Here is a 228338-nt window from a genome sequence, read left to right as displayed (position 1 = left end):
CACCGGCCAGCGCCAGTTCGCACGCGAGCATCAGCCCGGTCGGGCCCGCACCCACGACGACTACATCGACGTTCATCGGAGTTGTCCTCCCATATTTAGTGAACAGCGTTCACTATAGTGAGGCCCATGAGCTCCCCGTCAAGCCCCGCCCGAGGCCGACCGGTGCTTACGTACGGGCCCATGGCGGCACCGTCGGTCGCGAAGGAGCGGGCGGCGACCGACCGGTCGGCCCGTCACACGACCCCTCGGACAGGCCCTGGCACCGCAACCCGCGCCAGGCCCGCACATGGGGCCGACAGCGAGCTCCCTGCCATGCCCCGTGGTAGACCGGGCTCATGAAGCGCGACGAGCTGCTGTGGTTCCTTCGCCGGTACAAGCTCGCCGTCCAGGCGACCGTCGCCCCGGACGGCACCCCCCAGGCCGCCGTCGTCGGATTCGCCGTCAGTGACGAGTTCGAGATCGTCTTCGACACCGTCGAGACGACCCGCAAGTGCCTCAACCTCCGGGCCGACCCCCGTATCGCGCTCGTCGTCGGCTGGGACGACGCGATCACCGCGCAGATCGAGGGCGTCGCCGACTTCCCCACCGGCCCCGATCGCGAACGCCTGCTCGCGTCCTACTTCGCCGTGTATCCCGACGGCCGGGACCGGCTCGCGTGGCCCGGGATCACGCACGTCCGGGTGCGGCCGACCTGGGTGCGGTACAGCGACTTCACCCAGGACCCGCCGCTGGTCGAGGAGCTCACATTCGGGTGAGTCACAGGCCTTCCGCCAGCACCTCCGCCAGATGCCGCGCCCGCCGTCCCCCCAGCTGCTCCAGCTGCTGAAGTTGCGTACGGCACGAGAAGCCGTCCGCCAGGATCTCCGTGTCCTGACCCGCCGCGCGGACCGACGGCAGCAGTTGGTCCTCCGCGCACGCCACCGACACCCCGTAGTGGCCCTTCTCGAAGCCGAAGTTCCCCGCAAGTCCGCAGCAGCCGCCGCTCAGTTCGCCTTCCAGGCCTGCCCGTTCACGCAGCCGGCGGTCCGCCTCGTCGCCCAGGACCGCGTGCTGGTGGCAGTGGGTCTGGCCCGCGACCGGGCGGCCGATCAGCGGCGGCTCCCAGTCGGGAGCGCACTCCTGAAGAGCCTGGGCGAAGGTGCGGACGGATGCCGCCAGGAGGGCCGCCCGGGGGTCGTCGCCGAGCAGCTCCGGGAGGTCCGTCTTCAGCGCCGCCGCGCAGCTCGGTTCGAGGACGACCACGGGGACGGCCAGATCCAGCAGTGGCTCCACCGTGTCCAGCGTGTGCCGCATCACCGCCCGCGCGCGGTCGAGCTGGCCCGTCGAGACGTACGTCAGGCCGCAGCAGACCCGGCCCGGCGGGAGTGCGATGTCCATGCCCGCCGCCTCCATGACCCGTACCGCCGCACGGCCCACGGACGGTGCGAGGTGGTCGGTGAAGGTGTCCGGCCACAGCACCGCCGTACGGCTCTTCGCGAAGACCTCGGTCCGCTCCCCCATGTGGTCCCGCAGCCAGCGCCGCAGGGTTACGGGGGCGAGCCGGGGGAGTTCGCGTTCCGGGGCGATCCCGGCCACGCGCTTCGCGAGCGCCGCCAGCGGGCGCACCCGCGACACCGCGTTGACCGTACGCGCGAAGGGTGCGGCCGCCCGCAGCCACACCGGCAGGCGACCCATCGCGTAGTGCGACGCTGGACGCAGCCGGCCCGCGTAGTGGTGGTGCAGGAATTCCGCCTTGTACGTGGCCATGTCGACGCCCACCGGACAGTCACTGCGGCACCCCTTGCAGGACAGGCACAGATCGAGCGCGTCCCGCACCTCCGTCGAGCGCCAGCCGTCGCGTACGACCTCGCCCGCCAGCATCTCGTGCAGCAGACGGGCCCGCCCACGCGTCGAGTGCTGCTCCTCGCCCGTCGCCCGGAACGACGGGCACATCACGTCCGGTCCCGAACTCGGTCCTGCCACACGGCACTTGGCGACGCCCACACAGCGGCGCACCGCCCCCGCGAAGTTCCCGTCGTCGTGCGGATAGCCGAACTGCACCGCCACCGGCTTGCTCGGCAGGACGGCGAAGCGGAGGTTCTCGTCCAGTCGCGCGGGCCGGGCCAGCATGCCGGGATTCATCCCGCCCGCCGGGTCCCACAGGTCCTTGAACCGGCCGAAGAGGGCGACCAGTTCGTCTCCGTACATCTTCGGCAGCAGCTCCGCGCGGGCCTGCCCGTCGCCGTGTTCGCCCGACAGCGAGCCGCCGTGCGCGACGACGAGCTGTGCCACCTCCTCCGAGAAGCGGCGGAAGGCCCGCACGCCCTCGGCGCTCATCAGGTCGAAGTCGATGCGGACATGGATACAGCCGTCGCCGAAGTGTCCGTACGGTGTGCCGCGCAGGCCGTGCTCGGCGAGCAGGGCCCGGAAGTCGCGCAGATACGCCCCGAGCCGGGCGGGTGGCACCGCGCAGTCCTCCCAGCCCGGCCAGGCCTCGCTCCCGTCGGCCGTACGGGTCGCCGTGCCCGCCGCGTCCTCCCGTACCCGCCACAGCGCCCGCATGCCGGCCGGATCGTCCACCACCGTGCCGTCCAGCGCATCCGCCGCGCGCACGACGGCGGATGCGTGGGCGTGCGCCTCGGCCGCCGTGTCGCCGCCCGTCTCCACGAACAGCCAGGCGCCGCCGCGCGGCAGTCCCCGCACGTCCGGCACCAGGTCCTCGGCCATGCCCTCGACGGTGAGCGGCCCAAAGCCGAGCAGTCCGGGGGCCGCCTCGGCGGCCGCGCTCTCGTCCGGATATCCGAGCACTGCGAGCGCACGGGCGCGCGGCGCCTCGACCAGGCGTACTGCCGCCTCCGTCACCACCCCCAGCGTGCCCTCACTGCCGCAGAAGGCCCGCGCCAGATCGGCGCCCTTCTCGGGCAGCAGTGCGTCCAGCGCATAGCCGGAGATACGGCGGGGCAGCCCGTCCGGATAGCCGGTCCGCAGCAGCGCCAGATTCCGGTCGACCAGCTCGCGCAGGCCGGTGGGCGCGCCGGCCCAGCCCTGGCCCAGCCGGAGCTCGGCGCCGCCGTACGTCACGACCGAGAGTCCGCGGACGTTGTCGGCGGTCGTGCCCCATGCCACCGAGTGCGAGCCGCAGGAGTTGTTGCCGATCATCCCGCCGAGCGTGCAGCGGTTGTGCGTGGACGGATCGGGCCCGAAGGTCAGCCCGTCGGGCAGTACGGCGTGACGCAGCGTGTCCAGTACGACGCCGGGCTGCACCACCGCGGTACGCGCCTCGGCGTCCACATCCACGATGGCGTTCATGTGGCGGGTGAAGTCCAGCACCACGCCGATGCCGGTGGCCTGCCCGGCGATCGACGTGCCCGCGCCGCGGGGCACCACCGGGACTCCCCGGGTCCGGCACACCTCGAGCGCGGCGGCCACGTCGTCCGCGTCGCGCGGCGCGACGACGCCGACCGGGACGCGCCGGTAGTTGGAGGCGTCCATGGTCATCAGGGCGCGGGCGGCCGCGGAGAAGTCCACCTCGCCGCGCACGGCCTGCGCGAGGTCGCGCGCCAGCTCGCCCGCCTCGGGCGAACCCGCGTCCCGCGAACCCGGTCCGCCCGAGCCCGCCGCACGCGAACCCGCCGCACGCGGGTCCGGCCCGCCGGATTCCGGCCCGCGTGAGCCCTCTCCGTCCCGCCCCACCTGTCGCTGTTCAGCCATGTGTCTCAGAATGCCCCTGTCGCGCTTCTCACACCGCTCGTCACACCGGCAGCAAACCGGCCGGTTGCGCCCGGTGCGTCGCCCCAGCCCTTGGCAAAGCCCGCCGCGAACCCCCCAATGTGATCGCCAACTCTCCTATAGTGACGACCACTTGATCAGGAACTAGCGGCTCCAGTTACGCCCTCGCCACCCCGGAAGGCAACACTCGATGACCGGCACCGCCCAGAACCGATGACCCGCGTCTCGCGGGCGGTCCCCCAGGCGCAGCCCCACCCCGCGCTCGCCGGGACGACTGCCGACGCCCTGAAGATCATCGTCGTGGGCGGTTTCGGAGTCGGCAAGACCACGATGGTCCGCTCCGTCAGCGAGATCCGCCCGCTGCACACGGAGGAGGTCATGAGCCGCGCCGGCCGCAGCCTCGACGACACCGGCCGCGCCCGCACCAAGGGCTCCACCACCGTCGCGTTCGACTTCGGCCGGATCACGATCGACGAGCACAGCCTGTATCTCTTCGGCGCACCCGGCCAGGAACGCTTCGGATTCCTCTGGGACCGCCTCTTCGAGGGCACGCTCGGCGCGGTCGTCCTCGTGGACACCCGCTCCCTGCCCGACGCCTGGTACGCGCTGGACCGCCTGGAGCACCACGGCACTCCCTTCATCGTCGCCGTCAACGACTTCGGCGGGCCGCTGCACAGCGACGAGCAGATCCGCGAGGCGCTGGCGCTGGGGCCGGAGGTACCGCTCGTGGAGTTCGACGCCCGGGACCACTCCTCCAGCAAGTTCGTGCTGATCGCGCTGGTCGAGCATCTGCACGCGCTCGCGCTACGCACGAAGGACGGTTGACGCGCGAAACGGCCGAGGCGCAGGTCAGGACCCTGCGGCTCGTCTCAGCCGCCGGACCGCGTACACACCACGCCGCCGGACCGGATACGCTCCGAGACGTGGCTGAGATCCAGATTCCCGCTGACATCAAGCCCGCCGACGGCCGTTTCGGCGCGGGCCCCTCCAAGGTGCGTACGGAGGCGCTGGACGCCCTGGCCGCCACCGGCACCTCACTCCTCGGCACGTCCCACCGCCAGGCCCCGGTCAAGAACCTGGTCGGCTCGGTGCGTGACGGCGTACGCGACCTCTTCCAGCTCCCCGAGGGCTACGAGGTCATCCTGGGCAACGGCGGCTCGACCGCCTTCTGGGACATCGCGACGCACGGCTTGATCGAGAACAAGTCCCAGCACCTGTCCTTCGGTGAGTTCTCCTCGAAGTTCGCGAAGGCCTCGAAGCTCGCTCCGTGGCTGGCCGAGCCCACCGTGATCGCCTCCGACCCGGGCACGCACCCGGACCCGGAGGCGGAGGCGGGCATCGATGTGTACGCCTTCACCCACAACGAGACCTCGACCGGCGTCGCGGCCCCGATCAAGCGGGTCGCGGGCGCGGACGAGGGCGCCCTGGTGCTGGTCGACGCGACCTCGGGCGCGGGCGGCCTGCCGGTCGACATCGCCGAGACGGACGTCTACTACTTCGCACCGCAGAAGTCCTTCGCCTCCGACGGCGGCCTGTGGATCGGCGTGTTCTCCCCGGCCGCCCTGGAGCGCGCGGCGCGCATCCACGGCTCGGGCCGGCACGTCCCGGAGTTCTTCAGCCTGCCGACGGCGATCGACAACTCGCTGAAGAACCAGACGTACAACACCCCGGCGCTGGCCACGCTCTTCCTGCTGAACGAGCAGCTGACCTGGCTGAACAGCCAGGGCGGCCTGGACTGGTCGGTCGGCCGCACGGCGACGAGTTCGCAGAACCTGTACGGCTGGGCCGAGGCGTCCAAGTACGCGACCCCGTTCGTGGTCGACCCGGCGAAGCGCTCGCAGGTCATCGGCACGATCGACTTCGCGGACGAGATCGACGCGGCGGCGGTCGCGAAGGCGCTGCGCGCGAACGGCATCGTCGACACCGAGCCGTACCGCAAGCTGGGCCGCAACCAGCTGCGTGTCGCGATGTTCCCGGCCATCGACCCGGCGGACGTCGAGGCGCTGACGGCCTGCATCGACTACGTGATCGAGAAGCTGTAGCACCCAGGTGCACGAGGGCCCCGGAGACACCGGGCGGTTTCTAGGGGTCGTTGCAACACGTGGTCGGTTGTTCAGGCCGCGAGGAGTTTATGCAGGCGCTCGGCTGGGGTTTCCCAGCCGAGCGTTTTGCGTGGCCGGCCGTTGAGCTGGGCGGCGACGACGTCGAGGTGGTCGCGGGTGTGGACGGACAGGTCGGTGCCCTTGGGGAAGTACTGCCGCAGCAGGCCGTTGGTGTTCTCGTTCGATCCGCGCTGCCAGGGACTGGCCGGGTCGCAGAAGTAGACGGGGACGTCGGTAGCGAGCGTGAAGCTCTTGTGGGCGGCCATCTCGCTGCCCTGGTCCCAGGTCAGGGACCGCTTCAGGTGGGCAGGCAGCCGCTGCACGGTCTCTTGGAGGGCGTCGCGGACCTGCTCGGCGCCGCGCCCGTCGGGCAGGTGCAGCAGCATCACGTAGCGGGTGGCTCGCTCGACGAGGGTGCCGATCGCTGAGGCGCTGTCCTTGCCGATGATCAGGTCGCCCTCCCAGTGGCCGGGCACCGCCCGGTCTTCCGCCTCGGCCGGGCGGTCGCTGATCATGACCATCGGGTCGGTGAAGCGGGGCTGGCGGCAGTTGGCCTGCCGGTGGGGCTTGCGGCGGGCGCGGCCACTGCGCAGGGCGCCGGCGAGCTGTCTGCGTAGTTCTCCGCGTCCTTGGACGTAGAGGGCCTGGTAGACGGTTTCGTGGACCACGTGCATCTCCGGCCGGTCGGGGAAGTACCTGCGCAGAGCGTGGCAGATCTGCTCCGGGCTCCACCGTTCGTCCAGGCCGGCCTGGATCGCGGCCCGCAGTTCGGGGTTCTGGCCGATCTTGCCCGGCTTGGGGCGGGGCCGGCGGCCATCGGCGCGGGCCTGGGCGGCGAAGGGCCGGTACTGCCCGTTTCCCGGGTGCCGGTTGCGGCGGATCTCCCGGCTGATGGTTGAGGGGCTGCGTCCCAGTTCGACGGCGATCGCGCGGATCGTGGCCTTCTCCCGCAGCCGGTCGGCGATGTGGATCCGCTCGGCCTCGCGCAGGTACCGCGAGGGTACGGAAGGCGGCACCACCGAACGGATCGGTGGTGCCGCCTTGTTCCCGCCGGACGGGTTGCGTCCGTATCGCCAGCGCTTCCCGGTCCGCCGGTTGATCCCGACGATCCGGCACGCTTCCGTATTGCTTACGCCCTGCTGCACGAGCCGGAAGTATGCCGCCCGCTCACGAGTGAGCTTCTTGCGTCCCTGCGGCTGCCGGTCCTCGCGGATCTCGAAGTCCATCGCACCCCTTGAACTGGGGTGTTGCAACGACTCCTAGAACCCAAGCCGTCTCCGGGGCCCTTCCTCGTTTGGGCCGGATGGACCACCGCGCGGGCAGGTCGCCCGCCGCCACCTGATGCTGAGTCACGTGCAACCGGCCAGGGCGCCGAACCCGTGGCCCACGTCATCAGGAGGTCCGCACCGTGCCGCTGCCCCGCCGCTTCCTCGCCCTGCTCGCCGTCGCCCTGCTCACCGGTCCGGTGGCCACCCCCGCCCAGGCCGCGGAGCCCGCGGAGCCCGCCGGGTCGACACGGTCGACCGGCCACGACCGTGCGCTGCAGGAGCGCCTGCAAGCACTGGTCCGCTTGCCGGACGGTCCGCCCGGAGCCATTGCCGTGCTCCGCCGCGGACACCGCACCGAGGTCTACCGGGCCGGGGTCTCTGAAGTCGGCACCGACCGCCGGCCTCAGCCGACCGACCATATGCGGATCGCCAGCATTGCCAAGGCGTTCAGCGGCGCCGTCGCCCTGCAACTGGTCGACCGCACCAGGCTCCGTCTCGACGACACGATCGGGCAGTGGCTGCCCGGCCTCCCCGCCGACTGGCACCCGGTGACCCTCCGGCAGCTCCTGAACCACACCAGCGGTCTACCGGACTTCACCACGGATCCGGAGTTCCAGGCGCTGCTGATGGAAGACCCGCGCCGCCACTTCGACTCCCGTCGGCTCCTAGACTTCGTCGCCGACGAGCCGCTGCTCTTCCCGCCGGGCTCGCAGTACCTCTACTCGAACTCCGACAACATCGCCGTGGCCCTGATCGCCGAGGCGGTGACGGGCAGGCCCTACGAGGAGTTGCTGAGAAGAACCGTCTACCGCCCGCTGGGACTGCGGAACACCAGCCTGCCGCAGGGCTTCCTCCTCCCTGAGCCCTATCTGCACGGCTATGACGTCGACCCGCCGAACCCCCCGGAGGACGTCAGCACGGCCCTCAGCGCCTCGGGCGTCTGGGCCTCCGGGGGCATCGTGTCGACGCCGAAGGACCTGACCTCGTTCATCCGCGCCTACGCGGGCGGCCGTCTGATCTCGCCGCCGACCCGCCGTCAGCAGCTGGCATGGATCGACGGCGCGTCCGAACCGGCGGGCCCCGGGACCAACGCCGCCGGTCTCGCGATCTTCCGCTACACGACCCGGTGCGGCGTGGTGTACGGCCACACGGGCAACTTCCCCGGCTATACCCAACTGGCGGCGGCGACCCCGGACGGCAAACGCTCCCTGACGTTCTCCCTCACCACCCACGTGAACAAGGACAACAAGCCGGCGCTGCTGGCGGAGGTCCGCAGCGTGGAGGAGGACTTCGTCTGCGCGCTGCTGGGCTCACGATGAGGTGACGCGCGGCGCGGATCGTGCATTGATGGAGGCATGAGTACGAGTCCGGGGCTCACCCCCTTCGGCAAACAGTGGGCCGTCCTTCTCACCAGCTACAAGAAGGACGGCACGGGCGTCGGCACCCCCGTCAGCATCGCTGTCGAGGGTGATCACGCCTACGTACGCACCTACGCCAAGGCCGGCAAGGCCAAGCGGATGCGGAACAACCCGGAGATCGAGATCGCGCCCTGCACGGCGCGCGGCAAACCGACCGGGCCCCCGATCAAGGCGCGGGTGCGGCTGCTCGACCGGAGCAGTGAGGAGTACCGGCACGCGGCGAAGCTGCTGGCGCACAAGCATCCGTTCATGCACGGGGCGCTGGTGCCGTTCGCGCACAAGGTGAAGCGGGACACGACGCTGCAGTACGAGGTGCGCCCCCTCTAGGCCTGTCGGCGACTCGTCAGCCGCGGCGCAGCAGGCGCTTCACCCCGAGGACGAGAGCCGTCGCTCCGGCGAGCACGATGATCCCGTACGTGAAGGTGCTCTTCTGCCCGCCCTGCCCGCTCCCCGCCGAACTCCCCCTGTCGGAGGGCGACTTGCTGCCCGCGCCCGACGTCGAGTCATTGCCGAGCGCGACCCGCTGCACATCACTCTGCTCCCCCTCCGTGCCGAACATCAGCGCCTTGCCGTCGGCGGTGTACGTCACGGACTCGGCCTGCCCCTGAATCGGCGCCCGCACCCGGTGATCGGCCCCGAGGCGCCCCTTCTTCCACTCGTACCCCCGCGCGCTGAAGTACGAGCGCAGTACGAGCTCCTTGCCGTCCGGCGAGAACGCGCCGTCGGTCACCCACGGCACATCCCCGATGCGCCGGAAGACATTGGTCCCGGAGGAGGTGAGCGTGGCGGGCCCTTCGTACAGGCCGCCGCCGTCCTCGTTCTTCGAGGCGATGTAGACCCGCCCGGTCTTGGGATGCACCATCAGCGCCTCGGCGTTCCGTGCCCCGTCCGCGTACTTGACCGTGTACTGCGTCGCTTCGACGGTCATGTCCTTGAGAGCCTTCGGCTCGGGGAACTTGTAGATCCAGACGTGGTCCCAGCTGCCGTTGAGGTTGTCGCCGATGTCCCCGACGTAGACGTTCCCGTCCGGGCCGACCGAGATCGCCTCCATGTCACGCGGTTTGCCGACCCCGCGCAGCGTGATCGTCGCGACGGTCTCGCCGGTCCTGGAGTCGACGGCGAAGACGCGCGGCTCGTCCTGGTCGTTGTGCGTCCAGTACACGCCGGGGTGCGCCCGGCTGGCGGCGAGGCCGCTGGACTCCGTGATCCTCGGGTCCTTGATCGTGAACCCGGAGTCGTCGTCGGCCGATGCGGGGACAGCGGCGAGCACAACGGCGGCGGCAGCAGCGGCAGCGGCGACGTACGGAAGCGAACGCATTCCCCCAGCCTGCCACCTCGCGCCCGTGGACCCCGGGCACTGTCCCCGTGGTCAGCCTCACATCGCAGGTGCGTGGCTTGATCGGCCATGATGACCCCCATGCGTTTCATGTTCGTCGGCGACTCCATGACCATCGGACGCGCCGGCGACTACACCTGGCGCTACCGGATGTGGCAGCACCTCGCCGCCTCTTTGGACGGCCAGTACGAGATCGTCGGCCCGCGCACCGAGCTGTACGACGCCGACGCGGCCGCGCCCGTGTCCTGTGCGTACAAGGACCCCGCTTTCCCCGCCGACGCCCGCAGGCACCTCGCGGGCTGGGGCGAGGGCTGGCTGCACATGGCCCCGCTGATACGGGCGGCGGTCAGCGCCGACCAGGTGGACATCCTGCTGGTCTCGCTCGGCCTGATAGACCTCGGCTTCTACACAAGCAGCGTCCAAACCGCCCTGAACGCACGCCGGTTCATCGCCGAGGCCCGCGCGGCCAACCCGCGGATACGGATGGTCCTGCTGCCCGTCATCCCGAACATACGGGCCCGCTCCGACGCCCCCTTCGCCGCGGAGTGCGACCACTTCAACGAACTCCTGGCAAAGGCGGTCGCCGACCTGGACACGGCGTCCTCGCCGGTTCTGCTGGCGTCGCGCCCGGAGTCGTACGCCATCGACACGGACACGTACGACGGCACGCACCCGGGCCCGAGCGGTGAGGACAAGCTGGCGGCGGCCTTCGCCGGAGCGATGCATCAGGCGTGGGACATGGGCGGCCCGTACCGGCCGGCGTACTAGTCGTCCCGCGGTCTTCGCGCCCCTCGCGGCCTCTCGTGCGGATGCGAACCGCGCGCCGGGAGGTGACCCTGGAGGGGGGCGACCAGGACAGGCCACTCCGGCGTGCCCGAGGCCCGCTCCCAGGAGGCGGGAGAAAACCATGGCTACGAAGAAGCAGCTCACGGCCCGAGACATCATGACCGCCGGCGTGCAGTGCATCGGTGCACACCAGTCACTGCACGAAGCGTCGATCATGATGCGCGACATGAATGTCGGGGCTCTGCCCATATGCGGCGACAACAACCGGCTCACCGGCCTGATCACCGACCGCGACATCGTCGTCCAGTGCTGCGCCGAAGGCATCGACCCGGCGACCGTCCAGGCCGGCTCCCTCAGCGGGGAACTGCACTGGATCGACGCGAACGTGGGCGCGGACGACGCTCTGGCGATGATGGAGCAGCACCAGGTCAAGCGGCTGCCGGTGATCGACATAAAGCAGGGCCATCAACTGGTCGGCATGATCACGGAGGCCAATCTCGCGAAGAACCTCACGGACGCGCAGATCGCGGAGTTCGCGACCAAGGTGTACGCGAACGCCTGACCGTTGGTGGTGAAGGTCCTCGGTTGGTGTTGGCACACCCCGGGGACCACTCCACGCATGCACGCAGAGCGTGATGACGCGATCACCGTACGGCACACATCACCGTCTTGTGCAACAACTTCGGCTCTACGAACGGAACTTCGATTGACGGCCGGGACCGCCAGTCCAGCGGCCACGTCAGCCCCTCCAGCGCGGGTACTCCCACGAACGCCGAGCCTCGCCCGCTCCGACTGAGCGCCCGCGCCCCCGCGGGCCAGGCGTACGCCCCGGCCGATTGCGGCGGCAACAGGAAGTACATGTACCGCGCGCCCGTCGCCTCGCGCACGATCGGACCGGCGTGGAAGTCCGTGAACTGCATGAGTTCGTAGGCCACTTCCTCGGCCAGGATGCCCGCGATGCGGACGGCGTCGAAGTGGATGCCCGCGTGACGCAGGGCATGCCCGGATGCAGGCACCCAGGTGGGGGCACTTTCTCGGTTCATGAACGAGACGATTCCGCGCCGGGGTTCAATGTGACCAGCACCACACGAGGGTCGTGCAGGTCTGTGCACTCGGGGAGGACGTTGTGCACTCCAGTGAACGGGGTTCGAGGTCGTTCGGCGCGTTATTGCGCTTCCACCGCGAACGGGCCGACATGTCGCAGGAGGCGCTGGCCGGGCGCATCGGGTTCTCCAAGTCCCAGGTAGCCATGGTGGAGCGCGGAGAGCGGCGGCCGAGGGGGACGTTCGTCCCGAACGCGGACGAGGTACTGGGAGCACAAGGTGCACTGATCGTGGTGGCGGAGAAGGAGTTCAAGGACAACGGACTCCGGCCGTGGACCGAGAACTACTTGGACGAAGAGAGGAACGCGGTCGCCCTTCACTCGTACCAGAACCATGTGATCCCCGGTGCGCTCCAGACCGAGGCGTACGCCCGAGCCGTCTACAACTGCAACTACTGCCCGCCGCTGGACGACGAGGAGATCGAGAAGCGCGTTGCGGCCCGGCTGGAGCGACAGAAGCTCTTCCACCGCAAGCCCACGCCCATCATTAGTTATGTGTTGGAGCAGAGCGCGCTCACTCGTCCCCTCGGGGGCCCTCTGGTCCTCCAGGATCAGCTTCACCACGTCCTCGACGTTGGTCGCCTTCGCCATGTCGAGGTCCAGGTCATGCCGCATGACCGGCAGACCCACGCCGGACTCGCAGGGCCCATGATCCTTCTGGAGACAGCGGAGCGTCGGCAGCTCGCTTATGTAGAAGGACAGAACGGCGGCTACTTCGTGAGCGAACAGCCGGACCTAGGTGACATGTTCGGTCGGTATGGCATTCTGCGGGCTCAGGCACTCACCCCCGAAGAGTCCGCGAAACTGATCAAGCAGGTGGCAGAGGGACTATGAGCACGGACCTGAAGTGGTTCAAGAGCAGCTACAGCAGCGAGCAGGGCGAGTGCGTCGAAGTCGCCGTCGACTGGTTCAAGAGCAGCTACAGCGGCGAAGAGGGCGAGTGCGTCGAGGTAGCCACCTGCCCCGCCGCCATCCACGTGCGTGACTCCAAGGACACGACCCGCCCCTCCCTCACCCTCGCCCCCACCGCCTGGTCCGACTTCATCGCGTCAGTCCGGTAAGCCAGTTGGCCCGCAACGAGATCTCCGGCGGCAACCAGGGCGGCCCCGTCGTCCAGGCCAAGACCATCGGCAGCCTGACGATCGCGGCCGCCCCCGGGCAGATACCCCGCTACCTCCGCTCCCCCTCCCACTGGCCGCTCGCCGGTGAGTGGGAAGCCCTGAAGGCGGGCGCACACAAGGCCCGGCCGGGCGAGGACGGCAGCAAAGTGCCGCCGTACGTCGCGCGTGACGTGGACGGCGTACTGCGCGAGCGCATCGCGGAGGGCGGCCTGGTCCTCGTCGTGGGCGACTCCACCGCGGGCAAGACCCGGGCCGCCTTCGAGGCGGTGCGCGCGGTGCTGCCGGGCCATCGTGTGCTCGCCCCGCCGGTGGGCGGCAGCCTGGGCCCCGCCCCCGACGCGGTGGAGCGCGCCGGGGCGCCGTGCGTCGTCTGGCTCGACGACCTGGAGCGATACCTGGGCCCGGACGGCCTGGAGCCCGACGTGCTCGACGACTTCGTCCGGCTCGACGTGCCGGTGGTGGCAACGATGCGCGTGAAGCCGTACGAGACCTTCAGCGCCGAACGCGACGGCGGAGTCGCGTCGCAGGTGCTGCCGCTGGCGGAGGTGATCGACCTCAACCGGCTGTGGAGCGCGGACGAACTGGCTCGCGCGGCGGACTGCGAGGACTCACGCATCGTCGATGCCTTTGCCCACCACGGCCCTTACGGCATTGCCGAATACGTTGCCGCCGGGCCCGCGCTCCTTCAGGAGTGGCGGCGCGCCTGGTCGGCGAACGGGCATCCGCGCGGGGCCGCGCTGGTGGCCGCGGCCGTCGACCTCGCCCGAGCCGGGTTGCGCGGCCCGTATGGCAACGACCTTCTTGCGGAGCTGCACGAGCACCATCTGGCCGCGGGTGGTGGACCCGTACTGCGGCCCGAGCCGCTGGACGACGCGTTCGCCTGGGCCGCCCGGGTACGTCACGGAGTGACGAGTCTGCTGCTGCCCGCGGACGACGATCGGTGGGCGCCCTTCGACTATCTGGTCGACCACACGGAGTCGGAGATTCCTGCCTGGGTTTGGGAGGCGGCGATCGGTCACGCCGACGAGGACGCGGACCGCTTCGCCGTCGGTGTCAACGCCGCTCAGCACAACGCATGGGCGACGGCCGAGAGGGCGTGGCTGCCCTTGGCCGACGCCGGGTCCCCGACAGCCACGCACAACCTCGGCGTCCTGCTGAGCAGGGCAGGCCGGATCGACGAGGCGGAAATCCGCTACCGCCAGGCCATGGAGACCGGCTTGCCGGAGGCGATGCACTCGCTGGCCGACCTGATGGCGGACACGGATCGGACCGACGAGGCCGAGGCTCTCTACCGACGGGCCATCGAAGCCGGCCACGCCCCCGCCGCGTACAACCTGGCCATCATGCTCGACGACAGCCTCACCGACGAGGTGGAGGTCCTGTACCGCCGCGCCATGGAGGCCGGCATCACGGAGGCCGCGTACAACCTCGCGCGCCTACTCACTCACGAAGGCCGCATAGGCGAGGCCGAAACCCTCTACCGCCAGGCCATCGAGGCCGGCGACTCCGAGGCCGCGTACAACCTCGCGGGCCTGCTCACTCACGAGGGCCGCACAGGCGAAGCCGAGATCCTCTACCGCCAGGCGATCGAGGCCGACGTTCCCTTCGCTGTTCAGAACCTCGGCCTCTTGCTCGTTGGCGCCGGTCGGGCCGACGAAGCCGAAGCGCTCTACCGCCAGGCCATCGCCAACGGCAATGACAGCGCGTCGTTCAACCTCGCGGTTCTGCTCGCCCAGGACGGCCGTACCGAAGAGGCCGAGACAATCTTCCGCCGACATCTGGAGGACGGCGACCCCGCCGCCGCGAACAACCTCGGCAACCTGTTCGCCGACACAGGACGCCATGCGGAGGCCGAGTCCTTCTACCGCGAGGCCCTGGAGATGGGCTACTCGGGCGCGGCGGGCAATCTCGCCCTCCTGTTGGACGAGATGGGCCGCCATGAGGAGGCGGAGGAGTTCCGAAACCAGGCGATCACGAATACGCCGCCCGCCGAGTGATCGGCGCACGCAGGCGGGCGGCGCCACTCGAGAGCCGCGTGACGCCGCCTTGGTGATTGGCCGTCAGAACACGAACGGTCCGGGAGCCTGCGCCGACGTGGCATTGCACGTCACGGTGATGCCGAAGACCACAACGGTCAGCGACTTCCCCTCAAGGCTGTCGCCCGCGGCGACCGTGCCCGTGAGCGGCCCGGTGGACACATCGCCCCCGGCGGGGATCGCCGGGTTGGAATTACCGGTGAACGTCGATGTTCCGGAGCCGTTCTTGGTCAGCGTGAGGGTCGACTTGACCGAGTTCGCTCCGATGTTGATGGGGGATTTGATGGCCGACGTGGACACGCTGATGGTCGCGGCCGTGCCGTCCTGGGTGGCCGTGAGCGTCGCCGTGCCCGAACCGAAGGAACCGCAGTCGAACGAGAGGGTCGCGGTCTGAGGAGTCACCGCACTAGCGACGGGCGCCACCACGAGCACACCCGCGGCCGCCAGGCCGGTGCTCACTAATACGCCGATTCCGAATCTGCCGTGCTTCATGGGGTCCCGCTTTCGTGTGGGGGTGTACGGGAGGCCATCGCCGACTGCCACGACGCACTGCGCGGTGTCCGGGGGTGGGGGTGGGGATCCCGGGCCTGATGGGCAGTCAGTGACAATTGCATTGGGGCACGCGCTCCTTGAGAAAGCAAGGCCGCTCCCCATGATTTTTGGCATGCACTGGACAAATCGCGTCGCGTGACAGACCCATGCGAGTGGCGGTCGTCAACCTTCCCGGCGAAACCACCCGTTTGCCTCCCAGGAAGCGCTACTACCGGGTGATCTCATGGTGAGTGCTGAGCCGGAGCGGGTCGCGAGCCCGGTCCACGTCCTTGCACCAGGGACGGCCGCACTCCTCACCTGCCTTCGTGGATTTCCGCGGCCGTTCGTCCCCCCATGTCGCCCTCGAACCGTTCGGCGGACGCCCCGCGAAGCACAACGCTGCGTTCGTACGCCCGGCTTCGCGACGACAGCGAGCAAGCGGAAGGCGATGTGCATGGCAATCAATGACGCCCGTACCACCGATTCCCGAAGACCGTGGCTCTATCAACGACTGATGGCGACGACCGCGTTCGTTCTCGGGCTGGCCCTGGTCTGTTCGGCCGCACTCCTGGCCTTGGCGACCAGCGCACGCGCGGCTACCGCAGTGGACCTGGGAACCGCCGACAGCTACGCGGTGCTGGCCGGCTCGGAAGTCACCAACTCCGGATCCACTGTCATCTACGGGGATGTGGGCGTCAGCCCGGGAACCTCGATCTCGGGCTTCCCGCCCGGAACCATCAACGGCGCGACCCACTCGAACGACGCGGCCGCAATCCAGGCGCAGTCCGACCTGACCACCGCGTACAACGCCGCCGCGGCGCAAGCCCCGACCGGCAGCGTGGCGGGAGACATCGGGGGCACGACCAAGACCGCGGGCGTCTACAAGTCCACGAGCACGCTCGCCGTCACCGGGACACTCACGCTCGACGCCGAAGGTGATCCCAACGCAGTCTTCATCTTCCAGGTCGCGTCATCGCTGACCATCAGTAACTCCGCCACCATCGCGCTCATCAACGGCGCTCAGCCGTGCAACGTCTTCTGGCAGATCGGCATCACGGCGACCCTGGGGACAAATGCGTCCTTCGAGGGCACGATCATGGCGCTGACCTCGATCACGGTGGAAGCCAACACCAGGATCAGGGGCCGGGCACTCGCACGGAACGCCGAAGTGACGCTCATTTCCGACGTCATCGTCCGACCGAGCTGCATCATCGGGCCGTCGGGGCCGCCCGGACCCAGTGGACCCTCCGGTCCCACGGGTGCCTCCGGTCCCACCGGACCGAGCGGCCCGCCGGGAGAACCCGGTCCCTCCGGACCCAGCGGACCCAGCGGCCCGGCTGGAGGTCCGCCTGGCCCCACAGGTCCCACCGGGCCTACGGGCCCGCCCGGCCCGAGCGGCCCGAGCGGCCCGCCCGGAACGGGCCGTCCGCACGACGGGCCTACCCAAACGGGCGGACCGCACGACGGTCCCACCAAAACGGGCGGACCGCACGAACCCAAACCGCATGAGACCGGACCGCACGGAGACGAACCGCACAAGCCGGGAGGTCCCCACGGCCCGAAGGGTCCCCATCATCTGGCGGACACCGGCTCGAACGACCTCTTCGCTCCCATGGCGGGCATCGGGACAGCGCTGCTCATCGCGGGCGGCGTGGCCATGGTCGTCATCAGGAAGCGCGCGGCCGCCGGGCCATCAGACAGGTACGACGGGTAGCAAGGCAGTTCAGGCAACCGATCGGTAGTGCACATCGCTACTGGCCGCCCCCGTCCACGGGCATTTGCCCATGGACGGGGGCGCTGTCGTGAAGGGGTGGGGCAGGTCGTATGCCTAAGACGCCTCGGCATTGATCATCCGGGAGAGATCGGTGTCCAACGGCGCCCGGGTCAGACGGTTGGCGAGCGTCGACATCGTGTACGTCCCGATGCCCATGACCACCTCCAGGGCGTTCTGCTCCGTGTAGCCATGGGACAGGAACGCACGCAGCTCCTCGTCGCCCACACCCCCGGCCGTACGGAGCACCTCCAGCGTGAACTGCCGCACCGCTTCGAGGCGTTCGTCATCCAGGGGCCGCTGTTCCCGCAGCGCCGAGACGATGTCGTCGCCCGCCCCCAGCCCCGTCAGCTTGGTGGTGTGGATCGCCACGCACACATGGCACTCATTGCGCGCCGCGACGGTCATCACGACCACCTCACGCGCGATCGGATCCAGCGTCGTCTGCTCGAACATCGCGCTGAGCTTCAGAAAGCCGTCGAGCAGATGCGGCGAGGTGGCCAGCCGGGCCGCGGCCGACGGCAAGTGCCCCATGCTCCGGGTCACCGCCTCCAACGAGCGGCGCGACGCGGCCGGAGCGGACTCCAAGGTGTGATCGACGAACACGACTTCCCCCTACGATGGACAATGTGGTTGACGAAAAAAAGGTAAACCAGGTTGTCGATATCCGCAACAGCCATGCCGGCACGCCCGGTTACGAGCTGCCCCTGCTCCTCTTCGCGGGGTTCCGCTCCCTCATCGACCGGCTGCACGCCGAACTGGCCGAGCAGGGACACCCGGACGTCCGGCCCGCGCACGGCTTCGCGATGCAGGCGATCGGCGCGGGCGGCGCGACCGCGAGCGAGATCGGCCGACGGCTCGGCGTCTCCAAACAGGCGGCCGGCAAGACGGTCGACCGGCTCGTGGCCCTGGGCTACGCCGTACGGGCCGACGACCCGGCCGACGCCCGCCGCAAGCTCGTCCGCCTCACCGCGCACGGCCTGGACGCCCTCGCCCGCTCGGCGGCGATCTTCGACGAACTGCGGGCGGAGTGGGCCGGCGCTCTGGGCGCGCGGCGCGTGGCCGACATCGAGGAGGCGCTGCGTACGGTCGTCCCGGCCGATGCCTTCCGGCTGGACGCGGCGGGCTGGTTCGGCGGCGCGTGACGAGTTCTCGTCACGGCGTGACCCGGTCACCGTGCGTATCGTTGTACGAGGTGACTGCATGCAACCACGCGGCAGTGGGGAGGAGTGCCACAGTGAGCGTTCTTGACGACAGGATCACGATGGCCGACAACATCAACGAGCAGATCTTGGACGAGATGTTCGAGCAGATGTCAGTCCCCGAGGGCTACAAGGCCGAGATCGTCGAGGGGGCCATCTACATGTCGCCGCAACGGGAGACTCACTGGGAGATCATCCTGGACATCATCGAGCAGCTGCGGTCCAAGTACCCGAGGAAGCGCCTGATGTCCGACGTCCGCATCGACTACCCCGGCCACCTCAACGGGTTCGCGACGGACGTGACGTTGTTGGCCGAGGGTGCCGTCAAGACCAAGTCGGGCAACTGGCGGTACGAGGATGTCCAGTTCGTGGCGGAGGTCGTCTCCAAGAGCACCGGTGCCAACGACTACGGGCCGAAGCTGGCCGCGTACGCCACCGCCGAGGTCCCTGTCTATCTGATCGCCGACCCGTACCAAGCCAGGTGCCACGTCTACACCCAGCCCAAGGAGGGGGACTACATGACCGAGACGAAGGTCGCCTTCGGGCAGCCGGTCGACCTCGCCAACACCCCCGTCGGCCTCACGCTCACCACCGACGAGTTTCCGCGCGACTGACCGCCGCGTCCCTTGCCTGGAGCGCGCTCCAAGGCGTTGGCTTGATACTCATGAAGTACACGCAGCTCGGACGCACCGGACTCAAGGTCAGCCGACTCGTCCTCGGGACGATGAACTTCGGGCCTCAGACCGACGAGGCCGACAGCCACACCATCATGGACGCCGCGCTCGGCGCGGGGATCAACTTCTTCGACACCGCCAATGTCTACGGCTGGGGCGAGAACAAGGGCCGTACCGAAGAGATCATCGGCAGCTGGTTCGCCGGGGACGGCGAGCGCCGTGACAAGGTCGTCCTCGCCACCAAGGTCTACGCGAACATGGCCGGCGACGGCGAGCCCTGGCCCAATCACGACCGGCTCTCCGCACTCAACATCCGCCGCGCCGTCGAAGCCAGCCTCAAGCGGCTGCGGACGGACTACATCGACCTCTACCAGTTCCATCACGTCGACCGGCGCACGCCCGTCGAGGAGATCTGGCAGGCGATCGATGTCCTCATCCACCAGGGCAAGATCCTCTACGCGGGCTCTTCCAACTTCCCCGGCTGGAAGATCGCCCAGACCAATGAGACGGCCCGCCGCCTCGGTTCGTACGGCCTCGTCAGCGAGCAGTGCCTGTACAACCTCGCCGAGCGCCGCGCCGAGATGGAGGTCATCCCCGCCGCGCAGGAGTACGGCCTCGGGGTCATCCCGTGGTCGCCGCTGCACGGCGGGCTGCTCGGCGGTGTGCTCAAGAAGGAGAGCGAGGGGGCGCGGCGGGCGAGTGGCCGCAGCGCCGACGCGCTCGCCAGCACCGCCGTTCGGGCACAGGTCCAGGCGTACGAGGATCTCCTCGACAAGCACGGCCTCAAGCCGGGCGAGACCGCGCTGGCCTGGCTGCTCACCCGGCCGGGAGTCACCGGGCCGATCGTCGGGCCGCGTACGGCGGACCAGCTGGCGTCCGCGCTGCGCGCCGTCGAGCTCGAGCTGAGCGACGACGTGCTGTCGGGCCTCGACGAGATCTTCCCCGGTCCTGGACCGGCCCCCGAGGCCTTCGCCTGGTAGCGGGCGGCACAGCGGGCGTGGTGGTCGCGGTCAGGCCTCCTGACCGGCCGGGGCCCTACTGTCCGACCAGGGCCTTACTGTCCGACCAGGGCCGTGACGGCGATGATCGCGAACATCAGCACAAGTACGGCGGCCATGATCTGGTTTCTGGTCTTGGGATTCACACTTCGAGACTAACCGGACCGCCCGAGCGGCCAGGCACCGACCGTCTCGTAGCGCGGCTCCTCGCCCTTCACCCCGCTCACCGGCAGGTTGCTGCGTACGAGCGCGAGCTCGGCCACCTCCCAGGGCGTGCCCTCGAAGCCGCTGAGCTTCTCGACGTACGGGCGCAGATCGGCGTCGTGGCGGCTGCGGGCGATCGTGAGATGCGCCTGGAAGCGGCGGTGCTCCTCCATGCTGACCCCGGCCCGACGGGCGGCCGCGTCCGCGCGTTCCGCGAGCAGGCGCATCTCCTCCAGGCCGCCCGCGGCGCCGGTCCACAGCGCCCGGTGCGCGAACCGCCCGCCCTGGTGGAGACGGAGCGGGAAGGCGGAGGACCTGCGGGCGGCCCGCCCGAGCCGCTCGTGCAGCTCGGGCAGCAGGCCGTCGTCGACCTCGCCCATGAAGGCGAGCGTGAAGTGCCAGCCGGCCCGGCCGGTCCAGCGCAGGTCGTCCGCGCCGGGCAGGGTTCTCAACCGGTCGACGGCACGGACGAGTTCGTCGACTGCCGGGGCGGGCGGCAGTACGGCGGCGAAGAGTCTCATGATCCGAGTCTGGCCCAAACCGGGGCCGTACGGGACCGATGGAACTGGCCGAGGCCGTCCCGGCCAGGCAGAGACCGGCCGGACCGGACCGGGCTACGTGACCGACCGGACGGCCGTACGAGACCGACCGGACGGCCGTACGAAACCGACCGGGGCCGACCCGGACTGCCCGGGACGGCTGTACGGGACCGGCCGGACCCCGGGACCGGCTCACGCGGCTGTCGCCAGCTGCTCCCTCGGTACGAATTCCACATGCCGACGTCCCCGCCGCAGATCTATTTTCAGGCGCAGCCCGCCCACCCGGGCGAGCATCACGCCGACTCCGATCGCCGCGATCAGCGCCACCGTGCCGCCCGCCGCGAAGCCGATCCGCGGTCCGTAGGTGTCGGTGATCCAGCCGACGAGGGGCGCGCCCAGCGGCGTACCGCCCACGAAGACCATCATGAACAGGCTCATCACGCGGCCTCGCATAGCCGGTTCCGTCGCCATCTGAATGCTGGAGTTGGCCGTGACGTTGACCGTCAGGCCGAACATCCCGATCGGCACCAACAGCACCGCGAAGATCCAGAACTGCGGCGCGAACGCGGTCACGATCTCCAGTACGCCGAAGAGCACCGCCGCGCCCACGAGCACCCGCAGCCGCGAGGTGCCGCGCCGGGCCGCGAGCAGGGCGCCGGCCAGGGAGCCGCCGGCCATGAGCGTGTTGAGCAGGCCGTATGTGCTCGCGCCCGAGTGGTAGACGTCGTCCACGAAGGCCGACAGCCAGATCGGGAAGTTGAAGCCGAAGGTGCCGATGAAGCCGACGAGGACGATCGGCCAGATCAGCTCGGGCCGGCCCGCGACATACTTCAGCCCCTCCCGCAGCTGACCCTTTCCGCGTGGCGCGCGCTCGACCTTGTGCAGTTCGCCGGGGCGCATCAACAGCAGGCCGACGATGGGGGCGAGAAACGACAGGCCGTTGAAGAGAAAGGCGTAGCCGCTGCCGACGGCCGTGATCAGCACACCGGCGACGGCGGGGCCGACGAGGCGCGCGGACTGGAAGTTGGCGGAGTTGAGGCTGACCGCGTTGGCGAGCTGGTCGGGGCCGACCATCTCGGCGACGAAGGACTGCCGGGCCGGGTTGTCGACCACGGTGACGAGGCCGAGCAGGAAGGCCGTGAGATAGACGTGCCAGACCTGGACGTGCCCGCTGAGGGTGAGGACGGCCAGCGCGAGACCGGTGAGGCCCATCGCGCACTGGGTGGCCAGCAGCAGCGGCCGCTTCGGCAGCCGGTCGGCGAGCACTCCGCCGTACAGACCGAAGAGCAGCATCGGCAGGAACTGCAGCGCGATGGTGATGCCGACGGCGGACGCGGATCCCGTCAGGGTCAGCACCAGCCAGTCCTGGGCGATGCGCTGCATCCAGGTGCCGGTGTTGGAAACGACTTGCCCGGTGGCGAAGAGCCGGTAGTTACGGATCTTCAGCGAGCTGAACATGGTTGTAGGAGAGGGTGCGGGTGCGGAGTCTGCTCCGGGTCCCGAACTCAAAACGGTTCGCCTCCTCAGTTTGGTCTTTACAGGTGCGCGAGCTTCTCCAGTACGGGGGCGGCTGCGCGCAGCTTCGCCCACTCGTCCTCGTCCAGGCCCTCGGCGAGCGAGGCCAGCCAGACGTTCCGCTTGCGGCGGCTCTCTTCGAGCATGGCTTCGGCCTGCTCGGTCTGGCTGACCACCTTCTGCCGGCGGTCATCGGGGTGCGGCTCCAGCCGGACCAGTCCCTTGGCTTCGAGCAGTGCCACGATCCGGGTCATGGACGGCGGCTGGACGTGCTCCTTGCGGGCCAGCTCACCGGGGGTGGCCGAGCCGCAGCGGGCGAGGGTGCCGAGCACCGACATCTCGGTGGGGCTCAGCGATTCGTCGACGCGCTGATGCTTCAGGCGTCGGCCCAGCCGCATCACGGCCGAGCGCAGAGAGTTCACGGCGGCGACGTCGGCGTCGTTGCCGTGGGACAGATCAGGCATGTTCGTTAGCGTAACTCATTACCCAGCCTAAAGACCAGTCGAGATTTCGCGCATGGGCCGCGGGCGCGGATACGAGATCAGTTCATCACTCATATGAGTGAGACATATCCGGAAAGTGATGCACTGGCCGTGGCCGTCCGGCAACGCTGGCCGACATGGGATCGACAGTCCTCAGCCTGCGGATAGACGGTGAGCTCCTCGACCGGCTCAGGCACCATGCCGCCAGACGCGGAATGAGCGTCCAGGACTATGTGGTCCAGACGCTCATCCGCGATGACTTCGACGAACGCTTCAAGGCGGCCGTCGACGAGACAGAGAAGTTCTACGGCCGGACGTGAACGGCCGCGCGTGAAGGCCGGACGTGAACCGCCGCGCGTGAGACGGCGTACGCGCCTTACGTGAGGCCCAGCGCGGGCATCGCGTAGTAGAAGACGAACACGGCGGAGACGACGTACATCGCGACGGGCACCTCGCGGCCCCGCCCGGTCACCAGCCGCAGCAGGCTGAAGGTGATGAAGCCGATGCCGATGCCGTTGGTGATGGAGTACGTGAACGGCATCATCACCATCGCCAGGAAGGCCGGCACGGCGACGGTGAAGTCGTCCCAGTCGATGTCCCGGATCGAACCGGCCAGGATCAGGAAGCCGACCGCCAGCAGCGCGGGCGTCGCCGCCTGGGACGGGACCATCGTGGCGAGCGGCGTGAGGAACAGCGCCACCGAGAACAGCGCACCCGTGACGACGGACGCGAGGCCGGTACGGGCACCCTCACCGACGCCCGCCGTGGACTCCACGAAGCAGGTGGAGGCCGAGGACGAGGTCGCGCCGCCCGCGGCGACGGCGATGCCGTCGACGAAGAGCACCTTGTTGATGCCGGGCAGCTTGCCGTCCTTGTCCATCAGCCTGGCCTCGTCGCCGACACCGAGGATCGTGCCCATCGCGTCGAAGAAGCAGGACAGCAGCACCGTGAAGACGAACAGCACGCCCGTCAGATAGCCGACCTTCCCGAAGCCGCCGAACAGACTGACCTGGCCGACCAGGCCGAAGTCGGGGGACGCGACCGGATTACCGGGCCACGTGGGCGTGGTCAGACCCCAGCTCGGTACCGTCGCCACGGCGTTGATGACCATCGCGACGATCGTCATCGTGACGATGGAGATCAGGATCGCGCCCGGCACCTTGCGGATGATCAGCGCGAGCGTGAGCAGCGCACCGAGAGCGAAGACGAGGACCGGCCAGCCGTCCAGATGGCCGCCGACGCCCAGCTGGAGCGGGACGGTCGTCTTGGCGACGTCGGGGATACGGGAGACGAAGCCCGAGTCGACCAGGCCGATCAGCATGATGAAGAGGCCGATGCCGATCGCGATGCCCTTGCGCAGGCTGCGCGGCACGGCGTTCATCACGCGCTCGCGCAGACCGGTGGCGACCAGCAGCATCACGACGAAACCGGCGAGCACGACCATGCCCATCGCATCCGGCCAGGACATCCGGGGCGCGAGCTGCAGAGCCACGACGGTGTTCACGCCGAGCCCGGCCGCGAGCGCGATCGGGACATTGCCGATGACGCCCATGAGGAGCGTGGAGAAGGCAGCAGTGAGCACGGTGGCGGTGACGAGCTGGCCGCCGTCGAGCTGGTGCCCGTACATGTCCTTCGCGCTGCCGAGGATGATCGGGTTCAGCACGATGATGTACGCCATCGCGAAGAAGGTGGCGAATCCGCCCCGGATCTCGCGGGAGACCGTGGAGCCGCGCTCCGAGATCCTGAAGAAACGGTCCAGGCTGCCGAGTGCACCCTTCGGCTGATGCTCGGGGGCCGGCGGCTGGGAGGCGGGGGCCGCGGCAGGGGCCGAGGGGGTCATGCGGGTCCTCATCAGATGCGGTCTTGGTGGTTCGTACGAAGATTCCGGTCACACGTGCAAACCGTTTCAGTATGAACACATCAGGGGGAGATCGCTATCTCCGCGCGTAGACGGCTGTGCCCACTGGGCGCAAACGGCCGCCGCCTACACTGTGCGCATGGCGAAGTGGACCCCCAAGCACGAGGCACCCGAGCCCCTGGAGGGGCCGGTCGTCGCCACCATCACCGGCGGCACGATCCTCTGGTTCGTCCTCTTCCTGGTCCAGATCCCGTTCTACAACTGGTTCGCCGAGCGCGACCTGATGTGGTGGGTGTGGACCTGCCTGGCCGGTGGCGGTCTTGGCCTGATCGGCATCTGGTACGTACGGGGGCGGGACGCGGCGCTCAAGCGCGCGCAGGTCGCGGAGACGGCCGGGGCCGCGGAGCCGTCGCGGGCCGCGGGATCGTCCGCGTCGAGCGACGAAGGCGAGCGGGACGAGGGCAAGTAGCCCGTACCGCGCCGCCCGTAGTGCCGGGCGTTGTAGGGCAGGGGACGACTCGTAGTGCCACGGGACGATTCGCCTCCTCCCGAGGTCTGATCCCGGGAGCACTCGGCGGGTGAACCGGCCATTCCGGCCGTACCGTCGAAACCATGACTCAGCGGTCGAGGATCGACGCGGACGGCCCCGAGCCGGGCGGACCCTCCATCGACGCGGGTGCCGAACTGGATCCCGTACACCCCAGAAAGCTGCCCAAGTCCGCGCTCGCGCCACGGGCGAGTGGACTGACGACGGCGGAGGTCGCCGAGCGGGTCGCCCGGGGCGAGGTCAACGACGTACCCGTCCGCTCCTCGCGCTCCCTCACCGAGATCGTCCGCGCGAACGTCTTCACCCGCTTCAACGCCATCATCGGCGTGCTGTGGCTGATCATGCTCTTCGTCGCGCCGTTCCAGGACAGCCTCTTCGGGTACGTGATCATCGCCAACACCGGTATCGGCATCATCCAGGAGCTGCGCGCCAAGAAGACGCTGGACGCGCTCGCGCTCATCGGCGAGGCCAAGCCGACGGTACGGCGGGACGGCACGGCCGCGGCGGTCTCCACCACCGAGATCGTCCTCGGGGACCTCGTCGAACTCGGGCCCGGCGACGAGGTCGTCGTGGACGGCGAGGTGGCGGAGGCGGACAGCCTGGAGATCGACGAGTCGCTGCTGACGGGCGAGGCCGACCCGGTGCCCAAGCAACCCGGCGACCCGGTGATGTCGGGCAGCTTCGTGGTCGCGGGCGGCGGCGCGTTCACGGCGACGAAGGTGGGGCGCGAGGCATATGCGGCGCAGCTCGCGGAGGAGGCGTCGCGCTTCACGCTCGTCAACTCCGAGCTGCGCAACGGCATCAGCACGATCCTCAAGTACGTGACCTGGATGATGATCCCGACCGCGATCGGGCTCGTCATCAGCCAGCTGGTGGTCAAGGACAACGACTTCAAGGACTCGGTGGCCAGGACCGTCGGCGGCATCGTGCCGATGATCCCCGAGGGGCTGGTGCTGCTGACGTCGGTCGCCTTCGCGATCGGCGTCATCCGGCTCGGCCGCAAGCAGTGCCTCGTACAGGAGCTGCCCGCGATCGAGGGCCTGGCGCGGGTCGATGTCGTCTGCCTCGACAAGACGGGCACGCTGACGGAGGGCGGCATGGACGTCGCCGAGCTGCGCCCGCTGGGCGGCTCGGACGAGAGCTATGTACAGAAGGTCCTCGGCGCACTCGGTGAGTCCGACCCACGGCCGAACCCGTCGTTGCAGGCGATCATCGACGCTTATCCGGACAACGAGGACTGGCGGTGCACTGAGTCACTGCCGTTCTCCTCGGCACGCAAGTACAGCGGCGCGAGCTTCAGCGAGGGCGACGGCGAGAGTTCCACCTGGCTCCTCGGCGCGCCCGATGTGCTCCTGCCGACGGGCGACGCCACCCTGGCCGAGATCGATCAGCTCAACGACCAGGGCCTGCGGGTGCTGCTGCTCGCCCGGGCGGCGGGCGACCTCGACGCGCCCTTGGCCGGCGCGGGGGCGCAGCCGGCCGCGCTGGTCGTCCTGGAGCAGCGGCTGCGGCCGGATGCGGCCGACACCCTCCGCTACTTCGACGAGCAGAACGTCCACGCCAAGGTCATCTCCGGCGACAACGCGGTGTCGGTGAGCGCGGTGGCCGGAAAGCTCGGCCTGCCGGGCGCGCAGAACACGGTGGACGCGCGGCGGCTCCCCACCGAGCAGGCCGCGATGGCCGTGTCGCTGGACGCGAACTCGGTCTTCGGCCGGGTCACTCCGCGGCAGAAGCGCGACATGGTCGGCGCGTTGCAGTCGCGTGGCCATGCGGTCGCCATGACCGGCGACGGCGTCAACGACGTGCTCGCGCTGAAGGACGCGGACATCGGCGTCAGCATGGGCTCGGGCTCGGAGGCGACGCGGGCGGTGGCCCAGATCGTGCTCCTCAACAACAGCTTCGCGACGCTGCCTTCGGTGGTGGCGGAGGGGCGCCGGGTGATCGGCAACATCACGCGCGTCGCCACGCTCTTCCTGACGAAGACGGTCTACTCGGTGCTGCTGGCGATCCTGGTGGTGTGCAGTCAGGTCGAATACCCCTTCCTGCCACGGCACTTGACGCTGCTGTCGACGCTGACGATCGGAGTCCCGGCGTTCTTCCTGGCGCTGGCGCCGAACAAGGAGCGTGCGAAGCCGAACTTCGTGCGCAGGGTGATGCGGTACGCGATCCCGGCGGGCACGATCGCGGCGGCGGCCACGTTCTGTACGTATCTGCTGGCCAGGTCCCACTACAGCGGCCCGGGATCACTGGACGCGGAGACAAGCGCGGCGACTCTGACGCTGTTCCTGGTCTCGATGTGGGTCCTGGTGATCATCGCCCGCCCGTACACATGGTGGCGGGTCTGCCTGGTGGCGGCGATGGTGGCGTGCTTCCTGCTGGTCCTGGTGGTCCCGTGGCTGCAGCACTTCTTCGCGCTGAAGCTGGTGGGGACGACGATGCCGTGGGGGGCGGTGGGGATCGCGACGGCGGGGGCGGCGCTGCTGGAGGTGGCGTGGCGGGTGGTGGACCGGCGGTTCGCCGCGTAGCCGGCCGCCTCAGCGGGCGGGGGCTGGCGGACCGCATTCTCCCCGCCGAGGGCCGTACGTTTGTGGGATCTCATGCCCTTTGACATCTCGCCGGGTTTTGACGCGGCTCCGCGTAGAAGCCGGTCATTGGGGAGCGCCAGTCATCCGCTTCAGTCACCGGGTGATGTGGCGGTAGCCGACAACGCTGGACGGAGCGGCAAGCGATGCCACGGTGACCGTGCGACCAGGGCGCGGGGCGTGGCTGACCTTGCCGTCGCCGATGTAGAGGGCGACGTGGCCGCCGCCGTAGGAGATGACCAGATCGCCGGGGACCAGGCGGGCGCGGGTGGTGACCTCGCCCGCCCTCCGGATCCGCGGCTCGCGGTGCGACACCGGGGCCTGTGACGGCCTGGACGCCCGCCCCCGCGCCTGCTCGACGTCTTCCCGGCAGACGCCCAGGACATCCCACCGCAACGCGATGTACCGGACCATCGAGAGGGTCGATCGTCGGCGGGGCAAACACCCGCTACGAATTCGCGTCGAACCAGCGCGCCGTTTCCAGTTCGGACGTGCGCGACGGGTCCTCCAGCAGTGCCGCCACCTCGAAACGGCGTGGCCACTGGCCCGTTGCCCACGCCAGCGCCGCCGCCACGCCCTCCAGCGTCGCCGCGTGGATCACGCCGTCCGGGGTGCGGCGCCACTCCAGTTCCGTGCCGCCGGCGATCAGTTCCTCGTGTTCCACGTACGTCGCCGGCGTGGCCGGGCCGAGGAGGACGTGCACCGATTCGGGGACCTCGTGTTCCTCGCCCCGAGTCGTCACCTCCGCCGGGACCGTCTCGCTCAGACGGCGGACCTGGAAGAGCTCCGCCAGGTCCGCGGCCCGTGAAGGGGCCACCGGAAGCAGCGGCATGCCGCCCGTCAGCGGGAGCAGATCGGGCGCGTCCGCGATCACCGCGTCGGATGCGTCGACCACGCGGACCTCGCCGTCCACGACCGCGCGGAGTTCGTCCGGGAGCGTGACCTGCTCCGGGTCGAGGTCTGCCAGCGCCGTGTACAGGGCGTGCAACTGGGCCGCCCGCACCGGGCGGTCCGGGTCGGCAAGGCGGCCGAGGAGTTCCGCCGCGCCGCCCGGCTCGTCGAGCAGTGCGGCGACCGACGTGCGCACCCCCAGCGCCCGCAGCACCTCGGTGTCCTCGAAGCCCGTCGTGTCGGCGGACTCGTACAGGCCCGCCAGCAGCGGGTCCCCGCCCGAGGCCCGCAGGCCCGCCGGGCGGCGACCGTCCAGTACCGGATGGTCCCGCAGCCACCATGCCGTGTACGGACCCACCGTCTGCGTCGTGCCGTCCGGCAGCAGGATCCGTACGGACTGGGTCAGCGCGTCCCGCAGCGGCGGCTGCGCCAGCAGCGCCAGCGCCTGGGGCCAGCAGTCGTCGTCCACCAGGTCCAGGTCGCGCACCGCGACCAGCTCGGTTGCGACGGGCGGCACCGGCGTGTCCGGCAGCCGGTCGAGAACGTCCTCGCACCACACGTCGACCGCGTCCAGCAGACCCGGGTCGTCGGGCTCGGCGAAGTCCCCGTCGCGGGGCTCCAGTTCATCGGGGTCGAGGACGACATCCGTGGCCCGTACGAGCGCGAAGTTCGCCAGCACACCGCACGCGGCAAGCGGCTGTTCACCCCACCGTTCGGCCAGCTCGGCGTCGCACAGTGCCAGTTCGTCCTCGCGCATCACGGAGGCGAACGGGCTGTCCGGGAGGACCAGTTCACCCGCAGGAGCGAGTTCTCCGTCCTCGTCCGGCAGCGCCAGCGCGCCCAGCCACGGCTCGTCTCCGGGCTCGATGCCCGCGTCCCGTACGAGTGCCAGCACCGTTTCCGCGAGCTCGTCCGCGTCCAGCGCGTCTTCGTCCCAGACCTCGCCCGCGTCCAGCGAGCCCGCCACCGCCGTCCGCACCTGCGGAGTCGTCAGTACGGCGCGCGGCGTCGCCGGCAGCGCGCCCAGCTTCTCGAGCAGGGGGTGGGCGGCCTCGGGATGGACGACCTTCAGGCCGAGCCGGGCCAGCTGCGGCGGAGTCTCGGCCAGCGGCAGCAGCGTCTGCCGGGGCCCGATCGTCGTACGGCCGTCGGCCAGCGGCACGGGCAGCCCGGACAGCCGGTCCGGGTCGACGCCCGCAAGGCTGTCGTACAACCGCTGCCACCAGCCCGGCTCGCGCTCAAGACCCGCGAGCCGGTCGATCGCCTCGGTCAGCGGCACCCGCGCGACGCCGAGCGTACGCAGCTCGACCCGGCGCTCAAGACCCGCGGGCAGCAGGCTCGGCATCACCTCGGCCAGCACCTGTACGGTCTCCGCGCCCGCGCCCTCCAGGACTTCCGCCTCGATGGGCCGCAGCCCGGCGGAGATCTCGCGGTCCGGCAGACCGGTGTCCTCGCCGGACACGTCGCGCGGGGCGGCCGCCTCCAGGAACGCGGTACGCGGCAGCCGCTGCAAAATCTCCGCCCGCAGCGCGCCGTCCAACTCGCCCTTGCCGAGCAGGCCGGGCACCAGGTCGATGGTGCCGACGCTCACCGGCTGCCAGTGGCCCAGCAGTTCGGCGTACGCGTCCGCCGCCTTGCGCACCAGGAAGTCGGTGAGCGGCCCGGGCGCCGGGTGGCGGCGGGTGGTGTCCAGCGGGAGTGAGGCGATCAACAGCGCGGGCACGCCGAGGGGTTCGTCGGTGGGTGTCGGCGCGTGCACCACGGGGGCGGTGCGCGGGCGGGCGGGCGCGCCCTCGTCGTCCACGGGCACGGCCCAGGTGACGGTCCAGTGCGGCCGCAGCCGCTCCTCGACGGGCCGGTCCGCAAGCAGCGCGGGCTCGATGCCGCCACTGTGGCTGACCACCCGCCAGCGCCGGTCGCCGCCGGCGCTGTCCTCGATGTGTACATACGCCCCGTGCACGGAGCGCCTCAACTCCCGTACGCCGTCGGGGGTCTCGATGATGATCTCGGCGAGACCGGGCAGCGTGAGCAGCAGCGCGTCGTCGACCCCGGCGAGCAGCCGATCGACCAGGTCGACCGCGGCGCCGTCGCGCAGAGGCAGGACGACCACGGTGTCGTACCCCTCGGGCGCCGTGCCCTCGGCGGGCAGCGGCAGCCGCAGCAGCGGGACATGACCGTCACGGCGGCGCAGCTCGTCGCCGAGGCCGGGGCTCGCCTGGGCCGCCTGCTGGGCGAGTCCCCTGGCCTCCGCGAGGGACCAGCGCACGCCGCCGTGGCGGCCCACGACCGCGGGCTCGTCGCTCACCGCGAGGACGGCCGCGAAGCCGACGCCGAAGCGGCCGACGGCTGCCTCATGGCCCTCGCGCTTGGCAGAGGCGCGCAGGGTGCTCAGGGACTCGACGCCGGTCGCGTCCAGCGGCGCGCCGGTGTTCGCGGCGGCGAGTACGGCAGGCTGGTCGCCGGAGGCCGGCCGCAGCGTCAGCCGGAGCCGGCCCGGCACACCTGCTCGCGCCGCGGCGTCCGCGGCGTTCTGGGCGAGCTCTACGACGAGGCGGTCCCGGTAGCCGCCGAGTACGAGGTCCTCCTCGGCGTTGGCGTCCTCCCGGAAGCGGGCGGGACTGGCCCCCCACGCGTCGAGCACCCCGCGCCGCAGCCGCGCCGTCCCGAAGGGGTCGGCCCACTCGGTCGTCCTGACGCTCACGCTGTGACTCCGCTCTCTCCGGTTAACGCCGATGCCTGTGCGGCCGAAGGTACCCCCGTACGGGCATCCGTGGTGACCGTGGGCCGCAGGCGTTGGCCGTTACTGCCCGGTGAGTGGGCTCAAGGCCCTTGTCGGGCGGACGCCGACCGGCCCGCCCCGGCGGGCGGGCCTCGGAGGACCGATGGAGGACAGCGAAAACCTACGAGTGGCCGAGATCCTCGGACTCGCCGTCCGGTTCCGGCGAGACCGAGCCGCTGTCGCGGACCGGTCGCAGCGGGAACTCGTCCGCGCCCATCGAGTCGAGCACCGGCGGCGGAGGCTTCGGCGTCTTCGGCATCACTGCCGCCTCGGAGTGCCCTCCGCAGCCGTACGCCAGGGACACCACCCGGCCGTCCGCCGGTGAGAACTCATTCGCGCACACTCCGAACGCCTGGCGCAGCGAACCCGCCAACGGAACCAGGAAGCCGCAGCTCACGCACGCCGCGGGGGCCGCCTGCGCCATCGGGGTGCTGGGTCCGAAGGCGTCCTCCCAGCGCTCCGCAGCGAGCCGCAGCCCGTACCGGGAGAGCACCCTGGCCCGGCGCATGCCGAGTTCTTCGGCGAGCGACGCGATCGAACCGCGGCCGTTGTCGACGGAGGCATCCGCGGGCCTGCGGTCGGTCAGCTCCGCGTCCTCCGCCTCGACGCGCTCGGCCAGGTCGTGCGACGGCTGGTCCGCGAGCACCGAGTTCGGCGGAGGCTCGTCCTCGCCGGTGTAGCCGGGCTCCAGGCGCGGATCGTCCGCCTCCGTGGGCAGCAGATCGCCCGGGCCCATGTCGCCGGGCCGCAGCCGCTCGCTCCACGGCACCCACTCGGGCGCGAGGAGAGCGTCGGGGCCGGGGAGCAGGACGGTTTCGTCGAGGGTGACGATCTTGGCGCGGGAGGCCCGGGCGACGGTGACGGCCCAGCGCCAGCCGCGGTAGCCCATCTCCTTGCACTCGAAGAAGTGCGTGACGACCCGGTCACCCTCCGATACGAGGGACACATGCTCGCCCACCACTCCCGGGGCCGCGGCCTCCTCGGCAGCCGCCCGGGCTAGATCTACCGCCTCGGCGCACAGACGGTCGGGGGTACGGCTTCGCGTCGCAGCACTCACAGGTCTCGCTTCTCTCCTACGCCGTCTCACGGGTGCGCCGGCCGAGACATGAGGTACGGGCCGCAGGCGGAGCGGACCGGAGGGCCGCATCGACGTCCGCGCCCAGACCAAGCTGTCTCGGGCACACCTACCGTCATCCATTCTGCGGGATGCCGAAGAGGCGCGCGGCCAAGAACAACCGCCGGTGGCGCGCTACGCACGCTACCCCCTCTGCCGCTCCCCGCCCACCTGCCTGCCCCAACAAGGGGCTAACAACACCGCATCACGGTTCGCCCGAGCAGGGCTTGGGGCACTATGACGGGGTGACAGCCGCGAGGTCGTCCGACGGAGCCGGGCAGCTCAGACGAGCCGGCCGGTCGGTCGGCCGCGCCCTGCATCTGCCGTTCACCGGGACGGCGCGCGGCATCCGCAAGGCGACCCATGCCCATGGCGCGGGCGAGTCGGGCCTGGGCAAGCTGATCGAGCTGCACGCGGTCAATGGCGCGGGCGATGTCATGATCACCGTCGCGCTCGCGTCGACGGTTTTCTTCTCCGTACCGACGGACGAGGCGCGCGGCCGCGTCGCGCTCTACCTCGCGGTCACGATGTTGCCCTTCACCCTGCTGGCACCCGTCATCGGACCACTTCTGGACCGCATCCCGCACGGCCGCCGGGCGGCGATGGCGGGCTCGATGCTCACCCGCGCGGTGCTGGCGCTGACGATGTCGGGGGCGGTGGCGACGGGCAGACTCGAGCTGTATCCGGCGGCGCTCGGGGTGCTGGTCGCGTCGAAGGCGTACGGAGTGGTGCGCAGCGCGGTCGTGCCGCGGCTGCTGCCGCCGGGGTTCTCCCTGGTGAAGGCGAACTCCCGGGTGACGCTGGCGGGGCTGGTGGCGACGGGCATCGCCGCGCCGATCGGGATCGGGCTGCAGAAGGTGGGGCCCGAGTGGCCGCTGTACGGGGCGTGCGCGCTGTTCCTGCTGGGCGCGTACTGGGCGTTCACGATGCCGCACAAGGTCGACTCGGCGAAGGGCGAGCGCAAGGCGCACATGCTGACGCACGGGGAGACGAAGCCCAGCCTGCGGACGGTAGGGCCGTCCGTACTGCACGGACTGCAGGCGAACGCCGCCTTTCGCTGCCTCTCCGGCTTTCTGATCTTCTTCCTCGCGTTTCTGCTGCGGGACCATCCGCTGGGCGGGCAGAGCGCGGCGGTCTCGCTGGGGATAGTGGGCGTGGCGGCGGGCGTGGGCAATGCGCTCGGCACGACGGTCGGGGCGTGGCTGAAGGCGCGCGGCCCAGAGGTGATCATCGCGACGGTGCAGGCGGTGGTGCTGGCGGCGGCGATCACCGCGGCGGTGTTCTTCGGTGCGGGCATGGTGGCGGTCCTGGCCGCGACGGCGGGCCTGTGCCAGGCCCTGGCGAAGCTGTCCCTGGACGCGCTGATCCAGCGCGACGTGCCGGAACAGGTCCGCACCTCGGCGTTCGCCCGCTCCGAGACGCTGCTGCAGATGGCCTGGGTGGTGGGGGGCGCGATCGGCATCGCGCTCCCGCTGAACGGGGTACTGGGGATGTCGGTGGCGGCGGGGATCGTGGGCGTGGGGGCGGGTGTGTCGATCCGGGGCCTTCTGGTGGCGGCGCGACACGGCAGCCACCCGCGCCCGCGGGTCGCGTAGGCACCGGGGCTCCGCCCCGGACCCTCCCCCTACGCCCTGCGGGTGTGGGGGGACCTCCACCCCTCAATCGCCGGCGGGGCTTGATGTGCCCGGGCACTCCAAACCCGTCCGGCGATTGACGACGAACCCGCCGCCGGGCCGGGCCGCCCGGCGTGACGCGCGGCACGGTGACCCCCGCGTGGCGGGAGACGGTGCGACCGATAGCCTTCGAGCCATGACCGTTGCGTTCTTCTCGGGCAAGCGCCGCCGGGCCGCTGCCGCTCTCGGTGCCGTCTCCGCCGGGCTCCTCGTACTCTCCGCCTGCGACAAGCCGACCCCGCTCGCGACCGTGACCGTCGGCACGGACTCGGTCCACACCGAGGCGGCCTGCTACAACGACGGCAAGCCGATCAAGGAATCCCTGCTGCAGGGCTGCCTGACCGAGAAGCCCGCCAAGACCATCAAGGTCGCCCTGGACGACAAGGTCCGCATGGGCGTCGACCCGGAGATCGCGGACCACGGCTGGACGCTGCTGTTCAGCGGTCAGCCCGTCGAGCAGGAGCCGTACAAGAAGTCGTACCGGACCATCCCCGGCAACGCCTTCTTCTCCTCGCAGACCGGCGAGACCACCAGCAAGACCCCGGTCAGCATCATGGAGACCAGCGGCAAGAAGGTCATCGGCATCTGGCATTTCCAGTTCGAGAAGGAATGATCCGGAGGCTCGTGCGGTGCGCGTACTGGTGGTGACCGCGGTGGCGGCGGAGGCCGGATCCGTCGCCGCGGGGCTCACCGCTCCCGTACCGCAGTCACGGCAGCTGCCCGGCTCGTACGCCCTCACCCGCCACGGTGACGTGGACGTACTCGCGGCCGGTGTCGGCCCCGCGGCCGCCGCCGCGGGCACCGCAACCGCGCTCGCCACCGGCGCGTACGACCTCGTCGTCTCCGCCGGGATCGGCGGCGGGTTCCAGCCACTCGCGCCCCTCGGCGCGATCGTCGTCGCGGACGCGATCGTCGCCGCGGATCTCGGCGCCGACACCCCCGACGGCTATCTCCCCGTCGACGAACTCGGCTTCGGACGCTGTGTCCACCTCCCGCCCCCCGAGCTCGCCGCCCGCGTCGCCAAGATCCTCGACGCCGTGCACGCGCCCGTCCTCACCGTCTCCACCGTGACGGGCACCGCCGCCCGCGCCGCCGAGCTGACCGCGCGTCATCCCCGCGCCGCCGCCGAGGCGATGGAGGGCTTCGGAGTGGCCGAGGCCGCCGCTGCCCACTCCGTACCCGTCCTCGAAATCCGCGCCGTCTCGAACCCCGTCGGGCCGCGCGACCGCGCCGCCTGGCGCATCGGCCAGGCCCTGGACTCGCTGCGGCACGCCTTCCAGCAGCTCACCCCCGTCCTCGAGGAAAAGCCGTGACCTTGCAGATCGCGTACTCGCCGTGCCCGAACGACACCTTCGTCTTCGACGCGTGGGCACACGGCCGCGTCCCCGGCGCGCCCGCCATCGATGTGACCTTCGCGGACATCGACATCACCAACGGCATGGCGGAGCGCGGGGAATCGGACGTGCTCAAGGTGTCGTATGCCGTGCTGCCGTGGGTTCTCGGCGAGTACGCCCTGCTGCCCTGCGGCGGCGCACTCGGCCGCGGTTGCGGGCCGCTGGTGCTGACGCGCGAGGCGGGGGTGGATCTGCAGGGGAAGACCGTCGCCGTGCCCAGCGAGCGCTCCACCGCGCATCTGCTGTTCCGGCTCTGGGCCGCCGCCGCCGTCCCCGGCGCCGTCGGCGACATCGTCGTGATGCCCTTCCACGAGATCATGCCGGCGGTACGCGACGGCAAGGTGGACGCCGGACTCGTCATCCACGAGGCCCGGTTCACCTATCAGCAGTACGGACTGCGCTGCCTCGCCGACATGGGCGAGCACTGGGAGTCCACGACCGGGCTCCCCATCCCGCTCGGCGCGATCATCGCCAAGCGCTCGCTGGGCGCCGAGACGCTGCGGCTGCTGGCCGAATCCATCCGTACGTCGGTGCGCATGGCGTGGGACGACCCGCAGGCCTCCCGGCCGTACGTCCTGGAGCACGCCCAGGAGATGGACCCGAAGGTGGCCGACCAGCACATCGGCCTCTACGTCAATGAGTTCACCGCGGACCTCGGGGACGACGGCTATGCGGCGGTACGTGGACTGCTGACGCGCGCCGCGGCCGAGGGGCTCGTTCCGCCCCTCGGCCGCGATGCGCTCAGTTTCGTGTAGGCGCTATACGTCCAGCTGGTCCGCCACCGCCCGCAGCAGGCCCGCGATCTTCGCGCCGTGCACCTTGTCGGGGTAGCGGCCCCGCTCCAGCATCGGCGTGATGTTCTCCAGCAGCGTCGTCAGGTCCTGCACGATGGACGCCAGCTCGTCCGGCTTGCGCCGCTGGGCCGCCGCCACCGAGGGGGTCGGGTCAAGAATCGTCACCGAAAGCGCCTGGTCACCGCGCTGGCCGGCCACCACGCCGAACTCGACGCGCTGGCCCGGCTTGAGCGAGTCCACCCCCTCGGGGAGCACCGAGGAGTGAACGAAGACGTCGCCGCCGTCGTCGCGGGAGAGAAAGCCGAAGCCCTTCTCGCTGTTGAACCACTTGACCTTGCCGGTAGGCACGTCTGTCCTCGTCCTCGTACTCGTTGGGGCGCTGGGGCACCGGAACTGGGGTACCGAAAAAACGGCTCTGGATAGCACTACAGCGGGTCGCCTGACCCGCCACCCCCAAGGCTAATGGTCCAGGGGCTGGTGACAAGACGTCGCCGAGCGGTTCCTATGCGCAGGGAACTACCCTGGCCGGATGACTGCTACTCCTCCCGCCCCGGGTGACGGGCTGGTGCGCGTCGGCGTGATCGTCTTCATCGTCGGTGCCGTGGCCACACTGGTCACCGTGGCCCCACTGTTTCTGGGGACCGAACCGTTTCCGTCGATCGCGTACGCGGTGTGCATGCTGATGGGCGTCGGGTTCCTGATCGCCGCGGCGGGTGTGCTGCGCTCGATCGCGGCGCAGCGCCGAGGGGCCAAATCCGCTCTCTAGTTCTGGTTGTCGCTCTCGCGGTATGCGCTCAGCCAGGCCGGGAACGCGGTCAGATCGTCGATGATCACGTCCGCTCCGGCCTCCCGCAGTTCCGCCGCGTCGCACGGTCCAGTCGGCACGGCGAGCGAGAGCGCCCCGGCGGTGTGCGCGCCCCGTACGTCTCCGATGTGGTCGCCGACGTACACGCTCGCGCCGTGCTCGCGCAGCGCCTCCGCCTTGGCCTCCGCCCACAGCCAGCCGATGACCTCGTCCGGCGCCATCCCCAGGTGCGCAAGGTGCAGTTTGGCGTTCGGCTCGTGCTTGGCGGTGACGACGATCGCGCGGCCGCCGAGGTCCTGGACGGCCGCGACGGCCTCGCGGGCGCCCGGCAGGGCGAGCGTCGGCTCGATCGCGTAGGTGGGGTAGATCTCGCGGTAGCGGTCGGCCATCTCCTGGATCCGATCCGCGGGGAACCAGAGCGCCAGCTCCTGCTCCAGGGGCGGACCGAGCCTCGTGACGGCCTGGTCGGCGTCGATCCACACGCCGGTCTCGGCACAGAGTGCGCGGTAGGCGGCGTGGATGCCGGGGCGCGAGTCGATGAGGGTCATGTCGAGGTCGAAGCCGACGGTCAGGGGATGCGATGCCATAGGGGCCATTGTGCCCATCCGGCCGCGTGGACCCGCCCGTGGGTGAGCGCGGTCAGCGTCGCCGGGCCCGCCACACCAGATAGAGCGCGGAGGCGACGGCCGCCCCCTTCACCACCCACGGCCAGGTGCCGGCGAGTGCGTCGCGCATCCCGTCCTGCCCGATCGGCTCGCCCCAGCGGCCGTTGACCCGGCCCCACAGCCAGACCAGGCCGCCCGTCACGACCGCGCCGGGCAGACCGAAGACCGCCCATTTCGCCTCCGTGCGGGAGAGTCGGCGCGAGGCGTACGCGAGGAGCCAGCCGACGCCCAGGGCGAGCCAGGAGCCGAGCACGGCGCCGGCGACCAGCAGAGCGGCGGCGAGCAGCAGGAACGGGTTGGCGAAGGCGGGAAGTGGCTCGGCCGTTGCGGTACGACGGGTGAGCCGCGGACGCAGGCCACGCGGCGGACCGCCGTCCGCCTCGCCCGGATCGTCGTCGTCCTCGTACTCGTACTCCTCGCCCGCCTCCTCTTCCACGTACCCGCGCTCCACCGCCGCCGCTGCCTCCGCGGCCGCCAAGTCCTCCTTGGTCGGCGGGGGTTTGAGTATTTCGGGGATCTCGACGCCGCCGACGAAACCGGCCACGCTCTCGCCCGGCCCGAACGGCCCCGCCTCGACCCGCCACCAGTCGGGCTCGCTGCCCGAGGGGCCGAGTTCGTCCATCCCCGCGAGGTGCGGCGGGGAGGCGCCGAGGGAGGGCCGCGGGGGCTCGGGCTGATCGACGGCCGCGGTCTTGCGCGGCCGCGGGATCCGACGGCGTACGCGCTGCTGCGGCACGGCAACCCGGGATGCGGGTGGCGACACGGCCTGGCCGCCGTCGGCCGACGCGGCCGCCACCACCTCGTCCGGCGTACCGAGCCGCCCGAGAATGCGGCGTACGGACGCGGGGGTGTCGGAACCCGACTTCGCCCGCTGCTGGTCGATCTCGTTCCGCAGACCCGACACCAGCCGCATCCGGTCGCCGGACGGCAACTGGCACTGCTGGGCCAGGTCACCGACCCGGCTCAGATAGTCGTAGACGAGCTGGTCGCTCTCGATCCCCACCGGCGTTCCCCTGACGTTCCCTGCCCGGCCGCTCTGTCTTCCCGGGCCCGCCCTGTCCCCGACCGTAGCGCTCCAGGGACTACCGTGGGGCGGATGGGGACCATGCCCGAAGGAAGCAGTACGGCCGGCCCGAGCAGTCCGGCCGGCCCAAGCGGCGCGGCCGGCCCGAGCAGCCCGCGCACCCTCGCCGAAGCCCTGCGTACCCGCGCCGACGACGAGCTGGCCGCGCTGCTGCGCGCCCGCCCCGATCTGCTGACCCCCGTGCCCAACGATCTGACGCAGCTGGCGACTCGGGCGGGCACGCGTGCCTCCGTCGTACGCGCACTCGAACGGCTCGACCGGTTCACGCTGCAGACCGCCGAGGCACTGGCCGTGGCCCCGGACCCCGCCCCGTACGAAACGCTGCTCGCTCTGCTGACCGGCGACGAGGGCGACCCCACCATCGAGGCGGCGCTGCCGCACGCGGTGGACGTGCTGCGCGGGCAGGCGCTGGTCTGGGGCGGCGACGACCGGCTGCGGCTGGTGCGCACGGCGCGCGAACTGCTCGCCCCGTCCCCGACCCGTCCGTCCCCGACCGGTCTCGGGCCGACCGTCGCCGAGGCCACCGCGGGGATGTCACCGACCCGGCTGCAGGAGATCCTGGCGGCGGCCGGGCTGCCGACGACGCACGACCCGGTCTCCGCCGTCGCCTCGCTGACTTCACTGTTCACCGACCGGGAGCGGATGGCGGCGCTCCTCGACACCGCACCGCCGGAGGCGCTGACGGTGCTTGACCGGCTGGTCTGGGGTCCGCCGTACGGAGAGGTGACGGCGACCCCCGCCCCGCCCGTGCGGTGGCTGCGCGACCGCGGGCTGCTGCTGCCCGCGTCACCGCGGACGGTTGTGCTGCCGCGCGAGGCCGCACTGTATCTGCGGGCGGGCCGCGCGCACCGGGCACCGGAGCCGGTGCCGCCGGCGGTCGCGCCCGCCGCGACGGCGTCGATGACCGCGGGCCGTCCACAGGTTGTGGACAGTGCGGCGGCGGCCCAGGCGTACACCGCACTCACCACGGTCGAGGACCTGCTGAAGGACTGGCACGAGGGCGGGCCCGCGGTGATGCGGTCGGGCGGCCTTTCGGTACGCGACCTCAAGCGCACCGCGGCCGCGCTGGACACGAACGAGCAGATGGCCGGGTTCTGGCTCGAACTCGCTTATACGGCGGGCCTGTTGGCGTCGGACGGCGAGGCGGACGAACGATACGCACCGACGCCCGCGTACGACGACTGGCTCACCCTCCCGGCGGCCGAGCGGTGGGCGCATCTCGCCACGGCGTGGCTCGGCGCAACCCGTACGCCCGGCCTGATCGGCAGCCAGGACGCCAAGGGCCGTACGCTCTCCGCACTCGGCCCGGAGCTGGACCGCTCGTCGGCTGCCGAGGTCCGCCGCCGGGTCCTGGTACTGCTGGCCGCGCTCCCGCCGGCCACGGCCCCCGCCCCGGAGACCGTGCTGGCCCGGCTGCGCTGGGAGCGCCCGCTCCGCGGCGGCGCGGCGTCCCCGGACACGAACGCGGCCCGCAGTGCGGCGGGCACCCCGACAGACCTGCGCTCGCGGATCGCGGCGTGGACGCTGACGGAGGCGGAGGTGCTGGGCATCACGGGCCGGGGCGCGCTGTCGACGCACGCGCGCGCGCTGCTGGGCACCCACGCCCCCGTTCCGACGGCCGGGGGCTCGCCGGCCTCGCGGCCCCTCAGCGACGAGCTCGTCCCGCCCGACTCCGCGGAGCTCACCGCCCGAGCCGCCACAGCACTCGCGCCGCTGCTGCCCGAGCCCCTCGACCATGTCCTCCTCCAGGCCGACCTCACGGCCGTCGCCCCCGGGCCGCTGGAGCGGCCGCTCGCCGAGACCCTCGCCGTGCTCGCCGACGTCGAGTCCAAGGGCGGTGCGACCGTCTACCGCTTCACGCCCGGCTCCGTACGCCGCGCACTCGACGCCGGGCGGTCCGCCTCCGAACTGCACACCTTCCTGGCCACGCACTCCCGCACCCCCGTGCCGCAGCCGCTCAGCTATCTGATCGACGACGTGGCCCGCCGCCACGGCCATCTGCGGATCGGCGCCGCATCCGCGTACGTACGCTGCGACGACGACGCGCTGCTCGGCGAAATCCTCGCGGACAAGCGGTCCCAGGGCCTGCGCCTGCGCCGACTCGCGCCCACCGTCCTGGCCGCCCATGCCGATCCGGCGACGCTGCTCGAGGGCCTGCGCGCCATGGGGTACGCGCCCGCCGCCGAATCCGCGGAGGGCGATGTCCTGATCACCCGCGCCCACGCCCGCCGGACCCCGCCACGCACCCCGCCCGCCCCGGTGCCGGACGGCCCGCCGGTGCCCGACGGCATGCTGCTCGGCGCGGCGGTGAAGGCCATCCGCGCGGGCGACCTCGCGTCCACGGTGGTGCGCAAGCCCGTCCCGGAACCGGCACGCAACGGCGAGCTCCCGCGTACGACCTCCGCCGAGACCCTGGCCACGGTCCAGGCCGCGGCGATGACCGGCTCCGCGCTCTGGATCGGCTACGTCAACGCGGACGGCGCGGCAAGCCAGCGCGTCATCGCGCCCGTGCGCGTGGAGGGCGGCTTCGTCACGGCGTACGACCACACGGCGGACGAGGTGCGCACATATCCGCTGCACCGCATCACCGGCGTCGCCGAACTCGCGGACGACCCCGCCTGACCGGCTTCACGCGCCTGACGGGCTTTACGGGCTTTACGGGCCGGGCAGGCCTCGCCGCTGTCGCATGCGCGAACCTGCGCCCCAGCAGCAGATAGCCGAGCAGCGCACCCGTCGTGTTGAGGATGACGTCGTCCACGTCGAAGGCCCGCCCCTCCACCACCGCGCCCTGCGCCAGCTCGACCAGCGCCATCACCACCACGGTGAGCGCGATCACCCGCACCATGCGCATCGAGCGCGGTACGAGGACGGGCAGCAGCACGCCGAACGGCACACCCAGCAGCAGGTTGCCGCCGATCTGCTTGCACGCGGCGAGGAAGGTGTAGTCCTCGGCGTACTGCCGCAGCGACGAGCCGGGCCGGAGGTTGGCCGTGGCGATGTCCGCGGAGGCGTGCGAAGGGGCGAGGGTCAGTCTGGCCAGTACGGCCGAGAAGGCCACCAGCGCCAGAAAAGCCACCACCATCGCACCCACGTGCAATGCTGTTCTGCCCCTCGGTGTACGGGGCTGTGCTCCCGTAGTCATGGGGGTCCGGGTACCCCCGCCGCCCCCGGTCAGCCCTGAACGTTGCCGGTGGCTGCCGCCACGACGAAGAGGCAGGCCGGCGGGGTGCGGCCGCTCAGCCACTCCACCCCCGGGGCTCAGTACGGCACACTGGAGGTTTGGCCTTACCGAAAGGGCGCAGGTGTGAACGGACCCCTCATCGTCCAGAGTGACAAGACGCTTCTCCTCGAAGTCGACCACGAGCTGGCGGGCGAGTGCCGTCGCGCCATCGCGCCCTTCGCGGAGCTGGAGCGCGCGCCCGAGCACATCCACACCTACCGGGTCACCCCGCTCGGCCTGTGGAACGCGCGGGCCGCCGGGCACGATGCCGAGCAGGTCGTCGATGCTCTCGTGGCGTACTCCCGCTACCCCGTGCCGCACGCACTCCTCGTCGATGTCGCCGAGACGATGGCCCGCTACGGCCGGCTCACCCTCTCCAAGCACCCCGTCCACGGGCTCGTACTCACCACCACCGACCGGCCCGTGCTCGAGGAGATCCTGCGGTCCAGGAAGGTGCAGCCGCTGGTCGGGGCCCGGATCGACCCGGACACGGTCGCCGTGCATCCCTCCGAGCGCGGACAGATCAAGCAGACGCTGCTGAGGCTGGGCTGGCCCGCCGAGGACCTCGCCGGGTACGTCGACGGCGAGGCGCACCGTATCGACCTCGACGAGAGCGGATGGGCCCTGCGCCCGTACCAGAAGCAGGCCGTGGAGGGCTTCTGGCACGGCGGCTCCGGCGTAGTCGTACTCCCCTGCGGCGCCGGAAAGACGCTGGTGGGAGCCGGTGCGATGGCCCAGGCCAAGGCGACCACCCTCATCCTCGTCACCAACACGGTCTCGGCGCGGCAGTGGAAGCACGAGCTGGTCCGGCGCACCTCGCTGACCGAGGACGAGGTCGGCGAGTACAGCGGTACGAGGAAGGAGATCCGCCCCGTCACGATCGCCACCTACCAGGTGCTGACGACGAAGCGGAAGGGGATCTATCCCCACCTGGAGCTCTTCGACTCCCGCGACTGGGGCCTGATCGTCTACGACGAGGTGCATCTGCTGCCCGCGCCGGTCTTCAAGTTCACCGCGGACCTGCAGGCGCGGCGGCGGCTCGGTCTGACCGCGACGCTCGTGCGGGAGGACGGCCGCGAGTCGGACGTCTTCTCGCTCATCGGGCCGAAGCGTTTCGACGCGCCGTGGAAGGAGATCGAGGCGCAGGGCTACATCGCGCCCGCGGACTGTGTGGAGGTGCGGGTCAATCTCACCGACTCCGAGCGGCTGGCGTACGCGACCGCCGAGACGGAGGAGAAGTATCGCTACTGCGCCACGACCGCGACCAAGCGGAAGGTGACGGAGGCGCTGGTACAGAGGTTCGCGGGCCAGCAGATCCTCGTCATCGGCCAGTACATCGACCAGCTCGACGAGCTGGGCGAGCATCTGAACGCGCCGGTCATCAAGGGCGAGACGTCGAACGCGCAGCGCGAGAAGCTCTTCGAGGCGTTCCGGCAGGGCGAGATCTCGGTGCTGGTCGTGTCGAAGGTCGCGAACTTCTCGATCGACCTGCCGGAGGCCACGGTCGCGATTCAGGTGTCGGGCACCTTCGGCTCCCGCCAGGAGGAGGCGCAGCGGCTGGGACGTGTGCTGCGGCCGAAGGCGGACGGCCACCAGGCCCACTTCTACTCAGTGGTCGCGCGGGACACGATCGACCAGGACTTCGCGGCACACCGCCAGCGGTTCCTGGCGGAGCAGGGGTACGCGTACCGGATCGTCGACGCGGACGAGCTGCTGGCCTAGAGGTGTTTCAGGGGGTGTTGGGGTCGGGCTCCGGGTGCGGTGCCCGGCCCCGGGCCCGCCCCGCGGCAGGCGCCAGTACCGGCATCGCCAGCGCCAACGTCAGCGCCAGCAGCGGATACGGAGACGCCGGCACCTGCTGCCACCACGGCAGGCGCAGATCCAGGTCGCCCTCGTGCGGGACCAGCCACAGCGTGCGGGCCAGGAAGACCACGGCCACCGTCGCCGCCGTACGCATCCGGCCCTCCGCGAGCAGCACCGCCAGCAGCGGTACGCACCACACCCAGTGGTGCGACCAGCTGATCGGCGAGACGAGCAGCCCGGTGAACGCCACGACCAGGACACCTCGGGCCGCGCTCGCCGCCCGGCGCGCGATCCACAGGCCGGCGACGGCGGTGACCACGGCGGCGAACATCCAGACCGGCCCCGGGTCGGGTGTGTGCAGCGCCCTGGCCAACAGGCCCTGCAGGGACTGGTTGTCGATGACCCACACCTTGCCGACCCGGTCCGTCTCGAAGATCCGCCGGGTGAAGAAGTCGAGGCTGGCCCCCGGCAGTACGAGCGCGCCCAGCAGCACGGTCCCGGCGAAGGAGGCGAGCGCGGTGAGCCCGGCCCGTACCCGGCCGGTGATCAGCAGATGGAGGATGAACACGGCGGGCGTCAGCTTGACGCCCGCGGCGACGCCGAGCGCGAAGCCCTTGCCGATGGCCTCCTCGTCCCGGGACAGATCCCACAGGACGAGGCAGACGAGGGCAAGGTTGATCTGGCCGAAGAGGAGCGTCTGGAAGACCGGTTCGAGCCAGAGGCCCACGGCGACGGCGGCGAGCACCAGCGGCTGCCGCTCGGGAAGCCCGGCGAACCGGCAGGAGAGCCGCACCAGCAGCGCGAGCAGCAGCGCGTTCCCGACGACAAAGACCACCTTGAGCGCCGGGACGGGCAGCCAGGTGGTCGGTACGAAGAGGATCGCGGCGAAGGGGGGATATGTGGCGGGCAGTCGCCACTGGGTGACGGTGAAACCGTAGAGATCGGTGCCGTTCGCGACGGCTGCTCCCTCGGCCCGGTACACGAGGGTGTCGACCATGGGGATGCGCTGCGCGATGCAGAGGGCGACGAGCGCGGTGAGCGAGAAGGCGAGAGCGAGGACGCTTACTGCGGTGAGTAAACGAGGGGTCACGTTCCGGTACGTCACGGCCGCGACCCTACTAGTGGATCAGCGGGTCTCTGCGCCGGTCAGCGGCGGTGGATGCCCGCTTCCTCGCCGTACTCCCCGAGCACGGCGACGCTGAACGCTGCGCCGGCGAAGACCTTGACCGCGCGCAGGGCGTTGCCGAGGCGGTGGGGGGAGTGCGGGGTGGAGCCGGTGGCGGTCGCACCGCGGCGTGGGTGGGGGACATGGGGCGTGGGGGTGAAGGTTGCTGTGCTCATATCTCCATGATGGATCTCCGCGGTGGGTAGCACATCGACCTGCGGACTGAGCTGCGCGGATGCGCGCGTACGACTCCAGGCATAGGTCGTCCCCTACGGGGAGGATGTCCGGGCGTACGACGCCCCGGGCAAGTCCCCGCGCACGACCCTGGCAAATCCGGGCGTACGGCCCGGAAATCCCCCCGCACACCGCCCTCAGAAATTCGGTCGCCCGCGTCCCCGCCCCTGACTACAATCGCCCGTCTTGCCCGCCTCCCTCTGCGGAGCGCCGCCGGCCGGACGGAAACCGGCCGGTTCGTCATGCCGCCCCGATCCCTGCCGTAGCCGACGGAGGCAACCCCGTGCCCGCGCACGCCCCTGAACCCGTGCAACCCCTGCGATCCGTGCAATCCGTGCAATCCCTGCAACCCGACCCCGACCCCGATCCGCTGTCGCGTGAACGGGCCCACCTCACCGCCTCGCGTGACGCCCTCCGCGCGATGCGCGAGGACGTCCAGGCACTCGACATCCGCGATGTCACCGCGAACTGGGTCAACGCCGCCGTCCTGGAGGCGCAGATCGAGGAGCGCATCAAGGCGCTCGCCGATCTCTCGCACACCCCGCTGTTCTTCGGCCGCCTCGACTATCTGCACACCGGGCTGGAAGGCCGGCGTTTCTACATCGGCCGCCGGCACGTCCACGACGGGGACGGCGACCCGATGGTCGTCGACTGGCGCGCGCCCGTGTCGCAGCCCTTCTACCGGGCCTCCCGGAAGGATCCGCTGGACGTCGGCCTGCGCAGACGCTTCGGCTACACGGGCGGGGACCTCACGGCGTACGAGGACGAGCATCTCACCGACCCCGCCGAGCAAGAGCGGACCAGCAGGCTGCTCCAGGCGGAGATCGAACGGCCGCGCGTGGGCCCGATGCGGGACATCGTCGCCACGATCCAGCCGGAGCAGGACGAGATCGTACGGTCCGGGCTCGGCGGCACGGTGTGCGTGCAGGGCGGTCCCGGCACCGGAAAGACGGCGGTGGGCCTGCACCGGGTCGCGTATCTGCTGTACGCGCACCGCGAGCGGCTGGCCAAGACGGGCACGCTGGTCATCGGGCCGAACCGTTCCTTCCTGCACTACATCGAGCAAGTCCTGCCCGCGCTCGGCGAGTTGGAGGTCAAGCAGGCGACGGTCGACGACCTGGTGGCCCATGTGGAGGTGCAGGGCGCGGACCCGGCGGACGCCGCGGTGGTCAAGGGTGACGCGAGGATGGCTCAGGTGCTGCGGCGGGCCGTTCGCTCCCATGTCACGATCCCCACGGAGCCGCTGATGGTGGTGCGCGGCTCGCGGCGGTGGCGCGTCCCGGCGTACGAACTCGAGGAGATCGTGCGCGAGTTGCTCGACCGGGACATCCGCTACGGCGCGGCACGCGACGCCCTTCCGCAGCGCATCGCGCACACGGTGCTGGTCCGCATGGAGCAGGCGGGCGAGGCGCCCGACGACCGGGTGCAGGACGCGGTGGCGCGCAATCCCGCGGTGAAGGCGGTCGTGAAGGCGGCATGGCCACCGGTGGATCCGGCGAAGCTGGTGCTGCGGCTGCTGTCCGACCCGGACTTCCTCGCGTCGCACGCGCAGGGCGTGCTGAGCGAGGAGGAGCAGCGGACGATCCTGTGGGAGAAGCCGCCGCGCGGCGTGCGGTCCGCGAAGTGGTCCCTGGCGGACGCGGTGCTGATCGACGAGGCGAACGATCTGGTGCAGCGTACGCACTCGCTGGGCCATGTCGTACTGGACGAGGCACAGGACCTGTCCCCCATGCAGTACCGCGCGGTGGGCCGGCGCTGCACCACGGGGTCGGCGACGGTCCTCGGCGACCTGGCACAGGGCACAACGCCGTGGGCGACGGGGAGTTGGGCCGAAGCGCTGAGGCATCTGGGCAAGCCGGACGCGGCGGTCGAGGAACTGACGGCGGGCTTCCGCGTCCCACGGGAGGTCATCGCGTACGCGTCCCGGCTGCTGCCGCACATGTCACCGGGCCTGACGGAGGTGACGTCGGTCCGCGAGACGCCGGGCTCGCTGTCGGTCCGTGAGGTGCGGGACCTGGACGCGGCGGTGGTGTCGGCGTGCGAGGAGTCCCTGCGGCGGGAGGGCTCGATCGGCCTGATCGCGGCGGACGCGCGGGTCCCGGCGCTGGCCTCGGCGTTGACGGCCGCTGGCCATGCGTATCTCTCGCCGGGCGAGGAGACGACGGCCGCCTCCCGCCTCACGCTGGTCCCGGCGTCGCTCGCGAAGGGCCTGGAGTACGACTACGTCGTACTCGACGAGCCGGCCGCGGTGGTGGCGGCGGAACCGGACGAAAGAACGGGCCTGCGCCGCCTGTACGTGTCCCTGACCCGAGCGGTCTCGGGCCTGACGGTCGTCCACGAGTCGCCACTGCCGGCGCAACTGGCCTGACCGTCGGGGGAGGCGGCGCGTTTCGCCCACGCGGTCACCGCGCGGGTAGCCCGAGCAGGGCATGGCGCCACCCACTTGGGCCAAGCAAGGGCGCCCCTGGTGGCGGACCGGCGGGTGTGGCGGTGGGCTGGGCCGCGGACCACTCGGTCCGACCATTCGACTCATCGCACTCGCCTGGCCGGATGGCCACGCGGGAAGGAAGACATGAACGGGAACAACCAGCCCCCACGCCCCGCTCGCCGCCGGATACTGCTCGCTGCCGCAATGGCGGCGGCGGCGCTGACCGGTCAGCTGCTGATCGCAGCGCCCGCGGCTCAGGCGGACGGCGAAGACACCGAGACGGGAAGTTCGGGCAAGAAGGCCCAGCACGGAGTGCAGGAGTTCACCGAGGACGGGACGTTCAGGATCCCCAGGGACGTCAAGACGATCTACGTCCAGGCATGGGGCGCCGGTGGCGGCGGCGGTGGCGGCGGTGGCGGCGGCCTCCCGCTGAGCAACGGCCGCAGCGCTCAGGGCGCCGAGGGTGGTGACGGTGGTGGCGGCGGCGCCGGCGGCTTCGTCTACTGCGTGATGAATGTGGCCTCGCAGATCCAAGGGGAAGAAATCGCGGTGGACCTCGGCACCGGCGGCAACGGCGGCGACGGCGGCGAGGCGGGCGAGCACGGTGACGACGGTGACGACGGTGGCGCGACGACGTTGGCCCACGACGGGGACGAGGTGCTCCACGCCGGTGGTGGCGGCGGCGGTGGCGGCGGCGAGGGCGGCACCGGCGTCGCGGGCGCCCCGGGCACCGGCGGCACGCCCGGCACCTGCTCCGACTTTCCCCATGTGAGCCGGCCCGGCGCACCCGGCAACGGCACCGGCGGCCACCCCGCCGACGGCATCGTCGGCCTGCCCGACGACGCCGCCCAGGGCGGGGACGGTGGGAACGGCGGCGGCGTCCAACTCCACGGCGAGGACGGTGCGCCCGGTGGCGACGGGTACGTCGTCATCTCGTATTAACACCGGACGACCCGGCTGAATCCGACCGGCCCCCACGGCCGAGGCCGTGGGGGCCGGTTTCGCTGCGCGGGTGAGCCCTGGCCAGGCCCTGACCAGGGGCCTACGCGTCCAGCGCCCTCCGCCACTCCCGTACCGCCGACGCCTCGACCGGCGCCCCCCACCCCCGCGGCCGCGCCGCGCCCCCGATGTGGAAGCCGTCGATTCCCGCCGCCCGCAGCACCGCCACGTGCTCCAGCCGCAGCCCGCCGCCGACCAGGATCCGCGGCTCGTACGCCGGTTCGCCCCGGCGCGCCGCCTCCGCCAGCAGGGTCGGCAGGCCGTCATCGACACCGGCCGCCGAGCCTGCGGTGAGGTAGGTGTCCAGACCGGGCAGGTCCGCGAGCTGCTTGCGCAGGGCGTCCCGGTCCGCCGCCCGGTCGATCGCCCGGTGGAACGTCCACCGGCAGCCGTCCAGTTCGGCGACGAGCCGCTCGATCGTGACGAGGTCGGGCGAGCCGCCCTCGTCCAGGAAACCGAGTACGAATTCGTCGGCACCCTCGGCGCGCAGCTCCCGTGCCGCACGTACCAGCGCATCGACGTCACCCGCCGCGAAGCCGTCGGCGAGTCGCAGCATCGCGCGCAGCGGGATGTCGACGGCCGCGCGGATCCGGGCGAAGGTCTCCCGGGACGGCGTCAGCCCGTCCGCCGCCATGTCGGTGACCAGCTCCAGTCGGTCCGCCCCTCCGGACCGGGCCGCGACCGCGTCCTCCGCGTCGAGAGCGATCACCTCCAGGACTGCACGGTTGCTCATGTGACCCCATTCCTCCAGGGAGACTGCTACGGCTCAAACAGGTCTAGTCCAATCCCAGCGTAATGCGGATGTACTGCGAACACAGCCACCCGGAGCTGCCCCGTCCGGATCACATCGCATATTGCATACGGACGGGGGGTATACAGACCACCTGGGAGGAACCAAGCCCCCTCACCGAGGTCGAGCTCGCCTCGGCTGCATGACCTGCGCCGACTGCGCGGCGCGCAGGGAGAAGAAGCTCCACCGCATGACGAAAAGGCCGCGGGGAGGACTCCTCCGCACACGACCTGATCGCGCCGCTCGAGCGCCCGCTCTGAAGGCGCACAAACCCGCGGCCGCAGTCACCGACCCGATGTGCGGGCGATCGCGGGCGCGGGTTCTCTCAGCCGCCCAGCGCGCCGCTCCCGAACGACCCGCCGCCACGCTCCCCGTGCTGGGGCCGCGCCTCGCGCCCCTTGCCCGTGCTGTGCGTGGTGTGCGTCTTCATGTTGTAGGGCAGGAGGCGCCCCCCGTCCTGCGGGAAGAGATCCTCGTCCGACTCACGGACCTCTTCTATGTGCTCGTGGGGGTGCTCGGGCAGCTTCGGCTGCTCATCGGGGCGCGGTGGCACCTCTCGCTCCCGTCGCACTCCGTCCCACCACATGGCTCCCGCCAGGAGAGCCACGATGATGAATCCAAGGATGAAGGCCAATGCGATCATGGTTTCTGCCTCCGCACACGGGGATGACGCAGATGCCTTACAGCCATTATCGCCCGGTTGAGCCGTTTTAGTCGAAGAAGACCAGCTCCTTCTCGTTCGCCCCGCCTAGCTCATCGCGCGTGCCGGTCGGCGGGCGGCCCGCCAGCAGCCGGATCAGGGTCGCAGCCGATCCCGTGACGGCCCCGCTCTAGAGTCGGCCCATGACCGACGACTTCGGGGACCTGCGCGCACGCTGGACCCAGACCCTCCTCGCCGCCCGCCACGGCGCGGGCGCACCGGACCCGCTGCCGTACGCCGACAACCTGCTCGCCCGCTGGTCGGAGCCGCAGCGCCACTACCACACGGTCGATCACCTGACGGCGGTGCTGAACCACATCGACGTACTGGAGGAGCACGCCGCGGATCCGGACCTGGTCCGCCTCGCGGCCTGGTTCCACGACGCGGTCTACCTCCCGGACCGCTCCGAAAACGAGGAACGCTCCGCCCACCTGGCCGAACGCGCCCTCGCCGAGGCCGGGCTGACACCCGCCGCCACCGCCGAGGTCGCCCGACTGGTCCGCCTCACCGTCACCCATGCGCCCGAGGCCGATGATCTGAACGGGCAGGTCCTGTGCGACGCGGACCTGGCCATCCTGGCGGCGCCCCCGGAGCCGTACGCCGCGTACACCGCAGCCGTACGCGAGGAGTACGCCTTCGTCCCGGACGACGCCTTCCGCGCGGGCCGTGCGGCGGTGCTGCGCCAGCTGCTCGGTCTGCCGCGACTGTTCCGTACGCCGCACGGGGAGCGGGAGTGGGAGTCGCGTGCGCGGCACAACCTGGCGACGGAGCTGAAGCTGCTGGTCTGACGGCCCGCTAAACAGGGCGTCCCTTGCGCCTCCGCAGGCCCGCCTTCGTCAGCAGCACGACCACCTCACGGCTCGACACCTCCACCGCGCCCGCCGCCACCGCGTCCCTGTACCGGTGCGACGGCACGTCGTAGTGGTCCCGCTCGAACGCCTTCGGCGGGCAGCCGATCGACGCCGCGAAGGCGTGCAGTTCCTCGTACGAGACGTCGCTGACCATGTGCGACCACATCCGGCCGTGTCCCGGCCAGGTCGGCGGATCGATGTACACGCTCATTCAAGACCGCCGACCCGTGCCACCACCACGCCCGCCTTCGCACAGACCCAGTGCGGATCCGGGCCGAGCTCCGGTTCAACGTCCAGTGCGTGCGGGTCGCCCGCGTCGCAGACCGGGCAGAGCGGCCAGCGGCCGTACCGTTCGAGCAGTGCGTCCTGGACGTCCTGGGCGACCAGGCCCGCGACGTACTCCATGCCCTCCGGCCACTGCTCCACCCACCAGCGGCGGTGCGCCACCGCCTCCTCGACCAGCGACACCACCCCGGCGTCCGCCACATCGCGTGCGGCCAGGTCCGCGAGAACCAGAGCGCGCGCCGCGTGCAGTGCCTGCTCCAAGGGGTTCGGGTCGTCCATGGAGCCATTGTCGCCCAAGCAGCCCCGGCGATCTCCAGGACCTGAGGAGCCCACTCTCCAGGACCTGGAGGGGTTGACGATGACGGAATGCCGAAAATATCTTTCAGGTGTGACCAATCCAGTGAAGGAAATTTTCAGCGGGGAGGCCCCACCCGCCCCCGCCGCCCTCGCGGCCAAGGTAAGGACCCTCGCGCCGTCCATGACCCGCTCCATGCAGCGGGTCGCCGAAGCCGTCGCCGACGACCCCGCCGGCTGCGCGGCCCTCACGGTCACCGGTCTCGCCGAGCTCACCGGCACCAGCGAGGCGACCGTGGTCCGCACCGCCCGCCTCCTCGGCTACCCCGGCTACCGCGATCTGCGCCTCGCGCTCGCCGGTCTTGCCGCCCACCAGCAGTCCGGCCGCGCCCCCGCCGTCACCGCCGACATCGCCGTCGACGACCCCATCGCGGACGTGGTCGCCAAGCTCGCGTACGACGAGCAGCAGACGCTCGCCGACACGGCATCCGGCCTCGACACCGTCCAGCTCGGCGCGGCCGTCGCCGCCGCCGCGACCGCCCGCCGCATCGACATCTACGGCGTCGGCGCATCGTCCCTCGTCGGTATGGACCTCGCGCAGAAGCTGGCGCGCATCGGACTCATCGCGCACGCCCACGCCGATCCGCACCTCGCCGTCACCAACGCCGTGCAGCTGCGCTCCGGCGACGTGGCCATCGCCATCACCCACTCGGGGTCGACCGGCGATGTCATCGAGCCGCTGCGCGTCGCCTTCGACCGCGGTGCAACGACCGTCGCGATCACCGGCCGCCCGGACGGTCCCGTTTCGCAGTACGCCGACCATGTGCTGACCACGTCCACCGCCCGCGAGAGCGAGCTGCGCCCGGCCGCGATGTCGTCCCGCACGAGCCAACTCCTCGTCGTCGACTGCCTGTTCATAGGCATCGCGCAGCGTACGTACGAGACGGCGGCCCCTGCCCTCGCCGCCTCGTACGAGGCCCTGGCGCACCGGCACAGCCCCCGAACCCGCTGAGCCCCGAGCTCCCAGCCCCCCACACATGAGAAAGCGGAGCCGCTCTTCATGACCTCCATGCCGTCCGCGTCGTCTGCATCGGCCGCGTCGTCCACGCCGTCCGTGCCCGCCACGCCGTCCGTGCCCGCCACGCCGTCCGCGTCGTCCACGCCGTCCGCGTCGTCCACGCCGTCCGCGCACGGTGAACTACGCGCTCAGCTGGCCACCCTCACCACGGAGGCGTTCCGGCCAGAACTCGCCGAGATCGACCGGCTGCCCACCCTTGAGATCGCCCGGATCATGAACGACGAGGACCAGACCGTCCCCGCCGCCGTCGCCGCGCAACTGCCGCGGATCGCCGCCGCGATCGACGCCACCGCCGAGCGGATGGCCCACGGCGGCCGGCTGATATACGCGGGCGCGGGCACGGCGGGACGCCTCGGCGTACTCGACGCAAGCGAGTGCCCGCCCACCTTCAACACCGACCCGGCCGAGGTCGTCGGCCTGATCGCGGGCGGCCCCACCGCGATGGTCACGGCTGTCGAGGGCGCCGAGGACAGCAAGGAACTGGCCGCCGCCGACCTGGACGCGCTGAAGCTGACCGCGGACGACACGGTGGTCGGGATATCCGCATCGGGCCGTACTCCGTACGCCATCGGCGCGGTGGAGCACGCCCGCTCCCTCGGCGCGCTCACCATCGGCCTGTCCAACAACGCCGACAGCGTGCTCGGCGCGGCCGCCGAGCACGGCATCGAGGTCGTCGTCGGCCCCGAACTGCTCACCGGCTCGACGCGGTTGAAGGCCGGTACGGCGCAGAAGCTCGTCCTCAACATGATCTCGACGATCACGATGATCCGGCTCGGCAAGACGTACGGAAACCTGATGGTGGACGTCCGCGCCTCCAACGAGAAACTGCGCGCCCGTTCGCACCGGATCGTCGCGCTTGCGACGGGAGCGTCGGACATTGTCATCGAGGCCGCCCTCACCGCGGCCGAAGGAGAGGTCAAGACAGCGATCCTCATCGTGCTGGCCGAGGTCGACGCCCCCACCGCGAACCGGCTCCTCACCGAGGCGAACGGCCACTTGCGCGCCGCACTCGCCGACACGCACCCCTGACACGCAGCGACCGCGCGCCCGGCAGCAGTCCGGCCCGGCCGCACCCCCACCCCCCACAGCAAGGCACCGCACACCATGGCACCAGAGAAGAACCACGCCGCCACCGCCGCCGAGATCCTCCCCCTCGTCGGCGGCGCCGCGAACATTTCGTCCGTCGCCCACTGCATGACCCGCCTCCGCCTGGGCCTGCACGACCGCTCCCTCGTACAGCACGAGGCACTGAAGGCGCTCCCCGCGGTCATGGGCGTGGTCGAGGACGACACGTACCAGATCGTGCTGGGGCCGGGCACGGTCGCCCGGGTCGCGCCGGAGTTCGAGGCGCTGCTGACGGCGGCTCCCCGGACGGCCGAGGACCTGACCGCGCAGGGCGCCGCCATCAGGGCCGCCCAGAAGGCCAGGAACGCAACGCCGTTCAAGCTCTTCCTGCGCCGCATCGCGAACATCTTCGTACCGCTGATCCCTGCCCTCATCGGCTGCGGCATCATCGCCGGACTGAACGGCCTGCTCACCAACCTCGGCTGGCTGCCTTCCGTCGTCCCCGCGCTCGCCGCGATCGCGTCCGGCTTCATGTCGCTGATCGCCGTCTTCGTCGGCTACAACACCGCGAAGGAGTTCGGGGGTACGCCGATTCTGGGCGGCGCGGTCGCCGCGATCATCGTGTACGCGGGGGTCGCGAAGGTGACGGCCTTCGGCGTGACGCTCTCCCCCGGCCAGGGCGGCGTACTGGGCGCGCTGGGCGCCGCGGCCCTCGCCGTGCACGTCGAGAAGTGGTGCCGCCGCTGGGTCCCGGAGTCCCTGGACGTGCTGGTGACCCCCGCTCTCACCGTGCTGGTCTCCGGCCTGGTCACCATCTTCGGCCTGATGGTCGTGGCCGGTGAGGTCTCCACCGCGATCGGCGACTTCGCCAACTGGCTGCTGTCCTACGGTGGCGCGGGCGCGGGCTTCGTACTCGGTGGCCTCTTCCTCCCGCTGGTGATGCTCGGCCTGCACCAGGCACTGATCCCCATCCACACCACATTGATCGAGCAGCAGGGCTATACGGTCCTGCTCCCGATCCTCGCGATGGCGGGCGCGGGCCAGGTCGGGGCGGCGACCGCGGTCTACTTCCGCCTTCCCCGCAACACCGCGATCCGCGCCACCATCAAGTCCGCTCTCCCGACAGGCCTCTTGGGCGTCGGCGAACCCCTCATCTACGGCGTCTCGCTCCCCCTGGGCCGCCCCTTCGTCACCGCCTGCGTCGGCGGCGCATTCGGCGGCGGCTTCGTCGGCCTGTTCAACATGCTGGGCGACACGGTGGGTTCAACGGCGATCGGCCCGTCGGGCTGGGCGCTGTTCCCGCTGCTCGACGGCAACAGGGGCCTGGGCGGGACGGTCGCGATCTACGCGGGCGGCCTGCTGACGGGCTATCTGGTGGGCTTCTTCGCCACGTACTTCTTCGGCTTCAGCAGGCAGCTGCTGGCGGACTTCAACGTGGCCCCGGAGCCCGGAGCGACGGCTTCCGCCGACCCCGCGAAGGCGCCGGCCACAACCCGCGTGTGACTAGGCCTCGTCCGAGAAAATTCCCCACCTACCTCACGGCAGCCGCCCCTCCGCGTTGACATCCCGCACCCGTGCGCGCAGCACCTCGCCCGGCGCGGCGGGAGCGAGTGCTTCCGGTGGGCAGTCCCACTCCCGCCCGCCACCCGGCGGGCGCAGCTGTACGTATCCGCCCACGCGCCCCATGACCCGTCCGAGCCGTCCGGTACGGGAGTCGATCGCGTACTCCCCGACGGTCACCGGCGCACCTCGTGCAGTACGGCCCGCAGTTGGGCCACCACCTCTTCCACGGCCCGCCGCCGCTCCGCCGATCGCACCGCCACGGCCATGCACCTCCACACTCAGTGTTCGCATTCCTCACCCAGCGTGTCCGTCCCCCGCTAGCCTGAACAGAGACGGCGGCCCAACAACCCGACGTGTGCGACAGGGAGTTGCCATGCCTGGACCGAAGGATCTCGACCCGTCCTCTTCGCCGCGGGCGCTGCTGGGCGCGGAGCTGCGCCACGCCCGCGAGAAGGTGGGCCTCACCCAGGAGGAGCTGGGCGCACCGCTGTTCGTGAGCGGCTCGTTCATCGGCCAGTTGGAGGCCGGTACGCGGCGGATGCAGCCGGAGTACGCACTCCAGATAGACGACATCCTCGGTACGAACGGCTTCTTCTCGCGCAACTGCAAGGCGTCGACGAAGTCGAAGTACCCGGACCACTTCGCCGAAGCGGCGGAAGCGGAAGCGATCGCGACGACGATCAAGGAGTACGCACCGCTGCTGATCCCGGGCCTGTTGCAGACGGAGGAGTACGCGCGGGCGGTGTTCCGCGGGGGGCGACCGACCGCAACCGAAGCGGTTATCGACGAACTGGTGGAGGCGAGGCTCGATCGCGCACACCTCCTGGACAATCCAACAAAGCCCCTGTTGTGGGCCGTTCTGGATGAGGCGGTACTCCGCCGAAGGGTGGGCGGAGCTGCGGTGATGGCGGAAGCGCTGCATCATGTGGCGGTTCTGGCCCGCCGCCACCGGATCATCGTGCAGGTGCTGCCGTTCACAGCGGGTGCTCACATGGCGTTGGAAGGCTCCCTCAAATTGATGGCCTTCGACGACGCACCCCCGCTTGCCTACATCCAGGGCTTGGGTACAGGTCGGTTGGAGGACGATCCGGCAATGGTCGCCCACCACGACCTGACCTACGATCTGCTCGGGGCCAGCGCACTGTCACCGCAAGAATCACTGGCTCTGATCGAATCAGTGGCGGAGGATTACGCGCATGAAGAGCAGCCCTGAGTACGACCTGAGCGCGGCGACCTGGCGCAAGTCCAGCTACAGCGGAGCCAGCGGCGGCGACTGCCTGGAGGTCGCCACGTGGCGCAAGTCCACGCACAGCGGCGGCGACGGCGGCAACTGCCTGGAAGTCGCCGACCACCACCCCGGCATCGTCCCCGTCCGCGACTCCAAGAACCCGGACGGCCCGAAACTCGTGTTCCGGGCCGCCGCCTGGTCCGTGTTCATCGCGGGGCTCACAGGCTGAGGGCGTCCTCTGCATTGTTCAGCCAGGCCGTCACGGAGTTCGTGGGCGACACGTACAGACCGGGAGTCGAGGCCTTGAGCGGCTTCTGCTCCAGGTCGGACGCGGTGTTCATGGTCATCCGGATGTAGTTGACGGTCTTGCCATTGCCGTCCTTCTTGCCGCCCATCAGGCCCGCGTAGGCCGACTCGCCCGCCTTGAGCACGAGGTCCTTGCCGGGGAGCGTCTCCTTGCGCTCGTTCGCCTGCCCGTCCAGGTCACCGAAGGTCACGATGGGGTAGGTCAGGGCCTTGCACGGCTTGCCGCTCTTGTTGGTGATCTTCAGCAGGTAGCTGCTCGTGGTGGGTTCGGCCAGGGTCGCGGTGAACGTCACGTCATAGGTGCTGCAAGGGAAGAGGGCGTACTCGGGATCGGGGGACGAGCCGCCGCCCGTGGAGTCCGACGGCTTCGCGGGCGACGGCTTCGCGGGCGACGGCTTCGAGGTCGCGGGGCTGCCGGTCGACGGCTTCGCGGTCGACGGGCTCGCGGTCGCCTTGTCCGTGCCGCTCGGCTTGGCGTCCGAGCCCCCGCTGGGCTCACAGGCCGTCAGAGCCAGTGCGGATACGGCGGCGAGCACGACGACGGCTCTGCGAACGTTGGACCTCATCTGATGTTCCCCCCGAGTGAGAAGCGCGAGTGCGCTGGACTGACCACGAGCTTCCCGTACAACCTTCACAGCTTGGTGACGGTGTCTTGCCGAATCCACCACGGAAAGCGGCTCATCGGCGGCGCAGGACACACCCCGGGCCGGACGCTCCCCGCCCCCGTCGGCATCACCCTCGAAACCCAGAAGCTCTCAAGGGCTACGCCCGCTGAGTCACGATCTAGGCCAGAGCCGATCAAAATCGGACTCATTGGGGTACGACCGGACGAACTGCGCTGAGATGTGCGGATACCGCAACCGTGGATACGACAGTTGCGGACACCGCAGCCGGCAGAACCGTCCGGGAGGCAGGAATGGAAGGCATCACCGCCGCAGTCTCATTGGAGTCCGACCCACTGTCCGGCGCGGCGGCACCCTGCCAGTGCCGGACCTCGCGGCCCGGGACACAGGCGGGACCGGCCGAGGAGCGGTTCCGGGGACTGCTGGAGGCCGCGCCCGATGCCATGGTGATCGTCGACAACGCGGGAACCATCCGCCTCGTCAACGCCCAGACCGAAGCCCTCTTCGGCTACCAGCGCGAGGAACTCCTCGGCCGCCCCGTCGAAATCCTCGTACCCGGACGCTTCCAGGCCCACCACGCCCACCACCGCAACGGCTACATCCACAACCGCCAGGTCCGCCCCATGGGGGCCGGACTCGAACTCCACGGCCTGCGCAAGGACGGCACCGAATTCCCCGTCGAGATCAGCCTCAGCCCACTCGAAACCACCGACGGACTCCTCGTCTCCGCCGCCGTACGCGACGTCAGCGAACGCAAAGCAGCCGAGGAGCGGTTCCGGGGACTGCTGGAGGCCGCGCCCGATGCCATGGTGATCGTCGACAACGCGGGAACCATCCGCCTCGTCAACGCCCAGACCGAAGCCCTCTTCGGCTACCAGCGCGAGGAACTCCTCGGCCGCCCCGTCGAAATCCTCGTACCCGGACGCTTCCAGGCCCACCACGCCCACCACCGCAACGGCTACATCCACAACCGCCAGGTCCGCCCCATGGGGGCCGGACTCGAACTCCACGGCCTGCGCAAGGACGGCACCGAATTCCCCGTCGAGATCAGCCTCAGCCCACTCGAAACCACCGACGGACTCCTCGTCTCCGCCGCCGTACGCGACGTCAGCGAACGCAAAGCAGCCGAGGAGCAGCTCACCGCCCTGTACGAGCAGCAGCGGCATGTGGCCCTCACGCTTCAGCGCAGCCTTATGGGGACCCCGCCGGCCGTTCCCGGGCTGAAGACGGCCAGCCGCTATCTGCCCGCCACCCAGGGCGCGGGGGTCGGGGGCGACTGGTTCGATCTCGTTCCGCTGGGCGCGGGGCGGGTCGGCATCCTCATCGGCGATGTCATGGGGCGCGGCCTGGAGGCCGCCGCCATCATGGGTCAGCTCCGTTCCGCGGCCCATGCCCTCTCCAAGACCGGTATGCAGCCGCGGCAGTTGATGCAGTCGCTCGACGCGATCGTCGCCGAGCTCGACGGGCCCGATCAGCTGGTCACCTGCTGCTATCTGGTGGTGGCCCCGGACGCGGCCGAGGTGACCGTGTGCTCCGCCGGGCATCTGCCCGCCCTGGTCGCCGCTCCGGGCGAAGGCGTGCGGGCGCTCGACGTGCCGGTGAATGTCCCCCTGGGCGTGGGTGACTATCTTCACCAGCAGACCACCCTGGCCGTCGCGCCCGGGTCCAGCCTCGTCCTTTTCACCGACGGGCTGATAGAGACACCGCAGGGGGACATCGAGGAGCAGCTCGCGTCGTTCATCGCGGCGCTCGACAACGCTCTCGCCGCCGCGCCCGATCTGGAAGCGGCCGTGGACGAGGTGCTGGCGTCCGTCCTTCCCTCGGCCGAGGATCACCACGATGATGTGACGCTGCTCCTCGCCCAGTTGCCCGCTGCGCCCCTGGCCACGGCCGGGCTGGATCTGGCGGCGACCCCCGCCTCAGTGTCGGACTCACGGGCGTTTCTTGCCAAGTCCCTCATCGCCTGGGACTGCGCCCAACTCTCCGACGACGCTCAGCTGCTGGTGTCCGAGGTGGTCACGAACGCCATTCAGCACGGGCAGGGGCCGGTGCGCCTGCAGATGCGGCGCAACACCACCGAACTCACCGTCGAAGTGAGCGACCACAGCCACCATCCGCCCCAGCCGCGGCTGGCCGCTGCCGACGACGAGTCCGGACGCGGGCTCATCCTCGTCGACACGCTGGCCAGCAGCTGGGGCGTGCGCCCCACGGACGAAGGCAAGACCACGTGGTTCTCGCTGCCGCTGGGGCGGGCCGAACGTCGGGCGGACCGGGTCATCGTCGACTCGTAGGGCCGGAGTTTCTCGGAAACCGTTATGGCGGCGTCCTCATCCGCTCTCCCACGTGCCGGACCGACCGGCAGAGTACGGATGAGAGCGGAGAATCCATGCACCACCGTGACGAGGACACCCAGTTCCTGGACCCGGCGACCAGCCGCGGAAGCGCCGAGGGCCGGGGCGGACGACGGAGAGCCGCCGGCGCGGGGCGCCACGGGCGTCGGGGCCGGGCAGGCGGGCGGCCGATGGCCGCAATCGCGGTGGCCGGCACCGTCGCGGTCGCGGTCGTCGCCGGCGGAGTCTTCGTCCTGAGCGGTACGGACGAAGACTCCGCCAGTACCCAGGGCGCAGCATCCGTGCAGCAGGCGCCGGCGGATGCCTCCCTCGACGGCCTCTCGAAAGCCTCTCCCACCCCCACGGCATCCACCCCGCCTTCTGCCACTCCGTCGGCAACTTCCGTGAAAACAAAGGGTCCTACCGCCACGCCCAGTGCCCCGGCCCGCCGCACGGCCAGGCCCGGGGCTGCGCCGGCGAAGCGCAGGCAGCAGTCCGCCCCGGCCGGTTCGGGCGCGAGCGCCCCCACCACGGGAAATCGTGTGACCGGCAAGGCCGCCGACTACGTCCAGCGGATTGCCGCCCTGGTCAACGCCGAACGCGCCAAGGCCGGGTGCTCGCCCCTGCGCGTCGACGGCCGGGTGCAGGCCGCCGCCCAGGCGCACGCCGACGACATGGCAGCCCGCAACTACTACGAGCACGTCAGCCCGGAGGGGCGGCATGCCGACGACCGGATGGACACCGCCGGCTATCCCGCCGGCAAGTGGGGGGAGAACATACACAAAGGGCCGAAGGACCCCGTCTCCGCGATGCGTGACTGGATGAACAGCCCCGGGCACCGCGAGAACATACTGGACTGCGGGTTCAAGGACCTCGGCGTCGGTGTGAACCTCAGGGCGAACGGCCCCTGGTGGGTTCAGAACTTCGGCGGCTGACCGTCAAGAGCACCCGACGGACGGTGCGGGCTCAGGCCGGCGTGGCGAGGTTCTGGACCCACACCGTCCCGTCGGGACCGGGTACGGCGGCCACGCCGGTGTCCCGGTACCGGCAGTCGAGCATGTTGTCCTGATGGATCGAGCCGTCCATCCAGTCATCGACCACCGTCGCGGGTCTGCCGGGTCCCTGGTCCAGATTCTCGGCCCAGAGGCTCAGGTCGTATCCGGCTGCCGAGATCCGGGCGTCGGCATGCCGTCCCTCCGGGTCGGCATGGTCGAAGTAGCCACGCGCCACCATGTCCTTGGCATGTTTGCGGGCCGCGGCGCTGAGTCGCGGATCGATCCGCAGCGGGGCGCAACCGGCCTCGGTTCGCCGGGAGTTGACCAGGGCGGTGAGGCGTTCCTCCAGGCTCGCCGCGGACGGAGAGGGCTTGGGGGGATTCACGACGGGTGAGGCGGTGGGGGTCGGCGTGGGTGTCGGGCTGGGAGCGCGGGTGGGGGCGCGGGTGGGCTTCACAGCCGTCGCAGCGGGCGGAGCCGCCACCGGGGTCCGGTCGGCCGGAGGCTTCGCGCTGGGCCACACCAGAGCGAGGAGTACGCCGACCACGACCACGATCCCGCCGACTTTCGCCGCCACGGGTACGCCCAGCCCGCCGCCGCTTGCGCCGGTCGGGTCCCCGGGCTGCCCCGTCCCGGCGAGGTCCCCCTGGCCGGCCGCGCCGAACTGGCTCGGCGGAACGGGAGGGTAGCCGTCGAGCGGGACCACCATCGCCATACCGACCAGCAGTCCCTCTGCGGGTACGAGATTCAACCAGTGCCCTGAGCAGCGGGCGCACACGCGCACGTGCTTGGCGATCCGCTTGCGCCACACCGGCGAGGGCTGCCCGTCCCAGGCCGCGGTGACGGCGGCCAGTTCGACGCAGGGCGGCTCGGTGGCCAGCGCACGGGACACGACACGGCCCAGTTCCAGCTGGGTCTTCATCCGCTGGATGCGGACCGCGGCGTGCTGCGGAGTGACATCCAGCGCCCCGGCAAGCTCGGCACGGCTCAGTTGCCCTGTGGCCTCTTGCCACCACAGGGCCAGCAGTTCACGATCGCTCTCGTCCAGCCAGCGGGTGGCCTCGGCGACCTCGCGGCGCTGTCCGGACAGCCCCAGACGCAGGATGGTGAGATCCACGAAGTCACCGGTCGGGTCGGCGGTCTCCGCCACGCGGTCCAGCGGGGCTGTGGGGGTCTGCTGCTGGAGCGTCCAGCGCCGGCGTATCTGGTTCATCGCTATCGCGACCAGCCAGGAGCGGAAGCGGGAGGGCTCGCGCAGCCCGCCGAGTCCGTCGAGTGCGCGGAACATGGTCTCCTGCACCACGTCGTCGACGTCCGCGTGGCCGTCCAGCGCCCGGCCGACGATGTTGTAGACGAGGGGAAGGTAGTCGGCGACCAACCGCTCGCGGGCCTGCTGGTCCCCCGCCCTCGCCTTCGTCACCAGTTCCGGACTGTATGTGTCGTCCCTGTGCATACGTGCCCTCGCCCATTGCCTGTTCGACCCCGTCGCTCAGAGTCCTGCCTGGAGGAGACCTGTGGGCGCAGATCGGATAACAGAAACCGACTCGCCCTCCCCGGCCCGGATCCTGAAACGCCCGAGGGCGGTACCCCCCTGGGAGTGGGGGTACCGCCCTCGGTCAGGACCGGGTCCGAGCCGTCAGGCTCAGAAGTCCATGTCACCGCCCGGCATGCCGCCCGGAGCGGCCGCAGAGGCCTTCTCCGGCTTGTCGGCGATGACGGCCTCGGTGGTCAGGAACAGCGCCGCGATGGAGGCCGCGTTCTGCAGGGCAGAGCGGGTCACCTTCGCGGGGTCGATGATGCCCTCGGCGATCATGTCGACGTACTCGCCGGTCGCGGCGTTGAGGCCGTGACCCACGGTCAGGTTGCGCACCTTCTCCACAACGACGCCGCCCTCAAGGCCGGCGTTGACCGCGATCTGCTTCAGCGGGGCCTCCAGGGCCAGCTTCACAGCGGCGGCACCAGTGGCCTCGTCACCTTCGAGCTCGAGCTTCTCGAAGACGGCGGACGCCTGGATGAGCGCCACGCCACCACCGGCGACGATGCCCTCCTCGACGGCGGCCTTGGCGTTGCGCACCGCGTCCTCGATGCGGTGCTTGCGCTCCTTGAGCTCGACCTCGGTCGCGGCGCCGGCCTTGATGACGGCCACGCCGCCGGCCAGCTTCGCGAGGCGCTCCTGGAGCTTCTCGCGGTCGTAGTCCGAGTCGGAGTTCTCGATCTCGGCACGGATCTGGTTGACGCGACCGGCAACCTGGTCGCTCTCGCCCGCACCGTCGACGATCGTGGTCTCGTCCTTGGTGATGACGACCTTGCGGGCGCGGCCCAGCAGGTCCAGGCCGGCGTTCTCGAGCTTGAGGCCGACCTCCTCGGAGATGACCGTGCCGCCGGTGAGGATGGCGATGTCGTTCAGCATCGCCTTGCGGCGGTCGCCGAAGCCCGGGGCCTTGACGGCAACGGACTTGAAGGTGCCGCGGATCTTGTTGACGACCAGGGTCGACAGAGCCTCGCCCTCGACGTCCTCGGCGATGATCAGCAGCGGCTTGCCGGACTGCATGACCTTCTCGAGGAGCGGCAGCAGGTCCTTGACCGAGCTGATCTTCGAGTTGACGATCAGGATGTACGGGTCGTCGAGCGACGCCTCCATACGCTCCATGTCGGTGGCGAAGTACGCCGAGATGTAGCCCTTGTCGAAGCGCATACCCTCGGTGAGCTCCAGCTCCAGACCGAAGGTCTGGGACTCCTCGACGGTGATGACGCCTTCCTTGCCGACCTTGTCCATGGCTTCGGCGATGAGCTCGCCGATCTGGGTGTCGGCGGCGGAGATGGAGGCGGTCGAAGCGATCTGCTCCTTGGTCTCCACGTCCTTGGCCTGCTCGAGCAGGGCACCCGAGACGGCCTCGACGGCCTTCTCGATGCCGCGCTTGAGGGCCATCGGGTTGGCGCCGGCGGCTACGTTGCGCAGGCCCTCGCGAACCAGGGCCTGGGCGAGAACGGTCGCGGTGGTCGTACCGTCACCGGCGACGTCGTCCGTCTTCTTGGCGACTTCCTTGACCAGCTCGGCGCCGATCTTCTCGTACGGGTCCTCGAGCTCGATCTCCTTGGCGATGGAAACACCATCGTTGGTGATCGTGGGGGCGCCCCACTTCTTCTCGAGGACGACGTTACGGCCCTTGGGGCCAAGGGTGACCTTGACGGCGTCGGCGAGCTGGTTCATCCCGCGCTCGAGACCGCGCCGTGCCTCCTCGTCGAACGCGATGATCTTGGCCATGTGAAGTGGTCCTCCCGGACTGGGGTGGATTCTCCGGACCGCGCCTGGCGCCCGCGACGGACGGCCTGCAGGCCTTGTGGTTCCTTGCCCCACCCGGCTTGCGGACCTCACCGACCCGGTCCTCGTTGTCACTCTCACTGTCAGAGTGCTAACGCCAATGATTAGCACTCGACCCCAGAGAGTGCAAGCGCCCGAAGGGCTCCGTGAGGGGTGGTGGCCGGGCGCGGGCGGACGTGCACGCAATCCCGGCGTGCATACACGCGCACGAAGGGCCCGCATCCCTCGCGGGATGCGGGCCCTTCGGCGTGAGCGTGAGTGCGTCGGTGGTCGATCGCGCCGATCAGACGGCGAGCTTGACCATGTCCGCCTGCGGCCCCTTCTGGCCCTGCGAGATCTCGAATTCAACTCGCTGACCCTCTTCAAGGGTGCGGTAGCCGTCCATCTGGATCGCGCTGTAGTGGACGAAAACATCCGCACCACCGTCGACCGCGATGAAGCCGTACCCCTTCTCCGCGTTGAACCACTTGACGGTGCCCTGAGCCATGCCTAACTCCCCTATTACTGGCCCTTGCGCAGGACCGCACTTCGCGGACCCGGGTCAGACCTCACCCCGACAGGAGGGGTGTGCGCCGGAACGCGTCGACCGCGGCTGAATGTATCTGCCCAACTGCCCTCTGCAACAGGTCAATCGGACGAGAATTCTGAGCACGCGCGAACGGAAAATTGACCCGAATTCAAGAAATTACGGGGCAAGTCGGGCCCGGCAAATCACACCTAAGAGAGGCAATTCGATCGACCATATTGGCTGCTTCTTGTCACGCTCGGGCGCATTCTCATATGCGCCCGGCACACGCAGCGGAGGGGGGCTTCCCCAACTGTACCGCGCTCAACCATACAGAATTGCCCCCTCCGCTTCTCTTGCGGAGAGGGCAATACGCGTAACTCTGTGTGCCGTCCGACACGGCGTTTGACGATCAGCCTCCGGCGACGGCGGGGATGATCGAAACTCCCGCCCCGTCCGGCGTCGCCGTCTCGAGTCCCTGCTCGAAACGCACGTCGTCGTCATTCACGTACACGTTCACGAAGCGGCGCAGCTTGCCCTGGTCGTCGAGGACCCGGGCGGCGATTCCCGCGTGGTTCTTCTCCAGGTCGGCGATCACCTCGGAGAGGGTCGCGCCCTGGGCCGAGACCTCGGCCTGACCGCCCGTGTAGGTACGGAGAATGGTGGGGATGCGGACGTTGACACTCATGGTGCGTGCCTTTCTCGGGAGTCGGATCAGCCGGCCAGGCCGGCGTCGCGGAACGCGTCCAGGCTCGGGCGAATCGTGGCGGACGGGCCGGTCGTCGGCGCCACCGCGTCCAGGGTCTTGAGGCCGTCGCCGGTGTTGAGGACGACCGTGGTGAGCGCCGGGTCGAGCACGCCCGCCTCGATCAGCTTCTGCGTCACGCCCACGGTCACGCCACCAGCGGTCTCCGCGAAGATGCCCTCCGTGCGAGCGAGCAGCTTGATCGCGTCGACGACCTGCTCGTCGTTGACGTCCTCGACCGCACCGCCCGTGCGGCGCGCGATGTCCAGGACGTACGGACCGTCGGCCGGGTTGCCGATCGCCAGCGACTTGGCGATGGTGTTCGGCTTCTGGGGGCGTACGACGTCGTGTCCGGCCTTGAAGGCGGTCGACACCGGCGAGCAGCCCTCGGCCTGGGCGCCGAAGATCTTGTACGGCTTGTCCTCGACCAGGCCGAGCTTGATCAGCTCCTGCAGACCCTTGTCGATCTTCGTCAGCTGCGAGCCCGAGGCGATGGGGATGACGATCTGGTCCGGCAGCTGCCAGCCGAGCTGCTCGCAGATCTCGTACGCCAGCGTCTTGGAGCCCTCGCCGTAGTACGGGCGGAGGTTGACATTGACGAAGCCCCAGCCCTCGCCGAGCGGGTCGCCGATGAGCTCCGAGCAGAAGCGGTTGACGTCGTCGTAGTTGCCCTCGATGCCGACCAGCTCGCCGCCGTACACCGCGGCCATGACGACCTTGCCCTGCTCCAGGTCGTGCGGGATGAACACGCAGGAGCGGAAGCCGGCCCGCGCGGCGGCGGCGCCGACCGCGCCCGCGAGGTTGCCGGTGGAGGAGCAGGACAGGGTGGTGAAGCCGAAGGCGCGTGCGGCCTCGACGGCGATGGCGACAACGCGGTCCTTGAAGGAGTGCGTCGGGTTGCCGGAGTCGTCCTTGATGTACAGGCCGCCGGTGACGCCCAGCTCACGGGCCAGGTTGTCGGCCTTGACGAGCTTGGTGAAGCCGGGGTTGATGTTCGGCTTCTCGGCCACGTCGGCGGGGACGGGCAGCAGCGGGGCGTACCGCCAGATGTTGTTCGGACCCGCTTCGATCCGCTTCCTCAGCGCCTCGGGGTCACCGACCGGCAGGTCGTATGCGACTTCCAGCGGCCCGAAACAGGAGGCACAGGCGAAGATCGGGCCGAGTTCGAAACGCTCTCCGCACTCGCGGCACGAGAGCGCCGCGGCGGGACCGAGGTTCACGGGGGTGGTTGCGACAGTCTGCACAGCCATGATGGCGAGGCCCTTTCTCCTCATCTTCCTCGTGACGCATTTCGCCACGAGACGGAATTGGCACCTTCCCCACCGTGACCTCGCGGTCGGCGGGAGGGTTGCCGGGGCTTCAACGGGCCGTTCCCTCTGCCCCTCTGGATGAGCGGTATTCGATTGTCAGCGTGATGACCCCGGCATGCGACGGTCATCCGCGTTGTTCAAGACTGTAACCGAAGGCGGGAACGGTTGAGATAGTCGTCCGAACCGCGAGATGGATCACTTGCCGATCACGAGCCAGGGAGAAACGAGCGTGCTGGAAGAGGTGGAGCGCTGGCTGACCAGGCGTTCCTGGTCGGCGGCCGACCGCCCGCTCGGCAGGCTGATGGCCGCCAAGCGCGGTACGACCATCAGCGTCGTCCTGCCCGCGCTCGACGAGGAGTCGACCGTCGGTGAGATCGTCACCGTGATCCGGCGCGAGCTGATGGAGGCCACGGCGCTGGTCGACGAGCTGGTCGTGATCGACTCGGGCTCAAGCGACCGTACGGCCGAGGTGGCCGCGGCGGCCGGTGCGCGGGTGGTGCACCGTGACGCGATCCTGCCACGGATACCGGCGGTCCCCGGCAAGGGCGAGGTGCTGTGGCGCTCGCTGATGGTGACCAGCGGCGACATCGTCTGCTTCGTCGACGCCGACCTGCGGGAGTTCTCCGCGGACTTCGTCTCCGGGATCGTGGGGCCGCTGCTGACCGACCCCGAGGTGCAGTTCGTCAAGGCGATGTACGACCGTCCGCTGGGTGAGACGCCGGGTCAGGGCGGCAGGGTCACCGAGCTGGTGGCGCGCCCGCTGCTCAACCTGCACTGGCCGCAGCTGGCCGGCTTCGTCCAGCCGCTGGGCGGGGAGTACGCGGCACGGCGCTCGCTGCTGGAGCGGCTGCCCTTCCCTGTCGGATACGGCGTGGAGCTGGGCCTTCTCGTGGACGCGCTGCACACGGTGGGCCTGGATGCGCTGGCGCAGGTGGACGTCGGCTCTCGCAAACACCGCCACCAGGACGGACAGGCACTGGGCCGGATGGCGGCGGCGATCTACCGCACGGCTCAACTCCGGCTTTCCCGGGGCCACTTGGTGCGTCCTGCGCTCACCCAGTTCGAGCGGGGCGAGGGCGGTTTTGAACCGCGCACGTACACGGTGGACACGGATGAGCGGCCGCCGATGCGCGAGATCGGTGAGTACGCGGCGCGTCGCGCGGCATAAGCACGAAGAACCGGCCATCTTGTCTAAATTTCCCATGTATGAGCTTTAGACACAGAGTGGCGTTTCTCGGACAGGCGGTGGCCGACACCATCGCTCCCGCGCACCGCGGCAACCACAACAGCGAGCTCTTGTGGCTGCTGGGCGGCCTGGCGCTGAGCCTGACCGCGGCCGGGGTGGTCGCGGTCGCCGCGACACGGGGACGGCGTCATCATTGATGGCGTGCCGTACTCACGTTTGAGGGTCTGAGGGACGGGCTAGGTTTCGCGACATGGTCTCCGAGCACGCTGCCGCCCAGGTACTCGTCGCGTCGAACCGCGGCCCGGTCTCGTACACCCTGAACGAGGACGGGAGCCTCGACTCCCGCCGCGGCGGGGGCGGCCTGGTCTCCGGCCTCTCGGCCATCGGCTCCGAGGCGGAGGCGCTGTGGGTCTGCGCCGCCCTCGGCGACGGCGACCGCGAGGCGGTACGGCGCGGGGTGGCCGAACCCGGCGTACGGATGCTCGACATCGACACCACCGTGTTCACCGAGGCGTACAACGGCATCGCGAACTCGGTGCTGTGGTTCCTCCACCACATGCTCTACCAGACGCCGCTGGAGCCGGTCTTCGACGCGGAGTTCCGCCGCCAGTGGGCGTCGTACGAGGCATACAACCGCGCCTTCGCGGACGCACTGGCCGAGGAGGCCGCGCCGGGCGCCGCCGTCCTGATCCAGGACTACCACCTCGCGCTGGCGCCCCGAATGCTCCGCGCCCACCGTCCCGACCTGCGCATCGGCCACTTCTCGCACACGCCGTGGGCCCCGCCGGAGTACTTCCGGCTGCTGCCCGACGACATCGCCGCCCAACTGCTCGGCGGCATCCTCGGCGCCGACCGGGCCGCGTTCCTCACCCGGCGCTGGGCGGACGCGTTCACCGACTGCTGTCACAGCGTGCTGGGCCCCGGCATCCCGTCCGGCACCCGGATCGGGGTGCACGGCCTCGGCGCGGACGCGGACTTTCTGCGGGAGCGGTCGGACCGGCCGGATGTCCATGAGCGCCTGGTGGCACTGCGCGAGCAGGTCGGCGGGACGGACCGGAAGACGATCGTGCGGGTGGACCGCACCGAGCTGTCCAAGAACATCGTGCGCGGGCTGCTCGCCTACCGGCACCTCCTCGAGACCCGTCCCGAGTGGCGGGAGCGGGTCGTCCATGTCGCCTTCGCCTACCCGTCCCGGCAGGACCTGGCGGTCTACCGCGACTACACGGCAGAGGTCCAGCGCGTCGCCGACGAGATCAACTCGACGTACGGGACGGCGACTTGGAGCCCTGTCGTACTCCATGTGAAGGACGACTTCGCCCGCTCGCTGGCCGCGTACCGGCTTGCGGACGTGGCACTGGTCAACCCCATCCGCGACGGTATGAACCTGGTCGCCAAGGAGATTCCGGTCGTATCGGACGCGGGCTGCGTGCTGGTGCTTTCGCGCGAAGCAGGAGCGTACGAGGAACTGGGCGAGGACGCTCTGACGGTCAATCCGTACGACGTGACGGGCACCGCCGACGCGCTCCACGAGGCGCTGACGATGCCGGACGACGAACGGGCCCGGCGCACGAAGCGCCTGGCGGCCGCGGCGACGGCGCTGCCGCCGCAGAAGTGGTTCCTGGACCAGCTGCGGGCGCTGCGCGAGAGCGCGTGAGATTCCGGGCCAGGACCGGCGCGCGCGAGAGCGCGTAGGAACCCTGACCCGCGCCGGCCCGAGTTGAGAACCCGGGACCCGGGCCTTACTCCGACCGGCTCTGCAGCCGCCGCGCGAGCGCGCCCAGGAACTCCACGACCGCCGCCGGGCCCGGCAGCAGCAGGTCGGCGCGGCCCGCGACCTCCGGCACCTCCGCACTGCCGCTGCACACCAGCAGACCGGGCACGCCGTCCGAGCGGAGCTTCTCTACGGCCGCGAAGGCGGGCAGATCGCCCAGGTCGTCGCCCGCGTACAGGACCGCTTCGGCCCCCACTTCGCGTACGTACTCGGCGAGGGCCACGCCCTTGTCCATGCCCGGCGGGCGCAGCTCCAGGACCATGCGGCCGGGCTCCAGGATCAGCCCGTGGCGGGAAGCGAGCTCGGCAAGCGGCCCGCGCAGCGCGTCGAATGCGGCCTGTGGATCGGACGCACGGCGGGTGTGGACCGCGACCGCCCGGCCCTTCTCCTCGATCCACGTGCCGTGCCAGGCGCCGATGCGGTCGAGAAATCCGGGCAGCTCGGCACGGACGGCGGCGACGCCGGGATGCGGGGCGGGGGCCTTGACCGTGCCGCTGACGGCGTCCCAGCGCTCGGCGCCGTAGTGGCCGAGGACGACGAGGTGGTCCAGGCCCGGCTCTCCGGCGAAGCCGCCGTAGCGTACGGCGACTCCGGCGGGCCGGCCGGTGACCACGGCGACGGAGGCTACCTGGGGCGCAAGGGCGGCGATTGCGGGGACGGCGCCGGGGTGGGCGCGGGCCTGCTCGGGGTCGGGCACGATCTCGGCGAGCGTGCCGTCGAAGTCGAGGCCGACGACGGATTTCTCGGGCCGGGCGAGAAGCGCGGCCAGGCCTTCACGGCCGGCGGGGGTGGACGGCGTCGGCAGGGAGTGCGCGTACGGGGAGCCCATGCCCCGACCCTATCGGCGACTGCGTTTGGCGTCCCTGACACGGCGGAGCCGGTTGACCGTGACAGGGTCGTGGGCGAGGGCGCGCTCGTCGTCGATGAGGGCGTTGAGGAGCTGGTAGTAGCGGACCGGGGAGATGCCGAGCTGCTCCCTGATGGCCCGTTCCTTGGCGCCGGGTCCCGGCCAGGAGTGGTGCTCCATGGCCAGTACGGCGCGGTCGCGCTCGGAAAGCGCCTCGTCGTGGGTCATACGATCCAACATATCGGCGAGGCGCCGGCTCGGTGTCCCGGCTGTTCGGCGCCGCATAGCGCTGCTCGACGTTATCCGCGTTATCCGCGTTATCCGCGTTATCCGCGTTATCCGCCGCTGTTCGCGCTATTCGGCGTGCTCGGCGACGGTGGCGTCGCGGCCGATGCGGCCGAGGACGTCCTTCGGCTCGGTGCCCTGCTCCATGGCGGTGCCGATGTTCTTCTTGATGCTCTCGCTGACCTTCGCCCACGACGTCTTGCCGACCGGCGGAAGCACCGAGGTGGGGAGCTCCTCGAGGAACTCCCTGAGGTCCTGGTGCTTCGGGTTCTGTTCCATCGCCTCGGACGCGGAGACCGTCACCGGCAGCAGGTCGTTCTGGCCTGCGAAGTCGAGAACGTTCTTGTCGCTGAAGACGAAGTCGAGGAACTTACCGATCTCGCTGCGGTGGCCGTTCTGCTTGAAGCCCATGATCCAGTCGGCGACGCCCATAGCGGACTTCGGCTTGCCGGTGATGCCGGGCAGCGCCACCTTGCCGACCTGGATATTGGCCTTCTGAGCGGCCTGCATCAGGGACGGGTGGCCGTTGAGCATGCCGACCTCGCCGCGGGTGAAGGCGGCGAAGGCGTCCTTGCGGTTCAGCTTGCCGGGGGCGACCGGTCCGGTGAGGCCCTTCTCGACCAGGTTCGCCTTCAGCCAGTCGAAGGTGGCGATGTTCTGCTCGGAATCTATGGAGTAGCTGCCGCTCTGGTTGGTGTATCCCTCACCGCCGCCGCTGAGCAGCCACATCATGGTCTCGGCCTGGGCCTCTTCAGGACCCAGCGGCAGGGCGAAGGGGTACTTGGCGTTGGTGTTGGCCTTCAGCTTCTTCGCGTCGTCCTTGAGGTCGTCCCAGGTCTTCGGGTCCTCCTTGATGCCCGCCTCCTTGAAGAGCTGCTTGTTGTAGAAGAGCAGCCGGGTGGAGGCGACGAAGGGGAGGCCGTACTGGACGCGTCTCATCTCGCCCGCGTCGACGAGGGGGCCGAGGAAGTTGGACTGCACGGGGATGGAGAGCAACTGGTCGGCGGAGTAGAGCTTGTCGGCCGCGGCGTAGTCGGCGTACGCACCGATCTGCGCGACGTCGGGGGCCTTGCCGGCCTTGACCATCTCGGCGACCTTGCGGTCGACGTCGTTCCAGGACTCGATCTGGACGTCGATCTTGATGCCGGGGTTCTTGGCGGTGAAGGCCGCGGCGAGGTCGGACCAGTACTTCTTGCTGCTCTGGCCGCCGTCGACGTCGTAGTCGGCCGCGACGAGTTTGAGGGTGACATCGCTGGAACCGCTGGAACTGCCACAGCCCGTCAGGGCCACCGTCATGCCTAGTGCGGCAAGTGCCGCGGTCAGACCCAAGAAGCGCTGCTGCACAGCTCTTCCCCCACCCTCTGCTGTTGGTTGCAAGACTTGTCCCAGTCAGTTCCCCCGTGATGTCCGCTGAGATGAGGTGCGATTTTCCCCTATGGTGCCGCCGGAGGTCTACTCCACTGCATATCACTTCGACAACGTCTGTCCCTGAGGGCTTGAGCGTTGCCCGGGTGCGCCGATGCCTGCTAAGCACGACCCGGAGTTGTGCGTACGTCTACCTCGCTAGGAGCCATGCCGCATGTCCCGCACCGCAGCAGAGATAGCCACCCAGCCCGCGTGCTGGCGCCGAGCGGCCGAGGCCGCGGCCGCCTTCGACGGACTGCCGGAGCCGGGTGAGCGCGTCGCCGTCACCGGGTGCGGGACGTCCTGGTTCATGGCGATCGCGTACGCGGCGCTGCGGGAGGCGGCGGGGCTCGGCGAGACGGACGCGTTCGCGTCGTCCGAGTTCCCGTCGGGTCGTTCCTACGACCGCGTGGTGGCGATCACGCGCTCCGGCACCACGACGGAGGTCCTGGACCTGCTGTCCGAACTGCGCGGCAAGGTGCCGACGCTGGCCCTGACGGCGGACCCGAAGACTCCGGTGATGGAGGCGGCGGACGCGGTGGCGGTGCTGGACTGGGCGGACGAGGAGTCGGTGGTCCAGACGCGCTTCGCGACGACGGCGCTGGCGTTTCTGCGCGCGGGGCTCGGGGCGCTGCCGGGCGTCAAGTCGATCGCCGAGGCATCGGTCGACGCGGAGCTCGCGGTGACCGAGCCGCTGCCGGAGGCGGTGGTGGGGGCGGAGCAGTGGACGTTCCTGGGCCGCGGCTGGACGTACGGTCTGGCGCTGGAGGCGGGCCTGAAGATGCGCGAGGCGGCGGGGGCGTGGACGGAGGCGTACCCGGCGATGGAGTACCGCCACGGACCGATCTCGATCACCGGCCCGGGCAGGGTGACATGGGTCTTCGGCGCCCTGCCGGAGGGCCTGTCGGTGGACGTGTCCCGGGTGGGCGGCACGCTGGTCTCCCGCGCCGAGGCAGACCCCCTGGCCGACCTGATCCGCGCGCAGCGGCTGGCAGTCACGCTGGCGGAGGCGAGGGGGTTCGACCCGGACCGCCCGAGGAATCTGACGCGGAGCGTGATTCTGGGCTGAGGGGGTTCACCGGGGCTGCGCCCCGGCCCCCGAGGTACGCGGGCTTCGCGGCGTCGAGTGCACGCACAGCGGCTGCCGCCGGGCGGTGTGGGGCGGGTTGATCCCCCACCCCGCCCTCCCCCTACGGCCTGTCGGCCGTGGGAGGTACCTCCATCCCGAAACCGGGGCTACGCCCCGGCCCCCCGAGGCACGCCCGCTTCGCGGCGCGGAGAGCACGCCCCTGCACACCGGTCGCGGCGCGAAGCCGCCGCTCCCCGGGGCGCGTGCACCTCGCGGCGCGAAGCCGCCGCTTCCGGGACACGGGACCCACCCGCACGTCGTGACGCCAACCCGCCGCACCCCGGGGCGCGTGCACCTCGCGGCGCGAAGCCGCCGCTTCCGGGGACACGGGACCCACCCGCACGTCGTGACGCCAACCCGCCGCACCCCGGGGCGCGTGCACCTCGCGGCGCGAAGCCGCCGCTTCCGGGACACGGGACCCACCCGCACGTCGTGACGCCAACCCGCCGCACCCCGGGGCGCGTGCACCTCGCGGCGCGAAGCCGCCGCTTCCGGGGACACGGGACCCACCCGCACGTCGTGACGCCAACCCGCCGCACCCAAAGTGCGGGCACGTCGCGGCGCGGAGCTGCCGCTCCCCGAGGTGCGGGGGCGCACCCTCTCGTCGCGGCGCGAAGCTGCCGCTCCCGGGGGCGCGGGGGCTCAGCCACCCGTACCCCTCCCGGGGTCCGGGGCGGAGCCCCGGTTCGGGTAGGGGCGGGGTGGGGGAAACGCACCGGTGTTTTTGTATGGCGGCGCAACAATCCGGCGTAGTGGACTAGACCTTTCGCCCGCCCCCCGCCAGACTGTCCACGTGAAACACGTCATCGCCCTCGATGTGGGCGGCACCGGCATGAAAGCCGCCCTCGTCGCGGCAGACGGCACCCTCCTCCACGAGGCACGCCGCGCCACCGGGCGCGACCGTGGGCCCGATGCCGTCGTCGAGTCGATCCTCGCCTTCGCCGGCGAGCTACGCGCGTACGGCGAAACGCACCTCGGCCAGAGCGCCCTCGCCGTCGGCGTCGCCGTCCCCGGCATCGTCGACGCCGACCGCGGCATCGCCGTCTACGCCGCCAACCTCGGCTGGCGCGACGTACCCTTGCGCGAGCTGCTCAGCCGCAGGCTGCACGGCGTACCCGTCGCCCTCGGCCACGACGTCCGCACCGGCGGTCTCGCCGAGGGCCGGATCGGGGCCGGCAAGGGCGCCGACCGGTTCCTGTTCGTGCCGCTCGGCACCGGGATCGCCGGAGCCATCGGCATAGACGGGTCCATCGAAGCCGGGGCCCACGGCTACGCCGGCGAGATCGGCCACATCGTCGTCCGCCCCGACGGCCCCGACTGCGGCTGCGGCCAGCGCGGCTGCCTGGAGACGCTCGCCTCCGCCGCCGCGGTGACCCGCGCCTGGGCCGAGGCGAGCGGCGACCCGGCCGCCGACGCCGCCGACTGCGCGAAAGCCGTCGAGTCGGGCGACCCGAAAGCCGTCGCCGTCTGGCACGACGCCATCGACGCCCTCGCCGCCGGTCTCGTCACCGCGCTCACCCTGCTGGACCCCCGCACCCTGATCATCGGTGGCGGTCTCGCCGAGGCGGGGGAAACCTTGTTCACACCACTACGGGCCGCGGTCGAGGAGCGAGTCACGTTCCAGAAGCTGCCCGTCATCGTCCCGGCAGCCCTTGGGGACACCGCCGGATGCCTTGGCGCGGGGCTGCTCGCCTGGGATCTGCTCGCCACCGACCCGTTCGCCACCGACACGGAGGTAACCGCCTGATGGCCGACCGCATGGTTCTCACGGGCGCCCGGGTGGTGCTGCCGACCGGGATCGTCGAGAACGGACGGGTGATCGTCGAGGGTGCGAAGATCACCGGCGCCGTCCTCGCCGACACCCCCGCCGTCGATCTGACCGGCCATTGGGTCGTGCCCGGCTTCGTCGACATCCACAACCACGGCGGCGGCGGCGCCTCCTTCACCTCCGGCAGCGCCGAGGACGTCCTGAAGGGCGTACGGACCCACCGCGAACACGGCACCACCACCCTCGTCGCGTCCACGGTCACCGGCGAGATGGATTTCCTCGCCCACCGGGCCGGCTTCCTGTCCGAGCTGGTCGAGCAGGGCGACCTCGCGGGCATCCACTTCGAGGGCCCCTTCATCGCGCCGTGCCGCAAGGGCGCGCACAGCGAGGAGCTGCTGCGCGACCCGGACCCGGCCGAGGTGCGCAAGCTGATCGACGCGGCCCGTGGCACCGCGAAGATGGTCACTCTCGCCACCGAACTGCCCGGCGGCATCGACTCCGTACGCCTGCTCGCCGAGCACGGTGTGATCGCCGCGATCGGGCACACGGACGCGACGTACGAGCAGACCGTCGAGGCCATCGACGCGGGCGCGACGGTGGCGACGCACCTGTTCAACGCGATGCCCGCCCTCGGCCACCGCGCGCCGGGACCGATCGCCGCGCTCCTGGAGGACGAACGGATCACCGTCGAGCTGATCAACGACGGCACGCATCTGCATCCCGCCGCCCTGGAGCTGGCCTTCCACCGCGCGGGCGCGGCCCGGGTCGCCTTCATCACGGACGCCATGGACGCCGCCGGCTTCGGCGACGGGCGCTACGAGCTCGGCCCGCTCGCGGTCGACGTCAAGGACGGGGTCGCGCGCCTGGTCGACGGCGGCTCCATCGCCGGCTCGACGCTCACCCTGGACACGGCTTTCCAGCGCGCGGCCACCGTCGACCGGCTGCCGGTTCAGGACGTCGTCCAGGCCATCTCGGCCAATCCCGCGAAGCTGCTGGGCCTGTACGACCGGGTCGGCTCGCTGGAGCCGGGCAAGGACGCGGACCTGGTGGTGCTGGACGCCGCGTTCACGCTCAAAGGCGTGATGCGCAAGGGCGAATGGTTGATTGAGCCGCAACTGTCCTAACTAACATGATTTCTACGTAACTTACGCAAGGCGGTTGCCCAGGGGGTCTGGGCCAACCGTCTTCCGTTTGGCATGATCGGGGCGCGTACGGGCACGGCAAGCGCGTTCTGAGGGGGTGCGGCGGAGTGATCCTCACGGTCACGCTCAACACCGCGCTCGACATCACATACCGCGTCCCGGCCCTGATCCCGCACAACGCCCACCGCGTCACCGAGGTCCGCGAACGCCCTGGCGGCAAGGGCCTCAACGTCGCGCGCGTACTGTCCGCGCTGGGCCACGAAAGCATCGTCACCGGCTTCGTGGGCGGCCCCGTCGGCGCGGTGCTGCGCGATCTGCTGGCCCCGCTCGGCCCCCACGACGCGCTCGTGCCGATCGCCGGGACCACCCGGCGCACCATCGCCGTCGTGGACGACGCGAGCGGCGACACCACTCAGCTGAACGAGCCGGGCCCGACGGTGACGGCCGCCGAGTGGACCACGTTCCTGTCCGCGTACGAATCGCTGCTGCGGGACGCCGACGCCGTGGCCCTGTGCGGCAGCCTGCCGCCCGGCATCCATGTGGGCGCGTACGCCGAACTGGTCCGCAGGGCCCGTGCCGCGGGCGTACCCGCACTCCTGGACACCAGCGGTGAGCCGCTGCGCCGCGGCATCGCCGCCCGCCCCGACGTGGTCAAGCCCAACGCCGACGAGCTGGCCCAGCTCACCGGCTCCCGCGAGCCGCTGCGCGCCACGCGCGACGCCCGCCGCCGGGGCGCGCACACCGTGGTCACCTCGCTCGGCCCGGACGGCGTGCTCGCCGCAACGCCGGACGGCGTGTGGCAGGCGACCCCGCCGGCGCCGCTGAAGGGCAACCCGACGGGCGCGGGCGACTCGGCGGTGGCCGGGCTGCTCTCCGGCCTGGTGGAACGGCTGCCGTGGCCGGAGCGCCTCGCGCGGGCGGTGGCGCTTTCCGCGGCGACGGTGCTGGCCCCGGCGGCGGGCGAGTTCGACACCGCGGCGTACGAGGAGCTGCTGCCGCGCATAACGGTGACCGAGCGCGCGGCCGCGGCTTGAGCCGCCCCGGCTGCGGCGTGAACCGCCCCGGCCGCCACAACAGCACACGCGACGACCGCACAAACGGGCCTCGGTGCCCGGGAATTGGGATGCACCATGCCACTCGTCAGCACCGGTGAACTCGTCTCGGCCGCGGCGGCCGACGGCCGTGGCGTCGCCGCGTTCAATGTCATCACCCTGGAACACGCGGAGGCGATCGCCGCGGGCGCGGAGCAGGCGGGTGTGCCCGCGATCCTGCAGATTTCCGAGAACGCCGTGGCGTTCCACGGCGGCAGCGTCGCCGCAATAGCCGCCGCGGCGTCCGCGATCGCCCACGCCTCCACCGCCCCGCTCGCCCTCCACCTGGACCATGTCGTCTCCACGGAGCTCCTGCGGGCCGCGGCCGACGAGGACTTCAGCTCGGTGATGTTCGACGCCTCGAAGCTCCCGTACGACGAGAACGTCAAGGCCACGGCGGAAGCGGTGCGCTGGGGCCACGAGCGCGGCATCTGGATCGAGGCAGAACTGGGCCGGGTGGGCGGCAAGGAGGGCGAACCCCCGCTCGGCGCCCACGCACCCGGCGTCCGCACCGACCCGGCCGAGGCGGCGGCCTACGTCGCCGCCACGGGCGTGGATGCGCTGGCGGTGGCGGTCGGCTCCTCGCACGCGATGACGCAGCGCACGGCATCCCTGGACCACACCCTGATCACGCAGCTACGGGACGCGGTCCCGGTGCCGTTGGTCCTGCACGGCTCCTCGGGCGTCCCGGACGAGGAGATCCGCGCGGCCGTCGCCGCCGGCATGACCAAGATCAACGTCGGCACGGCGCTGAGCACGGCATTCACGGGCGCGGTCCGCACTTTCCTGGACACGAACCCGTCGACGGTGGACCCGCGGAAGTACCTGGTCCCGGCGCGCGCTGCGATGACCGCGACGGTGGCGGGGTTCCTGAACCTTATGGGGATTCAGTTGCCGGATCCACACGCAGAGATGAACAGGTAAGATCAACTTTTCATTGCTGCGATAGGTACCGCGGCAGCCGCGATGGCACTTGCGATATCGATGTCAAATCCCGCCCAGGCTGCGGGGACCACAGCTTTCAGACACTGCAGCACCACGGGTGCCAGTGGAGGCATCACCATCTCAAACTGGCACGGCCCCGACGCCAAGGTCGGCCTTGACATGAGCGTTTCGGACCTCTCGTCCGACAACCATCAGGTGAGGGTTCGCTTCATCTCCAAGGACACCAGGGGCGCCATCAAATACTGGCCCTGGCGCGCGAACAACGATGGATCCGGCACCACCAAAGAATGGAAAACAACCGCTGAGTACAGCGGCGGTCTTTTCGAAGTCGGGGTGCAGGTGGCCAGGTTCGCAGGCAACACCCAGGTGAATAGCTGCTCGACCTGGCGGTAGACCCGCGCTTGAGCGGTAACTGCACTTGAGACGATGCTCCTTGCACCTGCCGAGATGGCGCAGATGCAAGGAGCGTCAAATCTATCCGCCCGCAACTTCCCCCCCCGTGGATCAGACTCCCGGCACCGGGCAAGAGCAGCGAATCCCTATCGTCACCCCTTGGCGTGCCCCGCCTCCAGCGAGACCTGATCGAGGTACGCCTCGCACTGGTCGCCCTGCTCACAGGAGATCTTCAGGTCGTTCTTGCCCTTTTCGAGGCTGACGTAGGCGTAGGTGCGCGTCCACCCCTTCTCCCAGTCGCCCTCCGGGGCCTTCGCGAAGTTCGACATGTTGATGGAGCGGGGCGTTTCGCTGTTGATCGTGAGCGAAGTCTTCGCGTCCTTGCCCGGCACGCTGTAAGTGATGAACAGCGTGTACTCGCCGGCCTCGGGTACGTCGACGGACCAGCTCGCGGATCCGCCGACGCCGTTGAACGACACATACGCGCCGCCCGCGCCCTGCGCGCCCTTGATGTCCTTCGCAAGCGCCGCGGGCGGACCCAACTGCAACGTTGCCGCGTCCTGCTTGGGCAGCGGCTCCTTCGGGTCCTCCGGCTTGTCGGACGACGCGTCGCTCGGCTTCACCGACTGGCCCGCGTTCGCGCCGCCGTTCGTGCCCGTCCGGCCGCCCGCCTTGTCGTCCTCATCGCCACCCGACATCAGCGCCGCCGCGATGCCGATCACCACGACCGCGACCACCGCGATCGCGCCGATCAGCAGGCCCTTGGTGTTGGGGCCGCCGCCGCGGCCACCGCCGTGGCCGGCCGAGTGCTGGGGCGGGAGCGGGACCGAGCGGGTGGGGGCGCCGCCGGGGTACGTCTCCGGGGCCGCGTACTGCGCGGTCGGCTGACCCTGCGGGGCGTACGCCTGCTGCTGCGGGACCTGCTGGCCGTACTGGCGCTCGCCGACCGTCCGCACCTGGTTGTACGAGGTTCTGGGGACTCCCGGCTGTGCGGGCCCCACGGGCCCCGGGTAGCCGTAGCCGCCGCCCTGGCGGGGCGGTGTGGCACCCGCGGCCTGACCGTCGGCGTAGAGGTAGCCGAACGGATCGTCGTCCTCGGGCGTGCTCGCGCCGGTGTTCGCGGCCGTCATCCCTGGTCACTCCTTACCATGTCGTCAGCACAACGCCGACGCGGGCGAGCCTACCCGGTTCGGAGTAGCCCATAGGGTGTCGTTGGCCTCAGCCGGCCCGTCGGTGCACCTTCGCGCGGGACCGCTTCTCGATGTACATCCGCTGGTCGGCGGATTGCAGGACCTCCTCGACGGACATCCCGCAGCTCGCCCAGCCGATTCCGAAGCTGGCTCCGACCCGCACCCCGCGGCCGCCGACCCGGATCGGCAGGATGATCGCGTTCCGCAGACGTACCGCCAGGTCGGCGGCGTCCGCCGCGCCCAGGCCGTCGGCGAGCACCACGAACTCGTCACCGCCGAGCCGGGCGACGGTGTCCCCCTCCCGTACCCCCGTGGTGAGCCGGCGCGCGACCTCCACCAGCACCGCGTCACCCGTCTGGTGCCCGAACCTGTCGTTGATCGACTTGAAGCCGTCGAGGTCGCAGAAGAGGACCGCGAGCCCCTTCGCACCGTCGTCGATCTCACTGTCGGGCGCGATCGTGTGCACATGGTGGTCGTACGGAACGCCGGTGCTCTCGAGGTCGAAGCCGTCGCTGCCGAAGATGTGCTCGCTGTCACTCTCGTACGCCGCGTCCAGCGCCTCGATCGCGCTCTCCCGCGCCGTCTGCGGCCGATCGCACAGCCGCGCACTGAGCCGGGCGCGCAGCTCGGCGCTGTTGGGCAGACCGGTCAGCGCGTCATGGCTGGCCCGGTGCGCAAGCTGCAGTTCGTTCCGCTTGCGCTCCTCGATGTCCTCGACGTGCGTGAGCAGAAACCGGGGGCCGTCCGCGGTGTCGGCGACGACGGAGTTGCGCAGCGAGACCCAGACATACGTCCCGTCCCTGCGGCCCAGTCTGATCTCGGCGCGGCCGCCCTCGGCCGACGTACGCAGCAGGGTGCCGACGTCCTCGGGGTGGACGAGATCGGCGAAGGAGTATCGGCGCATCGCGGACGCCGGGCGGCCGAGGAGCCGGCACAGCGCGTCGTTGGTCCGCAGCAGCCGGCCGTGCTGGTCGCCGCCCATCTCGGCTATGGCCATGCCGCTGGGCGCGTATTCGAAGGCCTGCCGGAAGGACTCCTCGCTGGCCCGCAGGGCCTGCTGCTCGCGCTCCAGGCGGACCAGGGCGCGCTGCATGTTTGCTCTCAGCCGAGCGTTACTGATCGCAATCGCCGCCTGCGATGCGTACATCTGGAGCGCTTCCTGGCCCCAGGGTCCCGGCCGCCGTCCGTTGCGCGGCCGGTCGACGGAGATGACGCCGAGGAGCTCACGGCCGCCGCCCGACGCGTACATGGGGGCGTAGAGACGGTCCTGCGGGTGCCACTCGTCCTCGAAGCGCGGATCGGGCCCCTCGGTGTGCCACTGCGGGACGTCGTCCTCGATGAGCACCCAGCCCTCGGTGTGCGGTATGAAGCGCAGCTCGCCCCAGGCCTCGCCCATGGAGAGCCGGCGTTCCCAGGACGGGCGCGAGCCGACCCGCCCGGTGATCAGGGCTTCTGCGGCGGCGCTGCCGGCGAACGCGGCAACGACGAGGTCACCGTCGGGGCGTACGAGATTGACGCAGGCCAGCTCGTAGCCGAGTCCTGCGACGATTCCGTCGGCGACGGTCTGCAGGGTGTCGGCCAAGCTCCGGGCCGTGTTGAGGTCCGCGACGACCTGGTGCAGCTGCCTCAGGGTCGCAAGACGGACGTAGGGCTCCGACTCGGTCTCCATTGCTCGCTCTCCCCGAGACCTCGACAGCAAACTCCAGGGTTCTCATCGGTGTTCTTCGTGCGGTATCACGGCCACTGAATCACAGCGAGCTGTCCACTCGGTACACAGGGTCAACAAATACTGCACTCTGTGACTCAAGTCACATCAGATGATGAAAGGCTATGGAAACGGGCGGTGGCCGCCCATAGCTTTCTTGAACGCAAATCCGCGACGTCGGTCCTAGGACTCGGCTGGTCCCCTGGCCCGATGCGCGCGCGGGACGGACGACACTAGCGTTCCTCGTGTGTTGCAGACGACCCCCGCTTCCGACCCTGCCGCGATCCCCCATGCTGAGGGGGTGAGCAACGAGGAGTTCCGCGACGCCATGTCCCGACTCGCCGCGGGTGTGGTGCTGGTGACCGCGCACGACGACGACGCCGGCCCACGCGGCGAGGACGTCGGCATGACCGCGACGGCGTTCATGTCGGTGTCGCTGGACCCCCCGCTGGTCCTGGTGAGCCTGCGCAACGGCTCACGCATGGACGATCTGCTGGCCGAACAGCCGCTGTGGGGCGTCTCGGTGCTCTCGGAGAGCCAGCGCCACATCGCGGGCCGCTTCGCGATGAAGGGGCGGGTCAGCGACCGGCTGCTGTTCGAGGACATCCCCTACACGAGGGGCGAGGTGAGCGGGGCGCTCCTGGTGCGAGGCGCGCTGGCGACGCTGGAATGCCGTACGGAACAACGGATCGAGGCGGGCGACCACACGCTGGTGATCGGCCGGGTCCTGTCGGTCGGCCTCCCGAGCGCGGACGGCGGACCGCTCACGTACTTCCGTGGCCGCTACCGGCAGTTGGGCTGACCCGCACGGCGGGGTGCCGCGCCGCCGGGCGGGGCGGGACGGCCGGGCGGGACGGCCGGGCCGAGGGCGCGAGGCGTCTGCCCCGCGCACCCCCCGGCCCCCGGGGACTACCAGTCGCGGCCGGTGCGGCCGCGCTTCGTTTCGGCTCGTTGCTTCTTCTCGCGCAGGCGGCGCTCATTGATGCCCCGCGGAATCTTCGTCGCCCGCCGCGGCCTCGGCGGTGGCGCCGTCGCCTCCGCCAGCAGCGCCGCCAGCCGCACCGCCGCCGTCTCGCGGTTGCGCCACTGCGAGCGGTGCTCCGACGCCCGTACGGCGATCACCCCGCCCACCAGCCGCCCCGCCAGCCGCTCAAGCGCACGGTCCTTCCAGACCTGCGGCAGCGCCTCCGTCTTCGCAAGGTCGAAGCGCAGCTCGACCTGCGAGTCACTGGTGTTGACGTGCTGCCCGCCCGGCCCCGACGACCGCGAGAAACGCCACATGAGCTCGGCCTCCGGCAGGGAGACCGAACCGCGGATGATGTATGGACCGGACATGTGTCCATGGTCGCGTGCCCACCGCGCTCCCGTCACCCACTTTTCCGCTCCCGCATATGGAACCTGACAGTCCCCTGACTGCGTTATGACGGGTGACGGTAGCTTCGGGAGCGCTCGAAGCCCGCAGACTCGACCACGAAGGGGACTTCCCAATGGCAGTAAGCCTGTCCAAGGGCGGCAACGTCTCGCTCACCAAGGAGGCACCGGGCCTGACCGCCGTCACGGTCGGCCTCGGCTGGGACGTCCGTACGACCACCGGCACCGACTTCGACCTCGACGCCTCCGCGATCGGTGTGAACGCCGGCGGCAAGGTCGCATCCGACGCGCACTTCGTCTTCTTCAACAACAAGGCGACGCCGGACCAGACCATCGTCCACACCGGTGACAACCGCACCGGCGAGGGCGGCGGCGACGACGAGCAGATCAACGTCAACCTGGCGGGTCTGCCGGCCGACGTCGACAAGATCGTCTTCCCGGTCTCGATCTACGACGCCGTCACCCGCAGCCAGAACTTCGGCCAGGTGCGCAACGCCTACATCCGCATCGTCAACCAGGCCGGCGGCGCCGAGCTCGCGCGCTACGACCTGAGCGAGGACGCCGCCACCGAGACCGCGATGGTCTTCGGCGAGCTCTACCGCAACGGCGCGGAGTGGAAGTTCCGCGCGGTCGGCCAGGGTTACGCCTCGGGTCTCGAGGGCATCGCCCGCGACTTCGGCGTCAACATCTGACGTACGCCTTCTTCACCGCAGGACTTCAACGCGGGAAGCCCTCTGCCCGGCCGGCAGGGGGCTTCCCGCGCTCAGGGATGCGCCGGCTTGTCCTTGCCGTACAGCCAGGTGTTCCACAGCTCCCCGTCGAGGTCCTTGCCCGCCTTCTTCGCCTTCTTCGCCACGTACGAAGTGAAGTCGGCGGTCGAGGCGTTGCCGTAGCGGTGCTCGGCCGCCCAGCCCTGCATGATCTCGTAGAACACGTCCTCGCCCACCTCCTGTCGGAGCTTGTGCAGGACCATGGCGCCCCGGTAGTAGACCGGGCCATCGGAGATCTGCGCCGCGGACGGCGGATCGGCGGGCGCGAACTCCCAGTTCTCCTCGGCATCGAAGGCCGCCTCGAAGCTCTCCTGGGCCGGGGTGTCCTCGAAGTCCTCCAACCAGAGCCACTCCGCGTACTGGGCGAAGCCTTCGTTGAGCCACATGTCCTTCCAGGACTTGGGCGTCACGGAGTTGCCGTACCACTGGTGGGCGATCTCATGGACGAGCGTCTCGGTGTCGAAGTACTTCTGCGGGAAGACCGGCCTGGTCTGGGTCTCCAGGGCGTACTCGACTTCGCCGTCGGGGACGACGATCGCGCCGATGGAGGAGAAGGGGTACTCGCCGAAGTTGCCCTTCGCCCACTCCATGATCTCGGGGATCTGCGCGAGCACTTCCTCGCTGTCGTCGGCGACGGTCTTGTCCACAGCCGTGAGGACCGACGGGCCGGAGGCGGGGCTCGAGCGCTTCATGTCGTACTTGCCGATCGCCAGCGTGGCCAGGTAACTCGCCATCGGCTCCTTCGACTTCCACGCGAAGGTGGTGCGGTCGCCGGCCGTCCGCTGGCTCGTCAGCTCCCCGTTGGAGATCGCCTGCAGCCCCTTTGGAACGGTGACCGTGATGTCGTACGTGGCCTTGTCGCTCGGGTGGTTGTTGCCCGGGAACCAGGCCATCGACCCGGCGGGCTCGCCGACCGCGAGCGCGCCGTCCGCGGTCGTCAGCCAGCCTTCCTCGGACCTGTCCTCGTCCTTGTCGACGATCACCTCCGGGGTGCCGGAGTAGCGCACGACCGTACGGAAGGTCTTGCCCTTGTCCAGATCGCGATGCGGCCGCACGGTCAGCTCGTCGCCCGCCCGGTTCGCCGCCGCCTCCTTGCCGTCGACGGTGGCGCTTTCGACCGTCAGCCCATGCAGGTCGAGGTTGAAGGCGCTCAGGTCCTGGCCGGCGCGGGCGGTGATCTCGGCGGTGCCCTCGAGGCGGTTCGTCGCCGGGTCGTATTCGAGGGTCAGGGCGTAGTGCTGGACGTCGTAACCGCCGTTGCCGAGCTTGTGGAACAGCGGATCGCGTACGCCCGCGGCGCCCGGCTTGCCGTGGACGTCCACGCCGCCGCCGGTGCAGCCGCCGAGGAGGAGCAGAGCGACAGCGGGCGTCAGTATGCGTACGAGAGTTCGCCGGTCCACGCGGTCGATCCTATGTGGGGCCGACCGACTGCCCACTGTGGTTCGCTCGCGCGCCGCCTGCCTCCGGCGCACCGCGCGACCTGCCTGCGACCTGCCTGCGATCCGCCTGCGATCCGGGCGCCGTCCCGCCCGCGCCTGGGCCCCGGCCCGGGCCCTGGCCCCGCCCGCGTGGCGCGAGCGCGGCGCGGCCCGTGACACCATCGGCCCGTGCTCGACATCGGCTACTCCCTCTCCCGTCGCTTCCCGGACCCCCCGCAGACCGACTACCGCCGCGCGGACGTCCAGGCCCTGCGGCACGACCTCTTCTGCGGTGACGTCTATCTCGCCGACACCAAGGAGGACCGCGAGGTATCCACAGCCTGGGGATGGGTGCCGGTGCTCGACTTCGCCTGGGCGCTGTGCGACATCGTCGAGCAGCTGGACCGCGACCCCCTCGGCAGCCGGGCCGCCAAACCCCAGTACGCCGAGCTGGACTTCACCGAGTCCGCCGACCGGATGCTCTTCGCGCGCCGCTTCGGCTGGGTCGACGTCGAGGCCGACTGGATGCACGGCGACGAGCCGCCGCTCAGCTTCAACCACGCCGAGCTGCGCCGCGAGGCCCGGGACTTCCTGCACGACCTGATCGCCGACCTGTCCGACATGCACGAGGGCCTCGCCGACAACCCCGTCGTCTGGGATCTCCAGGCCCGTTTCCCCCGGCTCCAGGGGCTTCGGCGACCTTGACCTCAAGCGAACTTGAGGTTGGAGGGTGTTCCCCGTAGCCCACAACCACAGGGGAGCCCACCATGCACGCCGTCCGCCTCCACGCCTTCGGACCCGCCGAGAACCTCACGTACGACCGGACCGAAGACCCGGTACCCGGCCCCGGCCAGGTGCGGATCGCCGTCGCCGCCGCCGGCGTGCATCTCCTCGACGCCGCCCTGCGCCAGGGCATGACCGGCCCCTTCCCGGCCCCCGCCGAGCTGCCCACCATCCCCGGCCGCGAGGTCGCGGGCACCGTGGACCGGCTCGGCGACGGCACGGACCCGAGCCGGCTCGGCAAGAAGGTGGTCGTCCACCTCGGCATGGTCCCCGGGGGCTACGCCGAGCTCGCGGTGGCCGACGCCGCCAGACTGCACGAGATCCCGGCCGGACTCGACGAGGGCGAGGCCGTCGCGATGATCGGGACGGGCCGTACGACGATGGGCATCCTGCAGTTCACCAACCTGGGGCCCGACGACCTGGTGATCGTCCCCGCCGCGGCCGGCGGCATCGGCACTCTCCTTGTGCAGGCGGCGAAGAACGCCGGCGCGAAGGTCATCGGCCTCGCGGGCGGCCCCGAGAAAGTGGGACGGGTCGTCGAGAACGGCGCCGACCTGGCCGTCGACTACAAGCAGCCGGACTGGCCGGACCAGGTCCGCGGCCACCTCGGCGACAGGCGGGCCACCGTCGTCTTCGACTCGGTCGGCGGGAGCACCGCACGATCCGCCGTCGACCTGCTCGGCAAGGGCGGTCACCACATCGTCTTCGGCTGGTCGTCCCAGGGCCTGGGCGACGGCGGCCCGCTGACCTTCACGGAGAAGGAGCTGGCGGAACGCGGCATCACCTCCGAGGGCGTACTCGGCCCGCAGATGATCCAGAAGGCGGGCGGGGACATCCGGGTACTCGAAGAGCGCGCGCTGGCCGAGGCCGCGGCCGGCCGACTGCGCCCCGCCGTACAGCGCTTCCCACTCGCCGAAGCCGCGGCCGCACACCGCGCCCTGGAGACCCGGGGCACGGTGGGCAAGGTCGTCCTGATCCCCTAGGAACCCAGCTGCGTCAGCGCCTCGTCGGTCAGCCGGTACACCGTCCACTCGTCCTGCGGCTTCGCCCCCAGCGACTTGTAGAAGTTGATCGACGGGGTGTTCCAGTCCAGTACGGACCACTCCAGCCGCTCGTAACCGCGCTCCACACATATCCGCGCCAGCTCAGTCAGCAGCGCCTTGCCGTATCCGCCGCCCCGCAGCCCGGGCCGCACATACAGATCCTCCAGATAGATGCCGTGCACCCCGCGCCACGTCGAGAAGTTCAGAAACCACAGCGAGAACCCCGCCACCTCCCCGTCGCCCGTCTCCGCGATGTGCGCGAAAGCGGCCGGCCGCTCGCCGAAGAGCGCCTCGTGCAGCTGCTCCTCGCTCGCGCGGGCCTCGTCCAGGGACTTCTCGTACTCGGCGAGCTCGCGGATCATGCGGTGGATCTCGGGGACATCGGCGGGAGTGGCGTGACGAATCATGGGGCCAGGGTGCCTGCTGGGCCGCCTGCCGTGCCAGCAGTGCCCGCCCGGTGGACACCTGCACCTCGTCGCTCACGCCCCTGGTCCCACGACCGTGCGGAGACCGGTCCTGCGTACGACCATGAAAGAGCCTACGAGTACCCTCCCGCCACAGCAGGCGCAAAGTCGCGGCCGGATCAAGCAGCAGGGGCATCATGAGCACGAGCACCGTCAACGGCGGCATATCGTTCTGGTACGCACAGCAGGGCACCCCCGTCCCCCGGGAGCCCCTCCCCGGCGACGCCACCGCGGACATCTGCATCGTCGGCGGCGGATACACCGGCCTGTGGACGGCGTACTACCTCAAGAAGGCCGTTCCGTTCCTGAACATCACGCTCCTCGAGGAAAGGTTCTGCGGCTACGGAGCCTCCGGCCGCAACGGCGGCTGGCTCTACAACGGCATCGCGGGCCGCGACCGGTACGCCAAGCTCCACGGCCACGACGCCGCCGTCCGCCTCCAGCAGGCCATGAACGACACCGTCGACGAGGTCGTGCGCATCGCCGCCGAAGAGAACATCGACGCCGACATCCACCAGGGCGGCGTACTCGAAGTCGCCTACACCCCCGCCCAGTTGAGCCGCCTCAAGGCCTTCCACGCCGTCGAGATCGCCTTCGGCGAGAAGGACCGGATGCTGCTCGGCGCCCGCGAGAGTGCCGAGCGGATCCGCGTCAGCGGCGCCGTCGCCTCCACCTGGACCCCGCACGGTGCGCGCCTGCACCCGGCGAAACTGGTCACGGGCCTCGCGGCAGCCGTCGAGGCACTCGGCGTGACGATCCACGAATCGACCCCCGTCACCGAGATCAAGCCCAAACACGCCATCACGCCGTACGGCACGGTCCGCGCCCCGTACATCCTGCGCTGCACCGAAGGCTTCACCGCTAACCTCAAGGGCCACAAACGCGCCTGGCTCCCGATGAACTCCTCCATGATCGTGACGGAGCGCCTCCCTCAGTCAATCTGGGACACCATCGGCTGGGAGGGCCGCGAAGCCCTCGGCGACATGGCACACGCCTACATGTACGCCCAGCGCACCGCGGACGACCGCATCGCACTCGGCGGCCGCGGCGTCCCCTACCGCTTCGGCTCCCGCACCGACAACGACGGCCGCACCCAGCCCGCCACCATCGAGGCCCTGCGCGAGATCCTGGTCCGCTTCTTCCCGACCACCGCGGGCGTCCGCATCGACCACGCCTGGTCGGGCGTCCTCGGCGTCCCCCGCGACTGGTGCGCCACGGTCACCCTGGACCGCTCCACCGGCCTCGGCTGGGCCGGCGGCTACGTCGGCTCCGGCGTGGCCACCACCAACCTGGCGGCCCGCACCCTGCGCGACCTGATCCAACAGGACTCGGGCCAGGCAGGCGGCACCGAACTGACCGCGCTCCCCTGGGTGAACCACAAGGTCCGCCCCTGGGAGCCGGAGCCGCTGCGCTGGCTGGGCGTGAAGGGCATGTACGCGGCCTACCGCACAGCAGACCGCCGCGAGTCGGCTGCCCGCTCGGCCCAGACAGACCGCATCGCGCAGATCGCGGACCGGATCGCGGGCCGCCACTAGTGCGTCCGCTGAGCCTTGCCCCCGCGCCCTGCGTCGGCTTTCAAGCCCCGGCGTTCACGGCGACAGGACACGACCGGACAGCGCCTGGGGCACCTCGCTGAACGGCACGGGGTGGCCGGGCGCGAGCGCCGCGGCGATCCGGTTCGTGATCGTCTCGGCAGTGTTGCCGTCCGGGGTGCCTTCGCCCTTGGTCGTCGCGACCGCGATGGCCAGCCGCTCGTCGGGAAGGTACGCCTGGACTGCGGCATATCCGGAGAACGACGGAGTCTGCACGATCCAGCCGTTCAGGACGAGCACGCCGAGTCCGTAGTGCGTGGCCTCGGTGTTCGTGAGGCATACGGTCGCGGGACAGGTGGCCGTGGGCCCGCCCAGACCGACCGTGCCAGGGTCCAGCTGCTCCTGGAACGCGCCCCGGGACAGCAGCTCACCGGAGCCGATGGCCTGCGCCGAGCGGGCCAGATCGCAGATGTGGGTGGTCACGACCGCGCCGGGGGCTGTGGTCCACGAGGGATTCCAGAAAGTGGACTCCTCGTACGTCCCACGCTCGGCCGTGAAGGCGTGCAGGACGGGCGACGGGATCTCGGGCGTGAAGCTGTTACGGGTGTCGCGCAGCCCGAGCGGGCCGGTGATACGCCGCTTCAGCAGGATGTCGAGCCGGGTCCCGGTGATCTTCTCCAGGGTGGCGCCGAGGAGAACGAAATTGGCATGGGAGTAACTCCAGTTGGTGCCCGGCTCGTACCAGCGGGGCAGGGCCGTCGAGATGCCGACCAGCTCCTCGGCCGTCCACTGGCGGAAGGGGTCGGCCTCGAGCGCGGCGATGAAGTCGGGGTCGGTGACGTAGTCGGCGAGCCCCGTGGTGGAGCTGCCGAGCATGCGCAGCGTGATCCGGTCGGCGTCCGGGAGATCGGGCAGCCACCGCGAGACGGGGTCGTCGAGGCTGACCTTCCCCTCGTCGACGAGCTGCAGCAGGACAGTGCCCATATAGGCGATCGCCACGGACCCGGCCCGGAAGTGCATGCCGGGCTCGGCCGGTACGGCGGTCATCGACTCGCCGAGCGCGGTGGTGATGACTTCCTTGCCGTCCACGGTGACACGCAGCAGCGCGGACTTGAGGTCCAGCTCGCTCTTGGCCTGCTGGGCGATCCGCAGCACCTCACGGGCGGGGCCGCCCCTGGGCGGCGGGGAGCTGACACACGGGCGGCTCTTCCCGTGCCCGTTCCCGTCAATGGCGGAGGCGGAGGCGGAAACCGTGAACTGGGTGCTCGCGGCGATGAGCGTCGCGACGCAGAGCAGCGTCGTCATGCGTGTGCGTCTCATGCCCGCACTATGGGTGAGCGAGGCCAGCGAACCTGGACATAACACCCCGAACTACACAGGGATCACCCTTCGGAGCCCTGGACCTCGGCACCACTGGAGGCGGGAATGGCGCTACATCCGGTGCAGAGCAGTGCGCGCGGCATCAACGAAGCTCAAAACGGACTGCCGAAACGGGACGTAGCACTCGCCGAACGTCTCGGCCGCACGATGACCGTCCTTGCGCCGGGCGACGACATCCCCGCCCCTGCCCCGCACAGTGATCGGCGCGGTCTTCGTCACCAGGTCATAGCGACCGAGGCGTTTCCCGCCCCGCCCCAAGAAACCGCGCACGCGCGTCCCCATCCCCTACGGCGCCGCCCGTAAACACCGGCGTCCCGGACCTTGGAGGTCCGGGACACGGCTGCGATCGAGCCCCCTGTCGGATTCGAACCGACGACCTACGCATTACAAGTGCGTTGCTCTGGCCAGCTGAGCTAAGGAGGCAGCCGTAGCAGTGTAACCAACCCCCCACCCCGCCCCGGTCGAAAATTTCATCGCCGTCCGGCTACTGACAGAACGGACAACGCCAGGTAGCGTCGCGGAAGGTCCACCCAGGGTGGACCAGACCACTCCCTTACTCGGATCGTCCGGCACGTTCCTGCCGGTGAAGGAGAAGATCAAGCATGGCCACTGTCACGTTCGACAAGGCAACCCGGATTTACCCGGGCTCCGAGAAGCCCGCCGTCGACCAGCTCGAGATCGAGACCGAGGACGGCGAATTCCTCGTACTCGTCGGACCCTCCGGCTGCGGCAAGTCGACCTCCCTGCGCATGCTCGCCGGTCTCGAGGACGTCAACGCCGGCTCCATCCGCATCGGTGACCGCGATGTCACGCACCTGCCGCCCAAGGACCGGGACATCGCCATGGTGTTCCAGAACTACGCGCTCTACCCGCACATGTCCGTCGCCGACAACATGGGCTTCGCCCTCAAGATCGCCGGCGTCAACAAGAGCGAGATCCGCAAGAAGGTCGAGGAGGCCGCGAAGATCCTCGACCTCACCGAGTACCTCGACCGCAAGCCCAAGGCGCTCTCCGGCGGTCAGCGCCAGCGCGTCGCCATGGGCCGCGCCATCGTGCGTGAGCCGCAGGTCTTCCTTATGGACGAGCCGCTGTCCAACCTCGACGCCAAGCTGCGCGTCTCGACCCGTACGCAGATCGCGAGCCTGCAGCGCCGTCTCGGCATCACCACGGTGTACGTCACGCACGACCAGGTCGAGGCCATGACCATGGGCGACCGGGTGGCCGTTCTCAAGGACGGGCTGCTGCAGCAGGTCGACTCGCCGCGCAACATGTACGACCGTCCGGCCAACCTCTTCGTCGCCGGCTTCATCGGCTCTCCGGCCATGAACCTCGTCGAGGTCCCGATCACCGACGGCGGCGTGAAGTTCGGCAACAGCGTCGTGCCGGTCTCCCGCGAGGCCCTGAGCGCCGCCGCCGACAGGGGCGACACCACGGTCACGGTCGGCGTCCGTCCGGAGCACTTCGACGTGGTCGAGCTCAACGGCTCGGCGGCCAAGTCGCTCTCCAAGGACACCGAGGACGCCCCGGCCGGCCTCGCCGTCTCGGTGAACGTCGTCGAGGAACTCGGCGCCGACGGCTATGTGTACGGCTCCGCTCAGGTCAGCGGCGAGCACAAGGACCTCGTCGTCCGCGTCGGCGGCCGCTCCGTACCGGACAAGGGTGCCGAGCTGCATGTCGTGCCGCGTCCGGGCGAGATCCACGTCTTCTCGACCTCGACGGGCGAGCGCCTCAGCGACTGACCAGGTCCGCAGGCCCGGACAGCCGCAGGCCGCACAGGCTCGCACGGCCCGCACAGTTCCAATGCGCCGGAACGGCCCCGCACTTCGCTGCGGGGCCGTTTCCGTATGTCGACAAATACCCCGGCGCATCGGTCATTTCAGGCTCGTTCGAGCCCGTACGTCAACGCCCGATTCGAAAAGCGGTATCGAACCATCCCCCGCGCGAGTGACTAAATGTCGCCAAATCATCACTGACCGCTACGCTCACTCGCGTGACCCACACAGCCCGCCGAATCGGCCGCTCTCTCGCCCTCGTTCTGCCCGTCGTCCTGGTGCTCTCCGGAACCCTCGCAGTCACCAGCGTCCCGTGGGCAGGGCACACCACCGAGTCGCAGATGCTCACCGCCTCCTCGGAGAACGTCTCCGTCCGCGCCAAGTCACGCGCCCCGCAGGACGTGCTGCGCGACAAGCTCCTCACCGAACTCCAGGAGAAGGACGCGGGCACCGCCCTCACCCACCTCCAGCGCGCGGTCGAGGAGCGCCCCTCGCTCGCCAAGCACTGCGTGTCGATCGCCCGTGCGCTCGGCCGCGCCGCCGTCGACCGCTACGGCCCCACCCGCGCCCAGAGCTTCTCCCGCCCGGTCTGCGACACCTCCTTCGCAACGGGCGTCTCCCAGCAGACTCAGGGGAGCTGACCGGCGGGCTCCGGCCCGCGCCGCATATCGTTCACGGCATGCATACGCCTACGTATCCGACGCAGGCCGTGGTCCTGGCGGGCGGCCAGGGCTCGCGGCTGCGCCCGTACACCGACGACCGCCCCAAGCCGATGGTCGAGATCCCGGGAACCGGGACCCCGATCATCGGCCATCAGCTTGCCTGGCTGGCCGCCGAGGGTGTGACGGACGCCGTCGTCTCCTGCGGCCATCTCGCCGAGGTACTCCAGCAGTGGCTGGAGAGCGCCGACCTGCCGCTGCGGGTCACCACCGTCGTCGAGACGGAGCCACTGGGCCGCGGCGGCGGCCTCAAGTACGCCGCCGCCCACCTCCCGCATGCGGACCAGCCCTGGTACGCCACCAACGGCGACATCTGGACCCGCTTCTCGCTGCGCGAGATGGCCGCTTTCCACGGCGAGCGGGACGCCACCGCCACGCTCGCCCTCGCCCGACCGCGGATCCCCTGGGGAGCCGTTGAGACGGACACCTTCGGGCACATCACGGACTTCGTCGAGTCCCCGCCGTCGCCGTATCTCATCAACGCTGGTGTGTACGTGTTCTCGGCGGCCTTCACAGCGCTGCTGCCCGACCGGGGCGACCACGAGCGGACCACCTTCCCCCGTCTCGCGCGAGAGCGCCGGCTGGCAGGTTTCCCGCTGCCGCAGGGCGCGTACTGGCGGGCTATCGACACCGCCAAGGACCTCACCGAGGCCGCCAAGGAGCTTGCCGCGCAGGCCCGTTGACGGGCCCGACGCAATCGACACACGACGGAAGGGGCGGCCACCGCGGTGGCCGCCCCTTCCGTCGTACGCGGCGTCATACGCGGCGTCATACGCCCCGACGTACGCGCCGTCACTCAGCCGAGCAGGCCGCCGATCACCCGGCCGCCGCCGGAGCTGCCGCCCGAACCCCCGCCGGAGCTGTCCCCGCCTCCGCTGCCACCGCTGGAGGCGCCACCGCTGGAGCTGCCTCCGCTGCCCGTCCCGCCGCTCGACGAGGGGCCTGAGCTGCTGGACGGCGGCTGCACCGGCTCCGAGTGCCCGGGCGGCTGCTGTCCGGTGCCCTGCGTCTCGCTGGGCCGGTCCCCGATCGTGCCGCTCTGGCTGGCCGTGTCCTCGGAAGGCGTCGACTTCTCGGCCTCGGGGGAACGGCTCTCGGACGGCGACGGACTGCCGTCCTCGCCGTACGCGCCCGCGGTGCTGCGCTCGCTGCTGGGTTCGTCCGGCAGCGGGGACCCCGGCAGGTGGTTGGTCGGGTCCTGGTTCGGCCCCGGCACGGTCACCATGTCCGTGGAACGCACCGCGCCACCGAGCACCGAGCCGATCAGCAGCGTGAGGCCGACCACGACGGCGGCCACGATGCCACCACGCCGCAGCACGCGCCGCCGCAGCTCCCACAGCTGGGAGCGCGGCCCGAGCTTGCGCCAGGCTTCTCCCGCGAGGCGCCCGTCGATCGAGTAGACGGGGGCGCCCGCGATGATCAGCGGGGACCAGGCGGCGAGGTAGATGATGTCGGGCGCATCGTACGCAGGGACCGTCTTCCAGGTCACCGTCAGGATCAGTGCGGCCGACAGCAGCGCGCCGATGACCGCCGCGACCCGCTGCCAGAGCCCGAGCACGGTGAGCACGCCCACGACGACCTGGAGGAAGGCGACGGTGAGGCCCGCGCCCACCGGGTGGGAGAGCGCGAAGTCACGCAACGGCTCGGCGAGGGCCCATGGGTGCAGGGAGGTGAGCCACTTCACCATCGAGCCACGCTCGCCGCCGTCGAAGTAGACGGGGTCGCAGAGCTTGCCCATGCCCGCGTAGATGGAGATGAAGCCGAGGAACACCCGCAGCGGCAGCAGCACCACACCGAGGTTCATCCGGCGGCCGGGGTAGTAGGCGTGCCGGACCGCGTCGGCGCCGTGCCGCTGGATGTGCGCCCCGTCGCCGCCGTTCTCGAACTCGTCGAACTCCTCGTCCGCGGGCGGCTCTTGTCCGTACGAGCGGTACGAGTCGTAGGCACCGACGGCCCGCCGCATCGGCGGGAGCAGCGGCCTGTCGGGGGTGGCGCCAGAGCCGTGCGGGCCGGCCAGGGGTGTCTGCGATGTCTGGGCGGCCGCGTCGATCCGCGGGATGACCTGCGTCGCGCCGCTGTCGTAGGCTCCGCGGTCGTAACCACCACGGTCGTAGCCACCACGGTCGTACGCACCGCGATCGCCGTAAGTACCTCGGTCGCCGTAAGTACCGCTGTCGTAGGCGCCGTTGCCGTACGAGTCGCTCCCGTACGAGTCATTGCCGTACGAGTCGTTGCCGTACGAGTCGCTCTGCGCGGTGGAATTGCGCACAGCCTGCAGCAGGCCGGTCGCGCCTGCGTCCCCCGGCGCCGATCTGCCGCTCCACACAACGGGCGTCCGCCGCCGCACCGCCGTCCCGGCTCCGCCGACGACGGGGATCCATGCGGTGTCCGCCGAGGCACGTGCGGGGCGCTGGCTCTGGGCGAGCTGCACCCGGAAGCTGGCGTGGTTGACGATGACCTGCGCGGGATCGCAGTCCACCTTGACCATGCTCAGCGCAGGCTGATCATCGAACCCGGGCCGGGGCGTTCTGGTGTCCACACTCATCTAACCGAGTGACTTGTAATTAGGACACTGCCCCGACAGGCCCTATCTGTCCGAGACCCGTCAAAGATCTTGAAACTGCCGAAAAGCGGGGTTACGGCGTCACACGCCCCGCCCTCCGGCGGTCGGGCGGACCGTCAGACGCGGCGCTTCGCCGCCTCGTACAGGACCACTCCCGCGGCCACGCCGGCGTTCAGCGACTCCGCGCCTCCCGGCATCGGGATCCGGACCAGGTAGTCGCACGTCTCGCCGACCAGGCGCGACAGGCCCTTGCCCTCGCTGCCGACCACGATGACGACCGGGCCGCCGAGCGCTTCGAGGTCGCCGACCTCGTGCTCGCCGTCCGCCGCGAGGCCGACGACCACGAGGCCCGCCTTCTGGTACGACTCCAGGGCGCGGGTCAGGTTGGTCGCACGGGCGACCGGGGTGCGGGCCGCCGTGCCGGCCGAGGTCTTCCAGGCGCCGGCTGTCATACCGGCCGCGCGGCGCTCCGGGACGACCACGCCGTGGCCGCCGAAGGCGGAGACGGAGCGGACGACCGCGCCGAGGTTGCGCGGGTCGGTCACGCCGTCGAGCGCGACGATGAGCGGCTCCTCGCCGTCGTCGAAGGCGGCGGCCGCGAGGTCCTCGGGGTGCGCGTACTCGTACGGCGGGACCTGGAGCACCAGGCCCTGGTGGTTGAGCCCGTTCGTCATCCGGTCGAGCTCGGGGCGCGGGGCCTCCATGATGTTGATGTTGCCGCGCCCGGTGGCGAGCTGGAGCGCCTCGCGCACCCGCTCGTCGTTGTCGATGAACTGCTGGACGTACAGCGTGGAGGCGGGCACGCCGTCGCGCAGCGCCTCGAAGACAGGGTTGCGGCCGACGACCATCTCGGACGTGCCCTTACCGCCGCGGCGGGCGACGGGGCGGCGCGCGGCCTGCTTGGCCTGGGCATTGGCGACCCGGTTCTTCTTGTGTCCCTTGCGGGCGGAAGCGGGCGGCGTCGGTCCCTTGCCCTCGAGCCCGCGGCGTCGCTTGCCACCGCTGCCGACCTGCGCGCCCTTCTTGTTGGACGTGCGGCGGTTCCTGCGCTGGCTGTTCCCGGCCATGACCTACCTGTTTCGTTGCTTCAGAAGTACGTACGTAATGAAAGTGTGCCGCCCGGCGGCCCGGGCGGCACATTCCGGAGGGTTCCGCAGGGTCCGCGGGATCCGCCGGGCTCCCGGACGCGCTAGCGCGGGCCGAGAGTCCAGCGGGGCCCCTGCGGGCCGTCCTCGATGACCAGGCCGGACTGGTTGAGCTGGTCGCGGATGGCGTCCGCCGCGGCCCAGTCCTTCCGCTCCCGGGCCGCCTCGCGCTGCTGCAGCACGAGCCGGACCAGGGTGTCGACGACACCGTGCAGGTCCTGGCCGCGGTCGGTCTCGCCCGCCCAGTGCGCGTCGAGCGGGTCCAGTCCGAGGACGCCGAGCATGGCGCGCACCTCGGCGAGCCGGGCGACGGCGGCTTCCTTGTCGTCGGCGGCCAGGGCGGAGTTCCCCTGGCGGACCGTGGTGTGGATGATGGCGAGCGCCTGCGGGACGCCCAGGTCGTCGTCCATCGCCTCGGCGAAGGCGGGCGGCACCTCGGGCGTGGGCTCGACGACTCCCCCTGCCTTCTCGACCACGCGCTGGACGAAGCCCTCGATCCGCGCGAACGCGGACTCGGCCTCGCGCAGGGCCTCGTCGCTGTACTCGATCATCGAGCGGTAGTGCGGCGTACCGAGGTAGTAGCGCAGCACGATGGGGCGCCATTGCTTGACCATCTCGGAGACGAGCACCGAGTTGCCGAGCGACTTGGACATCTTCTCGCCGCTCAGAGTGACCCAGGCGTTGTGCACCCAGTACTTCGCGAAGTCGTCGCCGAAGGCCTTGGCCTGGGCGATCTCGTTCTCGTGGTGCGGGAAGATCAGGTCGATCCCGCCGCCGTGGATGTCGAAGGCCTCACCCAGGTACTTGTGAGCCATCGCCGAGCACTCCAGGTGCCAGCCGGGACGTCCGCGGCCCCAGGGCGTCTCCCAACTCGGCTCGCCCGGCTTCGCCGCCTTCCACATGGCGAAGTCGCGCTGGTCGCGCTTGCCGGTCTCGCCCTCCCCGGAGGGCTGGAGCAGATTGTCCAGCTCCTGGTTGGACAGCTCCAGATAGCCGGGGAAGGAGCGCACGTCGAAGTAGACGTTCCCGTCGGCTTCGTAGGCGTGACCGCGTTCGATCAGGCCGCGCATCATCTCGACCATCTCGGTGATGTGGCCGGTGGCGCGCGGTTCGTACGTGGGCGGCAGGCAGCCGAGGGCGTCGTAGCCGTCGTTGAAGGCGCGCTCGTTCTCGTACCCGATCGACCACCAGGGACGATTCTGCTCCGCCGACTTCGTGATGATCTTGTCGTCGATGTCGGTCACATTGCGGATGAAGGTCACGTCATAGCCGCGGTACTGAAACCAGCGGCGCATGATGTCGAAGTTCAGGTAGGACCTGACGTGTCCGATGTGCGGAGCGGCCTGCACGGTCGCACCACAGAGGTAGATCGAGACGCAGCCCGGCGTGAGCGGGTTGAAGTCACGGATCTGCCGGGCGCTGGTGTCGTACAGGCGAATGGTCACGCAACAAGGGTAGTGGCCCGATGCCAGTGCCCCGCGACCCTTCTGTGGCGCGGGAACCACTTTGTGACGTAGTCCGAGTGGAATACGAGCGTGACCCCGGTTTTTTTGGCGACAACTCGCCGCCGGCGCCCGGCATTTCAGTCAGCTTGCCCCGCCGTGTCTTCGCCGGCCGCCGCGGCGAACTGCTTTTCCCGCCGGGTCCCCCGGGGGTCGTCCCCCCGGAGAAATGGATTAGCCGTTCGTGCGGAACACCAGGGCGGTGGCGATGGCGGCAAGTCCTTCGGCCCGGCCGGTGAGACCGAGGCCGTCCGTCGTGGTCCCGGATACGGAGACCGGTGCGCCGACGGCTGCGCCCAGCGTCTTCTGGGCCTCGTCGCGCCGCTTGCCGATCTTCGGGCGTACGCCTATGACCTGGACGGCGACATTTCCGATCTCGAAGCCCTCCGCCCGGACGATCCGGGCCGCCTCGGCGAGCAGGGTGACGCCGGAGGCACCGGACCACTCGGGCCGGGAGGTGCCGAAGTGGGCGCCGAGGTCGCCGACGCCGGCCGCGGAGAAGAGCGCGTCGCAGGCGGCGTGCGCGGCGACGTCTCCGTCGGAGTGCCCGGCCAGTCCGTCCTCGCCCTCCCACAGGAGTCCGGCGCACCACAGCTCGCGCCCCGCCTCGAAGGCGTGGACGTCCGTGCCGATGCCGATCCGGGGAAGGACCTGAGGAAGGCCGTGAGGAAGCTCAGAAGCCATCGTTGGCCCTCCTCCGGGCGAGGACCGCCTCGGCCAGTACGAGGTCGAGGGGGCGGGTCACCTTGAACGCCTCCTCGTGGCCGGGTACGACGACGACCGGCTCGCCCAGCTGCTCCACCATGCCGGCGCAGTCCGTCGCGCCGTCGCCGTCCAGCACGACCGTCTCGTGCGCGCGGACCAGGGTGTCCCGGTCGAAGCCCTGCGGGGTCTGTACGGCGCGCAGCCGGGCCCGTGCGGGTGTGGCCACGACCGGCTCGGGGGCGTCCTTGTCGCCCGGCTCGACCTCCTTGACGGTGTCCGCGAGCCGCAGCGCGGGCACGACCGCCGGGGCTCCGTCCCGTACCGCCGCGATCACGGCGTCCACGGTGTCGACGGGCACGAGCGGGCGGGCCGCGTCATGGACGAGGACGATGCCGATGTCGTCGGGCAGTGCCTTGAGGCCGAGGCGTACGGACTCCTGGCGGGTGTCGCCGCCGGGCACGACGAGATAGTCCGTTCTCTGTGGCAGCGCGTGCTCGTCGAGGAGGTGCTTCACCTCGGGGGCGCCTTCGGGCGGGGCCACCACGATGACGAGCGAGACGGCGCGGGAGGCGGCCATGGCTCGTACGGCGTGGATGAGCATGGGCGTGCCGTTCAGCGTACGGAGCGCTTTGGGGGCGCCCGGGCCGAGTCGTACCCCCCGGCCGGCTGCCGGGATCACCACTGCGGTGCGGTACGGGCGCGATTCGTCTGACATCGGTTGCACTCCGGCAGGTTTGTTTCCTCGGCCGACATGGGTATGGCCACAGCGTGCCGGGCGCGACGCCTTGACCGGACCCTTCCGTGACAACTGGTCTGCGCCAGCCGCCCGGGCCCGGCATACCAGCAGCAGGTGCTGTGCGTGCTGAGATCATGGGCGCTGTGAGCACATGCTGTGGTCAAGAGACGTGAACATGCCGCAGCGCCCGGCGACAGAACTGTAGTCACAGCATGTCAGCGGGCACCGCGGCACATTATTGAATCCAACGCCGTTGCGTCAGGACTCAGGACGCGAGGACTTCGTCGAGGAGAGCCTCGGCCTTGTCTTCGTTGGTGTTCTCCGCGAGAGCGAGCTCACTCACCAGAATCTGGCGCGCCTTCGCGAGCATCCGCTTCTCACCTGCGGAAAGCCCACGCTCTCGCTCACGACGCCACAGGTCACGCACTACTTCGGCGACCTTGATGACATCGCCCGAGGCGAGTTTCTCGAGATTTGCCTTGTAGCGACGGGACCAGTTCGTCGGCTCTTCGGCATATGGTGCGCGCAGCACCTCGAAGACCCGGTCGAGCCCGTCCTGACCAACCACATCGCGTACGCCCACGAACTCCGCATTGTCCGCCGGCACGCGAACCGTCAAGTCGCCCTGGGCGACCTTGAGCACCAAGTAGGTCTTGTCCACGCCTTTGATCTGGCGAGTTTCGATGGCCTCGATCAGCGCGGCCCCGTGATGGGGATAGACCACGGTGTCGCCAACCTTGAACGTCATGTGACAGGTACCCCTTCCGTGGCTATCCAGAGTAACACGGATACGGCTTCTTCTGAATGGCGTTTTCGCAGGTCAGGGCATATCTCGGGGCTTGACAACAGCAACACGAACGTGCTGCGGGCGGCTTCCGGAGGGGGGTATTCGCAGGTCGGAGCGGCTGCGAAGGCGGACAGAAACGCGCACGTTACACCCCGCACAACCCCCTCCGAAGAGGCCGAACGTCCCGATTTGCCGGATTCCCGGTGGTGAACTTCCCGTACTCCGTTCGGCCCTCGGTCACCCGTCCGGACGGATCCGCGGTCGAATCCTGAATTGATCACCGAGAGGTATTCGGTAAGCAATGTGTGGCGGCCCGGGAAATTGATCACTGGGGTTATGTGAACGGCGTACGAAACGACACGGTCCGGAGTGCGGCGGGAGCGCGAGGGGTGTGGTGGGGTGCGACGGGAGGGGTGGCGGGAGGCGGCTGCCGGTGAAGGGGCGGGTCGGGTGCGGGGCCGGTGCGGGCGATCGGTAACCTGAGCGCGAACTGACGCGGGCTTGGTGATCTAGTGGACTTCTGCTGCGCCTCCGCACGCCGGTTCAACAGCCTGTCCGTAGACCGTCCGTAACCAGTCCGTACGTCCAAGGAGATGCCGCCGCCGTGAGCCGCAGCCTTCGACGCGGCGCCCTCGCCGCCGTTGCCATCGTGTTCTCGATCGCCTCGCTCTCCGCCTGCGCTGCTGGCATGCAGGCGGAGACCCTCAAGGTCAAGCCGGACAACGCCGCGGTGACGGTCGACGAGATCAAGATCCAGAACGCGCTGGTGATCACCCAGCCGAAGACGGACGCGGAGGGTCCCGCGGTCGTCTCCGCGACGGTCTTCAACACCGGCTCCACGGAGCAGACGATCGAGTCGATCACAGTGGCGGGCGCGGGCGAGGTGAAGCTGACCGCGGCCGAGGGCTCCGGCCCGGTCACCGTGCCCGCGCAGGGCTCGATCATCCTCGGCGGCGCGGGCAACCCGGCCGCGGTGATCGACAACGGCCCCGAGGTGTCGAAGAACGCAGGTGGCGTGCAGGAGGTCGTCTTCCGCTTCAGCGAGACGGGCGACGTGAAGGTGCAGGCGCTCGTGGTGCCGGCGACGAGCTACTTCGAGGGCTACGGCCCGAGCTCGCTGCCGAAGCCGCCCGCGGAGCCGTCGACCAAGCCCTCCGGCTCTCCGTCCGGGACGCCGTCCGGCACCCCGTCACAGTCCGCCACGGGCCAGGCGGGCGACCCGGGCGAGGGCACCCCGTCCGACTCGGCCTCGGCGTCGCAGAGCGCGGGCCACTGACGCACAACGCAGGCGCCCCGCCGGACCAGTCCGGCGGGGCGCCTGCGTGCATGTACGGGAGGCGGGCTCACGGCTCGAGCCCGCGGGCCGGCTCGAACAGCATTCCTCGTACGCGGACTCCGTCCGGTAGCCGGTGCCCCGGGCGTCGGCTCGGCCTACGGCTCGAACTTGTAGCCCAGGCCGCGCACCGTCACCAAATACCTCGGTGCACCCGGATCCGGCTCGATCTTGGCGCGGAGGCGCTTGACGTGGACGTCCAGGGTCTTCGTGTCGCCCACGTAGTCCGCGCCCCAGACGCGGTCGATCAGCTGCATGCGGGTCAGCACCCGGCCCGCGTTGCGCAGCAGCATCTCCAGCAGGTCGAACTCCTTCAGCGGGAGGTCGACCTTGCCGCCCGAGACCGTGACGACGTGGCGGTCCACGTCCATCCGGACCGGGCCCGCCTCCAGCGCCGCGGGGGCGACCTCCTCCGGCTCGCCGCGGCGGCGCAGGACCGCGCGGATGCGGGCGACCAGCTCCCGCGAGGAGAAGGGCTTGGTGACGTAGTCGTCGGCTCCTATTTCCAGCCCGACGACCTTGTCGATCTCACTGTCCTTGGCGGTCACCATGATCACCGGGACATTCGAGCGGCCGCGCAGCTGGCGGCACACCTCGGTGCCCGGCAGCCCGGGCAGCATCAGGTCGAGGAGGACGAGGTCGGCGCCGTTGCGCTCGAACTCGTCGAGCCCCTCGGGCCCCGTGGTCGCGATCGCGACCTCGAAGCCTTCTTTGCGGAGCATGTAGGACAGGGCGTCGCTGAATGATTCCTCATCCTCGACGACGAGCACTCGGGTCACGGAAGGACCTCCGGGGCAGGGATCTCGGTGTTCGGATCGGTGTCGTAAGGCCGGTCGTCGTCCTCGTCGACGCGATCCGGTCCGGTGGATGAACGGTCCCGTACGGCGCCCGCTTCAGGAAGCCGCAGGGTGAAGGTGGAGCCCTGTCCCTCGGAGCTCCACACCGTGACCTCCCCGCCGTGCGAGGCGGCCACGTGCTTGACGATGGCCAGTCCGAGGCCGGTGCCCCCGGTGGCCCGGGAGCGCGCGGGGTCGACGCGGTAGAACCGCTCGAAGACCCGCTCGCGGTCCTTCTCGGAGATGCCGATGCCCTGGTCGGTGACGGCGATCTCGATGAGATCCCCGCCGGGCGCGGCCACCCGGCGCGCGGATATGCCGACCCGGGTGCGGGCCGGTGAGTAGTTGACGGCGTTCTCGACGAGATTGCCCAGGGCCGCGGCGAGCTGGCCGCGGTTGCCCCAGATGCGCAGGTCGGCGGTGCCTCCCGCGGCCATCGTGATCTGTTTGGTGGACGCCGGTTGCCGGGACCGGTCGATCGCCTCGGCGACCAGTTCGTCCACTCGTACCGGCTCCGCATCCTCCAGCGGGTCGTCGTTCTGCACCCGGGAGAGGTCGATCAGTTCCTGTACGAGATTGGTGAGCCGGGTCGCCTCGATCTGCATCCGGCCGGCGAAGCGCTCCACCGCCTCGGGGTCGTCCGAGGCGTCCTTGACCGCCTCGGAGAGCAGGGAGAGCGCGCCGACCGGGGTCTTGAGCTCATGGCTGACGTTCGCGACGAAGTCGCGCCGTACGGCTTCGATCCGGCGGGCCTCGGTCAGGTCGTCGACCAGCAGCAGCACCAGCCGGGAGCCGAGCGGGGCCACCCGGGCGGAGACGGCGAGCGCCTCACCGCGGCCGGTGCCGCGCCGGGGCAGGTCCAGTTCGACCTGCCGTATCTCGCCGTCGCGCCGGGTGTCGCGGGCCATGTGCAGCAGCGGCTCGACAGCGAGCTTGCCGCCGCGCACCAGACCGAGGGCGTACGCCGCGGAGCTGGCCTTGACTACCGAGTCGCTCTCGTCGAGGACGACCGCGGAGGAGCGCAGCACGGACAGGACCGTGTCGACACCGGGCGGCAGCACGGCAGCAGTGTGCAGGGAGGTGCGGGTGGGTCTCTTCTGGTCGCGCTCGCTCCAGCGGAACGCCAGCATGGCGATGACACCGGTGCACAGCCCGGCGATCGCTGCCGCTGCGGCGACCGCCGCGTTCACGTCCATGCACCCAGGTTATGCGTGGCCAGGGACATGCTCCCAGCCATACGGGTGCCACCTCGAACACTCGTCGCTCAGAGTTCACCAAGGGGATAGGGCTGATTCACTTCCGGGGGAGGAGCCGGACGCGTAACGGACTGAACGTGGGAGCGTGGGGGTCTGGAGCCCCACCCGGACCCCGGTCGCATCAAGAGAGGGACACCCCATGCGGGACGCGTACCACGAGGAACTGGACTCGATCGGCGAGGGCCTGGTCGAGATGGCCCGGCTGGTCGGGTCGGCAATCGGGCGCGCCACCACGGCCATGCTCGACTCCGACCTGAAGCTGGCCGAGAGCGTGATCGCCGCTGATCAGAAGGTCGACGATCTGCAGCACGACCTGGAGGCACGCGCGATCGCCCTGCTGGCGCGGCAGCAGCCGGTCGCGACGGATCTGCGGATCGTGGTGACCTCGCTGCGGATGAGCGCGGATCTGGAGCGCTCGGGGGACCTGGCCCAGCATGTGGCCAAGCTGGCCCGGCTGCGTTTCCCCGACACCGCGGTGCCCCACGATCTGCACGCCACCATCCTGGAGATGGGGCAGCTGGCGCAGCGGCTGATGGCGAAGGCGGCCGAGGTGATCATCACCAAGGACGTCGATCTGGCGCTGCAGCTGGAGACGGACGACGACGAGATGGACCTGCTGCACCGCACGCTGTTCCAGCACCTGATGGACGACCGCTGGAAGCACGGCATCGAGACGGCGGTGGACGTGACCCTGCTCGGCCGCTACTACGAGCGCTTCGCGGACCACGCGGTGTCGGTGGCGAAGCGGGTCGTGTATCTGGTGACGGGCGAGCACGCGGACGAGATCCAGCCGCCGACGTCGGTCGAGGGAGCGTAGGGCGCCGCCGGCAGGGGCCGGGGTGCGGGCCGACCGCACCCCGCTCGGCAGCCGCCCGTCGTGGAGCAACTCGCGGTGTGCCTCTACGCGCTGTTGATGCGCCCGCAGAAGCGGGCATGCAATGGGCAGAGGCGGTACATCTCGTACGCCGATGAGGAGGGACCCATGGCCGAATCCCCCACGACCGACGCCCAGCAGGAAACCCCCGTCGAGGTGGTGCTCCTGCCCGTGCTCGGCGCCTGCGGCTGCGGCTCGGGCTGTGGCTGCGGCTGCCAGTCGGGCGCGCCCTGCCAATGCGGCGGCTGCTGCGGATAGCCGATCCTTCGTACGTACGCGAAAGGGCCCCGTCCACGCTGGACGGGGCCCTTTCGAATGCGTACCGGGTTACTTCTTGCCCTGGGTCTGGCGGGCCCGCTTTTCGTCCCTGGTCAGAGAGTCGTACACCCCAACTGACCTGCGGCTGAGCTGTCGTTGGTGGTCGTCATTGGTCGTTGTTGGTCATCCTCCGACGGCCCACAGACGGCCCGGTTCAGGGCCACTGACCAGTCACTGAGGCACGCATTACGAGTTGTCCGATCAAGAGGTCGAGCGCACTACTCCTCTGAGGCGGAGTGCGCGTCCAGAGCCGGGGCACCACTTCGAGGAGCTGGCAGGATCGCGGCTTCTTCCGCCGTATCCTCATCGTCCGGCAGCAGAACCGTCGGAGTAGCATCCGCATGCTTACGCACGAGATACTCCAAAGCATGCTCATCCGTGGACTGGTAATCAAGCCTATCCCGGTAGAAGTGCAGTCGCTGCTTGCACTCCAGGAGAATTTCACTCCATTCACGAACCCACAACCTGGCGGTGGAACCAACCGTGCCAGCCTGACCGGGAGGCACGTGAGGCTGCCGGGTGAGACTTCGCAAGGCGTCATCCATTGAATTTCCAATGAGCCAGAAGTCCCAATTCGCCTCCGTCGCCCTAAAACGCTCGTCATTTACGACGGTGGTCGCGTACTTTACGAGCTGGCCGAACTCGGTCATCCCCAGTCTGACGTTAGGACGCTTGAGTTCCACGACCAAGTGATGGGGTTTCTGCACCCACACTGTAGTCTTGGAGAGCATGAGGTCGACCCGACCTGTTTGACCGTTCAGAAGGCGCACACTGGTATCCGCAGGCTCGGGCACCCTCAATACGGCAAGATGCTTCCGCAGAACCTCCGACAGTCCACGCTCGCTGACCATAAGAGAGTACTCTTCACCGAATACCCAGGCCTCATTCTCCAGGATCTTATGCAGCTGATCCCGCTCCCTCGTCACCTTCTTCGCCTCGGTGTCAAACAGGAGTATTTCCAGAGCCCGAAGAAAATCGAGACGGTCAGTCACTTCCGTGGAAGTGCGGATCAGTGACGTCAGGCTTGTGCGCTTCAAAAGGAGACCTAGCTCCTCCTTTTCCTGGCGAGACAAAGAGAAGAATCGCTCAAGGATCTCTGGCGTGTGATCGGGCTTTGCGGCTAGCGTCTCTTTAAGGAGCCCCAGAGTTGCCCTTCTGGCCTTCCGCGACTTCGGAATGTGCTTGGCGATTGTCGTAGCAACTGTATCGAACGCTTCCCGTTCGGTAATCTCCGTAGGCTCGACAGGCTCTCCCTCGTAGGGGTAGACCTCCTCTCGCTGCCATTCCAACACCTGCTCGCGCCGACGATCGTCGACCCGGCTTCGGAAGTGCTCGCGCAGACGCTCTCTGGCTTGCTCCACCACATCCGAGGCTGGCGAATCCTCATCCCAATCCACCAATGCCAGGTCTAGCGGTCGATCTTCGAACCCCTTCCATGACAGGTAAGCGGTGAAGTTGAACCCCGGCGCCTGGATTTCCGGGCGCAGTTTCACCAGCGGCATTCGCATAGAATCACACAGCGCAAGCTCACGCGTGACTCCTTTACGCCACTCTATGACTCTCAGTTCAGGAGCAGGGAAGTCGCCAACCTTGTTAAGGGCGTACACAGCTGAGTGGACTTGCACCTCGCCAGGATCCACCCGGATACCGTCGTACGTGATCGATGAATCCGGGTAGGTTTCAAGATACAGGGCGAACTCAGTGGTCAGCGCACCGACCACCCTCGGAGTATTCAGCAAACGGTCCAGATGAGGCACTGCCCCCCAAGCCTCAACGGTGGTCCCGGTTTCTTCAACAGTAGACCCTATCGTGTCAATGCGATATTTACGCATTGCCGAGCGGTCGGCCTCGATAACTGTCTTTACCTTGCCATCGACACCCTTGCCAATGGTTAACCAGCGAACATTCACACCGAGAGCAAAGGCACGAACACGACCCTGCCCATTTCTGCCATGCATCGCTCGACGCTTGTCGATGGAAACTAATGCCGTCTTCTTCCAGGAGCCGCCCAGCTTGTCAAAGTAGGACGGAACGGATTCCGAAGGCATCCCATGGCCGTCGTCTGAGACGGTCACCTTTCCGATGCCGTCGAGATCGTTCCGCTCGATTTCTACCGTGACATTAGTAGCGTCCGCGTCCAGTGCGTTCCAGATGAGTTCAACGACCGCACCCACCGGATCGTTCAGTTTGGCTACGCCTTCGACGTGGTCCTGCTCGACCCTCAGTGTGATGCTCCCCATGACCCCTCCCCTGATGCAGCATCGAGCGACGCGATCACCGCCTCGACTACTGTCAGTATCGGCATCATGACGGCCGTTGTGAACACCGCGATCACTGCGGCTTAGTTGGTCGGGCCAAGAGGCGCTGACCGTGACCAGCGGCAACCTAGGGGCGTTCCGCCGCTTCGGGTGCAAGTCGGCTGGTGAAGCCGTCGGCCCGCAACCGCTCAAAAGCTGCCGCAACATCATCAGGAATTACCTGCTCGATCATGAACCCCTGTTGGGGGTACACCATCAGCCGCTGCTGGGCACCGACCAGCATGTCAACGACGAGACGCACGTCCTGGATCGAATCGGCGTACTCGGCAAGCGTCATGGGTGTAGATGCGCTCACCCACTCGACATCCGGCCAGAGCCTCCGTGCCGTGGCGTACGCCCGGCGCTCCTCGTACGGCTTGCTGACCAACAGGACCGAGGACACGGGAACGCCGCGGTCTTCCAGCAGGGCGCGAGAGAAGCGGATGTTCTCGCCCGTGTTCCGGGCCTGCGGCTCGACAAGGATATCGTCCGCAGGAACCCCGAGCTCGATCGCCCGCTCTCGGTAGTGCTCAGCTTCACCACGGGGCATGCGCTCGCGCGTCGTACGGCTGGTCGCGCCGGTGAAGACGATGAGCGGAACCATCCCGCGTCGGTACAGGTCGACCGTGGTGTCGGCTACCCCCAGGTCGTGGCTACCGAGGCCGATCGCCACGGAGCAAGGGCGCGGCTCATGGCCCATCTGCTGGAAGTCCCAGAGCCGTTGTGCGTCCGCCCACGCCTGCGTCGAGATCACTTGCTCGCACCTTCCGTACTCGCGGAGTCGGGCACCTTGAAATCGTAGGACCAAGAGAACCGCGTGGCCGCGTGAACCCCAATCGCGAACTCGACCACGGTCCCGTCGGCCGTGTACGTGGTGCGGTGCAGCTCCACCACCCACTCACCCGGTGAGAGCTGCAAGAGCTGGGCTTCCGCCTCAGTGGGGACCCGCGCGAAGAGTTCCTCTTTCATGTGGTCGATCTCGTATCCGGCGTCGTACAGGACACGGAAGCCACCACCACGGCCGGCGGGCCCCGGTGTCGGGTCCACCAGGCGTGTGCCTTCAACGTGTTCGGGCCTGTAGTAGCTGGTCAACGTATGTGTCGGCTGCGAGCCCTCTTTCACAAGGCGCGCCCGCGCGTATACCTCAGCACCTTCGGGCAGCCCGTGAGCTGCGGCCACTAGCGGCGGTGCCTGCACCCGGCTGACGTTCTGGGTCTGCTCGTTCCGGCGATACGCGCGTCCCGACGCAACGCGGTCGGCGATGAACGCCACCTCGTCGCCGTCCCTCCACTTCGCCTTGTCGTACCGCGCGATACCGAGCCTCTTGAGCGGCGTCTGCTGACGCACCACGGTGCCGTGTCCACGCGATGAGGTCACCAGTCCCTGAGCTTCCAGCGCCTTGTACGCCTTGTGGACGGTGTCCTTCGAGCCCTCACCTGCCGTCACCAGGTCCCTGATCTGGGGCAACTGGGCGCCAGGAGCGTACTCGCCACTCCTGATCTGCTCAGCGAGCTTGTCCGCCAGTTCCCGCCACTTGGGTGCCACGCAGAACTCCTCTCAACGCGTTCAGTGAAGCACAGTCCCAGGACTGTTGACAGTCCTGGGACTGCGGTGCATCCTCGTGTCAGGCCGCTCGCAGTCCTAGGACAGCGAGCCGGAAGGGGCCTTCTTTGGGCTGCTTCAACGCCTTGCCGGTTCGGGATAGCTCGCCACCACGGGAGCCCCTTGCCGGTCGTTGCTTGAGAACTCAACAGCGTGCCTGAGGGAGACCGCCCCACCTCTGCGAGCAAGTGGGCGGCGTGCGCGGGTTCTGTCCCGTGTGCGAGTACAGCGCGTTTCGACCTTTCCGCGGCTCGACTGCTGCGGCCGGTTGCCTCCGCTGCTCGTCTCGTACGAGCAGCGCTGAGGGGAGCCGGATGTTCCGACTTCAACGGCGCGCGGCTCCCGGGTGGCACCCCGGGAGCCGCTGTTCGGGCCGTTCCACGCTGAGAGGAACACGACCCATGGAGCACATCGGTGCTGTTCAGGCGGTTGTTACCGCCGTCGTTTTCGACCGCGAGCCGACGGCCGCGGAGCTGGACGCGATCGAGCGCGAGATGCCCGTCATCACGGCGGACATCGAGCTGCTGGACGCGCAGATCATCACGCTCGACCGCATCCCGACCGAGCTGGACGCGCGGCGTATCCGCCGGGCCCGCCGTCGGGTGCTGGCCGCGCGGCGGGAGCTGGCCAACCAGTCCGCCGACGCGACGCGGGCGGGCGGTGCGGCATGAGCCTCCACCGCAAGGGGCGAGCCGCCCTGGTGCTGGCCTTGGTCGCCGTGGTCGCCATGGCGTTCCGGGTCTCGTGGAACGCGTTGCGGGACATCGCCAACGCGGTCGGTGCGGACCACACGGCCGCGACCCTGTATCCGTTCGTGGTCGACGGCCTGATGGCCCTGGCTCTGGTCGCCACCCTGGTGCTGGCGGGTCGGGATCGCACGTTCGCGCTGCGGGTGCTGGGCACTTACACGCTCGCCTCGCTGGTCCTCAACTACGTGCACGGCCTGGTGCCGCAGCTGCACGGCCGCACGGTCGACTGGGGACGGTTGGCCGACTGGGACCCGGCGAACTGGGCGCTCGTGCTGCTGGCGACGTCGCTTCCGGTCGGCTCGATCTACTTCGGATCCGACCTGGTCGCCAAGGTGCTGCACCACCGACCCACCCCGATCCCAACCGTGGGCGCGAATGTGGAGGAATCGACCGAGAGCGTGAGTAATCGGTCTACGGCTGACCTCCCGGAATCGACCCCGCAGCCGGTGCCCATGGCGCCGGTGCGGATGCCCGATCCGGTGGCCGTGGCGCACGTGAAGTCGGCTCTCCCGCGCAAGCCCTTCCCGTCCGTCGCCCCGATCCGGGTTGCCGCGATCGAGCGGCGTGCGGTGGCAGCTGAGTCGCCCCGGCCGCGTCGGACAACCGGTCGGGTGCCCGAGGCGGCCCGATCGACCCGCCCGAAGCGGACTGCGGCTCAACTGCTCGATGAAGCCCGCACAGTGACGGCGGGTTGGCCGGATGCGGAGCTGACCGCCGAGGGCATCCGCCGGAACGTCCGCACCTCCCCGGCGAACGCGCGGATGCTGCGCGACACCCTGCGCGGTGAGCGAGCCGGTAAGGCAGTCGCCCGATGAGCCCGGCGTTCGGCAAGTGCTACGACCCGAACGGCGCTGTTCATGGTCTCCCTACCTACCCGTGGCGCCTGGCCCCCGACGGTTTCGCCACGCGGCGCCAACTGCGTGCGCAGGGCCTGCGTCCGGGAGGCCAACCCATAGCCGCACAGGTGCTGAGGCTGCGCTACCGGCGCGGTCCGTTGGTCGCCTACCTCTACCGCATCGACCGTGCCAAGCCTGTACGACCGATGACCTCCCGCAAGTGGGGCGCCCTCGCCCTGGCGATGCTCGCCCGCCGCACCTGCCCCGTGTGCCGTCTCGACGTCGGCTACTGCATCCCGCCCTCCCTCGGCATGTGCGGCATGTGCCACACCCGCCTTAAGGACCAGCGCGCCGCCTGAACACCCCGACGAGACCTAGGAGTTCCGCTGTGACCAGCACCAATGCTGCCCCGAACGTCGTCGCCTACCACTGGCACGGCTGGGTGACCGTGCCCGGCAAGGGCCCCGCGTTCGCCTCCGGCACCGTCACCGGCCCGCGCGGCTACTGCCGCGCCAAGGCCCTGCGCGACATCGCCGCATGGCTCACCGCGCACGGCTGCACCGGCCGTATCGCAGACATCGCGCTCCTGCCCGCCTGAACGAACGGAGACGTCGTGAAGCTCACCGTCACCACACACAAGCTGTTCGGCTACGGTGCAACCCTGCGTACGGCCAAGCGTCTGGCCGAGCAGGCGGCGCCGCTCGTGGACCGGTCCGTGCCCGGCCGGATGCCGGATGTTCAGATCACCCTCGCCACCCCGCGCGGCTTGGCGGAGCTGGCCACGGCCGCCGCAGTCGAGATGGCCGGTGGTGTCGACAAGCGCGTTCAGGCCCGTGCGCTGCGGGAGGCCAACCGGCATGCCCGCGATGCCGCAGGCCGTGCAGTCCCGCTCGCCAACGGCGGGGTGTTGGTCGTGGTCAACGTCGACCAGCACGCCAGCCCTGCCCAGTTCGCCGTCACGCTCGTGCATGAGCTGGTCCACGCCATGCAGTTCAGCCGTAAGGGCGTGCGTGAGCGGATCGTGCGGGACCTGCGCGACTCCCTCGGAGTCGAGAAGCAGTCCCGCCGCCAGGCCCGCGAGCACGAGCGCTGCCTTGAGCAGGAGGAGCGCGAGGCGTACGGCGTCGAGTACCTGGCCAACCAGCTCGTTCCCGCCGCTGCTTGAAGCGGCTGCACTCATCGATTGATTGCCGGGGTGGCTGTCCCGGCCAAGGAAGCAGGCCACCCCGGCAACACCCCATGCCCGCCCCTGGTTCAGGGGCAGTCAGGAGACTCCCATCATGAGCGACAACGTCGTTCGCCTCTTCAAAGACCCGCAGGACGCCTCGCAGGCGCCCGCTGGGCCCCCGGTGGCTGCTGTAGCAGCGCCCGCCGTCGAAACGCCGACTGTGCCGCTGTGGGCGCGCTCCGCACGCGCCATCCGCATGGCGGTCACCCACGAGAACACCAAGACCGCCTGCCGCGCGGTCGCCCGCCACGGCCTCTACGTCGCCGGGGGAACGCGGATCATGGTCCGCCGCACCTGGGAGGGCCGCACCGCATCCCGCTACGAACGCATGCTCCGCGCCGCCGAAGCAGCAGGCAACTACGAGGTAGCCGCCGAGTGGGAAGAGCGCGGGCAACGCTACAGGCAAGCCCGCCACCAGCGCCGCATGGACCTGCTCACCGCACCGCTCGACGCAGCCAAAGGTGTTGCGGCCGGTGCCGGAATGGGCGCCGGTGTGTTGCTCCTGCTCGGCATCGCCCTCGCAGTGGCAAACAAGAACGCCGCCGACGTCGCCACCCCAGTCATGGCCGTGGTCCAGCTCATTTCGTGGATCGTGTTCATCGCCTCGGTCGTGTGGGGTCCACTGGTCACGATCGGCCCGTGGGCTGCCCTGATCGGCCTGTGGGCGGTGGGCAAGCATCAGCAGGCCGCGCCCCAATGGGCGCTTCCGGTCCGGGACCGCGCCACCGACGGCGAACCCATCACCCCCTCGATCGTCGTGCTTGCCCTGCGCAACCTCGGTATCGCGCCGCTCCGCACTGCAATCAAGGACATGGGCGACGCGGGCGCGTCGATGCTGGGACCGATCCGGATTGCCGGATGCGGCGTGGAAGTCGATGTGACCCTTCCCTCGGGTGTCTCGACGGACGAGGTGCAAAAGCGCCGGCGCAAGCTGGCCGAGAACCTGTCCCGGCATGAGCACGAGGTGTTCATCACGATCCCGGAGGCGGCCCGCACGGTCCGTCTGTGGGTCGCCGACTCCGGGGCTCTGGATGAGCCGATCGGCCCGTCTCCGCTGGTCACCGACGAGACGATGACCGCCAACTACAAGACCGGACGCGCCCCGTGGGGCCAGGACCTGCGCGGCGACGCCGCGAGCTTGAGCCTGTATCAGCGCCACCTGCTCATCACCGGCCTGTCCAACCAGGGCAAGACCGCCGCACTCAGGGCATTGGCGCTGTGGCTCGCGCTGGACCGCACGGTCGAGTTCCGGATCGCGGACCTGAAGGGAGCAGGGGATTGGGCCATGTTCCTGGGGCTGGCCACCGTGCTGATCCAGGGTCCGACCGACGACCACGTCATCCAGGCAACCGAGATGCTGGAAGGTCTCGTTGCCGAGATGGAGCGCCGTCTGCAGGCACCGCCCGGCACCGTCTTCCCGCCGCTGGTCGGCATCGTGGACGAAGCACAGGTGGCGTTCATGTGCCCGCTCAAGGACGAGGAGAAGCGGCTGTACGGCGGGGCCAAGGCCACGTCCCGGTACTTCATGGCCGCGCGGAAGATCCACAACCAGGGCCGCGCCGTGAACGTGACGCTGTGGCAGGGCACGCAGGACCCGACCGACCAGAACCTTCCCAAGCTGGTCCGCGAGGGCGCCCACACCCGCGCATCGCTCGCGCTCGGCACCGAGTCGCAGGCCCGCATGGCGCTCGGAGACAAGGCAGTCGACGGCGGCGCCGCCCCGAACCTGCTCCGCCCCGGACTCGACAAGGGCACGGTCGTCGTCGCCAGCGACGGCATCGACATCCCGGCCGGACAGGCGTCCATCACCGTGCGCACGCACTACATCGACACCGACCAGGCCGCCGAGATCACCGCGCGCGCCAAGGCCATGCGCGACGGGGTCACCACGCTCCAGGTGATCGAGCGGGGCGAGCAGCGTGACCCGCTCGCGGACATCGCCACCGTCATCGGGGAAGCACTGCGCCTGCTCACGCAGGACGTGCTCAAGCGGCTCGCAGCGCTGAACGAGGACGCGTACGGCGGGTGGACGCACGCGGACCTGAAGCGGGTGCTGGAGGGCACCGGCGCCGAGCCGTACAAGTCCGACGGGCGCATGGTCGTCGGCCGCGACCGCGTCGCCCGCGCCCTCGCCAACCGCGACGAGAACGATTCCGCTTCCGTGAATCCGTAGAGGGAGCAGCACCCCGGCGGGCCAGGGAGACAGGGAGAACTCCCTCAACCCCTCCCTGACCCGCCTCTCTCACCCTGACCTGCACAGACGATCTGCCAGGGATGCAGGGAAGCGCCCAGCTCAGCACCCCTGAAACCCCCTCCACGCGCTCACCCCAGGGGGTGTCTCAGCCTCCCTGACCCGAACCGAGAAGGGATTCCGCATGTATCCCGACAACCCCGGCCACCCGCCCGCCGAACGGGCCGTGACCATCCACCAACCCACCCCCATCACCGCCGTCCCAGCAGCGCCGCTCGTGCCGGTGCAGCCGGGCAGCAGCCCGGCCGTGGCGAGCATCGTTCTGCCCGATGGACGCGTCGTCACCGGCTACGCCATCGAACCCGCCAAGCCCCAACCGGTCGTCGCCAAGCCGGTCGTCTCCCGCACGGCGGTGAACATCGCCCTCGGCGGAATCGGCTTCGGCGCCGTCTGCGGCGGCCTGCTCCTGCTCACCACGTTCATCGCGGCCCTGGCTGCCCTGATACAGCAGCTCATCATCCTGGCCGCCGTCATCTTCGGCGGCTGGATCGCCGTGCAGATCCTCGGCCCCAGCCACCGCGGCGAGACCACGGTCAACATCCGCAAGGCCATCTTCAAGCGCAACAACTTCCACGGCTAGCTACGCCAAGGGCGGCCCCCGTCTCACGCCAATGAATCGGGGCCGCCCTTGCCAGCCAGAACCCAACAGGAACTGGAGACATCCAGCATGACCCAACCAACCGACAAGGCGCGAGCCTCCTTACTGGCCGCTGCCCTGACCGCCGCCGAACGTGGCTGGCCCGTCATCCCCCTGCGTCCCGGGCAGAAGGTCCCGGCGCTGCACGGAGAGAAGTCCTGCACCCGTCGGGGCGCGTGCGCGAGCGGGCACCGGAAATGGGAGGAGCGCGCTTCCACCGACCCCGGGACCATCGAACGCTGCTGGGCCGCGGGCCCGTTCAACATCGGCGTGGCAACAGGCCCGTCGGGGCTGATCGTTGTCGACCTCGACATGCCCAAGCCCACAGACAGTGCGGACACGCCTTCCGGCGTGAAGACTTTCGAAGCGCTCTGCGAGCGCGCCGGGCAGGCCGTCCCGACCACGCGCACGGTGCGGACTGCGAGCGGCGGGGGACGGCATCTGTATTTCGCTGCCCCGCCCGGTGTCCGGCTGCCGAGCAGCACGGACAAGCTCGGGCCGAAGATCGACACCCGGGCGTGGGGCGGACAGGTCGTCGCACCCGGCAGCACCACCCCGGACGGCACGTACGAGGTCGTCAGCGACGCCCCCGTCGCCGAACTCCCCAAGTGGCTGCTGAATGCCCTCACACCCGCGCCCAAGCCCGCCACCCCGCCCACGATCACACCGGCACGCAACGCCACCCGCTGCGCTCAAGTTGCCCTGGACCGCGAGTGCGCCAAGGTCGCCGCCGCGCCGGAAGGCAGGCGTGAGGCAGAGCTGTTCGAGTCCGCACGGTCCGTGGGGCGCTTCGTGGCGTGGGGCGACATCCCCCGTCACGAGGTAGAGCAGGCTTTTCAGGCTGCGGGGGAGTCGGCCGGACTGAAGCCGTACGAGTGCCGCTCGACCCTCCGCAGCGCATTGAACTGGTCCATCCGCAACGCCCGGCCCAGGGGCACGGCATGAGCACCCCGCCGCGCCCCGCGACCCTGAAAAGCCTGCCTGGCACGTCTACCGGGTCGCGCGCCGCCGAACCCGCGCGCGCCGCATCCGGCGGTAGCGCGCCGAAAGACGCCGCCCGTCAGGGCGTCCTCACTGCCCCTCGTCCTGGCCAGCACTGGGACGACGGACGGTTCGTCGTGGCCTGCCTGCACGTCATCGCACCCCGCGGCGCTGTGCCCACTGCCACCTCGAAGTGCGCGTGCGGACGCGACCGCAGCGCCATCGGCCGGCAGAACGTACGCGACCTCGTGCAAGAGCACGACAGGCACCCCGAGAACTGCCCACTCCGCACCACCCAAGAGAGGGACGCCGCATGAGCGACACCCTGCCGCAGGAAGCCCCGCCACCCACCGACGGTGCCGCGCTGCTCAACGACGTGGAAGCCTTCCACCGCCGCTTCAACATCTTCCCGACCGAGGCCGCGTACGTCGCCGTCGCGCTGTGGGACGCACACGCCCATCTGCTCGACTGCTTCGACTCAACCCCCCGCCTCGCGTTTCTGTCCCCCGAGCCGGGCAGCGGCAAGTCGCGGGCGCTGGAAGTGGTCGAAACCCTGGTGCCGCGCCCGATGGTGGCCGTGAACGCCTCTGCGGCGGCTCTCTTCCGGTCCGTCTCCGGTCCGGACGGAAGGCCCACGATCCTGTTCGACGAAATCGACACGATCTTCGGGCCCAAGGCCGGAGACAATGAGGAACTGCGCGGCTTCATCAACGCAGGCCACCGCCGCAAGGGCGTCACCTACCGGTGCGTCGGCGACAGCCAGACCGTGACCCCGTTCCCGTCCTACACCGCCGTCGCGGTCGCGGGACTCGGCTCCCTGCCGGACACGATCCTTGACCGCTCGATCATCATCCGCATGCGCCGACGGGCCAGGAACGAGAAGGTCGAACCCTTCCGCGCCCGCCTGCACGAGGAAGAAGGCAACGCCCTGCGCGACCGCCTCGCCGCATGGGCCGAACAAGCCCGAGGCTGGGTCATGGGAGCCTGGCCCGAGATGCCTGACGACGTCAGCGACCGCCCAGCCGACGTATGGGAATCACTGTTGGCCATTGCGGACGCTGCCGGGGGTGACTGGCCCAAACGGGCCCGTGAAGCCTGCGCAGCCCTGGTCAAAGCCTCCCGAGCCAACGACAAAGGCAGCCTCGGCGTGCGTCTGCTGACGGACCTGCGCGACCACGTCATGGTCGGCATCGACCGCCTGCCCACCATTGCCGTCCTCGACCGCCTCAACTCCCTCGATGACGCCCCGTGGGCTGACCTGAACGGACGGCCGCTCGACAACCGGCGGCTGTCCAAGATGCTCGGCGAATACATGACGGCGGACAACGAGCCCATCGGCTCCCGCAACATCCGCACCGCTGGTGGCGTCCTCAAAGGCTTCTTCGCCAAGGACCTCGAAGACGCATGGGCCCGCTACTGCCCACCCCCCAAGGCCGCTACATCCGCTACAGCGCTACAGCCCAGCTCAGAGCCCCTGAATCTGTAGCGGCAAACCCCGATGTAGCGGCTACGGCCCACCCCCCCACGAACGGCCGTAGCCGCTACATCACACCTATCCGCTACAAAAACCACGCCGCTGACCTGCGATGTAGCGGCGTAGCGGATGTAGCGGACCTCACAGAGGGGGGCCAAGAGCCCTCCGCGTCGCCCCTGTCGAGAGGCACACGCCATGAGTACTGCGCCCCAGCCTTCCGGCCCGCGCGCCGCGCTCCGTGTGGGGCAGCCGGACCGCTACCTCACCCCCGCCGACATCGCCGACCTGTTCTCCGTGCCGCTGGAGACCGTCTATCAGTGGCGCAAGAAGCGCACCGGACCTCCCGGTTTCCGCATCGGCAAGCACGTCCGATACGACCCCGCCGACGTGCGCCGCTGGGCCACGGAACGCATGGCCACCGACTCCGTCGCTTAACCAAGCAAATCCCAGCACCGCAGGGAGAGCCGCCACGCGCGGCTCTCCCTGCGGTGTTTCGAGAAGGGACAGCCGCCCCATGGCAGGCCACATTCAAGACCGCTGGTTCAAGGCCGAGACCACTCCGGAGGGCAAGACCGTCCGCGTCAAGACCGACCGTCACGGCACGGGTATGCGCTACCGCGCCCGCTACGTCGCTCCCGACGGCACCGAGAAGAGCAAGAGCTTCCCTGACGGGAAGAAGCGCCTCGCTGAGGAGTGGCTGGCTCGTATCGAGGCCGACATGTCGCGCGGTCAGTACATCGACCCGAGGACCACCCGTATGACCTTTCAGGAGTTTGGGGAGAAGTGGATCGCGAGCCACAGCGGCGACCCGAACACCAGGGCCTCCATCGACTCCCAACTGCGGCTGCACGCCTTCCCGAGGATCGGGCCGCGCCCGCTCGGTTCGTTCCAGCCGAGCCACATCCGCCAGTTTGTGACGCAGCTCGAAGGCTCTGGGATGTCCGGCTCGTACGCTCGCGTCATCTTCTCCAACGTGCGAGCCATCCTGAGCGCGGGCGTTGAGGACGGGTACCTGCCCCGGAATCCCTGCCACTCCCGCACGGTGACGCTCCCTGAGATGGGAGCGCGTCGCGTCATCCCGTGGCTGCCGGAACGGGTCTTCGCCATGCGCGGAGCCCTGGTCGAACGGTTCCGTCCCATGGTGGACGCTGGTGCTGGCTGCGGCCTGCGACAGGGAGAAATCCTCGGCTTGTCAGTCGAAGAACTGGACTTCGACAACGACACGCTTCACGTCGTCCAACAGCTAAAGCTGAGCCTGAGCCAGCCCGTGTTCGCTCCCCCGAAAGGCGGCAAGCTGCGTGACGTGCCTCTGCCCGATCCTGTCGCGGACGCGCTCAAGGAACACATGAAGCTCTTCCCCCCGGTAGAAATCACGCTGCCGTGGATGCGTGCGGGCGGTCCGCCCGTGACCAAGCGCCTGATCTTCACCGGTCCCCTTGGTGGGCACGTCTGGCGCACATCGCTGAATGAGGACCACTGGAAGCCCGCGCTCGCCGCCGTCGGCGTCATCCCCAAGGCGAAGAGCCGTGAGCATACCGCCGCTCGGGAGCACGGCATGCACGCCCTGAGGCACTTCTACGCCTCTGTACTGCTCGATGCGGGAGAGAGCATCAAGGCTGTCAGCGAGTACCTGGGGCACTCCGATCCGGGGCTCACCCTGAAGGTGTACGCCCACCTGATGCCGAGCAGCCGGGACCGCGCACGGAAGGCCCTCGGTCAGGCACTCAGGCCACAAGATCCACCGCACTGACGGCCCACAGACGGCCCGAGAAATGCGACGGCCCCCCATCTGCACCAAAAGCGCAGGTGGGGGGCATGATCGCTTGCCCTACTTCTTCTTGCCCTGGTTCTTGACCGCCTCGATCGCGGCTGCGGCCGCATCCGGGTCGAGGTAGGTGCCACCCGGCTTGACCGGGTTGAAGTCGGCGTCGAGCTCGTAGACGAGCGGGATGCCGGTCGGGATGTTCAGGCCCGTGATGTCGGCGTCGGAGATGCCGTCGAGGTGCTTGACCAGGCCGCGCAGGCTGTTGCCGTGGGCGGCGACCAGGACGGTGCGGCCGGTCAGCAGGTCCGGGACGATGCCGTCGTACCAGTACGGCAGCATCCGCTCGACGACGTCCTTGAGGCACTCGGTGCGCGGGCGCAGCTCGCTCGGGATCGTGGCGTAGCGCGGGTCGTCGCTCTGCGAGAACTCAGCGCCGTCCGCCAGCGGCGGCGGCGGGGTGTCGTAGGAGCGGCGCCAGAGCATGAACTGCTCCTCGCCGAACTCCGCCAGCGTCTGTGCCTTGTCCTTGCCCTGCAGCGCGCCGTAGTGACGCTCGTTCAGCCGCCAGGAGCGGTGGACCGGGATCCAGTGGCGGTCCGCGGCCTCCAGGGCGAGCTGCGCCGTGCGGATGGCGCGCTTCTGCAGCGAGGTGTGCAGTACGTCGGGGAGCAGGCCGGCGTCCTTCAGCAGCTCACCGCCGCGGACTGCCTCCTTCTCGCCCTTCTCCGTCAGGTTGACGTCCACCCAGCCGGTGAACAGGTTCTTCGCGTTCCATTCGCTCTCGCCGTGGCGGAGGAGGATCAGCTTGTACGGTGCGTCGGCCATGCGTACGAGACTAATCGACGTTCCCCGGGCGCCGCTCTGGTGCCCGCAGAGCGGACTCGATTGACGGCCGCCGTCAATTGACTGGCGGCCCGGGCCCGGCCATCTGTAAGTTGCGGATGCCTGTTCAGCCACTTACATGCACTCCGTGGGGGAATCCGTATGTCCATAGCCGGTCTGCGCCGTGCCGCGAGGGAGAGCGTCGCGGGGCTGCCCCGTGCGTTCTGGTGGCTGTGGACGAGCACGCTGATCAACCGGCTCGGGGCGTTCGTCGCGACGTTCATGGCGCTGTATCTGACCGTCGAGCGCGGTTACTCGGCCTCGTACGCGGGACTCGTGGCGTCACTTCACGGGCTCGGCGGCGTCGTCTCCTCGCTCGGCGCGGGCGTGATGGCCGACCGGCTCGGACGGCGGCCGACGCTGCTGATCGCCCAGAGCTCGACGGCCGTCTCCGTGGCGGTGCTCGGCTTTGTGCAGCATCCGGTGGCCATCGCCGCGGTGGCCTTCGTGGTGGGCATGACGTCCAACGCGTCCCGGCCCGCCGTGCAGGCGATGATGGCGGACATCGTCCGGCCCGAGGACCGGGTGCGGGCCTTCTCGCTCAACTACTGGGCGATCAACCTGGGGTTCGCTCTCTCCTCCGCGGGCGCGGGCTTCATCGCCGAGTACAGCTATCTCGCCGGTTTCCTGGGCGAGGCCGCGATGACGCTGATCTGCGCGATCGTCATCTTCGTCAAGCTTCCGGAGTCCCGGCCAGAGCAGGTGGAGACCAAGGACGCGCCGGTGGAGCCCCCCATCAGCATGGGGACCGTCCTGCGCGACGGGCGGTTCATGAGCGTCGTCGGCCTCTCCTTCCTGATCGCGCTGATCTTTATGCAGGGGCATGTCGGACTGCCGCTCGCGATGGGCGCTGACGGCTTCTCCAGCGCGGACTTCGGCATGGCGATCGCGGTGAACGGGGTGCTGATCGTCGCCCTCCAGATCCCCGTCACGCGCTTCATCGAACACCGCGATCCGCGTCGGCTGCTGATCATCTCCTCGCTGCTCGCGGGGTACGGCTTCGGGCTCACCGCCTTCGCGGGGTCGATCGCCGTCTACGCGCTGACCGTCTGCGTCTGGACACTGGCCGAGATCGTCAACGCGCCCACCCAGACCGGACTTGTGGTGCGGCTCTCGCCGCTGCACGGGCGCGGCCGCTACCAGGGCATGTACACGCTGTCGTGGTCGGTGGCGGCGCTGGTCGCCCCGCTGCTGGCCGGCTTCGTCATCGACCGGTTCGGTGCCCAGTGGCTGTGGGGCATGTGCGCGGTGCTGGGGACGGTGTCCGGGCTCGGATACTGGCTGCTGATGCGGGGGCTGCCGACGGAGGCCGTGGAGAAGGACGATGTGGCCGCGCCTTCGAGCCGGGCGGAACAGGTCGCTTGATCCGTCACCACTGATCCGGGCCGACCGTGTCGCGCCCGCGGCGCTCAGGTGCGCAGCGCCCGCTGGGCCTCGTACAGATTGCGGGGGCGTACGGCGCCGGGCGAACCGTAGGTCTCCAGACGGGAGTTGAGCGCCCCTCCGAAGTCCGGCACGTCGGTCTGGTCGAACTCACGGACCGTGGAGATGCCGACGGTGGCGCTGTACGGGGCGATCTCGTCGATCTTGATCAGGCCCGCGCGCTCATTGGCGACGGTGACATTCCAGTGGGTGAACCGGGCACCGTAGAGCGGGCCTGCGCTGGCGTCGCCACCGTGGCGGCCGTTGTTGTTGACGGTGATCTCGGTGCGTACGTTCGCGAAGGGCATGCCGCGGTGGGTGTCGAAGGTGCCCATCTCCATCTGCCCCCGCGACCAGACGTTGTAGCTGGACAGGCCCTCCACATTGATGCCGTGGAGCTGGGTGTTCGCGGGGGCCGGGGCGGTGCGCTGCGCGATGGTGAAGTCCTCGATGAGGTTGTCGTGCGAGCCCTCGCGGCAGAAGTAGGGGTGGTGGGAGCCGCGGCCCTCGACGCGGGTGCGGCGCAGGGTGCAGGCGGAGGCGGCGACCAGGCCGAAGCCGTTGTCGACATGGCGGACGGTGATGTCGTCGGCCCAGCAGTCGTACGCGCACTGGAAAGTGACGCCGTTGTAGCCCTTGTCGAGAAGGTGCTGGGACTGCGGCGTCTCCATCGCTTCGAGGGTGAGCCCCTCGACGCCGGAGCCGGTGAGCGGGGTGACGAGGGTGACGATGCGGGGGTCCCATTCGGGACGCACGTCGAGGGGAAGCGGCCGCTCGAAGGTGACCCGGTTCCTCTTGATGTGGGCGATGCGTACGGGCCATTCGTACGGGACGTAGCTGGTCAGCTTGGTCTTGTCGGCCCAGACATACGCTTCGGGGCCGCCGCCGCCGCCGGCCATGTGTTCCAGGAGGGTGTGGTCGGCGTCGTCGGCGAGGCGGAGGAGTACGAGGTCGCCGCGGCGGAGCTGTGAGGCGTCGGGGACGGTGACGGACCGGTCGCCGCGCTTGGCGGGCCGGACGGTGGCGAGGGTGCGCCACTCGTCGCGCTTGTTGCCGGTCCAGCCCTCGAAGGGCCAGGCCTTGGCCTTGATGGCGGTGGTGAGACTGCTCCAACGGTCCGTCGGGCAGAGCCAGATGAGTCCGCCGGCCCAGGACCAGGAGGACTTGTCGCCTCCGTAGCGGCTGCCGTAGGGGCCGATGAGCTCGGTGAGGTTCTTGGTGGCGTACAGCTTGGTGCGGGTGCTGCCGGCGCCCTTGAGTACGACGTTGCTGTGGCCGATGCGGATGAGGTCGTCGATGCGGTAGGTGCCGGGGGGTAGGTGGACCGTGCCGCCGCCGCGTTCGCCCACAGCGGCGACGGCACGGTTGATCGCGGGGGCGGCGTCGGCGGAGCCGTCCGGTTCGGCGCCGTAGGCAAGGACGTTGGCGCGGACGGGACGCCGGGGGAAGCGTTCGGCGCCGCCGCGGCGGCCTGCTCGTCCGACGTACGGGATCTGGGGGTGGTCGTAGGGGTTGCGGCGGAACTCGGCCCAGAGGGGGGACGCGGGGGATGTCCTCGCGGCGGCGCCGGCGGTGCCGCCCGTGACGCAGACCGCCGCGACGGCTGTGGCACTGCCGAGCAGAGTGCGTCTGCTGATGGCGCGTTGACTGGTCTCCATGAGCCCGCCTCTTCCATGGATGTGAACGGTGTTCAGGTGTGCGTCGCGGGCGAGCATGCCATGGGTTGCGGGGCGCGGGAAGGGTTGGTGCGGGGGTTCGGGGTGCGGGTGGGCTTTCCCCCACCCCGCCCGTTTCCATAACCAAGGGGCTCCGCCCCCTGGACCCCAGTACGCGCTTCGCGCGTGTCCTCAATCGCCGGACGGGCCGAAATTCAGCCCGTCCGGCGATTGAGGAGCCGGGGGGTCCCCCACGCCCGCAGGGCGTAGGGGGCGGGTTGGGGCGGAGCCCCGGTTAAGGAAACGGGCGGGGTGGGGAACAGGCCCCGGATCAGCCGCCGGTCAGATTCGTGAACGCGTCCAGGTTTCGCGTCGACTCACCCCGCGACACCCGCCACGCGTACTCCTTGCGAATCGCGCTCGCGAACCCCAGCTCCAGCAGTGTGTTGAACGACCCGTCCGCCGCCTCGAGCACCGTCCCCAGCAGGCGGTCCAGTTCCTCCGGGGTCACCACCGACAGCGGCAGGCGGCCGGTCAGGTAGATGTCGCCGAGGCGGTCGATCGCGTAACTCACCCCGTACAGACGCAGATTCCGCTCCAGCAGCCACCGGTGCACCGCCGCGTCGTTCTCGTCCGGGTGGCGGATGACGAAGGCGTTGACCGACAACGAGTGCTTGCCCACCCGCAGTGAGCAGGTCGTCGACAGCTTGCGGGTGCCGGGGAGTTTGACCACGTACGAGCCGGATTCCGGGCTCTCCCACTCGAGCTCCGCGTCCTTGAGGGTCTCCTCGATGACCTGCGAAATCTGCTGTACGTCCACGTCAGCCATGGTGCGAGCGTACCCGGCGGCGGTGTTCGTGCATCGCGGCCGTGTAGACGTCCGCCGTCGCCGACGCCGCCGTGTCCCAGCCGAAGGATTCGGCGTGCCGCGCCGCCGCCGCGCCCATCCGGTCGGTCAGGGCGGGGTCGGCCACGAAGCGGCCCAGCGCGTCCGCGTAGTGCGCCGGGTTGTGGCCGGGGACCAGGATGCCGGTCTGCCCGTCGCGTACCGCCACCGGAAGGCCGCCGACCGCCGCCGCCACCACCGGTGTGCCCGCCGCCTGAGCCTCTATGGCCACCAGGCCGAAGGATTCGCTGTACGAGGGCATGACCAGTGTGGACGCCGCGCGGAACCAGTCCGCGAGGCGGTCCTGGCCGACCGGCCGCTGGAAGTGGACGACGTCCGCGATGCCGAGGCGGGCGGCCAGTTTCTGCAGGCCCTCCGGCTGGGCGAGGCCGCTGCCGCTCGGCCCGCCGACGATCGGCACATAGAGCCGGGAGCGCAGCGAGGGGTCCTCTTCGAGGAGCAGCGCGACCGCGCGCAGCAGGATGTCGGGGGCCTTCAAGGGCTGGATGCGGCCCGCGAAGAGCGGCACGAAGGCGTCCTGGGGCACACCGAGCCGGGCCCGCGCGGCGGCGCGGCCGGCGGCGGGCCGGAAGAGGTCCAGGTTCACGCCGGGGTGGACGACGGCGACCTTCGCCGGATCGGCGTCGTAGTGGCGTACGAGCTCGTCCGCCTCCTCGGCGGTGTTGGCGATCAGCCGGTCCGCCGCGGCGACGATCTGCATCTCGCCGATGACGCGCGACGCGGGCTCGGGATTGTCGCCGTCGGCGAGCGCGGCGTTCTTGACCTTGGCCATGGTGTGCATGGCGTGTACGAGCGGGACGCCCCACCGTTCGGCCGCGAGCCAGCCGACATGGCCGGAGAGCCAGTAGTGGGAGTGGACGAGGTCGTAGTGGCCGGGGCGGTGGCCGGCCCACGCCTGCATCACGCCGTGCGTGAAGGCGCACAGCTGGCCGGGGAGGTCCTCCTTGGCGAGGCCCTCGTAGGGCCCGGCGTCCACATGCCGTACGAGCACGCCGGGGGCGAGCTCCACCACCGGCGACAGCCCGCCCGCGGTCGCCCGCGTGAAGATCTCGACCTCGATGTTGATCGCCGCGAGGCGCTTGGCGAGCTCGACGATATAGACGTTCATGCCGCCCGCGTCGCCCGTGCCCGGCTGGTGCAGCGGGGAGGTGTGGACGCTGAGCATGGCGATCCGGCGCGGCTTGCGATGGCCGCCGGGGAACCTGAGGCGCGGAGCCACCAGACCACTGCCGAGGCGGGAGACGTACTGGCTCACGTCGAAGGTCCTCCTCGCTCCGGGCACAGCAAACTGTGGGCGTAAGCAGCCCACCAAGCCGCACAACAGCGGAGTCGCCACTTCCATTTCCACCGGGCCGCCACTTTGCCAAACCATTACCGTGGGTGCGCCGTGTCACGCTGGCCCAATCGCCGCCCGGCGCTCGCATACCCTCGCTGCTATGACTCGCCCCGTCGGCACCGCGACCCGCGGGACGACCAACCCCAACCGGCTGCGCCGCATGGACCGCTGGATCGCGGCCGCCCACGGCCCCGCGCTGCGCCGCGGTGACGCGCCGGTCGCCGTCGATCTCGGATACGGCGCCGCCCCCTGGACCGCCCTGGAGCTGCTGCAGCGGCTGCGCACCGCCGCCCCCCGCTGCGCGGTCGTCGGCATCGAGATCGACCCGGCGCGGGTCGCGGCGGCGAAGCCGTACGAGCGCGAGGGGCTGAGCTTTCAACACGGCGGCTTCGAGGTGCCCCTCACGACGCGGCCGGCGCTGATCCGGGCGGCCAATGTGCTGCGCCAGTACGACGAGGACGAGGTCGCGGCCGTCTGGGCGCGGCTCTGCGCGCGGCTGGCCCCCGACGGGCTCCTCGTCGAGGGCACCTGCGACGAGATCGGACGGCGGCACGTCTGGGTGGCGCTCGGCCCCGAGGGTCCGCGCACGGTCACCTTCGCGACCCGGCTCGGCTCCCTGGAGCGCCCCTCCGACCTGGCGGAACGACTGCCCAAGGCGCTGATCCACCGCAATGTGCCGGGCGAGCCGGTGCACGCGTTCCTGCGGGACTTCGACCGGGCGTGGGCTGCGGCCGCTCCGTACGCCTCGCTGGGCGCCCGGCAGCGCTGGATCCGGGCGGCACAGGATCTGGCGGGCGACTGGCCGCTGACGGACGGCCCGCGACGGTGGCGGCAGGGGGAAGTCACGGTGAACTGGGCGGCGCTCGCCCCCAATTCCGTATGAACAGGTGCGCACAAGGGAACGCAGAGGCCTCGTTGTTCGTCCCTGACGAGTGGGATTGATCCTCCAGTCGGCAGATCAACACCCGCTGGCCCTGTCGCTTTTGCGGACGTCGTGGCACCATCGCGACGTCGCCCGTAAGTTACTGACGGTAAATCACATTTAGGCGATCTGGCCTTCGCCCGGAGTTGGAAGGGGGAGTCGTGAACCGACGCCGCTGTGCCACTGCCGCGATCACTCTGGTCTGCGCTCTGACCGTGCTGGCGTCACCCGGCCAGGCATTCGCCGCCCCCGAGCCGCCACCCGCCCGGCCCGGCGCGCCCAAGGACGCGCTGGGGGACGTGCCCAAGAAGTCGCTGGAAGAGGTGCGCCTGGAGATCGAGGCCCTCTACCGCAAGGCGGCGTCCGCAACCGACGCGTACAACCTCGCCGAGGAGCAGGCCGACAAGCAGTCGGCCGAAATCGTCCGGCTGGCGCAGGAGATTGTGAAGGGCCAGGCGCGCATCGACGCGCTCAAGATCCGCGCGGGCGCGGCCGCCCGCGCCCAGTACCGCGACGGCGGACTGCCGCCCGAGGCACAGCTGATGCTCAGCGGCGATCCGCAGCTCTTCCTGGACAGCGCGGGCCGGATCCGGGAGGGCCAGAAGGCGACCAGGGATCTGCTGGGCGAACTAAGCAGGACGCAGGCCGACTTGGCTTCGTACACCAAGGACGCGAGCGCCCAGTGGCAGAAGCTGGAAGCCAACCGCGTCAAGCAGGAGAAGGCCAAGAAGGAAATCAACGCCCAACTGGCCGCGGCCAAGAAGATAGAGGACCGGCTGCAGAAGGAGGAGCTCGAGCGGCTCGTCGCGCTGGAGCAGCAGGCGGAGTACAAGGCACAGACGGCCTGGCTGAGCTCGGGCGTGCTCAAGGAGATCAACGGCAGGGCGAGCGTGCAGGGCAAGCGGGCGCTCCAGTTCGCGACGGCGCAGGTCGGCAAGCCGTATGAGTGGGGCGCGGAGGGCCCGAAGTCGTACGACTGCTCGGGGCTGACCTCACAGGCGTGGGCGGCCGCGGGGAAGGGCATCCCCCGTACTTCGCAGGAGCAGTGGCGGTTGCTGCCGCATATCGACATCAAGGACATGCGGCCCGGGGATCTGATCATTTACCACGCGGACGCCAGCCATGTGGGGATGTACATCGGCGACGGCGCGATCGTGCATGCGCCGCGTCCCGGGCGCAATGTGACGATTACGGGCGCGGGTTCGATGGCAATTCTCGGAGTCGTACGCCCCGACAAGTGACCGGGCCCACAACCGGACCGGCTTGACGTACCCGCCCGGGGTGATGTTCGTCATGGCTCGGCGGGCAACTACCTCCCCATGCGCGGCATATGCCATCGGCTCTTCGCCGTTCGGCATTCCGTTACCCCGTGAGCTACCGCTATGGTCCCCGTCTTGCAGGACGTCGATCGGCGCCCCGCCGCGCCCTCGGGGGGAGGGAAGGAACCAGACGAATGCCCGTACCCGTACCGCGGCAGCGCAATGCACCGGCCGTGGAGAGCACCGGCGACGGCGCCGCCGGCAACGCCGCCGGTGGCGGTGGCGTGAGCAGCGTCGGCGCTCGCGGCGTCAACGGCAGCGTCAGCAGTGGTGATCTCACACTTCTGGTGATCGAGGACGACCCGGCAGGCACCTTCTCCGTCCCCCAGCTGCTCGACGCGGCCGGGACCCGGATCCGCATCCGCAGCGCCCGCAATCTCACCGAGGCGGAGCGACTGCTGACGGACGACGTCCACTGCATCCTCGTCGACCTCGCGCTGCCCGGCGCCTGGGACGAGGAGCTCGGCCCGCTCACGCACGTACTGCGCCTTGCGCCGCGGCACGCGGTCCTCGCCCTGACCACATCGGGCGACGCCGAGCGCGCCGCGGAAGCGGTGCGGGTGGGGGCCCAGGACCATCTCTTCCGCGACGAGCTCGACGGACGGCTGCTGAGCCGCGCCATCCGCTACGCCGTGGAGCGAAAACGCGCCGACATGGCCCAGGTGAAACTCGCCGAGTCCAAACTGCGCGCCCAGGAGAACGCCCGCCTCGAGCGCGGCCTGCTGCCCACTCCCCTGCTCCAGGGCTCCAATCTGCGCTTCTCCGCCCGCTACCGGCCGGGCCGCTCGCGGGCACTGCTCGGCGGCGACTTCTACGACACGGTCCGCACCCCGGACGGCACGGTCCACGCGATGATCGGCGACGTCTGCGGGCACGGCCCGGACGAGGCGGCGCTCGGCGTGGAGCTGCGCATCGCCTGGCGGGCGCTGACCTTCGCGGGCCTGTGCGGTGACGAACTGCTGTCGACGCTCCAGCAGGTCCTGGAGCACGAGCGGGAGAGCGAGGAGATCTTCGCGACGCTCTGCACGGTCGACATCGCGCCGGACGGCCGGCGGGCGGGGCTGTGCCTGGCGGGCCACCCGGCGCCGCTGCTGGCCCGGCACGGGCGGGCGGCGCAGCTGCTTCCGTACGACGACGGCGGCCCGGCGCTCGGCCTGCTGCCGCGCGCCCGCTGGCCGCGCCGCCAGGTGGAGCTGGGCGGCGCATGGAGCCTGATGATGTACACGGACGGGCTGATAGAGGGGCGCTCGGGACCGGATACGAGGCAGCGCCTCGGCCAGGACGGGATGGTCGAGATGATCAACCGGCAGCTGGCGTCGGGGCTTGAGGGCGAGGAACTGCTGGAGTCGGCGGTCGCGGAGGTGCGCGAGCTGAACGGCGGGGAGCTCACGGACGATGTGGCGGTGCTGCTGCTGAGCAGAAGCGGTTCACGGAGCTGACGGACGCCGCGAAGCCGGGGCGCCGGGGTGCGCGGCTGCCGGGCTCGCGGATGCGGGGGCTCGCAGATGCCGGGGCGCACGGCGGCTGGCAGATGCCGGGATGGGATGCCGGGGCGCGCGTATGCCGGGGCAGGCGTATGCCGGGGGCTCGCGGCCGGGATGCCGGCGGACGCCCTACCGGCCGCCGTTGTACGGACCGTAGGGACCGTCGCTGCTGGAGCCGCCGCCACGCCGTCCACCGCCCGACACCTGCTTGAGCGCGGGCCGTACATCCACAAAGAAGACGATGGTCGCGATCAGCCCCGCGATCGACAGGAACAGCACGGAGACGAACAGGTTCACCGCGACCGTGATGCCCAGGATGATCAGCCAGAAGGCCTTGGTCTGCTTGTCGGCCGCGCGGTAGGCGTCCTCGCGGGCGAACGCGGCCATGACCAGCGCAGTCACGGCGGTGCCCAGAAAGACGAGGTCGAGCACCAGCCAGAGTGTGAAGTCGAATCCCGCGCGCAACATGCTGAGCACCGCCTAGTGAGTGGTTTGTAGCGCCTCGCGGCCAAGGTACCGGCCGACATGGCACCGGGTGAACGCGCCGGGCACCCCAAAAGGTGCCCGGCCCGTCCGCGGCGTGCTGGCGTGCCTGTCTACTTGGCCGGCGGGGTGGTCTTCTTCGCCGCGGGCTTGCGCGCGGGGGCCTTGCGGGTGGCCGGGACCGGCTTCTTCGCCTCGGCCTTGGCCTCCGTCTTCGGCTCCGTCTTCGGCTCCGCCTTCTCCGCGGTAGTCGGCTCGGGCTCGACGGCAACGGCGATCTCGGCGATCTCCTCGGCCGCCTCGCCACGCCACGCCTTGACGGTCTGCTCGCCGTGCTCGGCGACCTTCTCGTACGCCTCACGGGCCTTGACGGCGTACTCGGCAGCCACGCCGACGCCGCGCAGCGCCAGATCCTGAGCGGTCTCGCCCAGCTTCTTGAGGTCCGTGTCGAGGTTCTCGATCACATCGGTGACCTTGGCCTGGACGGCGGCCTGAGCCTCCTTGGCCTGGATGGTCACCTTCTCCTGAACGGACTTCGGGTCGGTGTTGCGCACGGCCTCGATACGGCTCGGAGCCTCGGCCTTGAGCTGCTCGATCAGCGCGGGGACCTTCTTCGCCTGCTGAACGGCGAGGTCCGCGGTGCCGGCCGCGAAGTAGAGGGGGGTCGGGTCGGTGAGGGTCTTGCGCAGGTCATCGGTGATGGCCATGACTGTGGTCCTCCCGGATCGCGGGTCAGAGGTGGAACTGAGGGTCAGATTGCGGGTTTTTCCGCATCACTGCTGTCGGCCGTGCGGGGGCCGTCATCGTGGGTGTCCACGCCGTTTTCCTTGCGGAAGGACTCGTAGATCTGCAGCAGCACTTGCTTCTGCCGCTCGTTGATCGACGGGTCGGCGAGTATGACGGCGCGCGTCTCCAGCTCGTCCCGCTCCCGCTCGTCGAGAATCCCGGCCCGTACGTACAGCGTCTCCGCGGAGATCCGCAGGGCCTTGGCGACCTGCTGCAGAACCTCCGCGCTCGGCTTGCGAAGGCCGCGCTCGATCTGGCTCAGATACGGATTGGACACCCCGGCGGCGTCGGCGAGCTGCCGCAGCGAGAGCTGCGCGGTGCGCCGCTGCTCGCGGAGGTACTCGCCGAGATTGCCGACGTTGAGTGATGCCATGTACCGATGGTGCCCTGCCGACGCTAACTATTGCAAGCACCCGCTTGCAATAGTGTTCCACGCAACAGGTGTGCCGCTGAGGCGCCTCACCGCCCGTTCGTCTTTCAGCCAGAAAATCCGAGCAGACCCACGACTTCAGGAGTGACCATGACCGGCTCTTCCACCCAGGGAATCAAGACCGTGCTGCATCCCGTTTCCGACCTGGCGACGGCCAAGAAGGTGTACGCCGCCCTGCTCGGCGTACCGCCGCAGACCGACGAGTCCTACTACGTCGGCTTCGAGGCCGCGGGCCAGCACATCGGGCTGGTGCCGGCCGGTGGACAGCAGGGCATGACCTCACCGGTGGCCTACTGGCACGTGCCGGACCTCGAGGCGAAGCTGGCCGAGGTGACCGCCGCGGGTGCCACCGTGAAGGAGCCCGCGCACGACGTCGGTGGCGGCCGCCTGGTGGCCACCGTCACCGACCCCGATGGCAACGTCCTCGGGCTGCTTCAGGACCGATGAGTGGGTTCCGCAATTCCCCGCGCCGCATCCAGGCCTGGCGCGAGGTGAACGAGATCCCGACCGCGAGCTGATGCGCGACGGCCGCTGGTTGGTCTGACGCCTCGGCGGGCACGCCGCGTGGCCGCGGCCCAAGAGGCTGAACGGGCCGAAGCGAAGGAGAACCAGACGTACGCTCGAAGCTGATCAGTTCGAGCCAGGCGACGCCGGCGGAGACCGTGAAGGCGGCCGCGCCCAACAGATGGAGACACGATGAGCATGGCCACGAGGACGGACACGCAGTCGCCTGGGCTGCACGCTGCCGACAGCCACGATCTGATCCGCGTGCACGGCGCGCGCGAGAACAACCTCAAGGACGTCAGCATCGAGATCCCGAAGCGCCGGCTGACGGTGTTCACCGGCATCTCCGGCTCGGGCAAGAGCTCGCTGGTGTTCAACACGATCGCCGCGGAGTCGCAGCGGCTGATCAACGAGACCTACCCCACCTTCGTGCAGGGCTTCATGCCGACACTGGCGCGGCCCGAGGTCGACGTCCTCGACGGGCTGACGACCGCGATCATCGTCGACCAGCAGCGGATGGGTGCCGACCCCCGCTCCACGGTCGGCACCGCCACCGACGCCAACGCGATGCTGCGCATCCTCTTCAGCCGGCTCGGGAAGCCGCACATCGGCCCGCCCAGCGCGTACGCCTTCAACGTCCCCTCGGTCCGGGCGAGCGGTGCGATCACCGTCGAGCGCGGTGCCAAGAAGGCGGTGAAGGCGACCTTCACCCGCACCGGCGGCATGTGTACGCGCTGCGACGGCCGGGGCACGGTCTCCGACATCGACCTCACCCAGCTCTACGACGACTCCAAGTCGCTCAACGAGGGTGCGCTCACGATCCCCGGCTACAGCATGGACGGCTGGTACGGACGCATCTTCGGCGGCTGCGGCTTCTTCGACCCGGACAAGCCGATCAGCAAGTACACCAAGAGGGAGCTGAACGACCTCCTGCACAAGGAGCCGACCAAGATCAAGGTCGACGGCATCAACCTGACGTACGAGGGCCTGATCCCGAAGATCCAGAAGTCGATGCTGTCCAAGGACATCGACGCGCTGCAGCCGCACGTCCGCGCGTTCGTGGAGCGGGCGATGACGTTCACCGTCTGCCCCGAGTGCGACGGCACGCGGCTCAGCGAGGCTGCCCGGTCGTCGAAGATCAAGGGGATCAGCATCGCCGACGCCTGCGCGATGCAGATCAGCGACCTGGCCGAATGGGTCCGCGGCCTCGACGAGCCGTCGGTGGCGCCGCTGCTCGCCGCGCTGCGGCAGACCCTCGACTCGTTCGCGGAAATCGGCCTCGGCTACCTCTCGCTCGACCGGCCGTCGGGCACCCTGTCGGGCGGCGAGGCGCAGCGCGTCAAGATGATCCGCCACCTCGGCTCCTCGCTCACCGACGTCACCTACGTCTTCGACGAGCCCACCATCGGCATGCACCCCCATGACATCCAGCGGATGAACGCCCTGCTGCTGCGGCTGCGGGACAAGGGCAACACGGTCCTCGTCGTGGAGCACAAGCCGGAGACGATCGCGATCGCCGACCACGTCGTCGACCTCGGCCCGGGCGCCGGTACGGCGGGCGGCACCGTCTGCTTCGAGGGCACCGTCGAGGGGCTGCGGGCCGGCGGCACCATCACCGGCCGGCATTTCGACGACCGGGCCACCCTCAAGGAGACGGTGCGCAAGCCCACCGGCACCCTGGAGATCCGGGGCGCGACGACGCACAATCTGCAGGGCGTGGACGTCGACATCCCGCTCGGGGTGCTTGCCGTCGTCACCGGCGTCGCCGGCTCCGGCAAGAGCTCGCTCGTGCACGGATCGATCCCCTCCGGCGAGGGTGTGGTGTCGGTCGACCAGGGCGCGATCCGCGGCTCGCGACGGAGCAACCCGGCGACGTACACCGGACTGCTCGACCCGATCCGCAAGGCGTTCGCCAAGACCAACGGCGTGAAGCCGGCCCTGTTCAGCGCCAACTCCGAGGGCGCCTGCCCCACCTGCAACGGCATCGGCGTCATCTACACCGACCTGGCGATGATGGCCGGCGTCGCCACCACCTGCGAGGAGTGCGAGGGGAAGCGGTTCCAGGCATCGGTGCTGGAGTACCACCTCGGCGGCCGCGACATCAGCGAAGTGCTCGCGATGTCGGTGACCGAGGCCGAGGAGTTCTTCGGCACCGGCGAGGCGCACACGCCGACCGCGCACAAGATCCTCGACCGGCTCGCCGACGTCGGGCTCGGCTACCTCAGCCTCGGCCAGCCGCTCACCACGCTGTCCGGCGGCGAGCGGCAGCGGCTCAAGCTGGCCACGCACATGGCCGAGAAGAGCGGCGTCTACGTCCTCGACGAGCCGACCGCCGGCCTCCACCTCGCCGACGTCGAGCAGCTGCTCGGCCTGCTCGACCGGCTCGTCGACTCCGGCAAGTCGGTCATCGTCGTCGAGCACCACCAGGCGGTCATGGCGCACGCCGACTGGATCATCGACCTCGGCCCCGGCGCCGGCCACGACGGCGGCCGGATCGTCTTCGAGGGCACACCCGCCGACCTCGTCGCCGCCCGCTCCACCCTCACCGGCGAGCACCTCGCGGCCTACGTCGGCACCTGACCGAGGCCCCTTGCGGACACCGTGGGACGAGTTCTCTCATCTGTTTCGACTCGTCCCACTCGCGGACCGATAAGTGATGTTGTCCCAGCGGCTGGTCGGCCACATCCTCCGTCGCGTCCGACAGGTACGAGGTGGCGAGCGCCGCAGCCGGGCTCCTCCGGCGCCGCCACGCCTACCCGGTGGGGTGGCCTACCCGGTGGGGTGACGCAGTTCCGGTACGGGGTGGGCGGCGAGGTGCTGCTCCAGTGCCTGTGCGGTCATGGGCTCCGCGTAGTAGAAGCCCTGGCCGTGGGGGCAGCCGAGGGTGCGGAGACGGTCGGCCTGCCCCGAGGTTTCGATGCCTTCGGCGACGGTGTCCACGCCGAGGGCGTGGCTGAGGTACAGGATGGCCTGGATGATGCCGTTGTCCTTCGCTGCGGCGGTGTTCACAAAGCTCTGGTCGATCTTGACGATGTCGACGGGCAGGTTGCGCAGGTAGGAGAGCGACGAGTAGCCGGTGCCGAAGTCGTCGATGGAGATGCGGACGCCGAGACTGCGCAGGGAGGAGATGTGGGCGGCGGTGGTTTCCGCGTCGGCGATGAGCACGTTCTCGGTGATCTCCAGGACCAGTGAGGAGGCGGGGAATCCGGTCTCGAGCAGGATCCGGGTGACGGTCTCGGGGAAGTCGGGGTCCTTGAGCTGGCGGCCGGAGACGTTGACGGCGATGGTCAGCGCCTGTCGGTCCGGAGTCTGGTCGTGCCAACGCCGTCCTTGGAGGCAGGCCTCGCGCAGTATCCAGGCGCCGATGGGGAGGATGAGGTCGGTCTCCTCGGCAATGGAGATGAACTGCTCGGGCTGGATGGGGTCGCGGCCGCGCGGATTCCAGCGGAGCAGAGCCTCCACTCCGGTGGTCTGGCCGGTGTCCATCTCGACCACGGGCTGGTAGGAGACGGAGAGTTCGTTCCGGGTGAGCGCGTAGCGCAGGTCCTGGGCGATGCGCGACTGGTCCTGCTGGGCGGTGCTCATGCTCGGTTCGAACATGACCGCACGGTTGCGGCCCTGGTCCTTGGCGACGTAGAGGGCGAGATCCGCGTCGCGCAGCGCCTCGGCGGGTGGCATCAGCTCCCTTATCGCCACGATGCCGATGCTGGCCGCCACGTACACGGAGCGCTCGCCCGAGAGCGCGAAGGGGTTTGTGAACCGGCCGAGAAGCCGCTGGGCGTAGTCGCGGACGCCGTCGGACGGCAGGTCCTCCACGAGTACGGCGAACTCGTCCCCGCCGAGCCGGGCGACGGTGTCCTGCTGACGCACCCCGCCCAGCAGCCGGTGGGCGACCGCGATCAGCACTTCGTCACCGACCGGGTGGCCCAGGCTGTCGTTGATGTCCTTGAAATGGTCGAGGTCGATCAGAATCAGGCCCGTGGTGCCGACGGCCGAGGGGCGGCTGAGGACGTGTTCCAGCCGTTCGGCCAGCAGTGCCCGGTTGGCCAGGCCCGTCAGCGGGTCGTGGAAGGCCTGATGGCTGAGCTGTTTCTGCAGCGACGTCTGGTCGCGCAGGGACCTCTCCAGGGCTTGGGCACGCGTGCGTGCCTGGCCGGCCTGGCTCTGGGCGTACCGGGCGAGGAGGGTGACCCGCAGGACCAGCAGCAGGGTCAGGCATCCGACGATGGCGGAGATGATCCCGACGTGCACGGGCTGGTCGCGGACATCACCGGCGTCGACGATCAGCAGAACCGGCCCCATGAGGGCGAGCAGGAGGAGAAGCACCAGACGGGGGCCGGACAGGGCCGCCTGGCCCCCCTCCACCAACTGTGGCGATTGGTCCAGGGACGGGTGCAGGGCGGCTGCACCCAGGAAGAGGTAGGAGGCCATCCAGACGGCGTAGGACACCTCTGGTGCGATCGGGGCGCCGGTCGTGGCCAGGGTGGAGTAATAGAGGCCGTCGGCGCCGAGCGTGGCGCACAACCAGGCGGTCAGCAGCAGGAAGGACGGGGTGCGCGTGCCGGTGGTGAGCACCAGCCGGGCGGCCATGCACAGCAGCACCAGGTCGGCGATCGGATAGGCCAAGGAGACCGCCAGCGGCAGCACGGACAGTTGGCTGAACAGGTAGGGGGCAATGATGAAGACCCAGGCCAGCGTGGTGGCCCCGAGGGTGATGATGCCCGCGTCCAGCAGGCCCGCCCAGCCCCGACCACGGCTCTGCACCGTTGTCAGGGCGATCAGGCCCGCGGTGAAAAAGGGGTAGGCCCCCAGGTAGAGCGCGTCGGCCGGGGAGGGGAAGGGCACCGCTGTGCCCTCGAACTGGTAGATGCCGAAGAGCGTGTCCGCTGCGGTGTACAGGGCCATCCCCGCGGCGAACAGGTACCAAGGAGCGGCCGGCTGCGGCCGCTTCCTGAGTACCGCCACCAGGATTGCGACGGTGGCCGAGGCAGACACCATCGGGGAGATCAGGTGGCGGACGTCGGCGGAGATGAGGAGATAGACGACGATCACCACCGCACCGGCTGCGAGATACAGCCACCATGCGGCTTGACGACCGGCCCTTACCTGACCGTGAACCTCGTCCATGAGCCTCCTATGCGGCGGCGCACGTGCGGCACCAGGGCGCCACGCTTGGCCTGGGGCAGACACAGAGGGGTGAGCGGTTCGATCCAGGGCCTCAAATGGTCACTTCCAGCGAAGACCTGACGACGGAAGATCGCAAATCGACTCGGGTGCCGCAACCGGTGCCGTGATGCTGCCTCTTGCCGCCGGTCACTGCGGGTGCGGGGTGCGTGGTGGGGTCGTAAAGTGGACCTTGGAGTAGCCGGGCTCAGCGCGCTGGTTGGCCTGCTCGACCCCACCCCGCGCTCACCGCCCCGATGGATCGACGACCGGAGCGATCAAGGTCATCACGGACGTCACACTCCGCAAGGAACTCGAAGCCGAGCAGCTTCACCGCCGGAGCGCCCGGGTGCGGCCGAGGTGGCGGATGCGGCGGATGCGGCGACGAGCGCCTCGCGGGTGACGAGGCGGTGGCCCGGCCGGGCCACCGGGGTCACTCCCTGCTTACCCGAAAGCAGCGGTATTGCCTGCCGCCCACTCGGCGAAGGTCCTGGGTGCACGGCCCAGGATCCGCTCCACATCCGGGCTCACCCGCTGCTCCGCGGCCGACGGTTCGCCCAGGATGGCGAGAGTGCCGTCCACGACAGCCTCCGGCATGAACTGGACCATCTGCGACCTGGCCTCTTCGCGGCTCTGCTCGACGAACCGTACGGATGTCCCCAACGCGTCCCCGATCGCCCGGACTTGCTGCCTCGGGGAGATCGGCGCGGGCCCGGTGAGCTCGTACGTACGGCCCGCGTGGCTGCCGTCGCGCAGGACGGCGGCCGCGACCTCCGCGATGTCCGCCGGGTCGACGGTCGGCAGGCCGATGTCGGCGAACGGCGCAGCGACCGAACCGTACGAGCGGATCGGCTCCGCCCACCACAGGGCATTGGAGTCGAAGCCGCCCGGCCGCAGGACCGTCCAGTCCGGACCGGACTGCCGGACGGTGTCCTCGAACGCCCGGAGGTGAGCATGGGCAGGGGAGTCGGGTCGCGTCCCGGCGCCCTGGGAGGACAGCAGCACGATCCGCCCGACCCCGCCGGCTTTCGCGACGTCGACGATGTGGTGCGGGTTCAAGGTCTCGCCGCCGCCGGCGATGAGGAGGAAGAGCGCGTCGGCTCCGTCGAGCACGGGGGTGAGGCTCGCGGGATCGGCCAGGTCGGCCTGCCGGTGGTGAACGCGGGCCGGCGTCCGTTCATCCGCAGGCGCCTGTACGTCCGCAGGGCGTCGGGAAACCGCCGTCACCTGCTCGCCCGCCGCGGCAAGGGCCTGCACGAGCGGCCGTCCGACGTTTCCGGTGGCTCCAGTTACTACGATCATGGTCAGCTCCCGTTCCGAGATGTCTGACCCCATGCTGGAGCCTTAACTGGCCATCTCCTGGCCAGTTTCCGGGAGAGAATAATCCGCCATGAGAGCCGATCGTCTGGTGGCGACCCTGCTGTTCCTGCAGTCCCGCGGACGCGTGACCGTGAGCGAGGTGGCCGCCGAGCTCGAAGTGTCGGAGCGCACGGCGCGACGCGACCTGGAGGCGCTGGCCACTGCCGGCATCCCCGTCTACTCGCAGCGCGGCCGCGGCGGCGGCTGGTCGTTGGTCGGCGGGGCCAGGACCGATCTCACCGGGCTGACCGCCGGCGAGATCCGGGCACTGTTCCTCGTCGCGGGCCCCTCGTCGGCCGGCCCCGAGTTGCGAACGGCACTGCGCAAGCTGGTGAAGGCCCTGCCGGCGACGTTCCGGTCGGAGGCCGAGGCCGCATCGCGCGCCCGCGTCACCGACGGCACGGACTGGTCACGCTCCCCCGTCACGGCCGCCACGCCCCACCTCGAAGCACTCCAGCGTGCCGTGGTCGACGGCACGCAGATCCGGCTCGGGTACGAACGGCCCGGCAGGCCCGCGGGCGAGCGGACGGTCCATCCGCTCGGCCTCGCGTCCAAGGCAGGCGTCGGCTATCTCGTCGCCGGCACCGCCCACGGCCTGCGGACTTTCCGCCTCAGCCGCGTCACCTCCGTCGAGGCGACCGGCGAACCCGTCGTACGGCCCGAGGACTTCGACCTCGCCACCACCTGGCGTTCGCTCGCCGCGCGAATGGAGGACCGTCTGCTTGCCGCGACCGTACGGGCCCGGGCCGAGCGAAGCGCCGAGCCGCTCCTTCAGGGCCTGTTCGGCGGGCGGCTGCGGATCGGCCGGCCGCTCGCCTCCGACTGGCTGGAGGTGGAGATCGACGGCCCGTCCCCGCAGATCGTGGCGGCGCAGCTGGCGGGTCTCGGAGGGCGTGTCGAGATCCTGGACCCACCGGAGGCGAGGGCACGGCTGGCGGAACTGGCCGCCGAACTGGCCGCTCTCTATGGGCCCGACCGGGCCCCCGCCGATCAAGAACCGGAGTATCAATGGGACCGTGGGACCGGTCCGGACGGCTGAACCGACCCATCGGCCAACCGCCCAACAGCCCAACCGCCGGAAGGAATCCGCAGTGACCGTCGACCGAATAGGCCCGCCCCTGACCGGAGGCGAGCGCGAGACGCTGCGCGCCTTCCTCGACTTCCACCGCGCCACGCTCGCCATGAAGGCCGAAGGCCTGTCCGACGAGGAGCTGCGCCGGCAGTCCATGCCGCCGTCGACGCTCTCCCTGCTCGGCCTGGTGCGGCACATGGCAGAGGTGGAACGCAGCTGGTTCCGGCGGGTGATCAACAGGGAGGACATCCCGCTCGTCTGGTCGGACGAGGGCGACTATCAAGTCGCGTACGACGCAAGCGAGTCCACGCGCGCGGAGGCCTTCGAAGCCTGGCAGACCGAGGTCGAGCACGCGCGCCGCATCGAGGAGCAGGCGGAGTCCCTCGATGTGACCGGTCACCAGGCCAGATGGGGCGAGGACGTCTCGCTCAGGCTGGTGATGCTGCACATGATCCACGAGTACGCCCGGCACAACGGCCACGCAGACTTCCTCCGCGAGGCGATCGACGGGACCGTGGGGGCATGACGCGACACCGAAATCCCACGTCCCGTCCCTAGCAGGCCAGTTCCGGCGGCAGCGGGCCGCTGTGCAGCACATCCAGCCGCGACACCGCCCGCGTCAGCACCACATACAGCCGATGCGGGTGTCGCTGGTGCCGGTCAGGGTGCGGGTGGCATTGGGCACACGGCGTGCTGCCAGGCGGCACACGCCAGAGCTATCCGCCCGGCGCTCGGTACCCGCCGCAACCCCAGCGGCCGCCGCGCGGCCCGCAGCACCGCCTCGATCCCCGTCGCGGTCCGCTCCAGACCGGCCCGGTCGGGGTGGCGCGCGAAGGCCAGTGCCAGCCGGATCACATCGATGTAGACCGACTGCAGCCGTTCGAAGTCCAGATAGATCCGCAGCGCGCTGCGGTGTCCGGCGAGGGCAGCCGGACGGCTGTGGGCGACCGCCGTACACCAGGCCCGCAGCGCTGCCCGCTGCTCGGCGCGCTTCGCGTACCGCATCCGGGACAGATGCGAGGCGATCTCGTAGACGGGATCGCCGAAGAGGGCGAGTTCCCAGTCGATCAGGGAGAGCCGGCCGTCCGCGCCGACGATGAGGTTGCCCCGGTGGACGTCGGTGTGAAGGAGTACGAACGGCCGCTCCCCCAGCCACTGCGCGCGCTCGACCAGCCGTCCGAAGGCGTCGTACGGCACCCTCAGCTCCGCGAACAGCGTCTGGAAGTCCTTCCCGTGCCGCCCCTTCACCTCGCTCTCGGTGAAGTCGACCAGCGTACGGAGGAAGCCGGCGCAGTCGCCGTCGAGCGGCCAGTCCTCCGGACACGGCGGCAGCAGCCGGGACGGGACGGCTGTCGTCTGCCGGAAGAGCTCTCCCAGCGAGTGGATATACGGCAGTCCCACCGGCCCCACATGCCCCACAAGGTCCGACAGCGAGTCGCCCTCGGCGAAGGAGTGCACGGTGAAGCCGGGCCGGTCGGCGAGGACCCGGGGGCTCTTGTCCACCCGCCCCGCGATGGCTCCGAGCAGTTCGCTCTCGGGCCAGATCCGCAGATTGAACTGAACGGCATCGGTGATCGGGGCCCGTACCTTCACGGGCGTGCCGGCGGGCAGGGCGGCCGACGCCGCGAGCGCGTCCGGCAGCTCCACGCAGTAGTTGCGGTGGTAGTAGCCGGTGAGGGGTGCCCCCTCACCGGCCGCTCGGTACAGCGACTCCCAGCTGTCGATGTCCCGGCCGGAGGCGCTGCGGGCTACATCGGGCATGCGGCTCCTGCGCTCTAGAGGCCGAAGACACCACTGACGGGCCGTCCCGGACCGCCGATCACGTTCCTACCCAAGCGTAGTGACAGCATCAAACCCCCTTGCAGAAAAGGAAGTTGATGCTGCCCGCCTCGCCCGGCCGGGACCCTGTCTGTCATCCCTACCCGACGGCGGCCGCCTGCATAACGCCCAGATCCTCAGCAAAGCAGGTGGCTCCTGCCTCCTGGAGCCGAAGACGTTTCTCCCGGCGCGGGTGGTAGCCGATGAACGGAACGCCGGCCGCAGCTGCCGCCTCGGCGTCTGCGGGCGAGTCGCCGATCATCACGCTGTTGCCGGCAGCCGTGCCTGTGCTGTCGAGGAGTTGCTGCAGGCTGTGTGGATTGGGCTTCATCAGGGGAAGATCGTCGGGCCGGCCGGCGATCCGGTCGTTGAAGTACTCCTCGAGCCGATGGAGGTGGAGGTAGGCACGAATCGCCGCCTCACAGTTGTTCGAGGCGATGGCGAGCAGCTTTCCCTCGGCGCGCAGCTCCATCATGAGCGGTTCGGCTTCGGCGGTGGGCACAGCCTTCTGCGCGGCCTCGGCCTCGGCCTCCTCAAGGTATTTGCGCATGGCCCTGACCAGACCCAGTGGGTCGGGGGCGTCGTGCACGCGTCGCATCACTTCAAGGGGATCGGTACCGCTCACGCCCTTGATCCTGGCGCTCAGGAGGGCGTCGGGGCGGGCGATGTCGCGCAGTGCGGCGGCGATGTGCCAAGCCGCGCGATGCGCGAAGAGATCACATACGGGACCGTCGAAGTCCCACAGGACGAGAGAGGCGCGGGAGAGCAGATCCCGCAACTGGGTAGGGGAGGTGAGCAACACGGTCAGTCGCCGAAGTCCGTATCTTGGGCCAACAGGTCCCAGTAGGAGTCGAAGAACGTTTGCGCTGTCTCCACCTTCAGTGCCTGGTCGGGCTTGGAGTACGGAAAGAGCGTGGCGCCGAGTCCGAGCGAGTTGAGGGTTGTGCCCTCCTGCTCCTCTCCCTCGACCGGATCGGGATCCGTGCCCTCCAGGGTGTAGTAGCCCTCGAGCAGCAGATCCTTGTTCAGGAGATACATCTTGCTGGTCGGTGTGAGGCGCACGGTCCTGATCTGGACCGACACCTCAGGAACGAGCCGCTGCCGCTTGAGGGTACGCAATTCACTGCGCAGCGACCTGGAACACTGGATCAGGGTGTCGCGGTGCCGCTGGCGCGGCCGTTCGTCGTCGGGGTCGTGCAAGGACACGGGGAAGGCGAGCTTGATACCGGGGTCGGGCAGCATCAGGCGCAGCGAGATGCTCCGCGGCCGGATCCTGCCGTCGTGGATGCGGGTGATCTGTGCCCCCAGTTGCCGGTTCATCGTCTCCGAGGTGAGGGAGAAGACGTCCATGGTGATGTCATCGGCGTCGAAGGCTGCTTGAAGATGGGGCTGGAGCGTCTCCAGGGCGGGTCGCGCAGTGGCCGGTTCGGCCGGCCGGGCACCAGGGACGGTCGCGCCGGGCAGCACCCACATTCCGCTGCCCTGGCGGGACTCGATCAGGCCCTCTTCCTTGAGCAGGTCCAGGGCCTTCGCCACCGTCGCACGGGACACCCCGAAGATGTCCACCAACTCACGTTGCCGGGGCAGCAGCTTGCCTGCTCTGTACTGACCGCCGCCAATGCCTTCCCTCAGCCGGGCAGCGACGTACTCGTACTTCCTGCCGTCTTCGCCTGCCGCCTCGCGAGTTGCCACCGCCCCACCGTACAACTCCCCTACGCCCCAGCGTAATTGGCCTGCAACTCAAGATATGTTCGAGCTACTTCCGATCCACCGGACATTTTCCGGTCAAGTGGCCAATCCAATAGTCATACAAGTTTGCCAGCGCCCTGCGGACGGGAAGACAACAGACAGGTCAACCAGACTAATTTGTCTGCGACTTGACTGCTTGACCGACTCTCACGGGGCGCCTGCGGGTACAACGGCGTGCGGGCACAGGCGCTCCCCGCGATTCTGAAGGAGGGGGACCTTCATGCCCTTGATCACCCTTGTCGCCGAGCAGTACGTGCAATGGCGGTTCGGCTTCGTGGCCGCGCTGGGATTCACCCTGCTGATCATCGGCGTAAAGGCCGAGAACCCCACCTGCGCAGGTGTCGGCGGCCTCCTGGTGACCGCGCCTGCCGTGGCCGCCGGAACGTGACCTGCGGAACCCACCGGCGCTGACCTGTGGAACCTGACCGGCGGCCCGCCCGCCCGGGCATCAGCAGGGCTCAGAAGATGTCCGGGCACCACGGCCGCCGCGACGTCCGCAGCAGCGCGTCCGCCACCCCCGCCGCCCCCGCCGTCCCCTCGTCCACCAGCCCCAGCGCAGCCAGCCGCACCGCCGACTCGTCGCCCAGGTACAGCGCGCCCAACTCCCTTACGTCCAGCGACAGATCGGGCGACTGACGCGACGGGACGCAGGTCGCGCCCTGCGGCGAGGCGTCCAGGCGGTAGCGGCCGCCCGCGAGGCCCCCCGCGTCGTGGATGTCCAGGACCAGGCTTGCCGAGGTCCCGTACGTACGCGCCTCCAGCGCCCGTACGACATCCAGGATCCGCAGCCACAAGAAGTCCGCCTGCGTCAGGATCCGCGCCGCGCGCGGATCCGGCAGAAGCAGCGGCAGCAGGTCGTCCGGTGCCCGGTAGCCCGACTTGACCGTGGTTATCCAGTCGATCGAGCAGACGTAGTGCCACAGCGCGCGCTCCGCCGCCGGGGTCAGGGCGAGCAGGTCGCGCACACTCGCCGTGTTCAACGGCTGCTTGGCATCGCCCCAGTTGTCGTCCGCCAGGTAGGCGAGCAGACCCTCGACTTCACCGGACGGCGAGCGGTAAACCGCGTAGAACGGCTCCGTCCAGGGCTGGCTGGGCAGTTGCGCCTGGCCCGTGTTGAGCTGCCACCAGCGCTCGCTGCGGCTCACCACGCCCGGCTGCCGGGCGGCGAGCCGCGCATGCAGTTCCGGGCCGATCTTGCGTACGTCCTCGCCGTCCACCAGGTCGATACGGCCGCCGTCGCCCGGGCCCGACCAGCGGGGGTCGAGGCCGGTGCGCGGGACGTCGATCGCCCACTCAGTGGTCCAGGCGGCGGGGCCGTAGCCGTACCGCCCATAGATCGGGTACTCGGCGGCGATCAGCGTGGACACGACGTCGCCGCGCTCCTTCGCCACCGTCAGATTCTCGCTCATCATCCGGCTGAGCAGGCCGCGGCGGCGGTGCGTCGCCGAGACCGACACATTGGTGACGGCATCCGAGTCGAGCACCGCGCCGCCCACCACCGTGAGCTGCTGGGCGAAGGAGCGGTACGTCGCCACACAGCGGCCGTCGTCGAACGCGCCGCGCACCCTCGCCGGGTCAATGTTCGCCCAGCGGGCGGCGACCTCCTCGTCCGAGATCACCGGCGGCCGCAGAAATCCCGTCCACACGGCTCGCAGCCAGTCGGCGAACTCGGACTCGGTGATGATGCGGGTTTCGACGCTCATGCGCCTCACGCTAGGCCGTGCGCCGACCGGCCCGCATCCGAGTTTCCGTAGGCGCACCACGGCTCATTCAATTCAGGTGAGCAGGTCGTCCACCTGCGCTTCTCCATCGCGGTACCTGCGGGCGATCTCCCCACTGCAGTCGTCCGCCGTGCGCTGAAGCAGCTGGCGGCGGCGCGAGACCTGCTGCTCGTAGCGGATCAGCCGCCCCATCGCCGCGTCCAGCTCCTCGTCGGTACGGGCGTCGAGGTCCGAGAGCTCGACCTCGGCGAGCATGTCGGCGACCACCCGCCGGTACTCCTCGCTGTGCGGCGTGGACAGCGTCACATGGCGGGCGGACGAGCGGTGCCGCGAGGGGGCGTCGGCGAGGATCTCCGAAAGACGGGCCACCACGGCGGTCCCGGCACGATCCGCATGAACGAGGCGGTGTGAGCCGTCCCTGCTCTCCGGGCCGTCCGGGCGGCCGAAGGCCGACGCCCCTGGGGGCGTACGCCGCGCCAGCTCCGCACGCAGAATGTCGATCCGTCCCTGCAGCAGCCGCCGTACATAGCTGAGATCCGCCTCGTCACGCTGCGAGTCGCGGCGCAGGGTGCGCAGCTCCGGCAGCCGCAGCGCGGGCAGGTCGTGCTGCGCGGGCTCCGGCAGTGGGCCCGCGGTGCGCTGCTGGGGCGGGAGCGCGGCACAGGCCGCCGCCGGTACCGGGTACGCGGGAACCGACGCGGGAATCGACGCGGGAGTCGCCGACGTCGGAATGGATACGGGACCGGGCGACTGCCCGGTGCCAGGTGTGCTCATGTGCTTCTGTCCGTCCCCTCGACCGGTGCATCGGGTCTCCCTGGGCCCGAAGGGCCGAGGGGAAGCACCGCCTTGGTGCATCGTGCCACCCCAGAACGTCTCGACGCAGGTGCTCTGCACCCGTTCAGCCCCGGATAGGTTGGTCTGTATGCGTGCAGTGGTGCAGAGGGTCGACGGCGCGAGCGTCGTCGTGGCGGGCGAGACAGTCGGCGAAATCGTCGGCGAAGGGCTGTGTGTGCTGGTGGGAGTCACCCACGAGGACACCCGGGAGAAGGCGGCGCAGCTGGCCCGCAAGCTCTGGTCGGTACGGATACTGGAGGGGGAGAAGTCATGCTCGGACGTGAACGCGCCGTTGCTGGTGATTTCGCAGTTCACTCTCTATGGGGACGCCCGTAAGGGCCGCCGGCCCACCTGGAACGCGGCGGCGCCCGGCGAAGTGGCCGAGCCACTGGTCGACGAGGTGGTGGCGCAGCTGCGGGCGCTGGGCGCGACGGTGGAGACGGGCCGGTTCGGTGCGCAGATGCGGGTCTCGCTCACCAACGACGGCCCGTTCACCGTCCTGATCGAGGTCTAGGCCCTCTCCGGCCGTACGAGCCGTACTGACCAGCCGTACGAGCCCGTACTGATCTGCCGTACGAGCCCGTACTGACCAGCCGTACCTGACCAGCCGTACCAGCCGTACCTGACCAGCCGAACTGATCAGGGCTCGACGACGAGCTCCTGCGCGGCCGCCGTGTCCCCCGCCAGCAGCTCCGCGTCCAGCGGCACGTTCCGCTTGACCAGCGCCAGCGCGATCGGGCCGAGCTCGTGGTGGCGCGCGGACGTGGTCACAAAGCCCAGCTGACGGCCCTCCGCACCCTCCGCCGCAAGCCGGATCGGGGTGCCGTGGCCCGGCAGATGGACCTCGCTGCCGTCCAGGTGCAAAAAGACCAGCCTGCGCGGGGGCTTCCCCAGGTTGTGGACGCGCGCGACGGTCTCCTGACCGCGGTAGCAGCCCTTCTCCAGATGGACCGCGGAGCCGATCCAGCCCAGCTCGTGCGGGATCGTGCGGTGATCGGTCTCGAAGCCGACGCGGGGGCGGTGGGACTCGATGCGCAGTGCCTCGTACGCGAGGATCCCGACGGCCGGGCCGTTCGCGGCGGCGTACGACTCGAGGTCGGCGCGCGGCAGGAACAGATCGCGGCCGTGCGCGGTCTCCCGTACGACAACGCCCTCCGGCGCCTCCGCGATGGAGCCGGCCGGCAGATGCACCACCGCGAACTCCTCGGTGCGGTCGGCCACTTCGACCCGGTAGAAGAACTTCATCGACTCCAGATAGCCGATCAGCGCCTCCTGCGTGCCCGGCTCGACATGCGCCCAGACCGTCTCGCCGTCGTCGACGAGATAGAGGGCGTGCTCGATGTGGCCGTGCGCGGAGAGGATCAGCGCCTCGGTGGCCTGGCCCGCGGGGAGCTCGCTCACATGCTGGGTGAGCAGCAGATGCAGCCAGCTCAGCCGGTCGTCGCCGGTGACGGTGACGACGCCGCGGTGCGAGAGGTCGACGAGGCCGGTGCCGTTCGCGAGGGCGCGCTGTTCGCGGAACAGATCGCCGTAGTGCGCGGCGACGCCTTCGTCGGTGCCTTCGGCGGCCACGGCACCGGGCAGGGACAACAGAGGGCTGGTCGTTGAGTGTCGCTGCATGGGGGTAAGCCTACGACTCGGTGGTTGACGCCTCGGCCGTGCACTTCTTGCAGCGGCCGAAGATCGCGAAGTGCTTCATGTCCGTCTCGAAGCCGAAGGTCTCGCGCAGCTTGGCGGTGAAGTCGGCGGCGACCTCGACGTCCGCCTCGATCACATTCGTACAGTCCCGGCAGACCAGGTGGATGTGATGGTGACGGTCCGCGAGGTGGTAGGTGGGGGCGCCGTGGCCGAGGTGGGCGTGGGAGACCAGGCCGAGCTCTTCGAGAAGCTCCAGGGTGCGGTAGACGGTGGAGATGTTCACACCGGACGCGGTCCTGCGGACCTCGGAGAGGATGTCGTCGGGTGTCGCGTGCTCAAGAGTGTCGACGGCCTCGAGGACAAGCTGGCGCTGCGGAGTCAGCCGGTAGCCGCGCTGCCGCAGATCGCTCTTCCAGTCGGTGCTCACCACGCCCCCAGTGTAGGCAGGCGGTCAATCTCCGTAGGGGCTGAAAATCAAGCGGCACAGCCCCCATGGCCCCTGAGATGCCCCTGCGGAACTACTTGAAGAAGGCGATGCCGTCGTCCGGGAGGTCACCGAGGTCCTTGGCCCACGCCTCGACCTGCTCGGGGCTTACGACCTTCTTCAGGTGCGCCGACATGTACGGCCGCAGCGGGACCTCCGGAGTGGCCTTCTCGCCCACCCACATCAGGTCGCCCTTCACATAGCCGTAGAGCCGCTTGCCGCCGCTGTACGGGGCCGAGGCGCTGGTGCGCGCGACCGCGTCCGTCGCCAGGTCGATCTGCGGCTTCTTCTCGGCGAGCTCGCCGTACCAGACCTCGACGATGCCCTGGTCACGGGCCATGACGATCTCGAGCTTGCGCTCGGAGTCGATACGCCAGTAGCCGGACTCGGACTCCAGCGACTTGACCTTGTTGCCCTCGGCGTCGAGGACCCAGGAGTGCGAGACGTACTCGATGAAGTCCCGGCCGTCGTGGCTGAAGGTGGCGGACTGGCCGAAGTTGCACTTCTCGGCGCCGGGGAAGTCGGACACGCCTACGCCCTCCCAGGTGCCCAGGAGAAAGGCGAGCGGGACGAGGCCCGGGTTCAGGTCGGACGGAATCTCGATCATGAGCAGCTCTGGCGATCTGTAGAGATACGAGTGGGACTAGCGCTGACCCTGGTACAGCTTCTTCACGGTCAGACCCGCGAAGGCGGCGACGCCGACGCAGACCAGGACCAGCAGGGCTTCGAAGAATGCCTCAAGCACGGGGTGCTCCTCGGATGAGCAGTGTGGGCGGTAAAGGGCCGGGGCCCAGCCTAATGGGTGGGCGCCCGGCCCTCTCCGTGAGGTGCGGCAAGCGGGTCCAGGGGGTGCGCTCTGCCGCGCCGGCGCTCCAGGACGGGTTGGTGCGGCCCGGGATTACAGTTCGGGCATGTCAAAGAAGCTCGTGATCAAGGTAACCGCCGGTGCCGATGCGCCCGAGCGCTGCTCGCAGGCCTTCACGGTGGCGGCCGTCGCCGTCGCCAGCGGAGTGGAGGTGTCCCTCTGGCTGACCGGCGAGTCCGCGTGGTTCGCGCTGCCGGGCCGGGCGGCCGAGTTCGAGCTGCCGCATGCCGCGCCGCTGCCCGATCTGATCGACTCGATCCTGGCGGCCGGACAGATCACGCTCTGCACGCAGTGCGCGGCACGGCGGGACATCACGGAGAAGGATGTGCTCGACGGCGTACGGATCGCGGGGGCGCAGGTCTTCGTGAGCGAGGTCATGCCGGACGGCGTCCAGGCGCTCGTCTACTAACGCTTGCTGACGCTCACTGACACTTATTGACGCTTCTTCTTGCCGTCGAGCTCGTCCCACCACTCGTCGGACTTCGGGTCGCCCGACGGATCGTCCCACCAGCGGTCCTCGGGCCCGCGCGCATTGGCGACCATCGCGGCGACCGGCGGGATCACCATCGCGACGACGCACATGACGACGGCCGCGGGGATCGACCACAGGCGTACGAAGGCCCAGGCGGACACGAACAGAACCAGGCATCCGCCCATCAGCAGGAAGTAGGCGTGACGGCGCCGCGCGTACATACCTTCAGCGTACGACCGGGAAAGCGCCCGGGAAGGCGACGGGAACGCAAGCGACCGAAGGGCCGCACCCCGCTTCAGGAAGCGTCCAACCCCCTGGGGTGCGGCCCTTCGGCCGGTATTCGGTGCCGATCAGACGGCGATGGCGACCTCGGCGAGGCCACCGGTCTGCGCGACGACCGTACGGTCCGCCGTGGCGCCGGGGACGAGGGCGCGCACCGTCCACGTGCCCTCGGCCGCGTAGAAGCGGAACTGTCCGGTCGCCGAGGTCGGGACCTCGGCGGTGAACTCGCCGGTCGAGTCCAGCAGGCGGACGTAGCCGGTGACGGGCTCGCCGTCACGGGTCACGCTGCCCTGGATCGTCGTCTCACCGGGCTTGATCGTCGAGGCGTCGGGGCCGCCGGCCTTTGCTCCACACATAGGGGTTTGTCCTTCGGGTCGGGAGGAGGGGTTACTTGTTGGCGCCGAGCTCGATCGGCACGCCGACGAGGGAGCCGTACTCGGTCCACGAGCCGTCGTAGTTCTTGACGTTCTGGACGCCGAGCAGCTCGTGCAGCACGAACCAGGTGAGCGCGGAACGCTCACCGATGCGGCAGTACGCGATGGTGTCCTTCGCCAGGTCGACCTGCTCCTCGGCGTAGAGCTCCTTGAGCTCGTCGTCCGACTTGAAGGTGCCGTCGTCGTTGGCGTTCTTGGACCACGGGATGTTGCGGGCGCTCGGGATGTGGCCCGGGCGCTGCGACTGCTCCTGCGGGAGGTGCGCCGGGGCGAGCAGCTTGCCGCTGAACTCGTCGGGCGAGCGCACGTCCACCAGGTTCAGGTTGCCGATCGCGGCGACGGCGTCGTCGCGGAAGGCGCGGATCGAGGTGTCCTGGACCTTCGCCTTGTACTCGGTCGCGCTGCGCTCCGGCACCTGCGCGCCGTCCACCAGGTCGCGGGAGTCGAGCTCCCACTTCTTGCGGCCGCCGTCGAGGAGCTTCACGCTGTCGTGCCCGTAGAGCTTGAAGTACCAGTAGGCGTACGAGGCGAACCAGTTGTTGTTGCCGCCGTAGAGGACGACGGTGTCGTCGTTGGCGATGCCCTTCGCGGAGAGGAGCTTCTCGAAGCCCTCCTGGTCGACGAAGTCACGGCGGACGGGGTCCTGGAGGTCCTGCTTCCAGTCGATCCGTACAGCGTTCTTGATGTGGTTCTTGTCGTACGCGGACGTGTCCTCGTCGACCTCGACGATGACAACCTTCGGGTCATCGATGTGGGCCTCGACCCAGTCGGCGTCTACCAGGACGTCGCTGCGGCTCATGCGCTTTCTCCTCCGGGGCAGTGTGCGGCGGGTGGTGCGAAGAGAGGGTGTGCGGGTACGCGCAGCGCGCGGCTTACCCGGCACGAGGGGTGGCCCTGACAACTGTCGAAGGGCCCGAGGGATACGGGAGTCGGGCTCCCGCTCAGAAAGTGCGACAGAGCATGGCGGCGACGCGGCACAGGTCTACTGCCCGCCGCTTCGTGAGATCCGCCTGCTGTCGCTTCATGCGTCCGATCGTAGGGACGTATCCGTGCCCCTGTCATGGGCGTGTCGCATTCTGAGACGCGATCATCCACTATGTGGGACGGGAAGTGGGCTGGAGGCCGTCCCGGCCCGCCTCTCGGCGAATTGTGCGTGGCTTCCTTCTACCCAGCGGACGGGTCCGTCTCACCATGCGGCTGGGGTGGGTTCCGGTGGTCACCGGGCTCGTGGTTGCCGTGGGCCAGGGGGCGTTGGTGGTTGCCGTCCGGTGGGTGGTTTCGCGGGCGAACCGCAACGGGGTCCGGAGCGGCCCCGAAATCAGCCCAACGGGCTAGCCCGCGAGGGAGACGTTCGTGCCCGTGCCGGAGAAGCGCAGGCCCGCGTCCGTCGCCGCCACCTTGTCCAGCTTGATGCTCGACGGCATTCCGTCGATCTTCATGTCGTAGTCGACGACCTTGCGCAGCTTGTCGTCGAGGCCCACCGGCAGGTTCGGCAGCGACTCGGCCTTCAGCTGGACCGTGCTGCCGCCCTTGAGCGCGACCGTGCTGTACGTGGTGACCATGCGGCCGTTGAGCATGCCCTTGAACACCTCGGGCACCGAGATGCCCGCGCCTTCCAGCAGGTCGGCGAGCGGTCCTGTGACCTTGACCTGGCCCTTGGCGGCCCGGTCGGCGCCCGCATAACTGACGGTGGCGCCCTTGGGCGCGGCCTTCGTCAGGTCGGCGTACGAGATCCGGGCCGAGCCGTCGGCGCGGTCCGCGACGGCGGAGGAGAAGCTGCTGTCGATCCTCACGCTGCGCAGCTCGGCCTTGACCTCGGTGACATTGACCGAGCGGCCGCCCGCGGTGGCGGTGATTCCGGCGAGGCTGACGTCGACCTCGTCCAGCTCCTTGCCCACGACCTGGGTGAGGAAGGGGAAGCCCTTGATGGAGATCTCCGGCGTCGAGCTCAGCCCCTGGCTGCTTTTGATCTTGTCGGCCGCCTCGGACTCGGCCATGTTGACCGCGATCCGGTCCGCGGCGACGAAGATGCCGCCCAGGACCACAGCGATGATCAGCAGTATTCGCAGTGCACGCATTGCTCGGTGTCCCCCACCCTGTCTCTGGCCCCCCGTGACGCCCGCGAGCCTAATCCAGTCCGGACGACGGCTTCTTGTTAATGATCGACTCAATGATCGACGTCCAGGTGGGGGCATTTGGTTCCGGCCGGGGGGACCGCGCAGGTCACACCAGGGCCCGCCCGATCAGGTAGACCGCGGGCGCCGCGGCGGTCAGCGGCAGGGCCACGCCGGCCGTCATATGGACGAAGCGGGACGGGTAGTCGTAGCTCGCCACCCGCAGTCCGAGCAGCGCGCACACGCCCGCCACGAGACCGAGCAGCGCGCCCTTGGCACCGATGTCGGTGAGGCCGCCGGCCGCAATGCCCGCGCCGGTCGCGGCCAGCAGCGACAGGACCACGGACGCGACGTCCGGCAGCGGCAGCGCACGGGCCAGGACGGCCACGGCGACCGCGATACCGCCGATGACCACGGCATCGTCCGCGGCCGCGAGATGTCCGGCCGCGAGGATCGCGAGGGCAGCCGATGCGACGGTCGCCATCAGGCCGTACATCCGCTCGTCCGCGCCCGCGTGGCTGCGCAGCTGCAGTACGAGGGTGAGCAGCACCCACACGCCCAGCGTGCCGATGATCGCGGCGGGGGCGTGCTCCCGGCCGACGGAGAGCAGTACGACGTCGGCGGCGAGGCCGCCCGCGAAGGCGAGGGCGATGCCCTGCCGGGCGGGCCACATGCCGTTCAGCCGGAACCAGCCGGCGGCGGTGACGGCCTGCAGCAGAACGAGCGGCACGAACAGGGCGTACTGGCCGACGGCCGCGCCGGCGGCGAGCAGCAGCCCGAGGGCGGCGGTCAGAGCGGCCGGCTGCATGCCGGGCGCGATGATCGGCGAGCGTCCCTCGGCGCGGGCGCGCTGGGCGTCGGTGAGTCGGGTGTTCCCCGAGACGCTGGGGGCGCTGTACCCGGCGGCGGGCGGCTCGTACGCCGTGGGTGCCGGAGCCGGTGCCGGTGCCTCGGGCGGCAGCGGGTAGGCGGACTGCGGCGGCAGATAGGCCGTGTCGGCCGCGGCCTGCGCGGGCGGCACGATCGGCTGGTACTGCGTGTCCCAGGTCTGGCCCTCCCACGTCTGGGCGACGTCGGGGTCCGGGTAGCTCTGCGGATAGCCCTGCGGCTGGCTCTGCCGGCTCTGTGCGTAGGGGTCGTACGGATCGTACGGATACTGCTGATCGCTGCTCATGATGTGCGGCTCATCCTCCTGCGAACGGCGGGAGCACCTCGACCGTGCCGCCCTCGGCAAGCCGTACGGTCTCATGGCCACGGGTGCCGACGGGGTCACCGTCGATGAGGAACGAACACCGTTGCAGTACGCGCGTCAGCTCCCCGGGGTGCCGCTCGCGCACCGCCTCGAGCGCCTCGGCGAGCGTTCCCGCCGCGTACGGCTCCTCCGCGACCCCGGCCGCTGCCTTGGCCGCTGCCCAGTAGCGGATCGTTCCCGCTGCCATGACGGCACTCCTTTCGTCGGCTTCCATGATGAGCCACGCGCGGACGGGCTCCGCGAGACGGCTCACTCGCCGACCCACGCCGCCCCACACGCCGACCAAGCGCCGTCCCACGCGCCGGCTCACTCGCCGATGAGCCAGGCCGCGATGCGGCTCAGCAGCTCGTCGTCCGCGGCGTTCTCCGCGTGGCCCATGCCAGGTTCCAGCCATAGTTCGGCTCCGCCCCCGGCCGCGGCGGCGAGCATCCGCGGATGGTCGAGCGGAAAGTACGGGTCGCGGTCGCCGTGGACGATCAGCAGCGGCGTCGGCGCGATGAACGGCACGGACTCCACCGGGGAGAGCGGGACCGGGTCCCATTCCTCGGGATGGATGCGGGTGCCGAGGCCATAGCGGCCGACCAGGCGCCCGACCGGCCGGGTGACGACCCAGTGCAGCCGCCGCATGGGGGCCGTACCGCGGTAGTACCAGCGCGCGGGCGCACTCACAGCCGCCACTGCGTCCGTACGCGCCTCTCTGCGCCCCCCATGCATCCCCGCATGGCGCAGCGCGACCGAGCCGCCCATCGAGAATCCGGCCGTCACCACCCGGGTGTGACCGAATCCACGCGCCCACTCCACCGCGGCCGCGAGATCGAGCACCTCACGGTCTCCGACCGTGGAGCGGCCGCCGGAGCCTCCGTGCCCGCGGAAAGAGAAGGTGACCACGGCCGCATGCTGCGCGAACACCCGTGCCGCGCGGCGTACTGCGGGCCGGTCCACCGACCCCGTGAAGCCATGCGCGATCACGATCGCGGTGGCGCTGACGCCCGCCGTACACGGCTCGTACACAGCCTCGATACGGACTCCGTCACTGGTACGCAGGGTTGCGCGTCCGGGACCGCGAATTGTCGACGAAGCGTCCGAAGTGTGAAATGGACCCTCTGCCAGGGAACTCATGTGGGCTATTCTGCTGGGAAGAGGATCCGGGCAACGAAGCCCCCGGGTCCTTTTGTGTTTTCCCGCCGTTGTTACAGGCGGGTGAACAATGGCTCTCAGGGCGCGGGAGCCACCGTACGAATCAGTGCCGCAAACGTCCTCGCAGGGACCGAGGAGGAACCGACGTTATGGGCGAGCGAACCGTGCACAACCGCAGGACGACCCAGGCAGGTGGGGCGCGATGAGCTCTCTGCTGCTCCTCACCAATGCCCTTCAGCCGTCGACGGAGGTGCTTCCCGCCCTCGGACTGCTGCTGCACAACGTGCGGGTGGCCCCCGCCGAGGGCCCGGCCCTCGTCGACACCCCCGGTGCCGACGTGATCCTTATCGACGGCCGCCGCGATCTGCCGCAGGTGCGGTCGCTGTGCCAGCTGCTGCGGTCCACCGGGCCCGGCTGTCCGCTGATCCTCGTGGTGACGGAGGGCGGGCTCGCCGCGGTCACCGCGGACTGGGGCATCGACGACGTCCTCCTCGACACCGCCGGACCCGCCGAGGTGGAGGCGCGTCTGAGGCTGGCCATGGGCCGCCAGCAGATCACCTCGGACGACTCCCCCATGGAGATCCGCAACGGCGATCTGTCGGTCGACGAGGCGACGTACAGCGCGAAGCTGAAGGGCCGGGTCCTGGATCTGACCTTCAAGGAGTTCGAGCTGCTGAAGTATCTGGCCCAGCACCCGGGGCGCGTCTTCACCCGCGCCCAGCTGCTGCAGGAGGTCTGGGGCTATGACTACTTCGGCGGTACGCGGACGGTCGACGTCCATGTACGGCGGCTGCGGGCGAAGCTCGGCCCGGAGCACGAGTCGCTGATCGGGACCGTACGGAACGTCGGGTACCGCTTCGTCGCGCCGGAGAAGGTGGAACGCGCGGCCGAGGAGGCCAAGGCGAAGGCCGCGGCGGAGGCCGCGGCGGAGGCGGCCGCCAAGGCCGCGGCACCCGTCGCCCGTACGGAGGACACACCCGAGGTACAGGAAGCAGCCGTACGGCCTGCCCAGCGGTAGGTCACCCCGCGTAGACTTCGCGCGTGGCCAAGGTGACGCGGGACGATGTGGCACGACTGGCGGGGACTTCGACCGCGGTCGTCAGCTATGTCATCAACAACGGACCCAGGCCGGTCGCCCCGGCCACGCGCGAGCGGGTACTCGCAGCGATCAAGGAGCTGGGGTACCGGCCTGACCGGGTTGCCCAGGCGATGGCATCGCGGCGCACCGACCTCATAGGCATGATCGTGCCGGACGCGCGGCAGCCGTTCTTCGCCGAGATGGCGCATGCGGTGGAACAGGCCGCGGCGGAACGCGGAAAAATGGTCCTCGTCGGGAACTCCGACTACCGCGACGAGCGCGAGGTCCACTATCTGCGGGCCTTCCTCGGGATGCGGGTGTCCGGGCTGATCCTGGTCAGCCAGGGCCCGAGCGAGCGGGCCGCCGCGGAGATCGAGGCGTGGGACGCGCGGGTGGTGCTGCTGCACGAGCGGCCCGAGGCGATCGACGACGTCGCCGTCGTGACGGACGACATCGGCGGTGCGCAGCTCGCCACGCGCCATCTGCTGGAGCACGGTCATGCGTACGTGGCGTGCCTCGGCGGCGTCGAGTCGACCCCGGCGGTCGGCGACCCGGTGGCGGACCATGTCGAGGGCTGGCGGCGGGCGATGCTCGAGGCGGGGCGGTCCGTGGAGGGGCGGCTGTTCCAGGCCCCGTACAACCGCTACGACGCGTACCTGGTCGCTTTGAAGCTGCTGTCCGGGCCCGAGCGGCCCCCGGCGATCTTCTGCTCGACGGACGACCAGGCGATCGGTGTGCTGCGGGCGGCGCGGGAGCTGCGGATCGATGTCCCGGGCGAGCTGGCGGTGGCGGGCTTCGACGACGTGAAGGAGGCGGCGCTGACGGATCCGCCGCTGACGACGATCTCGTCGGACCGCCCGGCGATGGCGCGCGCGGCGGTGGACCTGGTGCTGGACGACGGGCTACGGGTGGCGGGGTCGCGCCGGGAACGGGTGAAGCAGTTCCCGTCGGGGTTGGTGATCCGGCGGTCCTGCGGGTGCGTGTAGGGGGGACCCGCCCCGGACCCCGGACTATTTATTTCGGGCATACACACTTCTGTCGGGCTTCTCAGCGCCGCCTCAGAAAGCTCTCATCTACAGGCCCGAGAGTCAGCCCCATGACGGACTACTACAGCTACCCGCAGCAGCAGCCGCAGCCCCAGCCGTACGACATGGGCGCCTACCCCCCGCCCCCGTCCCATGAGCCCGCGCCGCAGGCCGTCGCGCCCGCGCCGCAGGCCGTCGCGCCCGCGCCGCCTCGGGCCAGGGCCAAGCGGCCCGTCGCGCTGATCACCGCCGTCGCCATCGCCGCCGCAGTCATCGGCGGTGGCGCCTCCGCGCTCGTCCAGCAGCTCACCGACAACGGCAACAGCAGCGGCTCCGGCGTCAACGGCACCACCGTGGCCCAGAGCAGCAAGGGCACCGTCGCCGGAGTCGCCCAGGCTGTCTTGCCCAGCATCGTGGAGATCAGCGCGACCTCCAACGCCGGGCAGTCCACCGGCTCCGGCGTGATCATCACCGCTGACGGTGAGATCGTCACCAACAACCACGTCGTCTCCGGCGCCGACTCCGTAAAGGTGCGGCTCAGCGACGGCAAGACGTACACCGCCAAGGTCGTGGGCACCGACCCCGACAAGGACCTCGCGCTCATCAAACTGGAGGGCGCGAGAGGCCTCAAGGCCGCGACCCTCGGGGACTCCGGCAAGCTCGGCGTCGGCGACGAGGTCGTCGCCATCGGATCGCCCGAGGGCCTGACCGGGACCGTCACCAGCGGCATCGTGTCCGCGCTCAACCGCGACGTCACCGTCGCCAAGGACCAGGAGCCGCAGCAACAGCAAGGCCGCGGCAACTGGCCCTTCGAGTTCGGCGGGCAGCAGTTCAACGGCGACACGGGCTCGTCGAAGACGACGTACAAGGCCATCCAGACCGACGCCTCCCTCAACCCGGGCAACTCCGGCGGCGCGCTCATCAACATGAACGGCGAGATCATCGGCATCAACTCCGCGATGTACTCGCCCAGTTCCACCACCGGATCCACGGCCGGCAGCGTCGGCCTCGGCTTCGCCATTCCCGTCAACACGGTCAAGGCCGATCTCGACGACCTCCGCTCGGGCGGCAACAGCTGAGCGCGTGCGAGGCTGAAGCCATGACGACCCCCCGTGAAGGCGACCGCATCCTCATCGTCGACGACGAGCCCGCCGTCCGTGAGGCGCTCCAGCGCTCGCTCGCCTTCGAGGGGTACGAGACCGAGGTCGCCGTCGACGGCATCGACGCGCTGACCAGGGCCGAGGCGTACGCGCCCGATCTGATCGTGCTCGACATCCAGATGCCCAGGATGGACGGACTGACCGCGGCCCGCCGGCTGCGCGCCGCAGGATCGACGACGCCGATCCTGATGCTGACTGCGCGGGACACGGTCGGCGACCGGGTGACGGGGCTCGACGCGGGGGCCGACGACTATCTGGTCAAGCCGTTCGAGCTGGACGAGCTGTTCGCCCGGGTGCGGGCGCTGCTGCGGCGCAGTTCGTACGCGACGGCGACGAGCGTCACCACCGACGCCGACGTGCTGGCCTTCGCCGATCTGCGGATGGACCTGGTGACCCGCGAGGTCATGCGCGGTACCCGCCGGGTGGAGCTGACCCGTACGGAGTTCACGCTCCTCGAAATGTTTCTGGCGCACCCGCGCCAGGTGCTCACCCGCGAGCAGATCCTCAAGGCAGTGTGGGGCTTCGACTTCGAGCCCAGTTCGAATTCGCTGGATGTGTATGTGATGTATCTGCGGCGCAAGACGGAGGCGGCCGGCGAGCCGCGCCTGGTCCACACGGTGCGCGGAGTGGGGTACGTACTGCGGTCGGGCGGCGCGGAGTGATCGACAAGTTCCGTGCGCTGCCCCTGCGGTCGCGGCTGGCGCTGCTGGTCGCGGTCGCGGTGGCGGTGGCGGTCGCGGCCGTCTCCGTGACGTGCTGGTTCGTCGTGCGCGGCAAGCTGTACGACGAGATCGACGCCAAGCTGAAGTCCCAGAACGCGCCGCTGCAGTCCGGCGACATCGACCTCGCACTGCGCAACTGCTCCTCGACCCCGGCCGGCCGGACCGGCTACGGTCCCATGCCCGTCTACTACGTCCAGCTCGCCCGGGCCGACAGCGACAAACCGTGCGTCTCCGCCTACTCCGCCGGCACCGTCAAGGTCGACGGCAGTGACCAGCAGGTGGCGCGGGACGCGGACCCGACCGTCCTGACGTTCCGCAACGGCACGGACACCACCGGGAAGGACGTCCGCGTGCTCACCGTCGCGGCCCTCGTCCAGGGTCCGACGGGCGGGGTCGTCACGGACACCGCGGTGATGATCGCGTACCCGCTCAAGGAGACCGAGGGCACCCTCAACGATCTGGCCCTTCTGTTGCTCATCGTGTCCGGCGTCGGTGTGGTGGGCGCGGGCGCGGCCGGGCTCTGGGTCGCGCGTGCCGGTCTCAAGCCCGTCGACCGGCTCGCCGGGGCCGTCGAGCATGTCGCCCGCACCGAGGATCTGACGGTGCGCATCCCGGTCGAGGGCGAGGACGAGATCGCCCGGCTGTCCCGTTCCTTCAACTCGATGACCGCCGCGCTCGCCTCCTCCCGGGACCGGCAGGCGCAGCTGATCGCGGACGCCGGGCACGAGCTGCGTACGCCGCTGACCTCGCTGCGCACGAATATCGAGCTGCTGGCGCGCAGCGACGAGACGGGCCGGGCGATCCCGCCGGCGGACCGGGCTGCGCTGATGGCCTCGGTCAAGGCGCAGATGACCGAACTCGCCGCGCTCATAGGCGACCTGCAGGAACTGTCCCGGCCGGACGCCGTGGACCGCGGGCCGCTGAAGGTGGTCGCCCTGCACGAGATCGCCGAGGCCGCACTGGCCCGGGCGCGGCTGCGCGGGCCGGAGCTCGCCTTCGTGGCGGAGCTGACGCCCTGGTACGTACGGGCGGAGCCGGCCGCGCTGGAGCGGGCGGTGGTCAATGTGCTGGACAACGCGGTGAAGTTCTCGCCGCCGGGCAGCACGGTCGAGGTGGCTCTGAAGGCCGGCGACTTGACGGTACGGGATCACGGCCCCGGCATCCCGGCCGATGAACTACCGCACGTCTTCGAGCGGTTCTGGCGCTCGCCGTCGGCGCGCGCGCTGCCGGGCTCGGGCCTCGGTCTGTCGATCGTGGCCCGTACGGTCCAGCAGTCGGGCGGCGAGATCTCGCTCGGCCCGGCGGCGGGCGGCGGCACACACGCGGTGATCCGGCTGCCGGGGGCGGCGACGCCGCCGCCCTCCGAACCCTAGGTCCGGGCGCGCCCCCAGGTCCTAGTTGTGGCGGATCAGTGAATCGACCAGTCCCGAGCGGGTGCTGGGGAAGTCCAACGGCACGATGCCGAGTCCCTTCCACCCGCTCGCCTCGGCACCGTTGACGAAGGTGTGCACCCTCGGGTTGAGGTTGTCGGAGTTCCAGCGCGGCGGCAGATACGCGGAGGTACTGACGAAGTTGATGTACAGCTTGCCGGGCTGCTGGGCCGCCTTGCGGAAGTGCGCCTCGATCTTGGGGTACTTGGCGTTCGGCGCGGCGTTCCAGTCGTCCTGGATGTCGAAGAAGTTGCCGTCGCCCCAGCGGAGGCCGGGCAGCCCGCCGTTGTCGCCGATCAGCACGACCTTGCCGCGTGCCTCGCCCAGCGCCGGCAGTCCGTCGCCGATGCGGAACAGCGGGCGCCAGCCCTTGTTGTCGAGGTAGATGTCGAAGATGCGGCGGAAGGCGGCGTCGCTCTCCTGCGAGTACTCCTGCTTGACGCGCATCAGGACCGTCTCGGAGGGGTGGGCGGCGAGGAAGTCCCGGCAGGCGATGAGCACATCGCCGAACATCAGGTTCTGGTAGGCCGCCCCATGGTGGATGGCGAAGGAGTCCCCGGTGATCCGGCACCGTACGTCCAGGAAGCGGATGCCGCTGTTCAACTGGTCGGCGATGGTGGTGTTCTGGCACTGGGCCCAGAGTCCGCCGAAGCGCGCGCCCGAGTCATGGGTGCCGGGGATCGTCAGCCGTGCCAGCGCGGTCGAGTCGCCGACGCCCGCCATCCAGTCCTGCGCGGACAGGGTGCGCCGAGGTGCGGCGAACGCGGGTGCGCCGATGAGGGCGGTCGCGGAGACGGCTGCCGCACCCGCGAGAAAGCTCCGTCGGTCCATGGTCCGGGATTATGGCGGGGCCACGTCAAGTCCCGCAGGGCGGGTACGCGCCAGTAATGACCGACGCTTTCCGGCCGACCCCCACCCCGCTTCAGGGCCCGGCCGTGCGGGGCGCCCTCGCCCGTGGACGACAGTGGGGCGGCAGGCAATCCGCCCGCCGCCCCACTCCCGCGTACCGCTACTTCACGACCGTGATCCGGTCCGCGGCCGGCGGCGTGATCGGCTTGGCCGCCGTCGAGTTCGCCGCCAAGTAGGCGTTGAAGACATCCAGGTCGGACGCGCCGACCAGCTTGTTCTTGTGCTCCTTGAAGACGGGGAAACCGTCGCCGCCACCCGCCAGGAACTCGTTCAGCGCGACCCGGTAGGTCTTCGCCGGGTCGAGCGCGACGCCGTTCAGCTTCACCGAGTCGACGACGATCCGCGCCGCCCCCGTCTTCGTCATGTCCAGGGTGTACGTGAAGCCCGCCGAGACCTGGAGGATCTTCGGCGAGGCCTCGTTCGGGCCGCTGACCTGCTGCTGGAGCGCGGTGATCAGCTGGGCGCCGGTGAGGTCGACGACGTTCATCATGTTGGTGAAGGGCTGCACGGTGAATGACTCGCCGTAGGTCACCACACCGTCGCCCTCGCTCCCGGAGGCCTTGTAGACCAGGTCGGACCTGATGCCGCCCGGGTTCATCAGCGCGAGCTGCGCGCCGCCCTTGTCCGCCGGGGCCAGGCCCGTCAGCTGCGCGTCCGTGATCAGGTCGCCGAGCGGCTTCTCCAGTGCGGTGGAGCCACGGCCGTTGATGTCGGCGGAGATCCAGCCCTGCGGGCGGTTGGCGACCGGCGCGGCGAGCTTGTTCCAGCGCGCGATGAGCGCCGTCATGTCCTCGGCCTTGGCCTGGTCACGGCTGACGATGTGGTTCGCGGACTTCACCGACGTACGCACGATGTCCTTGGTGCGGCGGTCGTAGGTGAGGGTGGTGTCCGTGTAGAGCTTGCCGTACGAGGCCGCCGAAGTGACCATGCGCGGCTTGCCGGACGGGTCCGGGATCGTGCACACATACGCCTGATGGGTGTGGCCCGTGACCAGGGCGTCCACCTTCGGCGTGAGGTTCTTGGCGATGTCCACGATCGGGCCCGAGATACCGGCGCCGGGCCCGGCCGAGTCGCAGTTGTAGTTGTACGAGGAAGAGGCGGGCAGGCCGCCCTCGTGGATGAGCGCGACGATCGACTTCACGCCCTGGCGGTCGAGCTCACGGGCGTACTTGTTGATTGTCTCGACCTCGTCGTTGAACTTGAGGCCCTTGATGCCATTGGCGTTGACGATGTCCGGCGTGCCTTCGAGGGTGACCCCGATGAAGCCGATCTTGACGCCGTTCTTCTTCCAGACGGTGTACGGCTTGAGGATCGGCCGACCGGTCTTCTCATTGGTGACGTTGGCCGCGAGGTAGGGGAAGTCCGCTCCCTTGAACTTCTTCCCCTGCTCGTAGCAGCCCTCGACCGGGTGACAACCGCCGTTCTGGAGGCGGCCGAGCTCGACCGCGCCCTCGTCGAACTCGTGGTTGCCGACGGCTGTGACATCCAGGTCAATCTTGTTCAGCGCCTCGATGGTCGGCTCGTCGTGGAAGAGCCCGGACAGCAGCGGGCTGGCGCCGACCAAGTCGCCGCCGGCGGCGGTGATGGAGTACGCGTTCCCCTTGCGGGCATTGCGCAGGGAAGTCGCAAGGTACTCGGCACCACCGGCCGGTATCACCTTGACCGTGCCGTCGGGCTGCGTCTCACTGACGGTCCCGGCCGAGCCGGCGGGCGGCTCCAGGTTCCCGTGCAGGTCGTTGAAGGAGAGCAACTGCACGTCCACGGTGCGGCCATGGGCCCGCCCATGTCCATGGCTCTGCTCCTGCGCCCCGGCGGGCATCGCGGCGACCAGTGCGCCGACGGTGGTCAGTCCAGCGACCGCGGCGAGTATGCGGCGGCGGTTCTTGTGCGGTGTCGCTGACATCTGTCCCCTTGTCAGTTCAGCGTGGTCAAAGGCTGCGAGCGGAAGCCTAGAGTCAACGCGCGTAGCGCGACAGGGGGTACGGGTTACGACATGGTTGCCATCGTTCGTCAAGAGGGCCACTCGCGCCCTCGGCCGCTACTCTGTCCGGCCGTCGCCGACGACCTCGTACCGCGATGCGGAACCGGACGCCCCGGACGATCGGCTGCACGCATGACCTGGCAGTTACCGCCTCCAACGTGCCGCACAGCCGTACCCTCGACCCATGACCACTGAAGCGGTGATTCCGGAGCCCGGCCGGCAGATTCAGACCCTTGACGAGCTCAGCCCCGGGCAGGCCCAGGACGTGCTCGACATGCTCGACGAAGCCGCCCGTGCCGACGGGATGCAGGCCGTCTCCGAGCAGGGGCGGCTGCAGCTGAAGGGCGGCAGGCGGGAGGGCGTTCGGCATCTTCTGCTCACCGTCGGCGGCGAGCTGACCGGGTATGCGCAGCTGGAGGACACCGACCCCGTCGAGGCCCCGGCCGCCGAGTTGGTCGTGCATCCCGGGCACCGGGGGCGGGGGCACGGGCGGGCGCTCGGGAGTGCGCTGCTGGGGGCCTCCGGGAAGCGGCTGCGGGTGTGGGCGCACGGCGGGAAGTCCGCCGCGCGGCATCTGGCCCAGGTGCTCGGGCTGACCCTTTTCCGTGAACTGCGCCAGCTGCGACGGCCGTTGAGCCCGCTGGACATTCCCGAGCCGGTGTTCCCGGCGGGTGTGACCGTACGCACCTTTGTCCCGGGGCAGGACGACGCGGCCTGGCTCGCGGTGAACGCCGCCGCCTTCGCGCACCACCCCGAGCAGGGCTCACTGACCCAGCGGGACCTCGACGACCGCAAGAGCGAGCCCTGGTTCGACCCCAAGGGCTTCTTCCTGGCCGAGCGCGACGGGGAGATCATCGGCTTCCACTGGACGAAGGTGCACGCCGCGGAGCACCTCGGCGAGGTGTACGTCCTCGGCATCCGCCCCGACGCCCAGGGCGGCGGCCTCGGCAAGGCCCTCACGGCGATCGGACTGCGCCATCTCGCCGCGCAGGGACTGCCGACCGCGATGCTGTACGTCGACGCGGACAACCCCGCGGCGCTGGCGGTGTACGAGCGGCTGGGCTTCGTCACGCACGAGGTGGATCTGATGTACCGCACCGAGTCCTGAGGCGCAGGCGTACGGCACTGAGTCCTGAGCCAGTGAACGGCCGGCGGGGCACGCCGGCACCCTGAGCGGCTGAACGGCCGGCCGGGCGCCCCGGCACCCTGAGCCGCAGGCGTACCGCACCAGGCCCTGAGCCGCTGAACGGCCGGCCGGGCGTCCCGGGCACTTGCCGGGGCCACCGTCGCCGCTGCATTCTGGCGGCTGCGCCGACGCCACGGCCGGCCCGCGCGACGCGGAATCACCCGCCGGACCCCCCGGGGGCCCCGCCCCGCTTCCCCTCACGTCATGTCGTTGTTACCGGCCATTCAGACGACCTTGCGACCCTCACTCAATGCAGCCCGCTGTGCCCGCCTCCCCGAACGGGAAGATCCCCCCGGTCCCGGCCCTCTCCGACGCGCCCATCACGCCTTCCAGGCGGAAGAATGGGTTCATGAGCCAGCAGCCCGCCGAGGTACCGGTCCAGCACCCCCAGCCGTCCGTCGGTTCGATAGCCGCGCACCGCCCGCACACCGTCGCGGCCACGGTCTCCGACCTGGAACCAGACATCGACGCCGATCTCGACACGTACGAGGAGGAGCGCGAAGGCGTCGGCGAACTGCCGGCGGGGCGGTTCCTTGACCGCGAGCGCAGCTGGCTCGCCTTCAACGAGCGCGTTCTGGAGCTCGCCGAGGACCCCGCGACCCCCCTGCTCGAACGGGCGAACTTCCTGGCGATCTTTGCCAGCAACCTCGACGAGTTCTTCATGGTCCGGGTCGCCGGACTCAAACGCCGCATCGCCACCGGCGTCGCCACCCGCTCCGCCTCCGGCCTGCAGCCCCGCGAGGTCCTGGACCTGATCTGGACCCGTTCGCGCGAGCTCATGGCCCGGCACGCCGCCGCCTACCAGCAGGACATCGCCCCGGCGCTCGCCGACGAGGGCATCCACCTGATCCGCTGGCCGGACCTCACCGAGAAGGAGCAGGCGCGCCTCTTCACGCTCTTCCGCCAGCAGATCTTCCCCGTGCTCACCCCACTGGCCGTGGACCCGGCGCACCCCTTCCCTTACATCTCCGGTCTGTCGCTCAATCTGGCCGTCGTGGTGCGGAACCCGGTCAGCGGGCACCGCCACTTCGCCCGGGTGAAGGTCCCGCCGCTGCTGTCCCGCTTCCTGGAGGCGTCCCCGCAGCGATACGTGCCGCTGGAGGACGTCATCGCGGCACACCTGGAGGAGCTCTTCCCCGGCATGGAGGTGCTCGCGCACCACATGTTCCGGGTGACCAGGAACGAGGACCTGGAGGTCGAGGAGGACGACGCCGAGAACCTCCTTAAGGCCCTGGAGAAGGAGCTCATGCGGCGCCGCTTCGGCCCGCCGGTGCGCCTCGAGGTCGAGGAGTCCATCGATCCGTACGTCCTCGACCTGCTGGTCCGCGAGCTGAAGGTCTCCGACGCCGAGGTCTACCCGCTGCCCGGGCCGCTGGACCTGACCGGACTGTTCGGCATCGCGAAGCTGGACCGCCCCGAGCTGAAGTACCCGAAGTTCGTCGCGGGCACCCACCGGGACCTCTCCGAGGTCGAGTCGGCCTCCGCGCCCGACATCTTCATGGCGCTGCGCGAGCGCGACGTGCTGCTGCACCACCCCTACGACTCGTTCTCGACGTCCGTCCAGGCCTTCCTGGAGCAGGCCGCGGCCGACCCGGACGTGCTGACCATCAAGCAGACGCTGTACCGCACCAGCGGCGAGTCCCCGATAGTGGACGCGCTGATCGACGCCGCCGAGTCGGGCAAGCAGGTCCTCGTCCTCGTCGAGATCAAGGCCCGCTTCGACGAGCAGGCCAACATCAAGTGGGCGCGGAAGCTGGAGGAGGCCGGCTGCCATGTCGTCTACGGGCTCGTCGGTCTCAAGACCCACTGCAAGCTGTCGCTGGTGGTACGCCAGGAGGGCGACACACTGCGCCGCTACTCCCACGTCGGCACCGGCAACTACCACCCGAAGACCGCCCGCCTCTACGAGGACCTGGGGCTGCTGACCTCGGACCCGCAGGTCGGCGCGGACCTCTCGGACCTGTTCAACCGGCTGTCGGGATACTCGCGCCGCGAGACGTACCGCCGGCTTCTGGTCGCCCCCAAGTCCCTGCGCGACGGCCTCATTTCGCGCATCAACAAGGAAGTCGCGCACCACCGCGCCGGACGCCCCGCCTACGTACGCTTCAAGGTCAACTCGATGGTGGACGAGGCCGTCATCGACGCCTGCTACCGGGCCGCCATGGCGGGCGTGCCGGTGGACATCTGGGTCCGCGGCATATGCGCGATACGCCCCGGGGTCCCCGGCCTCTCGGAGAACATCCGGGTGCGCTCGATACTCGGCCGCTTCCTGGAGCACTCCCGGATCTTCGCCTTCGGCAACGGCGGCGAGCCCGAAGTGTGGTTCGGCAGCGCCGACATGATGCACCGCAACCTCGACCGCCGTATCGAGGCACTGGTTCGGGTCACCGACCCGGCCCACCGCGCGGCCCTGACCCGGCTGCTGGAGACCGGCATGTCCGACACCACGTCGTCCTGGCACCTGGGCCCGGACGGCGCGTGGACCCGGCATTCGACGGACTCGGACGGCCAGCCGCTGCGGAACGTACAGGAGATGCTCATAGACGCCCGGAGGCGCCGGCGTGCACAGCCCTGATCTGTCCCGGCAGGACGCTGCCCCCGTCCCGGCCGCCCTCTCCGCCGTACCCACGGCGGGCGAGGCGCTGGCCAGGTATCTGCATGCCCGGGCGGGCGACTTCCTGCGCAGTCTGCGGCTGCACAGCGAAAGCGGCGCGGACACCGCGGGCGTGGCGGAGGCCGCCCGCGCGCTGCGCCGGGCTGCCCGGCGCATCAGCGGGACGCTGCACACCTTCCGGCCGCTGCTCGACCCCTCCTGGGCGGACGAGCTGCGCACCGAACTGGCCTGGCTGTCCGCGACGTTGGCACAGGAACACGCCTGCACCTCGCGGCTCGGCCGACTGCTCGAAGCGCTGTCGCGGCTGTCGGGGGCGAGCCCGCTGCCATCGGCGAGGGGGGAGCTTCGCCCGCTCGACAACGATGCCCCCTCGTCTGTCGTGTCCGGTGTCTCCGAAACCGCCGCAGGCACCCTGCGCACCACGGGCAGCCTGACCGTGGGGGCCGCGCGCGCCGGAGCCCTCCTGGAGCGGCAGCTCACCCTTGCCAGGACCCGCGCCCACTCCGCGGCCCTCCAGGCACTCGGCTCCTCCCGCTTCCACGCGGTCGCCGACTCCGTCGCCGTGCTCGCCTCCGAGTTGCCGCTGGTCCCGGCGGCAGCCGGCCCGGCCGCCGAGACCCTGGCCCTGCCCGCCGAGCTCGCCGAGCGGCAGCTGCTCGAAGCCGTCGCCGCGCTGCCGCTGGGCCGCGCCGCGCACCCGTACAACGCGGACGCCCTGGTGTACGGCCTCGCCACCGCATCGGCCGAAGAGGCGCAGGACGCCCCCTGGCACCAGGTCCGGCTGCTGCTGCGCATGCACCGCTACGCACAGGAAGTGCTGCACCCGCAGGCGGATCCGGTGCTCTGCCGGGCGGGTCTCGTCCTCGACCACCACCGCGACGCCGCCGAGGCCGCCGCGGCCGCGGCCACGGCGGCCCGCACACCGCGGATCGCCCCGGCCACCGCGTACGCCCTCGGGGTGCTGCACGCCGACCAGCGGCACGAGGTGGAGGCCGCCCGGTTCACCTTCCAGCAGGTGTGGCGGACCACGGCGGTGACCGCCCCATGAGGAGGGCGGGGCTCCGATGAGGGACGAGACCGTACTGGCCGCGGGCTGTGTGCTGTGGCGGCGTTCCCCGTACGGCGACGAGGGCATCGAGATCTGCCTCGTACACAGGCCCAAGTACGACGATTGGTCGCATCCGAAAGGGAAGCAGAAGCGCCTCGAGAAGAGTCTCGACTGCGCACTGCGCGAGGTGCTCGAGGAGACCGGCCACCACTGTGTACCGGGTGCCCGGCTGCCCACCGCGCGTTACGTCGCAAACGGGCGGCCCAAGCAGGTCAGCTACTGGGCGGCCGAGGCGACGACGGGATCCTTCACCCCGGGCGAAGAGGTGGACCGCATTCTCTGGATGCCGCCCGCGGCGGCCCGCAACCGCCTCACCCAGCCCCGCGACCGCATGCTCGTCGACGCCCTGCTAGAGGCCCTGCACTCGGCGTGAGGGCCAGTGACCCAGGCCACCGGCGGGCACTCAGCTGCCCGACACGGTTCACCTTCCGTTCACTCTCCCCCGTGGGCGGCTTCATCTGATCTGCCTAATTTCGGCCCTACAAGGTGACCGGCACCGCGCCGGTTCCCCCACCCCCGAAACGCGCCGCGTCCCGCGGCTCCTGGAAGGAACACCCGAAAGTGAAGCTTCAGCGCAAGAACGGGCTTCGCGCCACCGCGCTCGGCGCCCTCGCCGTGACCGGCGCCCTGGTCCTCACGGCGTGCGGTTCGGACGACAACGCGGGCGGCACCGGCGGCAGCGGCGAGAAGACCAGCGCCGCGTCGAACATCAAGTGCGACGGTGCGAAGGGCAAGCTGCTCGCCTCCGGCTCCAGCGCTCAGAAGAACGCCATGGACCTCTGGGTCAAGAACTACATGGCGGCGTGCTCGGGGGTCGAGGTCAACTACAAGGCCTCCTCGTCCGGTGAGGGCATCATCGCCTTCAACCAGGGCACCGTGGGCTTCGCCGGCTCCGACTCGGCGCTCAAGCCCGAAGAGGCCGCCGAGTCGAAGAAGGTCTGCAAGAGCGGCCAGGGCATCAACCTGCCCATGGTCGGTGGCCCGATCGCCATCGGCTACAACCTTCAGGGCGTCGACAATCTGACGCTGGACGCCCCGACCCTCGCCAAGATCTTCAACGGCAAGATCAAGAAGTGGAACGACCCGGCGATCGCCCAGCTCAACAAGGGCGCGACGCTGCCGGACAAGGCCATCCAGGCCTTCCACCGCTCCGAGGACTCCGGCACCACGGCGAACCTCGGCAAGTACCTGGCCGCCACGGCCAAGGCCGACTGGCCCTACGAGCCCGAGAAGAAGTGGCCGGCCCCCGGTGGCCAGGCCGCGTCCGGCTCCTCCGGCGTCGCCGCCCAGGTCAAGCAGGTCGACGGCGCGATCGGTTACTTCGAGCTCTCCTACGCGAGCTCGCAGTCCATCCCGACCGTGAAGGTCAACACCGGTGCCGCGGCCCCGGTCGAGGCCTCCTCCGAGAACGCCTCCAAGGCCATTGCCGCCGCCAAGATCAAGGGCACCGGCAAGGACCTGGCTCTCGGCCTCGACTACACCACCAAGGCCGAGGGCGCCTACCCGCTCGTCCTGGTGACCTACGAGGTCGTCTGCGACAACGGCAACAAGGCCGACACCCTGGGCACGGTCAAGTCCTTCCTGACCTACACCGCCAGCGACGAGGGTCAGAAGATCCTCGCGGACGCCGGCTACGCCCCGATCCCGGCCGAGATCAACGCCAAGGTCCGCGAGACGATCGCGGGTCTGAAGTAACGCAACCGGCCGGCGGGGGCACTCCAGCCTCCGCCGGCCGACCCATCCGGTGCACCGCCGCCAGGGGAGTCCTGCCGCTCCCCCACCACAGACCGGAAAGATCATGGCTTCCACCACACCCATAGACTCCCCTCCTCCAACGCCGGCTCCGCCGTCCGCCAGGAAGAGCACCTCCACGGGTCGCGCAGGCGACAAGGTCTTCATCGGCCTGTCCCGCGGCTCGGGAATCCTGCTCCTGGTGATCATGGCGTCGATCGCCGCGTTCCTCACCTACCGCGCCGCCATCGCCATCTCGAAGGACGAGGGCAACTTCCTCACCACCTTCGACTGGAACCCGGCGGGCAACCCGCCGGTCTTCGGCATCGCGGTCCTCCTCTTCGGCACGGTGATCAGCTCGATCATCGCGATGGTGATCGCCGTTCCGGTCGCCGTCGGCATCGCGCTGTTCATCTCGCACTACGCGCCGCGCAAGCTGGCCGCGCCCATCGCCTACGTCGTGGATCTGCTGGCCGCCGTTCCGTCGATCATCTACGGCATCTGGGGCGCCCTCTTCCTGGTCCCGTACCTCGAAGGTCTCAACCTCTGGCTCGACGAGTTCTTCGGCTGGACGTACATCTTCGAGAAGACCGAGGTCGGCGTCGCCCGCTCGCTGTTCACCGTGGGCATTCTGCTCGCGATCATGATCCTGCCGATCGTGACCAGCGTCAGCCGCGAAGTCTTCCTGCAGGTCCCGCGGATGAACGAGGAGGCAGCCCTCGCCCTCGGCGCCACCCGCTGGGAGGTCATCCGGATGTCGGTCCTCCCGTTCGGCCGCTCGGGCGTGATCTCCGCCTCGATGCTGGGCCTGGGCCGTGCGCTCGGCGAGACGATGGCCGTCGCCACGGTCCTCTCCCCGAGCTTCGTGATCTCTCTGCATCTGCTCAACCCGGGCGGCGGAACGTTCGCCCAGAACATCGCGGCGAAGTTCGACGAGGCCAATGAGCTCGGGCGCAACGCCCTGATCGCCTCCGGCCTGGTCCTGTTCGTCCTGACCCTGCTGGTCAACGGCGCGGCCCGGCTGATCATCGCCCGCCGCAAGGAGTACTCGGGGGCCAACGCATGAGCCAGACAGCCGTCAAGGACAGGCCGACCCCGGCCCCCGCCGCCCGCAAGGGCCCCCTCAGCGCCCGGTCCCTGCCGCGTTGGGCCCCCGTCGCATTCGCGGTCGTCTCGATCGCCCTCGGCTGCAGCATCAGCATCGCGGCCGGCTGGGAGAGCCGCGTTCAGTGGGGCCTCGTCTCGGCCCTGTTCTTCGTGCTCGTCTCGTACGTCGTCACCTCGATCGTCGAGAACAAGCGCCAGGCGAAGGACCGCCTCGCCACCAGCGTCGTGTGGGTCTGCTTCATCCTCGCCGTGATCCCGCTGTTCTCGCTGATCTGGGTGACCGTCAGCCGCGGTGTGAAGGTCCTCAACGGGTACTTCCTCAGCCACTCCATGGCCGGCGTCCCCGGCTTCGAGGCGGGCGGCGGCGTCTACCACGCCATCATCGGCACCCTGGAGCAGGTCGGCCTCGCCACCCTCGTCTCGGTGCCGATCGGTCTGCTGACCGCGGTCTACCTCGTGGAGTACGGCAAGGGCGCGCTCGCCAAGGCCGTCACCTTCTTCGTCGACGTCATGACGGGCATCCCGTCGATCGTCGCCGGTCTCTTCATCCTCTCGATCATGCTGATGTCCCACCTTCAGCCGTCCGGCCTGATGGGCGCGCTGGCGCTGTCGATCCTGATGATCCCGGTCGTGGTCCGCTCCACCGAGGAGATGCTCAAGCTCGTCCCGAACGAGCTGCGCGAAGCCTCGCTGGCCCTCGGTGTACCGAAGTGGCGCACGATCCTGAAGGTGGTCATCCCGACCGCGCTCGGGGGTATCACCACGGGTGTGATGCTCGCGATCGCGCGTATCGCCGGTGAGACCGCGCCGATCATGCTTCTGGTCTTCGGCAGCCAGCTGATCAACACCAACCCGTTCGAAGGCGCCCAGTCCTCGCTCCCCTTCTACATCTGGGAGCAGTACCGGGTCGGCAGCGAGGCGTCGTACGACCGCGCCTGGGCCGCCGCCCTGGTCCTGATCGCCTTCGTCATGCTCCTCAACCTGGTGGCCCGTGGCATAGCCCGCTGGAAAGCCCCCAAGACCGGCCGCTGACGCGGCGATTAGGAAGTGATCCCCATGGCCAAGCGAATCGACGTCAGCGGCCTGACTGCCTACTACAGCTCCCACAAGGCGATCGAGGACATCTCGATGACCGTGGAGCCCCGCTCCGTGACGGCCTTCATCGGCCCGTCCGGCTGCGGCAAGTCCACGTTCCTGCGCACCCTGAACCGTATGCACGAGGTCACGCCCGGCGGCCGCGTCGAGGGCAAGGTGCTGCTGGACGACGAGAACCTGTACGCCTCCAGCGTGGACCCCGTCGCCGTACGCCGTACGGTCGGCATGGTCTTCCAGCGGCCGAACCCGTTCCCGACGATGTCGATCTTCGACAATGTCGCGGCGGGCCTGCGGCTGAACGGCTCGTACAAGAAGAACCAGCTGGCGGACGTCGTCGAGAAGTCCCTCAAGGGCGCGAACCTCTGGAACGAGGTCAAGGACCGCCTGAACAAGCCCGGCTCCAGCCTCTCCGGCGGCCAGCAGCAGCGGCTGTGCATCGCCCGCGCGATCGCGGTCGAGCCGGACGTGCTGCTGATGGACGAGCCGTGCTCGGCCCTGGACCCGATCTCGACGCTCGCGATCGAGGACCTGATCGGGGAGCTGAAGGAGCGCTTCACGATCGTCATCGTGACGCACAACATGCAGCAGGCGGCGCGGGTCTCGGACCGTACGGCGTTCTTCAACCTCTCGGCGGTCGGGCAGCCCGGGAGGCTGATCGAGATCGACGAGACGGAGCGGATCTTTGCGAATCCGTCGGTGCAGGCGACCGAGGACTACATCTCGGGACGCTTCGGATAGTCACCGGCGCCACGAGCGTCCTGCGGTGCTGCATGGCGGTGCCACCGCAAGACGAAGGGCCCGCCCCCTCTCCCAGGGGGCGGGCCCAGCCGTTGCCCCCTACCGGGGCTCCGCCCCGGACCCGCGCCTCAATCGCCGGCGGGGCTGAATGGCCGGCCCGTCCGGGAGGCTTGGGGGCCCCGCCGCAGTCCGGGAAGGTTGGGGAGGAGGTCCCCGCCGCGACGCCGAGGGCAGGGATCCGGGGCGGCCGCAGCTCCGCCGTCGCACGGCCGGGCCAACACTCACAGGGCGCGGTCCGAAAGCCCACAGCCACCGCCGCGAAGCCGACGGGTCGGGTCGAAGCCGCAAATCGATACAGCGAGAAGGGACAGGGGCCGGGGCCGGGGACTCTTCGAGCCGTCAGCCGAAGATCAGGTACACGAGCCCATAGCTCAGCGCAGCGACAATCGCCGCGGCCGGCATCGTGATGAACCACCCCATGACGATGTTCTTCGCAACCCCCCAGCGCACCGCGTTCACCCGCTTCGTCGCGCCCACCCCCATGATCGCGGACGTGATCACATGCGTCGTCGAGATCGGCGCATGGAACAGGAAGGCAGAGCCGAACATGATCGACGCCCCCGTCGTCTCCGCCGCGAACCCCTGCGGCGGATCCAGCTCGATGATCTTGCGGCCGAGCGTCCGCATGATCCGCCACCCACCCGCGTATGTCCCGAGCGACAGCATCAGCGCACATGCGATCTTCACCCATACCGGAATCGCATCGCCCTCGTCCTCCACGCCCGCGATGACGAGCGCCATCACCACGATGCCCATCGTCTTCTGCGCGTCCTGGAGTCCGTGACCGAGCGCCATGCCCGCCGCCGAGACGGTCTGCGCTATCCGAAAACCACGCTTGACCCTGTTCGGACTGGCCTTCCGGAACATCCACAGGATCGCGACCATCACCAGATACCCGCAGATCAGACCCACGACCGGCGAGACGAACATCGGAATGACGACCTTGTCGAGCACCCCGGACCAGATGACCCCTGTGCCGCCCGCGAGCGCCGCGCCGACCATTCCGCCGAACAGCGCGTGAGACGAGGACGACGGCAGTCCGAAGTACCAGGTGACCAGGTTCCACACGATCGCCCCGAGCAGCGCGGCGAAGAGGATGCCCATCCCCTGGTTGCCCGTGGGCGTGTCGATGAGCCCTTCGCTGACGGTCTTCGCTACGCCCTGTCCGAGGAAGGCACCGGCGAGGTTCATCACCGCGGCCATCGCCAGCGCCGCGCGCGGCGTCAGCGCACGCGTGGAGACCGAGGTCGCGATCGCGTTCGCGGAGTCGTGAAAGCCATTGGTGTACGTGAATCCGAGCGCGACACCAATGGTCACGATCAGGGCAAGGGTGTCCACGAGGTTCAGGACTCCTTGACCGCGATGGTCTCCACGGTGTTCGCAACATGCTCGAAGGCGTCGGCCGCCTCCTCCAGCACATCCACGATCTGCTTGAGCTTGAGCACCTCGATGGCGTCGTACTTACCGTTGAAGAGCGTCGCAAGGAGCTTGCGGTGAATCTGGTCGGCCTGGTTCTCCAGGCGGTTGACCTCGATCCAGTACTCGGTCAGGTTGTCCATGGTCCGCAGATGCGGCATGGCCTCCGCGGTCAGCTCCGCGGCCCGGGCCAGGACCTCGATCTGCTGCTCGACCCCCTTGGGGAGCTCCTCGACCTGGTAGAGCACGACCAGGTCGACGGCCTCCTCCATGAAGTCCATGATGTCGTCGAGCGACGACGCGAGTTTGTAGATGTCCTCGCGGTCGAACGGCGTGATGAACGAGGAGTTCAGCTGGTGGAAGATCGCGTGCGTGGCGTCGTCCCCAGCGTGTTCCGCTGCCCGCATCCGCTCCGCGATCTCGGCCCGGCCGGAGGCATCCGCCCCGAGCAATTCCATGAGGAGCTTCGAGCCCGTGACGATGTTGTCCGCGGATGCGGCAAACATGTCGTAGAAGCTCGTCTCCCTGGGGGTCAGACGAAATCGCACGTGGGGTCCTCGGGGTGCTCTGGATTTGGTCAGGCTGATGCTAGGTGCATCATCCGGCCACGGCTAACCGGCGTCCATCAGTGTCGCCCATCGAGCACAGTGATCAGCACGGGGTCCCCATGCCCCGATCCGGCGGGATTCGTTACCATATACCCACGAGGGGTATCCAGGCCCTTTCTGGACAACGGGAGGACGCGATGACGACCACCGAGGCGGCCGGCCCCCCGGTCACGGACCACGACCACGGTGTGCACGGATACCACAAGCAGAAGGACGAACACCTCAAGCGACTGCGCCGGATCGAGGGCCAGATCCGCGGGCTGCAGCGGATGGTCGACGAGGACGTCTACTGCATCGACATACTTACCCAGGTCTCCGCTTCCACGAAGGCGCTGCAGTCCTTCGCCCTTCAGCTCCTCGAGGAGCATCTGCGGCACTGCGTCGCAGACGCAGCGGTGAAGGGCGGCGAAGAGATCGATGCGAAGGTCGAGGAGGCGACGAAGGCGATCGCGCGTCTCCTTCGTACCTGATACGCCCGACACACCTGATACGCCCGACGCAGCTGATACGCCCGACAGCAACCGGTATGTCCAGCAAGCCGGAAGCGCCCATGGGCCGCGGCGACGACCTCCCGGCCGCGCCCCTCATTCATTCCTGCCGGGTCGCGGCGAACCGCTCGGCCGCCACCTTCAGCACCTCGTCGATACGGTCCGGGCTGAGCCGCTCCTCGTCAGCGGCCGACGCCGCAATGATCAACTCGCCACACAGCTCGATCTCGGCGAGGGCCACGTGGTCCTGGACGAGTGTCGTACTGGGCGGTGCCACGTGCAATCACCTCTTCCTGCCGGTCCCGACTTCCTAGCGTAGGGAGTGATGCACAGCGCGCGCATGGCACGTCCGGACCATTTAGGCCCTGATCCTCCCGGCGTAAATGTCCCGTTCCTCCGGCAGACGCACGACAACCGGCGCCCCGAAGTCGTACAGCAGGGTGGTCGAGGTGACGGCGACCGTACCCCTCTCATTGGTGAAACTGAACCGGTGCCGCACCTTGCGCAACCGGCCCTGTTCGTCGAGGTAGGCGTCGAAGGGCACGGTGTCCTTGGCGAACCCTTTCGCCGCTGCCGCCAGTGAGGCGCGGGCATGCGGTTCGGCGGCGCGTGCGGCCTGTGCGATGTCGCTCGTGCCGCGGTAGTGCCGCACCGTCGTCCCGGCGAGCCGCTCGTCCCCGACGTAGGTCACACCCTGTGCGCTGCGCAGCAGTTCGGCGGCGGCGAGCGGATCGGTCGCGCCCCCGGTGACCAGGTTCCCGTCCTCCAGCGTGGTCGTGTCGACCCGTACCCACTTGTCGGCGGGTACGCCCGCGCCCCGGTTCTTCATGTACAGCGCGCCCGGCGCCAGCAGCTCGGTGACCGGACTGTGCTCGTCCGCACCCGCGGGGTCCTTGGGCAGCACGACGACGAGCTGCCCCATCCGCCGCCTGAAGTCGTAGCCGCCCTCGCCCCGGATCGTCACCCGGGTCCCGCCGGTGGCCGTCTCCATGGACGTACGGGCCCTGGAACTCCCGGTCGCGGCAAGTACGTCCGCGGCCCTGCGCACCCGGTCGGCCGCTCCGCCGCCCCACCGGTCGTCGGCGACCGCGCCACCGCCTGCGGAACAGCCGCTGGTCGCCGCCATCCCCAGTACGGCGGCCGCCACGGCGATAGCCCCGCTCCTGCGCCTGTGCTGCTGCACCACCATCGCCTGCCAACCCCCAACACCGGACCGCTGCTTCCAGGAGAGCCCCACCCGTCCCGCATAACGACTGCCTGGGCCCCTCGTCACGCGAGTCGGGCGCCCGCAAGTCCCAGTACCGTGGAGTGGTGCACCCGCAGGCCCCCGCCGGCGACGCGTCGGCCCACCACACCACCACCACCGAACGGGGCTCCTTCGCCATGGCCCGATGCACCTGCGGCTGGCTGGGGCCCGCGCGGCGTTCGCGCGAACGGGCACGTACAGACGCCGCATTGCACACCTCGGCATTCGACTCCGCGCGCTGACGGAACCTCTCGCTCCCCAGAGCCGTCTCGTCCCCCAGGAGGTTCCATGGACCGGCGCGCGCTGCTCACCACCGCTGTAGTTCTGACCGCTGCCGCCTGCACAGGCAAGAAGGACGGCACCGGCACGACAGCGGCCACCACCACGACAACCACGACCACCCGGAGCAAAGGCGGCACCGCTCCCGCCACCGCTTCCGCGGCCGGCTCGGACTGGACCGCGCTCGCACGCGGGCTCGACGGGAAGCTCGTACGGCCCGGGGACGCCGCGTACCCCGCCGCCCGGCAGCTCTACAACACGCGCTTCGACTCGCTGAAGCCCGCGGCCGTCGCGTATGTCGCCGGTAGTGACGACGTCAAGGAGTGCCTGGCCTGGGCCAGGGCCCACCGCACCCCCGTCTCCATCCGCAACGGCGGCCACTCCTATGCCGGTTGGTCGTCGGGCAACGGCCGCCTCGTCATCGATGTGTCGTCCCTCAACCGCATCACGGCGGACGGTTCCATCGGTGCGGGCGCCAAGCTGATCGACGTCTACAACACCCTCGCGCGCAGCGGCCGCACCATACCCGCGGGCTCCTGCCCCTCCGTCGGCGTCTCCGGGCTCACCCTCGGCGGCGGGCACGGCGTCACCTCGCGTGCGTACGGACTGACCTGCGACAGCCTCGTCTCGGCGACCATCGTCACGGCCGACGGCAAGCTGCTGACGGCGAGCGCGAAGGAGAACAAGGACCTCTTCTGGGCGCTGCGCGGCGCCGGCAACGGCAACTTCGGCGTCGTCACCGGGCTCCGGTTCCGTACGCATCCCACGCCCGCGACCGTCACCGCCTATCTCACCTGGCCCTGGTCGAAGGCCGCGGCGGTGCTTGCCGCCTGGCAGCGCTGGGGCCCGGAGCAGCCGGACGAGATCTGGTCGTCGGCGCACCTCGCCGCCGGTCCCGGCGCCACACCCACGCTCTCCGTCGCCGCGTTCTCGCTCGGCAGCGAGGCCGATCTGCGCAACGCCCTCGACCGGCTCGCCGACCGGGCGGGCTCGCCGGCGCGCTCGGTCTCGGTGCGTCGCCGCGGCTACCGCGACGCGATGCTCGGCTACGCGGGCTGCTCCACGTTCAGTGAGGCCCAGTGCCATCTGCCGGGCACCACTCCGGGCCGTACGAAGCAGGGCGCACTGCAGCGCGAGACGTACGCCGCGGCGTCCGACTTCTTCGACCGCGATCTCTCACCGGCGGGGCTGCGCGCACTGATTTCCGGGGTCGAGGCATTTACCCGGATCAAGCCCGGACAGGGCGGAGGCGGCGGCTCCGTCGCGCTGACCGCACTCGGCGGGGCGGTCAACCGCGTGGACGCGCTGGCGACGTCGTTCGTACACCGGCGGTCCAGGATGCTCGCGCAGTACATCGCCGCCTGGCGCCCCGGGACAGCGGGCACGGCCCAGCAGGCCTGGCTGAAAAACACCCATGCGGGGATGCGCCGCTATGCGTCCGGCGCCGCCTACCAGAACTACATAGATCCCACGCTGACCGACTGGCGCAAGGCGTATTACGGCCCGGCGGCGGACCGCCTCACCCGCCTGAAGAACCAGTACGACCCGGACCGGATCTTCACCTTCCCGCAGGCGCTCTAGCGGACGGCCGCCCAAGCGGTGGGGCGTTCCGGCGCCCGGCCGGTGGGCGACTCCGAGCGGTCCGGCGGCCGGACGGGCGCTGCTAGCGGCCGGCCGGCCGGACCAGCCGGTCACGCGGTCGGCCGGTCAGGCGTCCCAACCGGCCACCACGCTGCCTACCGCGGTCAAGCGTTGCGAGCGTCCGGCAGGATCAAACCGCACGCAGCGGGCCGGTCGGGCGCTCCGAGCGGTCCGGCAGCCGAGGGCCGGGCTCCCCGAACCGTCAGGCGATCACGCCGCGAGATCGTTTTCACCGCTCCCGGCGCCCTCGGTCAACGGCTCCGGGATGCCGAGCGTCTCCGGGCGGCCCTCGGGACCGCCCTCCGCCCGCTTCGACCGTACGAGCCACCCGGCCCGCCCCGACCCGGCCACCGCCGACACCAGCGGCGTCAGCAGTGCCAGCGCGAGCGGCGCCAGCAGCAGCGCCACCGCCGTGCCGAGCGCGAAGCCGCCGACCACATCGGTCGGGTAGTGCACGCCCATATAGACCCGGCAGAATCCCTCGGCGAGCGCGAGCCCGATCGCGGCAAGGCCGAACCTGCGGTGGGCGACGAAGAGCGCGGCGCCGATCGCCATCGCGAGCGTCGCGTGGTCGCTGACGAAGGAGTAGTCAGTCTTCCCCGGCACCAGGACCTCGAGGCCCTGGTGCTCGACGAACGGCCGCGGTCTCTCCACGAACCCGCGGATGGGAATGTTGACCAGCAGCGCGATACCCGCGGCCAGCGGCGTCCAGATCAGCCCGGCGACCGCGGCGACCGAGTCCTCGGCAGTGCCGCGCCTGCGCACGCTCCACCAGCACCACAGCACGACCAGGACGAGCGCGAGCATGATTCCGTATTCGCCGACGAACTCCATCGTGCGGTCGAGCCACGACGGGGCGTCCTTGGCGAGGCCATTGATGCCGTAGAGCAGGCTGAGGTCGGGGTCGGACCCTCCCCTCGACTGTGTCAGGGGGGACCCCATCGGCTCCGTCACGGGGAAGCCCACTGCGAGTCCGGCCATCTGCTGCAGCCCCTTGCCTTGTTGCCTGGTGCGACGCCCCTTCCGGATGCCTCGCCTCTACCAACCCCCGTGGTCAGTGCGGTGTCTGCTGCATGGTCAGTGCGGCTGTACCCGTCCAGGGAACGGCCCATTCCCTGTGTACGTTCCACTCTCCACCGAAAGATCACCATGACGTTACCGAAGAGTGATACATCGTCGCAGCTCAGGGCCTTGGCCTTGCGGACAGTTCCGGCCACGTCCAACGCTTCATCAGGCTTCCGGGACGGTCGTCGGCAGCGCTTTCGCGCCATCCTTGGTGACCCTCGTCGCGCCGAAGTAGTCCGGGGTGTCGATCTTGTCGAAACGGATCACCGCCCCGGTGTACGGAGCGTCGATCATGTACCCGCCGCCCACATAGAGCCCGACGTGCCGGATCGCCCGCGAATTGGTGAGGTCGTCCGAGAAGAAGACGAGATCGCCGGGAAGCAGCTCGTCGCGCGACGGGTGCGGACCGGCGTTGTACTGATCGTTCGCGACACGTGGCAGCTCGATGCCCACGGTCTGGTACGCGGCCTGCGTCAGCCCTGAGCAGTCGAAACGTCCGCCCTGCTCGGGCGTGCCGTTGCCGCCCCACAGATACTCGGTGCCGAGCCTCTGCTGCGCGAAGTAGATCGCCCCGGCAGCCTGCCGCGACGGCTCGACCCGCCCGATGGGCCTGGCGAAGCTCTTCTCCAGCGTGCGGATGACCTTGACGTAGTTCTGCGTCTCCCGGTACGGCGGCACGCCCCCGTGCTTGATGACGGCGTAGGCGCCCGCGTTGTACGCGGCGAGCATGTTGTCGGTCTGATCGCCGGGCGCCTTCTTTACGTATCCGGCCAACTCACAGTCGTACGAGGCAGCAGACGGAATCGCATCTGCCGGATCCCATACGTCCTTGTCCCCGTCCTTGTCCCCGTCGATGCCGTGCGTCGCCCAGGTACCGGGGATGAACTGTGCGATGCCCTGGGCAGCGGCGGGGCTCCGCGCCTTCGGGTTCCAGCCGCTCTCCTGGTAGAGCTGGGCGGCGAGCAGCGCCGGGTTGATGGCCGGGCAGAGGTTGCCCCACTTCTGTACGAGCGGCTGATAGAGCGCGGGCACGGCACCCTTGGCGAGCCCGATGGCCCGCCCGCCGGCGCCGTTCGCACCGCCGAAGAGCCCGGCGGCCGCGGAGTAGGTCCCCACGACGAGCAGCGCGACGAAGCTCAGGCACAGCCCCAGCCCGATCCCACTGGCCACCCAGACTTTTCGCACGCCCTCAACCCTCCCCCATCCACGCCGTGTTCCGGCCCGTTTCCACCCGCGCGCCTACGGCTTGCGTCCGACGCCGCCGAACATGGCCACCTCGGCGGGCTCTTCACCGTCGGCGGCCGGCGGCCGCCAGCGGGAACACGACACCAGTCCGGGCTCCAGCATGTCGAGCCCGTCGAAGTACCGGGCGAGCTCCTGCGGGGTGCGCTGGGTGAGCCGGGGCGTGCCGTGCTCGTTCCAGAACGCGACGGCCGCGTCCACATCGGGCATCGCCGGGCTGGTGATCGTGTGGGACAGCACGAGATGACTGCCCGCGGGCAGCGCGTCCATGAGGCGGCGCACGATCCCGTACGACTCCTCGTCGTCCTCGATGAAGATCACCACGCCGAGCAGCATCAGCCCAACCGGCCGGGTGAGATCGAGCGTTCCGGCGGCGCGCTCCAGGATCGTGTCCACATCGCGCAGATCGGCGTCGAGATAATCGGTGCGGCCTTCGGGCGTACTGGTGAGCAGGGCGCGCGCATGCGCGAGCACGAGGGGATCGTTGTCCACGTACACGATCCGAGCGTCGGGCGCGGCGCGCTGGGCGACCTCGTGGGTGTTGTCGGCGCTGGGCAGCCCGGTGCCGATGTCAAGGAACTGCCGGATGCCGACATCGGCGGCCAGATGGTGCACGGACCGCCCCAGGAACAGCCGATCGGCGACCGCGTAGTCGCCGATGCCGGGGTGGAGCCTGCGGATCTGGTCACCGGCTTCGCGGTCGACTTCGTAGTTGTCCTTGCCGCCGGTCCAGTAGTTCCAGATCCGGGCGGTGTGCGGGCGCGAGGTGTCGATCCGGGCGAGTAAGTGCGCGTTGTCGGTCACACGGACCAAGATAACCAACTCCGCCTGGCACGGGTGTTGTTGGAAGCAGCATGCCGGCGCGGCCCGAACTCTCCGCCTGCGGAACCGACCTCCCCCGACCCGCCGTCCCCGTAGACCACAGGAATGGACCGCTTCCGCCACGGGGGACACGCGCATGGCGCCCAACGCGAAAGGGGGGAGCCCGACAGCGGCCCCCGGACGCGGTGGTCCGACGGAGGTGCCCCCCGCATGCCTCCACGCGCCCCAAATGCGCAACAACGACAGTCATTGCCCGGAGTCACCCTCCGTGATACACAGAGTGACCATACGCACTTCTCGCATCGCTCCGATCCCCGCCGCCGCAGGTCAGGGCGGCGCGATCGGTCATACGTGCGGAGATCGGGTAAAGAGACCCCCCAAGGCGGCTTACGCGGTCGGTTTCATCAGCGAAGATAGAGCGACGGCCCATGCCGAGCGGCAGGGCACTGAACAACCCAACAGGGGCGGTGAGTTACATGATCCTGGCAGCCGAAAAGGGCGACATCACCACCATCATCGGCGGAATCGCCCCGAACTGGGGGCCTTTCGGGAGCCTGGGGAACGAGGCGCGGGTGATGATCGAGGTCGTGATGGCGGTTGCCATCCTCCTCTGCCTGGGCATCGCGATCTGGGGCGCGGCCAAACAGCGCATCGGCGCGACGGCACTGCGCGACACCTTCAGCGCGGAGCAGGGCAAGGGCCTGATCGTCGCCGGCCTTACCGGCGTCTTCATCATCGGGTCACTGGGGACCTTGTTCACCATCGTGTACGGGATGGCTGTCTAACCGCCCGTCAGACCCTCCGGGCGTGCCCGGCCCACCCTTCGAGGTTGCGTCTCCCTGATGTCGAGTCACCACACCGCGCCCGCGCGGGAAGCAGCACGACTACCGTCGTACTACGGGTCGTACTACGCGGCACTGCAAACGGTTGAGGGGGCGTACGCGAGATGAGCCTCGGGGACGAACACGGCTACGGCGGCGAGTCGGGCGGCCGCACGGACGACGACTTCGGCGGCACGGGCCAGACGCGTACCCGCCTGCCGGGCGGCGCCGACACCGACGTCTACGGCGGCGCGCGGCGCCCCGTACGGAACTCACGCTCCCTGATCACGGTGGTGGGCGTCGTGGTGCTGCTGATCGCGGCTATCGCGTTCGCGAACCAGGGCGGGGGCGACGACGGCACATCGGCCGAGGGCGAGAAGGGCGCGGGGGCGGCTCCGACGGCGGCGACGGGGGTGCGGCCGGTGAAGGGGGAGGCCGGGGGGATTCCGTCGGGGTTCGCGAGGGATGAGCAGGGGGCGCAGAGCGCGGCGGCGAATTACGCGGTGGCGCTGGGTTCTGACGGCATGTTCAACACGCAGCGCCGTCAGAGCATCGTGAAGTCCATCGCCGACTCCAGCACGCTGGACAAGCTCCAGTCAGGGTTCGACGCCGACTACTCCCCCGCCTTCCTCACTCAGATCGGCCTGAGTGCCGACGGCGCCGCCCCAGCCGGCTCCACGTTCGTCAACCGGACCCTTCCGGCAGGCACCAAGGTCAAGAGCTTCTCGAGCGAGGCCGCTGATGTCGACGTCTGGTGCATGGGCTTGTTCGGGCTGACGGGCGCGAAGTCCACCAAGCCGGTGACGAACGGCTGGTTCACAGTGAGCGTCAAGCTGAAGTGGACCGGGTCCGACTGGAAGGTCCTGGCTACCAGTCAGAAGACTGGGCCTACGCCAGTCACCGGTGACAACCCCGTGTCCGGATCCGACGAAATCGCTGGAGCAGTCAAGGAATTCGGAGGGTTCACATATGCCCGCTAACCCTCACCTCCGGCTGCGCTCCATCATGACCACCCTGGCGGCCGTCCAGGCGGCGGCGCTCCTGTTTGCGGTCCGGGCAGCCGCAGCACCGACGCCCACGCCCACACCGGGCAAGACCGACGATCCGTGTGGGCTCATCGCTGGGCCCGCGCGGGACTACTGCGACAACGGCGCACCCGGCGGAGCCAAACGCACCCCCCTCGAACCAGCCGACGCCCTCGACCCCCTCGCCTCCCTCGCCCGCGGCTGCGCCGACGCCGCCGTCTGGACCATCGACCAGCTCTCCAAAGCGGTGAATTCCACCGCCACCGTCGACTTCACCAACTCCGCCTTCCGCGCCCAGTACGCCATCGTCTTCGCCGCCTCCACCATCCTCACCCTCGTCCTCTGGCTCCTCGCCGTCGCCAAGCGCGCCGTCCGCGGCGTCCCCCTCACCACCGCCATCTCCGAAGCCGTCGGCTTCCTCTGGCTCACCGTCCTCGCGTCCGCCTTCACCCCGCTCATCCTCTACACCCTCGTCTCCGCGACCGACGGCGTCACCGAGGTCATCGCAGGCGGCACCAGCGGGCAGACCGACCAGTTCTTCGGGAACTTCTCCGGCGCCCTCAAAAAGGGGACCGACATCGGCGGCGGGCCGATCATGCTGATCGTCGTCTCACTCGTCACGATCCTCGCCGCCGGCGTCCTCTTCCTCGAGCTGTTCATCCGCGCCATCCTGCTCTACGTCGGCGCCCTCCTGGGCGTCGTCGTCTACTCCGGACTCGTCGACAAGAACATGTGGGGGCGTGTCCGCCGCTGGGCCGGAATCATGATCGCGATCATCATGGTCAAGCCAGTGATCGCGATCGTCCTGGGTCTCGCGGGCGCACTCTCCGCCGAGAACGGACCCGACTCCTTCTCCGCCGTCGTCTCCGGCCTCGCGATCATTCTGCTCGCCATCTTCGCCTCCGCGGTGATCTACCGTTTCGTCCCCGGCTTCGGCGACGAGATCATCGCCTCCCGCAACAACCGCCTGCAGAACGGCGCCGAGAACGCCGCGGCCGCGGTCATCAGCTCGCCCGCCAACCTCGTCTCCCAGGGCATCAAGACCCACAGCAGCCGCGGCAACCAGCACGGCGGCGACAGCAACGGCAGCGCCCCCCGCCCCGCCAACCCCATCAGCGGCGGCGTGGCCGCGCACAGCAGCCGCCCCTCCGGCGGCACCGGTGGGGGCGCGGGCGGCGGCGGATCCGTACCCGCCGCACCTCCGCCCCGTAGCAGCGCGCCCGGCACCAGCAACCCGCACAGCAACCGCAAGAGCACAGGAGGTGGAGGGCGTTGACGACCCAGTCCCAACCCATCACGCCCCGCCGTACGTATCTGATCGGCCGGGCCCGGCCGAACGCGATCGTCGGCAAGAACCGCGAGACCGGCGAGATCGCCCTGATCATCGCCGGCGCGTTCCTCGGCATGATGAGCGGGCTGCTGGTCCCCGTCCTGTCCCTGCGGATCGTGCTGCTGATGGGTTTCCCGCTGCTCGCCCTCGCCGCCGTGTACGTCCCGTACAAGCACCGCACCTTCTACAAATGGTTCGAGATCAACCGCAGTTACAAGCGCACCCTGCGCAGCGGCACCCTGTACCGCTCCTCCGTCGGCGAGGCCGGCACCCGGCTCGACGGGCGTGAGGTCGAGGTCGGCCCGCCCCCGGGCATCGGCCGGATCAACTGGCTCGCCGCCCCCTTCGGCCCCGACGAGATCGCCGTACTGCTGCACGCCGACCGCCGTACCGTCACCGCCGCCATCGAGATCGAGGGCCCCGGCGTCGGCCTGCGCGACAGCGAGGACCAGGAGGCCCTCGTCGACCGCTTCGGCACCCTGCTCAAGCATGTGGCCAACGGCGACGGCTTTGTGACGCGACTTCAGATGCTCGCGCGCACGCTCCCGGCCGACCCCGACGCCCACGCCAAGGACGTCGCCCAGCGCGGCAACCAGCAGTCACCCCGCTGGCTGCGCGACTCCTACGACCAGCTCCAGTCGATGGTCTCCACCTCCAGCGAGCAGCACCGCGCCTACCTCGTCGCCTGTATGCACTACTCCCGCGAACTGGCCGCCGAGGCCCACACCATGGCCCGCGCCGCCCGGCACTCCTCCGGCTCGAAGGCCTCGGGTTCGAGGAAGCTCGACAGGGACGCCGGCCTCGCCGTCGTCATGGCCCGCGAGCTCACCGACATCTGCGCCCGCCTCGCCGAGGCCGACATCCGGGTCCGCCAGCCGCTCGGCCAGGGCCGGCTCGCCTCCCTGGTGCACTCGATGTACGACCCCGACCACCCCATCGACCACATCCAGGCGATGACGAAACGCAACGCCTGGCCCGCCGAGCTCGACGCCATGGAGCCCACCTACCTCCAGGCGAAGACCCGCGAGTCCTCCACCCGCGCGCCCTGGTGCCACTCCACCGCCTGGGTGAAGGAGTGGCCCATGACCCCGGTCGGCGTCAACTTCCTCGCGCCGCTGCTCGTCCACACCCCCGATGTGATCCGTACGGTCGCGGTCTGCATGGACCTGGAGCCCACCGAGGTCGCCATCGAGCGGATGCTCACCGAGAAGACGAACGACGAGGCGGACGCGAGCCGCGCCGCCAAGATGAACCGCACCGTCGACCCGCGCGACATCGCCGCGCACGGGCGGCTCGACCAGCGGGGTGAAGATCTCGCGAGCGGTGCGGCAGGGGTGAATCTTGTCGGGTACATCACTGTGTCGTCGCGTTCACCCGAGGCTCTGGCCCGGGACAAGCGCACAATCAGGGCCTCGGCCGGCAAGTCCTATCTGAAGCTGGAGTGGTGCGATCGCGAGCACCACCGGGCCTTTGTGAACACCTTGCCGTTCGCGACCGGCATCCGACGCTGAGGAGAGGGCAGTCCGCCATGCGAGATCCGCTGTCCGTCTTCACAGATGCCTTCACTTCCTTCCTGTTCGGCAAGGTGGAGACGACGCGCCTGCCCGTGCGTACGTCCACGGGGCAGGCCCAGGCCGTCTACCTGCCGACCGCCGCGCCGGGCCTCGGCGACTCGGGCGTGATCATCGGCCGCGAGGTGTACAGCGGAAAGGGCTATATCTACGACCCCTTCCAGCTGTACGGCCAGCAGCTGCCGGCCCCCCACTGGCTGGTGCTCGGGGAGTCCGGAAACGGCAAGTCGGCGCTGGAGAAGACATACGTCCTGCGCCAGCTGCGCTTCCGCGACCGGCAGGTCGTCGTCCTGGACGCCCAGGGCGAGGACGGGGTGGGCGAGTGGAATCTCGTCGCCCAGGAGCTGGGGATAACCCCCATCAGGCTCGACCCGATGACGGCGCTGGACGGCGGCATCCGCCTCAACCCGCTGGACCCGGCGATCACCACGACCGGCCAGCTGGCCCTGCTCCGTACGATCATCGAGGTCGCGATGGGGCACGGCCTCGACGAGCGGTCCGGCTTCGCGCTGAAGGTGGCCCATGCGTATGTGAACGAGACGATCGTCGACCGGCAGCCGGTGCTGACGGACATCGTGGACCAGCTGCGGCATCCGGAGGCGGAGTCGGCGGAGGCGATGAACGTCGACATAGACGACGTACGGGCCTGGGGCCTCGATGTCGCGCTCGTCCTGGACCGGCTGGTCGACGGCGACCTGCGGGGCATGTTCGACGGCCCGACGACGGTCGGGATCGACCTGGACGCCCCGCTGATCGTCTTCGATCTCTCCCACATCGACCGCAACTCGATCGCCATGCCCATTCTCATGGCGATCGTCGGAGTCTGGCTCGAACACACCTGGATCCGCCCGGACCGCAAGAAGCGCATCTTCCTGGTGGAGGAGGCGTGGCACATCATCAACTCGCCCTTTGTGGCCCAGCTCTTCCAGCGGCTGCTGAAGTTCGGGCGCCGACTGGGCCTGTCCTTCGTGGCGGTGGTCCACCACCTGTCGGACGTGGTGGACGGGGCGGCCGCGCGGGAAGCCGCCGCCATCCTCAAAATGGCCTCGACGAGAACGATTTACGCCCAGAAGGCGGACGAGGCGAGAGCGACGGGAAGGGTGCTGGGCCTGCCGCGGTGGGCCGTCGAGATCATCCCGACGCTCACTCCGGGTATCGCCGTCTGGGACGTCAACGGCAATGTGCAGGTGGTCAAACACCTGGTGACGGAGGCGGAGAGACCACTGGTCTTCACCGACCGGGCCATGACGGAATCGTCGGGTCCGGCTCTGCCGGAGGACGTACAGGCCGCGGAGTGGGAGGCGGAGCAGCGCGCGGCCCTGATCGAGCGCCGGCAGCTGGACGAGTCCTCCGAGTCGACGGTGGCATGACATGCGCGACCGACGGGACTTGCGGGAGGACGAACGCGGCATCCCGGACGGCCTGTTGGTCGGCCTGCTCGGCTTCCTGCTCGGCCTGACGCTCCTGGTCTGGACGGCGACGGGCCTGGCGGGCGTCCTGTCCCACGGCGCCTGGCCGAGTGGCGTGACCTTCACGCAGACCCCGATGGCGATGCGCGCGCTGGCGTCCAAGCCGCACGACCTCGCCGGTGCGTGGCCGGACGCCCCACCGGCGGAGCTTTCGGGCTACGGGCTGTTCTGGGGCCTGGCAATCGGCGAGTTGATGGTCCTGCTGGTCCTGACGATCTTCGTCCTGGGCACCTTGGCCCGCTGGCGCACGGTCCGCGCGAACCGGTCTGCGGCCGCGCGGGAAGCCGCGAACCCACGGCCCGGGGCCGGGGACCCCAACCCGCTTACGGAGCAGGGGGCGAACGGCACCGGCACCGCCGCAGGACCCGTTGCCGCGGACACGAGCCACCGCGAAGCCGTCGGCCGGCCGGCACAGCCAGGGCACGGCACCGGCGGGTGGGAGTCCCCAGCCATGGGCAGCGGCGCAGCCACGACGCCGCCCCCCGGCGCCACAGGTCCCAGCACCCCCCTGCAGCCGGAAGGCGTGCCCGCGGCCGCGTACCCGGGCAACGGCACCCTGCACGGCCCCGGAGCACCGAGCCACAGCGGAGCCGTCGGCGACCCTACGCAGGCGGGGCACGGCTCCGGGCAACCGCAGGTTGCCGAATACGGGGCGGGCGGACGGAACAGCACCCTGCCCGCACCCCGAACCCCCCGCATCCTCTACGGCGACCCCGACACCCGCCGCCCCGCGGCCGTCCGCGCCGTCCTCGACGCCGCCGGCCCCGCCCTCCTCGTCACCTCCGACCCCGCCGTCTGGGCCGAGACCAAGGACGCCCGTGCCAAGCTCGGCCCCGTCCTCCTCTACGACCCCGGGCATCTCTGCGACACCCCGGCCCGCCTCCACTGGTCCCCCACCGCGCACTGCGAGGACGCCGCCACGGCCCAGCACCGCGCCACCGCCCTGCTCGCCCCCGTACGCCCCCGCGCCCTCCTCGACGCCGCCATGGCCGACACCGCCGAAACGCTCCTGCGCTGCTGGCTCCACGCCGCTGCCGTGGACGGACGCCCCTTCAAGCAGCTCCACCGCTGGGCCCAGGGCGGCAGCGCCCACGACGCCGTACGCATCCTCCGTACGCACCCCAAGGCGACCGCCGGCCTCGCCGGCCTGCTCGAGTCCGCGCTCACCGCCCACCCCGAACGCCGGGAGATCGCCCAGCAGTTGGTCGTACGCGCCCTCTCCGCCCTCTCCTCGATCCATATCCGCGAGGCTTGCACCCCGAACCGAACGGATTCGCTCACCTTGGAATCATTCATAAACGAAGGGGGCACCCTTTATCTGGTGGGGGAATCCATCGAGGACCCCAGAACGCACCCCGGTGCCATGCCACTGCTCACCGCACTGGCCTCACACGTGGTCGAGCACGGCCGCCGCATGGCCGCACGGTCATCCGACGGTCGGCTCGACCCACCAATGACGCTCGTTCTCGACGACGTCGCGGCCGTGGCTCCGCTTCCCCTGCTTCCGGAGCTGCTGGCAACCGGTCAGGACCAGGGACTGCCGACCCTGGTCCTGCTCCGTTCCGCCGAACAGGCCCGCGCCCGCTGGCCGGAGCCCCTCGGCCGGTAGGGCAAGCGTCAAGAAGGGGTGTAGCCAGCCCCACCCCCCAACCTGCCTGCTACGCCCACTGACCCACGCCCCGTCACACGGAAGAGTCATGGCCAGGCCCGGCACGAAGACCGGTCGGGCACGACGACTCAGGGGGTCCCGCCCATGCTCGCTCGACGCCACGTCCTCGGCACCGCAGCCGCAGCCACCGGCACCGCGCTCATCGGCGGGACGGCCACCCCCGCGGCGGCCCGCGCCACCGGGAAGGACCGCGCCACCGGGAAGGACCACGAGGTCCTCGCCCTCACCCACGCCACCCTCGTCGAGGGCTCGCGCACCACCCCCGACCAGACTGTCCTCGTCCGGGGCGGCCGCATCATCCGCTCCGGCCGCAGCGCCGAGGTCGTCGTCCCACGCGGCGCACGGACCGCCGATCTGCGCGGCAAGTACGTCATCCCCGGCCTCGTCGAGGCCCACGTCCACACCTCCGGCCCGGAAGAAGTCGCCGCACCGCTCTTCCCGCTGACCGGCGTCACCTCCGTACGGGAGATGTGGGGCGGACCCGTCCACCACGAGTGGCGGCAGAAGGTCACCAGCGGCAGGCTCCTCGGCCCCCGCTGGGTGATCGCCGGCCCGCTCATCGACGGCCCGCCCACCCTCTTCACCCAGGACACCGGCAATCCGGTGATCGAGGTGCGCGACGAGGCGTCGGCCCGTCAGGCCGTACGTGAGGTCAAGCGGGCCGGCGCGGACTTCGTCAAGGTGTACTCCCGGCTCTCCCGCCCCGCCTACCTCGCCATCGCGGACGAGGCCCGCAGGCAGGGCATCCGCTTCGCCGGCCACTGCCCCGACTCCATGACCATCGCCGAGTGCAGCGACGCGGGCCAGCAGACGATCGAGCATCTGCACGCGCTGCTGCTTGCCACCTCGTCGAAGGAGAAGGAGATCCGGCGCGGCCTGGAGCAGGTACGTCTCGACCCGCGCGAGCCGTCCAGCCTCGCCCGCTACCGCTCCTGGTTCCGTCAGGTGCATGCGCTGGAGTACGAGGCCGTACGCACTTACGACCCGGCCCGCGCCCGTGCCCTCTTCGACCGGCTCGCCGCCAACGGCACCCGCGTCGTGCCGACCCTCTCCGTCCACCACACCCTGGAGCGTCCGGACGAACTCCCGACGACCCAGGAGGAGTCGAAGTACCTCCCCTCCTGGATGGTCGGGGAGTGGCCGGGCACCTGGAAGGCCCTGATCGGCGGCCGCACACAGCGAGATGCGGCCCGGATCCGGCAGATCTACGCACATCGGCTGCGCCTCGTCGGAGAACTGCACCGCTCCGGAGTGGAGTTGCTGGCCGGCACCGACAGCGGCACCGGCTATCTCGTACCGGGCTTCTCGCTCCACGACGAGCTGGCACTGCTCGCCGAGGCCGGTCTGCCCGCCCACCGGGTGCTGGAGTCCGCGACGGCCGCGCCCGCCCGGATGCTGGGCCTGCAGGACAGCCGGGCCGACCTGGTGGTGCTGGACGCGAACCCGCTCGACGACATCCGCCACACCCGCCGCATCGACTCGGTGGTGGTCGCCGGGCGCTACATCGACCGGGCCGAGCGCGGCCGACTGCTGACGGACGTAGAAAGGGCGGCGGTATCGAGCCGTCCCCCTGCGGCCGCCACCGCCGGCGCCCTCCGCCCGTGCTGCTGAGCCGGGCAGCACGGGGCCAGGCCAACCCGGCCAGGCTCCCGCGGGCCCTCCGCCTAGCGCAGAACCTCCAGCTCCAGCTCGCGCTCCGCGGGATCTCCCGGCACGGGTACGGATTCCCCGCTCGGCACGAACCCGATCCGCCGGTAGAACGCCGCAGCCCGCGCATTGCGCTCGTCCACATACAGCCGCACCCGCTTCACGGGCGACCCCGGCAGCTCCCACGACCAGTCCAGGGCCGCCCGGAACAGCGCATCGGCCACACCCGCACCACGTGCCTCGGGCCGCACGAACACCGCGACCACCTGCGTCTGGTCGACCTTCGCGGCCTCCCCGAACCGCACCTCGCCCGCCGGCCGCTCGACCAGCACGGTGAGCGTGCCCGCCCACTGCCCGTCCGCCGCCTCGGCAATGAACTGCCGGGCCACCACCCCCTCCGCGACCCTGGCCGTGCGGTCCTGCCAGAACCCGTCGGGCCGCTCGACAGCCTTCTCGTACGTCTCGAGGAACGCGATGGGCGCGGCCGGATCCTGCAGGGCGGAGAGCCGAAGCTCCCGGGCCTTCGCCCACTCCTCGGCACGTACGGGTCGAATGACATAGTCCATCTGTCGATACTGGCCCTGCCCCGCTCCTCTGAGCAACGCGGTTCCGTCCGGTGAATCGTCCAGAACGCAGAAAAGCCCCGCACCAGAAGGTGCGGGGCTTTCCCACAATAATTGTTCGGCGGCGTCCTACTCTCCCACAGGGTCCCCCCTGCAGTACCATCGGCGCTGAAAGGCTTAGCTTCCGGGTTCGGAATGTAACCGGGCGTTTCCCTAACGCAATGACCACCGAAACTCTATGAAAATATTGAACTCCAGCCGGCCAAAAGGCGAGTTCGTTACTTCAGAACATACACAGTGGACGCGAGCAACTGAGGACAAGCCCTCGGCCTATTAGTACCAGTCAGCTCCACCCCTTACAGGGCTTCCACATCTGGCCTATCAACCCAGTCGTCTACTGGGAGCCTTAACCCCTCAAAGGGGGTGGGAGTCCTCATCTCGAAGCAGGCTTCCCGCTTAGATGCTTTCAGCGGTTATCCTTTCCGAACGTAGCCAACCAGCCATGCCCTTGGCAGGACAACTGGCACACCAGAGGTTCGTCCGTCCCGGTCCTCTCGTACTAGGGACAGCCCTTCTCAAGACTCCTACGCGCACAGCGGATAGGGACCGAACTGTCTCACGACGTTCTAAACCCAGCTCGCGTACCGCTTTAATGGGCGAACAGCCCAACCCTTGGGACCGACTCCAGCCCCAGGATGCGACGAGCCGACATCGAGGTGCCAAACCATCCCGTCGATATGGACTCTTGGGGAAGATCAGCCTGTTATCCCCGGGGTACCTTTTATCCGTTGAGCGACGGCGCTTCCACAAGCCACCGCCGGATCACTAGTCCCGACTTTCGTCCCTGCTCGACCCGTCGGTCTCACAGTCAAGCTCCCTTGTGCACTTACACTCAACACCTGATTGCCAACCAGGCTGAGGGAACCTTTGGGCGCCTCCGTTACCCTTTGGGAGGCAACCGCCCCAGTTAAACTACCCATCAGACACTGTCCCTGATCCGGATCACGGACCCAGGTTAGACATCCAGCACGACCAGAGTGGTATTTCAACGACGACTCCACCTGAACTGGCGTCCAAGCTTCACAGTCTCCCACCTATCCTACACAAGCCGAACCGAACACCAATATCAAACTGTAGTAAAGGTCCCGGGGTCTTTCCGTCCTGCTGCGCGAAACGAGCATCTTTACTCGTAGTGCAATTTCACCGGGCCTATGGTTGAGACAGTCGAGAAGTCGTTACGCCATTCGTGCAGGTCGGAACTTACCCGACAAGGAATTTCGCTACCTTAGGATGGTTATAGTTACCACCGCCGTTTACTGGCGCTTAAGTTCTCAGCTTCGCCACACCGAAATGTGACTAACCGGTCCCCTTAACGTTCCAGCACCGGGCAGGCGTCAGTCCGTATACATCGCCTTACGGCTTCGCACGGACCTGTGTTTTTAGTAAACAGTCGCTTCTCGCTGGTCTCTGCGGCCACCCCCAGCTCACCGAGTAAATCGGATCACCAGTGATGGCCCCCCTTCTCCCGAAGTTACGGGGGCATTTTGCCGAGTTCCTTAACCATAGTTCACCCGAACGCCTCGGTATTCTCTACCTGACCACCTGAGTCGGTTTAGGGTACGGGCCGCCATGAAACTCGCTAGAGGCTTTTCTCGACAGCATAGGATCATCCACTTCACCACAATCGGCTCGGCATCAGGTCTCAGCCTCAATGTGTGACGGATTTGCCTATCACACGGCCTACACCCTTACCCCGGGACAACCACCGCCCGGGCTGGACTACCTTCCTGCGTCACCCCATCGCTTACCTACTACCACCTTGGGCCGGCGGCTCCACCACTCCCCTTCACCCGAAGGCTCCAGGGCGGCTTCACGGCCTTAGCATTAATGGGCTCGATACTGGGCGTTTCAAAGCGGGTACCGGAATATCAACCGGTTGTCCATCGACTACGCCTGTCGGCCTCGCCTTAGGTCCCGACTTACCCTGGGCAGATCAGCTTGACCCAGGAACCCTTAGTCAATCGGCGCACACGTTTCTCACGTGTGTATCGCTACTCATGCCTGCATTCTCACTCGTGAACCGTCCACAACTCGCTTCCGCGGCTGCTTCACCCGGCACACGACGCTCCCCTACCCATCCCAGCGGGCGTTGGCCCTCATGCTGAAATGACACGACTTCGGCGGTACGCTTGAGCCCCGCTACATTGTCGGCGCGGAATCACTTGACCAGTGAGCTATTACGCACTCTTTCAAGGGTGGCTGCTTCTAAGCCAACCTCCTGGTTGTCTCTGCGACTCCACATCCTTTCCCACTTAGCGTACGCTTAGGGGCCTTAGTCGATGCTCTGGGCTGTTTCCCTCTCGACCATGGAGCTTATCCCCCACAGTCTCACTGCCGCGCTCTCACTTACCGGCATTCGGAGTTTGGCTAAGGTCAGTAACCCGGTAGGGCCCATCGCCTATCCAGTGCTCTACCTCCGGCAAGAAACACACGACGCTGCACCTAAATGCATTTCGAGGAGAACCAGCTATCACGGAGTTTGATTGGCCTTTCACCCCTAACCACAGGTCATCCCCCAGGTTTTCAACCCTGGTGGGTTCGGTCCTCCACGAAGTCTTACCTCCGCTTCAACCTGCCCATGGCTAGATCACTCCGCTTCGGGTCTTGAGCGCGCTACTAAACCGCCCTGTTCGGACTCGCTTTCGCTACGGCTTCCCCACACGGGTTAACCTCGCAACACACCGCAAACTCGCAGGCTCATTCTTCAAAAGGCACGCAGTCACGACTGCTGTTCCGAAGAACAACAGCGACGCTCCCACGGCTTGTAGGCACACGGTTTCAGGTACTATTTCACTCCGCTCCCGCGGTACTTTTCACCATTCCCTCACGGTACTATCCGCTATCGGTCACCAGGGAATATTTAGGCTTAACGGGTGGTCCCGCCAGATTCACACGGGATTTCTCGGGCCCCGTGCTACTTGGGTGTCTCTCAAACGAGCCGCTGATGTTTCAGCTACGGGGGTCTTACCCTCTACGCCGGACCTTTCGCATGTCCTTCGCCTACATCAACGGTTTCTGACTCGTCTCACAGCCGGCAGACTGTGAAAGAGAGATCCCACAACCCCGCATGCGCAACCCCTGCCGGGTATCACACGCATACGGTTTGGCCTCATCCGGTTTCGCTCGCCACTACTCCCGGAATCACGGTTGTTTTCTCTTCCTGAGGGTACTGAGATGTTTCACTTCCCCTCGTTCCCTCCACACTGCCTATGTGTTCAGCAGCGGGTGACAGCCCATGACGACTGCCGGGTTTCCCCATTCGGAAACCCCCGGATCAAAGCCTGGTTGACGGCTCCCCGGGGACTATCGTGGCCTCCCACGTCCTTCATCGGTTCCTGGTGCCAAGGCATCCACCGTGCGCCCTTAAAAACTTGGCCACAGATGCTCGCGTCCACTGTGCAGTTCTCAAGCAACGACCAGCCACCCACCACCCCCGCCCTGAGGCAGAGTTCACTGGGGCCGGCATCACGAAGGTGCAGACTTTCCAGTCCGTACCCTCAGATACCCAACAGCGCGCCCGGCACGACTCCCTGACTCTCACGTTCCACGCCGAAGCAGTACTAGTGAAGCCCTGAAACCGTGCCGAATAGTCAACGTTCCACCCATGAGCAACCACCGCAGGACATTCGCCCGCGTTGTGGCCTCTGACCAGGCCCGAAGACCCGGTAAGAAGTGCTCCTTAGAAAGGAGGTGATCCAGCCGCACCTTCCGGTACGGCTACCTTGTTACGACTTCGTCCCAATCGCCAGTCCCACCTTCGACAGCTCCCTCCCTTACGGGTTGGGCCACCGGCTTCGGGTGTTACCGACTTTCGTGACGTGACGGGCGGTGTGTACAAGGCCCGGGAACGTATTCACCGCAGCAATGCTGATCTGCGATTACTAGCAACTCCGACTTCATGGGGTCGAGTTGCAGACCCCAATCCGAACTGAGACCGGCTTTTTGAGATTCGCTCCGCCTCGCGGCATCGCAGCTCATTGTACCGGCCATTGTAGCACGTGTGCAGCCCAAGACATAAGGGGCATGATGACTTGACGTCGTCCCCACCTTCCTCCGAGTTGACCCCGGCAGTCTCCTGTGAGTCCCCATCACCCCGAAGGGCATGCTGGCAACACAGAACAAGGGTTGCGCTCGTTGCGGGACTTAACCCAACATCTCACGACACGAGCTGACGACAGCCATGCACCACCTGTATACCGACCACAAGGGGGGCACCATCTCTGATGCTTTCCGGTATATGTCAAGCCTTGGTAAGGTTCTTCGCGTTGCGTCGAATTAAGCCACATGCTCCGCTGCTTGTGCGGGCCCCCGTCAATTCCTTTGAGTTTTAGCCTTGCGGCCGTACTCCCCAGGCGGGGAACTTAATGCGTTAGCTGCGGCACCGACGACGTGGAATGTCGCCAACACCTAGTTCCCAACGTTTACGGCGTGGACTACCAGGGTATCTAATCCTGTTCGCTCCCCACGCTTTCGCTCCTCAGCGTCAGTAATGGCCCAGAGATCCGCCTTCGCCACCGGTGTTCCTCCTGATATCTGCGCATTTCACCGCTACACCAGGAATTCCGATCTCCCCTACCACACTCTAGCTAGCCCGTATCGACTGCAGACCCGGGGTTAAGCCCCGGGCTTTCACAACCGACGTGACAAGCCGCCTACGAGCTCTTTACGCCCAATAATTCCGGACAACGCTTGCGCCCTACGTATTACCGCGGCTGCTGGCACGTAGTTAGCCGGCGCTTCTTCTGCAGGTACCGTCACTTTCGCTTCTTCCCTGCTGAAAGAGGTTTACAACCCGAAGGCCGTCATCCCTCACGCGGCGTCGCTGCATCAGGCTTTCGCCCATTGTGCAATATTCCCCACTGCTGCCTCCCGTAGGAGTCTGGGCCGTGTCTCAGTCCCAGTGTGGCCGGTCGCCCTCTCAGGCCGGCTACCCGTCGTCGCCTTGGTAGGCCATCACCCCACCAACAAGCTGATAGGCCGCGGGCTCATCCTTCACCGCCGGAGCTTTCAACCCCCCTAGATGCCTCGGAAGGTGGTATCCGGTATTAGACCCCGTTTCCAGGGCTTGTCCCAGAGTGAAGGGCAGATTGCCCACGTGTTACTCACCCGTTCGCCACTAATCCACCCCGAAGGGCTTCATCGTTCGACTTGCATGTGTTAAGCACGCCGCCAGCGTTCGTCCTGAGCCAGGATCAAACTCTCCATGAATGTTTTCCCGTAATCGGGATGAACACCACAAGAGCGGAACGACCGGTCGGAATAAGACCGGTCGTTCACAGCGTCCTCGCTGTGTCAATGCCTACCCGCCACAATGGGCCGGCAGGACTTTCAAAGGAACCTCGAACCTGCCGAAACAGGCCGGGGTATCAACATATCTGGCGTTGACTTTTGGCACGCTGTTGAGTTCTCAAGGAACGGACGCTTCCTTCGTACTCACCCTCGCGGGCTTTCCTCCGGGCGCTTCCCTTCGGTCTTGCGTTTCCGACTCTATCAGACTCTTTCGTGTCCGATTCCCCGTCGGAAGGGGCTTGCTTTCCGGCCTTTCGGCCTTCGGCGATTCCGACTCTATCAGATCCTTTCGGGCCTGATTCCCGGTCGAACTCGGGTTGTCATTCCGGCCGTTGGGCCGCTCCGACGCCCAAACTCTAGCGGATTTCTCGGGCGACCCAAAATCGGGTCTTCAAAATGAATTTCGGCATGCCGAAATTCATCCCGGCCGGGAGATCGTGCTGAGTTGGTTGCCGCATTCGCGGCTGGAGTGGCTGCCACAGAACCGTTCCGGCTCCACGACAACTCGAAGAACCTTACGGACAGATGAAGGGTGTGTCAACTCCGACCCACGCCCGCTCGGACACCCGCCCAGGCACCTGCCCGGACGTCCGTTCCGGCACCTCTCCCGGCCCGTCCTAGTCCAGATCCGTGAGCCGGCCACCGGCGTCAGGCTGGGCGTGTTCCACACGGCGCAGTACGCGGATCAGTAGCTCTCCGAGTACCCCCCGCTCCTCCCCCGACAGGTCCTGCAGCAGCTCTTCCTCGAAGTGGGTGGCCATGCGCATCGCCTCCTGCCACTTCGCACGGCCCTCGTCGGTCAGCTCCACGATGACCCGCACCCGGTTGTTCTCGTCGCGGTCGCGCGTGACCAGGCCCTCGCTCGCCATGCGATCGATGCGGTGCGTCATCGCGGCCGGGGTGAGGCCGAGCCGCTTGGCGAGTTCGCCCGGGCCCATCCGATAGGGGGATCCGGCGAGGACCAGGCTCTTGAGGACCTCCCACTCGGCGTTGCTGATGCCGAGGTCGGCGATCTGGCGGCCGTACGCGACGTTCATCCGGCGGTTCAGGCGGCCCAGGGCCGAGACGACCTTCTCGACCTGGGGGTCCAGGTCGCCGAACTCGCGCTGATATGCCGCGATCTGTTCGTCGAGGCTCGGCTCCTGGAGCCCGGAATGGAGCGGCCCGGACTGGGGCTCGGGCCGGCGGCCGGAGCCGGGCGGCTCGGGGCCCTCGGGGGTCTCGGTTGGCATGCACCGAAGTATCGCATGAGCGCGTTGGCGTTGAAGTCCTTCACTGTGTATTGTTGACGTTCTAACTTTAGTGTTGAAGTCTTCAGGCTTCAGTCCTCCACGATCTTGAGGTAGGTGAGTGTGACCAGGGCGATGGGCGCTGCGATGCGCCGGATACAGGCGGGGAACGCGTTGGCCGCGTTCGGACTCGGCTTCACGGTTCCGTATCTCTACGTCTATGTGGCGCAGGTGCGGGACCTGGGCGCGTCTACGGCCGGGGCCGTCCTCGCGGTCTTTGCGATGGCCGCTCTCGTCGCCCTTCCCTTCACCGGGCGGATCATCGACCGGCGCGGGCCGCTGCCCGTGCTGGTCGGTGCCGCGCTGCTCGCCGCAGCCGGCTCCGCGGCGATGGGGCTGTCGACGAGCGTGCCCGCCGCCGTCCTGTCCGCCGCGCTGCTGGGGGCCGGTACGGCGGTGATGCAGCCGGCGCTCGCCACGATGATCGTCTGGACCTCGGACTCCTCGACCCGTACGCGCGCCTTCGCCATGCAGTTCTTTCTGCAGAATCTGGGGCTCGGGATCGGCGGGCTGATCGGCGGGCACATCGTCGACGAGAGCCGGCCGGGCAGCTTCACCCTGCTGTTCGGCATCGAGGCGGCGATGTTCCTGGTGCTTGCCGGGATCGCCGTGAGTGTGCGGCTGCCGCGTTCACTCGCGCTCCAGGAGGCGCGGCCCGCGAACGCCGAGGCCAAGGCCAGGCGCGGGCTGCGCGCGCTGCTCGGGCACCGGGCGATGGTGCAGCTGTGCGTGCTCGGGTTCGTCCTCTTCTTCGCCTGCTACGGACAGTTCGAGTCGGGGCTCGCCGCGTACGGCACCGAGGCCGCCGGGATCCAGCCCGCGACCCTCGGGACCGCGCTGGCCGCCAACACCCTGGTGATCGTGGTCGCGCAGTTCGTGGTGCTGAAGTTCGTCGAGCGCCGCAGGCGCAGCCGGGTGATCGCCGGCGTCGGGCTGATCTGGGCCGTGGCCTGGATCGCCGCCGGCTACGCGGGCCTCGGGCACGGCAGCCAGGCGATGGCGACCGCCGCGTTCGTCTCCGCGTACGGGCTCTTCGGGCTCGGTGAGGCGATGCTGTCGCCGACCGTCGCGCCGCTGGTGGCCGATCTGGCGCCGGAGTCGATGGTCGGGCAGTACAACTCCGCCTTCGCGCTGGTCAAGCAGCTCGCGCTGGCCGTCGGTCCGGCCGTGGGCGGGCCGATGGGCGCCGCGCTGCACGGTCCGTACATCGTGACCTTCGTGCTCTTCTCGCTCGGCATCACCATGCTGGCGCTGCGACTGGGCAAGCGGCTTACGCCCGTACAGGACCGCCCCTCGCTCGTGTCGAGGTCGCGGGTGGTGGCCCAGCACAAGCCGGCCGAGCAGATCGAGGCCGCGGCCTAGTCGAGCCTGCCGCCCGGTCGAGGCCGCGGCCTAAGCCGGCAGTGCGAACTCGCACCAGACCGCTTTTCCGCCGCCCGGAGTGCGGCGGCTCCCCCAGGACGAGGCGATCGTCGCGACGATGGAAATCCCGCGGCCCGCCTCGTCCTCCGTTTCCGCGCGGCGGCGGCGCGGCAGATGGTCGTCGCCGTCCGTCACCTCGATGATCAGGCGGCGGTCGGTGCGGCGGAGTCTGAGGCGCATCGGCGGGGTGCCGTGCTGGAGGGAGTTGGCGACCAGTTCGCTGGCCGCCAGCACTCCCAGGTCGTGGAGCTCGGGCGAGAATCGCCAGGAGGCCAGCACACCCGAGGCGAAGGCACGCGCACGTGGAGCCGCTTCGATGCCGCCGAGCAGTTCGAGCGCGGCGTTGTGGAAGAGCTCGGCGGACACGCCCGTACGCGTGGGGTGCTGGACGACCAGTACGGCCACGTCGTCGTCGTGTTCCGCGGTGACTCCCAGGGAGCGGATCAGCCGGTCGCAGACCACCTGTGGGGTGCCTGTCGCGCCCTCGAGCGCGCGCTCGAGGGCGGCCACTCCCTCGTCGATGTCCTCGCCGCGGCGCTCGATCAGACCGTCCGTGTAGAGGACGGCGCTGGAGCCGGGCGGCAGCGCGATGGTGCCCGAGGTGTGGAGCCAGCCGCCGGTGCCGAGCGGTGGTCCGGTCGGGTCCTCGGCGCGGCGGACCGTGCCTTCCTCGTCCCGTACGAGGATGGGGAGATGGCCGGCCGAGGCGTAGACGAGCCGGCCTTCGTTCGGGTCGTGGACCGCATAGACGCAGGTGGCGATCTGGCTGGCGTCGATCTCGGCGGCCAGGCCGTCGAGCAGCTGGAGCACCTCGTGCGGCGGCAGGTCGAGGCGGGCATAGGCCCGTACGGCGGTGCGGAGCTGGCCCATCACGGCGGCCGCGCGCACGCCGCGGCCCATGACGTCGCCGATGACGAGCGCGGTGCGTCCGGCTCCGAGCGTGATGACGTCGTACCAGTCGCCGCCGACCGCGGCGTCCGTGCCGCCCGGTTGGTAGGTGGCCGCGATGCGCAGGTCGTCGGGCTGTTCCAACTCCTGCGGGAGCAGGCTCCTCTGGAGGGTGACGGCGGTCTCGCGGTGGCGGCGCTCGCTGGCGCGCAGCCGCTCGGCGGCCTCGGCGTGGTCGGTGACGTCGGCCGCGAAGACGAGGACTCCCCCGCCCTCCTTGGGGCTCTCGGCGGGCAGGCACGTGACGGTGTACGAGCCGGAGCCGAGCACCTTGCGGGACTTGACCGTGCGGGGCTTGCCGCTGCGCAGCACCTGGTCCATGAGCGGCAGCAGGCCCAGTTCGGCGAGCTCGGGGCAGCTGTCGGCGGCACGCGCACCGGCGGGGCGGTGGCCGAAGGCGGCGGCGTAGGCGTCGTTGACGTACGCGATGCGGTGCTCGGAGCCGTGCACGAGGGCGACGAGGGCGGGCAATCGGCCCAGGATCTCGGGTACGCAGAAGTCCTCGATGGCGGGGACGTCGGGCAAGGGCTCCGGCTGCTCTTCGTACTCACCGCGGGACACACCGCGGGACTCACCGCGGGACACACCGTGGGCCTCACCACGAGCCTCGTTGCGAGACTCATTGCGGGCTGCGGGCACCGAGCCCTCCCCCCGCTGTGCTGGGGAGATCCCGTGGTCGGTCCTCCGCGCTGCGGCGCGCCGCTGCGTACCGGGGAGCCTTGCGCTCCAACGCGTGAAGTTCACTGACTTTCTAGCCTCAATGCTTGTCGCCAAGGGTCACTCTGTGCATGTGTGAGCCCACCTATGGTCACACGTCCAGTGTGACCGACCGGACTGACAGTCCTGGTTGTCTACCTGCCCCCGGGGCCGCTGCGCGGCCCGTCGTCCGGTGCGGGCCTGGCCCCGTCCCCCTTGGGTTTTCCGCCCGCGGCGAGCTCGAATTCGGCCCGCGGATGTTCCAGCGAGCCGAGGGAGACGATCTCGCGTTTGAAGAGCCCGGAGAGGGTCCACTCGGCGAGTACGCGGGCCTTGCGGTTGAAGGTGGGAACGCGGCTGAGGTGGTACACGCGGTGCATCAGCCAGGCCGGATAGCCCTTGAGTTTACGGCCGTAGACATGCGCAACGCCCCTGTGGAGGCCGAGGGAGGCGACGGACCCGACGTACTTGTGGGCGTACTCCTTGAGGGGCTCGCCGCGCAGGGAGGCCACGATGTTCTCGGCGAGGACCTTGGTCTGGCGCACGGCGTGCTGGGCGTTGGGGGCGCACTCCTTGCCGGGTTCTCCCCCAGAGCCTTCGGCCCGGGAGGTACCCCCAGCGGTGACGTCCGGAACGGCCGCGGTGTCGCCCGCCGCCCACGCGTGCTCGACCCCGGCGACGGTGAGTTGCGCGGTGCACTTCAGCCGTCCGCGTTCGTTGAGGGGCAGATCGGTGGCGGCGAGCAGGGGGGCCGGCCTGACGCCCGCGGTCCATACGACGGTGCGGGTCCGGAAGCGGCTGCCGTCGCTGAGGACGGCGACACGGTCCTCACAGGAGTCCAGGCGTGTCTCGAGGCGTACGTCGATATTGCGCGAACGCAGCTCACGGATGGCGTACTTGCCCATCTCCTCGCCGACCTCGGGGAGGATGCGATTGCTGGCCTCGACGAGGATCCACTTCAGGTCCTCGGCCTTGATGTTGTGGTAGTAGCGCGTGGCGTAGCGGGCCATGTCCTCCAGCTCGGCGAGGGCCTCGACGCCCGCGTAGCCGCCGCCGACGAAGACGTAGGTGAGGGCGGCGTCGCGGATCGCCGGATCGCGGGTGGAGGAGGCGATGTCCATCTGCTCGATGACGTGGTTGCGCAGGCCGATGGCTTCCTCGACGGTCTTGAAGCCGATGGCGTAGTCGGCGAGTCCGGGGATCGGAAGGGTGCGGGAGATCGACCCGGGCGCGATGACGAGTTCGTCGTACGTGATCTCGACGGGACCGGTGCCCTCTTCCTCGGTGGCGAGGGTCGCCACGGTCGCGGTGCGCTTTGCGTGGTCGACGGCTTTGGCCTGGCCGATGAGGATCTTGCACTTGTCGAGCAGGCGGCGGAGGGGGACCACGACATGGCGCGGGGAGATGGAACCGGCCGCCGCTTCCGGGAGGAAGGGTTGATAGGTCATGTACGGATCGGGCGTGACCACGACGATCTCCACCTCGCCGCGTACCAGCTCCTGCTTCAGCTTCTTCTGCAGACGCAGCGCGGTGTACATCCCGACGTAGCCGCCGCCGACGACGAGAATGCGCGTGCTCGGCGGGGGGCCGGGGGGCGTCCCCGGGAAATTGGCAGCCTTCACCACCCCATGACGCAACGGCCTCAGGCGTTTGTCCACAGCCCCGGCAAATTGTGTGACCGGAGGCTTCGCGCCACTTTGGGCGGGCCAGGTGCGGCGTGGCAGACAAGGTGCGCAGGTCAGGGCGTACGAAGGGGGTGGTGCGAGGGGGCGTAATCGGGACCGTTCCGGTCCTTGCTCCGATCGGGGGGCGCTCCGTGCGGAACTACCCTCTTCTGAATTGACCCTGGCTCAACTATGTTCGTACCTCGTCGGGGTGCTTTGGCCGAGGTGCGCCCGGCAGGCAGGGTGGGGAGGTCTCCGGGGGGAGACGTCACGACCAGGGGTCTCCGGGGGGAGACATCATGACCGGGGGAACACGTATGACCATTCAGGATTCGCATTGGCAGGCTGCCGTCTCACCGGCTTCGACAGCTGACGGGAACGGACAGGCGGGATCGGGCGGGGTCAGCCGCTCGGCGCCACTCCGGGTGGACGCACAGCGCAACCTCGAGCATGTGCTGAGGGCGGCTCGCGAGGTCTTCGGCGAGCTGGGGTACGGCGCGCCGATGGAGGACGTGGCGCGCCGGGCCAGGGTCGGCGTCGGGACGGTGTACCGCCGCTTCCCGAGCAAGGACGTGCTGGTGCGGCGGATAGCCGAGGAGGAGACCTCCCGGCTCACCGAGCAGGCGCGTGCCGCTCTGGGGCAGGAGGAGGAGCCGTGGTCGGCGCTCTCCCGTTTCCTGCGTACGTCGGTGGCATCGGGCGCGGGACGGCTGCTGCCGCCGCAGGTGCTGCGGGTGGGCGTGGAGCCGGAGGAGCCGACCGCCGTCGTACGGGACGAGGCGCGGGTGCCGCAGCAGCGGGTCGGCTCACAGCCCGATCTGCGGGTGGTTGGGCCGCGCACGGTGCCGGCCGAGGAGCAGGACGACGCGGGTGCGGCGGATCTGCTCGAGGTCGTGGGGCAGTTGGTCGACCGGGCGCGGGCGGCGGGTGAGCTGCGCGGCGATGTGACCGTGGCGGACGTGCTGCTGGTGATAGCCACGGCCGCGCCGTCACTGCCGGACGCGGCGCAGCAGGCGGCGGCTTCGGCCCGGCTGCTCGACATCCTGCTGGAGGGGCTGCGGCCGCGGTCCGCATAGGCCCCGTTCCGGTCCACGCACCTCACCGCAGCGCTGCTCCGGTGGCCAACTGACTTCCGGGTAAGACAGGTTGAGCCTTCCCGAAGGAGTGACGAGTAGGGCTCGGATGCGGGAATCCTCCCCGGACGAGTGGTTACCCGTGCCAGAGGGTTCGGTGCGTCGGTTCTCTGTGGCAGTCTTGCCCGGTGTTCGGGACTGAGGGTGCTTACGGGGGCTTCCGCGATGAGCGGTGACGGTCAGGACGACTCACTCGGCGGTACGCGCGGTACCAGCGGTACTGGGGGTACCAGCGGTACGGAGGCGGCTGGGTTGCCCTCTCGGCAGGTGCCGAGCCAAGGCGGGCCCAGTGGGCTCTCCGGGGTGTCGGGTGGCTCGGGTCCGGCTGGTGCGGTTGAGCATGCGGTGCCGTCGCAGCGCGAGGGTGGGAGCTCTGACTCCTTACCGGCGCCGCGCGAGCTGCCGCCGTCCGACGCCGAGTTGATCGAGCGCATGCGGAGCGGCGACGACAGTGCCTACGAAGAGCTGTTCCGCCGTCACTCCGGCTCCGTCCGCCGCTATGCGCGCACCTGCTGCCGGGATGCGCACACCGCCGACGACCTGACGGCCGAGGTGTTCGCGCGGACGCTGCAGGCGGTGCGCGGGGGCTCGGGGCCCGAGCACGCGGTGCGGGCGTATCTGCTCACGACGGTCCGGCGCGTCGCTGCCGCGTGGACGAAGACCGCAAAGCGGGAGCAACTGGTCGATGACTTCGCGGTGTTCGCCGCGGATGCCGCCCGCAGCTCGGACGCCGCGCACGACGACGCCCTCGATCCGGGGGCCGATGTGCGCGCCATGCACGAGGCCGAGCAGTCGCTGGCCATGCAGGCCTTCCGCTCGCTGCCCGAGCGGTGGCAGGCGGTGCTCTGGCACACCACGGTCGAGGAGGAGTCGCCGAGCGAGGTCGCGCCGCTGTTCGGGCTGACCGCCAACGCGACGGCGGTGCTGGCAAGCCGGGCCCGCGAGGCCCTCAAGCAGGCCTATCTGCAGGCCCATGTGAGCTCGGCGCTCACCTCCGGAGGCGACTGCGCCCGCTATGCCGACCGGCTGGGGGCGTACGCCCGCGGGGGTCTGCGCATGCGCGCCGAGCGGGGGCTGCGCAAGCATCTGGAGGAGTGCGCCAAGTGCCGGCTGGCCGCGGGCGAGCTGGCGCATGTCAACGCCGGGATTCCGGCGCTGCTGCCGGTCGCGGTCATCGGCTGGTTCGCCGCCGGGTACTCGCTCAAGGCCGCGGGGCTCGTGGCCGGCGGTGTCGCGGGCGCGGCGGGTACGGGCGCGGCCGCCGCCGGGGCAGGCGGTGCGTCGGGCGCCACCGCGGGTGCGGGCGGCGGGGTCGCAGCGTCGGAGGGACTGGGCGCCCCGGCGAAGGCCGGGATCGCGGCGGGGCTGGCCGTCGCGGCGGCCGCCGGTCTTGTCTGGGCGCTCCCGGGCGACCCCGAGCCCGCGCCCACGGAGGCGAAGCCCCCGGCCGCGCAGCCCGCCGTGCCGGAGGAGCCCACGCCGTCACCGAAGCCGAAGCCCCCGGCCCCGCCTGCGCCGAAGCCCCCTGCCGCCCCGCCCGCGCCGGAGCCGACCCCGCCGCCGAAGCAGCCCTCGCCCGACCTGGCCCCGAAGCCCACGCCACAGCCTGCCCAGCCGACTCCCACGCCCGAGTCGCCGGTCAGACCTGCTCCCGAACCGCCCGGCGCACCCGTCCCCGAACCGCCCGGCGCACCCGCGCCCGAGCAGCCTGCCCCGCCCGCGACCGAGCCGCCCGAGAAGCCGAGGCCCACCCCGCCGCCGCGTTCTTCGGCCTCGCGCGTCTACCTGGTCAGTCGGCTGGAGTTCGGCTTGTTCGGCGACCACACCGGGCCCGAGGTGCGGATCGCCGGGAGCAGCTGGCTCTGGCAGCGCTCGGGCATGTCGATCGCCGGCATCCGGTACGGACACGGGGTGAGCATGTACGCCAGGGCCTCCGTGACCATCGACCTCAACCGCCGCTGCTCCGCCTATGACGCGCTGGTCGGGGTCGACAACCTGACGCCGGTCCGGGGCGCGGTGCGCTTCTCCGTGTACGGGGACGGCAGTCGGCTGTGGCGGTCCCCGGTCATGCGCGGCGGGGACGCGGCTGTGCCGGTGCATGTGTCGCTCGCCGGCCGCAAGACGATCCGGCTGGTCGTGGAGCCGCAGACGCCGTCCGACTCGGCGGTGCTCGGAAACTGGGCCCAATCGCAACTCACCTGCGGCTGACCGAACCCCGGCCGCCGGCCACCGGCCCGCCCTGCCGGTGGCCCACCCGCCTGCTCGACCTGCCGACCTGCCCGCCCTGCCCATCTACCCGCCTGCTCGACCTGCCGGACCTACCTGCCCTGCGCGACCTTCCCCGGCAGCCGCCTCGGCCGCCGTCTCCAGCAGGCCGACGGCCTGGGGGACGGTGAGGTCGCGGCCCGCCGCACGCTCGGCCTCGTACCGCTCGTTTCCCAGCTCCGCGCGGGCACGCGTCCGTATCACCTCGGCCGCCTTCTCCTCCGGCACGGAGCGGGGGATGTCCCCGCGCCAGGCGTCGGCCGCGGCCACGAGCCGTACGGACAGCGGGAATTGACCGGTCAGGGGAAGTACGGCCGCGGCGCTGTCGGCGACGTGTGCCGTGACGAACTCCGCGCACCGGGCCTCCCACGCCTTGCGGAGAGCCGCCGCCAGACCCCGTACGGCAGCCGGAGGACCTGCCGGTTCGTACGCGGAGAGCCGGGCGTCGAGCGCTTCGACTGCCACTTCGAAGTGCACCGGCGAGGTGTCATTGAGACTGCGGGGCTCCTCGAGCCGTCTCCGGGCCTCGGCGTACGCGCCGCGGTGCAGGGCGACGGTGGCGCGCATGAGGCGGAGGTAGGAGCGGGTGTCCTGGACCTTGTAGCGCTCCGCCACCTCCTCCGCCTCGTCGAAGCCCTTGTCGGCGGCGGCCGTGTCGCCGGCCCGGAAGGCGAGTTCGGCGAGGCGGGCGATGAGGAACGGCGCCTCCGCGTGCGCGCCGACCTCGCGGGCGAGAGCCAGTGCCTCCTCGTAGGCGGCCCTGGCCTCGTCGTACCTGCCGCGCATCATCCCCGCCTCGGCCGCGGCACTCGCCGTCTGAGCGCGCATCCAGCGGTCGCCGACGCGGCGGCTCAGCGCCCGCAGCAGGACCAGGTCATCGTCGACGCCGGGCATGCCGCCCGGCATGTCGACGACCAGATGGGTACGGAACATCAGCATGGCGCCGTACTCCCACTCGCCGCCGTACGCCAGGCAGTTGGCGACAGCGGCCTCCAGCAGCACTCGGATGCCCGCCATGTCGTCGGTGAGGAAGGCCGTCATCGGCCACAGCAGTCCGGGAAAGCGGGCGGACTCGGGGCCCGGCCGGCTGAAGGCCTCCCGCACCCGGCGCAGCAACGCCATGGTGTCCGCGTCGGTGCGCAGCCGCTCGGACCCGCGGCTCTCCAGGGCGAGGAAGAACTCCAGCATGCGCAGATGCATCCGGGGCCAGTAACGGGGGTCGTTCTCGCCCGACGGCTCCGGGCCGAGGGCCACGGTGCGCTCCACCCAGGACAGGCCCTCGGGGCGGTAGTTGCGCAGCCACCAGAACCAGCCCATCCCCAAGGTCAGTCGCAGCGCGGACGCTTCGTCGCGGGTCTCGACGACGGTGCGGTGCAGGGCGGCGCGGATGTTGTCGAGGTCGGCTTCGAGCCGGGCGATCCAGGGGAGCTGGTCGGCGGAGCGCAGGCGCGGGTCGGCCTCCTCGACGAGGGCGGCGAAGCAGGCGGTGTGCGCGCGGGCCGCGGCGTCCCGGATGTCCGGCGTCTCGGCGGCGCGCTCGGTCGCGTACTCGTGGATGGTCTCCAGCAGCCGGTAGCGCATCTCACCGCCGTCCGTGGGGGTGGCGGTGACGAGTGACTTGTCGACGAGCGCGCCGAGGTGTTCCGCCGCATTGCCGCAGACGGCCTCGGCGGCGGCGATGTCCCAGCCGCCGGCGAAGACGGCGAGCTGTCGCAGCAGGGTGCGTTCGGTGTCCTCCAGTAGGTCCCAGGACCAGTCGACGACCGCTCTGAGCGTCTGCTGGCGCGGCAGTACGGTGCGGCTTCCGCCGGTCAGGAGGCGGAAGCGGTCGTCGAGCCGGTCGGCGATCTGGCGGGGTGTGAACATCCGCAGCCGGGCGGCGGCGAGTTCGATGGCGAGCGGGAGCCCGTCGAGGCGGTGGCAGATCTCCGCCGCGGCGTCCCGGTCGTCCTCGACGCGGAAACCGGGCCGGGCGGCCGTGCCGCGGTCCGCGAGCAGTTGCAGGGCCTTGGGGTCCGGCAGCGGGTCCACCGGGCGCACCAACTCGCCCGGGATGCCCAGCGGTTCCCGGCTGGTGGCCAGGATGCGCAGGCGTGGGCAGCGGGTGAGGAGCCGCTCGGCGAGTTCGGCGGCCGCGTCGATGAGGTGCTCGCAATTGTCGAGTACGAGGAGGAGGGCGCTGCCTCCGAGGTGCTCGACCAGCCGGTCGGCGGGGGCGGCGGCGGGCAGCGGCTGGCCCTCGCGGACGATGAGCGCGGTCTCGCGCAGACCGAGGGCGGAGAGTACGGCGCCGGAGAGCGCGTCGGGGTCGTCGAGGGGAGCGAGCTCGACGAGCCATGCGCCTTCGGGGGCGGCGGCGGGGGCGGCCTCCTCGGCGAGGCGGGTCTTTCCGGAGCCGCCGGGGCCGGTGAGAGTGACGAGACGGGAGCGGGTCAGGTCGGCGCCGATGGCGATCAGTTCGCTGTCGCGGCCGACGAAGGAGGTGAGGCGGGGGCGAATGTTGCCGCGCTCACTTGCAGCGGGTGTGGTCGGGGCGGTGGGGGCCTTGAGCAACTCTGTGTACAGAGCTGTCAGTTCGGGCCCGGGGTCGGCTCCGAGGCCGTCCGCGAGCGCGCGGCGGGCCTCTTCGTACGCGACAAGGGCGTCGGCCTGGCGGCCCTCGGCGCGCAGGGCGCGGATGAGTAGCGCGCGGAATGGCTCGTGGTACGGGTGCGCGGCGGTGAGCCCCTGCAGCTCCGGTACGAGTGCGCTGGTGGCCTCGCGCCTCAGATCGGCCTCGATCCGCTGCTGAAGCGCGGCGAGCCGCAGGGCCTCGGGACGTGCGCCGTACTCCCCGTCGGGCAGGTCGGCGAGCGCGGGGCCGCGCCAGAGGGCGAGGGCGGTACGGAGCGTGCCTGCGGCGGTCTCGGGGTCCTGGGCGGCGGCCCGGTGGGTGAGCGCCTCGAAGACATACAGGTCGACGTCGTCCTTGGCGGCGGCCAGGCGGTAGGCGCCGGGGGCGCTCCGGACGGCGTCCTTGCCGAGGGTGCGGCGGAGGCGGCCGACGAGGGCCTGGAGTGCGGCGGGGGCGTCGTGCGGCTCGTCGCCGCCCCATACGTCGTCGACGAGTTCGCCGACGGGCACCGGGCGGCCGGCCCGCAGCGCGAGGGCGGCGAGCAGCCGACGGAGGCGGGCTCCGCGGAGGGGGAGCTCGCCACCGTGCTCGTCGCGGGCGGCGGTGACGCCGAGGATGAGATAGCGCACGGGGTCATTGTGGACGGGGGACGGGGGTGCGTGCGGGGGTGTTTCTCCATGTCACGGGGTTCGTGGTTGCCGTGAGCCAGGGGACGTTGGTGGAAGTCACTCAGGTTCGTGGTTGCCGTGAGCCAGGGGACGTTGGTGGAAGTCACTCAGGTTCGTGGTTGCCGTGGGCCAGGGGACGTTGGTGGTTGCTGCCGGTAGCGGGTTTCGCGGGCGAACCCGGAAGCCGCACCCCGCGGACGCCCGGGACCGCGCAACGGAACCCGCACCCATGCCCCGGACACCCCCGCAGGGCCTACGCCTGAAGCGTTCTCTTCGGGGGAACCCCTCCCGCCACCGCCCGTTGGCGCGGTGCCGCTGTGCCCGTCCAGCACGTACCCCGGCGCGAGAGCAGCCTCCGGAGCCACAGTTCCGTGGAGATCAGGTCCGCCAGGCCGTCCAGCGGGACCGGTTCGCCCTCCGAGGCCGCGCGGAGGGCCTTGCGGACCACGCGGGCCTCCACCAGGCCCGCGTCCGCCAGCAAGGGCGCGTCGAACAGGGCCAACAGGTACGGCAGGGACGCCCGCAGGCCCGCCCTCGCCGCTGCCGTCGACGGAGCGTGGGTCGTCGCGCCCCACCCCGGTGGGAGGTCATGGATGCCCGCGCCCGCCAGGACCGTGCGGAGGATTTCCGCGCGGGCGCCCGGGCGGACCCGCAAGGATTCGGGGAGGTCGCGGCAGGCCCGTACGACCTGGTTGTCCAGAAAGGGCGCGTGCAGCCGCTGGCTGCGGACCTCCGCGGCCTGTTCCAGGATCCGCTGGTCCGACGCATGGCGGGTCAACGCCGCACGCGCGCGGGCCTCACCGGGGCGCTGCACCGATGTCGGCCGCGTCGCCGCCTCCGTCAGGCGAACCGATACTTCAGCGAGTGCCTCACCCGTGAGCCAGCGCGCCGCGGGCCCCGGCCTCGACCACGTCAGCGCGGCCAGTGACGCACTCAGCGGGCCGTCCAGCAGGCGGGCCGCCGGACGGTTCGCGTCCAGCAGGCGGTCGGCCGCCGTCTCGAGGCCGGTGCGATACGGCGTACGGGCCAGCCGCCGCGCCGCCCGGTACACCGTCACCGGGATGAACAGCGACTGCGGTGAAGGGCCCTCCGCCCGCGCCAGCGCCGCGGCCGGCCGCAGCAGATGGCGCCGCCGCCGGTCGAGGAGCAGGTCGGCGAGGCGCGCCGGATGCGCGTCCAGGACCTGTCGCGCGCCCGCCCCGGTGAAGTGGTCGGCGCTACCGGCCGCCAGTCGGCTTCGGTGGCGTTCGGCCGTGACGAGGGACGGTGCCGGTTCGTCCGTCAGCGGCCCGGCGTCCAGGGCCGCGTACGGCAGCCCTTCCTCCCCCGCCGCGACCACCACATGGTGCAGCCGAGGATTCGCCGCGATCGTGCGCGCCCGTTCCAGCTCGGCCTCGTGCCCGCGGGTCGTCAGGTCGTTGAAGGTGACCGCGAGCAGCCGCTCCCCCGCGCCCGTGCCATGGCCGAGCACCGTGCCCGGCACCCCCGGCAGCCCCGCGGCCAGCAGCGCCAGCGTGCCCGAAGCGCTGCCGCCGGAGAGGTCGGCGCCGATGCCGGGAGCCGGGGCGCCCCGGGCCGCGCGCCGTTCGGCGGGCCCCATCCCGGGGACCGGCCCGGGATCCGTCGGCAGTGTCTCGGGCGCGTGCCGGGGCGCGGTGAGCCTGGCTCGTACCGCATCGACCAGTGCCTCCCGCACGCCGTCCACCGCGCGCTCCGCCTCGATCTGCGGTCCGGCGACGGCGAGCGATGCCACCGGCTCGTACCCGGCGATCTCGCGCGAGCCCTCGCGCAGGATCAGCGCGTGCCCCGGCGGGACGCGCTTCACACCGGCGTACGGAGTCGAGTCGTGCAGCGCCTCCGGTGTCTCCGGGCAGGCGAGCAGCGCCGCCAAGTGCCCGATGTCCAGCTGCGCTTCGATGAGATCGGCGAGCGGCAGTGCCGCGGTGGCGTACGCGGTGCCGTTCGCCCAAGGGGTGTGGAAGACGGGTCTCGCCCCGGCCAGATCACCGACTATCGTGATCCGGCGGCCGACCTGCACCACGGCCGTATAGCTGCCGGCCCATGCGGTCAGATGCCGCAGCGCCCCACCGCGCGCCGCGAAAAGACCCACCCGCAACTCTTCGTCACTGGCCGCGCAGCAGCCCAGGACGGCGAGCCTGGTGATGGGGGTCGCCCCGGCGGAGCGAGCGGGAGCGTCGACGGTGACGATGCGTACCTCGTCGGGGCGCCAGTCGCCGACGGCCCAGAGCGGATCCGGGTCGCCCCACAGGAGTTGGGAGCCGACGGGGTGAACGGTGCGGCCCTCGCCGGAGGTGCCCACCGCCCCGGCCGTACCGAAGTTTGCGGCGATACTGCTCCACCCCACCAACCACCGCATCGCCGCCTCCACAGGCTGTGGACGAACCGGGGCCCGGGCCGCCCGGAATCCCGGGCGACGATGGCCGCTCGGGAACATGCTGCCACGAAGGCGGCGCACAGGAGGCTCTCCGGGTAGCGCGCGCAAAAAGGGAACGCGCCCCTGGCATTGGCGATTTGACGACGGTCCAGGAGCCGGTGAAGCGGACCGCCGATGCTTACACATGCCCAAAAGGGACACCGAGGACAGTCGGCATTCGGCCATTCTGCGGGCCTGCCGGCCGTCCCCCGCCCGGGCACAACCACAGTCCGGGAGGCGCTGTTCGCCTCCCGGACCGGTCCGCCGCCCGCGGGGATTGAGGCGGCGGTGTCCCCCAGCCCACTGGTTCCAGTACGCAGTGGGCCGACCCACGCAGGACTCATGGAAGCGCTCCCCGACCTGCGAGGCCAGAGCGCACGGACGGGCGCACGGCCACATGCAGGGAGCACGCCCGGGGGCACGGCGTCGACACCCCGTCCGTCGCCCGTCTGTTCCAGCGCACAACAATCTCGCCATCCGGAAGACCGCCTCTTAACGGTCGGGATGCGGCGAACTACGCTGTGTTTACTGATGTTCTCCACGGGGGGCGCATATTCCGAAGGGCTCGGCCAGACGCCTTTGCAGCCGGGACCCGGAAGCCGTTCACCGGGGGGAACTCAGCACGAATGCCGTGCGCCCAGCCAGCGACGCGGCGGCCGTCTGCGTGTCGAGGGGTGGCGCATGTCCAGGGAGCAACGCGGGCCGAACGAAAAGCTCGGCACCGTTCTCGCCCTCGCGGGAATCAGCAACGCCGGCCTCGCCCGGCGGGTCAACGACCTAGGCGCGCAGCGCGGTCTGACCCTTCGCTACGACAAGACGTCGGTGGCGCGGTGGGTGTCGAAGGGCATGGTGCCGCAGGGCGCCGCGCCCCATCTCATCGCCGCCGCGATCGGCGCCAAACTGGGCCGTCCGGTGCCGCTGCACGAGATCGGTCTGGCGGACGCCGACCCGGCCCCTGAAGTCGGGCTCGCCTTCCCGCGCGACGTGGGCGAGGCGGTGAAATCGGCCACCGAGCTCTACCGCCTGGATCTGGCCGGGCGACGGGCGGGCAGCGGGGGCATCTGGCAGTCGCTGGCCGGTTCTTTCGCAGTGAGCGCTTACGCCACGCCCGCGTCCCGCTGGCTGATAACCCCCGCCGACTCCTCGGTCGAGCGATCCCTCGACATCGCCACGGCGGAGGACGCGCCCGCCCGGGTGGGTCACACCGATGTGGCGAAGCTGAGAGAGGCTGCCGAGGACGCACGCCGCTGGGACTCCAAGTACGGCGGCGGGGACTGGCGTTCGTCGATGGTGCCCGAGTGCCTGCGGGTGGACGCGGCCCCACTGCTCCTCGGGTCGTATTCGGACGAAGTGGGCCGGGCGCTGTTCGGCGCCACCGCCGAGCTGACCAGGCTGGCCGGGTGGATGGCCTTCGACACCGGGCAGCAGGAGGCGGCGCAGCGCTACTACATCCAGGCGCTGCGACTGGCCCGGGCCGCCGCGGACGTCCCGTTGGGCGGCTATGTGCTGGCCTCGATGTCGCTGCAGGCGACCTACCGCGGCTTCGCCGACGAGGGCGTGGACCTGGCCCAGGCGGCACTCGAACGCAATCGGGGCCTCGCCACCGCCCGCACGATGAGCTTCTTCCGGCTGGTCGAGGCGCGGGCGCACGCAAAGGCGAGCGACGCGCCGGCCGCGGGGACCGCGCTGAAGTCGGCGGAGGGCTGGCTGGAGCGGTCACGGGAGGGCGATGCCGACCCGTCCTGGCTCGGCTTCTACTCGTACGACAGGTTCGCGGCCGACGCCGCCGAGTGCTACCGCGATCTGAAGGCGCCGCGCCAGGTGCGCCGCTTCACCGAGCAGGCGCTGTCCCGGCCCACGGAGGAGTTCGTGCGCTCGCACGGGCTGCGTCTTGTGGTGTCGGCCGTCGCCGAACTGGAGTCGGGGAACCTGGACGCCGCGTGCGCGGCGGGCACGCGCGCGGTGGAGGTCGCGGGACGGATCTCGTCGGCGCGTACCACGGAGTACGTACGGGATCTGCTGCACCGGCTGGAGCCGTACGGCGACGAGCCACGGGTCGTCGAGCTGCGGGAGCGGGCCCGGCCGCTGCTGGTGGCCCCGGCGTAGCGGGTGCAGCGGCGCAGACCCTCCTGATGTATCTGGTTTAAGTGCCTTGTCAGTGGGCCAGTGCACTATCGGGGTGGGAGGTGACGCGGTGACGGCGTCCGGGCAGGACTTCGACTGTGACGTGCTGGTGATCGGCGGCGGAATCGTCGGCCTGTCGACGGCGTATGCCCTCACGCGCGCGGCTCCCGGCACCCGGGTGATCGTCCTGGAGAAGGAGAACGGACCCGCGCGGCACCAGACCGGGCGGAACAGCGGAGTGATCCACAGCGGGATCTACTACCGGCCGGGCTCGCTGAAGGCGCGGTTCGCGGTGCGGGGCGCGGCCGAGATGGTGAAGTTCTGCGCGGAATACGGCATCGACCACCAGGTCACCGGGAAGCTGATCGTCGCCACCGGCCGGGACGAGCTGCCGCGACTGCATGCCCTGGTCCAGCGCGGCCGGGAGAACAGCATTCCGGTGCGGGAGCTGGGACCGGCGCAGATCATGGAGTACGAGCCGCAGGTGCGGGGTCTCGCGGCGATCCGGGTCGGGACGACCGGGGTGTGCGACTTCGGGGCGGTGGCGGCACAGCTGGCGGCCGCGTCCGGCGCGGACATCCGCTGCGGCGAGGAGGTGGCCGCGATCGACCGCCGCGCCTGGGGCGTCGCGGTGCGCACCGCGTCGGGGGCGGTGTTCCGGGCAAAGGTGCTGGTCAACTGCGCGGGGCTGCACTGCGACCGGGTCGCACGGCTGGCGGGCGACGACCCGGGGATGCGGATCGTGCCCTTCCGGGGTGAGTACTACGAACTGGCGCGGCCCGATCTCGTACGGGGTCTCGTCTACCCGGTGCCGGACCCGGCGTTCCCCTTCCTGGGCGTGCATCTGACCCGAGGCGTCGAGGGCAGCGTCCACGTCGGACCGAACGCGGTCCCGGCGCTCGCCCGCGAGGGCTACAGCTGGTCGGTGGTGCGGCCGCGGGAGCTGGCCGGGACGGTGAGCTGGCCGGGCACCTGGCGGATAGCGCGCAGGCACTGGCGGTACGGAGCGGGGGAGCTGCGCCGCTCCCTGTCGAAGCGGGCTTTCGCGACGGCCGTACGGAGACTGCTGCCGGCGGTGACGGAGGAGGATCTGCGACCGGTCGCGGCCGGGGTGCGGGCGCAGGCGGTGCTGCGGGACGGCACGCTGGTGGACGACTTCCTGATCCGCGAGGCCCCTCGGACGGTCCATGTGCTGAACGCGCCCTCCCCGGCGGCGACGGCGTCGCTGCCGATCGGCAGGGAGGTGGCACGCAGGGCCCTGACCGCGCTGGCGGACGGCCCCCTGGCCCGGGCGGGCGGCAGATAGGGCCCCGCGCCACACGGCACCGGGGCACAGCGTGAGCCGGGCCACGGACCCCGCCCCGTTAGAATCAACCCACTGTGACCGAGCTCCGTAACCTCACCCCCGACAGCCCCCCGGCCCCCATCCGCGCCAAGAGCGAGCCGCGCTTCCCCGGGGGGCCCGTCGCCGATCCCGCCGGGTCGCACCATGAGCGGCGCATCCGCAGCTTCCAGCCGCGGCGCAGCCGGGTGACCGCCGGGCAGGGCGATGCCCTCCAGCGGCTGTGGCCCGTCTGGGGCCTCGACATCGACGGGCAGCGCGTCCTCGACCCGAACGAGATGTTCGGCGGTCTGCCGGTCGTCCTGGAGATCGGGTTCGGGATGGGCGAGGCCACCGCGCAGATGGCCGCAGCCGACCCGGGCACCGGGATTCTCGCCGTCGATGTGCACACCCCGGGCCAGGGCAACCTCCTCGGTCTCGCAGAGCGGAACGGACTGTCCAACATCCGGGTCGCCAACGGCGACGCGATCATCCTCCTGCGGGAGATGCTCCCGCCCGCCTCGCTCGACGGGCTGCGCGTCTTCTTCCCCGACCCCTGGCCCAAGAAGCGGCACCACAAGCGGCGGCTGATCCAGCCCGAGTTCCTCACTCTCGCCGCGACGTGCATGAAGCCCGGCGCGGTCCTGCACTGCGCGACCGACTGGGAGGAGTACGCCGAACGGATGCTCGAAGTGCTCTCCGCGCACCCGGACTTCGAGAACGCCCAGGAGGACGGCGGCTACGCCCCGCGGCCCGCTTTCCGGCCACTGACCCGATTCGAAGGACAGGGCCTGGACAAGGGCCACAAGGTGCACGACCTGCTGTTCCGCCGCCCGCTGGGTCCCGCGTAATCCTCGGTAGCGCCCCGGAAGAGCCACGGGCCCGTCGCCAGGTGTCAGTGCCCCTCGTTAGGGTCGTCGGGTGTCCGAGTCGTCGCCGCAGCACCATCCACCGCATCCGGCGGTCCCGGCGTTCGAGCAGCAGCCGCTGTTCAACGCCGTGCCGGAGCGTGCCCGCTGGCGCTACAAACCGCGCCGGGCCTCCTGGCTCTGGCACAGCAAGGCCGTCCGGGCAGGGGTGCTGATCACCCTCCTCGCCCTCTCGGGCCTCGTCATCCTCGCGCTCGTACGCGAACAGACCGGCACCCACGGCTTTCTGGTCGGTCTCGGCCTCGCGACGCTGCCCGTCCCGCTCCTCACCGCGGCCTTCGCCTGGCTGGACCGGGTCGAACCGGGCCCCTGGAAGAACCTCCTCTTCGCGTTCGCCTGGGGCGCGTTCGCCGCCGCCCTCGTCGCGATCATCGCGAACTCCTTCGCGACCCGCTGGATAGCGACCGCCACCGCCGACCCGGCAAGCGCGGACACCATCGGCGCGACGGTCATAGCCCCGATCATCGAGGAGAGCGCGAAGGCCGCCGCGATCCTGCTCCTCTTCATCTTCCGCAGACGGGACTTCACCGGGATCGTCGACGGCGTGGTCGTGGCCGGCTTCACCGCGACCGGCTTCGCCTTCACCGAGAACATCCTCTACCTGGGCAACGCCTTCGGCGAGGACCAGGAGATAGGCACATCCGGCCTCGCCTCGGTGACCGCGGCGACCTTCTTCGTACGCGTGGTCATGTCGCCGTTCGCGCATCCGCTCTTCACGGTGCTGACCGGCATCGGCTTCGGCGCTGCCGCGCTGGCCGCGCAGCGCCAGAAGATACGCCGGATCGCGCTGCCGCTGCTCGGCCTCGCCCTGGCGATGGGCATGCACGCCCTGTGGAACGGCTCGTCGTCGCTCTTCGGCCCGTTCGGCTTCTACGCCGTGTACGGGGCGTTCATGGTCCCCGTCTTCGGGCTGCTGACCTGGCTGACGATCTGGACCCGGCAGCGCGAGCTGCGCACGATATCGACGGAGTTGCCCGCATACGCCGCGGCCGGCTGGCTGATGACGGCCGAACCGCGCGCCCTGTCCTCGATGCGGGCGCGTTCGATCGCGCGCGACGTCGCCCGGCGTACGCATGGACCGGCCGCCGCGCACGCCGTTTCGGAGTACGAGCGGTTCGCGACGAGCCTGGCCTTTCTGCGCCACCGGGCCCACCGCGGCGCGGCGGGCCCGGACTTCGTGGCGCGCGAGCAGGAGCTGCTGCACCACCTCTGGCAGCGCAAGCACGTCGCGGGTCCCGCGCTGACGTACGCGGCGCAGGCGACGGGCCGGGTGTGGACGCCGCCGCCGTACCGCGACTACGGCGGCTACAACCCGTACCGCAGCTAGCGGCCCGGCTGACAGCAGCCACCGGCCCGGCCGCCGGCCACCGCCCCGCCGGGCACCAGGCGGGGCTACGCCGACGCCGCCGTCAGCTCGGCCACCTCCACGGCCGTCAGCTCCAGCTCCGCGACCGCCGTCAGGGCCGGCAGCTGCTCGACCGTACGGGCCGAGGCGATCGGCGCGACGACAGTCGGCTGCGCGGCCAGCCAGGCGAGCGCGACGGTCGCCACCTCGACGCCGCGCGCCCGGGCCACCTTGTCCAGCGCGGCGAGGACCCGCACGCCCCGCTCGCTCTTCAGGTGCTTGCCCGCGCCCGCGGCCCGTGCGCTGTCCACCGTCGTACCGGGGCGGTACTTGCCGGTGAGGAAGCCGGACGCGAGCCCGGAGTAGGGGGCGGCGGCCAGACCGGCGGCCGCGGCCGTGTCCTGCAGGTCGCCCTCGTAGCTGTCCCGGGAGACCAGGTTGTAGTGCGGCTGCAGCGCGACGTAGCGGGCCAGCCCCTCGCGCTCCGAGAACTCCAGGGACGCCCGGAGCCGGTCGGCGCTGAGGTTGGAGGCGGCGATGGCACGCACCTTGCCCTCCTTCACCAGCTGGTCCAGCGCGGTGATGATCTCCTCGACAGGGACGGTCAGGTCGTCGAAGTGCGTGTAGTACAGGTCTATGTAGTCGGTGCCGAGCCGCTGCAAGGAGGCCTCGGCCGCGGCCTTGATGGTCGAGCCGGACAGGCCCCTGTACTGCGGGTGGGAGCCGACCTTGGTCGCCACGACGACCTCGGAGCGGTTGCGGCGCGCGGCGAGCCAGCTGCCGATGACGGTCTCGGACTCGCCGCCCTCGTTGCCCGGCACCCACGCCGAATAGGCGTCGGCGGTGTCGACGAAGTTGCCTCCGGCAGCGGTGTACGCGTCGAGCACGGCGAAGGACTGCGCCTGGTCGGCGGTCCAGCCGAAGACATTGCCGCCGAGAGCGAGCGGGAAGACGGCGATACCGGACGAGCCGAACGTACGGAGAGAAGTCATGGGTTGACCAACAGCGGTACGGTGCGACCTATTCCACATTCCGCAGTCGGCCGACGGGGTCCACCTCCCGCATGGCTGCCGCCGCGCACATGGGGCGGCGCCGCGCATCAGCGCCCCAGGCGCCGAACGGCGCGAGGGGCGCAGAGCAGTGCGGAACGTCAGACGGTGAGGCCCTTGTCGCGCAGCCAGGTCATCGGGTCGATGCCCGTCCCGCCCGCCGTGTGGACCTCCAGGTGCAGATGCGGGCCGGTCACATTGCCGGTCGCACCCACACGGCCGATCGTCTCGCCCGTCGTCACCTTCTGGCCCGCGCTGACCGAGATCGAGGACTGGTGGGCGTACCAGATCTCCGTGCCGTCATCGAGCTCCAGCACCGTGCGGTAGCCGTAGGAGCCGGACCAGCCGGCCGACTTGACGGTGCCGCTGTGGACCGCCTTGAGCGGCGTGCCCGTCGGGGCGGCGAAGTCCAGGCCGGTGTGGTAGCCCGAGGACCACATGGAGCCGGCCTCGCCGAAGGTGGAGGTGATCGTGTACGAGGAGGTGGGCAGCGAATAGCTCGCCGCGAGCTTGGCAAGGCGCTCGGCCTCCGCCTTGGCCGCCGCGGCCTTCTCGGCCGCAAGCTTCTCCGCCTCGGCCTTGGCCTCCGCCGCGGTCTGCTGCTTCCTCGCCTCAGCCGCGGCCTTCTCGGCCGCAAGCTTCTCCACGGCCGCCTTCGCCTCGGCGTCCGCTTCCGCCTGCTGCTGCTCGGCCTGCTGGAGGATGCGGGCGCGCAGCGCCTCACCCGCGCCGGCCGCGCCATCGGCAGCGGTCTTGGAGTCGGTGTCCGAGGCCAGCGTCACCGCCGTGAGCGGGGAGGTGTTGTCGGCGTCGGCGTCCGAGGAGTCGTCGGACAGGAAAGAGCCCACGCCAGGAAGGGACTTGGCGTCGGGCAGGTTGTCCGTGATCGAGTCGGGGAGCGATATGGAGACCGGCGGCTTGTCCTGCGCGGTGGCCATGCCGCCCGCGCCGACCGCGGCGATGACGCCGACGCCGAGCACTGTGGAGCTGCGGGCGAGCCCGCCGCGCTGCTTGACGACACGGTGCCGTCCGCGCACCGGACGAACGGAGTCCTCGGTGGGGTTCCATTCCTCCCACGCCCGCTCCGCCCCCTCTTCGCCGCTGAAGAAGTCGGGCCTGAAGGGTGCTTCTGGGGCAGGGGTGTTGGACGCCACTGAGGCGTACTCCTTTCCTTCCTTCTCGCCTACCGGGTTAGCTGACGGGTTCGGAGCAGGAAGGTCTCCTACGAGCGCTTCGACCGCGGAAAAGAGCGGCAAAAGGTGCCCGATTCACCCCAATTGGTGGTTCCCCGGTTCCCTTGCGGGATTCGGCGCATGCGCACGGTGCCGCCTCTTGCGACGGCTGGGACGACCGCGCTGCGTTATCGAACGTTAATAGAAGCCAGGGCCGGATTCCAAGCTGTTCCGAGTGATCGTTAACGAGTTCGTCACGGACGTACCAGGACACAAGCGGCCGGATACGGGCGACTTGATCGCCTCTCCTCTCACACCTTCACCTGACGGTGGTTCATATGTGATGCGGAGGGGTGCGCTTCGACTACACACGGTGCGGGGACTACACACGGTGCGGGTCTGGTGGCCTTCCCTGGCTCTGACTCTTCCCTCTGACCACGGGGACGATCCTGCGGCGGCCCTGCTGCCCCTGCCCGGGACGGCTGACCGCCAGCAGGGCCAGGTCGTCCGTCAAGCCGCCACCGGTATGCAGTCGTACGTCGTCGACGAGCGCGTCCAGCAGCTCCTCCGGCCCGGGAAAGAGCCGACCGCCGAGCCGCGCGGCCGGGTCGTAGAAGACGCCGTCCGCGTTGCGCGCCTCGGAAAGGCCGTCCGTGTAGAGCAGCAGCGTGGCCCCGGCGGGCAGCGGAAACGAGTCCGCACGGTCCGGCCATCCGCTCAGCTCGCCCATGCCCAGCGGCAGCGCGGCCTCGGTCGGCTCGAGCGCGTGCACCTTCCCGTCGGCGTACAGCACCAGGGGTTCCGGATGGCCCCGGTTCACCACGCGCACCATCTCGTCGCGGCGCGGGATCTCGGCGATCACTGCCGTGGTGAACTCCTCGAAGATCTCCAGGCTGTCCCGCCGGGTGCCCTCGCGCGCGAGCGCCCGCTCCAGGCGCTTGGCGACCCCTTCCAGCGTGGCCTCCTGCTCGGCCGCCTCCCGGAACGCGCCGATGACCACTGCCACCGCCTCGACCGCCTCCATCCCCTTGCCCCGTACGTCGCCGACCACCAGGCGCACCCCGTACGGAGTGTCCTGTACGGCGAAGAGGTCACCGCCGATGAAGGCGTCCGCCTGCGCCGCCTCGTACCGCGCGGCGACCTGCAGCCCGCCGATCCGTTCGGCGGGGGTGGGCAGCACGGCGCGCTGCGCGGTCTCGGCGATGACACGGGCGGAGGCGAGGCGCTCGCCGCTGAGCAGTACGACCCGATTGATGATGAGCGCGAGCCCGGCGACGGTGACCACGGTGAACAGCTCGGTGTTGGCCGAGACGCTGTTCAGGGTGTCGTTGTAGATGTGCAGACCGAGGACCGCGGCGACGGCCGCGACACCGGTGAGCAGGGTGGTGAGCCAGGAGAAGAAGGGGGCCGCGATCAGCGGGGCGGCCGCGAAGAGAGGGGACGCGGTGAACTCGGACGGGGTGGAGAGATCGAAGATGACACCGCCGATGATCAACAGCGTGGGCAGCGCGCGGACAAAGCTGCGAGCGCTGATGCCGCGGTGCTGTCCTCGGTACCCCACGAGTGCTCTCCTGCCCAGTCCGCCCAGGCTGCGGAAGGTACCGCGCCCTTCCCAGGCTGGCCGGAGTCGCGCCGCGCGGCGACTCGCCGTCGGCCAACCGGGCGAAACCCCGGCGGGCGGACACGACAGTGGCCCGGCACTCTTCTCGAGTGCCGGGCCACTGCTTTCAGTAGCGGGGACAGGATTTGAACCTGCGACCTCTGGGTTATGAGCCCAGCGAGCTACCGAGCTGCTCCACCCCGCGTCGGTGAACACAACCTTACGCTATTCGGAGCAAGATCAAATCCATTTACCGATTGGAACAGCTGCTCGGCAGCTGTTCCACTCCCCGCCCGGCATCTGACCGCTGTGCCGGGCGTCGTCACGGGCCGGACTCAGCGGCGGCGCAGACGCAGTGCGGTGAGCACGCCACCGGCCGCGATCAGGGCCACGGCCGCGATGGCCGCGTACCAGGTGGTGCTGGACGAGCCGGTGCTGGCCAGGGCGCCGGTGGTGGTGACCGGGGTGTTGGCGCCGACCGCCACCGCGGAGGCCGAGGCGGACGGGGTCGCAGTGGCGGACGGGGTGGCGGACGGGGTGGCGGAGGGCCGGGCGGACGGGGTCGCGCTCGGCTCGGCGGACGGCGGGGTGGTGCCGCGCTCGGGGGCGAGGGTGATCCGGCCCGCGGCCTCCAGGAACGTCATCGTGTTGCCCTCGGTCAGCGAGGTCGAGGCGCGCAGCGTGAGCTTGACCGGCTTCTGGATGCCCTTGAAGTCAAGGACGCGCACACGAAGGATGTAGCGGTGCAGCTTGCCCTTGTCGGTGAAGTAGCTCTTCGGGATGTCGCCGAGCTTCCACCGGTTCGGGACGCCCGGGACCTTCTCGGCCTTGATCACCATGCCGTTGCCGATCCACTCCTCGATCGACAGCTCCGGGATCTCACCCGTGGCACCGGGCTCCTCGGCGACCTCGATCGTGGTCGCCAGGTCGGAGTCGAAGGTGCCGTCGCCCTTGAGCTGGTGGAAGAGGTCGACGTTGCCCCACAGGCCGGGCTTGATGGGTGCGTCCTTGTCCGTACGCATCCACATGGCCGCGGGGGCGGCGTTGATCTTCGGGCTGGTCTCGAAGACGACGGTGTCGTCCTGCTCGGGCTTCGTGTGCTCGTCCAGATCAGCGGCGGTGAGCTTGAGGTTGCCGTTGTTGGAAGGGAAGTTCTTGCCGAGTCCGATGGAGATCTTCCAGCTCAGCTCGCCCTTGGCGGGCACGGAGAAGGAGGAGCCCTTGCTCTTGTCCGCCGGCTTGAACACGCCCTGCGCGCCGATGCCTTCCTGCGAGACGTACTCGTCGGTCGCCGGAGCGTTCACCGGCTGCACGTCGAAGACGATGTGCGAGGCTGCGATCGGGCTCGCCCCGTCCGTGTCGCCGACCAGCCACGGCTGGAAGTCCACCGGCTTGTCCGAGGAGTTCTTCACCGTGAAGGAGAAGGTCTCGCTCGCCCCGCCCCGGGTCAGCGGTCCGGCCGGCGCGGGGGCGCCGAGCTCGATGGTGAGCGGCGTGCCGGAGCCCACCGGTGCCGCATGGGCTGTCAGCGGAACAAGAGTGGCGCCGACGGCGGCGGCGACGGTGAACGCGGCGGCAGAGGCAAGGCGAGCGGACATGGTGGACTCCCCCCAAGGAATCAGCTAGAGGCCGGACTGCCGCTGGACGGGCGGTAGTCGGCCGTACGAGAGCTACGAGGCGCACAGCGCGGCAGAGCGCCGCGACGAGTGGTGAAGCGAGATGAGAGATCGCCATGCAGCCGGCCTGATTTCAGCCCCGATTTCGGTCCCGGCCTGCGGCGATGCGCCCATCTTCACATCTCAAGATCGATGGAACAATCCCCGCAATATCACCGCTGTGCAACTGAAGTTCAGGCCGCGGCCTCGACGACCTTGCGGGACCTCTGGTCGCGGGAGTGGCGCAGCGGATCGACACTGGGACGGGAGGCAGCCATGGCATACGACGAGAGACTGGCTCAGCGCATCCGCGACCACATCGGGCCCCATCCCGGCATCGCCGAGAAGCACATGTTCGGCGGCCTGGCGTTCCTGTACCGCGGAAACATGGCCTTCGGGGTCATCGGGGACGAGCTGATCGTCCGCGTCGGGCCGGAGGCGACGGATGCCGCCCTGGCCAGGGCAGACGCACGGCTCTTCGACTTCAGCAACCGGCCGATGCGCGGCTGGGTGACGGTCGGCGCGGCCGGGATCGCGAACGACGGCTCGCTGTGTACATGGATCGACGAGGGCCATGCGTATGCGGGGAGCCTGCCGCCGAAGTAGCCCCCTCAGGGAAGCAGTCGGGCGGCGCGCATCTGGAGGTACCGGGTCTCCGGCACGCTCAGGGTGCGCTGAGCCGCCAACTGATAGGCGGCGCGCGCCCCTTCCGTGTCCCCCGCCTTCTCCAGCAAATGTGCGCGTACGGCTTCGAGCCGATGGTGCCCCGCCAACTGACCCTCCAGCTTTGCGACTTCGGCCAGACCGGCCTCGGGCCCGCGCACCATCGCGACCGCCACGGCCCGCCCGAGCTCGGCCATCGGCTCGGGCGCCTGGCACACCAGGATGTTGTACAGGGCAAGGATCTGCGGCCAGTCGGTGTCCTCGGCGTGCTTCGCCTCGTCGTGCAGCGCGGCGATCGCGGCCTGCAGCTGATACGGACCGGCCGGCCCCTGCGACAGGGCCTCCTCGACCAGGGCAGCCCCCTCGCGGATCGCGTCCTGGTCCCAGCGGGTCCGGTCCTGCTCGTCGAGCGGGATCAGCTCGCCGTGCGGTCCGGTGCGCGCCTCGCTGCGGGCCTCGGTGAGCAGCATGAGCGCGAGCAGCCCGGTGACCGCGCCTTCGCGGGGCAGCAGACGGCGTACCGCCCGGGTCAGCCGGATCGCCTCGCCGGCCAGGTCGGAGCGGTGCAGTGCGTAGCCGGAGGTCGCCGTGTAGCCCTCGTTGAAGATCACGTACAGAACCTGCAGCACGGCGGCGAGCCGCTGATCACGGTCCTCGGGCCGCGGCTGCCGGAAGGGCACGCCTTTGACCTTCTGCTTCGCCCGGCTGACCCGCTGCGCCATGGTCGCCTCCGGCACCAGATGCGCACGGGCGATCTCGGCCGTTGTCAGACCGCCGACGGCCCGCAGTGTCAGCGCGATCTGCGCGGGCGGGCTCAGTTCGGGGTGGCAGCAGAGAAAGAGCAGCGTGAGTGTGTCGTCCTCGGACGGCGCGCGGCTCTCTCCCGGCGGCGGCGCGGTGAAGGCGTCCCGCGGTGTGAGCGTCGCGGCCGTCTCCTCCCGCCTGCGCCGGGCCTCCTCGCTGCGCAGCAGGTCCGTCAGCCGCCGGGACGCGACCTTGATCAGCCAGCCGCGCGGATTCTGCGGGACCCCTTTCCCGGGCCACTGCTCGGCGGCGGCGAGCAGCGCCTCCTGTACGGAGTCCTCGGCGAGGTCGAAGTGCCCGTACCGGCGCACCAGCGCGCCGAGGACCTGCGGCGCGTGCCGGCGCAGCAGGTCCTCGACGTCGTCCGTGCGTCTCACACATCGCCTCCACTGTCGATCGGCCGGATGACCACCGGATACGGGGGAGCCCCCTCGGGCGCCGGGCACGTCGCGATGCGCGCGGCGATCTCGGTGACCCGCTCCAGGCTCTCGCAGTCGAGCACCCAGTACCCGGCGAGCAGCTCCTTGGTCTCGCTGTACGGACCATCGGTGATCACGGGCCGCCCGTCCTCGCCCGTGCTGACGAAGCGGGTCTGCGCGGGCTCGGCCAGGCCGTTCCCGTCGACGAACTCACCGGACTCGGACAGGTCGTTGTTGACCTCGCCCATGAAGGCGAACATCGCCTGCACATCCTTCTCGCTCCAGGCCGGGCTGTGGGCGGACGCCTTGCCGCGCAGCGCTTCGTAGTCGGCCTGCGAGCCCTGGACCATCACCAGATACTTCATGACGTCGCTCCTTCGGATGCACCGTCACCCCTTGTGGGCAACTCTCACAGGGGACGTCGGAGCCGATGCGGGGTTCTCGACAGCGCGCGGAGGATTTTCTGAAATTCTCTCCGGACCACCGGGTTGGCGCACGTCGGAAGGCCGGATGCCGACGATTGTCCGCCGCCGGTTGCGCGATGATGCACCACCCGCATGCAGTTTGACCGCGACTCGGTGGGTATCACCAGGAAGGGACCTTGGCGGCCGGCTGGCGGAGGCGTCCTCCAGCGCCACAGCGAGGTCCTGTCCATGTCTGGAGGACCGATGGCAACACCCATGTCCGCCGACCGATTACTGAAGGCGCTCCGCGACGAGCACCTGACCGTCGTCGAGGTCGGCAACTGGCGTACGCACAACCGCAATCACAAAGGCCCGTGGGGCCCCGTGCACGGCGTGATGATCCACCACACCGTGACGTCCGGCACCGCGAACTCCGTATCCATCTGCTACGACGGCTACTCCACCCTGCCCGGCCCGCTGTGCCACGGCGTCATCGACAAGTCCGGCAGGGTCCACCTCGTCGGCAACGGCCGGGCCAACCACGCGGGTCTCGGCGACGACGACGTCCTGCGGGCCGTCATCGACGAACGGGACCTGCCCCCGGACAACGAGGCCAACACCGACGGCAATCGCGCCTTCTACGGCTTCGAGTGCATCAACCTCGGCGACGGCAAGGACCCGTGGCCGGCCGCCCAGCTGGAGGCGATCGAGAAGGCGGCCGCCGCGCTCTGCCGAGTGCACGGCTGGTCGCAGCGCTCGGTGATCGGCCATCTCGAATGGCAGCCCGGCAAGGTCGACCCCCGCGGATTCAGCATGTCGTCGATGCGGGCCCGGATCGGCGAGCGGCTCGGCACCACCCAACCCCCCGAGGAGGAAGACATGACCCCCGAGCAGGCCAGGCAGCTCAAGGAACTCCACGAGCAGCGGCGGATCGCCCCCTGGACCTATCAGGGGCAGATCGACCGCGACGCCTGGTCGATACTCAACTCCACATGGGCGAAGGTCGATGCCCTTGAGCCGGTGGAGCTCACCGACGCACAGATCGCGGCGATCGCGGACAAGCTCGCGGCGCACCCCGTCCTCGCCGAAAAGATCGCGGAGCAGGTGGCAGCCAAGCTCGCCGCCCGTCTCGCCCAGTAGCACCCTTCCGCGTAGCACCGTTCCGCCGCGTGGGGGCACAGAAGGTATTCGGTGGGGTTCTGCTCGGATGCGCGGAGAACCTCACCGAGACCGCTTCATGAGGGCATCAGACAGGGCCTACGTGAACGCGAGCCTTCGCAGTCGCCGCCAGTCCACGGTTGGCCTCGCCCGGGGCACACCGGGCCGGCTCCGCGGTACCCGTACGCGCAGGGCTCGGGGCCGGATCACGCAGCGCACGGGTGCCGGCAGGGTGAGCGCCTCGCCGTCCACGCCGACCTGGACCTCGGGCTCGTCGGCGTCGACGACCACCTCACTGGCCGTCAGCACAGTAAGTCCGCGGGCGTGTTCGCCACGGAGCATGTCGACCGCCTGCGCCGCGCTGTCGACCTTGATGCCCAGAACCCCCAGGACGCCGGAATCCAACCGGTCCCGCCGGCCCAGTCCGGCCAAGTCGCCCAGCTGGTAGGGGTTGTTGCTCACCAGTACGGCCTGGGGCTCCTCGATGGCCGCGGCTGCGGCGAACACGGCCAGGCGGGGGCCGCTCCGGTGGGTCAGCAGGTCCGGAAGCATCTGCAGGATGGTGCCGACCTTGTCATCGCGGTAGGCGGGGCTCTGCACCACGACCGCATAGGTACCGAAGGAGGCGTTGTTGACGAAGGCCTGCTCACCGATGAAGCCCAGGTCGACGTGGAGTTCGACGCCGTCGGTGAGTGCGTCCAGGCTTGTCGACGGGTCGGCCCGGTCGAGGCCCAGGTCCAGGGCGAAGTGGTTGCGGGTTCCGGCCGGGACGACCATGAAGGGAATGCCGTGTTCCGCGGCCACCCCTGCGACCAGGGCTTGTGTACCGTCGCCGCCCGCGACGCCGAGCAGGTCGGCACCATCGGCGACGGCTCGACGCGCGAGCTCGGCGACATCCGTTGGATGGCCGGTGTCCAGCAGCAGGACGTCGGCGCCGAGTGCCTCCGCCTTCTCCTTCAGGCCGAATGTCCCCACCTTTCCACCGCCCGACCTGGGATTCATGATCAGGAACGGACGCCTGGGAGGAGGGGTCAGGAATTCCGGAGCGCCCGTCGGCTCGATGTCTCTGAGCGCGGCCCAGCCCGCGGAGACCGCCACCGCCCACAGCCCGAGGGACACGATGACGACCCACAGCAGCCCGGACAGCGCGTAGAGCACTAGCACGGCCACCGGTGCGGCCGCCGCCACCGCGAACGCGAGAATCCTGACGAGTCCGCGGCGGGCCAGTGCCCACCACGCGCAGGCCGCGCCGAGGACCAGTCCGGCCAGCCCGAGGCCCACCAGGGCGAAAGCCCTGATTCCCGCGAACACCAGCAGCACGAGGACGACCGCGGCTCCGGCGAAGATTGCCAACCGCGCGAACCAGCGCCTCGCCCCGGCGCCGCGTACGCCGGAAACGATGTCCATAGGACCCTCCCGCCACTGCCTGCGTGTCATTGCACCGCTGCCGGGCGAGCCGGCGCATCACCTTCCCTGGGTGAACGCCTGCCCACCAACAAGGGCTTTTCACCCTTTCGGGGTGATGTCCGGCGTACCCGCCGACCACCCTGCCTGGCGATCATGAACAGGCGCGGTGAAGATTGACTCGCCGGTACCAGTGCCCGTAGGTACCGGTGCCCGTAGGCACGCATGGCCGCTGCACCGACCTGCACCTCTTCGTACGGCCCGCAGGACGAGGCAGCCGACAGCCACATGGTGGTCGCATGCCCCGCACCACAGCATCGACAACGCCGGACGGCGGCGGCGGAGCACCCCGTACCGCCCCGGCACCGACAAGCCGCACGTCCGGGCTCGGCACCACGGGGTCACAGTTGGCTCCGACCGGTGACCCGCTACTGGCCGCCAAGTTCTCCGTACCGGCCGTTCCGGGGACGTTCGTACGCCGCAAGCGGCTCCTGGACCGCCTCAGCGACGCAGCCGCCGGACCACTGACCCTGATCACGGGCCCGGCCGGCGCCGGGAAGACCATGCTCGCCGCCTCGTGGGCGGTCGGTGCCACGGCACCGCACCCGGTCGTGTGGCTGACGCTTGAAGACGACGACAGCGCCCCCGGCGTGTTCTGGACCTACGTACTCGCAGCCTTCCGCCACCACCGGGTGACGCTGCCCGACGACGTCGGCTCCCCCGCACGCGCCGACAGCGTCGACCATTCCTGGCTGGTCCGGCTCGCTGCCGCGCTGGCCCGCCTGGCCCAGCCGGTGGTTCTCGTACTCGACGGCCTCGACCAGGTGCCCGGCCGAGACGTGGCCTCGGGCCTGGACTTCGTCCTGAATCACGTGGGACCGCGGCTGCGCCTGGTGCTGATCAGCCGAAACGACCCGCTGCTTCCCCTGCACCGCTACCGCACCGAAGACCGCATCTGCGAGATCCGCTGCGCCGACCTGGCGTTCACCCGGCACGAGACCGCGACACTGCTGCGGCGACACGGCCTGGCTTCGTCGGCGGAGACCGTCGACGCCCTCACCCGCCGCAGCGAGGGCTGGGCCGCCGGACTGCGGCTGTGTGCCCTGGCCATGCAGCGGGCCGACGACCCGACCGGCTTCGCCCGGTCCTTCGCCCTTTCCCAGAGTGCCGTCGCCGACTACCTGCTTGCCGAAGTCGTCGAGGCCCAGCCCGCCGCCACCCAGGATCTGCTGATGCGCACAAGCATCCTGAACCGGGTGCACCCGCAGCTGGCGAACGTGCTGACCGGACGCGAGGACGCCGCGGCGATCCTGGCCGGCCTCACCCGCGCCAACGCCTTCGTCGAACCGCTCGGTGACACGCCCTGGTGCCGCTTCCACCCGCTGTTCACCGAGGTCCTGAACGCACACCTGCACAGCCGCCGGCCCGACCTGGAACCACAGCTGCACAGCCTCGCGGCACGCTGGTTCGCCGACGCCGGCCTGATGAGCGAAGCCATGGAACACGCGTCCGCGGCAGGGGACTGGGAGTACGCCGCCAGCCTGATCCTCGATCGCCTTGCCCTCGGCGGCCCGCTCACCGGCCCGGACACCCACCGGCTGGAGCGGCTCTTCGCCGACATGCCCGCCGACCTCCCGG

At 69.9% G+C, this 228338-nt stretch carries 205 protein-coding genes, 2 tRNA genes, 3 rRNA genes, 1 pseudogene and 2 riboswitches (2 of these 213 cut by a window edge); of the genes and pseudogenes, 108 read left to right on the top strand and 103 right to left on the bottom strand.

Features of this window, described 5'->3' with window-relative positions:
• Positions 1-76 carry the beginning of a monooxygenase gene (locus tag OG729_RS21995; protein ID WP_405807760.1) on the bottom strand. It extends 1439 nt beyond the left edge of the window, so only the first 76 of its 1515 coding nucleotides appear in the window; its start codon is at positions 74-76; its stop codon lies off the left edge, out of view.
• A gap of 259 nt (positions 77-335) precedes the next feature.
• Here OG729_RS21995 and OG729_RS21990 point away from each other — a divergent pair, with 259 nt between their 5' ends.
• Positions 336-755, top strand: a complete 420-nt coding sequence (locus tag OG729_RS21990; protein ID WP_405807759.1) for a pyridoxamine 5'-phosphate oxidase family protein — start codon at positions 336-338, stop codon at positions 753-755.
• Between the two features lies 1 nt (position 756).
• On the opposite strand, the gene OG729_RS21985 is transcribed toward OG729_RS21990, so the two are convergent.
• On the bottom strand, positions 757-3471 hold the full coding sequence (locus OG729_RS21985) for an FAD-binding and (Fe-S)-binding domain-containing protein (RefSeq protein ID WP_405811219.1): 2715 nt from the start codon (positions 3469-3471) through the stop codon (positions 757-759).
• Between the two features lie 450 nt (positions 3472-3921).
• On the opposite strand from OG729_RS21985, the gene OG729_RS21980 reads away from it, so the two are divergent.
• Both OG729_RS21980 and serC read left to right on the top strand, forming a co-directional pair.
• Positions 3922-4533 (top strand): ATP/GTP-binding protein, encoded by a 612-nt coding sequence (locus OG729_RS21980; protein WP_360867977.1) that lies wholly within the window; start codon positions 3922-3924, stop codon positions 4531-4533.
• 98 nt (positions 4534-4631) lie between these two features.
• A complete protein-coding gene (gene serC, locus OG729_RS21975) occupies positions 4632-5750 on the top strand; it encodes a phosphoserine transaminase (RefSeq protein ID WP_360867979.1) in 1119 nt (372 codons plus the stop codon).
• Between the two features lie 71 nt (positions 5751-5821).
• Here serC and OG729_RS21970 read toward each other — a convergent pair whose 3' ends face one another.
• A complete protein-coding gene (locus OG729_RS21970; protein ID WP_405803418.1) occupies positions 5822-7036 on the bottom strand; it encodes an IS30 family transposase in 1215 nt (404 codons plus the stop codon).
• Positions 7037-7218: 182 nt separating this feature from the next.
• Between OG729_RS21970 and OG729_RS21965 the strand changes: the two genes are divergently transcribed.
• Positions 7219-8397: a serine hydrolase domain-containing protein gene (locus OG729_RS21965; protein ID WP_405807758.1), complete on the top strand. Its 1179-nt coding sequence runs from the start codon at positions 7219-7221 to the stop codon at positions 8395-8397.
• Between the two features lie 36 nt (positions 8398-8433).
• Positions 8434-8823 (top strand): PPOX class F420-dependent oxidoreductase, encoded by a 390-nt coding sequence (locus OG729_RS21960; RefSeq protein ID WP_360867983.1) that lies wholly within the window; start codon positions 8434-8436, stop codon positions 8821-8823.
• A 16-nt stretch (positions 8824-8839) separates the two neighbouring features.
• Here OG729_RS21960 and OG729_RS21955 read toward each other — a convergent pair whose 3' ends face one another.
• Positions 8840-9814: a WD40 repeat domain-containing protein gene (locus OG729_RS21955; RefSeq protein WP_405807757.1), complete on the bottom strand. Its 975-nt coding sequence runs from the start codon at positions 9812-9814 to the stop codon at positions 8840-8842.
• 99 nt (positions 9815-9913) lie between these two features.
• On the opposite strand from OG729_RS21955, the gene OG729_RS21950 reads away from it, so the two are divergent.
• Both OG729_RS21950 and OG729_RS21945 read left to right on the top strand, forming a co-directional pair.
• Positions 9914-10600 carry a GDSL-type esterase/lipase family protein gene (locus OG729_RS21950; RefSeq protein WP_405807755.1) on the top strand — a complete coding sequence of 229 codons (687 nt, stop codon included), beginning with the start codon at positions 9914-9916 and terminating at the stop codon, positions 10598-10600.
• Between the two features lie 139 nt (positions 10601-10739).
• A complete protein-coding gene (locus OG729_RS21945; RefSeq protein ID WP_405807754.1) occupies positions 10740-11180 on the top strand; it encodes a CBS domain-containing protein in 441 nt (146 codons plus the stop codon).
• A gap of 82 nt (positions 11181-11262) precedes the next feature.
• On the opposite strand, the gene OG729_RS21940 is transcribed toward OG729_RS21945, so the two are convergent.
• The gene (locus OG729_RS21940; RefSeq protein ID WP_360867998.1) at positions 11263-11661 is read right to left on the bottom strand and encodes a hypothetical protein; all 399 of its coding nucleotides are present in this window, start codon (positions 11659-11661) and stop codon (positions 11263-11265) included.
• An 83-nt stretch (positions 11662-11744) separates the two neighbouring features.
• Here OG729_RS21940 and OG729_RS21935 point away from each other — a divergent pair, with 83 nt between their 5' ends.
• Genes OG729_RS21935 through OG729_RS21925 form a run of 3 tightly spaced genes read left to right on the top strand, consistent with a single transcriptional unit; the run spans position 11745 to position 14838 of the window.
• Positions 11745-12554, top strand: coding sequence for a helix-turn-helix domain-containing protein (locus tag OG729_RS21935; protein ID WP_405807752.1), 810 nt, complete (start codon positions 11745-11747; stop codon positions 12552-12554).
• Positions 12551-12781, top strand: coding sequence for a DUF397 domain-containing protein (locus tag OG729_RS21930; protein WP_405807750.1), 231 nt, complete (start codon positions 12551-12553; stop codon positions 12779-12781). Before OG729_RS21935 ends, OG729_RS21930 begins: the two co-directional genes overlap by 4 nt.
• A gap of 5 nt (positions 12782-12786) precedes the next feature.
• On the top strand, positions 12787-14838 hold the full coding sequence (locus tag OG729_RS21925; RefSeq protein WP_405807749.1) for a tetratricopeptide repeat protein: 2052 nt from the start codon (positions 12787-12789) through the stop codon (positions 14836-14838).
• 63 nt (positions 14839-14901) lie between these two features.
• Here the strand turns inward: OG729_RS21925 and OG729_RS21920 are convergent, their stop codons facing one another.
• Positions 14902-15369, bottom strand: a complete 468-nt coding sequence (locus tag OG729_RS21920) for a hypothetical protein (protein ID WP_360868008.1) — start codon at positions 15367-15369, stop codon at positions 14902-14904.
• 493 nt (positions 15370-15862) lie between these two features.
• Between OG729_RS21920 and OG729_RS21915 the strand changes: the two genes are divergently transcribed.
• Positions 15863-17122 (top strand): ice-binding family protein, encoded by a 1260-nt coding sequence (locus tag OG729_RS21915; RefSeq protein WP_405807748.1) that lies wholly within the window; start codon positions 15863-15865, stop codon positions 17120-17122.
• 114 nt (positions 17123-17236) lie between these two features.
• On the opposite strand, the gene OG729_RS21910 is transcribed toward OG729_RS21915, so the two are convergent.
• Positions 17237-17785, bottom strand: coding sequence for a carboxymuconolactone decarboxylase family protein (locus OG729_RS21910; protein ID WP_405807746.1), 549 nt, complete (start codon positions 17783-17785; stop codon positions 17237-17239).
• A gap of 14 nt (positions 17786-17799) precedes the next feature.
• Here OG729_RS21910 and OG729_RS21905 point away from each other — a divergent pair, with 14 nt between their 5' ends.
• The 3 genes from OG729_RS21905 (at position 17800) to OG729_RS21895 (ending at position 20035) form a co-directional block, all read left to right on the top strand.
• A complete protein-coding gene (locus OG729_RS21905; protein WP_405807745.1) occupies positions 17800-18324 on the top strand; it encodes a MarR family winged helix-turn-helix transcriptional regulator in 525 nt (174 codons plus the stop codon).
• A 92-nt stretch (positions 18325-18416) separates the two neighbouring features.
• Positions 18417-18995 carry a Uma2 family endonuclease gene (locus tag OG729_RS21900; protein ID WP_405807744.1) on the top strand — a complete coding sequence of 193 codons (579 nt, stop codon included), beginning with the start codon at positions 18417-18419 and terminating at the stop codon, positions 18993-18995.
• Between the two features lie 50 nt (positions 18996-19045).
• Positions 19046-20035: an aldo/keto reductase gene (locus OG729_RS21895; RefSeq protein ID WP_360868022.1), complete on the top strand. Its 990-nt coding sequence runs from the start codon at positions 19046-19048 to the stop codon at positions 20033-20035.
• 173 nt (positions 20036-20208) lie between these two features.
• Here OG729_RS21895 and thpR read toward each other — a convergent pair whose 3' ends face one another.
• The 3 genes from thpR to OG729_RS21880 all read right to left on the bottom strand — a co-directional run bounded on the left by thpR (position 20209) and on the right by OG729_RS21880 (position 22775).
• Positions 20209-20778, bottom strand: coding sequence for an RNA 2',3'-cyclic phosphodiesterase (thpR, locus tag OG729_RS21890; RefSeq protein WP_360868024.1), 570 nt, complete (start codon positions 20776-20778; stop codon positions 20209-20211).
• 210 nt (positions 20779-20988) lie between these two features.
• Positions 20989-22305 carry an MFS transporter gene (locus tag OG729_RS21885; RefSeq protein ID WP_405807742.1) on the bottom strand — a complete coding sequence of 439 codons (1317 nt, stop codon included), beginning with the start codon at positions 22303-22305 and terminating at the stop codon, positions 20989-20991.
• A gap of 26 nt (positions 22306-22331) precedes the next feature.
• A complete protein-coding gene (locus OG729_RS21880; RefSeq protein ID WP_360868029.1) occupies positions 22332-22775 on the bottom strand; it encodes a MarR family transcriptional regulator in 444 nt (147 codons plus the stop codon).
• Positions 22776-22930: 155 nt separating this feature from the next.
• Here OG729_RS21880 and OG729_RS21875 point away from each other — a divergent pair, with 155 nt between their 5' ends.
• Entirely contained in the window at positions 22931-23113 is a 183-nt protein-coding gene (locus tag OG729_RS21875; RefSeq protein ID WP_360868032.1) for a ribbon-helix-helix protein, CopG family, read from the top strand.
• A 56-nt stretch (positions 23114-23169) separates the two neighbouring features.
• Here the strand turns inward: OG729_RS21875 and OG729_RS21870 are convergent, their stop codons facing one another.
• The gene (locus tag OG729_RS21870) at positions 23170-24633 is read right to left on the bottom strand and encodes an NCS2 family permease (RefSeq protein WP_405807740.1); all 1464 of its coding nucleotides are present in this window, start codon (positions 24631-24633) and stop codon (positions 23170-23172) included.
• 157 nt (positions 24634-24790) lie between these two features.
• Between OG729_RS21870 and OG729_RS21865 the strand changes: the two genes are divergently transcribed.
• Together OG729_RS21865 and OG729_RS21860 are read left to right on the top strand one after the other, a co-directional pair.
• On the top strand, positions 24791-25120 hold the full coding sequence (locus tag OG729_RS21865) for a DUF2530 domain-containing protein (RefSeq protein ID WP_360868038.1): 330 nt from the start codon (positions 24791-24793) through the stop codon (positions 25118-25120).
• 143 nt (positions 25121-25263) lie between these two features.
• Positions 25264-27723: an HAD-IC family P-type ATPase gene (locus tag OG729_RS21860; protein ID WP_405807739.1), complete on the top strand. Its 2460-nt coding sequence runs from the start codon at positions 25264-25266 to the stop codon at positions 27721-27723.
• Between the two features lie 153 nt (positions 27724-27876).
• Here OG729_RS21860 and OG729_RS21855 read toward each other — a convergent pair whose 3' ends face one another.
• The 3 genes from OG729_RS21855 to OG729_RS21845 form a co-directional block, all read right to left on the bottom strand.
• Positions 27877-28194 (bottom strand): NlpC/P60 family protein, encoded by a 318-nt coding sequence (locus tag OG729_RS21855; RefSeq protein ID WP_405807738.1) that lies wholly within the window; start codon positions 28192-28194, stop codon positions 27877-27879.
• 34 nt (positions 28195-28228) lie between these two features.
• Positions 28229-31372 (bottom strand): sacsin N-terminal ATP-binding-like domain-containing protein, encoded by a 3144-nt coding sequence (locus OG729_RS21850; RefSeq protein ID WP_405807737.1) that lies wholly within the window; start codon positions 31370-31372, stop codon positions 28229-28231.
• A 199-nt stretch (positions 31373-31571) separates the two neighbouring features.
• Positions 31572-32507: a DUF3027 domain-containing protein gene (locus OG729_RS21845; RefSeq protein ID WP_360868045.1), complete on the bottom strand. Its 936-nt coding sequence runs from the start codon at positions 32505-32507 to the stop codon at positions 31572-31574.
• 302 nt (positions 32508-32809) lie between these two features.
• Between OG729_RS21845 and OG729_RS21840 the strand changes: the two genes are divergently transcribed.
• From OG729_RS21840 to OG729_RS21825, 4 genes are all read left to right on the top strand, one after another.
• The gene (locus tag OG729_RS21840; protein ID WP_405807736.1) at positions 32810-34159 is read left to right on the top strand and encodes an MFS transporter; all 1350 of its coding nucleotides are present in this window, start codon (positions 32810-32812) and stop codon (positions 34157-34159) included.
• 214 nt (positions 34160-34373) lie between these two features.
• Positions 34374-34850 (top strand): DUF2771 domain-containing protein, encoded by a 477-nt coding sequence (locus tag OG729_RS21835; protein WP_360868051.1) that lies wholly within the window; start codon positions 34374-34376, stop codon positions 34848-34850.
• Positions 34851-34866: 16 nt separating this feature from the next.
• Positions 34867-35550 carry a futalosine hydrolase gene (locus OG729_RS21830; RefSeq protein ID WP_405807735.1) on the top strand — a complete coding sequence of 228 codons (684 nt, stop codon included), beginning with the start codon at positions 34867-34869 and terminating at the stop codon, positions 35548-35550.
• A complete protein-coding gene (locus tag OG729_RS21825) occupies positions 35547-36386 on the top strand; it encodes a 1,4-dihydroxy-6-naphthoate synthase (RefSeq protein WP_405807734.1) in 840 nt (279 codons plus the stop codon). Before OG729_RS21830 ends, OG729_RS21825 begins: the two co-directional genes overlap by 4 nt.
• A 3-nt stretch (positions 36387-36389) precedes the next feature.
• Here the strand turns inward: OG729_RS21825 and OG729_RS21820 are convergent, their stop codons facing one another.
• Positions 36390-36773 carry a cold-shock protein gene (locus OG729_RS21820; RefSeq protein ID WP_360868059.1) on the bottom strand — a complete coding sequence of 128 codons (384 nt, stop codon included), beginning with the start codon at positions 36771-36773 and terminating at the stop codon, positions 36390-36392.
• Between the two features lie 181 nt (positions 36774-36954).
• Here OG729_RS21820 and OG729_RS21815 point away from each other — a divergent pair, with 181 nt between their 5' ends.
• Positions 36955-37191 carry a hypothetical protein gene (locus tag OG729_RS21815; RefSeq protein WP_360868062.1) on the top strand — a complete coding sequence of 79 codons (237 nt, stop codon included), beginning with the start codon at positions 36955-36957 and terminating at the stop codon, positions 37189-37191.
• Here OG729_RS21815 and OG729_RS21810 read toward each other — a convergent pair.
• Both OG729_RS21810 and OG729_RS21805 read right to left on the bottom strand, forming a co-directional pair.
• Positions 37188-37826, bottom strand: a complete 639-nt coding sequence (locus OG729_RS21810) for an HAD family hydrolase (protein WP_405807733.1) — start codon at positions 37824-37826, stop codon at positions 37188-37190. The genes OG729_RS21815 and OG729_RS21810 overlap by 4 nt on opposite strands.
• A gap of 43 nt (positions 37827-37869) precedes the next feature.
• Positions 37870-38898: a hypothetical protein gene (locus OG729_RS21805; protein ID WP_360868067.1), complete on the bottom strand. Its 1029-nt coding sequence runs from the start codon at positions 38896-38898 to the stop codon at positions 37870-37872.
• A gap of 93 nt (positions 38899-38991) precedes the next feature.
• Here OG729_RS21805 and OG729_RS21800 point away from each other — a divergent pair, with 93 nt between their 5' ends.
• Positions 38992-41601, top strand: coding sequence for a helicase C-terminal domain-containing protein (locus tag OG729_RS21800; RefSeq protein WP_405807732.1), 2610 nt, complete (start codon positions 38992-38994; stop codon positions 41599-41601).
• On the opposite strand, the gene OG729_RS21795 is transcribed toward OG729_RS21800, so the two are convergent.
• Positions 41564-42121: a VanZ family protein gene (locus OG729_RS21795; RefSeq protein WP_405807731.1), complete on the bottom strand. Its 558-nt coding sequence runs from the start codon at positions 42119-42121 to the stop codon at positions 41564-41566. The genes OG729_RS21800 and OG729_RS21795 overlap by 38 nt on opposite strands.
• 162 nt (positions 42122-42283) lie before the next feature.
• Here OG729_RS21795 and OG729_RS21790 point away from each other — a divergent pair, with 162 nt between their 5' ends.
• Positions 42284-43921 carry a DNA repair helicase XPB gene (locus OG729_RS21790; protein WP_360868075.1) on the top strand — a complete coding sequence of 546 codons (1638 nt, stop codon included), beginning with the start codon at positions 42284-42286 and terminating at the stop codon, positions 43919-43921.
• A 7-nt stretch (positions 43922-43928) separates the two neighbouring features.
• Here OG729_RS21790 and OG729_RS21785 read toward each other — a convergent pair whose 3' ends face one another.
• Together OG729_RS21785 and OG729_RS21780 are read right to left on the bottom strand one after the other, a co-directional pair.
• On the bottom strand, positions 43929-45107 hold the full coding sequence (locus OG729_RS21785) for a glycosyltransferase 87 family protein (protein WP_405807730.1): 1179 nt from the start codon (positions 45105-45107) through the stop codon (positions 43929-43931).
• Between the two features lie 41 nt (positions 45108-45148).
• Positions 45149-45343 (bottom strand): hypothetical protein, encoded by a 195-nt coding sequence (locus OG729_RS21780; RefSeq protein ID WP_405807728.1) that lies wholly within the window; start codon positions 45341-45343, stop codon positions 45149-45151.
• Between the two features lie 392 nt (positions 45344-45735).
• Between OG729_RS21780 and OG729_RS21775 the strand changes: the two genes are divergently transcribed.
• Both OG729_RS21775 and OG729_RS21770 read left to right on the top strand, forming a co-directional pair.
• Positions 45736-47769 (top strand): HelD family protein, encoded by a 2034-nt coding sequence (locus OG729_RS21775; protein WP_405807727.1) that lies wholly within the window; start codon positions 45736-45738, stop codon positions 47767-47769.
• Positions 47770-47973: 204 nt separating this feature from the next.
• Entirely contained in the window at positions 47974-48771 is a 798-nt protein-coding gene (locus OG729_RS21770; protein ID WP_405807726.1) for a hypothetical protein, read from the top strand.
• Positions 48772-48871: 100 nt separating this feature from the next.
• Here OG729_RS21770 and OG729_RS21765 read toward each other — a convergent pair whose 3' ends face one another.
• A complete protein-coding gene (locus OG729_RS21765; RefSeq protein WP_360868084.1) occupies positions 48872-49561 on the bottom strand; it encodes a copper homeostasis protein CutC in 690 nt (229 codons plus the stop codon).
• A 382-nt stretch (positions 49562-49943) separates the two neighbouring features.
• A pseudogene (locus tag OG729_RS21760) lies at positions 49944-50267 on the bottom strand (DUF6479 family protein); the annotation flags it as partial.
• Between the two features lie 194 nt (positions 50268-50461).
• Between OG729_RS21760 and OG729_RS21755 the strand changes: the two are divergent.
• Complete coding sequence (locus OG729_RS21755; protein ID WP_360868089.1) at positions 50462-51106, top strand: hypothetical protein; 645 nt, start codon at positions 50462-50464, stop codon at positions 51104-51106.
• Between the two features lie 7 nt (positions 51107-51113).
• Here the strand turns inward: OG729_RS21755 and OG729_RS21750 are convergent, their stop codons facing one another.
• Positions 51114-51380 carry a DUF4031 domain-containing protein gene (locus tag OG729_RS21750; RefSeq protein ID WP_360868091.1) on the bottom strand — a complete coding sequence of 89 codons (267 nt, stop codon included), beginning with the start codon at positions 51378-51380 and terminating at the stop codon, positions 51114-51116.
• The gene (locus OG729_RS21745; RefSeq protein WP_360868094.1) at positions 51377-51733 is read right to left on the bottom strand and encodes a hypothetical protein; all 357 of its coding nucleotides are present in this window, start codon (positions 51731-51733) and stop codon (positions 51377-51379) included. The genes OG729_RS21750 and OG729_RS21745 overlap by 4 nt, the downstream gene beginning before the upstream one ends.
• 109 nt (positions 51734-51842) lie before the next feature.
• On the opposite strand from OG729_RS21745, the gene OG729_RS21740 reads away from it, so the two are divergent.
• From OG729_RS21740 to OG729_RS21730, 3 genes are all read left to right on the top strand, one after another.
• Entirely contained in the window at positions 51843-52760 is a 918-nt protein-coding gene (locus tag OG729_RS21740; protein ID WP_360868097.1) for a MurR/RpiR family transcriptional regulator, read from the top strand.
• A gap of 48 nt (positions 52761-52808) precedes the next feature.
• Positions 52809-53855 (top strand): N-acetylmuramic acid 6-phosphate etherase, encoded by a 1047-nt coding sequence (gene murQ, locus OG729_RS21735; protein ID WP_405807725.1) that lies wholly within the window; start codon positions 52809-52811, stop codon positions 53853-53855.
• A 75-nt stretch (positions 53856-53930) separates the two neighbouring features.
• Positions 53931-55394 carry a PTS transporter subunit EIIC gene (locus OG729_RS21730; protein WP_405807724.1) on the top strand — a complete coding sequence of 488 codons (1464 nt, stop codon included), beginning with the start codon at positions 53931-53933 and terminating at the stop codon, positions 55392-55394.
• Between the two features lie 33 nt (positions 55395-55427).
• On the opposite strand, the gene OG729_RS21725 is transcribed toward OG729_RS21730, so the two are convergent.
• Positions 55428-55631, bottom strand: coding sequence for a hypothetical protein (locus tag OG729_RS21725; protein WP_360868249.1), 204 nt, complete (start codon positions 55629-55631; stop codon positions 55428-55430).
• A 196-nt stretch (positions 55632-55827) separates the two neighbouring features.
• Here OG729_RS21725 and OG729_RS21720 point away from each other — a divergent pair, with 196 nt between their 5' ends.
• Together OG729_RS21720 and OG729_RS21715 are read left to right on the top strand one after the other, a co-directional pair.
• On the top strand, positions 55828-56667 hold the full coding sequence (locus tag OG729_RS21720) for a helix-turn-helix transcriptional regulator (RefSeq protein WP_360868106.1): 840 nt from the start codon (positions 55828-55830) through the stop codon (positions 56665-56667).
• The gene (locus OG729_RS21715) at positions 56651-56911 is read left to right on the top strand and encodes a DUF397 domain-containing protein (protein WP_405807722.1); all 261 of its coding nucleotides are present in this window, start codon (positions 56651-56653) and stop codon (positions 56909-56911) included. Before OG729_RS21720 ends, OG729_RS21715 begins: the two co-directional genes overlap by 17 nt.
• Here OG729_RS21715 and OG729_RS21710 read toward each other — a convergent pair.
• Positions 56901-57554: a DUF4232 domain-containing protein gene (locus OG729_RS21710; RefSeq protein WP_405807721.1), complete on the bottom strand. Its 654-nt coding sequence runs from the start codon at positions 57552-57554 to the stop codon at positions 56901-56903. The two genes, OG729_RS21715 and OG729_RS21710, sit on opposite strands and share 11 nt — an antisense overlap.
• 350 nt (positions 57555-57904) lie before the next feature.
• Between OG729_RS21710 and OG729_RS21705 the strand changes: the two genes are divergently transcribed.
• On the top strand, positions 57905-59902 hold the full coding sequence (locus OG729_RS21705; RefSeq protein ID WP_405807720.1) for a PAS domain S-box protein: 1998 nt from the start codon (positions 57905-57907) through the stop codon (positions 59900-59902).
• A gap of 95 nt (positions 59903-59997) precedes the next feature.
• Positions 59998-60876, top strand: a complete 879-nt coding sequence (locus OG729_RS21700; RefSeq protein ID WP_405807719.1) for a CAP domain-containing protein — start codon at positions 59998-60000, stop codon at positions 60874-60876.
• A gap of 31 nt (positions 60877-60907) precedes the next feature.
• On the opposite strand, the gene OG729_RS21695 is transcribed toward OG729_RS21700, so the two are convergent.
• From OG729_RS21695 to thrC, 5 genes are all read right to left on the bottom strand, one after another.
• The gene (locus OG729_RS21695) at positions 60908-62356 is read right to left on the bottom strand and encodes a sigma-70 family RNA polymerase sigma factor (RefSeq protein WP_405807718.1); all 1449 of its coding nucleotides are present in this window, start codon (positions 62354-62356) and stop codon (positions 60908-60910) included.
• A gap of 222 nt (positions 62357-62578) precedes the next feature.
• The gene (gene groL / locus OG729_RS21690) at positions 62579-64201 is read right to left on the bottom strand and encodes a chaperonin GroEL (RefSeq protein ID WP_360868123.1); all 1623 of its coding nucleotides are present in this window, start codon (positions 64199-64201) and stop codon (positions 62579-62581) included.
• Positions 64202-64541: 340 nt separating this feature from the next.
• Positions 64542-64745 carry a cold-shock protein gene (locus OG729_RS21685; RefSeq protein ID WP_005315736.1) on the bottom strand — a complete coding sequence of 68 codons (204 nt, stop codon included), beginning with the start codon at positions 64743-64745 and terminating at the stop codon, positions 64542-64544.
• Between the two features lie 430 nt (positions 64746-65175).
• A complete protein-coding gene (locus OG729_RS21680) occupies positions 65176-65451 on the bottom strand; it encodes a MoaD/ThiS family protein (RefSeq protein WP_360868126.1) in 276 nt (91 codons plus the stop codon).
• A gap of 26 nt (positions 65452-65477) precedes the next feature.
• Positions 65478-66758 (bottom strand): threonine synthase, encoded by a 1281-nt coding sequence (thrC, locus tag OG729_RS21675; RefSeq protein ID WP_360868129.1) that lies wholly within the window; start codon positions 66756-66758, stop codon positions 65478-65480.
• 17 nt (positions 66759-66775) lie between these two features.
• Positions 66776-66903: riboswitch (SAM riboswitch) on the bottom strand.
• 144 nt (positions 66904-67047) lie between these two features.
• Here thrC and OG729_RS21670 point away from each other — a divergent pair.
• The 3 genes from OG729_RS21670 to OG729_RS21660 are packed head-to-tail and all read left to right on the top strand — an operon-like array spanning position 67048 to position 69658.
• On the top strand, positions 67048-67986 hold the full coding sequence (locus tag OG729_RS21670; RefSeq protein WP_360868132.1) for a glucosyl-3-phosphoglycerate synthase: 939 nt from the start codon (positions 67048-67050) through the stop codon (positions 67984-67986).
• 38 nt (positions 67987-68024) lie between these two features.
• A complete protein-coding gene (locus tag OG729_RS21665; RefSeq protein ID WP_405807717.1) occupies positions 68025-68201 on the top strand; it encodes a hypothetical protein in 177 nt (58 codons plus the stop codon).
• Positions 68202-68254: 53 nt separating this feature from the next.
• Complete coding sequence (locus OG729_RS21660; protein ID WP_405807716.1) at positions 68255-69658, top strand: trehalose-6-phosphate synthase; 1404 nt, start codon at positions 68255-68257, stop codon at positions 69656-69658.
• 85 nt (positions 69659-69743) lie between these two features.
• Here OG729_RS21660 and otsB read toward each other — a convergent pair whose 3' ends face one another.
• The 3 genes from otsB to OG729_RS21645 all read right to left on the bottom strand — a co-directional run bounded on the left by otsB (position 69744) and on the right by OG729_RS21645 (position 72203).
• Positions 69744-70604 (bottom strand): trehalose-phosphatase, encoded by an 861-nt coding sequence (gene otsB, locus OG729_RS21655; protein ID WP_360868140.1) that lies wholly within the window; start codon positions 70602-70604, stop codon positions 69744-69746.
• Positions 70605-70613: 9 nt separating this feature from the next.
• Positions 70614-70850 carry a DUF3263 domain-containing protein gene (locus OG729_RS21650; RefSeq protein ID WP_405807714.1) on the bottom strand — a complete coding sequence of 79 codons (237 nt, stop codon included), beginning with the start codon at positions 70848-70850 and terminating at the stop codon, positions 70614-70616.
• Positions 70851-70976: 126 nt separating this feature from the next.
• On the bottom strand, positions 70977-72203 hold the full coding sequence (locus tag OG729_RS21645) for an extracellular solute-binding protein (protein WP_360868246.1): 1227 nt from the start codon (positions 72201-72203) through the stop codon (positions 70977-70979).
• Between the two features lie 283 nt (positions 72204-72486).
• Between OG729_RS21645 and OG729_RS21640 the strand changes: the two genes are divergently transcribed.
• From OG729_RS21640 to OG729_RS21615, 6 genes are all read left to right on the top strand, one after another.
• Positions 72487-73380 (top strand): SIS domain-containing protein, encoded by an 894-nt coding sequence (locus tag OG729_RS21640; RefSeq protein ID WP_405807713.1) that lies wholly within the window; start codon positions 72487-72489, stop codon positions 73378-73380.
• An 892-nt stretch (positions 73381-74272) separates the two neighbouring features.
• Positions 74273-75187 (top strand): ROK family protein, encoded by a 915-nt coding sequence (locus OG729_RS21635; protein ID WP_405811216.1) that lies wholly within the window; start codon positions 74273-74275, stop codon positions 75185-75187.
• Entirely contained in the window at positions 75187-76332 is a 1146-nt protein-coding gene (nagA, locus tag OG729_RS21630; protein ID WP_360868152.1) for an N-acetylglucosamine-6-phosphate deacetylase, read from the top strand. Before OG729_RS21635 ends, nagA begins: the two co-directional genes overlap by 1 nt.
• Before the next feature lie 125 nt (positions 76333-76457).
• The gene (locus OG729_RS21625) at positions 76458-77384 is read left to right on the top strand and encodes a 1-phosphofructokinase family hexose kinase (protein WP_405807712.1); all 927 of its coding nucleotides are present in this window, start codon (positions 76458-76460) and stop codon (positions 77382-77384) included.
• Between the two features lie 96 nt (positions 77385-77480).
• Positions 77481-78365, top strand: a complete 885-nt coding sequence (locus tag OG729_RS21620; protein ID WP_405807711.1) for a ketose-bisphosphate aldolase — start codon at positions 77481-77483, stop codon at positions 78363-78365.
• Positions 78366-78545: 180 nt separating this feature from the next.
• Positions 78546-78779, top strand: a complete 234-nt coding sequence (locus tag OG729_RS21615) for a hypothetical protein (protein ID WP_360868159.1) — start codon at positions 78546-78548, stop codon at positions 78777-78779.
• A 152-nt stretch (positions 78780-78931) separates the two neighbouring features.
• Here OG729_RS21615 and OG729_RS21610 read toward each other — a convergent pair whose 3' ends face one another.
• The gene (locus OG729_RS21610; protein WP_405807710.1) at positions 78932-79909 is read right to left on the bottom strand and encodes a carbohydrate-binding protein; all 978 of its coding nucleotides are present in this window, start codon (positions 79907-79909) and stop codon (positions 78932-78934) included.
• Positions 79910-79997: 88 nt separating this feature from the next.
• A complete protein-coding gene (gene cdgB, locus OG729_RS21605; protein ID WP_360868165.1) occupies positions 79998-81638 on the bottom strand; it encodes a diguanylate cyclase CdgB in 1641 nt (546 codons plus the stop codon).
• A gap of 283 nt (positions 81639-81921) precedes the next feature.
• Here cdgB and OG729_RS21600 point away from each other — a divergent pair, with 283 nt between their 5' ends.
• Positions 81922-82476: a flavin reductase family protein gene (locus tag OG729_RS21600; protein ID WP_405807709.1), complete on the top strand. Its 555-nt coding sequence runs from the start codon at positions 81922-81924 to the stop codon at positions 82474-82476.
• A gap of 107 nt (positions 82477-82583) precedes the next feature.
• Here OG729_RS21600 and arfB read toward each other — a convergent pair whose 3' ends face one another.
• Positions 82584-83009 (bottom strand): alternative ribosome rescue aminoacyl-tRNA hydrolase ArfB, encoded by a 426-nt coding sequence (gene arfB, locus OG729_RS21595; protein WP_360868170.1) that lies wholly within the window; start codon positions 83007-83009, stop codon positions 82584-82586.
• A 152-nt stretch (positions 83010-83161) separates the two neighbouring features.
• On the opposite strand from arfB, the gene OG729_RS21590 reads away from it, so the two are divergent.
• Positions 83162-83737 (top strand): TerD family protein, encoded by a 576-nt coding sequence (locus OG729_RS21590; RefSeq protein WP_360868173.1) that lies wholly within the window; start codon positions 83162-83164, stop codon positions 83735-83737.
• A gap of 71 nt (positions 83738-83808) precedes the next feature.
• On the opposite strand, the gene OG729_RS21585 is transcribed toward OG729_RS21590, so the two are convergent.
• Positions 83809-85215, bottom strand: coding sequence for a M1 family metallopeptidase (locus tag OG729_RS21585; RefSeq protein ID WP_405807708.1), 1407 nt, complete (start codon positions 85213-85215; stop codon positions 83809-83811).
• Positions 85216-85422: 207 nt separating this feature from the next.
• On the opposite strand from OG729_RS21585, the gene OG729_RS21580 reads away from it, so the two are divergent.
• Complete coding sequence (locus OG729_RS21580; protein ID WP_360868178.1) at positions 85423-85938, top strand: hypothetical protein; 516 nt, start codon at positions 85423-85425, stop codon at positions 85936-85938.
• A 62-nt stretch (positions 85939-86000) separates the two neighbouring features.
• Positions 86001-86999: a zinc-binding dehydrogenase gene (locus OG729_RS21575; RefSeq protein ID WP_405807706.1), complete on the top strand. Its 999-nt coding sequence runs from the start codon at positions 86001-86003 to the stop codon at positions 86997-86999.
• On the opposite strand, the gene OG729_RS21570 is transcribed toward OG729_RS21575, so the two are convergent.
• The gene (locus OG729_RS21570; RefSeq protein WP_360868182.1) at positions 86996-87466 is read right to left on the bottom strand and encodes a GNAT family N-acetyltransferase; all 471 of its coding nucleotides are present in this window, start codon (positions 87464-87466) and stop codon (positions 86996-86998) included. The genes OG729_RS21575 and OG729_RS21570 overlap by 4 nt on opposite strands.
• A 194-nt stretch (positions 87467-87660) precedes the next feature.
• Here OG729_RS21570 and OG729_RS21565 point away from each other — a divergent pair, with 194 nt between their 5' ends.
• Positions 87661-89058: an NAD(P)/FAD-dependent oxidoreductase gene (locus OG729_RS21565; RefSeq protein WP_405807705.1), complete on the top strand. Its 1398-nt coding sequence runs from the start codon at positions 87661-87663 to the stop codon at positions 89056-89058.
• 54 nt (positions 89059-89112) lie between these two features.
• Here OG729_RS21565 and OG729_RS21560 read toward each other — a convergent pair whose 3' ends face one another.
• Both OG729_RS21560 and OG729_RS21555 read right to left on the bottom strand, forming a co-directional pair.
• Positions 89113-90375 carry a serine hydrolase domain-containing protein gene (locus tag OG729_RS21560; protein WP_405807704.1) on the bottom strand — a complete coding sequence of 421 codons (1263 nt, stop codon included), beginning with the start codon at positions 90373-90375 and terminating at the stop codon, positions 89113-89115.
• A 409-nt stretch (positions 90376-90784) separates the two neighbouring features.
• Positions 90785-90858: transfer RNA gene (locus OG729_RS21555), tRNA-Thr, on the bottom strand.
• A gap of 179 nt (positions 90859-91037) precedes the next feature.
• Here OG729_RS21555 and OG729_RS21550 point away from each other — a divergent pair.
• From OG729_RS21550 to OG729_RS21540, 3 genes are all read left to right on the top strand, one after another.
• Complete coding sequence (locus tag OG729_RS21550; protein WP_360868190.1) at positions 91038-92174, top strand: sn-glycerol-3-phosphate ABC transporter ATP-binding protein UgpC; 1137 nt, start codon at positions 91038-91040, stop codon at positions 92172-92174.
• A 251-nt stretch (positions 92175-92425) separates the two neighbouring features.
• Positions 92426-92848: a hypothetical protein gene (locus OG729_RS21545; protein ID WP_360868193.1), complete on the top strand. Its 423-nt coding sequence runs from the start codon at positions 92426-92428 to the stop codon at positions 92846-92848.
• A gap of 38 nt (positions 92849-92886) precedes the next feature.
• Positions 92887-93609, top strand: coding sequence for an NDP-sugar synthase (locus OG729_RS21540; protein ID WP_405807703.1), 723 nt, complete (start codon positions 92887-92889; stop codon positions 93607-93609).
• A 113-nt stretch (positions 93610-93722) separates the two neighbouring features.
• Here OG729_RS21540 and OG729_RS21535 read toward each other — a convergent pair whose 3' ends face one another.
• The 6 genes from OG729_RS21535 to OG729_RS21510 all read right to left on the bottom strand — a co-directional run bounded on the left by OG729_RS21535 (position 93723) and on the right by OG729_RS21510 (position 100325).
• Positions 93723-95471, bottom strand: a complete 1749-nt coding sequence (locus tag OG729_RS21535) for a DoxX family membrane protein (protein WP_405807702.1) — start codon at positions 95469-95471, stop codon at positions 93723-93725.
• Between the two features lie 134 nt (positions 95472-95605).
• Positions 95606-96556 (bottom strand): 23S rRNA (guanosine(2251)-2'-O)-methyltransferase RlmB, encoded by a 951-nt coding sequence (rlmB, locus tag OG729_RS21530; RefSeq protein ID WP_360878001.1) that lies wholly within the window; start codon positions 96554-96556, stop codon positions 95606-95608.
• Between the two features lie 122 nt (positions 96557-96678).
• On the bottom strand, positions 96679-98079 hold the full coding sequence (gene cysS / locus OG729_RS21525; RefSeq protein ID WP_405807701.1) for a cysteine--tRNA ligase: 1401 nt from the start codon (positions 98077-98079) through the stop codon (positions 96679-96681).
• Between the two features lie 231 nt (positions 98080-98310).
• Positions 98311-98820, bottom strand: a complete 510-nt coding sequence (ispF, locus tag OG729_RS21520; RefSeq protein ID WP_405807699.1) for a 2-C-methyl-D-erythritol 2,4-cyclodiphosphate synthase — start codon at positions 98818-98820, stop codon at positions 98311-98313.
• Positions 98810-99556 (bottom strand): 2-C-methyl-D-erythritol 4-phosphate cytidylyltransferase, encoded by a 747-nt coding sequence (gene ispD, locus OG729_RS21515; RefSeq protein ID WP_405807698.1) that lies wholly within the window; start codon positions 99554-99556, stop codon positions 98810-98812. Before ispD ends, ispF begins: the two co-directional genes overlap by 11 nt.
• Before the next feature lie 286 nt (positions 99557-99842).
• Positions 99843-100325, bottom strand: a complete 483-nt coding sequence (locus OG729_RS21510) for a CarD family transcriptional regulator (protein WP_003953493.1) — start codon at positions 100323-100325, stop codon at positions 99843-99845.
• A gap of 643 nt (positions 100326-100968) precedes the next feature.
• On the opposite strand from OG729_RS21510, the gene OG729_RS21505 reads away from it, so the two are divergent.
• Positions 100969-101640 (top strand): DUF461 domain-containing protein, encoded by a 672-nt coding sequence (locus OG729_RS21505; RefSeq protein WP_405807697.1) that lies wholly within the window; start codon positions 100969-100971, stop codon positions 101638-101640.
• 155 nt (positions 101641-101795) lie between these two features.
• Here the strand turns inward: OG729_RS21505 and OG729_RS21500 are convergent, their stop codons facing one another.
• Complete coding sequence (locus OG729_RS21500; RefSeq protein ID WP_108149499.1) at positions 101796-102476, bottom strand: response regulator transcription factor; 681 nt, start codon at positions 102474-102476, stop codon at positions 101796-101798.
• Positions 102473-103729, bottom strand: coding sequence for an ATP-binding protein (locus tag OG729_RS21495; RefSeq protein ID WP_360878018.1), 1257 nt, complete (start codon positions 103727-103729; stop codon positions 102473-102475). Before OG729_RS21495 ends, OG729_RS21500 begins: the two co-directional genes overlap by 4 nt.
• Before the next feature lie 199 nt (positions 103730-103928).
• On the opposite strand from OG729_RS21495, the gene phoU reads away from it, so the two are divergent.
• Positions 103929-104606 (top strand): phosphate signaling complex protein PhoU, encoded by a 678-nt coding sequence (phoU, locus tag OG729_RS21490; RefSeq protein WP_405807696.1) that lies wholly within the window; start codon positions 103929-103931, stop codon positions 104604-104606.
• 165 nt (positions 104607-104771) lie between these two features.
• Complete coding sequence (locus OG729_RS21485; RefSeq protein ID WP_360878024.1) at positions 104772-104921, top strand: hypothetical protein; 150 nt, start codon at positions 104772-104774, stop codon at positions 104919-104921.
• A gap of 278 nt (positions 104922-105199) precedes the next feature.
• Here OG729_RS21485 and OG729_RS21480 read toward each other — a convergent pair whose 3' ends face one another.
• The 3 genes from OG729_RS21480 to OG729_RS21470 form a co-directional block, all read right to left on the bottom strand.
• Positions 105200-107221, bottom strand: a complete 2022-nt coding sequence (locus tag OG729_RS21480) for an ATP-binding protein (RefSeq protein WP_405807695.1) — start codon at positions 107219-107221, stop codon at positions 105200-105202.
• Between the two features lie 145 nt (positions 107222-107366).
• Complete coding sequence (locus tag OG729_RS21475) at positions 107367-108032, bottom strand: YdcF family protein (RefSeq protein ID WP_405807694.1); 666 nt, start codon at positions 108030-108032, stop codon at positions 107367-107369.
• Complete coding sequence (locus OG729_RS21470; RefSeq protein WP_405807693.1) at positions 108029-108823, bottom strand: GntR family transcriptional regulator; 795 nt, start codon at positions 108821-108823, stop codon at positions 108029-108031. The genes OG729_RS21475 and OG729_RS21470 overlap by 4 nt, the downstream gene beginning before the upstream one ends.
• Before the next feature lie 458 nt (positions 108824-109281).
• On the opposite strand from OG729_RS21470, the gene OG729_RS21465 reads away from it, so the two are divergent.
• The 11 genes from OG729_RS21465 to OG729_RS21415 all read left to right on the top strand — a co-directional run bounded on the left by OG729_RS21465 (position 109282) and on the right by OG729_RS21415 (position 118786).
• Entirely contained in the window at positions 109282-109551 is a 270-nt protein-coding gene (locus OG729_RS21465; protein ID WP_405807515.1) for a DUF6284 family protein, read from the top strand.
• Positions 109548-110444: a DUF2637 domain-containing protein gene (locus tag OG729_RS21460; protein ID WP_405807514.1), complete on the top strand. Its 897-nt coding sequence runs from the start codon at positions 109548-109550 to the stop codon at positions 110442-110444. Before OG729_RS21465 ends, OG729_RS21460 begins: the two co-directional genes overlap by 4 nt.
• Entirely contained in the window at positions 110441-110824 is a 384-nt protein-coding gene (locus tag OG729_RS21455) for an RRQRL motif-containing zinc-binding protein (protein ID WP_405807512.1), read from the top strand. Before OG729_RS21460 ends, OG729_RS21455 begins: the two co-directional genes overlap by 4 nt.
• A gap of 29 nt (positions 110825-110853) precedes the next feature.
• Positions 110854-111063, top strand: coding sequence for a hypothetical protein (locus tag OG729_RS21450; protein ID WP_405807510.1), 210 nt, complete (start codon positions 110854-110856; stop codon positions 111061-111063).
• A gap of 15 nt (positions 111064-111078) precedes the next feature.
• Complete coding sequence (locus tag OG729_RS21445; protein ID WP_405807509.1) at positions 111079-111630, top strand: hypothetical protein; 552 nt, start codon at positions 111079-111081, stop codon at positions 111628-111630.
• Positions 111631-111745: 115 nt separating this feature from the next.
• Complete coding sequence (locus OG729_RS21440) at positions 111746-113866, top strand: FtsK/SpoIIIE domain-containing protein (RefSeq protein WP_405807692.1); 2121 nt, start codon at positions 111746-111748, stop codon at positions 113864-113866.
• Between the two features lie 202 nt (positions 113867-114068).
• On the top strand, positions 114069-114524 hold the full coding sequence (locus tag OG729_RS21435; protein ID WP_405807691.1) for a hypothetical protein: 456 nt from the start codon (positions 114069-114071) through the stop codon (positions 114522-114524).
• A gap of 87 nt (positions 114525-114611) precedes the next feature.
• Complete coding sequence (locus OG729_RS21430) at positions 114612-115526, top strand: bifunctional DNA primase/polymerase (RefSeq protein ID WP_405807690.1); 915 nt, start codon at positions 114612-114614, stop codon at positions 115524-115526.
• A gap of 349 nt (positions 115527-115875) precedes the next feature.
• On the top strand, positions 115876-117048 hold the full coding sequence (locus tag OG729_RS21425) for a DUF3631 domain-containing protein (RefSeq protein ID WP_405807689.1): 1173 nt from the start codon (positions 115876-115878) through the stop codon (positions 117046-117048).
• A gap of 183 nt (positions 117049-117231) precedes the next feature.
• Positions 117232-117471: a helix-turn-helix domain-containing protein gene (locus OG729_RS21420; RefSeq protein ID WP_405807688.1), complete on the top strand. Its 240-nt coding sequence runs from the start codon at positions 117232-117234 to the stop codon at positions 117469-117471.
• Positions 117472-117550: 79 nt separating this feature from the next.
• Positions 117551-118786: a tyrosine-type recombinase/integrase gene (locus OG729_RS21415; RefSeq protein ID WP_405807687.1), complete on the top strand. Its 1236-nt coding sequence runs from the start codon at positions 117551-117553 to the stop codon at positions 118784-118786.
• 78 nt (positions 118787-118864) lie between these two features.
• On the opposite strand, the gene OG729_RS21410 is transcribed toward OG729_RS21415, so the two are convergent.
• Complete coding sequence (locus OG729_RS21410; protein ID WP_404724491.1) at positions 118865-119626, bottom strand: phosphoglyceromutase; 762 nt, start codon at positions 119624-119626, stop codon at positions 118865-118867.
• Between the two features lie 159 nt (positions 119627-119785).
• Between OG729_RS21410 and OG729_RS21405 the strand changes: the two genes are divergently transcribed.
• Complete coding sequence (locus tag OG729_RS21405) at positions 119786-121048, top strand: MDR family MFS transporter (protein ID WP_405807686.1); 1263 nt, start codon at positions 119786-119788, stop codon at positions 121046-121048.
• Between the two features lie 44 nt (positions 121049-121092).
• On the opposite strand, the gene OG729_RS21400 is transcribed toward OG729_RS21405, so the two are convergent.
• The 3 genes from OG729_RS21400 to mshA all read right to left on the bottom strand — a co-directional run bounded on the left by OG729_RS21400 (position 121093) and on the right by mshA (position 124922).
• A complete protein-coding gene (locus OG729_RS21400; RefSeq protein WP_405807685.1) occupies positions 121093-122763 on the bottom strand; it encodes a glycosyl hydrolase family 28-related protein in 1671 nt (556 codons plus the stop codon).
• A gap of 328 nt (positions 122764-123091) precedes the next feature.
• The gene (locus OG729_RS21395; protein ID WP_405807684.1) at positions 123092-123589 is read right to left on the bottom strand and encodes a YbjN domain-containing protein; all 498 of its coding nucleotides are present in this window, start codon (positions 123587-123589) and stop codon (positions 123092-123094) included.
• Positions 123582-124922: a D-inositol-3-phosphate glycosyltransferase gene (gene mshA, locus OG729_RS21390; RefSeq protein ID WP_360878042.1), complete on the bottom strand. Its 1341-nt coding sequence runs from the start codon at positions 124920-124922 to the stop codon at positions 123582-123584. The genes OG729_RS21395 and mshA overlap by 8 nt, the downstream gene beginning before the upstream one ends.
• Positions 124923-125103: 181 nt before the next feature.
• Between mshA and OG729_RS21385 the strand changes: the two genes are divergently transcribed.
• The 3 genes from OG729_RS21385 to OG729_RS21375 all read left to right on the top strand — a co-directional run bounded on the left by OG729_RS21385 (position 125104) and on the right by OG729_RS21375 (position 128683).
• Positions 125104-125886 carry a class I SAM-dependent methyltransferase gene (locus OG729_RS21385; protein ID WP_405807683.1) on the top strand — a complete coding sequence of 261 codons (783 nt, stop codon included), beginning with the start codon at positions 125104-125106 and terminating at the stop codon, positions 125884-125886.
• A gap of 200 nt (positions 125887-126086) precedes the next feature.
• On the top strand, positions 126087-127166 hold the full coding sequence (locus OG729_RS21380; protein WP_360878048.1) for an NlpC/P60 family protein: 1080 nt from the start codon (positions 126087-126089) through the stop codon (positions 127164-127166).
• A 212-nt stretch (positions 127167-127378) separates the two neighbouring features.
• Positions 127379-128683 (top strand): PP2C family protein-serine/threonine phosphatase, encoded by a 1305-nt coding sequence (locus tag OG729_RS21375; protein ID WP_405807682.1) that lies wholly within the window; start codon positions 127379-127381, stop codon positions 128681-128683.
• Between the two features lie 174 nt (positions 128684-128857).
• Here OG729_RS21375 and OG729_RS21370 read toward each other — a convergent pair whose 3' ends face one another.
• The 3 genes from OG729_RS21370 to OG729_RS21360 all read right to left on the bottom strand — a co-directional run bounded on the left by OG729_RS21370 (position 128858) and on the right by OG729_RS21360 (position 130370).
• A complete protein-coding gene (locus OG729_RS21370; protein ID WP_360878054.1) occupies positions 128858-129196 on the bottom strand; it encodes a DUF2516 family protein in 339 nt (112 codons plus the stop codon).
• 128 nt (positions 129197-129324) lie between these two features.
• Entirely contained in the window at positions 129325-129918 is a 594-nt protein-coding gene (locus OG729_RS21365) for a hypothetical protein (protein ID WP_360878057.1), read from the bottom strand.
• 44 nt (positions 129919-129962) lie between these two features.
• Positions 129963-130370 (bottom strand): helix-turn-helix transcriptional regulator, encoded by a 408-nt coding sequence (locus OG729_RS21360; protein WP_360878060.1) that lies wholly within the window; start codon positions 130368-130370, stop codon positions 129963-129965.
• Positions 130371-130517: 147 nt separating this feature from the next.
• Here OG729_RS21360 and OG729_RS21355 point away from each other — a divergent pair, with 147 nt between their 5' ends.
• A complete protein-coding gene (locus OG729_RS21355; protein WP_360878063.1) occupies positions 130518-130874 on the top strand; it encodes a VOC family protein in 357 nt (118 codons plus the stop codon).
• A 249-nt stretch (positions 130875-131123) separates the two neighbouring features.
• A complete protein-coding gene (locus OG729_RS21350; RefSeq protein WP_405807681.1) occupies positions 131124-133511 on the top strand; it encodes an ATP-binding cassette domain-containing protein in 2388 nt (795 codons plus the stop codon).
• A 189-nt stretch (positions 133512-133700) separates the two neighbouring features.
• Here OG729_RS21350 and OG729_RS21345 read toward each other — a convergent pair whose 3' ends face one another.
• Together OG729_RS21345 and OG729_RS21340 are read right to left on the bottom strand one after the other, a co-directional pair.
• Positions 133701-136058 (bottom strand): putative bifunctional diguanylate cyclase/phosphodiesterase, encoded by a 2358-nt coding sequence (locus tag OG729_RS21345; protein ID WP_405807680.1) that lies wholly within the window; start codon positions 136056-136058, stop codon positions 133701-133703.
• Between the two features lie 480 nt (positions 136059-136538).
• A complete protein-coding gene (locus OG729_RS21340) occupies positions 136539-137396 on the bottom strand; it encodes an SDR family NAD(P)-dependent oxidoreductase (RefSeq protein WP_405807679.1) in 858 nt (285 codons plus the stop codon).
• Between the two features lie 88 nt (positions 137397-137484).
• On the opposite strand from OG729_RS21340, the gene OG729_RS21335 reads away from it, so the two are divergent.
• Positions 137485-138492: a helix-turn-helix transcriptional regulator gene (locus OG729_RS21335; protein ID WP_405807678.1), complete on the top strand. Its 1008-nt coding sequence runs from the start codon at positions 137485-137487 to the stop codon at positions 138490-138492.
• Positions 138493-138544: 52 nt separating this feature from the next.
• Positions 138545-139051, top strand: a complete 507-nt coding sequence (locus OG729_RS21330) for a DinB family protein (protein ID WP_360878080.1) — start codon at positions 138545-138547, stop codon at positions 139049-139051.
• Positions 139052-139185: 134 nt separating this feature from the next.
• Here the strand turns inward: OG729_RS21330 and OG729_RS21325 are convergent, their stop codons facing one another.
• The 3 genes from OG729_RS21325 to OG729_RS21315 all read right to left on the bottom strand — a co-directional run bounded on the left by OG729_RS21325 (position 139186) and on the right by OG729_RS21315 (position 142035).
• Positions 139186-140286 carry a phosphotransferase gene (locus OG729_RS21325; RefSeq protein ID WP_405807677.1) on the bottom strand — a complete coding sequence of 367 codons (1101 nt, stop codon included), beginning with the start codon at positions 140284-140286 and terminating at the stop codon, positions 139186-139188.
• A 157-nt stretch (positions 140287-140443) separates the two neighbouring features.
• Entirely contained in the window at positions 140444-141142 is a 699-nt protein-coding gene (locus OG729_RS21320; RefSeq protein WP_360878087.1) for an HAD-IA family hydrolase, read from the bottom strand.
• A gap of 5 nt (positions 141143-141147) precedes the next feature.
• Positions 141148-142035, bottom strand: a complete 888-nt coding sequence (locus OG729_RS21315; RefSeq protein ID WP_405807676.1) for a GntR family transcriptional regulator — start codon at positions 142033-142035, stop codon at positions 141148-141150.
• A gap of 277 nt (positions 142036-142312) precedes the next feature.
• Here OG729_RS21315 and OG729_RS21310 point away from each other — a divergent pair, with 277 nt between their 5' ends.
• A complete protein-coding gene (locus tag OG729_RS21310; RefSeq protein WP_360878093.1) occupies positions 142313-142480 on the top strand; it encodes a hypothetical protein in 168 nt (55 codons plus the stop codon).
• A 70-nt stretch (positions 142481-142550) separates the two neighbouring features.
• On the opposite strand, the gene OG729_RS21305 is transcribed toward OG729_RS21310, so the two are convergent.
• A complete protein-coding gene (locus OG729_RS21305; protein ID WP_360878097.1) occupies positions 142551-143795 on the bottom strand; it encodes a GNAT family N-acetyltransferase in 1245 nt (414 codons plus the stop codon).
• 72 nt (positions 143796-143867) lie between these two features.
• Positions 143868-144587 (bottom strand): hypothetical protein, encoded by a 720-nt coding sequence (locus tag OG729_RS21300; RefSeq protein ID WP_405807675.1) that lies wholly within the window; start codon positions 144585-144587, stop codon positions 143868-143870.
• 148 nt (positions 144588-144735) lie between these two features.
• Between OG729_RS21300 and dtd the strand changes: the two genes are divergently transcribed.
• Positions 144736-145161: a D-aminoacyl-tRNA deacylase gene (gene dtd / locus OG729_RS21295; protein WP_360878104.1), complete on the top strand. Its 426-nt coding sequence runs from the start codon at positions 144736-144738 to the stop codon at positions 145159-145161.
• A gap of 125 nt (positions 145162-145286) precedes the next feature.
• On the opposite strand, the gene OG729_RS21290 is transcribed toward dtd, so the two are convergent.
• The 3 genes from OG729_RS21290 to OG729_RS21280 form a co-directional block, all read right to left on the bottom strand.
• Positions 145287-146267: a folate-binding protein gene (locus OG729_RS21290; protein ID WP_360878107.1), complete on the bottom strand. Its 981-nt coding sequence runs from the start codon at positions 146265-146267 to the stop codon at positions 145287-145289.
• 10 nt (positions 146268-146277) lie between these two features.
• Positions 146278-146715 carry a Fur family transcriptional regulator gene (locus tag OG729_RS21285; protein WP_404724463.1) on the bottom strand — a complete coding sequence of 146 codons (438 nt, stop codon included), beginning with the start codon at positions 146713-146715 and terminating at the stop codon, positions 146278-146280.
• Between the two features lie 88 nt (positions 146716-146803).
• Entirely contained in the window at positions 146804-147376 is a 573-nt protein-coding gene (locus tag OG729_RS21280) for an FABP family protein (RefSeq protein WP_360878113.1), read from the bottom strand.
• Positions 147377-147680: 304 nt separating this feature from the next.
• Between OG729_RS21280 and OG729_RS21275 the strand changes: the two genes are divergently transcribed.
• Positions 147681-148043 carry a DsrE family protein gene (locus tag OG729_RS21275; RefSeq protein ID WP_360878116.1) on the top strand — a complete coding sequence of 121 codons (363 nt, stop codon included), beginning with the start codon at positions 147681-147683 and terminating at the stop codon, positions 148041-148043.
• Positions 148044-148066: 23 nt separating this feature from the next.
• On the opposite strand, the gene OG729_RS21270 is transcribed toward OG729_RS21275, so the two are convergent.
• The 8 genes from OG729_RS21270 to OG729_RS21235 all read right to left on the bottom strand — a co-directional run bounded on the left by OG729_RS21270 (position 148067) and on the right by OG729_RS21235 (position 153307).
• Positions 148067-148327 carry a DUF3099 domain-containing protein gene (locus OG729_RS21270; RefSeq protein WP_360878119.1) on the bottom strand — a complete coding sequence of 87 codons (261 nt, stop codon included), beginning with the start codon at positions 148325-148327 and terminating at the stop codon, positions 148067-148069.
• A gap of 129 nt (positions 148328-148456) precedes the next feature.
• Positions 148457-148744: a DUF1416 domain-containing protein gene (locus OG729_RS21265; RefSeq protein ID WP_142217934.1), complete on the bottom strand. Its 288-nt coding sequence runs from the start codon at positions 148742-148744 to the stop codon at positions 148457-148459.
• A 31-nt stretch (positions 148745-148775) separates the two neighbouring features.
• Positions 148776-149621, bottom strand: coding sequence for a sulfurtransferase (locus OG729_RS21260; RefSeq protein ID WP_405807674.1), 846 nt, complete (start codon positions 149619-149621; stop codon positions 148776-148778).
• A gap of 142 nt (positions 149622-149763) precedes the next feature.
• Positions 149764-149847 carry a putative leader peptide gene (locus OG729_RS21255; protein ID WP_352376456.1) on the bottom strand — a complete coding sequence of 28 codons (84 nt, stop codon included), beginning with the start codon at positions 149845-149847 and terminating at the stop codon, positions 149764-149766.
• A 306-nt stretch (positions 149848-150153) separates the two neighbouring features.
• Complete coding sequence (locus OG729_RS21250) at positions 150154-150900, bottom strand: DUF2993 domain-containing protein (protein WP_360878126.1); 747 nt, start codon at positions 150898-150900, stop codon at positions 150154-150156.
• A 145-nt stretch (positions 150901-151045) separates the two neighbouring features.
• On the bottom strand, positions 151046-152110 hold the full coding sequence (locus tag OG729_RS21245; protein WP_405807673.1) for a hypothetical protein: 1065 nt from the start codon (positions 152108-152110) through the stop codon (positions 151046-151048).
• Between the two features lie 10 nt (positions 152111-152120).
• Positions 152121-152375 carry a MoaD/ThiS family protein gene (locus OG729_RS21240; protein WP_360878129.1) on the bottom strand — a complete coding sequence of 85 codons (255 nt, stop codon included), beginning with the start codon at positions 152373-152375 and terminating at the stop codon, positions 152121-152123.
• A gap of 119 nt (positions 152376-152494) precedes the next feature.
• Entirely contained in the window at positions 152495-153307 is an 813-nt protein-coding gene (locus tag OG729_RS21235; RefSeq protein WP_360878132.1) for an alpha/beta fold hydrolase, read from the bottom strand.
• A 220-nt stretch (positions 153308-153527) separates the two neighbouring features.
• On the opposite strand from OG729_RS21235, the gene OG729_RS21230 reads away from it, so the two are divergent.
• From OG729_RS21230 to OG729_RS21210, 5 genes are all read left to right on the top strand, one after another.
• Positions 153528-154343 carry a response regulator transcription factor gene (locus OG729_RS21230; protein WP_360878136.1) on the top strand — a complete coding sequence of 272 codons (816 nt, stop codon included), beginning with the start codon at positions 153528-153530 and terminating at the stop codon, positions 154341-154343.
• Positions 154344-154366: 23 nt separating this feature from the next.
• Positions 154367-155389 carry a LacI family DNA-binding transcriptional regulator gene (locus tag OG729_RS21225; RefSeq protein ID WP_404728099.1) on the top strand — a complete coding sequence of 341 codons (1023 nt, stop codon included), beginning with the start codon at positions 154367-154369 and terminating at the stop codon, positions 155387-155389.
• Positions 155390-155499: 110 nt separating this feature from the next.
• The gene (locus OG729_RS21220) at positions 155500-156507 is read left to right on the top strand and encodes a S1C family serine protease (protein ID WP_405807671.1); all 1008 of its coding nucleotides are present in this window, start codon (positions 155500-155502) and stop codon (positions 156505-156507) included.
• A gap of 20 nt (positions 156508-156527) precedes the next feature.
• A complete protein-coding gene (locus OG729_RS21215; RefSeq protein WP_405807669.1) occupies positions 156528-157250 on the top strand; it encodes a response regulator transcription factor in 723 nt (240 codons plus the stop codon).
• The gene (locus tag OG729_RS21210) at positions 157247-158683 is read left to right on the top strand and encodes a sensor histidine kinase (protein ID WP_405807667.1); all 1437 of its coding nucleotides are present in this window, start codon (positions 157247-157249) and stop codon (positions 158681-158683) included. The genes OG729_RS21215 and OG729_RS21210 overlap by 4 nt, the downstream gene beginning before the upstream one ends.
• A gap of 21 nt (positions 158684-158704) precedes the next feature.
• Here OG729_RS21210 and OG729_RS21205 read toward each other — a convergent pair whose 3' ends face one another.
• Positions 158705-159571: a phosphatidylinositol-specific phospholipase C gene (locus OG729_RS21205; protein WP_405807666.1), complete on the bottom strand. Its 867-nt coding sequence runs from the start codon at positions 159569-159571 to the stop codon at positions 158705-158707.
• A gap of 178 nt (positions 159572-159749) precedes the next feature.
• Positions 159750-161552, bottom strand: a complete 1803-nt coding sequence (locus OG729_RS21200; RefSeq protein WP_405807664.1) for a bifunctional metallophosphatase/5'-nucleotidase — start codon at positions 161550-161552, stop codon at positions 159750-159752.
• Positions 161553-161814: 262 nt separating this feature from the next.
• Between OG729_RS21200 and mshD the strand changes: the two genes are divergently transcribed.
• From mshD to pstB, 8 genes are all read left to right on the top strand, one after another.
• The gene (gene mshD, locus OG729_RS21195) at positions 161815-162738 is read left to right on the top strand and encodes a mycothiol synthase (RefSeq protein ID WP_360878158.1); all 924 of its coding nucleotides are present in this window, start codon (positions 161815-161817) and stop codon (positions 162736-162738) included.
• Positions 162739-163165: 427 nt separating this feature from the next.
• Entirely contained in the window at positions 163166-165391 is a 2226-nt protein-coding gene (locus OG729_RS21190; RefSeq protein WP_360878161.1) for an RNA degradosome polyphosphate kinase, read from the top strand.
• On the top strand, positions 165378-166478 hold the full coding sequence (locus tag OG729_RS21185; protein WP_405807662.1) for a CHAD domain-containing protein: 1101 nt from the start codon (positions 165378-165380) through the stop codon (positions 166476-166478). Before OG729_RS21190 ends, OG729_RS21185 begins: the two co-directional genes overlap by 14 nt.
• Before the next feature lie 16 nt (positions 166479-166494).
• On the top strand, positions 166495-166911 hold the full coding sequence (locus OG729_RS21180) for an NUDIX hydrolase (RefSeq protein WP_405807660.1): 417 nt from the start codon (positions 166495-166497) through the stop codon (positions 166909-166911).
• Positions 166912-167099: 188 nt separating this feature from the next.
• A complete protein-coding gene (gene pstS, locus OG729_RS21175; RefSeq protein ID WP_360878167.1) occupies positions 167100-168233 on the top strand; it encodes a phosphate ABC transporter substrate-binding protein PstS in 1134 nt (377 codons plus the stop codon).
• Positions 168234-168336: 103 nt separating this feature from the next.
• Positions 168337-169335, top strand: a complete 999-nt coding sequence (pstC, locus tag OG729_RS21170; protein ID WP_360878170.1) for a phosphate ABC transporter permease subunit PstC — start codon at positions 168337-168339, stop codon at positions 169333-169335.
• Positions 169332-170408: a phosphate ABC transporter permease PstA gene (pstA, locus tag OG729_RS21165; protein WP_360878173.1), complete on the top strand. Its 1077-nt coding sequence runs from the start codon at positions 169332-169334 to the stop codon at positions 170406-170408. The genes pstC and pstA overlap by 4 nt, the downstream gene beginning before the upstream one ends.
• A 24-nt stretch (positions 170409-170432) precedes the next feature.
• On the top strand, positions 170433-171209 hold the full coding sequence (pstB, locus tag OG729_RS21160) for a phosphate ABC transporter ATP-binding protein PstB (protein WP_360878176.1): 777 nt from the start codon (positions 170433-170435) through the stop codon (positions 171207-171209).
• Between the two features lie 399 nt (positions 171210-171608).
• Here the strand turns inward: pstB and OG729_RS21155 are convergent, their stop codons facing one another.
• Together OG729_RS21155 and OG729_RS21150 are read right to left on the bottom strand one after the other, a co-directional pair.
• The gene (locus OG729_RS21155; RefSeq protein ID WP_360878179.1) at positions 171609-172607 is read right to left on the bottom strand and encodes an inorganic phosphate transporter; all 999 of its coding nucleotides are present in this window, start codon (positions 172605-172607) and stop codon (positions 171609-171611) included.
• A 5-nt stretch (positions 172608-172612) separates the two neighbouring features.
• The gene (locus OG729_RS21150) at positions 172613-173233 is read right to left on the bottom strand and encodes a DUF47 domain-containing protein (protein WP_307662564.1); all 621 of its coding nucleotides are present in this window, start codon (positions 173231-173233) and stop codon (positions 172613-172615) included.
• A 197-nt stretch (positions 173234-173430) separates the two neighbouring features.
• Between OG729_RS21150 and OG729_RS21145 the strand changes: the two genes are divergently transcribed.
• On the top strand, positions 173431-173763 hold the full coding sequence (locus tag OG729_RS21145) for a metal-sensitive transcriptional regulator (RefSeq protein ID WP_251017580.1): 333 nt from the start codon (positions 173431-173433) through the stop codon (positions 173761-173763).
• Positions 173764-173881: 118 nt separating this feature from the next.
• Here OG729_RS21145 and OG729_RS21140 read toward each other — a convergent pair whose 3' ends face one another.
• Positions 173882-174064 (bottom strand): hypothetical protein, encoded by a 183-nt coding sequence (locus OG729_RS21140; RefSeq protein ID WP_360878184.1) that lies wholly within the window; start codon positions 174062-174064, stop codon positions 173882-173884.
• A 75-nt stretch (positions 174065-174139) separates the two neighbouring features.
• Positions 174140-174970: a hypothetical protein gene (locus OG729_RS21135; protein WP_360878187.1), complete on the bottom strand. Its 831-nt coding sequence runs from the start codon at positions 174968-174970 to the stop codon at positions 174140-174142.
• A gap of 345 nt (positions 174971-175315) precedes the next feature.
• On the opposite strand from OG729_RS21135, the gene OG729_RS21130 reads away from it, so the two are divergent.
• Positions 175316-176887 carry an FAD-binding oxidoreductase gene (locus tag OG729_RS21130; RefSeq protein ID WP_405807656.1) on the top strand — a complete coding sequence of 524 codons (1572 nt, stop codon included), beginning with the start codon at positions 175316-175318 and terminating at the stop codon, positions 176885-176887.
• Between the two features lie 270 nt (positions 176888-177157).
• Here the strand turns inward: OG729_RS21130 and OG729_RS21125 are convergent, their stop codons facing one another.
• The 3 genes from OG729_RS21125 to OG729_RS21115 all read right to left on the bottom strand — a co-directional run bounded on the left by OG729_RS21125 (position 177158) and on the right by OG729_RS21115 (position 180067).
• Positions 177158-177889 carry a phosphatase PAP2 family protein gene (locus OG729_RS21125; RefSeq protein WP_405811213.1) on the bottom strand — a complete coding sequence of 244 codons (732 nt, stop codon included), beginning with the start codon at positions 177887-177889 and terminating at the stop codon, positions 177158-177160.
• A 288-nt stretch (positions 177890-178177) separates the two neighbouring features.
• Positions 178178-179182 (bottom strand): NlpC/P60 family protein, encoded by a 1005-nt coding sequence (locus OG729_RS21120; RefSeq protein WP_405811211.1) that lies wholly within the window; start codon positions 179180-179182, stop codon positions 178178-178180.
• A gap of 69 nt (positions 179183-179251) precedes the next feature.
• Positions 179252-180067, bottom strand: coding sequence for an SAM-dependent methyltransferase (locus OG729_RS21115; RefSeq protein WP_405807654.1), 816 nt, complete (start codon positions 180065-180067; stop codon positions 179252-179254).
• Positions 180068-180552: 485 nt separating this feature from the next.
• On the opposite strand from OG729_RS21115, the gene OG729_RS21110 reads away from it, so the two are divergent.
• From OG729_RS21110 to OG729_RS21080, 7 genes are all read left to right on the top strand, one after another.
• Entirely contained in the window at positions 180553-180861 is a 309-nt protein-coding gene (locus OG729_RS21110) for a hypothetical protein (RefSeq protein ID WP_142217964.1), read from the top strand.
• 161 nt (positions 180862-181022) lie between these two features.
• Complete coding sequence (locus OG729_RS21105; protein ID WP_405807653.1) at positions 181023-181877, top strand: hypothetical protein; 855 nt, start codon at positions 181023-181025, stop codon at positions 181875-181877.
• On the top strand, positions 181867-183198 hold the full coding sequence (locus OG729_RS21100; RefSeq protein ID WP_405807651.1) for a hypothetical protein: 1332 nt from the start codon (positions 181867-181869) through the stop codon (positions 183196-183198). The genes OG729_RS21105 and OG729_RS21100 overlap by 11 nt, the downstream gene beginning before the upstream one ends.
• A complete protein-coding gene (locus OG729_RS21095; RefSeq protein ID WP_360878205.1) occupies positions 183195-184763 on the top strand; it encodes an SCO6880 family protein in 1569 nt (522 codons plus the stop codon). Before OG729_RS21100 ends, OG729_RS21095 begins: the two co-directional genes overlap by 4 nt.
• Positions 184764-184780: 17 nt before the next feature.
• Positions 184781-186193: an ATP-binding protein gene (locus OG729_RS21090; protein ID WP_360878208.1), complete on the top strand. Its 1413-nt coding sequence runs from the start codon at positions 184781-184783 to the stop codon at positions 186191-186193.
• Between the two features lies 1 nt (position 186194).
• Positions 186195-187901 (top strand): type VI secretion protein, encoded by a 1707-nt coding sequence (locus OG729_RS21085; RefSeq protein WP_405807649.1) that lies wholly within the window; start codon positions 186195-186197, stop codon positions 187899-187901.
• 144 nt (positions 187902-188045) lie between these two features.
• On the top strand, positions 188046-189572 hold the full coding sequence (locus OG729_RS21080) for an amidohydrolase family protein (protein WP_405807648.1): 1527 nt from the start codon (positions 188046-188048) through the stop codon (positions 189570-189572).
• A gap of 53 nt (positions 189573-189625) precedes the next feature.
• Here the strand turns inward: OG729_RS21080 and OG729_RS21075 are convergent, their stop codons facing one another.
• From OG729_RS21075 to OG729_RS21055, 5 genes are all read right to left on the bottom strand, one after another.
• Complete coding sequence (locus OG729_RS21075; protein ID WP_405807646.1) at positions 189626-190174, bottom strand: GNAT family N-acetyltransferase; 549 nt, start codon at positions 190172-190174, stop codon at positions 189626-189628.
• A gap of 113 nt (positions 190175-190287) precedes the next feature.
• Positions 190288-190404: ribosomal RNA gene (gene rrf / locus OG729_RS21070) — 5S ribosomal RNA — on the bottom strand.
• A gap of 80 nt (positions 190405-190484) precedes the next feature.
• Positions 190485-193608, bottom strand: a 23S ribosomal RNA gene (locus OG729_RS21065).
• A gap of 306 nt (positions 193609-193914) precedes the next feature.
• A 16S ribosomal RNA gene (locus OG729_RS21060) occupies positions 193915-195439 on the bottom strand.
• Together the 16S, 23S and 5S rRNA genes form the textbook arrangement of a ribosomal RNA operon.
• Before the next feature lie 698 nt (positions 195440-196137).
• Positions 196138-196752: a MarR family winged helix-turn-helix transcriptional regulator gene (locus OG729_RS21055; protein WP_405807645.1), complete on the bottom strand. Its 615-nt coding sequence runs from the start codon at positions 196750-196752 to the stop codon at positions 196138-196140.
• A 144-nt stretch (positions 196753-196896) separates the two neighbouring features.
• On the opposite strand from OG729_RS21055, the gene OG729_RS21050 reads away from it, so the two are divergent.
• On the top strand, positions 196897-198171 hold the full coding sequence (locus OG729_RS21050) for an MFS transporter (RefSeq protein ID WP_405811209.1): 1275 nt from the start codon (positions 196897-196899) through the stop codon (positions 198169-198171).
• Positions 198172-198201: 30 nt separating this feature from the next.
• Here the strand turns inward: OG729_RS21050 and OG729_RS21045 are convergent, their stop codons facing one another.
• Together OG729_RS21045 and OG729_RS21040 are read right to left on the bottom strand one after the other, a co-directional pair.
• On the bottom strand, positions 198202-199923 hold the full coding sequence (locus tag OG729_RS21045; protein ID WP_405807643.1) for a SpoIIE family protein phosphatase: 1722 nt from the start codon (positions 199921-199923) through the stop codon (positions 198202-198204).
• Positions 199924-200030: 107 nt separating this feature from the next.
• A complete protein-coding gene (locus OG729_RS21040) occupies positions 200031-201500 on the bottom strand; it encodes an NAD(P)/FAD-dependent oxidoreductase (protein ID WP_405807641.1) in 1470 nt (489 codons plus the stop codon).
• Between the two features lie 356 nt (positions 201501-201856).
• On the opposite strand from OG729_RS21040, the gene OG729_RS21035 reads away from it, so the two are divergent.
• Positions 201857-202615, top strand: coding sequence for a helix-turn-helix domain-containing protein (locus tag OG729_RS21035; protein ID WP_360873256.1), 759 nt, complete (start codon positions 201857-201859; stop codon positions 202613-202615).
• Between the two features lie 222 nt (positions 202616-202837).
• Positions 202838-204880: a sigma-70 family RNA polymerase sigma factor gene (locus tag OG729_RS21030; RefSeq protein WP_405807639.1), complete on the top strand. Its 2043-nt coding sequence runs from the start codon at positions 202838-202840 to the stop codon at positions 204878-204880.
• 84 nt (positions 204881-204964) lie between these two features.
• Here the strand turns inward: OG729_RS21030 and OG729_RS21025 are convergent, their stop codons facing one another.
• On the bottom strand, positions 204965-208180 hold the full coding sequence (locus tag OG729_RS21025; protein ID WP_405807638.1) for an ATP-binding protein: 3216 nt from the start codon (positions 208178-208180) through the stop codon (positions 204965-204967).
• 292 nt (positions 208181-208472) lie between these two features.
• Positions 208473-210596: an asparagine synthase-related protein gene (locus tag OG729_RS21020; protein ID WP_405807636.1), complete on the bottom strand. Its 2124-nt coding sequence runs from the start codon at positions 210594-210596 to the stop codon at positions 208473-208475.
• 738 nt (positions 210597-211334) lie between these two features.
• Between OG729_RS21020 and OG729_RS21015 the strand changes: the two genes are divergently transcribed.
• The 4 genes from OG729_RS21015 to OG729_RS21000 all read left to right on the top strand — a co-directional run bounded on the left by OG729_RS21015 (position 211335) and on the right by OG729_RS21000 (position 216354).
• Positions 211335-212759, top strand: coding sequence for an MFS transporter (locus OG729_RS21015; protein WP_405807634.1), 1425 nt, complete (start codon positions 211335-211337; stop codon positions 212757-212759).
• 88 nt (positions 212760-212847) lie between these two features.
• The gene (gene lhgO, locus OG729_RS21010; protein ID WP_405807632.1) at positions 212848-214083 is read left to right on the top strand and encodes an L-2-hydroxyglutarate oxidase; all 1236 of its coding nucleotides are present in this window, start codon (positions 212848-212850) and stop codon (positions 214081-214083) included.
• A 74-nt stretch (positions 214084-214157) separates the two neighbouring features.
• A complete protein-coding gene (trmB, locus tag OG729_RS21005) occupies positions 214158-214949 on the top strand; it encodes a tRNA (guanosine(46)-N7)-methyltransferase TrmB (protein WP_405807631.1) in 792 nt (263 codons plus the stop codon).
• A 70-nt stretch (positions 214950-215019) separates the two neighbouring features.
• A complete protein-coding gene (locus OG729_RS21000; RefSeq protein ID WP_405807629.1) occupies positions 215020-216354 on the top strand; it encodes a PrsW family intramembrane metalloprotease in 1335 nt (444 codons plus the stop codon).
• Between the two features lie 65 nt (positions 216355-216419).
• Here OG729_RS21000 and OG729_RS20995 read toward each other — a convergent pair whose 3' ends face one another.
• The 5 genes from OG729_RS20995 to OG729_RS20975 all read right to left on the bottom strand — a co-directional run bounded on the left by OG729_RS20995 (position 216420) and on the right by OG729_RS20975 (position 221791).
• On the bottom strand, positions 216420-217364 hold the full coding sequence (locus tag OG729_RS20995) for an aldo/keto reductase (RefSeq protein ID WP_405807628.1): 945 nt from the start codon (positions 217362-217364) through the stop codon (positions 216420-216422).
• Between the two features lie 158 nt (positions 217365-217522).
• Positions 217523-218575: a M23 family metallopeptidase gene (locus OG729_RS20990; RefSeq protein WP_360873230.1), complete on the bottom strand. Its 1053-nt coding sequence runs from the start codon at positions 218573-218575 to the stop codon at positions 217523-217525.
• A gap of 11 nt (positions 218576-218586) precedes the next feature.
• Positions 218587-218743: riboswitch (cyclic di-AMP (ydaO/yuaA leader) on the bottom strand.
• A gap of 232 nt (positions 218744-218975) precedes the next feature.
• A complete protein-coding gene (locus OG729_RS20985; RefSeq protein ID WP_405807626.1) occupies positions 218976-220154 on the bottom strand; it encodes a PP2C family protein-serine/threonine phosphatase in 1179 nt (392 codons plus the stop codon).
• A 170-nt stretch (positions 220155-220324) separates the two neighbouring features.
• Positions 220325-220398 (bottom strand) — tRNA-Met (locus tag OG729_RS20980).
• A gap of 130 nt (positions 220399-220528) precedes the next feature.
• Entirely contained in the window at positions 220529-221791 is a 1263-nt protein-coding gene (locus OG729_RS20975) for an LPXTG cell wall anchor domain-containing protein (RefSeq protein WP_405807625.1), read from the bottom strand.
• Between the two features lie 333 nt (positions 221792-222124).
• On the opposite strand from OG729_RS20975, the gene OG729_RS20970 reads away from it, so the two are divergent.
• Complete coding sequence (locus tag OG729_RS20970; RefSeq protein ID WP_405807623.1) at positions 222125-222454, top strand: TfoX/Sxy family protein; 330 nt, start codon at positions 222125-222127, stop codon at positions 222452-222454.
• Between the two features lie 5 nt (positions 222455-222459).
• On the opposite strand, the gene OG729_RS20965 is transcribed toward OG729_RS20970, so the two are convergent.
• On the bottom strand, positions 222460-223692 hold the full coding sequence (locus OG729_RS20965) for an RNA polymerase sigma factor (protein ID WP_405807621.1): 1233 nt from the start codon (positions 223690-223692) through the stop codon (positions 222460-222462).
• Positions 223689-224099: a YciI family protein gene (locus tag OG729_RS20960; protein WP_360873217.1), complete on the bottom strand. Its 411-nt coding sequence runs from the start codon at positions 224097-224099 to the stop codon at positions 223689-223691. The genes OG729_RS20965 and OG729_RS20960 overlap by 4 nt, the downstream gene beginning before the upstream one ends.
• Before the next feature lie 303 nt (positions 224100-224402).
• Here OG729_RS20960 and OG729_RS20955 point away from each other — a divergent pair, with 303 nt between their 5' ends.
• Positions 224403-225278 (top strand): N-acetylmuramoyl-L-alanine amidase, encoded by an 876-nt coding sequence (locus OG729_RS20955; RefSeq protein ID WP_405807619.1) that lies wholly within the window; start codon positions 224403-224405, stop codon positions 225276-225278.
• Between the two features lie 117 nt (positions 225279-225395).
• Here OG729_RS20955 and OG729_RS20950 read toward each other — a convergent pair whose 3' ends face one another.
• The gene (locus tag OG729_RS20950; protein WP_405807617.1) at positions 225396-226703 is read right to left on the bottom strand and encodes a diacylglycerol/lipid kinase family protein; all 1308 of its coding nucleotides are present in this window, start codon (positions 226701-226703) and stop codon (positions 225396-225398) included.
• Positions 226704-226999: 296 nt separating this feature from the next.
• Between OG729_RS20950 and OG729_RS20945 the strand changes: the two genes are divergently transcribed.
• A protein-coding gene (locus OG729_RS20945) for a LuxR C-terminal-related transcriptional regulator (RefSeq protein WP_405807616.1) crosses the window boundary here: on the top strand, positions 227000-228338 show its 5' portion. The gene runs 329 nt beyond the window's last position; the window shows 1339 of its 1668 coding nt (coding positions 1-1339); its start codon is at positions 227000-227002; the stop codon falls past the right edge of the window.

It is taken from the genome of Streptomyces sp. NBC_00210, assembly GCF_045160975.1.
GTDB lineage: Bacteria > Actinomycetota > Actinomycetes > Streptomycetales > Streptomycetaceae > Streptomyces.
This window is presented reverse-complemented; position numbering and strand designations above follow the sequence as displayed.

Excerpts from the sequence above, each read along its gene's own strand:
- OG729_RS21990 (WP_405807759.1), top strand. The coding sequence starts at position 336 with ATGAAGCGCGACGAGCTGCTGTGGTTCCTTCGCCGGTACAAGCTCGCC.
- OG729_RS21985 (WP_405811219.1), bottom strand. The coding sequence starts at position 3,471 with ATGGACGCCTCCAACTACCGGCGCGTCCCGGTCGGCGTCGTCGCGCCG.
- OG729_RS21980 (WP_360867977.1), top strand. The coding sequence starts at position 3,922 with ATGACCCGCGTCTCGCGGGCGGTCCCCCAGGCGCAGCCCCACCCCGCG.
- OG729_RS21970 (WP_405803418.1), bottom strand. The coding sequence starts at position 7,036 with ATGGACTTCGAGATCCGCGAGGACCGGCAGCCGCAGGGACGCAAGAAG.
- OG729_RS21960 (WP_360867983.1), top strand. The coding sequence starts at position 8,434 with ATGAGTACGAGTCCGGGGCTCACCCCCTTCGGCAAACAGTGGGCCGTC.
- OG729_RS21955 (WP_405807757.1), bottom strand. The coding sequence starts at position 9,814 with ATGCGTTCGCTTCCGTACGTCGCCGCTGCCGCTGCTGCCGCCGCCGTT.
- OG729_RS21950 (WP_405807755.1), top strand. The coding sequence starts at position 9,914 with ATGCGTTTCATGTTCGTCGGCGACTCCATGACCATCGGACGCGCCGGC.
- OG729_RS21945 (WP_405807754.1), top strand. The coding sequence starts at position 10,740 with ATGGCTACGAAGAAGCAGCTCACGGCCCGAGACATCATGACCGCCGGC.
- OG729_RS21940 (WP_360867998.1), bottom strand. The coding sequence starts at position 11,661 with ATGAACCGAGAAAGTGCCCCCACCTGGGTGCCTGCATCCGGGCATGCC.
- OG729_RS21930 (WP_405807750.1), top strand. The coding sequence starts at position 12,551 with ATGAGCACGGACCTGAAGTGGTTCAAGAGCAGCTACAGCAGCGAGCAG.
- OG729_RS21920 (WP_360868008.1), bottom strand. The coding sequence starts at position 15,369 with ATGAAGCACGGCAGATTCGGAATCGGCGTATTAGTGAGCACCGGCCTG.
- OG729_RS21915 (WP_405807748.1), top strand. The coding sequence starts at position 15,863 with ATGGCAATCAATGACGCCCGTACCACCGATTCCCGAAGACCGTGGCTC.
- OG729_RS21905 (WP_405807745.1), top strand. The coding sequence starts at position 17,800 with ATGGACAATGTGGTTGACGAAAAAAAGGTAAACCAGGTTGTCGATATC.
- OG729_RS21895 (WP_360868022.1), top strand. The coding sequence starts at position 19,046 with ATGAAGTACACGCAGCTCGGACGCACCGGACTCAAGGTCAGCCGACTC.
- thpR (WP_360868024.1), bottom strand. The coding sequence starts at position 20,778 with ATGAGACTCTTCGCCGCCGTACTGCCGCCCGCCCCGGCAGTCGACGAA.
- OG729_RS21880 (WP_360868029.1), bottom strand. The coding sequence starts at position 22,775 with ATGCCTGATCTGTCCCACGGCAACGACGCCGACGTCGCCGCCGTGAAC.
- OG729_RS21875 (WP_360868032.1), top strand. The coding sequence starts at position 22,931 with ATGGGATCGACAGTCCTCAGCCTGCGGATAGACGGTGAGCTCCTCGAC.
- OG729_RS21870 (WP_405807740.1), bottom strand. The coding sequence starts at position 24,633 with ATGACCCCCTCGGCCCCTGCCGCGGCCCCCGCCTCCCAGCCGCCGGCC.
- OG729_RS21865 (WP_360868038.1), top strand. The coding sequence starts at position 24,791 with ATGGCGAAGTGGACCCCCAAGCACGAGGCACCCGAGCCCCTGGAGGGG.
- OG729_RS21860 (WP_405807739.1), top strand. The coding sequence starts at position 25,264 with ATGACTCAGCGGTCGAGGATCGACGCGGACGGCCCCGAGCCGGGCGGA.
- OG729_RS21855 (WP_405807738.1), bottom strand. The coding sequence starts at position 28,194 with ATGGTCCGGTACATCGCGTTGCGGTGGGATGTCCTGGGCGTCTGCCGG.
- OG729_RS21835 (WP_360868051.1), top strand. The coding sequence starts at position 34,374 with ATGACCGTTGCGTTCTTCTCGGGCAAGCGCCGCCGGGCCGCTGCCGCT.
- OG729_RS21815 (WP_360868062.1), top strand. The coding sequence starts at position 36,955 with ATGACTGCTACTCCTCCCGCCCCGGGTGACGGGCTGGTGCGCGTCGGC.
- OG729_RS21810 (WP_405807733.1), bottom strand. The coding sequence starts at position 37,826 with ATGGCCCCTATGGCATCGCATCCCCTGACCGTCGGCTTCGACCTCGAC.
- OG729_RS21800 (WP_405807732.1), top strand. The coding sequence starts at position 38,992 with ATGGGGACCATGCCCGAAGGAAGCAGTACGGCCGGCCCGAGCAGTCCG.
- OG729_RS21795 (WP_405807731.1), bottom strand. The coding sequence starts at position 42,121 with ATGACTACGGGAGCACAGCCCCGTACACCGAGGGGCAGAACAGCATTG.
- OG729_RS21780 (WP_405807728.1), bottom strand. The coding sequence starts at position 45,343 with ATGAGCACAGCAACCTTCACCCCCACGCCCCATGTCCCCCACCCACGC.
- OG729_RS21770 (WP_405807726.1), top strand. The coding sequence starts at position 47,974 with ATGAACGGGAACAACCAGCCCCCACGCCCCGCTCGCCGCCGGATACTG.
- OG729_RS21765 (WP_360868084.1), bottom strand. The coding sequence starts at position 49,561 with ATGAGCAACCGTGCAGTCCTGGAGGTGATCGCTCTCGACGCGGAGGAC.
- OG729_RS21755 (WP_360868089.1), top strand. The coding sequence starts at position 50,462 with ATGACCGACGACTTCGGGGACCTGCGCGCACGCTGGACCCAGACCCTC.
- OG729_RS21750 (WP_360868091.1), bottom strand. The coding sequence starts at position 51,380 with ATGAGCGTGTACATCGATCCGCCGACCTGGCCGGGACACGGCCGGATG.
- OG729_RS21745 (WP_360868094.1), bottom strand. The coding sequence starts at position 51,733 with ATGGACGACCCGAACCCCTTGGAGCAGGCACTGCACGCGGCGCGCGCT.
- murQ (WP_405807725.1), top strand. The coding sequence starts at position 52,809 with ATGACCTCCATGCCGTCCGCGTCGTCTGCATCGGCCGCGTCGTCCACG.
- OG729_RS21730 (WP_405807724.1), top strand. The coding sequence starts at position 53,931 with ATGGCACCAGAGAAGAACCACGCCGCCACCGCCGCCGAGATCCTCCCC.
- OG729_RS21720 (WP_360868106.1), top strand. The coding sequence starts at position 55,828 with ATGCCTGGACCGAAGGATCTCGACCCGTCCTCTTCGCCGCGGGCGCTG.
- OG729_RS21715 (WP_405807722.1), top strand. The coding sequence starts at position 56,651 with ATGAAGAGCAGCCCTGAGTACGACCTGAGCGCGGCGACCTGGCGCAAG.
- OG729_RS21710 (WP_405807721.1), bottom strand. The coding sequence starts at position 57,554 with ATGAGGTCCAACGTTCGCAGAGCCGTCGTCGTGCTCGCCGCCGTATCC.
- OG729_RS21705 (WP_405807720.1), top strand. The coding sequence starts at position 57,905 with ATGGAAGGCATCACCGCCGCAGTCTCATTGGAGTCCGACCCACTGTCC.
- OG729_RS21700 (WP_405807719.1), top strand. The coding sequence starts at position 59,998 with ATGCACCACCGTGACGAGGACACCCAGTTCCTGGACCCGGCGACCAGC.
- groL (WP_360868123.1), bottom strand. The coding sequence starts at position 64,201 with ATGGCCAAGATCATCGCGTTCGACGAGGAGGCACGGCGCGGTCTCGAG.
- OG729_RS21685 (WP_005315736.1), bottom strand. The coding sequence starts at position 64,745 with ATGGCTCAGGGCACCGTCAAGTGGTTCAACGCGGAGAAGGGGTACGGC.
- OG729_RS21680 (WP_360868126.1), bottom strand. The coding sequence starts at position 65,451 with ATGAGTGTCAACGTCCGCATCCCCACCATTCTCCGTACCTACACGGGC.
- thrC (WP_360868129.1), bottom strand. The coding sequence starts at position 66,758 with ATGGCTGTGCAGACTGTCGCAACCACCCCCGTGAACCTCGGTCCCGCC.
- OG729_RS21665 (WP_405807717.1), top strand. The coding sequence starts at position 68,025 with ATGAGCTTTAGACACAGAGTGGCGTTTCTCGGACAGGCGGTGGCCGAC.
- OG729_RS21660 (WP_405807716.1), top strand. The coding sequence starts at position 68,255 with ATGGTCTCCGAGCACGCTGCCGCCCAGGTACTCGTCGCGTCGAACCGC.
- otsB (WP_360868140.1), bottom strand. The coding sequence starts at position 70,604 with ATGGGCTCCCCGTACGCGCACTCCCTGCCGACGCCGTCCACCCCCGCC.
- OG729_RS21650 (WP_405807714.1), bottom strand. The coding sequence starts at position 70,850 with ATGACCCACGACGAGGCGCTTTCCGAGCGCGACCGCGCCGTACTGGCC.
- OG729_RS21645 (WP_360868246.1), bottom strand. The coding sequence starts at position 72,203 with ATGACGGTGGCCCTGACGGGCTGTGGCAGTTCCAGCGGTTCCAGCGAT.
- OG729_RS21640 (WP_405807713.1), top strand. The coding sequence starts at position 72,487 with ATGTCCCGCACCGCAGCAGAGATAGCCACCCAGCCCGCGTGCTGGCGC.
- OG729_RS21635 (WP_405811216.1), top strand. The coding sequence starts at position 74,273 with ATGAAAGCCGCCCTCGTCGCGGCAGACGGCACCCTCCTCCACGAGGCA.
- nagA (WP_360868152.1), top strand. The coding sequence starts at position 75,187 with ATGGCCGACCGCATGGTTCTCACGGGCGCCCGGGTGGTGCTGCCGACC.
- OG729_RS21620 (WP_405807711.1), top strand. The coding sequence starts at position 77,481 with ATGCCACTCGTCAGCACCGGTGAACTCGTCTCGGCCGCGGCGGCCGAC.
- OG729_RS21615 (WP_360868159.1), top strand. The coding sequence starts at position 78,546 with ATGAGCGTTTCGGACCTCTCGTCCGACAACCATCAGGTGAGGGTTCGC.
- OG729_RS21610 (WP_405807710.1), bottom strand. The coding sequence starts at position 79,909 with ATGACGGCCGCGAACACCGGCGCGAGCACGCCCGAGGACGACGATCCG.
- cdgB (WP_360868165.1), bottom strand. The coding sequence starts at position 81,638 with ATGGAGACCGAGTCGGAGCCCTACGTCCGTCTTGCGACCCTGAGGCAG.
- arfB (WP_360868170.1), bottom strand. The coding sequence starts at position 83,009 with ATGTCCGGTCCATACATCATCCGCGGTTCGGTCTCCCTGCCGGAGGCC.
- OG729_RS21590 (WP_360868173.1), top strand. The coding sequence starts at position 83,162 with ATGGCAGTAAGCCTGTCCAAGGGCGGCAACGTCTCGCTCACCAAGGAG.
- OG729_RS21575 (WP_405807706.1), top strand. The coding sequence starts at position 86,001 with ATGCACGCCGTCCGCCTCCACGCCTTCGGACCCGCCGAGAACCTCACG.
- OG729_RS21570 (WP_360868182.1), bottom strand. The coding sequence starts at position 87,466 with ATGATTCGTCACGCCACTCCCGCCGATGTCCCCGAGATCCACCGCATG.
- OG729_RS21565 (WP_405807705.1), top strand. The coding sequence starts at position 87,661 with ATGAGCACGAGCACCGTCAACGGCGGCATATCGTTCTGGTACGCACAG.
- OG729_RS21560 (WP_405807704.1), bottom strand. The coding sequence starts at position 90,375 with ATGAGACGCACACGCATGACGACGCTGCTCTGCGTCGCGACGCTCATC.
- OG729_RS21550 (WP_360868190.1), top strand. The coding sequence starts at position 91,038 with ATGGCCACTGTCACGTTCGACAAGGCAACCCGGATTTACCCGGGCTCC.
- OG729_RS21540 (WP_405807703.1), top strand. The coding sequence starts at position 92,887 with ATGCATACGCCTACGTATCCGACGCAGGCCGTGGTCCTGGCGGGCGGC.
- OG729_RS21535 (WP_405807702.1), bottom strand. The coding sequence starts at position 95,471 with ATGAGTGTGGACACCAGAACGCCCCGGCCCGGGTTCGATGATCAGCCT.
- rlmB (WP_360878001.1), bottom strand. The coding sequence starts at position 96,556 with ATGGCCGGGAACAGCCAGCGCAGGAACCGCCGCACGTCCAACAAGAAG.
- ispF (WP_405807699.1), bottom strand. The coding sequence starts at position 98,820 with ATGGCTTCTGAGCTTCCTCACGGCCTTCCTCAGGTCCTTCCCCGGATC.
- ispD (WP_405807698.1), bottom strand. The coding sequence starts at position 99,556 with ATGTCAGACGAATCGCGCCCGTACCGCACCGCAGTGGTGATCCCGGCA.
- OG729_RS21510 (WP_003953493.1), bottom strand. The coding sequence starts at position 100,325 with ATGACGTTCAAGGTTGGCGACACCGTGGTCTATCCCCATCACGGGGCC.
- OG729_RS21495 (WP_360878018.1), bottom strand. The coding sequence starts at position 103,729 with ATGGACGTGAACGCGGCGGTCGCCGCAGCGGCAGCGATCGCCGGGCTG.
- phoU (WP_405807696.1), top strand. The coding sequence starts at position 103,929 with ATGCGGGACGCGTACCACGAGGAACTGGACTCGATCGGCGAGGGCCTG.
- OG729_RS21485 (WP_360878024.1), top strand. The coding sequence starts at position 104,772 with ATGGCCGAATCCCCCACGACCGACGCCCAGCAGGAAACCCCCGTCGAG.
- OG729_RS21480 (WP_405807695.1), bottom strand. The coding sequence starts at position 107,221 with ATGGGGAGCATCACACTGAGGGTCGAGCAGGACCACGTCGAAGGCGTA.
- OG729_RS21465 (WP_405807515.1), top strand. The coding sequence starts at position 109,282 with ATGGAGCACATCGGTGCTGTTCAGGCGGTTGTTACCGCCGTCGTTTTC.
- OG729_RS21460 (WP_405807514.1), top strand. The coding sequence starts at position 109,548 with ATGAGCCTCCACCGCAAGGGGCGAGCCGCCCTGGTGCTGGCCTTGGTC.
- OG729_RS21455 (WP_405807512.1), top strand. The coding sequence starts at position 110,441 with ATGAGCCCGGCGTTCGGCAAGTGCTACGACCCGAACGGCGCTGTTCAT.
- OG729_RS21440 (WP_405807692.1), top strand. The coding sequence starts at position 111,746 with ATGAGCGACAACGTCGTTCGCCTCTTCAAAGACCCGCAGGACGCCTCG.
- OG729_RS21435 (WP_405807691.1), top strand. The coding sequence starts at position 114,069 with ATGTATCCCGACAACCCCGGCCACCCGCCCGCCGAACGGGCCGTGACC.
- OG729_RS21430 (WP_405807690.1), top strand. The coding sequence starts at position 114,612 with ATGACCCAACCAACCGACAAGGCGCGAGCCTCCTTACTGGCCGCTGCC.
- OG729_RS21425 (WP_405807689.1), top strand. The coding sequence starts at position 115,876 with ATGAGCGACACCCTGCCGCAGGAAGCCCCGCCACCCACCGACGGTGCC.
- OG729_RS21420 (WP_405807688.1), top strand. The coding sequence starts at position 117,232 with ATGAGTACTGCGCCCCAGCCTTCCGGCCCGCGCGCCGCGCTCCGTGTG.
- OG729_RS21415 (WP_405807687.1), top strand. The coding sequence starts at position 117,551 with ATGGCAGGCCACATTCAAGACCGCTGGTTCAAGGCCGAGACCACTCCG.
- OG729_RS21410 (WP_404724491.1), bottom strand. The coding sequence starts at position 119,626 with ATGGCCGACGCACCGTACAAGCTGATCCTCCTCCGCCACGGCGAGAGC.
- OG729_RS21405 (WP_405807686.1), top strand. The coding sequence starts at position 119,786 with ATGTCCATAGCCGGTCTGCGCCGTGCCGCGAGGGAGAGCGTCGCGGGG.
- OG729_RS21400 (WP_405807685.1), bottom strand. The coding sequence starts at position 122,763 with ATGGAGACCAGTCAACGCGCCATCAGCAGACGCACTCTGCTCGGCAGT.
- OG729_RS21395 (WP_405807684.1), bottom strand. The coding sequence starts at position 123,589 with ATGGCTGACGTGGACGTACAGCAGATTTCGCAGGTCATCGAGGAGACC.
- OG729_RS21385 (WP_405807683.1), top strand. The coding sequence starts at position 125,104 with ATGACTCGCCCCGTCGGCACCGCGACCCGCGGGACGACCAACCCCAAC.
- OG729_RS21375 (WP_405807682.1), top strand. The coding sequence starts at position 127,379 with ATGCCCGTACCCGTACCGCGGCAGCGCAATGCACCGGCCGTGGAGAGC.
- OG729_RS21370 (WP_360878054.1), bottom strand. The coding sequence starts at position 129,196 with ATGTTGCGCGCGGGATTCGACTTCACACTCTGGCTGGTGCTCGACCTC.
- OG729_RS21365 (WP_360878057.1), bottom strand. The coding sequence starts at position 129,918 with ATGGCCATCACCGATGACCTGCGCAAGACCCTCACCGACCCGACCCCC.
- OG729_RS21360 (WP_360878060.1), bottom strand. The coding sequence starts at position 130,370 with ATGGCATCACTCAACGTCGGCAATCTCGGCGAGTACCTCCGCGAGCAG.
- OG729_RS21355 (WP_360878063.1), top strand. The coding sequence starts at position 130,518 with ATGACCGGCTCTTCCACCCAGGGAATCAAGACCGTGCTGCATCCCGTT.
- OG729_RS21350 (WP_405807681.1), top strand. The coding sequence starts at position 131,124 with ATGAGCATGGCCACGAGGACGGACACGCAGTCGCCTGGGCTGCACGCT.
- OG729_RS21345 (WP_405807680.1), bottom strand. The coding sequence starts at position 136,058 with ATGGACGAGGTTCACGGTCAGGTAAGGGCCGGTCGTCAAGCCGCATGG.
- OG729_RS21340 (WP_405807679.1), bottom strand. The coding sequence starts at position 137,396 with ATGATCGTAGTAACTGGAGCCACCGGAAACGTCGGACGGCCGCTCGTG.
- OG729_RS21335 (WP_405807678.1), top strand. The coding sequence starts at position 137,485 with ATGAGAGCCGATCGTCTGGTGGCGACCCTGCTGTTCCTGCAGTCCCGC.
- OG729_RS21325 (WP_405807677.1), bottom strand. The coding sequence starts at position 140,286 with ATGCCCGATGTAGCCCGCAGCGCCTCCGGCCGGGACATCGACAGCTGG.
- OG729_RS21310 (WP_360878093.1), top strand. The coding sequence starts at position 142,313 with ATGCCCTTGATCACCCTTGTCGCCGAGCAGTACGTGCAATGGCGGTTC.
- OG729_RS21305 (WP_360878097.1), bottom strand. The coding sequence starts at position 143,795 with ATGAGCGTCGAAACCCGCATCATCACCGAGTCCGAGTTCGCCGACTGG.
- OG729_RS21300 (WP_405807675.1), bottom strand. The coding sequence starts at position 144,587 with ATGAGCACACCTGGCACCGGGCAGTCGCCCGGTCCCGTATCCATTCCG.
- dtd (WP_360878104.1), top strand. The coding sequence starts at position 144,736 with ATGCGTGCAGTGGTGCAGAGGGTCGACGGCGCGAGCGTCGTCGTGGCG.
- OG729_RS21290 (WP_360878107.1), bottom strand. The coding sequence starts at position 146,267 with ATGCAGCGACACTCAACGACCAGCCCTCTGTTGTCCCTGCCCGGTGCC.
- OG729_RS21280 (WP_360878113.1), bottom strand. The coding sequence starts at position 147,376 with ATGATCGAGATTCCGTCCGACCTGAACCCGGGCCTCGTCCCGCTCGCC.
- OG729_RS21275 (WP_360878116.1), top strand. The coding sequence starts at position 147,681 with ATGTCAAAGAAGCTCGTGATCAAGGTAACCGCCGGTGCCGATGCGCCC.
- OG729_RS21270 (WP_360878119.1), bottom strand. The coding sequence starts at position 148,327 with ATGTACGCGCGGCGCCGTCACGCCTACTTCCTGCTGATGGGCGGATGC.
- OG729_RS21265 (WP_142217934.1), bottom strand. The coding sequence starts at position 148,744 with ATGTGTGGAGCAAAGGCCGGCGGCCCCGACGCCTCGACGATCAAGCCC.
- OG729_RS21260 (WP_405807674.1), bottom strand. The coding sequence starts at position 149,621 with ATGAGCCGCAGCGACGTCCTGGTAGACGCCGACTGGGTCGAGGCCCAC.
- OG729_RS21255 (WP_352376456.1), bottom strand. The coding sequence starts at position 149,847 with ATGAAGCGACAGCAGGCGGATCTCACGAAGCGGCGGGCAGTAGACCTG.
- OG729_RS21250 (WP_360878126.1), bottom strand. The coding sequence starts at position 150,900 with ATGCGTGCACTGCGAATACTGCTGATCATCGCTGTGGTCCTGGGCGGC.
- OG729_RS21245 (WP_405807673.1), bottom strand. The coding sequence starts at position 152,110 with ATGAGCAGCGATCAGCAGTATCCGTACGATCCGTACGACCCCTACGCA.
- OG729_RS21240 (WP_360878129.1), bottom strand. The coding sequence starts at position 152,375 with ATGGCAGCGGGAACGATCCGCTACTGGGCAGCGGCCAAGGCAGCGGCC.
- OG729_RS21235 (WP_360878132.1), bottom strand. The coding sequence starts at position 153,307 with ATGAGTTCCCTGGCAGAGGGTCCATTTCACACTTCGGACGCTTCGTCG.
- OG729_RS21230 (WP_360878136.1), top strand. The coding sequence starts at position 153,528 with ATGAGCTCTCTGCTGCTCCTCACCAATGCCCTTCAGCCGTCGACGGAG.
- OG729_RS21220 (WP_405807671.1), top strand. The coding sequence starts at position 155,500 with ATGACGGACTACTACAGCTACCCGCAGCAGCAGCCGCAGCCCCAGCCG.
- OG729_RS21215 (WP_405807669.1), top strand. The coding sequence starts at position 156,528 with ATGACGACCCCCCGTGAAGGCGACCGCATCCTCATCGTCGACGACGAG.
- OG729_RS21205 (WP_405807666.1), bottom strand. The coding sequence starts at position 159,571 with ATGGACCGACGGAGCTTTCTCGCGGGTGCGGCAGCCGTCTCCGCGACC.
- OG729_RS21200 (WP_405807664.1), bottom strand. The coding sequence starts at position 161,552 with ATGTCAGCGACACCGCACAAGAACCGCCGCCGCATACTCGCCGCGGTC.
- mshD (WP_360878158.1), top strand. The coding sequence starts at position 161,815 with ATGACCACTGAAGCGGTGATTCCGGAGCCCGGCCGGCAGATTCAGACC.
- OG729_RS21190 (WP_360878161.1), top strand. The coding sequence starts at position 163,166 with ATGAGCCAGCAGCCCGCCGAGGTACCGGTCCAGCACCCCCAGCCGTCC.
- OG729_RS21180 (WP_405807660.1), top strand. The coding sequence starts at position 166,495 with ATGAGGGACGAGACCGTACTGGCCGCGGGCTGTGTGCTGTGGCGGCGT.
- pstC (WP_360878170.1), top strand. The coding sequence starts at position 168,337 with ATGGCTTCCACCACACCCATAGACTCCCCTCCTCCAACGCCGGCTCCG.
- pstA (WP_360878173.1), top strand. The coding sequence starts at position 169,332 with ATGAGCCAGACAGCCGTCAAGGACAGGCCGACCCCGGCCCCCGCCGCC.
- pstB (WP_360878176.1), top strand. The coding sequence starts at position 170,433 with ATGGCCAAGCGAATCGACGTCAGCGGCCTGACTGCCTACTACAGCTCC.
- OG729_RS21145 (WP_251017580.1), top strand. The coding sequence starts at position 173,431 with ATGACGACCACCGAGGCGGCCGGCCCCCCGGTCACGGACCACGACCAC.
- OG729_RS21135 (WP_360878187.1), bottom strand. The coding sequence starts at position 174,970 with ATGGTGGTGCAGCAGCACAGGCGCAGGAGCGGGGCTATCGCCGTGGCG.
- OG729_RS21130 (WP_405807656.1), top strand. The coding sequence starts at position 175,316 with ATGGACCGGCGCGCGCTGCTCACCACCGCTGTAGTTCTGACCGCTGCC.
- OG729_RS21125 (WP_405811213.1), bottom strand. The coding sequence starts at position 177,889 with ATGGGGTCCCCCCTGACACAGTCGAGGGGAGGGTCCGACCCCGACCTC.
- OG729_RS21110 (WP_142217964.1), top strand. The coding sequence starts at position 180,553 with ATGATCCTGGCAGCCGAAAAGGGCGACATCACCACCATCATCGGCGGA.
- OG729_RS21105 (WP_405807653.1), top strand. The coding sequence starts at position 181,023 with ATGAGCCTCGGGGACGAACACGGCTACGGCGGCGAGTCGGGCGGCCGC.
- OG729_RS21100 (WP_405807651.1), top strand. The coding sequence starts at position 181,867 with ATGCCCGCTAACCCTCACCTCCGGCTGCGCTCCATCATGACCACCCTG.
- OG729_RS21090 (WP_360878208.1), top strand. The coding sequence starts at position 184,781 with ATGCGAGATCCGCTGTCCGTCTTCACAGATGCCTTCACTTCCTTCCTG.
- OG729_RS21085 (WP_405807649.1), top strand. The coding sequence starts at position 186,195 with ATGCGCGACCGACGGGACTTGCGGGAGGACGAACGCGGCATCCCGGAC.
- OG729_RS21080 (WP_405807648.1), top strand. The coding sequence starts at position 188,046 with ATGCTCGCTCGACGCCACGTCCTCGGCACCGCAGCCGCAGCCACCGGC.
- OG729_RS21075 (WP_405807646.1), bottom strand. The coding sequence starts at position 190,174 with ATGGACTATGTCATTCGACCCGTACGTGCCGAGGAGTGGGCGAAGGCC.
- OG729_RS21055 (WP_405807645.1), bottom strand. The coding sequence starts at position 196,752 with ATGCCAACCGAGACCCCCGAGGGCCCCGAGCCGCCCGGCTCCGGCCGC.
- OG729_RS21050 (WP_405811209.1), top strand. The coding sequence starts at position 196,897 with ATGCGCCGGATACAGGCGGGGAACGCGTTGGCCGCGTTCGGACTCGGC.
- OG729_RS21035 (WP_360873256.1), top strand. The coding sequence starts at position 201,857 with ATGACCATTCAGGATTCGCATTGGCAGGCTGCCGTCTCACCGGCTTCG.
- OG729_RS21030 (WP_405807639.1), top strand. The coding sequence starts at position 202,838 with ATGAGCGGTGACGGTCAGGACGACTCACTCGGCGGTACGCGCGGTACC.
- OG729_RS21020 (WP_405807636.1), bottom strand. The coding sequence starts at position 210,596 with ATGCGGTGGTTGGTGGGGTGGAGCAGTATCGCCGCAAACTTCGGTACG.
- OG729_RS21015 (WP_405807634.1), top strand. The coding sequence starts at position 211,335 with ATGTCCAGGGAGCAACGCGGGCCGAACGAAAAGCTCGGCACCGTTCTC.
- OG729_RS20995 (WP_405807628.1), bottom strand. The coding sequence starts at position 217,364 with ATGACTTCTCTCCGTACGTTCGGCTCGTCCGGTATCGCCGTCTTCCCG.
- OG729_RS20975 (WP_405807625.1), bottom strand. The coding sequence starts at position 221,791 with ATGTCCGCTCGCCTTGCCTCTGCCGCCGCGTTCACCGTCGCCGCCGCC.
- OG729_RS20970 (WP_405807623.1), top strand. The coding sequence starts at position 222,125 with ATGGCATACGACGAGAGACTGGCTCAGCGCATCCGCGACCACATCGGG.
- OG729_RS20960 (WP_360873217.1), bottom strand. The coding sequence starts at position 224,099 with ATGAAGTATCTGGTGATGGTCCAGGGCTCGCAGGCCGACTACGAAGCG.
- OG729_RS20955 (WP_405807619.1), top strand. The coding sequence starts at position 224,403 with ATGGCAACACCCATGTCCGCCGACCGATTACTGAAGGCGCTCCGCGAC.
- OG729_RS20950 (WP_405807617.1), bottom strand. The coding sequence starts at position 226,703 with ATGGACATCGTTTCCGGCGTACGCGGCGCCGGGGCGAGGCGCTGGTTC.